The following is a 230686-nucleotide window of genomic DNA, read 5'->3' as shown; positions in this document are numbered from 1 at the left end:
TTGCTAGTTAAAAAGTACTTCGAGAGGGTTGACGATCAACTAGGAACAATGCTATAGTGAAACGAGTGGCTAAATGCTGTTGTTCCCTAGGAGCGACGGCATCACAGCACGCACAGTACCGCGATGAGATTGCCACAATTTGCCTTAGCATTCAGGCATGTATAGATAAACTGTCGCCGCGCCTCGTGCCGATGCTTGGGGGGCGGCGTTCGATCATTAGTTTAGATAAAAACATCTTGCCTGCGACTCAACCTCGGAGGAGCCATTTCAATGATTGACAAGCTACTGGAGCTTGCGGCAAAAAATCAAAACCGCATCAAACGCGAAGACATTCTCAGCGTGTTGCCAGAGCCAGAAACGAATATCGAAGCCCTCGAAAGCCTCTACGAACAAATCGAAGAAGCGGGGATCGAGGTTGTTGATGCAGATGAAGCGCCCAACGTTGCCGACCTTGATCTCGATTTAGATCTTGATAGCGATCACGACCTTGACGGAGCCTTGCCTGATCTTTCGGATATTGCGCTTGATGACCCAGTGCGCATGTACTTGCAAGAAATTGGTCAAGTACCCTTGCTGACTGCGGCGGAAGAAGTCGATCTCGCCAAGAAGATGGAAGTGGCTCACGCCGCCAACGATACTTTGCTGCAAGATGACGGCATGCTGGAACATGGCGATCGAATTTCGTTAAAACGCCATATTGATACTGGTCGAGCAGCCCGCCAACATTTAATTCAGGCCAACTTGCGTTTGGTGGTTTCGATTGCCAAAAAATATACCTCGTATGGCTTGACCATGATGGATTTGGTACAAGAGGGCAATATTGGCTTGATGCGGGCCGTTGAGAAATTCGATTACACCAAAGGCCATAAGTTCTCAACCTACGCGACTTGGTGGATTCGCCAAGCAATTACGCGGGCAATCGCCGATCAAAGCCGCACCATCCGCTTGCCTGTGCATATGGGCGAGGCGATTAGCCAAGTCAAGCGAACATCGCATAAGTTGCAACAAACCATGCAGCGCGAACCAACGCCCGAAGAAATTGCCGAAGCCATGGGCATTACCGCCTCGAAAGTGCGCCGCACCTTGGAAGCCTCGATGCACCCACTTTCGCTAGAAATGCCAGTTGGCCAAGAAGGCGAAGGTCGCATGGGCGATTTCATCGAGGATGATCGGGTTTCAACCCCAGTTGATGCTGCCGCCATGACCATGTTGCGCGAACAAATTGAAGAAGTTTTGCAAAAATTGCCTGAGCGCGAACGCAAAATAATTCAATTGCGCTATGGCCTCAAAGATGGCCGCTACCGCACCCTCGAAGAAGTTGGACTCGAATTTGGCATTACCCGCGAACGGATTCGCCAAATCGAAGCGGTGGCCTTGCGTAAACTACGTCACCCTCACCTTGGCAAGAAATTACGTGGCTATCTTGATTAACGAATGGCGCTAAAACGACCGACCCAGCGCCCATTTAACGTGGCGTTGGGTTGATTTTTTGCGTAACAACCTGTTTTATGGTACACTATCGCAGTTTTGCAGCGATCTAAGATTATTTTAACTCTACATGGAGTAGCATAGCAATGGCGAACGAAACTCTACGGTTGGCACTCCAGCCGCGTGAAATTACCGGCAAAAAGGTTCAAAGCTTGCGCGACCAAGGTATTTTGCCAATCGGTATTTGTGGCCGTGGGATCGAACCCTACTCAGCCCAAGTTGACGAACGTGAATTTAACAAAGTGATCAACCAAGCTGGTTATAGCGGCTTGATCGAGTTGAGCATCCCTGGCCAAAAACGCCAAGTTGCCTTCTTGTTGGAAGTCCAACGTAACTCAGTCAGCAATCGGATTATCCATGCCGATTTGCGGGTTGTTGATGCTAATGCACCAGTCGAATTGGATATTCATGTTGCTTTGCAAGGTGAAAACGATATGGTGAGCCGTGGCAATGCTGTGTTGAATTTGGTTCAATCAGTGATTCGGGTGCGGGCTTTGCCAGGCGATGTGCCACATCAAATTGATATTGATGCAAGCAGCTTGACCGAAATTGGCCAACAAATCTTGGTTAAAGATTTGAGCTTGCCAGCTACCGTGGAAATTCTCGATGATGTTGAAACCTTGATTTTGACCTTGGGTTACCCACAAGCTGAAGAAGCTCCAGCTGCTGAAACTGCTGCTGAATAATTAAATGCCCCTGTGGATTAATCCATAGGGGTTTTTTAAATCCAAAAAAAGGATGTGGTGTATGCCACATCCTTTTTTAATCTATTTAGCTTTTCTTTTTGGGGCGACCACGGCGAGCACCAGTTTTACGGGCTGGTTGGCTTTGTGGGTCGATCACCAAAAATTCAATCCGGTTTTTATCTTTGATTGGGCGGAAGCGTAATACAAGGTTGCTACGACTAGCGGCTTCGCGCACAAGTGCCCGCAATTTGCGTTTGTCTTCTTCATCGCCTAATACCACTTGACCACCAAAACCAGCTTTAGCGTTTTGGAAATAATTGGTATACTCGGCAATAATGCGTTCGCGGGTTTCGCGCTGAACGGCACGCTTTGGTTTTGCCCGTTCTTGCATTTCTTCTGGTGACCAGAGTGTAAATTCTGCCATGGTTTTAGCCTCCGAAAATGATACTATGCTTGTGACGACACGCCATTCTCAATATTCTTGCTCTGTATAGCCTTATCGTATATAGATTTCTGCTTTGTGTCAAGTTTTTTTGTTTCAATTTGGCCAATTTTGGAGGAATTGTGATGGAACATTCATCAATGTTTACACTTGATCAACGTGATGCACGTAGTTGTCTGTTTAAACGGGCAAATCAGCAAATTCGCATCAGCATCTGTAGCGAACAGCTAATTCGGGTTTGTATTAGCAATGATGCGCCATTAGCACGGCGTTCATGGGCGGTTAATCGCGCTGATGATGCGTGGGAAGCATTTGCATGGTCGGTTTCCGGAAATTCAGATTCAACCAGCATTGAGACGACAAAGCTCAAGGTAAATGTTGCACATGCTGATGGTCGAATTACATTTACCAATCTAGATCAGCAGCCATTTTTTAGTGATGTTACAGCGGCAAACTACAATGCCGATGGATGGGTTGTTAGTAAGCAAATTTATAATTCTGAGCATTTTTATGGTTTTGGTGAACGCACTGGCTGGCTTGAAAAAACAGGTCAGCATTTTTTAAATTGGACACTTGATCCTGAACCGCACCATAGCCCACGCGTTGATAATATGTATGCGACAATGCCAGTTTTTATGGGCTTGCAGCCTAATCTATGTTATGGCGTGTTTTTCAATACATCATTTCGCTCAAGTATTGATGTTGGGGCGACTGATGCTGCTTTGTTGAGCTTAAAAACGCAAGGCCCAGATCTCGATTATTATGTGGTTTTAGGCACAACACCCGCCGAAATTACGGCTACTTGGCGCGAATTATTAGGGGCAATGCCCTTACCTGCCTATTGGGCGCTTGGTTATCATCAAAGTCGCTGGGGTTACGATTCAAGCATTACAATGCAGGCAATTGCTGATGAATTACGCGCCCGCAATATCCCGTGCGATGCAATTCATTTTGATATTGATTATATGGATGGCTATCGGGTTTTTACCTGGCATCCTGAACATTTTGCACAGCCAGTTCAATTGTTGCAAAATTTGGCTCGCGATGGCTTCAATATCGTAACAATTATCGATCCTGGGGTCAAAACTGACCCAAATTATGCAGTATTTGCCGAAGGAATTGCCAACGATTATTTTATCAAACGAGCCGATGGGACGTTATTCAGTGGCTATGTTTGGCCTGATGATAGCGCATTTGCCGATTTTACCCGTGCTGATGTGCGCGAATGGTGGGGAAATTTACATAAGATCTTGATCGATGCTGGAGTACGCGGCATTTGGGATGATATGAACGAACCAACCGTGTTTGATCGACCTTTTAGCGAAGGTGGTGGCAATGGTGGCACGATCGACCTGAATGCACCGCAAGGATCTGCCGATGAGCCTACAACTCACGCCGAAGTGCATAATTTGTATGGTTTGTTGATGGCGCGTGCCACCTATGAAGGCTTACGGCAATTGCGCCCCAATGAGCGGCCATTTGTATTAACTCGCTCAGGCTTTGCTGGCCTGTCGCGTTGGGCAACCTTGTGGACTGGCGATAATTCGGCGTTGTGGGAACATTTAGAAATGATGTTGCCGCAAATTGCTAACTTGGGGCTTTCGGGAATACCGTTTGTTGGCGTGGATATTGGTGGATTTTTTGGCAATGCTTCGCCAGAATTATGGGCGCGTTGGGTTCAAGTTGGGGCATTTTTGCCGTTCTGTCGTGGCCACTCTTGTTCGGGTACTCGTCCGGCTGAGCCGTGGGCCTTTGGCGAACGTACTGAAGCAATCGCGCGGGCCTACCTCAGTTTGCGCTATCGTTTATTGCCCTATTTGTATACCTTGTTTTATCAGGCTTCAACCACAGGTGCGCCAATTATTCGGCCATTGGTGTATGAATTTGCGACTGATCCGACCACTCACAGCTTACATGATCAGGTGTTGTGTGGCTCGCAATTAATGCTTGCGCCGATTGTCCGGCCTGGGGCTGAATATCGCTCGGTTTATTTGCCAGCTGGCGAGTGGTACGATTGGTGGACTGGCGAGCGGATCAAGGGTTCGCAGCATATTTTGGTGCATGCGCCGCTTGAACGTTTGCCGCTCTATGTACGGGGCGGGGCGATTTTGACCCTCGGCCCAGTCCTCAACTATACCAGCGAAGCTTCGCTTGATCCTCTGACGCTCGATGTCTATCCCAGCGGCACAAGCGAATGGACGCTCTACGAGGACGATGGCATTTCATTTGATTATGAAAAAGGCCAAGCAGCGACCACAACGTTTGGCTGTGTTGAAACTGAGCAAGCAATTAGGTTGACGATTGCCGCCCGCCAAGGTGCTTGGCAACCTGCCCCGCGCACAATCGTGGTCAATCTGCATTCGTTGCCGCCCAAAGCAGTCTTGTTTGATACGAATGCAATCGAATGGGTCTACGCCGACGGCGCGACGACCGTGAGTTTTGCTGACGATGGCTTGGCGCACACGCTTGAGGTGCAATTGTAAGGCATAAAACTAAAGCACATCGATCATCGAGCGATTAGTTGATCCTGTGCTTCCTTACCCTTAGCCAATTTACCCGCTCTGTGGGAGAAGGGTTGAGGGTAAGGTCGCTGCGAGTTTATTAATATCATAGACTATTACAGTTAATTGGTAAAAAATAATCGCTACGATAATTATTGGCCTAATTAGGAGGCATAGCTGTGGGATTACGATTAATTGTTGATAGCGATTTAGCAATTGATGATTGGTTGGCCTTAGGCTATGTGGCACGTCATCCAGCGATTGATTTATTGGCGATCACGGTTGCGGCGACAGGCGAGGCTCATGCTAATCCTGCCATCAAGCGTGCTCATGGCTTGTTATGCTTGGCTGAGCATGCGGCTGTGCCGATTGGGGCAGGTCGCAAGCGGCCACTACGTGGCAATAACCGCTTTCCTTGGTATTTGCGTTGGGCCATGGATGTGGGCTTATTGCTGCCCGTGCCTAAAGTGCAACAATCCCAAACGCTATCCGCACTTGATCTGCTGCTACAACAATTATTAGGTAGCGAGCAGCCAATTACCTTGCTTTGCATCGGCCCTTTGACCAATATTGGTGAGTTGTTGCAACTCCACCCCACAATTGCCGCGCGGATCAAGCGTTTGGTGATTATGGGTGGAGCGGTGCATGTGGCTGGCAATATCAATAGCATTATTCGCACAAATAATTTGACAGCTGAATGGAATATCTACATCGACCCTTATGCCACACAGCTTGTATTGGAATCGGGCCTGCCAATCACCTTGGTTCCGTTGGATGTGACCAATAGCGTGCCCGTTGGAAGCAGCTTTTTTGAATTGCTCGAACCAACTCCCAAGACTGCGATTGCTGCGCATATTAAACGAGTGCTTCAACGGATTCAGAAGATCAATCGTGGTCTCTATTTTTGGGACCCACTAGCGGCGTTTGTGGCAGTCCATCCTGAGTTAGTCCAATATCAACCAATGCGCTTGAAGGTGGTCGAAACGGCGGGTGCTGAACAAGGACGTTTGGTCGAAGCTGCTGATGGAGCCTTGGTTGATGTGTGTATTGGCGTTGATCGTGCCTATTTTGAGCAACATTTTTGGCAGATTGTTAATCGTGTTGCCGAGTAAACCGTCGATTTGGGTCAAGCTACCCTACATCTAGAATAGTATAAAAACAGTGTATAATTCAGCATCCAAATGGTATGCATTATGCATGATTCAGGCGGGTTGGTTCGCGCACTAAGGAGGCAGGCACTGCAATGAACACACCCACTTGGGCGGTGGAACTCGACCACGTAACCAAAGAATTTCGCGGCAGCGTAGCCGTTCGTGATATTTCGTTAAAGATCGCGGACGGTGAATTTTTTTCGCTGCTTGGCCCCTCTGGCTGTGGTAAAACCACACTACTTCGCATGATCGCTGGCTTTGAAAACCCCAGCAGTGGCGACATTTATATTGAAGGCGTGTTGATGGGTGAAACCCCCGCCAATCGCCGTGATGTCAATACTGTTTTTCAGAGTTATGCGCTATTTCCCCATATGTCGGTGGCAGAAAATGTAGCCTTTGGCTTGCACATGAAAAACATCAACAAGGCCGATATTGCCACGCGGGTGAAGCAAGCCTTGGATATGGTGCAACTTGGCACATTTGGTGATCGTCGCCCCAAACAACTTTCTGGTGGCCAGCAGCAACGGGTAGCTTTAGCCCGGGCCTTGATTAACGAACCAGAAGTTTTGTTGCTCGATGAACCACTGGCTGCGCTTGATCTGAAGCTGCGCAAAGAAATGCAATTGGAACTCAAAAGCATTCAGCAGCGCTTAGGCATTACCTTTATCTTTGTCACCCACGATCAAGAAGAAGCTCTGACCATGAGTGACCGAATTGCGGTGATGGAATTGGGCAAGGTGCTGCAAGTTGGTCAGCCCACCGAAATTTATGAACGCCCCAAAACACGCTTTGTCGCCGATTTTATTGGTGAATGCAATTTTATTGATGGTACGGTGCTGGCGGTTGAAAACGGTGCGGTAACCTTGGAGACTGATGGTGGTGTGCGGGTTGTGGGTACTGGCATGTTTCCGGTTGCCGCTGGTGATCATGCAGTGCTAGCCGTCCGGCCTGAGAAAGTCCGATTGGTGGAAGGTCAACAGCCCCAAGGTACAAATGTATTTGCTGCAATTGTTGAGCGCGTCGCCTATATTGGTTCTGATACGCGGATTATTGTGCGTTTGCCTGATGGTTCGCCGTTTGATGTCTGGGAAGCCAACACGGTTTCGACGCTTGATCCAAATCAATATTATACCGCTGGCGACCCTGTGTATGTGACATGGGCCACTCAAAATAGCCTCATTCTCGAACGTTAATTAATCGCACTCTGCTCAGGTTTGTTGGTTTGGGCAAGCCAAACAACATCCATGGGGGAACTATGTATAATGCGCGAACTGAGCAACGTCGTGCCTGGTTGCAAGCCTCGCCTGCCCTGATTTGGCTGGGCTTCTTCTTTTTGGCTCCCTTGGTGCTCATTTTAATTTATTCATTTCAAGGCCGTGCCGACGATGGCACAGTGCTCTGGAATTGGTCGCTGGCGAATTATCAAAAGCTGTTCGCTGATGGCGCGTTTTGGCGCACGCTCTGGCTTTCGACCTGGATTGCGCTGGTAGTAACCGCGATCACCTTGGTGGTCAGTTATCCCTTGGCCTTTTTTATGGCAACCCGCAGCCCCAAAATTCGCGGTGTGTTGGTGCTTGCAGTCATGATTCCCTTTTGGACTAACTTTCTGGTGCGGATTTACGCCTGGAAAGTGTTGCTTGGCAATAATGGCGTGCTCAATCGCTTTTTAGGTCAATTTGATCTAGGTCCGTTGCAAATTATCAATAGCCCAAGTGCGGTGATTATGGCGCTAATCTATGGCGAATTGCCGTATATGATTTTGCCCTTATATGCAGCGCTTGAACGCTTCGATTGGGTGCAACTTGAGGCAGCCCGTGATTTAGGCGCTGGGCGATTTCAAACATTTTGGCGTGTGCTCTTGCCCCAAACCTTGCCAGGCATTACGGCTGGCTCAATTTTGGTGTTTGTGCCGACCGTTGGTACGTTCGCCGTCTCAGATATTTTGGGCGGTACAAGTGTGAATATGGTTGGCAATACCCTGAGTTTACAATTTGGTTCAGCCTCGAATTGGGCTTATGGCTCAGCAATTTCGATGATTTTTATGCTGTTACTCTTGGGCGCAATCTTGCTCTATTTCAAAGCTACACGGGAGGTAGATGATGGCGAAAATCCTGGCTGATAAGCGCATCGAAACCCAGCACGGGCGTTCGCGCCCAGTGGCCAAACGGCACATGCCTTGGGGTACATGGGCGCTAACGCTGAATGCGATTTTCGTCTACACCTTCTTGTATGTGCCGATTATTGTGCTGGTGTTGTTTTCGTTCAATGCGGCCAAAGTTGGAGCACAATGGCAAGGCTTTACGCTGCAATGGTATAACGAATTGTTTGCTGATGCTCGGTTGGGTGATGCACTCTGGACAAGCCTTAAGATTGCTGGCTCATCGACCTTGATTGCGACCACCATTGGCACCTTGGCCGCCTTAGCGCTGGAAAAACGTGGTTGGTGGGGCCGCAAAACCTTTGATACAGCGCTCTATCTGCCAGTGATTATTCCCGATGTGGTGATGGCTGTCTCGCTTTTAGGGTTCTTTACCTTGGCCTTCCGTCAATTTCAAGCCTTGATCGGCTTGAACTTAGCCATGGGTTTGTGGACAGTAATTATCTCGCATGTGGCCTTCAATATTTCGTTTGTGACGGTGGTGGTTGGCACAAGTTTGGCCAATTTTGATCGGCGCTTGGAAGAAGCTGCCGCCGATTTGGGCGCAACGCCATGGCAAACCTTTTGGCGCATCAAGTTTCCTTTGATTGGGCCTGGGGTTTTGGGCGGGGCGTTGCTTTCGTTTACGCTCTCGCTTGATGATTTTGTGGTAACCTTTTTTACCCGTGGCCCAGGAGTTAACACCTTGACGACTGAAGTCTATGGGCGGATCAAAAAATCAATTTCGCCTGAGATTAATGCAATCTCAAGCTTGATGTTACTGGCCTCGACAACCTTGGTTGTGGCTTCGTTGTGGATGCAACGCCGTCGCCAAGCCTAATTATTGATATTTGTGTGTTTAAGGAGTTTGATTGATGAAACTACGTCGCTTTGGGCTGGTGCTCATGGTATTGAGTTTGTTGGTAGCCTGTGGCGAAGCTAGCTCAACTGCTGTTCCGACAACTGCGCCTGCTGGTACGGCCACTGGCTCGAATATTGGCTCGGTTGATCGCAGTAAGTTAAGCGAAACGCTGCGGATCTATGCTTGGGGCGAGTATGTTCCCGAAGATGTGCCACAACTATTTGAGAGCGAATTTGGGGTCAAAGTTACGGTTGATACCTATTCATCGAACGAAGAAATGGCTGCCAAAATTCGGGCTGGCAATTCGGGCTACGATTTGATTCAACCTTCAGATTATATGGTGGCATTATTGGCCGAGGGCAATTATTTGGCCAAAATTGATTTGGCGAATATTCCCAACATTGCCAATATCGACCCAGCCAATATGGGTTTGTATTACGACCCAAACAATGAATTTTCAGTGCCATACTTGTGGGGAACCACGGGGATTGCCTACGATAAAACCGCAGTTTCGCCTGCCCCAACTAGCTGGTCGATTTTGTTTGACCCAGCCCAATTGAGCGCCTACAAAGGTCGCGTGAGCATGCTCAACGACGAGCGCGAAGTGATTGGCGCAGCCATGCTGTTCTTGGGCAAAGATCGCAACTCCAGCGATGCGGCAGATCTCGAAGCTGCCAAAAAGGTGTTGATTGAACAAAAACCGTTATTAGCCAAATATAACAGCGATAATGTCTATCAAGATTTGGCTTCGGGCGAAGTGGTTTTGGCCCAATCGTGGAATAATTACACTGGTTTGGCCATGATCGATAATGAAAACATCGAGTGGGTGATTCCGCAAGAGGGCGGCGTGATTTGGCAAGATACTATGGCGATTGTGGCTGGCACGCCCAATCAATATACTGCCGAAGTGTTCATTGATTTTATGAATCGGCCAGAAATTGCCGCCAAAGTAGCTGATTTTACTGGTGCTTTAACTCCCAATGTCAAGGGCGAACCATTGATCGGCGATGATCTCAAGGCTGTGTATCCCAAGATCAAGCCCAGCGCTGAAGATCGCAAACGCCTTGACTGGCTGCGCAAAGGCCAAAATGCCACGGCATTTTCTGATGTTTGGTCGGCAGTTAAATCGCAGTAGTTGTTTTTAGGGGTCAGAGGTCAGGGCTCAGGTTAGAGATTCGGGTTAGGGGTGTTATTGGGCATAGCAGAAAAAGTTGCGATAGCCCCAAGCCAATAGCCAATTTGAAAATTAGCGGTCAAGGATTCAGGGACGAGGGTCAGGAGCCAATAGATGGACTAAATCCTGACCCCTGACAACTGATCCTTGACCTCTTATGATTCCTACTTTGCCAAGCGATCCAAGACTTCACGTGCAAGAGCGCAAGCTTGTCCACGATGGCTGATGCGGTTTTTTTCCTCAGGATCAAGTTCAGCCAGATGCTTGTCATAATCCAAAAGGTAAAATACCGGGTCATAGCCAAAGCCGCCGACTCCACGCGGTTGCTCGGCAATTACCCCAGGTAAAATTCCCTCAACTACCTCAGCTGGCTGGCCGGGCCATGCAATCGCAATTACACAGACGAAGCGGGCAATCCGATCATGAAATGGTTTACCTTTGAGTTCTTCCAGCACCCGAGCATAAGCCCGATGCGGATTAGTTGGGTCGGGCAAAGCCCAGCGGGCAGTGTAGATGCCAGGTTTGCCATCGAGTGCTGCTACTTCCAGCCCTGAATCGTCGGCTAAGGTTGGCAAACCACTGATTTGGGCATAGGTTTCGGCCTTCAAACGGGCATTTTCAACAAAGGTTGTGCCAGTTTCCTCAACTTCGTAATCAATGCCTGCATCGGCCAACGTTAGCAACTCAAATGGCAAGCCACTGAAAATTGCCCGTAGTTCACCGACTTTATGGGCATTATTTGAACCAATTAATAGCTTTTGCATACATCCTTACCCTAGGAACGGACATTTTGATGTTGTAAGACATAGCGATGCACTGCGACGGCGACTCCGCCGAAACGCGCCGAAGGTGCAACCCAATCGGCAGCTTCGATCGCTTGTTGCATACTGCCAGTTAATGAAACCCCAACTCCGGCCCAGCGCAACATTCCCACATCAGCATCAGCATCGCCAATTGCTAGCACCTCACTTTGCTGAATGTTCCACGCCTGACAGAGATGTTCCAAGGCGCGTTCTTTGGTGGCCTCGGCATGGGAAATAACTGCTGAGTACACTTCGCCAGTGCTGCGCAAATAGCGAAATTGCTTTAATTGCGAATTACGCCCCAAAATCTCTTCAACTGCACGGGTTGCCAACTCGCCATGGCACAGAATGCGGGTGGGAGCAAGCCGCACAATCAATTCTAATGATGACACAGGTGTGCAGACTGTGCGTGAGCCAACCAAATTGCTGGCTTGGGCCGTGACAAAATTGGTTTCATCAATCGTAAAAACAATTGGCAAGCTACGCTTATCGGCCATAGCTGCGATACGTTGCGCCAACTCCAAATCGATGGTGTGATGGGCAATTTCGCGCCCACGTTCATCCCAAACGCGGGCACCATTATGGCAAACCAGCGCAGTTGGAATATGTAAACGCTGAGCAACTTCTTGAGCAGCTTCACGACGGCGGGCAGTGGCTAAAACCACGCGAATCCCTTGACGAGCAGCTAAGGCCAACGCCTCGATATTGGTCGGGGGCAATTGGCCGCGATCATCAAGCAGGGTAAGGTCAATATCGGTTGCAATCATTCGAATTGGCATAAGCCCTACCGTAGATAGTTCATGCGAGCAGTCGCATGAACCATCGATTACACAGGCCACACACGCTGGCCAAAACGCTCGATGTGATAGCCGTGTGTTTCCAACATGTCAATGATAGATTGGCCATGCGCTTCATCGCGCACTTCGAGAATCATCTCAATTCCCACCCGATCGAGGGGGAGTTGCCAAACTGCCCGCCGATGGCTAATATCGATGACATTCGCGCCAGCTTGGGCAATGGCATTAACTAAGGGAGCGAGATTTCCCGGACGATCAGGGACACTGGTCCGAACGCGTAAATAGCGACCTTGTTTGACCAAAACTTGTTCAATAATCCGCGCAAGGAAGTTGCCATCGATATTGCCACCGCTGAGCACCACCAAGGTTGGCTCATTGGGACGCAAACGAATTGCCCCTTCAAGCAAGGCGGCCACGCCAACTGCTCCTGCTCCCTCAACCACCATGCGGCTATATTGCAAGATATGCACGAGCGCCCGTGCCGCCGCATCATCGTCAACCGTGACAATATCATCAACCAACTGATTGATAATCGGCAAGGTCAATTCGCCTGGTCGTTTGACTGCAATCCCATCACAGATGGTGGCGGCATGCGGCACGGCAATCGGCTTGCCTGCTTGTTGCGAGGCGATCATCGAAGGGCAGCCTGCCGCCTGCACTCCGATCAAGCGCACATTGGGGCGGAGCGAACGCAAGGCCAGGGCAATCCCTGCCATCATTCCGCCACCACCGATTGGCACAACCACCGTGCCGCCTTGGTCGGGCAATTGATCGGCAATTTCTAAGCCGAGCGTGCCTTGTCCAGCAATTGTAAAGGGATCATCGAAGGCATGAACATAGGTTGCGCCAGTTTGAGCTTGGAGTTCGCGGGCATACGACCCAGCATCATCAAACGAAGCCCCATGCAAAATCACCTCTGCACCCATGCGTTGGGCCGACGTAATTTTGGCCAAGGGAGCAAACTCAGGCATCACGACGGTAGCTTTAATGCCATTCAATTGAGCGGCTAAGGCCACGCCTTGGGCATGGTTGCCTGCCGAATGGGTAATTACGCCACGAGCTTTTTCTTCATCGGAGAGCGAGTTGATTTTGGTATATGCTCCACGAACTTTGAACGAGCCAGCACGTTGGGTATTTTCGGCTTTGTAAATAATTTGGCCACCAAGCTCTTGGCTCAGTTGTTCGGCTGGCAAGAGCGGCGTTTGGGTGATAATCGAGCCTAAAACATGGGCTGCGGCATAAATGTCATCAATCGTTGGCATAGACTTTTCTACCATGGTGAGTTCAAATCCTCCGCAATGAGGATTGACCCGCATCGTTGCGAGTCAATGGGGCTATTGTACCATAGCCACTTTGAGTTTTTGGCTAGTCAGTAAACGATTGAATAACATTTAAACGTTGAGAAAGTAATAGTACTCGGCCAGATCACGTTGCCAGCCATGCTGCTCGTAGAGCCGTTGGGCGGTTATGTTGCTCGCTTCAGTTTCTAATACGAGGCCTTTGCTCTTGGTGCTAACAGCCCAATCGCGGGCAACATTGAGCAAGCCTGAAGCCACACCTTGACCACGGGCATGCTCTGCCACAAACAGATCGTTTAAAATCCATAAACGTTGCATTGAAACCGATGAAAAACTAGGGTAGAGTTGGCAGAAGCCTAAACCAGCCTTAGGAGTTTGCGCCAAAAAGATGATCGATTCGTTATTGCTCAGCCGATCGTGTAAAAAAGTGCGGGCGGCAGCAAGATCGCTTGCTTGACGATAAAATTGGCGGTAGCCATCAAATAATGGCACAAGTCGCTCAAGTTCATCCAAGCTCGCTTGGATAATTTGCATCGCAACTCCTTTGTGCGGCTGCACACAAGTTAATTTTAGACTATAGTAGCTAGTATCGTACCATAATTCGGCCTAGAATAACGCATTAATTGACATGTCACAGATCAAGCTCCTGCTTCGTCGGGATTAGGTCTGTTTGATTTTTGATCGATAGTAGCCTTTAATGGTTAAGTATTTTAGTGAGGAGCTAAGCGCTATGAAACCAATTATCTTTGAAATTACCGGGGAGATCGAAGCCCCCGCCGAACTGGTTTATCAAATTATTGCCGATTATCGCGATGGGCATCCACATATTGTGCCTAAGCAATATTTCAAAAGCCTGAAGGTCGAGCAAGGTGGCATTGGCAAGGGCACGATTTTTGTTACTGAAACTGAAGCGTTTGGCCGTAAGCAAACCATGCGCATGCACGTGACTGAGCCAAGCCCCGGCAGCGTGTTGGTCGAAACTGATTATGATTTGGGGATTATCACCACGTTTACGGTTACGCCCGATGGTGAACAGCGCTCGAAGCTAACCTTACATACTCGATCTGAGCCAAAACCTGGCCTGATGGGTTTGATCGAGCGCTTTTTATCACCTGGCTTGTTGCGCAAGATGTATTTGGCCGAATTTGAGACCTTTAATCAATATGTGCGCAGCAACCAATATCGCGCCCAAACTAACTAAACTGTATGTTCCCACACCCCTGAATTCTCTGCTATAGCGGCGGGCGCTGGGGTGTGGGATTTCCGATTAACCCTACGTTTTTGCCGTTTGACCACGATTGAGATAGCTTTCGAAGCTGTACAATGCTAAGGCAAGCCAAATAATTGCAAAACCAATCAATTTTGTGCCTGAAATTGGCTCATGATAGAGCAACACACCAAGGCTAAATTGCATGGTTGGGTTGATATATTGCAATAAGCCCAAGGTGGTCATGGGAATTTGGCGTGCTCCGGCTGCAAACATCAACAATGGAATCGCCGTTACAATCCCTGCACCTGCCAAGATTAAGCTGACTGTCCACGATTGATGCGCAAAAGCGGCTTTGCCTTGGGTTTCGAGCCAGAGCAAATAGCCCGCTGCTGGCCCAAAAAAGACCACGGTCTCCAACGCAAGCCCTTGCAGCGAATCCAACGCCGCAGTTTTGCGAATTAGGCCATAAAAGCCAAAGGTAAATGCCAAGGCTAGGGCAATCCATGGCAACACACCCAGTGCTACCGTGAGATAGACCACGCCGATGGTGGCCAAACCGATCGCCATGGCCTGCCAGCGCCGCACTCGTTCGCCCAAAAACAACATGCCCAGCGCGACGTTGACCAAAGGATTGATAAAATAACCAAGGCTACTTTCGACCACATGGTTGGCATTGACCGCCCAGATGTAGACATACCAGTTGATGCCGAGCAAAAAAGCGCTGGTCGCATAGATTAAAACTGTGCGACGATTGCGCAAAACCTGCAAAAATTGGCCCATTTGGCCACGCACAACCACCAACAAACCCACAAACACCAACGACCATGCCATGCGATGCGCCAAAATTTCCAACGCTGGAACGCTACGCAGCAACTTCCAGTAGAGCGGGAAAAATCCCCAACATGCATAAGCCCCGGCAGCGTAGAGAATTCCCCGTTTCATGCCAACACTCCCATTTGAAGCCGACTGTGGTTGATGGTTCAGCCATAGTACAATTGCTAATTGCTGCATTATCGCTGATTTTTGGCAAAATCATGCTATGCTTAAGGTCTAGTTTGACATACAATAACCTGTATATCTGAATGATTTCGCTGTTGGCAGACCTTTACTCGCTGCATCGTCGTGATCGTTGAACTCCTTTGTATCAACCTTGGAGCGTTGACATGAGCAATTCAGCATCAGATTCCGCCGCACTCCAGGCCCAAATTGCCGAATTACAGGCCCAATTAGCCCACGCCCAACGCCAAGCCGAGTTATTTGAAAATCTGGTCAAACGATTACCAATTGGCATCGATTTGTTACAACGAGAAGATCCGGATGATCCGACCTCGCTGCGTTTAATTTTTACCAATGGCTTGATGCCTAATGCTCCAATTGATATGCGTTTGCACGTTGGCAAGCTGATTAAAGATATTTTTCCCGATGTGCCGCCAATGGTTTTTGAACGCTATCAGCATGCCCTTGATTCAGGTGAGTTGGTGCATTTGAATGAATTAACGGTCAAAGTGCCAGATATTGGGGTTCGGATTGCTCAGCTTTCAGCGATTCCGCTTACCAACGATATTTTGTGTATCAAGGTTGCCGATATTACCGAGCAAAAGCAGGTGCTTGAAGCCCAACGCCATATGCTCGAGCAGCAGGCGATTATTAATAGCCAACAGGAAGCCTTGGCCGATATTTCAACTCCATTAATTCCAATTACCGATAGTGTGGTGATTATGCCGCTAATTGGGGCGGTCGATACGCGGCGAGCGCAGCAGATGATGGAAACTTTATTGCATGGTATTAGCCACATGACGGCCCGCTTTGCAATTTTGGATATTACTGGAGTGCCAATTGTGGATACCCAAGTGGCCCATGTGCTGATTCAAGCTGCTCAATCGGTGCGTTTGCTTGGTGGTCAGGTTATTTTAACTGGTATTCGCCCAGAAGTTGCCCAAACCTTGGTTGGCTTGGGCGTGAATCTGAATGATTTGATTGTGCGTGGCAATTTACAAAGTGGCGTGGCCTATGCCACAATTGAGCGTTATCATTAAATAGTGGTTGCGCTAGCTACTTGGCTAGCGCTGTTTGCTAAATAAAGTTGGTTTTGCGTTGTTGCACGACGAGCGTGATGCCTAATAAACCTACGATAACCGCTAGTTGGATTGCCAAAATGCTTAGTTCGGTGCTATTCCAAGCTAGGCTGTTGCTATCGCGATGTTGGGCAATTGCTGGAATTTGCAGAATTCCCCACAAAAACCCTTGAAAGCCTAAATTTGCGAGAGCCATAGCTCCAATTGCTCCATGCTGCGAGCCAGTCACAAGTCCCATCATCATAATTAAACAATAGCTCAGCAAAATTTCGATCAAGGCCAATGTTGTTATTACGACTAAACCATTGGGCAGGCTATCACGGCTGAGAATAATCAGCCAACTGCCAACTAATGCCAGCAGCCAAGGTAGCAAAAACATCGATAGATTGGCCATAATTTTGGCCAAAGCATATTGAAGGCCCGAAACTGGCAAACTCATAATAAACGGCAAGGTTTTTTGGCTGTGTTCGCTAATGACATTGCTGGTTGTTAGATGAATTCCCAAAATCATTAATACCGTCAGAATCAGAATTACCCCAATTCCAAAGATAAAGCTGTTGTCATCGGCAAGTAACAATGCCAGCGCAATCAGCATGGCGCTGATGTAAATTGACATCATCGTGCGATTAATTTGCCAATCTTTACGCACTAAATGGTTGATCATCGAATTCATAGATTTTTTCCTTCGCGCCGTGCTTGAATCGAAGCAACAAAAATTTCTTCAAGGGTTAATAATTCGACTGCCTGAATTTCTAGACCTGCTTGTTGATAGGTTTGCTGCAATTCAGGGCTATAACGATTGGTAATAATTGTTTGGAGTTGACCATGGCCTTGGTGTTGTAATACATTCGGCAATTGGGCAACCGTTTGATCTGCTGCAACGCGCACCCGCAAGCGTCGCCAAGCATCAAGCAAATCTTCTTTTGAACGTGCTTCGATAATTGAGCCTTGATCGATAAACACCACCTGATCCGAAATTTGCTCAACATCAAGCGTGTTGTGCGATGAAAATAAGATTGTGCGATCTTCATCCGCCAGCACTTCGATCAATGCCGTGAGCACTTCTTGGCGTGCCACTGGATCAAGTCCAGTTGTCGGTTCGTCGAGAATTAGTAATTTGGGCCGACGTGCTAAGGCTAATAACAAGGTCGCTTTGACCCGCTGACCATGCGATAAACCTTTGATTTTCTGTTCAGCACGCAGGTCGAAACGTTTGAGCAATTGCTCAGCATAGGCTTGATCCCAATTTGGATAAATCGATTGAATAAATTGCATATGCCAAGCCAAACTAGCCTTGGGATACAAGCGCATATCCTCGGAAACATAGCCAATCTCGCGTTTGGCTAGCACTTGTTGTTCCGGCATGGTTTGGCCTAATACCTGCACCGAACCATGATCTTGATGGACGAGGCCTAATAAAATGCGAATCGTGGTTGATTTGCCTGCGCCATTGACCCCAATAAATCCAGTGATGCTGCCAGTTGGTAGGCTCAACGAAATATCATTTAAGCTGAAATATTTATAGCGTTTACCAACCTGGTGTAGCTCGACGGCATGCGTATTCATAAAAGCTCCTGTTGTTGTTGAGCTGTTGAAGCTTGTAAACGGTGGATTAATTGTTCGTTGGATAAGCCCAACAATGCTGCTAAACGAGCTACTTGCTCAAGATACGAATTCAATTCATCCTCCCATAATTGGCGACTAAGCTGGGTATTAGTGGCAACAAACGAGCCTTTGCCATGCTGAGTCACAATAATTCCCTCATGTTCTAGCTCGAAATATGCTCGCTTGACCGTAATGACGCTAATGCGTAGATCGATTGCTAGTTGACGAATTGAGGGAATTTCACTGCCTGCAGGCCAGTCGCCAATCGCGATCCGCTGTTTGATCTGCTCGATAATTTGCAGATACATCGGGCGGCCATCAGTGCGTGAAATACTTAAATCACTGTGTATGTTCATATATACAGTATATACAGTATATACTCAGTTTGTCAAGCGTTAAAAAAGTAACGGCCAGCGCTAGGCTGGCCGTTGGCTTGCGTTATGCAGCGAATTTAGTAGCCGTAGCGGTTCTTGAGATGTCGCCAGAAGTCGCGCAACATCCATTTATCAAAATCGGTAATTTGGCTAGCGCTGCCAGCATTCATAATAAAGCTGTTGATGCCAGTGGGTGTCCAATCGTAAAAATCGTCAAGCCCAAAGGTATTCCCAACTTCATGCAGAAAGATGTGGATGTTCTCGCTGTTGAGGTTATTGACAAAATATTCGCTTCCCACTCGCTGGCCCCAATCGCCACCAGCGCCGCCTGCCATTCCCTTGGTTAGCCACAACGACATATCATAGTGGTGATCGAAGCCGCCAGGACAATCGGAATAATCGCCATCTTGGTTGAAGAAACGACCACATGGCGGAGCACATTGTGGTGCATTTTCAGCGATATTGTTGACATAAATATCAAAAGAATTGTCGCTCCATTGTAGGGTATTACGATCACGGACGGCCCAGCCGACCACTTTGATGTTGACATTGGTGTAAGGCCAACCATTGGTGCCTTGACCATTATCAAGCATTGCATCCATCCATTTTTTGAATTGCCGCGCCAGCGAAGCATGAATTTGGTCGCGCAAGGCGGCGGAAACTGGGGCATCCGAATCCCAGCGCACACAATAATTAATCGAGCCGTTGCCCGCAATCACTTGATCCCAGCCATAATTGCGAAAACCATACAAGTTGCCATAGGTCGATTCGACATGCTGCCAAACTTCATTCAGCGGCGTTACCAAGTTGCTCGGCGGATTCCAGCCAGTCGGCGCAGGCGTGCGAGTTGCAGTTGGTGCAGGCGTGCGAGTTGCACTCGGCACAGGCGTGCGGGTTGCGGTTGGTACAACTGCTGTGGCTGAAGGCGCAGGCGTGCGGGTTGCAGTTGGAATTGCGGTTACAGTTGGTGCAGGTGTGCGGGTTGCGGTTGGCACAACTCCAGTTGCGGTTGGTGTGATGCCGCCATTGCAGGCGATACCATTCAACTGAAAATTGCTGGGAATTGGATTGCTGCCCATCCAACTGGCAATAAAGCCCAAACTCACACTCGAATTACTGGCAATTGTTCCATTCCAAGCCATATTGCTGACGCTGACGGCAGTGCCTGTTTGGCTATAATTGCCACCCCATAATTGCGAAATAACTTGATTATTGAAACTCCAAGTTAATGTCCAGTTGTTGATCGGGCTTGTGCCAGTGTTGCGAATCACGATATCGCCCTGAAAACCGCCTTGCCACTGCCTAACAATGCTATAGCTAATTGAACAAGCACTGCTCGTTTGGGCTTGGGCTGGTTTTTGGCTCTGTGTCCAAACCAAGCCAAGCATCACCATGATCATTACTAAACGGCCTCCCCGTTTTGGATTCGCCATCATCGATACTCCTAACCACAGCCTTGAAGAATTTCGACCAGTCAGCGGAATTTGGAATCGATCCCAAGCAAGAACAAAAACAATCAGTGATCGATCCGAACCTGGTTAGGCTATCCTAGCATGGCACATTTGTTAAAATCTACTTAATTTCTTTAGATTTGTTAATGAATTTTAACGGTTAAGCTAAGATCTAAAGATGTGCACTGATCGATTAAATTAAAAAAGGCTGGCTCCTGCCGAGGCAAGTGCCAACCTGCTGCAACTGGGCTTAAAAGCGTCCGTAGGCCACGAAAAGCGCCAAACTGAGCAAAACAATATTGATGCCAACCATGGGGTACTCTTTGAGCCGAGCATGGACTAAGCCAGCCACAAACATCGTAAGGGCTAGGCCCATTGCTGCTAAAGGTGTTAAAATCATGGCGATTCCGGTGAGCCATGGCAAAATTAAGCCAATTGCGCCCAAAACTTCGATGCCACCGATGAGTTTGATGGTGTTTGGCGTAAAATCTTTAGCCCAAGCAAGCTGAGCTGCAATTTTATCCTTAGGTTGAATCAGTTTGAACGCTCCAGCTCCAGCAAACACCAACGCCAACAAGCCCTGCATAATCCAGAGAATGATGTTCATGGCAACCCCTATTGCTAACTGTGCATGGCATATATGCTAGCAAAATTGACGGCATTTTACCAGTGTTGATTATGCTTGTTCGCGGGCAGTTTTGAGGGCTTTTGTCCACCAACCAAGCTCATCAAACAAGGTATTGAGGGTTGGCAAGAGGTGGGGTAGATCATTCAAGGCTACACCTTGTTGCCAAATCCCAATAAAATCGGTTCCGCCGATATGCACTGCTGTGCGAGTGGGAGCCATTTGCAATTCAACACAAATGCCGCGCAGATGTTCGACTGCACGCGCACCGCCGACTCCGCCATAGCCAACCGCTGCGGCTGGTTTTTTGTTCCATTCGGGCGAGGCATAGTCGAGGGCGTTTTTCAAAGCAGCGGTAATGCTATGGTTATATTCGGCGGTAACAAAAATATAGCCATCATAACTACCAACTGTTTTTTGCCATTGTTGGGCGGTTTCGTTGGTTGAAGGAACCCAAGCATTTGAGGCAACTTCATCGAAAAATGGCAAATTTACCTCACGCAGATCAACAAGCTCGAAGGCTAAATCGGTGCGCGCAGCGGCATGCTCTAAAACCCATTGGGCAACTTTTTCGCCTAAACGAGCTTGGCGGGTGCTGCTGATGATGATCGCGATCCGTGGTGTGGTCATTGAACACTCCTTCTGATTGACCTAACAAACTAAAACCTTGCTGTTTCGATCGATTGTGGCTTGCTTGTGGCTTGGGGCCATGCTACTATCCTAGGGCATAGCCATCAATAATCTAGACAACATATGTATGATAGTTGGCTAAAAAACCTGCGTCAACCAACAAAAAGCTACAAGTGTTGTTTAGTTGCAAAATTAGGTACAACCTTGATTCATGTTAATCTACCAATCGATCCTCGAATTACGCGCACACGCCAACGGTTAATCGATGCCTTTAATCAGCTAATGCATGCAAAACCGTTTGATGAGATTACGGTGCGTGATATTGCCCGCCAAGCTGGGGTTAACCGCGCCACATTTTACGCCCACTTTCCCGATAAACATGCCTTGCTCGATGCAATTATGGCGATTTCTTTTGCCGATACCTTGCAACGCTGGCTAGTTGGGCCGCTTGCTGATCCTGAAATTTATTTAGAGCGACTGTTTTTGGCAATTACCGATCAACTGACCATGTTCAATGGCACTAAATGTCAAGATACCTTTTCAACGTTTGAAGCAGTGATCGAGGTACAAATTAAGGCTCAAGTTTGCAAACACATCCAGACTTGGTTTCGCCAACATATGCCAGCCCAAATCTTGCGCTATCAGCCACTTGAATTGAGCGCCGCGCTGGTGAGTTGGGCCTTGTATGGGGCGGCGCAAGAATGGAAAACTCGCGCCCGAACCCAATCACCAGCAGCGTTTGGCCGTCAAGTCATCCCTTTAATTAGCGCAATGGTTGATCGGTTTACCCATGAACGCTAACCCCGATGCTTGTTCAGAAAATGGTTTAACTGGCCAGCACTAATCGCCGAACCCCGACAATCCTCAAGATCGGCGCAAACATAGCTGTAGGTAGCTTGATAGGCAGCATCTTGGCGACCTTTGAGGCTGCGCACCGAAATCATATCGCCAACTTCAACGAACTGACCACATAAATCGCATTGGCGTTGGCGAAATGGCTTGCCTGCATGGGCCGACATATTGAATACAATTCCTCGCGTTTGAGTGCCATCATGCCAAACCAAATAGATCCGATTGGTTCGTTCGGCCAGCCAATGATAAAAACCATGTTGCGAGAGCCTAATATCGAGCGGCAGTTCGTAATCCTCGGCTTTACGAAAAAGCTTGCGCAAGGCTGGGCGCTCAAAAACAAGTGGGGTTTCATCGATTTCATCCATGGTTATGTGCTCCAACAAATCTAGTAACAATTAATTCTATCCATGTTTGTGTGCCGCTGCTTAGGCCTAAAGCTGGGCTTAGGCTTCAATCATTCGAATGAGCAAGCGTTATTTTGGATGCAAAATGGACTTGATGTGCCATCAAAATGTCAATTTATATCCATTTGCTCAGCCTAAACTGCTTGCATAGCGATGAATTGATTTGCGATTGAAGGAGCCGTTATGCCACGCTGGATTATGTTTAGCTTGATTTTGATGTTAACCAGAGGATGCGTTAACTCGGTTCCAATTCCAACACCATTGCCAGAAGCAACCTTCGTTTCTGAGCCAACTCAAACATTAACTGATCAATGTGTATCTGCTAACTTACCACCCCAACCACTTCAACCAAAAGATGAAGCTTTTGTGAAAAAAGCTTTTATTCAAACCGAAATAGCTGGCGAAATTGATGCAATTGTGACGGTCATTGATACAAATTGTACAATACAATATATCGATATTACTTATCATTTCATGCTTGATGTGCCTGATAACGCTGATCGGGGTAGATTGGAAGAAATAGCTCATAGGATTCAAGATCTAGTGCTTGAATTGAAACAGCATCCACCACTTGATATTCGCTTGAATACCCTAGTTATTACTTGGAGATTTGCAAAATACGGTTGTTCGTGGGGCTATGATTATGCCATGCTTGATGGGGTGGGTGTTTGGTATCCAACACCTGCTGATCTCTTTTTGATGCCATCAGGATTAAAGTTTCCAGCAATTTGTGCACATACTGAGGTTGTCGAATCAACTATTCCAAGACCTGTACCGCCTCATGTTTACCCTTGCAGCCAGCAACTAGAGATTACTTACCTACGTTTGCGAAATGACCAACAAGCGATTACTTCCGCAGCCTTTGAACAATGGAATCCTTTGATGGAAATATATCTGAACGGCATTATAGCTGGCACTTCCTGTTTTTATGATATTGTGACTATTCAATATAGCCTGCGCTTAAACATATCGGATGATACACCGGTATCCTTTGTCCTTGAACAGACTCATTTGCTTACTACCACGCTGGAACTTCTCCGTAATCATCCACAACTTGAGGCTTTAATCATTGACACCAGCATTAACTGGTATTTCTCATCGAGTTGTGTTTGGAGCTTTGACAATTCCTGGAAGGATGGTGAAGTCATTGTCCAAAGTAATGATAGTTTACCTCCGCCATGTGTACAACCATAGGCTTAAATGAATCAAGCCCTGCTTTCACACAGGGCTTGGTTGGGGTTTGGCGAAGCTTACGGTCTAAACGAAAATATTCGAGCGATCTTTAAGGTGGTCGAGCAAAGTATTTTGAATGGTCGTGCGGACTTGCTCGGTCAATTGTGAGATTAATAGTGGATCTTCTGCGCCCTTCGAGCCATATTGCTCAGTTTCGATTGGCTCGCCAAACACGATTGTCCATTTGGTGGGCAGTGGAATCAAGCCCAATGGCCCCAACCATGGAAAGGTTGGCGTGATTGGAAAATAGGGAAAGCCCAAGAGTTTGGCCACCGACTTGGCATTATGCAAGTGCGGGTGAATTTCCTCGCCGCCGATAATCGAAACTGGAATGATCGGCGCACCAGTTTTGACCGCAACTTTGACGAAGCCGCCACGCCCAAATCGCGCCAAGCGATAGCGGTCTTTGAACAATTTGCCAACGCCCTTCAAGCCTTCTGGAAAGACCCCAACCAACTCATCGCGCTCTAGCAGAGCTTCGGCGTTAGCTGGCAAGGCCTGAACTTGGCCCAAACGACTGAGCAAGGGCGAGATAAATGGCAACGACGAGAACCAACTTAGGTGCAGATTGCGTAACACACGGCCAGCCTCATGCTCAAAACTTAGCGCCGAGCCAACCATCGCCCCATCCCAAGGCAGCACACCGGAATGATTACAAACTAACAAGGCGCGGCCTGAATCGGGGACGTTTTCGAGGCCAATTGCTTCGACTCGCCAATATTTCCGGTACATAAACAATAAAAGCGGCTTGGCCAAATCGAGCAATTCATAATCCAGCCCAAATTCATCAACCGCGTAATCGCCGCGCCAGCGCCGTTTGACCATATCGGCATTGGCATCAAGCTGATAGCGCAATACCAAGCCGATGCCTTTCCAAAAATCAGCATCAAGATAATCGCTGTTGATATTGGCTTTGAGCGTGGTGACGGCCATTTCGATCGCTTTTTTGGGCCAGCGCGTCAGCGATTCACGAATTAAGTGAATCACTTCGGCGATTGCGCTCTCGCGTTCATCTTCGGATGGTGGCAAGGCTCGAATTTCGGTTTCTAAGGCCGAGAGTAACGAATCGATCCGTGTTTGGCTGGTGCGCCGCAGATCATGATCGATATTAACCACCTCGATCGGGGTTTCAGGCTCAACTGGATATTCATCAGCGGCTGCGAGCGCAGTTTCTTCAGTGCTGGCATCAACAACCGGAATCGTTTGTTCGGCTTCATCAGCACCGCCAGCAGCGCGACGGCGACGTTTTTGGGGTTGATCGCTCATGCTTCATCCTCCTGACGGCGACGATTTAAAAAGGCTTGAATTCCATCGTAGGCTTTGCGTTTGGGCAATAAATCGCTGTAGCTTTTCAATCGCAACGAGCTACGGAAGGCATCGAGCGCTTCCTCGGCAGTGTGGCGTGGCTCGTAATTCAATTCGCCGCGCATGGCCGTGGTATCGGCCACCCAAGGAAAACGCAAATAATCTAATTCAAATGGCATAATTTGGTTGGCTAAGCGATTGTGGCGCACAAAACCGAAGCGTCCAGCTGCATAAGCCAAGGGGTGAAAAATTGGCAACGGTTGGCGGCCAACCCGCCGAATCATCTGGCTCAGCGGCATTACACCATCGGCTGCAACATTGAAAACCCCATTGGCTTCAGCGACCAAGGCGTGCAACAAGGAGCCAATCACATCGGCCTCATGCACAATTTGCATCAATGGGTCAAAGCCGAGCAAGGTTGGCGGAGTTGGTTGGCCCAAGTAGCGCATGGTTGATGATGCGCCGCTGGCTCCAACAATGCCTGGGAAGCGCAAAACTGCAATATTCATGGCGTGGTTACGCCGAAAATCGGCGATGAAACGCTCGATTTCATAGCGATGGCGCAATAGTGGCTTGCCATCAGTGCCACGTAGCGGCGCATGTTCATGTAAATACAAGGGGTTATCAACGTGCGCCCCATAGACCATGGTTGTGCTTTTGATCACCACCTGTTTAACGTCAGCAGCATTTGCCGCCGCCAAAACCTCCATTGTGCCCATCACATTGGTTTGAAAGGCATCTTCGGGCGAAAGCAGGCCGCGACCCCCAGATAAGCCCGAGGTAAAGACCATGTGTAAAATGCCTTCGACCTTCTCGGTGCGAAGCAATTCGACCAACAATGGGTTGCGTAAATCGGCCTGAATATACTCAACGCCATCAATTGGGCGTTCTGGTGGAGTAATATCAAGCCCAATCACGCGCACAATCGGAAATTTCGCCAATTGGCGGGCCAATCGCCGTCCCCAGCGACCAGCAGCCCCTGTGATCAGCACTGTGCGTCGTTCCACAAAAGCTCCTTATCCAAAAAAAGCCAAATGCGAGCACAACCGTGGTGAGCACATAGAGCGTGGCAGCGAACGTGGGTGAAGCTCTATGCAAAAAAACGTGGCTCCTCGGCAAGAATAAAGCGGTTGACCTAGCGTGGTTGAATTGTCAATGAGCCAGGTATCAGATGATCGTTGAACCAGTGTAAAAGCTGCTCTTGGCTGCGTTCTGAACGGGCGGCAGCAGCGAGTTCATGGCTCAAGCCCTCAATATCTTCGATGGTTTGATCGTTGATATGGGCCAAACGTAAGGCAACCAACAGTGCAGTCGCCGTATTGCCTGCACGAAACGGGCGATTTTTAATTAATGTATAGCTCAGTGCTGCAATTTTGGCAGGTAAATCGGGATACAATTCCTCACCAAAACAGGTCTGGGTTTGGCTTACTACCAAGCCAATCAGCCGATCAAGGCTGTTAAGGCCTAGCCGACCGCCAAAGCGCTCGACCAAATAGCCATGAATATCCAACATATCTTCGCGTTTTAAATAGTGCATATGCCACTTCATTGTTGAGTAAGCCTGCGCAACGTTGCGGCTGGCTCAGGTTATAAGCCAATTAACGATTGAAACTCGCGATCATAGGCATCGACCACGCCCTTGGCCCAAGCCCGTAATTCTGGGCTGAGTGGCTTGCGCAATACCAATTCGCCTTCAGTAAAGACTAATTCGACGGTATCGTGATGCTCAAGGCCGATTGCATCAAGCCAGCCTTGCACCACGCTTGGTAAATTTTCCCGCTCGATCACTAATGAACGTGGCATTATTTGTGTCCTTTGTTAGTAGGGGCTAGGAGTCAGGGATCAGGGTCTAGTAGTTAATTTGCTCATAGCTTTTAGCCTCTGAACAATTGGTTTGTATCTATACTGACTGACTATGCAGGTGTTGGTCTACTGGGTCTAATTTCCTGACCCCTGACCCCTGACCCCTAGCCCTCGACCCCTCGTTGCTACTCCTCGCCCTGCTTGCGCAAATGCGGGAAGAAGATCACTTCACGAATGGTAGTTTGATTGGTAAATAATAGACACAGCCGATCGATCCCGATGCCCAAGCCGCCAGTTGGTGGCATGCCAACTCTGAGCGCCTCAAGGTAATCTTCGTCCATTTGCATGGCTTCGTCGTCGCCAGCGGCATAATCGCGGCCTTGCTCTAAGAAGCGTTGTTCTTGGTCGAAGGGATCGTTTAATTCGCTGAAGGCGTTGGCAATTTCGGCTCCAAGCATAAATAGCTCAAAGCGCTCGACAAACTGTGGATCATCGGCTTTGCGCTTGGCCAAAGGCGAAAGCGGCTGTGGATATTCGGTGATAAAGGTTGGCTGAATCAACTCAGGCTCAACAAATTCACTAAATAGCTCATCAACTTGCTTGGCCCAAGTTGGCTTGCGCTCAATTTTCAAGCCAGCTTCGCCAATTGCTTCCCATAGTGTATCAAATTCGCGGCACTCGCGAATATCAACTCCAGTTTTTTCGAAAATGGCATCGCGCATGGTTAGGCGCTGCCACGAACCACCAAGCTCAATTTGCTGGCCTTGATATTCGATGCTGGTGCTGTTGAAAATTTGCTCAGCAGCAAAGCGAATCATACCCTCGGTTAATTGCATAATCGATTCATAATCGCCGTAGGCTTGATAAACCTCGATCATGGTAAATTCTGGGTTGTGGGTGCGATCAACACCTTCGTTGCGGAAATTTTTACCAATTTCATATACGCCATCGAAGCCACCAACGATCAAACGCTTCAAATAGAGCTCAGTGGCGATCCGCAGGTATAAATCTTGGTGCAGTTGATTATGATGGGTGGTGAATGGTCGAGCCGCCGCGCCACCATAAATCGCCTGCAACACTGGCGTTTCAACTTCCAAAAAGCCGCGTTCATCGAGGTAGCGCCGCATTGCCGTGATCAAACGAGCGCGAGTTCGGAAGATTTCGCGAACTTCGGGATTGGCTGATAAATCAACATACCGTTGGCGTTGGCGAGCTTCTTGATCGCTAAATTGGCCTTCGCGTTTGTCGGGTGGCGGCGTGATCGCCTTGCTGAGCATCGTCCAGCTTGTGACATGCACACTTGGTTCGCCCATTTTGGTGGTGAAGAGCGTGCCTGTGACCGCGATAATATCGCCAAGATCAGTCAGATCAACAAAATGCTTGAATGGCTCATCTCCAACATCGGCTTTACTGAGAAAAACTTGAAACGCGCCATGATCATCATTTAAATGGGCGAAGGCTGATTTGCCCATAACGCGGCGTTGGCGCAAGCGCCCCATGATCGTCACCGTAGCGTTAGCCTCGACAAGGGCCGAAAATTGTTCACGCACGGCGGTTAATGTATGGGTGCGTTGAGGCACTCGTGCTGGATATGGCTCGATGCCAGCGGCTTGGAGCGCCTGTAGCTTGCCATAACGTGTTTGCTGTAAATCGTTTAATTCCATGCTAATCTCAATAATAGAATAAAGCGAGCCAGCGCAACTCGTGCTAATGCTAATGAAAAAAGGGCTGTGCTGGATGGCCTACTGCTTGAATCCTGCTGGCTATTATAGCCGAGAAAGCACTGTGTAATCCAAAAGGCGCACTCTCCAGTGCGCCTTAGGCTTTGTCACACACTGAATTGAGTGGGGGATTGGTTAGCGAATTTTGAGAACTGTCATTTTCATAATCCCGCTGGGGGTGCTGGCAGTGGCTTTTTGGCGGGCGCGTTTACCCATCAAAGCGCTGCCAATCGGCGATTCATTGGAGATTTTGCCATCGCGGGGGCTAGCTTCGGCAGCACCGACAATCATCCATTCTTCTTCTTCGCCGTCTTCATAGCGAATCGTGACTGATGACCCTAGCCGTACTTCGCGGTTATCCCCATCTTCTTCAATCATTTGGGCGTTGTTTAAAATGTTGCGGATTTCACGGATACGCCCTTCGAGGAAAGCCTGCTTATTTTTGGCATCTTCGTACTCGCCGCTTTCGGAAATATCGCCGAGTTCTTTGGCTTGACGAATCCGCTCGGCGACTTCCATACGGCCAGTTGTTTCAAGTTCCTCAATTTCCGCTTCCAGTTTCGCACGACCCTCTTTAGTCAGATAAAACGGCTTATCGGTCATAGTACTTGCCTCGATTATGGAATGAAAAAAAACCGAGAGGACTCTCAGTCAAAAGAAACGCCCACGCGATTGCTCACGTGAACGTGTTAGCCATTATACGGTATTCACTCACCCTTGTCTAGCCATGAAAGTGTTAGAATTTTTGAACTCATCTTCAGCTTTTAGCCTCAATTTGTTGCAAAAAATCAGCTAACCATTGCTGTCCAACCAACTTAAATGGCTCAGCCTCTGTAGCTAATTGTTGATAGATTTGGGTAGTTGTTGCATGCACTTGGTCAATCTGGCTTGCTGGCATTGGCCAACGTTGGCAAACTGCCGTAAACACAGCCTGATCGCGAATTTCTAGTCTGCCATCATCCATTTTTAAGAGATCAATTTCCAGATCAACTTCCTCAACTAGTTGATTATCCCAAATATGAGGTAGCACAATATCCACATCAATTAGTTTACCGCTACGATTAAAACACGCTGACCAATAAGCGTTATAGGGTATCAATTTAACAAATGATTGTTCAAATGTACCTTGTTGACCATTGCTATGATGCCAAACGCTGCCAGCTATAATCCCCAGCCAATGTCCAAATTGATCTGTGCCAAGCAGGTAACCAATTGCTTGGGCAGTTGGGCGTTTTGGCCATTTAAAGCCATGAATCGTGATTTGTGGATAACTACTGAACATCATGTGCAACCCTAATTAAGTCAAAACAAGCTTTGATTATACCAATCAAAGCCTCCGAATAAAATTGTGCTAATTACTTATTTTACTCTTTTAATTGCCCTAGTCTATGAACATAACAACAGTGCTTAAATTTATCCCGATCTCTCCAACCTATTTATGTAGTGCGCTCAATTTTGCCTTCTGACTTTTGCCTTTTGATTTCATCCTTCCATTAGTGTGATATTGACAAAAAGCAGAATCGCGCTATACTACTCTGCACTTGGTGTCATAGTGACTATTAAAGAAGGAATGGTTATGCAACGGGTTGGGATTTTGGGCGGAACTTTCGATCCAATCCATTATGCTCATTTGGCAATTGCCGAAGAGGCGCGAGTGGTTTTGGGTTTAAGTCAGGTGATGTTTATTCCAACGGCCCAACAGCCGTTGAAGCAGCAGCACTTTAGTTCAGCCTACCAGCGCCTTGCCATGACCAAACTGGCGATTGCCGATAATCCAGCCTTTACAGTTTCCACGATCGAAGTCGAGCGTAGCGGCGTTTCCTATACCATCGATACCATCCAGGCGCTGCACGAAGATCAACCAGATATCGAGTGGTGGTTGATTGTTGGCTCGGATAGTTTGGCAACGTTGCCGCGTTGGCATTCCGCCGCCGATTTAGTGCAATTGGCCCATTTTGCCATTTTAGAACGACCTGGCTTCGATTTGGATTGGTCGGCTTTGCTTGAGCAATTCCCAGCTTTAGCCAAACGGAGCGTACGGATTCAAGGCCCACGCATGGATCTTTCGGCGACTGAGTTACGTAGTCGCTTGCAGGCTGGCTTGCCTGTGCGCTATCTCGTTCCTGATGCTGTTGCGAGCTATATTGCCGAACAACAGCTCTATCTTGCTTAATGTAGCGCTTACCCTAGGGCTTATATGTTCTTACCTGAAATCTCACTGAAGATAGATCAGGATTCGATAGCTTCCGATAGTTGTCCTTTAGGGGGTGCAGGGGATGAAACCCCCTGCGTTTCCCTCCAGCGGAGGGACGGAAGGGTGGAGAATCCTAAGCATTCACCTATAGAATCAAGAACATATATCCTAGTGTTTAATCACGAAAGGATTTACCCGTTCTATGAACGATTATATTATTGTTGGCTCAGGCATCGCTGGTTTATACACTGCCCAATTGGCAGCGCAACATAATCTCAAAGTTGTGTTAGTAACCAAAGAGGCAGTTGAGGAATGCAACACGCGCTATGCCCAAGGTGGAATTGCTGCCGCGATTGGTGAGCACGATTCGCCCGAACTGCACATTGAGGATACCTTGGTTGCTGGCGCTGGCATCAGTGATCCAGCAGCAGTGCGAGTTTTGTGCGAAGAAGGCCCAGCGCGGGTGCACGAGTTGATCAACTTGGGTGTGCCATTCGATACTCACGATGGTGCGATTGCCCTAACTCGTGAAGCCGCCCACTCTGAGCGCCGAATTTTGCACGCTGGCGGTGATGCAACAGGCGCTGCGATCGAAACAACCTTGGCAGGCGTGGTTGCGAATACAAATGTTGATGTGCGAGCCTGGACTTTAGCGACCGAAATTGTGCTGGAAAATGGTCAAGCTGTTGGCGTGCGTACCCTCGATGCCCGCACCGGTGAGCGGGGCGAGGTTCGGGCCAAGCGGATTGTGCTAGCAACTGGTGGAGCTGGTCAATTGTTTCAAGCCACAACCAACCCAACCGTCGCCACTGGCGATGGGGTAGCTTTGGCCTATCGTGCTGGTGCGGGTGTCTCGAATATGGAGTTCTTCCAATTTCATCCCACAGCCTTGCGTTTGGCTGGCGCACCTGGCTTTTTGATTTCCGAGGCAGTGCGTGGCGAAGGCGGCTTTTTGCGCAATGTGGCAGGCGAACGCTTTATGCTCAAGTTGCACCCCGATGCTGAATTAGCGCCGCGCGATGTGGTTGCACGGGGAATTGCCGCCGAAATGGTGTCAACCGATGCCGATCATGTCTATCTTGATGTGACTCACTTGCCTGCCGATTTGGTGCTATTGCGCTTCCCCACGATTGCCAAAGTCTGCCGTAGCCATGGCTTAGATATTACCAAAGAACCAATTCCGGTTGCGCCTGCTGCTCACTACATGACTGGTGGCGTAGTCACCGATTTGCATGGCCGTACCAGCGTCCCTAATTTATTTGCAGTTGGCGAAGTTTCGATGACAGGGGTGCATGGAGCCAATCGTTTAGCCTCGAATTCCTTGTTGGAAGTCTTGGTTTGGGCGAAACGGGTGATTGAAGCTCCTGATAGCCTCATCGAAGCGCCAACGTTTCCCCAAACCACCCAAGCGATCACCATGGCCGCCGAAGCCGATGATACGCCATTTAGTCGCACTGCGTTGCAACGCCTGATGTGGCGCAACGTGGGAATTGTGCGCGAAGCCGATGGTTTGGGTTCGGCCTTGCGGCAGTTGGTTGCTTGGCGTGATGCCCAAACCGAGCCAACCACTGTACGCGAGTATGAAGATGCCAATTTGTTGGTAACTGCGACGCTGTTGACCTATGCCGCCTTATTGCGTGAGGAAAGCCGCGGTGCGCATGCTCGTCGCGATTTCACTGAAACCCGCGAGGTTTGGCAACGCTATTTGGTCTTGAAGCAGGGCTAAATCTTCTTTTGGTTGCAAACTGGTGGATCAAACTTGATCTACCAGTTTGTATTTAATTCCCGCCATAAATGTTCATCATTTACTAGCAGTTTAGGCCTTGGTTTGGTCAAGCGAATCGGGCATGATCAATGTTTTATTGCTTGCAATTGGTAAAGGATGGGACTGCATGCAGCGTTGGTGGTTATGGCTTGAAATGCTGGTTTTGTTTGGCTTGGTGCCTTTGGTGCTGCGCTTTGTTGTGCCAGCTCGTTGGTGGTTTGGGGTGCTGGGCTTGGCGGCGCTTGGCGCTTGGTTTTGGTTGCGGCGACGAGCAGTGCCAATTGGGCTTTGGCAAGGGCGCTTAAATCCGCTCGAACAAGGCCAATTTTGGCGTTTGTTGCAACGTTTTGGTTTGGCAAGCATTTTGGCGGTGCTGTTGGTCTGGCTTTGGCAACCAACCAATTTATTCAATTTGCCGCGCCAACAACCTTGGCTTTGGCTCATGATTCTGTTGGCTTATCCGATCTTTTCGGTCTACATTCAAGAATTGGTCTTTCGTGGCTTGTTTTTCGAGCGCTACCGCGAGTTGTTGAATGAGCGTTGGCTGTTGTTGCTTAGTGCTGTGCTATTTGGCTGGGCGCATATTATTTTTCGCAATCCCTACGCTGTGCTTTTGACGCTGATTGGCGGCTGGCTGTTTGCTGATACCTATCGCCAAACCCGTTCGTTGCGCTTGGTTTGTTTGGAGCATGCGTTATATGGCAATTTGATGTTTACGGTTGGCTTAGGTCACTATTTTTTCAGTCGAGGCTTGGGTTAATTGGTAACGATATTTGGAAATTGCTGCCTTGACCAAGTGTGCTGCTCACCTCAATTGTGCCGCCATGAGCCTCGATAATTTGCTTGACGATCGCTAAACCCAAGCCGCGCCCGCCAGTATCGCGGTTGCGCGAGGCATCGGCCCGATAAAAACGCTCGAAAATATGCGGCAAATCGTGGGCGCTAATTCCCTCGCCCGTATCATGAATGCTTAGTTTGATCGATGCATGATCGCGGCTGCAACTGATGTGAATTTGGCCATTCGCTGGCGTATGGCGCAGCGCATTTTTCAGCAAATTGCCCAAGGCCTGTACAATCCGCGTGCGATCAACAGCGAGTTTGGGGAGTGGTTGCTCGATGCTAAGTTTCAATTGGATGCCTGCATTGAGTGCTGGTTGTTGCCACCGTTGATGGGTTTCGTGGAGCAATTGCTCAAAATCTAATGATTCTTGGTTAAATTCTAGGCTGTGTGATTCGGTTTTGAGCAGCAAAGTTAAATCATCGAGTAAGCTGACGATCAATTTAATTTCGTGTTCAACATGGCGAGCAGCTTCATCGGCGCTTTGTAGTTGATCGGCCAAGCCTTCCATTTCAAGCTGAATCACGCTTAGCGGGGTGTGTAATTCATGGGTCAAATCATGAATTAGGCGGGTTTGCAGCATGCGCTGTTGAGCTAGCGAATTGGCCATATGATTGAAGGCTTTGCTCATTTGGCCTAGCTCATCGTGCGAACGAATTGGCACTTGAGTTTGCCAATTGCCGGCGATAATTTGTTTGGTGGCGTGGGTTAATGCTAAAACTGGCGCGGTAATTGTGCGAACCAAGACAAACCCCAAGGCTAAAACGATCATGCCGACGATACCACCACTCATCACCAAAGCTTGGCCAGTGCTGCGCAAAAATGCTCCTTGATGCTCGGTATAGGCGTGCGTACCAGTCACGATCAGCGCAGAGCCAATTGGTTGGTTGGTGATTAAATCATACAGCGGCACGGCATGCTGGCGAATATCCTCGGCTAGTTGCTGATCGTTATTGAGTTGCCGAGCACTGTCATAGCTCACATTGCCCGTTGGATCGAGAATGATCAGCCGTTCATCGCCATGCAACAGTGCTTGTAATTCCCATTGCAGCAACATACTGTCATGATGCAGCAGCCCAATTCGGGCTGTATTTGGCTGAGCAAGGCCTTGGGGATCAATAAAATTCCAGGCTGATTGAGCGATCAGCGGGAGTTCGTTCAGGATGCTGCTGATAGGAATGCTCGACATCGATTTTAAGCGTTCTAGCTCCGCCATAACAATTGTTTGAACCAGCAGCCATGGCTCGATTTGATAGCGTTGAGCTAGTGCCACGAAGCCTTGGGGGTGTTGCAAGCTTTGTTGAACTTCGGTGGGGCTAGCATTAAGTTGTTTTTGAATCAGGCTGAGCCAATTGGGGCTGGTTTGATATTCAACAAAATAGCGAATTTGTGATTGTAAGTCGATGCCAGCTCCACTTGGCGTAGCTCCGACCACCGCCATGGTCATTGGAATGGTTGGCATTTGGGTTTGCTCAAGGCTAACGATCAAGGCCTCAGGATCAACATTATGTGCTAATGCGACGCTCTCGATGCTGCCGCCGCTACCAACCTCGCCTTGCAAATGCTCAGGGCTAATGCCAATTACCTCGGCGCTCTGTTGCCAGAGTTGGCCGCTGTCAAGGCTGAAAATGGCTGGGGCTAGGCTCAGGGTGTGGGTTTGGCTCAAATTCTCGCTTTGCTGCAACAACGTTGATAATGCCGACCAATCGGCGTTATAGGCATGACTGGCTTCGAGCCAAGGCGCAAGCTGTTCGGTACGCAACTGGCTTTGGTCACCCACGAAAATATCAAAGCGTTGAGTGGTGAGCAAATAGGCGCTTAGTCCGCTCAACAAGAGGGTTGCGCTGATCACCAAGCCAAAGGCTGCCCCTAATTTCCAGCGTAACGATTTGCCCATAACACCCTACCTAATCAACAAATTTATAGCCCAGCCCATACACGGTCACGATATACTGTGGGTTGGTGCGATCATGTTCAATGCGTTGGCGCAAACGCGCGATATGCGCATCGAGCGAACGATCAAAGCCCGCATAATCGCCAGCAAAAACTGCTTCAAGCAACTGTTCGCGGCTGAGAATTTGGTTGGGATGGCGCATAAACGTCGCCAGCAAGGCCAATTGAATTTTGCTCAATTCGACAGGTTGCTGATTGACGGTGCAGTGATGTTGCTCCAAATCCAATTCGATTGGGCCGCGTTTCAACGTTTGGCTAGCGTAGATTGGCTGGCTGCGCCGCAAAACTGCTCGAACGCGTGCTACCAATTCGCGAGCATTGAATGGCTTGCCAACATAATCATCAGCGCCAAGCTCTAAGCCATAGATTCGTTCTTCATCGCTGCTACGCGCAGTTACCATAATAATCGGTATATTGCTGGTTTGACGAATCACCTTGAAGACCGCTAAGCCATCCAATTTGGGCAGCATCAGGTCTAAAACGACTAAACTTGGCTGGTGTTGCTGCACCAAAGCCAAGCCTGCTAGGCCATCGCTGGCCAAATAGGTTGTAAAGCCCGCTTGCTCAAGATACAACTGCATCCAATGGGCAATTCGTTCTTCATCTTCAATAATGGTGATTATTGCGGCCATGCTACTTCCTTGGTGTGGATTAAGGCTGGTTACAGGCGTGGTGAAGACTGCAACCAGCCATGTGATCTAACGACTTGAATCGGTGGTTGGCGCGGCGGGTAGCGCAGGCACAGCCTCGATTGCTTCACATGCAACTGCTTCTTCAGTTGTGCTTGTGCCCGATTCGTCGAGTTCGACCATGAAGCACTCAATGGCTTCGCTTGGAATGAAATGTGGCGCAGTGCTGACGAAATGCTCGATCATTTCGGGCAGATCGGCGGTAAATAGAGCTGCATCTTCGGCACTAAGTTCGCCATCGGTTACCAGTTGATTGATGTTGGCAGTTTCAGCATCCACAATTGCATCGATCACGGTTTGTTTGCTCACACCCTTGGCGGCGGCTTGCTCAGCGATACTAACCTCATTCTCAATCCCAGTCAGCAGTTCATCGCTGCTAACGCCAATCGTTTCAGCAGCCAATTCAAACCAGTCGATCCCAACTGGTACTGCGATACTACAATCGCTTGATTCATCATCAACGTTGCTTAGCATTGCAAATGGCTTGGTCACGTGTGTGCTGCTGGTTTGGCTAGTTATTTCAAGCTGATCGGCGGATGAGCTTGAGCCGCTACGATGATGTAATGTTGCACTAACCATCGGTTTATGCATTGCCATGGCGGGCATGTGGCTTGCGTGGGCACTCGCTGCGATTTCACCGTGTAGTGTAGGCATGAACATTCCTTCACCACCAGCCATACTACATTCAATTGTAACTTCTTCAGGATTTGAGGTAATTGTGATCGTTTCGGCTGGCTGATCGTTTTTGTTGACGGCAAATGCCGCAGTGTTATTCGTCCAGAGATAGCCACCACAGGCCAACGATACCACCCCAACTGCCAGCGCTAAATGTTTACGCATGTCCGAACTCCTTGTCAATCGCTAATTGGTTTCGATGGCAGTACTATAAAAAATGATTGTGATACAAATTCGACAATCATTGCCGCCAAGTTAATAATTTGATGAGTGGCAAGCTATGTGTGCTAAGCTTTTGAGGGGCAATAATTAATTGAGGAATTAACCAATGGCGATAGATTTACTACATCGCGGCTTAACTGAACGCCAGCGCGGCTTTGTGCAACTTGGGCAGGATTTGGCGGCGTTGATCAAACCAAGTGCTGGCGTGCATGATCAGGCGGCGAGCTTTCCTTTCGAGCATTTGCCAGCCTTTTTTGCTGCTCGCTATCAGGCCTTGAGCGTTCCAGCGGAGTTTGGCGGCCATGGTGCAAGCTTATTTGAGGCAATCTTGGCTCAAGAGCAATTGGCTTATGGCGATGGCTCGTTGGCCTTGGTCATGGCCATGCCAATTCATGTGCTTGGTGGCATCATCGAGGGCAAGGCATGGCAGCCAAACCAAATCGAACGGATTAGCCGTTTGGTGGTTGAGCAGCCGATTTTGCTCAATTCGGCTGCCAGCGAACGCGAAATGGGCAGCCCTGCGCGGGGTGGTTTGTTTGCGACAGTTGCGCGGCAGCTCGAGGATGGCTGGTTGTTGCATGGCCGCAAAATTTATACCACCGGTGCGCCAGCCCTAACCCATGCCCTGATTAGCGCCACGATTGCTGATACGAGCGATACCGCGATTTTTTTGGTCGATCTCAAGCAAGCAGGGATTACGATTGATCCGACTTGGAATGGCACGGCTATGCGAGCGGCCCGCAATGACGATATTGTATTAGATGGAGTGTTTGTGGCTGAGGCCAATTTGTTGCAGCGCCGTCAACCTGGACTGGTTGATCCGAGCCGTAACAATGCTGGGGCATGGTTTCAACTAAATATGGCGGCGGTCTATTTGGGAATTGCCCAAGCAGCGCGTGATGCTGCCCGTGATTATGCCCGCGAACGTCGTCCAACGGCGTTGGCTGGCAAAGCAATTAGCGAGCTGGAATCGATTCAGCACCAGCTTGGCAAAGTTGAGCAGTTGGTGTTGACTGCACGCAGTTTGCTCTACCAAACCGCCCAATTGTGGGAGCAAGCACCCGCCGAACGCAGCAATTTGCGTCCACTGATCGCAACAACTAAGGCTACCGCAATTGAGCATGCGATCGCCGCAGTTGAGCAAGCTATGATTGTGGTTGGTGGCGCTTCGCTCTCGCCGGATTTGGCCTTAGAACGCTATGCCCGTGATGTGCGAGCTGGCTTGTTTCACCCGCCGACGATGGATGCGGCCTTAGTTGGCTTGGGTGCGTGGTTGGTTGAGTAACTATTTTTGGTGACGACTAGCCCAGCCTTCGATCGCATCGGCGACCAAGGGCCAAGCTGGATCAAACATCAAATCATGACCCGCTTGCGGCACGACAATCAACGGTGCTTGATAAGCATTGGCTAATGAACGCTGTTCAGCCAAGGTAAATGCGCGATCACGTTCAGCAGCAATCACCATGATTGGGGTTTTAATCTTGCTTGGTTCAGGTTTATGCAGTATTGCGTCGATCAAAACCTTGACTGATTCGCTGCTTAGTTGGCTATGCAATGCCTGAGCTTGGGCGGCGGAAGCGTTATCACGCAGAAAGAGGGCTTTGGCTAAGGCTGGGGTGCGTACAAAACTAAAACCATCAGCAGTTAACAACGTGCGCAAGGCAACGCTTGGTTGATTACGAATCGTTCGCAACGTGAAACCCAACGGTCCAGTTTGAGGCATGCTAGCAAGTAATACTGCCGCTGGTAGTTGGTGCTGGATCAAGGCATGCTGCAATACATACCCACCAAGGCTATGGCCTACCACAATTGGCGCTGGTTGAAGGGTATCAACCAGCGCTAGCAAATCGTCGATGTAATGTTGCAGCCCCACCAAATTAAACAGGCGTGGCATGCTGCTGCTGCCGTGGCCGCGCAAACTAAGCGTATGCACCGCAAAACCACGTTCAGCAAAATCGTGGGCGGCGGCTTGCCAGCACCAAGCGCCATGCCAAGCGCCATGGAGCAGCACTAAAGGTCGTTGATAGAGCGGCTTTTTCGGCAAGTATTGCCAATATTCAAGCCTGTTGTTGCTCATGGGCTTCCTCTTGGGCCGCAGCCCGATCCCGTTCCTCGCGAATAAGTTGCAAGGTTGTTGCTTGATCATCCAGCGCATGGAAAATTGCCTGCATGATAACGGTATCAGTTGTGTCAAGATCTGCCAAGAGTCGCTGGCGGTTGGTGTCGCCTGCTACGAGCAAGCGTAGTCGTTGGGCGAGGGTTTGCCATTGAGCCTGAGCTTCAAGTTGCGGCAAAAATCCATCGAGATCAGTATAGGCATGCTGGACTCCAAAATGGGCAGCAGCTACCGTCAGAATAATTGGCCGCCATTCGCCGATCAATTTAGCCAAACGTGCTTCTTCAGGATCAGGTGTTTGACTGACTGCGACCAAAATTGCCTGGACAATTGCCGCGCTATTGGTATCGAGACCAGCGCTGAGCTGGCTGAAATTACGTTCGCCAGCCCAAATAGCTTCAACTGCTGCCTGAATTTGCCAGCCATTATTATCAATTTGTGGCAACAAAAACTCGACCTCGGCGCGACGAGTCGCATCGCCATGGGCAATCGCGGCGATCACCTCGATCAAAGGGGTGAAATGGGCCACAGCATCGGTGGTAGCACGTTCAAAGGTTGGGTGGAGATCGAGCATGGCAAGCTATCCTTTATTAACTATCAAGCAAAACAACAGCCTTGAGCATTGATTTATCGAACTAAGACTGTTGCTATGATATGCGATTGAATGACTTTGTGTCAATATAACACCTATTGAAAATAATAAAACAACGAGCCATCCTCATTGATGCCTCGTCGTTTGTGGCTGGTTTAAGTGTAAACCACCGAATTCGCACCGCCAAACTCATTTGGCTCGTAACGATCAGCACTCCAATCGTTCAGCCAGCGTCCATCGGCAAGATAGCGATACTGGTAACTGTGATTGGGTGGCAGATCCATGGTGGTACTCCAGCCTTCCCCAGAGCGCAACAGCGGGGTCGCGGTTTCGCTCCAATTATTGAACTCGCCAACAAGTGTGATCGTCTGGGCGGTGAGTGGGGCTGGGATGTTGAAGGTTACCCGCACGACCGTACCCTCGAGGCGTTTCTTCAGCATTATGGCACTCCTTTGTGCATTCCAAAATACAACGGCTCCGTTGCATTTCCTCTGCGTCCGAATCCTTGTAACTCTATCCTACATGGCTTTAGAAGCAAGATCAATACCCAAAGTGTTGGCGTTTCCTAAGAAATCTAGGCCATAACGCTAGCTGCAAGACAGGACTAAAGAGCTAGCCCTAATCCTTGCCAGCTAGGTGAGCGCCTTCACCTCGGTCAGGAATTGCGTTGGGGCAATTTGACCAGTCTTGAGTTGTTCAAACAATTGGCGATCACGCTCCAAAGCAGGATCATTGATTGTTGCACGATAGTTGAGGCTTGCTTCAAATAAGCTCTGAGCTGGCACGAACTGCTGAGCTTCAACTAAGGTTAGGCCATATTGCCATTGGGCATTGGCGGCTTCCCACCCATAGCCTTGCTGCTCAAACGTGACGATCGCCTGTTCATGGGCGGTGAATGCCGCTGACTGATCGTGCAATTGCCAATAGGCCTCAGCTAAACTACCAAAGATACAGCCTTTGCTCTTTTTATTACCAGTTTGATCAGCGATTTCAATTGCTGCATACAAGTGCGGTAACGCGGCTTCAGCTTGGTTCAAGCACACTGCGGCCTGCCCCAGATTTGACAACGCTAATAACTGTACATACATATTCCCCGCAACTTGAGCTAATTCGTGGGCTTCGGCAAAATATGGTTCGGCTTCGCTGATCATGCCCATATTGGCATAGCATGTGCCAATATTATTAATTTGGTTACACATTTCATAGCGATCGTTGGCTGATCGACTAATTGATAAGGCTTTTTGATAGAGCTCAAGCGCTTTTTGATGATTCACTTTGCCGCCAAGCAACCCATAAATCGTCGCCAAATCGTTAGCACTATTGGCAATAGCTTGAGCTGAATCAATTGAATAGGCGAGATCTAAGGATTGCTCAAGATAGCTAATTGCCGCTGGAAGATCGCCAATATAGCGTTTTACATTGCCTATTAGCCTTAAATTATTGGCAATTAAGCCTGGTTGATCGAGCATATAGGCAGCTTCAAGCGCTTTTTGAACATAAATACCACGCTCTTGTTGATAATTATAGCTATGGTGGCCAATCGTAGCGGTAAAATGAACAAGATCAAGCATTTGCTGCGCATATTGGCTTGAATTTACATCATTAGCTAGCCAAGCTAAACAATAATCAAAATGTTCTTTTTCATGATTATAGGCATAAATTGTTGCCAGCACCGCATGCCGATAAGCTTGATGTAATTGCTGAGCTTGGTCGATACATACCTGAACATAGCGTATTTGTGCTGGATCGTGCTCTTGCTGCTCAATTAATCGGTTGCGGGCAAAGCTCCGAATCAAATCGTGCATACTCCAGCGTTCGTTATGCCCATCGTATTGTAATAAATTATGTCGTAATAAATAATACAGTTGGTTCTCCGCCGCGAGATTATGCGGTAATTCCAAGATTGCTAAGCCCATTGCGCTGGAAAAATCGGCGACTAGCACTGCCAATTGGCGCATAAAATATTGTTGCTCTGGGCTAAGCTGAGCATAACTAAGCGCTAACGAGGCTTCGACATTCAATTGTGGATCATCAGGGTCGCGCAGCGCTTGCAGGCGTTGGCTTTGATCGGCAAGCTGATTTAAGTACTGTTCAGGCTTCAAAGCTGGGTTATTTTGTAAAATGCTGGCGCTAACTCGCAAGGCTAATGGTAAGTAATTACAGGCGATTGCCAATTGCTCAGCACTATCCTGATCTAAACGTGGGCAGATTGCTTGAACAAGGCTGCGTGCATTCGCAACATTTAACGCCTCAAGTTGCAGATTGAGCATGGCTGGCAGGCTAAATCGTTGGCGGCTGGTGATAATTAAACAACAACCAACTGGCGGAATGAGGTCGCGCACATGCTCAGCATCACGGGCATCGTCAATGACAATCAACACCCGCTTGTTGTATAACACATTCTGATAGTGAGCCAGCAGTTGCTCGCGCTTTTCGGGCAATCTTGCTTTAGGATCAAGCGCATTAATCACCAAACTGAGCGCTTGTTCGGTCGTCAGGGCTTGCTCTCGTGCACCATACAGATTGAGAATTAATTGGGCATCGGGATATAAATTCAAGACATGGTGGGCAACGATCAAGCTTAATTCACTTTTGCCGATACCACCCATGCCATGAATACCCACTAAAGCCGCACTACGTTGGGCTTTGTGCGCAACTTGGATGGCATAAGTCAGGCGTTCAAGTTCAGTTTCGCGGCCCACAAAATCGCCAACCGCAGGCCGTAATTGGTGAATCGGAGCGCGATCAGCAGGCAAGTTTGGGTTGTTTGGCTGGTTTTGATGGGGCTGGTTGAGCACCTTGGCAATTTGTTCGAACAAGGCTTTTTGGTAACGATGATAGGTCGCTTGATGAATATTCAACATCTGGCAATAACTATCAACTGGCGCTCCAGGATAGGTCGTCAGCAGCTTGAGCAGCGATTGTTGGGGCTGTTCCAGTGGTAATTGATTCAGCCAACGATAAAAATCGCCCAAACTACCAAACTCTTGCAAGCGTTGCCGCCATATTTGGTCGCCCAACAGCCGCTCAGGCCGTTGAATTAATGTCTGAACTGTCTTGGCCGTCCATTCATAATCTTCACTCATTACGCGCTCCTGCTAGTCCAAATTCACTTCGATTTTAACATGATCACTCTGCTTGACAAGCCTTCTATTTAATGATACTTTGTATCAATATAAATCCTGATTCGCTATATGGGTATGGCGAGCACCAATACAACATGGAGACATGGGTCATGAATGAGCGTAGTACTGGCACGGTGGCGTGGTTTGATCCGGAAAAATCGTATGGCTTTATCACAACCCATGCAGGCACATCGCTGTTTGTCCATCGACGGGCCTTGGGCGATGGGCGACGTTGGTTAGTTGAGGGGGAGGAAGTTAGTTTTGTGGTGGTTCGGGGTATGAAGGGTGATGAAGCCAACGAGGTTTTGGTGACCAGCGCTTTGCCGCCAACACCACGCATTCGCGCTTACGAACAGCGCGAAGCTGGTGGCTATAGCTGCGAACGCTCATTTGAACGTCGTGATCGCTTTGGTTCAGCCCGCCCAAGCCAAAATGGCCAGCGGCGCGAGTGGAGCAATGGCCCACGTGAACGCAATCGCACATTCAGTGGCAATGCGCCAACAGGTGTGCTCAGTGCGCGGGTTGATTATATCGACCCTCAAGGGCGGTTTATGTTTGTCGCACTGAGCGATAACCATGGCGATGCCTATGTTCATTCGACCTTATTCAACCATGTCAGCAATCGCGTGCAAGTCGGTGACACCGTGCGGGTCAGCGTTTCGGCAAGTGATCGCGGCTTACGCGCCAACTCACTTGAGCTTTAAATTGGGTTTTGCATATCCACTCAAGCAGCAAGGCCGACTCAAACGAGTCGGCCTTGCTGTTGTTATTATTGAAGAAATAGCTCGAAGTTGGGTTTCCGGTCGCGGCCTGTGAGGCGGCGGAACCCTCGCCCGATCGCTCGAACCGTATCCTCGCCTAACGAATAAGCCAAGACCGAACCGAGAATCAAGCCTAGGGCACTTCCGGCTGCTGCTCCAAGCGCAAAGACGACATAGCGTTCGCGTTGTGTAGATTTGTTCATGATGTACCTCGCACGTGATCGTCCTTGACCCGCCGATTACTGAAGAACGACAACTGGCGTAGCTTTTTGCCACAATTTATCGAGCTTGTAAAAATCGCGTTGTTCAGGGCTAAATATGTGCACAACCACATCACCAAAATCGAGCAAAACCCAGCCAGTTTCGGGTGAACCTTCGATTTTGGGGGTGGCTGCACCTTCTTGGACTAACTGATCATCAATTTCTTTTACGACTGCCCGCACCATCCGCTCATTGCCAGCCGTACAAATCACCAGAAAATCGGCGAAGGTGGCTAATGGGCGAACGTCGAGCATTATAATATCATTTGCCTGCTTCGAGTCTGCTAAATCAACAGCACGGCGGGCAAGAACTTGCGCTTCGATAGGTGGACCTCCACATTTCTAGAACTGTATTTTCTGCTTCCAGTGTACCATGAAACCTTAAATTAGCTGCATGCTTCGCCCAACATGTTCGAAGATGTTGAGTGCCTCAGCTAAATCGGCGTTGCTATGGCTAGCCGTTACAATTGTGCGCACCCGCCCTTTATCCTTGGCAACGGTTGGGAAGGCGATGCCTTGGGCGAATACGCCTGCTTGGAACAAACTATCGGAGAATTGCATCGCTTTGGCTCCATCGCCCACAATCACTGGGGTGATGGGGGTTTCTGAGATGCCAGTGTTAAAGCCAAGCTTGTTCAATCCAGCTTTGAAAAATTTGGTATTTTCCCAAAGTTGTTGGTGTAATTGCTCGCCCTCGACACTTTGCAACAGTTTGATGGCCGCCAAACAGCTGGCAACAACCGCCGGTGGATGCGAGGTGCTGAATAAAAATGGTCGAGCGCGGTGCTCCATTAACTGGCGTAATTTGCTCGATGTGGCAACATAGCCGCCAACCGCGCCAATCGCCTTGGAAAGCGTACCAACCTGAATATCCCAATGTTTGATGCCATAATGGCTGACTGTGCCGCTGCCATTTTTGCCCAACACGCCCGATGCGTGGGCATCATCAACCATAGTGATTGCGCCATAATGCTCAGCTAACTCGGCGATGCGTGGCAAGGGTGCAATATCACCATCCATGCTAAATACGCCGTCGGTCACAATGACCGTGTTGCGATATTTACCTTGGTTGGCCTGTAAAACCCGTTCCAAATCAGCCATATCATTGTGTTGATAGACCGCCCGCGCCGCTTTGGTTAGGCGAATTCCATCGATGATCGAGGCATGATTCAATGCATCGCTGATCACCAAATCGCCATCATTCAGCACAACGCCCAACACGGCAGCATTGGCGGTAAACCCCGATTGCAGCACTAACACCGCTTCAGTATGCTTGAATTCAGTTAAGCGTTGTTCAAGCTCCTCGTGGATGCTCATGGTGCCGATAATTGTGCGAACTGCGCCTGAACCAACTCCCCATTCCTCGATTGCTTTGATTGCGGCGGCTTTCAAGGCGGGATGATTAGCCAAGCCCAAATAATTATTTGATGAGAGATTGATCACCGATTTGCCATCGATGGTTGAGCGTGGGCCAGTTGGGCTTTGCAATTCGCGTAATGTGCGAAAAACCCCCTGCTCACGCAAACTATTCAGTTGCTCATCAAGATATGCTTCAAATGAATGCGGCATCATCGCCCCCAAATAACACGCTAGTTGCACCGATGGCCGAACGCCATCTGGTTCAGATGCATTATAGTGCATAAGCGGTGTTTGTTGATGCGCTTTGTAACCGATTTCGATTCGTGCACGCATAAATCTGCCTGATTGCTTTAGGGTTTTGGTAAGCCTAAAAATAAAAACTGCTTGCAAAATGTTTTGCAAGCAGTTGATTAATTTAATAGCTGATTTTGCTGGTGGCGTAACCAAGCCCACTTTGCACATCGCGGAAGGTCCGAATATGGCTGATATCGATGCCTGTATCGAGCAAGGCTTGCACAGTTTCGCTACGTAAGCCCACCACAATTGGTTCAGTCCCAAGCAATCGTACTGCGCTTAAGGTTTGTACCAACGATTCGGCGACAGCTTGATCGATTGTTGTCAACCCAGTCAAATCGATTAAAATTGTATGTGGACGGCGTTGATAGATCGTGTTCAGGAGTTCATCGCTGAGCAAAGCCGCCCGTGAGAGGTCGATACTACCAACTAACGGCAATACCAATACTCGTTCGGCGATTGGCAGCACTGGCACACTCATCTGACGAATCGTTTCGCTGGAGCGTTGTAATTCGTCAAGCGCTTTTTCAAGATACAGCGTGCGTTTTTGCACCCGCTCCTCAAGTACTGACTGATTGCGCTCAAGCTCCTTGCCATGGTCGATACTGGTTTTGAGCAATTGACGTAGGCGGCGAGCGGTAAACGAGGTGGTGGCAGCGGCAGTGCCAAAACAGCCACTGGCAAACAAGGTATTCAAAATGGTGGTATTTAATGAAAATGGCTGTGGGCTGAGTAGATCAGTGCTAACAAAAACAACCACCGCAAAGGCTGCATAAATCAGGCTCCAACGGGCTGGAAGCAGCAGTGCCGCCGCCACAATTGGAATAAATAGCCCATACATGCCGCGGCTGGTTACCCCAACCGGAGTTGCTACTACCAAAATAATCAGCATGTAGGGAATAAACATCGCGTGGGTAGCCCACTCTGGCTGATCGATGCTGACCAGCCAGCCCGAAATCGCGGCGGCAACCAGCACCCCAACCAAACAGCCCAGCGCTAGTTGATTGCGGCCAACGCTGAGATCAACCCCGAAAACATAATATAAAATCAGTAGGAAAATAAAACTACTGCCAGTAATCAAAATACGTTGCAAGGCTCGCTTGCGCTGTTCACGTTCTTCATTCCAGAGGGCAATTTGACGATCGGCCATGCGCGGTATACCTATTGAAAATTGGGCATGGGGCATTATAACAGGCTTTTTTGCTGATGATTCAAGCCTGCCTGCATGCGACCGTCTGTGCTATAATCGCTGTAGGAGGATGCCATGTCGGATGCGTTTGATCAAGCTCAACGAATGATTTCACCCAAGCCTCGCGAAGAGGATCAAGTGGTGGAGAAAAGTTTGCGGCCAAAAAAACTGGCCGAATATATTGGCCAAGAAAAAGTGCTGGCCAACCTCAAAATTGCGATTGCTGCGGCCCAACAACGCAAAGAGCCGCTTGATCATACCCTGTTTTATGGCCCGCCTGGCTTAGGTAAAACCACACTCTCAACAATTTTGGCCAACGAAATGGGCGTGAATATCAAAATTACCTCTGGCCCTGCGATCGAACGCGCTGGCGATTTGGCGGCAATTTTAACCAACCTCAAAAAAGATGATCTGCTCTTTATTGATGAAGTTCATCGCTTGAATCGTGCCGTTGAAGAGGTGATGTATCCGGCCATGGAAGATTTTGCGCTGGATATTATTGTGGGCAAAGGCCCAAGTGCCCGCAATTTGCGCTTGAAATTGCCCCGCTTTACCGTGGTTGGGGCGACAACCCGCCTCGCCTTGCTCACTTCGCCCTTGCGCGATCGCTTTGGCTCGGTGCATCGGCTGGAATTCTACTCGCTCGAAGCCATGACCGATATTGTGCGGCGTTCGGCGGCCTTGCTGAAATCGCCAATGGATGATGCTGGAGCGTTAGAGATTGCGCGGCGGGCGCGTGGCACCCCACGGGTAGTCAATCGTTTGTTGCGGCGGGTACGCGATTTTGCCTTGGTAATGGCCGATAATCATATTACGCTCGAAGTGGCCCAAGCAGCACTGACCAGCCTTGAAATCGATGATCTTGGGCTTGATGAGAATGATCGGCGGGTGTTGCGTACCTTGATCGAAACCTTCAATGGCGGCCCGGTTGGCTTAACCACCCTCGCGGCGGCCACAGCCGAAGAAGTTGATGCGATTGAAGATGTTTACGAGCCATATCTCTTGCAACTAGGCTTTATTCAGCGCACTCCACGCGGACGGATTGCCACCCGTCGCGCCTACGATCATCTGGGCTTGAGCTTTCCCGAAGCGCCGCGCCCAGCCGATACTCAACAGGCAAGTTTTAATTTAGAGTAGTGGTTATTTGACATAAATGAAACAGGCTGTTGATTGCTACCAACAGCCTGTTTTGCTGAATTATTTGGCGATTGCTAGATCGTAGCGCCGCCCAACTTCGCCCCAGTTGATCACATTCCACCAGGCGCTCAAAAATTCAGCACGTTTTTGGCGAAACTTCAAGTAGTAGGCATGTTCCCACACATCAACCCCGAGCAATGGGGTCAAACCTTCCATATACGGGCTATCTTGGTTGGGGTAACTGGCCAGATAGAGCGTGCCTTTGCTATCGGTCGAGAGCCAGCCCCAGCCTGAGCCAAAGCGCCGCGCCGCAATATCATTAAACGTGGTTTTGAAACTGTTGAATGAGCCATATTTGGTGTTAATTGCAGCAGCCAATGCACCACCAACATTGCCACCACCTTTTGGTGAGAGCATTGCCCACCAAATTGCATGGTTGGCATGGCCGCCAGCGTTGTTGCGCACAGCGGTTTGAATCGCGCTCGGCAAGCTGCTTAAACCATGCAAGAGTTCGGCTACATTTATGCTTTGCAATTTGGGATAATCGGCCAAGGCTGCATTTAAATTGGTCACTAGTGCTTGATGGTGTTTTTGATGATGAATGTACATCGTTTCAGCATCGAGGTGCGGCTCCAAATCGCCATAATCATAGGGCAAGGAGGGAAGGGTAAATTTGCCATTGGTTGGAACGGTAGCTTGATCGAAGGTTTTGCCTACACCACCATATTTTTTGGCGCTGACCCCTTTGCTGCCCCAAATTGCCGCCAAACTGCCCAACCCTACTGCACCCAAAAATCCTCGCCGCGATAGATTGAAACGTTCTGACATTGGCAACAACCTCCAATAGACTATGATTCCTGTGGCAACCATTCGTCTAAATTCGCGCTTTGGTTTTAGCCAAAACGTAGGCAATTGTCAATAATTCATTAAAAATAGACTAGTAATTGATGGGTTTTAGCTATCTTTGGGAGATTTAGATCTGGCTAGTTGTCAATGGAGCAGCAGGTCAATCGTCAACCCATGGTTGTCATCAAGCTGTCATCTGCAAGGCTCGTCATGGCGATGGCTGGCTGCTAAGCTTGTTAGTAGCAAAAGCACATTCATTCCAGCCAAGAAGGAGCGTATTTATGAAATTCATTACTATCAAAAATCACGAAGATGTCAGCGATTTTGCCGATACTGCCTTGGAGTGCAAGCAATGCAAACATCAAATGCGCATTTCAGGCCCAGTGCCCAAGAATGCCAAATGCAGTGCTTGTGGCTCAAGCAATGTCGTGCGCAAAAACGGCAAATAGGCTAAGCTTTTCTATCCTGCACCTTCTTTTTTGGTTGAAGGTGCGGGGTTTTTAATTTACTGTTGGGTTAAGAAAATCGGCGAGCCAGTTAATTGGATGTTGCTGCCGCTGACTGTGCTACTTGTGCCATTCCAAGTCACTTTGGTGTAGGTTCCAGTTAAATTAATGGTGGCGCTGGCCGTTTCATTCCGATCAAGCGTGGTTTTGGCCCATAAGACATAACGTAATTGATTGTTTTTGCGAAAAGCTGCGCCATCAATGGTGTTGGGCAAATTTAACGCAGTCGTTGCAGTTGCATCGTAGCGCCAGCCATATAGTTGATTGTAGGTTGTGCGGTTAGCAATCCCCTCACTTGTCATAATCTGGTTATTAGGTGCATCGCGCTTGAGATTTTCGTAAAAGCCCATTAATTGATATTCATCTTGGGCGGTTGCGTAATCTGCACCTTCACCAGTTGCAAACCAATAAATTTGTAAAATACCAAGTTGCTGGCCTTTGACAATCGCCTTGATTAGGTAATTACGCTGAATTTCTTCGCCCCCTGCATAATTATTGAAGGCTTTGCGTGAAACATTAGTTTCAGTGATAATGCTCGGCTTGCGGGGAAAGTTTGTGCCATTGTAGTTACGATTAACCAGTGTTTGATTCATTATTTGATACTGATTGACAAAAACTTGAATCATACGGTCGCTATGTCGTACATAGACAAAGCCACCAATCCCACTATCCCAATATGAGCCACCATATTGCGGATAAATATGATAACTCAGGGCATCAAAATAAGCTCCGCCAGTTAATGGATATTGGCTACTAACTTTGCCTGCATCGGGATTATCGGTATAACGCAGGAGTGCATCCAAAAATGAGGCATAGCCAATCCCGCCTGGTGCAACATAGCTATCAGGATCAGTCTTTTTAATCACGGTATAGGCAATTCGCAATAAACGAATGTAATTGTAAATTGGCGCATTCAGATTTGGTAATTCATTCGGAGTTGGCGCACTATCCCACCAACTGCCACCGCTGGCTCCGGGATTGGCATAAGCTCTGGCGCTGCTTGTGTAATCTGGCTCGTTGATAATTTCATAGAAGCGCATATATTTGCCGTAGGTGCTGGCAATTTGCCAAACATAGACGGCAAATTTATTGGCATCATTGACGGGTGTGCCATTCTCGCCATTATCCCAAATTGGCTCGTACATTCCTTGCCAGAGCTTGCTTTGCACAGGTGTGCCGTTGTTGCTGTAATAACTAGCTGTGTCGCGCCACGCCGCGCGTGGCTCGCCTAAAAAAACCGTATTTTCACGAAAACTAAGCGTGGTCGAAATATATTCGAAGACCGGAACCCGAATGGCCGCGCCCCATTGGCCAATAAAACTATCTGGCAGTGAGGCGCGGGCGCTGTGTGCCCCAGCATCAGCCCCAATGGCATAGATTTTTTGATCATCCCAGCCGTTGCCGTAGTAACCAGGGTTTAGCCCAAATTGAAAAAGTGCGGAATAACTAGGAACATAGGTATTGGCGGTGATCTCGTGATTGCCCATCACAATTGGCATATAGGTATTGCTTGGCGGTAAATAATTGGCTGCAAGGCTTGAAACCGATCCCAGCAACAACAATAGGAACACTAGCCGAAAAAAAGCACGTTGGGACATACAACCTCCTGAGTTGGTTGTTAATTGCCGAAACGATCAGCAGTGGTTGGCTTGAGGTTAAATTGAATCTGTTCTTTGATTGGCTCGTTGGTTAAGCGTGGGATCACATGCATATGCACATGATGAATCACCACTCCGCTGACCTCACCACAATTCCAGCCGATTGTATAGCCCAATGGTTTGTGGCTAGTCGTGATGAAGGCCTTGACCTGATTGAGCAAATCTTGCATCGCATCCCATTCGTCGAGATCCATTTCGTGGCGGGTTTCGCAATGGCGTTTGGGAATAATCACGCCAGCGCCCGAGAGCACCTTATCGGGTTGTTGTAAAAAGCGACAAAAGCGATTTTCAAGCATAGTTTCGATCTCAAGAGTTTCGGGGTCGCAAAAAGGGCAAGCGTTCATGGAGTTTCTCCATCGTCGTGTTCATTGGCCTTCAACATATCGCCTAGCCGCATTAAGGCCTCGATCAAACTATGATCATGCGGTTTTTCAGCTTCTTCCAAGGCGCGAACCATCCCTTCACGTACTTGCATACCCCAAGTGGTTTCGATCCGTGGATCTTCGTGGACTAAAGCTTCTTGCAAATGGGTAATTGCATCGGGCACATGCAGCGCCGCTAAAGCCACCGCAGCCTCATAACGCACATCGCTATCGGGGTGACGCAAGGCCAATACCAAGGCATGAAATGCCCGAGGGTCGCCAATTTTGCCCAACGAACGGGCGGCGCGGGCGGCAATTTCGGGATCAAAATCGGTTAATGCAACCAATAAATGATTAAAAACTCGTGCTTGACCAATCACCCCAAGAATCCGAATGGCCTCGATCCGCAATTGACGATTTTTTTGTTCCATCAGATCGAGCAAGGCGGGCACAGCAGCGGCCCCAATTACGCCAAGCGTCCAAGCGGCTCGTAGCCGAATTTCGCGCTGAGGAGAGCGCAACAGAGGAATCAAAAATGGGACGGCAGGCTCACCGAACAAACCAAGCGTGAAGGCCGCTTGTGAGCGCACAAATTCATCATCGTGCTGCAAATCGGCGACTAATTGAACAATCGTTTCAGGTGTGCGCTCCATGCGTCACCTCCTTGTGACATCATCAATGCTTCGAAGAATGGTGCTGAGTTGAGATTGAGTTGTGCGATTATCGGCAACAACCCGCGATGGGCGACGTAAGCCACTGGCAGCGGTAATGCCAGCAGGCAAGCCTGTGGAATCAATACCATTCCACTCGAGCAGGGCTTGGCCAAGCTCAAATCGACTGAGAATTTGTGGGCCTACAAGGTGAAATATACCATAAAGGCTTGGTTTTTGTGCAAGCTCAATCAAGGCTTGGGCCACATCTTCAACAAAGACTGGGCAGCGCAGTTCGTCGGTAAAGAGTACGCCATGACGTTCGCCGCGCAGCATTGCCAAGGCCATGGTTGTGTTGGGGTCAAGCGGGTTTTGGCCGTACAACAATGATGTTCGCGCGATCGCAGCCTGTGGATCGAGCGCTGCGACAACTGCCTCGCCTGCTGCCTTCGAGGCTCCATAAGGGTGGATTGGTGCTGGCACGTCGCTTTCGGTATAGGCGGCCTCGCGCCCACCCCACACTGCATCCGATGAAACATGCACGAATCGAGCTTGATGCTGGGCTGCCCAGCGGGCTAGGGTGGCGCTGGCTTGAACATTAACTGCCCACAAGGCTTGGTCGGTCATGGCTGGCCCCATCGCTGGCGTGACCGCCGCCGTATGAATAATTGCAGTTGGCTGAATTTGTGTCAGCAGCACCTCAAGCCGAGCTTGATCGGCCAAATCACAGGCTACATGCTCGCCAGCGGTAGGCAGGTTGCGCCAAGTTTGGCTATAAACTTTATCCCAGATTATTGTCTGCTGAGCAAAATAGGAAACCCGTTGACCAAGATAGCCCGATGCTCCAGTAATTAACAAGCGACTCATACACAACACCATCACTAAAAAGATCGTTAATATCTTTATTGTAGCCCACGCTGCAAGCATTGGGTTTTGTTTCCTTACCCAAGTTGCTCTCCCTACAAGGGTTGGTTGTTAAGCTCCCTCACCCCCAACCCCTCGCCCACCGCGGCGGGCGAGGGGAGATCCAATGGTCGATGGACTGGTTCCTCCTCGCTCGCTAGGCGGGAGAGGGCTGGTGGATGAGGGCATGCAACCAAATCTCTTAAAACCGACCCTTTAACTATTTGACTCAGCTACTCTTTCAAATACCACCAGACTTGCCCGTTGCTGGTAGCCCAAGCTTTGATAAAGCGGCAGGCCTGCCTCAGAAGCCACCAAGACGCTCCATTGTTCGCCATGGGCTGCGGCTTCGTGCAATACATGAATCATCAATGCTCGTGCGATGCCGCGTCGTCGATACTCGCTGGCCGTGTATAAATTCATCACATAGCTATGTTCAGCATCAATTCGGCAGGCTCGCACCCGTGCCACCACCCGCTGATCAAGCCTGATAAAGCTGTGCCTCAGGCCTGATTCATGCAGGCGGGTTTCGCTAATCCATGCCCGATTGGCTGGGTCGTTGCTGTTCAACCATTGCATTTCAGCGATTGTTTTGGCTTGCCCAACCGAATAGCGTTGGTCAGGCGGTGGCAGATCGCTGAGTCTGCGGACGAGCAGCACTTCGTTTGAGCTATGGCGATAGCCAGCAGCGTGGTAGGCAGCATGATCGCTGGCTGGCCGATCAACGAGGGTAATTCGATGATCGGCGGTTGGTTGGTAGCTGGTAAGTATTGCTAAAACGGCGGCGGGTGAATGGTTTTGCACAATTACCTCATCAGCAACATGCGGCTCCTGATTCCAAACATCATCGACATGTAAAATGCTTAAACCATCGATCACATGGCGTTGTGAGCGATTTTCGGTGCTGGGAATGCCAATTTCGCCATACATAAAGATTTCTAAGACTTGATTGATCTGCATCTGTGGTTAGCTCCCAATTAGTTCAGCTTGAAACAGCATCGTATACTAGCCCTATTGATGCTTGATCGGCCTAACGAGGGAATTTATGCTTGAGCCATTCGATCCAGGGTTGATTGCGACCTTACGTGCCGCCCGTTCGCTAACAATTTTGACTGGAGCAGGAATCTCGGCTGAGAGCGGGATTCCGACCTTTCGTGATAGTTTGGTTGGGCTGTGGAATACGATTGATCTTGAGCAAGTGGCGACTTTAGCTGGCTATTTGCAGCAACCTGAAGCAGTTTGGGGTTGGTATCAGGCGCATCGCCAGCAGATGCTTGATGTTCAGCCGAATGCAGGCCATATTGCGTTAGCCCAACTTGAGCAGCATATCCCAACTGTTACGATTATCACCCAAAATATTGATGGCCTGCATCAGCGGGCTGGCTCAACCAAGGTGGTCGAGTTGCATGGCACGATCAACACGGTGAGCTGTAGTGCGGCTAAGCATGGCAGTTTGGCTTGGCCTGATAGCCCAAGTTTGCCACTTTGTGCAGTTTGTGGCGCACCAATGCGCCCCGACGTGGTCTGGTTTGGCGAACGTTTAGATCTAGTCAAGATTCAGGCGGCTGAATTAGCCAGCCAAAACTGTGATGTGTTTCTGGCGATCGGCACATCAGGTTTAGTTGCGCCTGCCGCGACCTTTCCGATGACTGCCCGTGCCTATCGTGCCCGTTTGATCGATCTCAATCTTGAGGATACGCCGTTGAGTCGCCATGCTCGCCATCGTTTACGTGGCACTGCGGCGCAGCTATTACCAGCTTTGGTGGCTGCGACGTGGGCTTAATCTTGTGCAAACTGCTTGATTGAGGTTTGGGCAGTTTGCACAGCCTTGGCGATTTTTGGCTCGGCTATACTGGCGGGGTGATGTTAACGACTGCTTTTGCCCAATTGAAATTATTGCAACTTGCCGATAGCGCTTTGCCGATCGGCTCAACCGCCCATTCGTATGGAGTTGAATCGTTGGTGGCCGAGGGTCAATTGGGCGTGGCTGGGCTGGGCCAGTTTATGCGAGCCTTCATTCACGAGAGCGGCCAGCTCGAAGCCTACTTAGCCTATCAGGCTTGGCAATTGGCGCATGTGGCGGAATTTGAGCAGGCTTGGCTCGATTTGAACGATCATGCTGCGGCCTTCAAGCCAGCCCGTGAAAGCCGCCACGCCAGTGCAGTGCTTGGTCGGCGCTTGCTTGGCTTGGCCTTGCAACTGGAACCGTTGCCACGCTGGCAACAAGCTAGCACTTTGACCAAATCTCACCAGATCGAAACTCATCATAGCTGTGTTTTTGGCTTGGTTGCTGGTTGTATGGCGATTGAAGCCGAGGCCATGCTGGCGGCCTTATTGCAACAAATGACGTTAAGCTTGATTTTGGCATGCCAGAAAATTTTGCCACTCGGCCAGGTGCAAGCCCAACAATTATTGTGGCAGTTGCATCCCACAATTCAAACTGTTGTTGAGCAAACACCACAATTGACGTTGGCTGATCTCGCTCCTTGCAGTATTGGCTTGGATGGAGCGAGTATGCGTCACCCCTTGCTGGGTACACGCCTCTTTATTAGTTGATGCAAACACCGACCAGCCTTGAGCGCATGCATGGCCATTTGGCACTCGATTTTACGCTCAAACAGCAGCGTACCCGTTTGACAGTGCGCGAACATCGCCCACCCTTGCAGGTGGTGCGCGATTTTGGGCTGGCCGATGGTACAAGTTTTGTACATTTGCATAATGTTGCTGGCGGTGTGTTGGCGGGTGATCATCTGACGACCACAATCAACCTAGCGCCAGCGACCAAAGCCCAACTGACCACCACCAGTTCGACCCGTATTTATCGTAGCGATGGTGAGCAAATCGCTTATCAACAGGTGCAGGCCACTTTAGCCGAACAGAGCTTGCTCGAATATTGGCCGGATACAACGATTCCGTTTGCTGAGAGTTTGTATCATCAGCAAACGCGGATCGATTTGGCTGCTGATGCGGGTTTATGTTGGTGGGAGTTTCTTGCGCCAGGCCGCGAAGCCTATGGCGAACGTTTTGGCTATCGTCAGTTGCGCTTGGATTGCGATATTTATGCCTTGGGTCGGCCAATCGTATTTGATCGCATGCGCTTGCAACCAAGCCTGCAACAATTGAGCAACCCCTTGTATTTTGGCAAATACAGCTATTTGGCAACGGGCTACATTTGTCGGGTTGGTTGGGATTCAGCCCAGTGGAAAGCCCTCGAAGCTGAATTAATGGCCTTTGCTGCTAGCCAAACCAAAGTTGGGCGTTGCGTGTGGGGCGTAAGTTGTCTCGCTGCTCATGGGCTGGTGATTCGCGGTTTAAGTAGCAACAGCCGCGATCTGCTAGCAACGGCTTTTGAATATTGGCGCTACGCCAAACAAGCGTTGTACGGCACAACCCCCAATCTGCCGCGCAAAATTTATTAGTGTGAGGCTTGTGCAATGCACCTAACTCCGCGTGAACAGGAAAAATTACTGATTGTGGTGGCCGCCGATTTGGCTCGTCGTCGTCAGGCGCGTGGCCTCAAGCTGAATTACCCCGAAGCGGTGGCAATTATTACCGCCGAATTGCTGGAAGCCGCCCGCGATGGCAAAAGCGTGGCCGAAATTATGAGCTATGGCACAACGATCTTGACGGTTGACGATGTGATGGATGGAGTTGCCAGTATGATTCATGAAGTTCAAGTTGAGGCGACCTTTCCCGATGGCACTAAGCTGGTGACTGTGCACGACCCGATTCGTTGAAGAGGAGCCGCAAATGCAACCAGGCGAATATTTAATCGATCAACCAACCGAGGCGATTGCCGCCAATCTTGGCCGCGCAACCTGTGAGCTGCTGGTGGCGCATACTGGCGATCGGCCAATTCAGGTTGGTAGTCACTATCACTTTTTCGAGGTCAATCGGGCACTGATGTTTGATCGTGGTCTAGCCTATGGCATGCATCTCAATATTCCGGCGGGCACGGCGGTGCGCTTCGAGCCAGGCGATAGCAAAATTGTCAATTTGGTGGCTTTTGCTGGCACGCGCCACATCTATGGCCATAATGGCTTGGTTAATGGGGCTTTGGATAGCGCCGATCAACTGCAAACCAGCCTCAGTGCCGTTCAACAACAGCAATTTGGCCATCGGCCTCAAGGAGATTTGGAATGAGCTTATGGATTCCGCGTCAAACCTATGCCGATTTGTATGGCCCGACCAAAGGCGACCGCTTGCGTTTGGCCGATACCGAGTTGATTGTTGAAATTGAGCACGATTTTGCCCACTATGGCGATGAAATTACCTTCGGCGGCGGCAAGGTGATTCGTGATGGCATGGGCCAAAGCAGCAGTGCCCACGCTGTGCTCGATTTAGTGATCACCAACGCGATCATCATCGATCATTGGGGCATCGTCAAAGGCGATATTGGGATCAAACAAGGCCGAATTGTCAAAGTTGGCAAGGCTGGTAATCCTGATACTATGGCTGGTGTTGATCCTGAATTGATAGTTGGAGCCAATACCGAGGTGATTGCTGGCGAGCATATGATCGTTACTGCAGGCGGGATCGATAGCCATATTCACTTTATTGCGCCTGGCCAAATTCCCGAAGCGCTTTCGAATGGCGTGACGACCTTGCTTGGCGGCGGGACTGGCCCAGCCACTGGAACCAAAGCGACCACGTGCACACCAGGTGTTTGGAATATGGCCCGCATGCTGCAAGCTGCTGATGCTTGGCCGGTCAATCTTGGCTTTTTGGGCAAAGGCAATGCCGCCCAGCCCGAATCGTTGATTCAGCAGATTCAGGCTGGCGCTTGTGGCCTGAAATTGCACGAAGATTGGGGCACAACGCCCGCTGCAATCGACATGTGTTTGAGCGTGGCCGACCAATACGATGTGCAAGTGGCGATTCACACTGATACGATCAACGAAGCTGGTTTTTTAGAAGATACAATTCGCGCAATTGCAGGCCGCACCATTCATACCTATCACACTGAGGGTGCGGGCGGCGGCCATGCTCCTGATATTATCAAAATTGCTGGCGAAAGCTATGTGCTGCCCTCATCGACCAACCCCACTCGCCCGTATACCGTCAATACCATCGCTGAACACCTTGATATGTTAATGGTTTGCCATCACCTTAATCCCCAAGTGCCTGAAGATGTGGCCTTTGCTGAAAGCCGGATTCGGCCTGAAACCATCGCCGCCGAAGATATTCTGCATGATCTGGGGGTGATTAGCATGATCTCCAGCGATTCGCAGGCGATGGGTCGGGTTGGCGAGGTTGTTACTCGCACTTGGCAAACCGCTCACAAAATGAAGGTTCAGCGTGGCGCGTTGCTGGGCGATTCAGCTCGCAACGATAATCAACGGGTCAAACGTTATATCGCCAAATACACGATCAATCCAGCGCTGGCTCACGGGATTGCTCACGAAGTTGGCTCGATTGAGCCAGGCAAGTTGGCCGATTTGGTGTTGTGGCAGCCTGCCTTTTTTGGCGTAAAACCTGAAATTATTGTTAAAGGCGGCTTGATTGCCTGGAATGCTATGGGCGATGCCAATGCTTCGATTCCCACGCCGCAGCCTGTGCTTTATCGCCCGATGTTTGGGGCGTTTGGCGGGGCGATTGGCGCGACTAGTCTGACCTTTGTTTCCGCCGCTGCCCATGAAGCAGGCATTGGTCAACAATTAGGCTTGCAAAAAACAACTGCTGCTGTGCGTGGCTGTCGCAGCGTCCAAAAAGCCGACTTGATCCACAACAACGCTACTCCAGTGATCGAGGTTGATCCTGAAACCTATGCGGTACGCGCCGATGGCGAGCTATTGACCTGCGAGCCAGCCACGAGTTTGCCTTTGGCGCAGCGCTATTTCTTATTCTAGGGTGAGGCAATTATGACCGAACAATTACTACGAATTGGGATTGCTGGGCCTGTGGGCAGTGGCAAAACCGCCTTGGCCCACTGTTTGACCAGCCATCTGACTAAGCGCTACTCGGTTGCGGTGGTGACCAACGATATTTATACCAAAGAGGATGCTGAATTTTTGCTGCGCCAAGGCGTGTTGCCTGCTGAACGGGTGCGCGGCGTGGAAACTGGCGGCTGCCCACACTCGGCGATTCGTGATGATGCCTCGATGAACCTCGAAGCGATTGCCGATTTGTGTGTAACCTTGCCCGATTTGCAGATTGTATTTGTTGAGAGCGGCGGCGATAATCTAGCCGCCTCGTTCAGCCCAGAGTTGGTCGATTATTGGATTTACGTGATCGATGTGGCTGGTGGCGATAAAGTGCCACGCAAAGGTGGCCCTGGCGTAACCCGCTCCGATCTTTTAGTAATTAACAAAATCGATTTGGCGGAGTTGGTTGGGGCTTCGTTGGAGGTGATGGATCACGATGCCAACCAGATGCGCGGTGAATTGCCGCTGGTATTTACTAACCTCAAGGACGAAACTGGCTTAGATCAGGTGATTGCATGGATCGATCAGGTATATGCAGCGCCACGGCCTGAGCCAATCCATGTTCATGATGATCATCATCACCATCATCACCACTAAAATTCGCGAGCCAGCAGCATAAGTTGTTGCTGGTTAATCGACCCACTGCGCCAAACATTTTTGCTCTTGCCAAAACTGCTCAAGCGTAGTGTTGGGGTCGCCGAGCACCTGAATGTGTAATGGGCTAAGCCGAATGCTCAAGGGATGGCTGGCTTGGCCCTGCCATGAGCCAATCGCTAAGCGTTCATTGCCTTGGAACTGTAAGCCTTGGCATTTGAGATAGGCCATAATTGCGGGTACTTGCAGATCTACATTGTTGGTTGCTTGGGCGTGGGGATTGTAGATCGTTTTAGCCAGCGCGAGTAATTCAGCTAGATCGGCGGGGTGTTGTTCAAAATGGGCAGCATAACTGGCATTGTAAATCGATTCGATTGCATGTTCTTGCAGCACAAATTCGCCAGCAATCTGGTAGCCAATTGCCCACTGATCGACTCCATAGCGCTGATCCCAACGGCGCTGGCGCTGCTGCCGTTGTTGGGGAGTACCCGCCCGCCCGATCCGCCGCTCAACAATCTGCCATGGCATAGGTTTGCATCCTTGAAATATGAAGCTGCTTGACTCGATTGTAGCCTTGGTGGGCCAATTTGGCTTCATTCGCAGGGCCGATTAAGCTTAAATCAACCGCATTCAACAAAATAACTGCTGTGAGCTGTATGAAAATGTTATGAATTAATCGTGATAATATTGTAACTAGGTAAATCTGGGAGATTTCAATTACTATATTACTTCTATACCATGCTAGGATAAAAAATCACCTTGCAGGAAAAGTTAAAAATTGGTATAATTCGCCACGCGATCATAGCCTACATCCCAGCTTCTGAATTAAGAGCATACTAGGGCAGAGAGAACAGCCATCCACGCCGATAACTGCTTTCAGCGCCAATACTTGCCACTTGTGCCAGTAGCAGGCCTGCCAATGCTTACGATAGCCGATCATACGCAGTGCGGCGTAGCTAGTACAAGATTGTTGGGCTAAGGGTTCCACGCTGAATCTCCCATGCACAATATTTAAGGTGAGCAAGCCAACAGTTGGGATGTTGCTCATCGTAGCGCGAAATTGTAGGAGGAAGCATGACCTCACAAACCTCGGAGAATAGCCTATTTCGACCCTTACAACAACGCTTGTTTGCCTTGCTCTGGACGGGCCAGACGATTTCGCGTTTGGGCGATACGATGTATCAGGTTGCGCTCTCGCTTTGGGTTTTGGAAAAAACTGGCTCAGCAACGGCTATGGGCTTGGTTTTGATCTGCTCATTTGCGCCGATGATCATCTTTTTGCTGCTTGGCGGCGCAGCGGTTGATCGCTTTTCACGTGGTTGGCTGATGTTTAGCTCAGATATGTTGCGAGCCTTGATTGTTGGTGGGGTTGGAATTCTGGCCCTAACGAATACCCTTCAACTCTGGCATATCTATGCGGCGAGCATCTCCTTTGGTTTTTTTGATTCGTTCTTCCAGCCCGCCTATAGTGCATTAGTGCCCGATGTTGTGCCAGCTGAATCGTTGCCTGGAGCCAACTCGCTGACTGCTTTGAGCGCCCAAATGACTTTGATTTTGGGACCATTGATTGCTTCATTAATTGTTGGCTTTGGTGGTTCGGCAACGGCCTTTTTATTCAACAGCGTTTCATTCTTGGTTTCGGGCTTGTGTTTGATTCCGCTGCTCTCAACTGATGCTAGCCGCACCAAAGCCAAACGCTCAAGTGGCATTTTAAAGGATGTTGGGGCGGGCTTGAAAACCGTCAGCACCAATCCATGGTTGTGGATGACGATTATTCTTTCGTCGCTGGCCAACTTGCTGCTGGCTGCACCTGCGCAAACTGCCCTGCCAGTTTTGATCAGTGAATTTTTGAAATTGCCTAGCGAACGACTGGGCTGGGCCCATGCTAGTATTGCCTTGGGTGCGGTTTCAGCCTCGATCTGGCTCAGCAAAGGCAATCGCTTGCGCCGCCGTGGCTTGATGGGTTATGGAGCCTTATTCCTCGCTGGTTTGGCCACCCTCACCGTTGGGATCATTGGATTCAATGTGAGTATGCTCGGCGGAACCATGGCCTTGGCTGCTTTGCTGGGCGTATTGGTCTTCCGCGGGATTGGGATTGCGACCTTTGGTTTGATTTGGACGCATACCATGCAAGAAATGGTTGAGCGCGAACAACTTGGACGGGTTGCCAGCATTGACTTGCTTGGCTCAATCGCCTTATTGCCAGTTGGCTATGGGGTGGCTGGGTTGGTCGCTGATAAATTTGGTGCACCAGCCTTGTTTGCAACCTGTGGTGCGATTATGTTGGTGATGACTGTTCTGTTTAGCTTCCATCCAGTTGTGCGCAAATTAAATTAAGCCAAAACCTACAGATAAACAGCAACCACGGCTCACCGCGAGTCGTGGTTTTTTTGCGCTATAATCGCCTATATTTGCAAAAGGAGCATTCATGAATCGCCAATTAGATTCGCAGGCATGTTTTGTCTGTGGTAAAAATAACCCGAGTGGCTTGCAATTGGATTTCTTTGAGGAAGAGAAAACTGTCATCACGCGATTTATCTCAACTGCACTCCATCAAGGCTGGCCTGGGTTTGTGCATGGCGGCATTATCGCGACGATTCTTGATGAAACGCTCGGTCGAGTGGGATTTTTGATCGATGCTTGGACGATGACTGGGCGTTTTGAGGTTCGTTATCGCCAGCCCGCCCCGATTGATCAAGAAATTACTTTTACTGCCAGTATGGTTCGTGATCGCGGGCGAGCGCTTGAGGTCGAAGGTTTTGCCCAATTGCCCGATGGTACGATTGTAGCTGAAGCAACTGGCTTGTATATGCGAGTTTCGCCCGAACTGCGGGCGACGCTTTCCGAGCAAATCGCTGAAGGCTATTAATTGATCTACTGGTGCTAGGTTTAGAATGATCATTAAGCTAGCACCAGCTTATTAATTTGGAGGACGTTTGGAATGAGTAATCTTGAAGCCCAATTTCTCCAAGAGATGGAAGATGGTTATCGGCTAGCTGCCAAACAAGGTTATACAGCTACCTATTATATGCAAATGGTACGCGAATTTGGTGCGATTAATGCGGCGAAAAGACTCATTACTGATCCTGTGATTAGTAGCGGGTTGCAACAACTTTGCCTAATGGGATTGCTAAATACCTCGGCAGAAGCGATTGTGCTTAAACCCGAGTATGCTGAGTTATTTACTGAAGAGGAACGCCAAATTGCGCGAGAAAAATTAGCCGCGCTTGATTGGAATCCTGAATAATTAAGTCATTCAGCATAAATAGTGCTCTCCACACTTCTCTTTCGGCTCTGTAGAAATGCAGGGAAAGGGCTTTCCCTGCACGCTCTGAAAACTTGACTCCTAGAGTTTTGTTGCTCTGAAGATTTCGCTATCAAGTTCCAAATTCTCCTCTGATCCTCACAATTTCTCCATAATTGGCTGCTATGCTAACGCTTACTGCGGCTATTTCGGGCTGGTTAGCGGATGGAGATTTGGCCATGCACTATACAATTCTGTTGATTGATGATGAAGCAAAATTGCGCCAAGTGATTCGGCTCTCGCTTGAGCAAGAGGGCTATCGTGTGGTTGAGGCGAGCAATGGGCGTGAAGCACTGTATCGGGCACGGATCGAAAAGCCCGATTTGGTGGTGCTCGATTTGATGATGCCCGAAATGAATGGAACTGAGTTTTTGCTGGCCTTCGGCAAAGAATCCAATACGCCAGTGATTATGCTCACCGCACGAGTTGAAGACCACGATAAAATTGTTGGCCTTGAATTGGGTGCTGACGATTACATCACCAAGCCGTTTAATATGCGCGAATTAATTGCCCGTATTCGTGCCGTTTTGCGCCGCACTCATAAACCAACGCTTGAGCCTGATCTGATTCGGGCTGGCGATTTGGTGCTCGATCGCGGGTCGGCAACAGTCTTGGTCGGTGAGCAACAACTAAGTCTAACCCGTTCTGAGCTGGAAATTTTGGCTACCTTTATGACTGCGCCTGGCCTGATTTTCTCGCGGCTCGATTTGCTTGATCGGTTGTCGCTTGGCGATGCTTACGAAGGCTATGAGCGCTCAATCGATGTGCATATCCGCAATCTGCGTACCAAAATCGAGCCAGATTCACGTCAGCCACGCTATATCGAGACGGTTTATGGCATGGGCTATCGTTTTAAAAAACAATGAGGTGGACTATGCGCCGAATCTGGCAGCTGCGCCACTCGTTGGCAACCAAGCTGATCTTGGCTTTTTTGTTGGTCGGCTTAATTGGCATTTCCTTGGTAGCGCTGTTGGTGGTGGTGCGGACGCGCTCGGAGTTTAGTCGCTTTCTCTCAGAGCGGGATCGCACGGCTTTGGCGACTGCGCTCGCTGAGCACTATGCGGCAACCGGCAGTTGGCAAGGCTTGAGCCAAGCGCTCGATGCCCAAACTGCATTAATTGAATTGCGCCAAAATGTGGTGTTGGTCGATGCCAACGGTTCGATCATCAATAGCCTGCAAGAATCAACCTCAACTCAAACTATGCAAGATATTTTGCGCTTTGCTGGCGAGCCAATTGTGGTCAATCAGCAGACGGTTGGCTATATGCTTCCGCATCCGATGGCTGCGCCAAACCCTGAATTGCCACCGCCCTCGCCTGAACAAGATTTTTTGGCACGAGTGACATGGGCGGCAACTGCCAGCGCCAGCGCAGCTATTCTTTTGGCCTTGTTAATTGGCGCATTGCTAGCCCAAACCTTAACGCGGCCAATTCGGGCTTTGATTACTGCCACCCACAAGTTGGCTGATGGCACGTTTGATCATCGGGTGGCGGTGCAATCGCACGATGAAGTTGGTCAATTAGCCCAAGCATTTAACCAAATGAGCGCTAAATTGGCCCGTGCTAGCCAGCAACGCCAGCAAATGACTGCCGATCTTGCCCATGACATTCGCACCCCCTTGAGTATTTTACGCAGTTACACCGAGGGCTTGAAAGATCAACGCTTTGCTGGTTCGCCGACTATTTATAGCGTGCTGCACGAAGAAGTTGAGCATTTACAACGTTTGGTCGAAGATCTGCGGGTGCTTTCGTTGGCCGATGCTGGCGAGTTAGTGCTCAATCGGCGTATGATCGATCCGCGTGCCATTTTAGAGCGCGTTGGCCTAGCACACATTATGCAGGCCGAGGCTCATGGTATTGCCCTAACCGTTGAAGCATCGGATCAATTACCTTCAATTGCTGTCGATACCGATCGCATGACCCAAGTGCTGAACAATTTGGTTTCGAATGCCTTGCGTTATGCCAGTGCTGGCGCGATTAACTTGGGAGCGCAGCAAATTGGAGATCAGGTGCTGATTACGGTGCAGGATACTGGTAGTGGAATTGATGCCGCCGATCTGCCGTTTATTTTTGATCGGCTGTATCGCGCCGATAAAGCGCGTCAACGCAACGTAAGTAGCACCTCAGGCCTAGGCTTGGCGATTGCCAAGGCGATTGTTGAAGCTCATTCAGGCACAATTAAGGTCGATTCACGCTTGGGCATTGGCACAACCTTTACGATTAGCCTGCCAATAACAAAGCCAACCGAATGAATTTGCCCCAAAACTACATAGCAAATTCGAGATCTCCTAACAGTTTTATAACAATTCTTGGATAAACTCTTAATCAGAAGCTAACACTGATGGCCGACCGCTCTGGCGTTGCGGCTTGCGAAGGAATAACGATTATGCTGCAACAACTGCGCTATCAACCAACCCTCATCTGGCCAAATGAGCCAACACCTGCCTGCGAACCAGATCGTGCAGTGCCTCAAGCCTTGATTCAACCAAGGTTGGCTGGGTTTCGCTCGATTAGCCTGCAACAGATGGATTCGGTGGCCTTGCTCAATCGTACCGACAGCAAATATGTGTGTTCGGTTCAGCAATTGGCCGCAATCTTACCCGATTTGGCTGCTGATTATCGGGTGTTGGAGATCAGCGGGCGGCGCATGCATCACTATCATACGCTCTATTTCGATACTGCCGATTTTGCTTTGTACCGTCGGCATCACGCTGGTGGTCGCAATCGCTATAAAGTGCGCAGCCGAACCTATCTCGATACCCAAAATTATTTTCTTGAAGTCAAGCACAAAGTTAATAAATATCGCACGATCAAACATCGGCTTGCAACGCCGTATGCCGTGGAAACGTTTACATCTGCCAGTTCCAGCTTTTTGCAACGAATTGTGCCATTTGAAGTGGGCTTATTGCAGCCAACCTTGACCAACAATTTCAGTCGCATCACCTTGGTCAATATTGCCGAGCAAGAGCGTGTCACCTTGGATATTGGGATTCGCTTTCAAGCTGATTCGCGCTCAGTTGAACTAACGGGCGTGGTGATTGCCGAAGTCAAACAAGCTGGGATAAATCGCGGTTCACCCTTTATCCAAGGCATTCGCGGCCAGCATTTGCACACGATTGGCATGAGTAAATATTGCAGTGGGGCGGCCTTGCTGTATCCCGATTTGCCACGCAATAGCTTCAAGCCCACCCTGCGCTATCTGAATACATTGATGGAGTATGCCCAATGACAACCGATTTAACTCAATTTTTGCTGGGAGCGGGCTTTAATTTATTGGTAACGCTGCTGATTGTGCGCGGCGTATACTATCCCGTGACCCAAGATAAAAACTTCGTTTTTACCTTTATTGGCTTCAATATGATCATCTACTTTGTGCTGGGCTTTCTGACCAGTGTCGAAGTAGGCGTGGGCGTAGGCTTCGGCTTGTTTGCGATTTTCTCATTGCTGCGTTATCGCACCGATGAGATTCCGATTCGCGAAATGACCTATTTGTTTATTTTGATTGCGCTGGGCGTGATGAATTCGCTGATGCATAGTGGCAGTTTGCTGCAAATTGGCATCGCCAACGCCGTGATTTTGGTGATTTTGTTTGTGCTCGAAAAAGGCTGGGGCTTTCAATTTGAATCGAATAAGCGTGTAGCTTACGACAAAATTGAGCTGATTGGGCCTGCTCGCTCCGAAGAATTGCTGGCCGATTTGCGCGAACGCACCGGAATTGCCGTCAAGCGGGTCGAAATTGGCCGGATCGATTTACTTCACGATATGGCCGATTTGAAAATTTTCTACGATGAAACCCCTCGCCTGAGCGCGAGCCGCAAACTCACGACCACCCGCGTGCTGCGCGATCAGCATCAACTACCCTAAACCGATGTTTGAAACTTGGAATGTGGCGCAGAGCGCCGTCCCACGGCGGCGCTCTGCTTGATGTTGTAATTTTTGTGAGGTTCCCATGAAATTTTGGCGTTGGCTTTGTTTATTTGCTATTGGATTAAACTTGGCTGCTTGTGCAACTTCGATTCCTGCGACGGTTGTGCCTGCTGAGCCGACCGCTGAGGATGCGGCGGTCAGCCGGCCAGCGGGCTGGGATGAGGCATCGCATGGTGATAGCGCTGAGCCAAATTATGCAGTGGTCTTTGCCCAAAATAAGGTTAATCAATTAACCATCACAATCGATCCTGCCTCGTGGCAAGCCATGCAGGCTAATATGACCGAACTGTTGGGCGAGCCAGGTAGCCGTCAGATGGGCGGTTTTCCAGCTGGCGTATTTACCGACACGGCGGGTTTGCCAATGATGCCAAATGGTGCGTTTACTGATACGTTGGGCATGCCAATGATGCCAAATGGCGCTTTTACCGATACCGCTGGAATGCCGATGCTGCCAGGTGGCGCTTTTACCGACACTAACCGAATGCCTGGTGGTTTTGGTGGCGGAATGCCCAATATGGGTAATTTTTCGATCGAAAATCCAATGTGGGTTACGGCAACCTTGACCTTCGAAGGCCAAACTTGGACGAATGTGGGCGTGCGCTACAAAGGCAATTCGTCGTTGATGAGCGCTTGGAACAGCCAACAAGCCAATTTGCCCTTCAAACTAGATTTTGATGAATTTGAGAAAAGCTACCCGGAGATTGATAATCAACGCTTTTATGGCTTCAAACAATTGGCGCTTTCGAACAATTTAGGTGATGCAACGGCTATTCGCGAAACGCTGGCCTACGATCTGTTTGAGCAAATGGGCTTGCCTGCTGCTGAAACTGCCACCTATGAAGTGTTGCTTGATCATGGCGATGGGCTTGAAAGTTTAGGCTTATACACGGCGGTTGAAGTAATCGACGATACAGCAATTGCCCGTGTATTTGGCGATGATAGCGGCAATATTTACGAGGGCGATGGGAGCGCCGCCAGCTTCGCCGAAGGTACAAAGGACTCAATCGAGGAAAGTTTTCAGAAAGAAAATAACGATACAACGGATTGGGCTGATGTTGAAGCTCTGTACGATGTGCTGCATTCCAGCGAACGCACCAGCGATCCGGCAGCTTGGCGAGCCAAATTAGAAGCAATTTTCGATGTGCCAAGTTTTCTTAAATGGCTTGGGGTGAGCACGCTGCTGGAGCATTGGGATACCTATGGGGCGATGACCCATAATTATTATCTTTACAACAACCCTGCGACTGGCAAACTGACCTGGATTTCGTGGGATCATAACTTTATTTTGGGGGCGATGGGTGGCGGCGGTGGTATGCGTGGCAATCAAGCTATGCCGAATAATGCTAATGCTGGCAACCAAATGCCGAATAATCCCAATGCAGGTGGCATGCGTGGGCCAGGTGGCGGCTTTGGCGGCCAAAATAACACGTTTGATAAAGCCAGCATCACCAGCGATTGGCCGTTAATTCGCTATTTGCTTGATGATCCAACCTACTATGCGACCTACATTGAAGCGCTACGCGAAACCAGCAGCCAATTTGATGCCGAAGCCTTGGTGCAAAAATATACAGCTTTGGCAGCAACGATCAGCCCAAGCGCCGCCCAAACAATCAGTATCGATGATTATAATGCTGCGGTGACCACCCTGATGGAGCGGATTAAGACCCGCAGCACTGATTTGAAAACCTTCTTAGCAACCCAATAATTAAGCTGATGGCCTGTGAGTTGGAATTAACTCACAGGCCATTATTGATTTAGGCCAGTAATCCGCCATCAACATTAATCGTCGCGCCAGTGATAAAGGCTGCGCCAGGGCTGGCCAAAAACGCCACCGTTGCCCCAACTTCTTCGGCTTTGCCAAGCCGTTTGAGCGCAATTGCTTGGGTGATCATATCGAGCATTGGGCCATCGCCTGGACCCATATCAGTGTCGATTGGGCCGGGCTGAATGTTATTAACCGTGATGCCACGCTGCCCAAGTTCATTGGCCCATGCGCGGGTATAGCCTGCGACGGCTGCTTTGGTCGCTGAATAGTCGCCAAACCCAGGAATTGGGGCGGTATCAGCTGAAACTGAACCAATCGAAATGATTCGTCCACCATCTTGCAAGAGTGGTGTCGCTGCCCGCACTGCGCTGGCAACACCCTTCACATTAACCGCAAACATATGCTCGACGGCTTCCAAATCGGCGTTAGCATCATTCAACGCAGCTAATTGAATCACCCCAGCGTTATTGACCAAAATATCGAGCTTGCCAAAATGCGCTACAACCTTATTGACCAAAGCGGCTACTTGGTCGCTATCGGCTTGGTCGGCTTGGAAGGCCACGGCATTAACCCCGAGCGCTTGTAATTGCTCAACCACGGCTTCGGCTTTGCTGGCCGAGGCAACATAACTAATCGCCACATCTGCACCTTGTTCGGCCAAGGCAATGGCGCTAGCTGCTCCAATCCCGCGTGAACCACCAGTGACCAAGGCAACTTTTCCGGCTAATGGCTTGCTCATAAACATCCTTCCAACATTCCAATAAAATAATATAGTACCGATCAGTACATATATTTTGTACTGATCGGTACTATATATAAAATTCGCTGGTTTGTCAAGCATGATGTTGATCGACGAAGGGCACGAAGGGTAAGTTTGTTGGCTACGAATTGCACGCATTGTAGTAAGGCTATAGGCTAGCGGAACACTGGTTGGTATTCCAAGCAATCTCCGATAGTCAATAGCTAATACCATCGTCGCTCTGCGCCTCTGCGGTAAACTTTGAACTTCCCTACCTTCCTCCTTCATCCCTCATCCTTCTTCCTTCTTCTACGCTTGTGTTAAGCAACTGTTTAGCGTATGATCGTTATGGTCAATACAGATAGATTGGTTAGCAACGATGAAAGCAGTAAATGAACCAAAAGTTGGGCGGCCTCGGGCCTTTGATCGTGATGTGGCCTTGAACCAAGCCTTAGAAGTTTTTTGGAATTTGGGCTATGAAGGTGCTTCGTTGAGCGATTTGACCGAGGCGATGGGCATCAATCGGCCTAGTTTATATGCAGCTTTTGGCAATAAAGAGAGCCTCTTTCGCGAGGTGCTGAACCGTTATTATGAATTGAGCTTGCCTTCAATGCTGGCGGCCTTGGAACATCCCCAAATTTACACGGCGCTTGAGCAATTGCTGCGGATTAATGTAGCCCAAATTACTAACCCCTTAGTGCCTGCTGGCTGTTTATTGATTCGCGGTGTGCCGGTCTGCAACTCGCAAACCGAGCCGATTCATCATGATGTGATTGAACGACGCTTGGGTCAAGAGCAGGTTTTGCACGAACGCTTGCAACGCGCTCAACATGAAGGCCAACTGCGCGAATCGGTTGTTCCGTTGGCGCTGGCTCGCTGCATTATGACCTTTTCCAATGGCTTATCAATTCAAAGTATCAATGGGCTAACCCAAGCCGAGCTTGATCAAGCGGCTGATCTGTTTTTGCAAGGGCTACGGGGATTGTTGGTATAACATCTAAACTAATAGGCCTAAATGATAAAAAAATTACGTTTGGCGGCTGAGTATGCTTGTTTTCCGCTTTGGTGGGACGATGGTGCTCAGTTCGGTGATCTTGATCCGCGCGAATTACCAATTAGCTCACAACTCCAACAAGCGCTAATGGATTGGTCTGAGCAATTTGATGCAATCTACAATCTTGATGATCCGGCTACTTCCAGCTTTAGAAACCTTGCAGCGGAGCGGCTATTTGCCGAACAAGGCTTAATTTTAGCCCAGCAACTCCAAACTGAATTAGGCTGCGATTATCATATTTGTTATAGCTATCGGGTTGGAAATCAGGATTGAATAGATGAAGTTTAGTACAGATACGTTATTGTAGCGCACCTCAGCTATTCAATTGCTTAACGATGTTGCTCATCCCTCAGTTGCTTCATCGGCACTTGGCCGCTCGAAAATTTGCTCAATCGCTAACTCAAAGAGATCGGCTATTTTGAAGGCCAGCGGCAAGCTTGGGTCGTATTTGCCAGTTTCTAGGGCATTGATCGTTTGGCGTGATACCCCCAAGGCTTGCGCTAAATCGGCCTGCGACCATTCACGCTCCGCTCGTAACACCCGCAAACGATTTTTCATTGGTAGCTCCGGTTAGCGAAGGCTAAACCAAAACTCCAGCAGGTTGTCAATAATGGCAAAACCCACAGCCACGAAAGTTGGGGCAAATCGACCAATACTTGGAGTAAGCCATAAGCACAAGTAAGAAAACCAGTGGCTCCCACAGCAAAGGCCAACGCTATCAATTGAATGTGGCGTTGAAATTCATCCAAGCCACTGATTGCCCGATACATTGCCCGAATGCCCAAGCCAACTGGAACTAAGGGCACAATTGCCAACAGCGCTCGCCATGGCGATTCAGGCAAGTTTGGCAGTGCCAAGATCACGCCCATCAATAAGATTGGAAATAGGATAAAGGCGATAATTAGTTGACGTAATGCGAATGATTTGGTGTTCATCGAAAGCTCCTTGACTTAATTATTTGACTGGCTTGAGTATAAGTCAGTTCATTAATTAAGTCAAGTGTGCTTTACAAAAAGAAATGTCTGCTTTACAAAAAGACATTGAACATTGACATGTGACTAGAACAATCCAACGGTATTGCCATGGTCATCGATATCAATCTGTTGGGCAGCAGGGTTAGCGCTGAGGCCTGGCATGGTCATCATATCGCCAGCAATTGGGTAGATAAAGCCTGCGCCGATGCTGGCCCGCACCTCACGAATTGGGAAGCTATAGCCAGTTGGTGCACCTTTGATTGCCGGATCATGGCTGATGCTCAGATGGGTTTTGGCCATACAGATTGGCAAATTGCCAAAGCCATTGGCCTCAAGTTTGGCTAATTGTTCGCTGGCTGCTTCGCTATAACTAACTTCAGCAGCGCCATAGATTTTGGTGGCAATCGTGGCAATTTTGCTGGTCAACGGTTGCTCAAGCTCGTATAAAAATTGGGCTTGGCCTGCTTGTTCAATTGCCGCTAGCACTTTTTCAGCCAATTCTTCACCGCCGGCCCCGCCTTGGCTAAAGACCTTGCTCACCGCTATATCAAAGGCTCCTGCACTCATCGCGATTTCACGCACCGCCTCGATTTCTGAGGGATGATCGTCGGGGAATGCGTTGAGCGCAACGACAACTGGCAGACCAAACAATTGGGCATTACGAATATGCTTTTGCAGATTTGCCCCACCTGCATAGACTGCATCGGGATTTTCTTGCAGCAAATCGGCGGGCAAATCACGGCCTGGCTTGATGTTCCAGCGCCCGCTATGAGCTTTGAGGGCGCGAATTGTGGCAACTAACACCACGACCGCTGGTTTAGCATCGAAGGCACGACATTTAATATCGAAAAATTTCTCGCCGCCCATATCCATGGCAAAGCCAGCTTCGGTCACCACATAATCGGCAATCCGCAGCCCAACTTGATCGGCGACGACGCTAGCATTGCCATGGGCGATATTAGCAAATGGCCCGCCATGCATCAATACTGGGGTATTTTCAATTGTTTGCATCAAGGTTGGATGAATTGCGTTGCGCATAATGACCGTGGCTGCACCTGCTGCCTGAATGTCATCAGCAGTAATTGGCTGGCCTTGGCGATTGAAAGCTACGACCATGCGCCCGACGCGTTGACGCAGATCGCGCATCACTTCGGCATGGTTTTCGCCGCTGACCAAGGCTAAAATAGCCATCAGTTCGCTGGCAGCGGTTATATCGAAGCCGGTTTGGCGCGGAATGCCATGCTGCGAGCCGCCTTGACCGATGGTGATCGAGCGCAAAAAGCGATCGTTGACATCGAGCACCCGCCGAATCTGAATCTGCTCAGGGTCGATGCCCAGCCGATTCTTTTGATACCAACTATTGTCGGTCATGGCGGCAATTTGGTTGTGGGCTTGGGTTACAGCGTGAATATCGCCAGTCAAGTGCATCAAACTATCTTCTAATGGGATAACTTGCGAATAACCGCCGCCTGAGCCACCGCCTTTGATGCCAAAAACTGGGCCGAGCGAGCTTTGACGTAGGGTGCAGATGGCGCGTTTGCCCAAGCGACTTAAGGCCATCCCCAGGCCGATGGTTGTGGCAGTTTTGCCCTCGCCCAGTGGCGTTGGAGTCATGGCGGTCACTAAAATCTGCTTGCCGCGAGGCCGATGATGGCTCGCATCAAGCAGATCAAGGTTAATTTTGGCGCGATAGCGGCCATACGCTTCAACAAATTGCTCAGCAATCGCTAATTCTTCGGCAATTTGGGTGATGGGGCGTGGTGTGGCCTCAGCAGCGATTTGTAAACTAGTTTTCATGAACGCGGTGTCCTTGTATCAATTGTCCGTACCGCCGTTGGTACGGTTGCTACTGCATGCAATAGCGGGCGATTAAAGCAAAGCCACCGCTTATCCCGCTGATTGGTAGCTTTGCCCTAATCATGGGTATTGTAGCGGTGTTTTGCTGGATAAATTATAGTTATTTTTGTCAACAGAGGTTTACAAATCGCAACGATTTAGGCACGGCCAAACATCCGCCCAAGCACGCCGCGCACAACTTTGGGGCGTAACAAGGCTTCTGGCCCCGCCAAGAGATGCATTACATCTAAAAAGGCTTGGTAAATTTCGGTCGATTGAGCACTGAGCCAAAAAACATGGTCGGTATACCATTGCAAAAAGCGAATTTTAGGGCTGCGTGAGCCTGGCATTCCTTTGAAGCGCAAGGCTTCTGATTGGGTAATCAACCATGGTACATCGATAATTTTCTGAGCTTGTTTGAAAAAGGCTTGGGCTAGGGTTGCTGCTTGTTGGCCTTGAGCCGAAGCCAGCACTTGATCAAGCGCATGGGCCTCTTTGCAAGCAAGGGTCATCCCTTGACCAAAGACCGGATCAAGACTGCATAAGGCATCGCCAAGCACCAAAAAACCTTGGGGAAAACGCTTAAGTTTGTCATACCGTTGAAACACTTGCTGCGGATAACCAAAACGCATGGCTTCACCAGCAGGAGATGCCTCGGCCAAAGTGGTATAGATATCGGGGACTGGCAAGGTTTTAACAAACTCCAACACACCTTCGTTGGTAGGGGTTGGGTGCTGCCCAAGGTAGCCAAACAAGGTTACGATCCAATGATCATCGTCGATCGGGGCAATAATTGCGCCGCGTGGCGAATTGGCTGAAGGATGGCAAGCCAAACATTGCCAATCGCGCGGCGAATTGGTTTTTTTGAAAACTTGGCTCACATACACCAAATCAATAGCCATAATTTCTTTGGGCGGGGTTGGATAGCCAGATGCTTCAAGCCATTGGCCTGTGCGCGAGCCACGACCAGTCGTATCGACCACCAAATCGGCAGCAAGTTCGCTGGTTTGATCAGCATGCTTCAATAGCACGCCAGTTACACTGGTTTTGCTGGAATCAAACAGCAATTGTTCGACATTGGTTTGGCTGCGAAACTCAATTTTAGGATGTTGGCGCACATAGCCCCGAATACGGCTTTCTAAATTTACCCGCGCCTGAGGATAAAAACTAATCTTGCAGGGTTGGCGCGTTTTCCATGAACCACCCTGAAACCACTGCACATCGCGCGACCAATTCAATTCTGGCACGCCTGCATCATGTAAATCGCTGGTAAAGCTCGGGAAATAATGTTGTAGCACATTAAACCCGCCAGTTAATAAAATATGGACATGGTTGGCTTGCGGCACACCCTTGCGGGGCTGCGTTTCATCACTCATGGCATCGCGCTCAACGATGGTCACCATTTGAAAATGATTGGCTAAGGCGCGTGCTGCGACCAAGCCTGCCATACTTGCCCCGATCACGACAGCTCGTTGTCGTTGCATAACACCCTCCTAAATCGCTTGATGTTTGCTAATGCTGATAGATGACGAAAAAGCTCACAGTTTCTTTCCTAAAAAAGAAAAAGGGCTTGACAATCGGTAGCACCTTGGATTAAGATGATTTTTGTGAGTAGAAGTTAGATTCTTATGGTAAATTTTCTTAAAATCGCTTCCGATTTTAAAGGATTGCCAAGATATCTATATTGAAGGGAGGTAGAAGTCCTCAAATAATTAACTATTCAATTAACCTCCACCATTACTGTTGTTGTTACCGCTGGATAATCTACTGAGGGAATTGTATGTTAACACGTTTTCTCAAGCCACTGGCACTAGTGGGCTTAATTCTGATCATGCCTGCACAAGTTAAAGGTCAGCCGCATATTAATAATGTTGAGTCTCCCCAATCCGTGAATCAGGTTGTCAATAATCCTAATTGTACGGCATATGAGCGTGCGTGGGGTGACTGGTGTGTTTATACCTTCACTGATGCTGTGCCAGATAAGGTTGTTAATGGATTTGCCAATATCTACCATGCTTCGGCTTGGTATGAAGATAATAAATGGCAGATGGTTGTTGGCGGCTGGCGTACAGCAACCCAAGACCATGATCATATTTTTAAGCTCAGCTCAACCGATCAATATGGGGTTTCAAGCTTCAATCAAGTAGGGACAACTGCCTATATTAATAATGCATGGGAGACAACTGCATCAGCAGATTGCCCACCTGCTAACCCTTATTTGAATGAAACTCCAAAACCTTGCCCCGTTTCTGGTACAAGCGTTCGATCATATCATTCTGTGCAACCTGATTTATTTTCGATGAAATGGACACGTCCCCGCCCAGCAGGCTGGACATGTTGCGATACACTTTATTATGCATATGATATTCAGGAAGCACATGATCCTGAACAAAATGTAGCTATTCATTATGCATGGATCGATGCTAATGGTATATTGCAACGTGGCGGGATGTATGGTGATAAGAATCCCATCCTTAATTGGCATATTGGTAGTACCAATAATCGCTATGTTACTGGAACAAGTGATGCACGTGTTACCTATGACCCTGCCACACAAAAATTCTATATGATCTATACTGATCATGGTTTTAGCAATATATTGACAAATCCTGTATCTAAATCATTTTTAAGCATTGCCCAAAGTAATTGGACAAATTTAGCTTATACGAATCCAGTTACCAATATTTTACCTTGGGTTGGTAGCAGTAATGTGAACGGACAAATAGTCGTTACAGGCAATAATCCTTATGAATATTACTTGTTTTATACTGTTTACCCTAGTAGCAACTCTGACATATGGGTTGTAAAGTCTAGTGGTGGAATTACTGGCCCCTATGAGCAGCAAAATGCCAAGAAAATTATTTCGCCGGTAGCTCCATATAAAGTTGCTGGAACTCCGTATGTATTTTGTAATACAGCAATAAATCCGCCGCAATGGCAAATGTACTTTAATGGAGCAACAACAGCTACTGATAATCAGATATTTACCGCGTTTTTACATAAAACCTGTGAATATGATGCTAATAACCCAACTGTGCCATCACTGACTCCTCCGGTTTTACCATAAACGGTTTATTTTCTGATAATAACCCTAGCTTTCAACTCTGAAGGCTAGGGTTATTGTTTAAGTTTGCACGGAAATCCTTGAGTAAATTACCTATGCTATAATTCGTGATTTGTATGTTGGGGTATCCTTAGTACTGCTGCTTTTTCTATCCTAGCTCTATCACAAACCTAGTAATGCACTAAGGTCTTAGACAACCCAAGAATTGTTGCCATCTCGATGGGGTACATCAGGCCTCATTGATATTTTGATAGGATTTCCACATGGAGCCTCAAGCATTACCAACTGAACATTTAACCGCATGTCCTATTTGCCAGCATCCCCAGAGCACGATCGTTTGGACTCAACCAGAGGCCTATATTCGTGAAGGTTTGTGTTTACACCGTTGTGAGGGGTGTGAACAGGTTTACCTCAACCCACGTCTGACCATGGAAAGCACGACGATTCTTGAAAATCAGAGCGAAGTCTATGATTACTCGCTCGAAGAAGAAAAGCCGTTAATTTGCTTTCGTGGCGATGCGTTGCAGCATATTGAGGCATTTGCTGGCTTTGAAAAACCTGGGCGAATCTTGGATATTGGTTGTAATCGCGGGCTATTATTGGTAGCGGCTCGCGAACGTGGTTGGCAACCAGTTGGGGTTGAGCTATCGCCAGTTGCTGCCGACGTGGCGCGAAAACGCTATAACTTAGAAGTTTATAATGATGATGCAATTATCAAAACTCTTGAGCCTTTTGATTTGATCACCTGTTGGCATGTGCTTGAACATCTGCACAAACCAGTTGAATTGCTACGCGATTTAGCAAGTTATCTCAAGCCCAATGGGGTTTTAGCGCTCCAAGTCCCAACCTATCAATTTCGCGATCAATTCATTGAACGCAATCAATCGGGTAGTTTATTGTGTTCAGTGCATACCATGTATTACACCGCCGCCAGTCTGAGCCGAATTCTCGCTCAAGCTGGTTTGAGCGTCTTTTACTCCGATGAATCGCCAGATTCGCTGATGTTAACAATTTATGCCAGCCTTCCGCAATATCAGGTAGCTCGACTTGAACAATATCAAACTCTTTATCAACGGCCACAAGTCAATCCTATTAGTGAGCCAGTTGTAGTTACCATCGAGTCACCAGAACAAAAGACCTATATTGCAACCTTGGAATCAGCGCTTGATCAAAAGAATCGGCATATTAGCCATTTGGAACAGCAGATTCGAGCTTTGGAATCGGGCAAAATTATGCGTTGGCTCAAGCGTTTTCAAGGCTAAGCATTTTGTTGAGCCGTTTGAACCGAAGTTCAAACGGCTCAATCGCTTAAGATCAAAAGCATTGTTCGCTGTGTACCTGATAGTGTGCCTCAAGCGTCCGCGAATTAACGCTGTAGGATCGATACAAAACTTGGTTGCTCGGATTGAGCATGGTTATCAAGCGAGCCTGAATTGATGGCCGTTGAACTAAAGCAAGGGCTTGTTCAGGTGCTATCCATTGAACAGCTAAACTTTCAGCGCTAGTAGTCAATTGACCAGTCTGATAGCTGCAACGAAAATCAAGATTAACACTCCCCAAGGCTAGATTGGAAGATACTCCAACCAGTTGCTCAAGTTTGGCCTGTACTCCAGTTTCTTCAAAAATCTCGCGAGTTAGCGCTTGGGTCACACTCTCACCAAGCTCAACCTGCCCACCAGGAAACTCCCAACCTCCGCGTGGGCTTTGCAAGAGCAAAATTTCGCCCTCATGGTTAAAAACACAGCCAGCAACGGTGACGATATGACGTGGTGGGGGGTGGTTCATCGTAACTCCTCAATTAAAGCTTGTTGGATGGAGTTTGCCTGAAAAACCCGCTAGGCTCAATCGTAGCCAACTGATAATTGGCTTACACTGGTTGGTTAACTCAGCTAGCAACCCAGATAAATTTTTTAGCTAAGGGTATGGGATAATCTGATTTGACAAATAGGTTTGTTAGCATTAGTATGCAGCTAACAATGTAGTTTATTGATAGGAAGGGAGATGCTATAAAAACTTAAACTTCTTCTTTATTATATAATCAACAACATCAAATATCCCATAAATCAGCATTTTTAACCTCTACAGCTACAAATTCCTCCGTAATACCTGCTTGATTTAAGGAATGATATTGTACCACTCATTATCCCAAACACATGGTATTTCTATCAGGATAACAACAATGCGTTGGTTAGCTAAATTGTTGTTGCTTAGTGGTCTTATTGGTTCTTGGGTGGGCTGTTCCTAACAACAACCAGAAAGTCTTACCCCAATGAATGGTGATAATCCGGTAAATGTTCAACTTGATATTACTTCAGGAATGCCGCCACCCACTTGGCAGCTTTCAGAGGCACAACGAAGTGCATTTTTTAGAATGCTTGAGCAGCTTACGCCTGTAGAACCGCAACAGGCCTTTGATAATTTAGGTAATCGCGGGTTTGTGGCTACGACGACCAATCCTACGCGGACAATTCGGATTCAACAAGGATTTGTTTGGATTACAGCTGATAGCTATGAACGAGTGTTTCTCGATAACAACAATGATCTCGAACGTTTGTTGCTTACGAGCGGTCAGTCTGTTCTCGAGCCTGGGTTATATACCATGTTGGAAAACGGTATTGGTCAAAACTAAACCTAAAATGTTGGCAATTATAGGTTTCTATGGTTTCGTTAATTCATCAAAGGAATAATCCTATGAACCGACGAGCATTCCTTCAAACCGCTATTACTGGGCTTACGGCGCTAATCGTTCCTGTTCATACCGAGGCGGCGGCATTCACGCAAAGCGAATCAATAAAATCAACCGAAATTATCCCACACCACGATTGTGAGTAATGGCTATTACAAACAAGGCCTGATCAATTTGCCACAATTACTGATGTTTTTACAAATCCAAAGAAGTTACTCAAGCATAAGTAAATCTACGGGGGTGATATGAAAAAGTTATATCACCCCTATTGTCAATGGTTAGAATTTCAGTTTGAGATGCTTGAATAATATGCTGTGCAAGTCTCTGTATCGCCCAAGCTAGCAACCCAGATAGATGGTATACTCAACCTATTGCTGGCTTTACGGAGATTGGCTGCATGGCTCGCTCGTTTCAAGCTCTGATTCCACGCCTGCGACTGCATGCTGGTTTGACGCTGTTGCTCTACGTTACAACTCACTTGCTGAACCATGCGTGGGGTATCTTTGGCCTAGTAGCCTTGGAGTCGTCACGACGGGTCTTTTTAAGTTTTTGGCGGCATCCAGCGGTTTTTTGGGTTGTGCCAGCTAGTTTGTTGATCCATGCGCTGTTGGTCAGCTATAAATTATTAACGATCACCAGTTGGCGGCGCTTGCACTGGAATGAATGGCTGCAACTTGGCTTGGGCTTGCTTATGCCTTTGCTGATTACCTCGCACATTTATGCTACCCGTTTGGCCACAATCTTGTATGGAATTCGCGATACCTATAGCTATGTCTTGCTTAGCCAAGCGACGATTGCCTTCGATTTGTATTTGATGTTGGTGGTGGTTTGGCTGCATGGCAATCTTGGCTTAATGGCCTACCTCTGGCATAAACCATGGTTTTCCCGCATCAAACAGCCTTTGTTGATTGCCCAAATTGTGACTCCTCTCCTGGCTTTGGTGGGCATTGTGGTGGCTCATCGTGAGGTCAATCAGCTTAAACAAGACCCACAATGGCTGGCGCAAGTGTGGCAATTTGCCAATCCACAGAATATTGATGTTGCAACGGCGACTGCGGAATTTATGGGTTGGTTTGGCTCCGGCTATCTGGCCTTGCTGCTTGGCTTGGGCGGTGGGCGGGCAATCATCTTGCGCTTGCGCCGCAAGCATTATTTAATTGCGGTGGAATATAAGGGCATTGCCAGCGTAACAATTGCACCTGGAACAAGTTTGCTTGAGGCTAGCATTGCCAATGGGATTCCGCATGCCCATAGTTGTGGTGGGCGCGGGCGTTGCTCAACCTGCCGGATCGAAATTATCGAAGGTGTGAAATCGCTGAATCCGCCGACTGAAACTGAGCTGCGTTTGCTTAAGCGTTTTGGGGCAAGTGGCGATATTCGCTTAGCATGCCAGACCATTCCAACTGCTGCCTGCGTGGTACGGCCATTGCTCCACCATCATGATCGTTCGCTGCCAGGTGCACCAACCATGATTAGCCATGGTGCCGATAAGCAAATTGTGATTATGTTTGCCGATTTGCGCGGCTTTACGACCCTTTCCGAGGGCAAGTTGCCCTATGATACGGTCTTTATTCTGAATCAATATTTTCAATCGATGGGCCAAGTGATCGAGGCCAACGGCGGTTATCTTGATAAATTTATTGGCGATGGGATTATGGCGCTGTTTGGTTTGGATGGCACACTCGAACAAGCTTGTCATAATGCTTTGGCTGCGGCCCAAGCCATGGCCTATCAGCTCGATGTGCTCAATCAGCGCCTCGAACACGATGTCAATGAGCCATTGAGGATGGGCATTGGCATTCATTGTGGCCATGTGATTGTTGGTGATTTAGGCTATAAACGCGCCAAACATCTGACCGCGATTGGCGATGCGGTCAATATTGCCGCCCGTTTGGAAGAAGCCACCAAAACCTTGCATACCCAATTGGTCGTTTCGCGGGCGGTGATGCAACATAGTGCCTTAGATTTGCACAATTTAGCCTTGAGCGAAATCCCGATTCGTGGCCGCACCCAGCCCTTAGAAATTTACTCAATCGACAGCGCCAAGAGCTTGGTGCTAGTGCCACTAACCCTGAATACCTAAACCTCAATCACCACGTTACCTTTTTTGCGGCCTGTTTCGACATAGCGATGAGCCTCGGCTAAATCGGCTAGGTGATAGCGCCGATCGATCACGGCGTTGAGTTTGCCAGCACCCATCAATTCGGCCAAAAATTCGATGTTGGCTGGGGTCTGGTTCAGCCCGGTTGCTGCAAATTTGGCCTTTTTGCCTTTGCCAAAGCTAGTCCAAAGCATATTCAGCATAATACCCAAGGTTGGCACAGTCATAAGATAGATGCCGTTGGGCGTGAGTAACTGTTTGCAACGGCCATACGAACTTTTGCCAATCGCATCGAAAACCACATCATAGCGTTGTTGGCTTTGGGTAAAATCGCTGCTGGTGTAATCGATCACCTGATCAGCGCCGTATTGCTTGACCAACTCATGATTGGCGGCGCTGCACACGGCGGTAACCTTGGCTCCATAATATTTCGCAAGTTGCACAGCGTAGATCCCAACTGCTCCCGACGCACCATTAATCAAAATCTGTTGGTCAGCTTGGAGTTTGGCAACATCACGCAGAAAAAGTAATGAGGTGCTTGCGCCATCGCAAATTGCCACAGCCTCGGCGGCGCTCACGTTGCTTGGTTGCTTGGCAATCGGCTGATCTTCGGCGAGGCACATATATTCGCCATAGCTGCCAAAACTCTTGGGACTCATGCCGAAAACTTGATCGCCAACTTTGAAGCGTTGCACTGTTGGGCCAATCGCCTCAACTGTACCCGCAAATTCAACGCCCAGCACTTGAAATTTTGGTCGGCGCAAGCCATACATCAACTTGATGATAAATGGATCGCCCTTGCGAAAGGCACAATCGGATGGTGTCACGCAGGCGGCTTGCACCCGAATTAACAACTCATTGGCTTTGGGTGTGGGCTTGCTGGTCTCGCCAAATTGCAAGACCTCGGGCGAGCCATAGCTTGTGCAGATCATTGCTTTCATACTGTTTGCTCCACGGATTGGGCGGCGGTGGCTTGCATGTCGATGATAATTTTGCCTTTGGCATGGCCAGCTTGGAGATAGCGCATTGCAGCAGGAGCTTCGTCCAAGGGATAGCGCTGATCGATCACCGCTTTGATATCGCCGTTGGCCAACAAAAAGCCAATTTTAGCCAGATCGGTTTGATTGGGTTTGGCGAACAAATTACTGAGCTTCTTTTGGGTTCCAATTGAGAGCAATTTGCCCAAGGCGATCGCCTGAAAAATCTGGCGCATTTCGCCACCAACCATCACATAGCGACCTTGAGGCACTAAACTACGTTTATAATCGAAAATTGAACGATAGCCATTGACCCCCAGAATTAAATCGTAGTATTGCCCATTGCGAGCAAAATCATCCTTAGCATAATCGATTACCTGATCCGCGCCGAGCGAACGCAAGAGATCGTGCTTGGCGGCACTGGAAACAGCGGTAACCGTTGCGCCGAAATGCTTAGCAAGCTGAACGGCAAAGGTGCCAATTCCGCCCGAAGCGCCATAAATCAAAACCTTTTGGCCTGCGACGATCTGGCCTTGGCGAAGGCCTTGCAAGGCTGTGACAGCGGCCATGGGCGCGGCGGCGGCTTGTTCAAAGCTTAGCTGCTCGGGCTTGAGAACCAGCACATGTTCAGGGGCACAAACATATTGGCCTAAGCCACCAGCGCCGCAGCCCGAAAGATCGCCAAATACTGCATCGCCTACTTTAAATTGAGTGATGTTACGCCCGACTGCTTCAATAACTCCGGCTACATCGGTGCCAGGAATGCCTTTTTTAGGCTTGAATAAGCCTGTCATGAAGCGTACTGGGAAGGGCTTACCAGACATCAAACGCCAATCGGCAGCATTGAGCGCAGTCGCATACACCTTAATCAGCACTTGATCTTCAGCTGGGGTTGGGCGAGCTACTTCGCTGAGCCGTAATACATCGGCTGAGCCATATTCACGATAGATAATTGCTTGCATAATAAAACTCCAGTTTGCTTATTATTGCTCGGTTGAATCGGATTCAAGTGTGTTTGATTGAACTGGCATAATTGAAATTAAGGACATGCCCAAATCGCGAATTTTTTTAATCAAGCCATAGAGTGCAGCTTGATCGACGATTATGCCGACCAGCAACGTATTACCATTGGCATCAAGCGCGATTTGCATGCCCTCAAACCACCCAGCCCAAGCTAGATTAAGCTGGCCGCGCAGGCAAATTTGATAGTGCATTGATTCGTTTGCTGGTGGGTTTTGATTGATCATAACGGTCTCAGTTTTTTGAGCATATGCCGCGACAACTGCCAACGGCTCAACTGCCAACTAGCATACTCAATTGGCGTGAGCTTGGTTAGACACCAAAGTGTTGTTGTGCTTGAGTTGGGGATTATTGGCTGAGCAAGCCTAATTCGCGAGCACGTGCCACCGCTTCGGTTCGGCGCTGAACCTGAAGTTTCTCGAAAATTCGGCGATTGTGGCCTTTAACCGTATCTAAAGCGAGATGCAATTGTTGGCAGATCGCTTGATTGGAGTGGCCTTGAGCGATTAAGCTCAAGATTTCTAGCTCACGTTGGCTCAGCGTTTCAGTCAAACCTGGGGTTACTGGATAGAGTTGCGGTAGCTGATCGTTGACATAATTAGTGAGAATTTGTTTGACATAATTTGATTGGGGTGATGGAAGCTTGATCTGGCTCAACAAGCGTTGCATTGCAGCGCCATGATCAAGGAATATGCGCACAAAGCCCTCAATTTCGGCTCCAAGCAGCAGCTTTTTAAGCAATTGTTGGGCCTGACCATACTCACCGAGGGCAGCCAAGGCCAAACTTTGCATACTGGTGAGCCACAGCAATTGATCATGCCAGCCATTGGTTTGGGCTAGTGCGAGGACTGGTTGTAACACAGCCAGGACAGCGCTTGGTTGCTGTTGGGCCAAAAAGACTTGGGCTTGGCTGATTGGAATCTGATGCGCTTGAGCGATTTGGCTAGCTTGTTGTACTTGGCCGCGCATCAAGGCGATTCGCACTTGTTCGGCGGCGATTTTGGCTGGTTGGGTGGTATGGCGATATTGTTGAGCAGCAGCACTAGCTTGCTCCAACAATAAACTTGCTTGGTCAAGTTGATTTTGGGCAATCAACAAACGGGCTTTAATCACATAACAAGCCACTTCGCGATCGGTGTGTTGCAATAATTGAGCTGCTTGCAAGGCTCGTTGATAATGCTGCTCCGCCTGATCAAGCTGATTCCATTGATAATAAATGCGGGCTAAGCCCAGCTCAGCTCCGCAGTTAGCTGCAGGCAAGGCCAACTGACGGCTAGCCTCAAGCACCTGTTGGTAGGTTGTGGCCGCGAGTTTGAGCTGATTATCACTTTCTTGCAGGTTGCCCAAGCCAATTGATGCCAAGACAACCGTGACCAAATTGCCCGAGCGTTGACCAATGCTAATTGCTTGCTCATAGGCTTGTCTGGCGGCACTGCGCTGGCCTTGCAACTGATAGGCATAACCCAATTTCCAAACTGTCGAGGTGCGAAACGAAAGATTATCGAGCGCAAGATATTCCAAGGCGCGTTTGGATTGGGCGATGATTTGGCTTGCATCGTTTTGGCTTAGCGCGAGCGTGCCCCGAATTGCTGCGATCCGCCCAATTAAGTCGTGTAATTTGGGTGTTAGAGGATGGTGTTCGATGGCTTGTTCAGCCGCTTGCAGCCGTTGCTCGATGCCATTCACTTGGCCTGTGGCCAACCAAACTGCGGCTGCTGTAACCCAAAGTGATGGTCGTTGGTTGAGCACATTGGTCGGTAACGCTTGCAACCAAGCCATAATTGGCAAGAGCGCCCCTTGAAATTGCAGCGGAACCCGTTTACCCTCGATCAAGCGCTCGGCACGTTCGATATCGTTGGCGGCAGCAGCATGCTCAAAAGCTTCAAGTTCAAGTTCATTCGCCTCGAACCATGTACTAGCCTGAATATGCAACTGTTCAAGGCTGATAGCAGCTTGTTGCGTTAAACTGCGTTGGAGCCGTTGGCGCAACAATTCGCCAAATAAATGATGATAGCGATACCAACGCCGCTCATGATCGAGCGGCACAATAAACATATTGGCCTGCTCAAGCTGTTCAAGCATCTGTTGACCTGAATTTGTGCTCTTGCTGATCAGCGCATCACACAACGGGCCACACATCCGATTAAGAATTGAGGTTTGCAAGAGAAATTGCTGAATGGCTGGAGTTTGCTGTTGTAAAACTTCTTCCAGCAAATAATCCATCACAAAATGGTGACTACCACTGAACGAAGCGATAAAACGACTGCGATCAGCTTGCTGTTGGATTGAAAGTGCAGCCAATTGTAAGCCAGCAATCCAGCCTTCGGTTCGGGTTTCTAATGCCGCCACATCAGCAGGACTTAGCGCTAAACCCATCGCTTGGTTGAGAAAAAGCTGGGCTTCGTCGAGGCTAAAGCGTAGATCGATGCTGCGCAGTTCGTGCAGTTGGCCGCGTGCACGGAGCCGCGCCAAGGGCAAATTCGGATCTTCGCGGGTCGCAATGATCAAGCGCAGCGAGGCTGGCAAGTGTTCCAGTAAAAAGCTGAGGGCTTGATCGATTGCATGGTTTTCGATCACATGATAATCGTCAAGCACCAAACTAACCGATTTGCCAACAACGCTTAATTCATTGATCAAGATAGTCAGAGCTTGCTCAAGTGCTGGCGATTGGGCTTGGATTAATCCTAAGCTTGTTGTGCCTAGTTCGGGAATGACGCTTTGCAAGGCATGTACGAAATAACTGAAAAAACGACTGGGATCATTATCGCGTTCGTCGAGCGCTAGCCAAGCGATTGGACGTTGGGTTGTGGCATGCCAAGCGCTTAGCAAGCTGCTTTTGCCAAAACCGGCTGGAGCCGAAATCAAATTCAGGCTTGTATGCTGAGCTGCTGCTAAACGCTGAATTAAATGCGGTCGTGCTACCCCATTGGGGCGGAGTTGCGGGAGGTGTAGCTTGGTGGCAAGAATTGGGATTGGCATGGCTCAATTATAGAGTGGCATTTTGCCACGTCAATCCTGTAACCAGCCCCAGAGTATTAGCATTGATGAACGCTGTTATGCCGAGTAATTTTTGCGATATACCAAGCCATGAGCATGAATTGCAAAACCAACTGTTTCATACAAATTAAACGCTGCTCCGCGATAATTATCAGTTTCGACGAAGATCTGTTCGGCTCCGAGGGCTAGCAGGCGGCGGAAGTTTTCAGCAAGTAAGGCTTGGGCAATGCCCTGCTGACGTAAATCGGCTCGCACACCAAGCGGCTCGATTTGGCCACTGGGCCGTCCGCCAAAGCCTTGTTGATTGAACCAGCCGATGCAAAAACCAACCAACGCGCCAATTTGATCAACAGCCACTAAATCTAATTCGGCGCGATAGCTTGGTTGTTTGAGCGTATTGGCTCGCCAGCTTTCGGTCATACTGGTGCTTTCAAAAACAGCCCGATGCAAATTGGTATAGGCAGCAATTTCAGCCATTCCTGCAAGTGGACGAATACTAATGCCTGCAGGAAGTGTGGTTGGGCTTGGGGCTTGGTTGCCCCGCCGAAACACATATTTCGACCAAGGATCTTGCTCAACGGCACTTTGATCAGCAAACCCTTGGGCTGCCAGTAATTGCCGTAATCTATGCTGTTGCTCAAAAACACTAACAAACCAAGCTGGTCGGGCCTGATGTGTGCCAATTAATGATTGTGCTCGTTGATCGGCCCATTCCAACATTGCACGATACAAACTGGGCAGTGCAGCTGGATGCCAAACCAAATCGATCATCCAAAATGGTACTTGCAACGCAGCCCAACCGACGATTTGGCCTGTTTCGGTTTGCCAAATGGCGAGATTGGCAGGGTCATCGAGTGCCCACGAACTCAGCCGATAGGGCAGATCGATGCTGCGCAGGTGCTGATCGGGGTTGGCGCTAGCTAGGGCGAGCATTGCCTGTTGATCGTGGTCGGGGCGAAAAGCCCGCTGAATGAAGTGCATAATGGATTCCTTTGGAGTTTTTGGTGCTGATTAGGCTTGGAATAGACCTATTATGCTGCTATGATCGAAGGTGTCACATCATTCAAGCGACTGATCGTTCGTTCAGTATTATGGAGGGATCAACGATGAGTTATCAAGTTTTTGACAATGGTGATGATGAAGAATATTTTAGTTGGATGGAGCGAAATTTAGCTGGCTTTATTTTGAATGTTGAGCGCGTTTCTAAATCATTGCCTGTAGTCTTGCATTGCTCAAATTGTGGTCATATACGGCGCGGATTGACTGAGGGCGCATTTACTGGCCGCGACCAGATTAAAATTGCTGCGCTTGAGGTTGATGAATTGGTGAAATGGCGCAACAAGCATCGCCCAGATACTACCATTAAATACTGTAGTGACTGTAAGCCACCAAAATCTGCCCTTGAGCAATTCCTATTTTATCCTGATGAGCTTGATTCGCACGTTGAGCTTGATTCACAAGCCAAGTTTTGGGAAGGCGCTAAAGTACAAGTTTTGGTCAATCAATATGAACGTGATGCACTGGCTCGCCAACGCTGTATTGCCCGCTATGGCACACGTTGTTTGGTGTGTGATTGTGATTTTGTCGAGCGTTATGGGCCAATCGGCGAAGGCTTTATTCATGTGCATCATATCACGCCATTGGCCTCAATTAATGCAGGTTATCAGGTTGACCCGATTAACGATCTCCAGCCCGTTTGTCCAAATTGCCATGCCATGTTGCATCGTGGTAAAGATCAACCTCTAACTATCGAAGAATTGCGCACCATGCTCAACCGTTAATCTTGGAAATGGGGAGTGATTCGATTAATCAACTCCCCATTTAGGTTAGCTAGCTAGAAATTGGTTGATGATTGGTAGCAAAAGATCGCTGCGTTCGATCAAGTACAATCAAATCAGAATCTTGCTAAATCGCAGCTTCGTTTGCTGTGGGCTGGAGATCATCAGCATGACCTTCGGCAACGCGTGACCACTGAGCAATTGGACGATGCGCCAACGGATTATCGGTCTGGAATGTCCTTGGCAGGCACATGGTATTAGCGAATGGTTGTGGCCAGCCATCTGGCACATGTTGCCAAACTTCTTGGCGACCATACACCGTCAGATCAAGCATGGCGAATGAACTGCCCATCAACTCGCAGCCACGATCGGTTGTCCAGTAGGTTTCGAACACACGATCACCTTTGCGCAAATAACAAGCCCACATGCCAAAATGGCGGCCAGCGATCAAGGCTTCGACCGAGGCCTCAGGAACGGAATACCACGGCATCGTCCAGCCCATAAATTCGCGATAACGATTACTTGGCTCGAATGGCCCTTGGCACAACACTGCCAGCGTCACATCGCGGGTATGCAGGTAGCCTAATTGGTTGGCATGGCTGATGACCATTGTGCAACCAGGGCATTGTTCGGCTGCTGTTTTGCCCTCGTGCCACATCATATAGGCGACCATCAGTTGCTGGCGACCTTCGAATGCTTCAATCAGCGCAACCGTTCCGTTCTTGCCAACCAGTGGAGTTAACGGATCAAGCTCAACCATTGGCAGGCGGCGACGCTCGGCAGCAATCGCATCAGCCTCGCGAGTATGAGCCTTTTCGCGGCTTCGCAAGCGATCAACGGTCGCTTGGAAGGCCGCGCGATCAACAATACTGGGCATGGCTGACGTTTTATCCGTGACGAAGGCGATTGGCTGTGGTTCACTCTGGCTCATCATGGTCTCCTTGGGCTAGGCAAATACAAGCGATCAAGCTGGGTTTTGATTGAAATAAAACATTTGTGCGATAATTCTAGCAAATACGCTTTGAAAATGCAAGTATTAACTTCAAAAAAAGAAGTGTATAATACTTGGTGATATATAAAGAAAAGGGGTGCCTTGTTATAAGCACCCCCCAGGGATTTAGAGTATAGAAATTATGTTAGATGCTAACAAGATTATGCGTTTATATCTTGAAAATTCATAACCGATTGTCGTATTATATTAGGGGTAAACGCATTATCTATCTCATGCCAAATTTGATGAGATCTGTCCCAGAATTCATAAAGGATTTCTTTCTGACGATCAGGAGGAAATGCGATTTCTTGATCGCCTATATCACTCGCAATACCTGTATATAGGAGAATAACTTCAAATATTTTTGGTGAAAGTTTAAATCTAATTTGAATTCGGATTAATTCGGCTGTCTGTTTGTTCTCTAATTCTAATGACATTGATGGGAAATAAAAACCGTTTTTTTCGCAATCTTTTACGAAACTATTAGTTCTAAGGTTTTTTCCTTCTAATGCAGCTTGAGTTATACTTTTTAAGTCAGATTGAAGAGCTTCTTTTACAGATTCTTCGTCATCCAATAGTTCATCTATTCCAATCTCTGAATCTATATTAAATATTTCTTCCTTATTTTCTTCCGACTGCCTAACTACTATTCCACAAACTTGTCGAATTTTCCATTCACTGCTATGTAAGTTATAGAAATCTAATATTTTATCATAGAATGAGATTCTTAAAGATATAGGAAAATTTTCTAAAGATATAGTATATAATTCATAAGCAGCTTTATCAGTTTTATTTAATATTTTTTTTAATGTTTCCACATCTTGATTATATCTAGGCAAGCAAACAACTCTCCATATGTTATTTTGTATTTGACTCATAGTGAATTCCACAGTTTCATTTGATCGAGATAATAACTCTACTTTTCCTGGTATGATCCTCTCATAGGAAAAACCGGAATAGAGTATATTTCCTTCAATAATCGGTATAAAAATCCCTATAGAATTTATTTTTCTCGAAGATTGTTGTTTTTGATTTATTTGATCTCGCAATCGGTTAATATCATTTTGTATATCATTAATTGTTTTATCCGGTGTAGAAAAACCTCGTAAATTAAAACCTGAAATACTTGTTTTTGGATTACCTCCTTGGGCATAATATCGTAGTGTTAAGTAACTTTGGTGATCTAATTGCAGTTTGCTTAGTAAATCAGCATAAGTTTCTTTACTTCGAGAAGCAATTAGAATACCCTTTCTTGCAGTGAATGATTTGATGGCAGAAAGGGATGTCAAACGTAAATTTACTAACTCTTTTACATCATAAGCATCGGGATATTTTTCGTTGATCATGGCTCTCCTAACCAGGAAGGAATACTATCTGGAATATTAAGATTCTTATAATTAATTGTGAACTGACTGTTCCTTTTGTGTCCTTCAATTTCACTTCTTATATTACTTAAAGGTGTGATTAAATATACCTCCACTAATGAAGAATTATGCAAACCGGAATCGCGAATTGCTAGATCAATAAAATTTAAATCATGCTTGGTATGAATCTCTCCAAAATAGAAACATATTGATGCATTATATTCATGATGCTCATTGCTACCTACAAGAGATTGTTTTTTTCTTGTTTTATACCAAACAAAATCAGAAAATAGAACTTCAATAGGTATCGAATTTCCATCACAAACTAATTCGGAGGAATTTGTTGGAACATAAAAATTTATATCCATATATTCATTACTTAAGTAAAGATTATTTATTTCATTTTGTATTGCACAAAAACGTAATATAATATCATTCCCAATGATATAAATGAAGTCAGCTTGATTTTTTCCTACTATCTCTATCTCTTGTAATCTTTCTGAGAATAATTTAGTATCAAAGGTTTTATTTTGGTTTACCCAAGTTAATATGAATCCTCTATGAAAATATGCATTATTGTCAGGGGTGAATTTATTATGGAAATCTTGAGAAGATGGAACGTTTTCAATTTTTTCAAGAAGGCGATTTACCCATTTCTGGATCTCACTTCTGGGCAGGCTCTTCATATCCTCTCTATACTTTGCCTCTATGATAATAACTTGTTGATTCGAATTTTTATGATTTCTATATGCAAATACTGAATCTAGTCCATATTTTTCTTTTTTAGGACCACCTTTTACATCAATATTGCTTGTTCCAAGTTGATGCCAACCAAGAATTTTTTTACAAAAATTGTTAACTCGGATATTCCACCACTCTGCATTATAGTTTTGATCTTCAGGCATATCATAACTCCTTAACTATATCTTTGATAATTTGTATTAATGTCTTTATACCCTCGTTATGGCCCTTAACTGCTAATGCACCTAGCCTAGAGAGTCGCATCTGGATATCAAAATCCTTAATAGTACATATAGCTGTAAATTCACTTACATCAACTCCATATATATCTAATAGATCGGGTACTATAAACTGATTCTGGATTTTTGCGGCAAATCTTCCAGATAGGCTCTCATTTGGCTTATAATTTTTGATAATTAATCCATTGAGAATAAATTTATCAGATCTATATCTAATTATTCGAATAATATCACCTAAATCAAATATTATATGCTCTATACTGAGTTTGTTATTTGAAAGAGCAGATAATGTATTATTTAATCTTTTTATCTTATCTGCACTGCCTCTTACTAAGATTATAGAGTTATTTAGATCAAGAATAAAATTTATCTCGTAAAAAACTTTTCTTGTTGCTGATATAATCATATCAACATCTTCATCAAAGGATTTAATCCTCAGATTCACAGAATATACATAGGTACAATATATATGACTATCTATGAATTCATAGTTATTAAATCCAAATCCTAACTCATTGTCATACTTTTCCGAAAAAATTCTTTTCAAATCATCAATTTCAAAATTTTGAAATTGATTGACTTTTAAAAGGTATAATAAATGAGTTGACATATTATTCCACCATGCTTCAATCATCAGACAGAGATATGAAATTAATTGAATATACTTTTAGTACTATAGAATTGATTTATAAAATACTATTACTTTTATAATCCTAATTTATCACTTATCTATATTATTACCTTGTATAAGGTTTACCGAATCTTGTATCATATCCCTCTAAAATCCCCTTATTATAGTTAGATCATCGAAACATTTGTATGATAATTCTAACAATATACCTGTTAAAATACAAGAGGTAATCTATGTATAAAATTCATTCAAGGTGTGACAGCATTTGGGCATGATCGTTGCTATAATTCTGGCTCAAAAGGCGGTACAATAACGCCGATCCGCTACAACCATGGCTGCAAAGGAGCCTGTGTGCGTCTAGCCTTAACCATCATTATTCTGCCGATTGTGCTGCTGGCCTTGGCAAGTGCCGCGATGTTGGTCTTGCCAGCTCCCAATTTTATCTTTTTCCAGCTGGGCATTGCTGCGCAAGAATGGGCACCCTGGTTTTTATTGGTCTTATTGGTTAGTTTGGGATTATTGTTTGGCTTTGCACCGCCCAGTGGTTTGGCTCGCTTGCTCAATCGGCTGGTTGGTTTTGGAGCGATGCTGAGTTTTTTTGTAATTGCTGGGATGCTTGTGCGTGGCTTGATGACCGATTTGCGGGTGCGTTCAAATCAGCCGACGGTGGTTGCGGCTGGGCCTGGTACATTTCAGCTCAGCCAATTTGGCTTGGGTAATCCTGCGCCGCAAGGCCTGCTGCGTGAGCAAAACACGGTGTATGCTGAGGTTGCTGGCGAAGCGTTGTTGGTTGATGTGTATGTGCCGCCGACAACCCCAATCAATGCCCCAGCCTTAATTGTGGTGCATGGTGGCTCGTGGCGGGGTGGCGCGAAAGGCGATATTCCTGCTTGGAATCGTTGGGCAACGGGTCAAGGCTATGTCGTGTTTGATGTGAGCTATCGTTTAGCACCGCAAGCTCAGTTCCCGGCAGCAGTCAGCGATGTTAAATGTGCAATTGGCTATGTACGCCGTAACGCCGAGCGCTTCGGGATCGATCCCCAGCGTTTAGGCTTGGTTGGGCGTTCAGCCGGAGCGCAATTAGTGCTGATTGCGGCCTATTCTGATGCCACAATTGCCCCAAGCTGCGATGCACCTGATACCAGTGTACGGGCGGTGGTCAGCTATTATGCCCCGACGCGGCTTGATTATTACAATGTGATCAAGCCTGAATTAGCGCCTGGCGCGTTGGATGATTATCTTGGTGGGCCACCCGAAGCCCATGCTGAAGCCTATCGTCAAGCTCGTCCGGCCAACTGGGTCGGTCAAAATACCCCAGCCACCTTGTTGTTGCACGGCGGTCGCGATCAATTTATTCGTCCGCTTGATGCTGATGTACTGGCCGATGCATTGGAGCAAGCTAATCGTCCATTTACCATGATTGAATTGCCCTTGGCCAACCATGGCTTTGATTTTAATTTGAATGGCGTGAGTAACCAACAAGTGCAGCCTTATGTGGCCCAATTTTTGGCCGAGGCCTTGCAATAATCAGGAGCTAGCCTATGAGTGAAACTGTCTATACACTGCTCGATTTTAGTCAGCCTGTAAGCTTCGACATGCTTTTGCAGCATGCTTGGCAGTTGATTGCCGCTGCGGTGCATGATCGTCATGATCCAATGCATACCCCAGTTTTTGGCACAAGCGATGAGCATGGTAGCGATCAGCGGGTGGTGGTATTGAGGGGCTTTGATCCAGCGACTCGGCGTTTGTGGTTTCATAGCGATTTGCGGTCGCCCAAAATTGCCGTACTCAAGCGCGATCCGCGAGTCAGTTGGTTGCTGTATCATCCGGCGGCGCGATTGCAATTGCGCTTGCGTGGTTTGGCCGAAGTGCATAGCAACGATGGATTGGTTGATACCGCTTGGCAGAATAGCGCGGTACTTGGGCGACGCTGCTACTGTGGCATTGCACCAGGTCAAATCAGCGCCGAGCCAAATCATGGCCTTAACCAAGAATTGCTTGATCGTCAGCCAACCTTGGAAGAAAGTGAAGTGGGTCGCGTCAATTTTTGTGTTATATCAAGTACAATTAGCAATTTAGATTGGCTGCAACTCCAATTTACTGGCAACTATCGTGCCCAATTTGCTTGGACTGACGACGGTTCGTATACGGCCCAATGGGTCACACCGTAGAACGAGTATGCTATAATAACGAGCTAGTTCATTTTAGCGATGTTATGGTTGCCGCATCGCGGCAAGGAGACCGAGTTTTCTATGCGCCTAGCGTGTTTACAAGAAAATCTAAAGCGTGGTTTAGCCTTGGCAGGCCATGCTGTTGCAGGCCGCTCTAGCTTGCCTGTACTTGCAAATATTTTGTTGGCAACCGAAAGTGGTCGGCTGAAATTGGCTGGAAATAATCTCGAAATCGGGATTACCGCACTCGTCGGCGCAAAAGTCGATGAAGATGGGGCAATTACGATTCCAGCCAAATTATTATCGGATTTAGTCGGCAACTTGCCTAACGATACCGTTGAATTAGAAGTTGATCCCCGGACGCAAACATTAACCGTGACTTGCCGTGGCACTAAAGCCAATATCAAAGGCATTGATGCCGATGAATTTCCGGCGATGCCAACGCTTGGCAACGAGCCAGTGCTAGCCTATATTCCACCTGAGCTATTGCGCAAAGTTGTTGGTCAAGTGGTGGTTGCAGCTGCGGCTGAAAACACCAATCCTAACCCAATTTTGCAAGGTGTGCTGATTCGTTTGACTGGCACACAAGCGACTTTTGCCGCGATTGACGGCTATCGTTTGGCTGTGCGCACGATCGAATTGCCCGAACCAGTGGCTCACGATGCTGAGTTGGTGATTCCTTCCAAGGCGATGGCTGAGCTAGGCCGCACCCTTGGCGATAGCGAAACCCCAATTGCCATGAGTATTACGCCCAATGGTGGACAAGTTATTTTTCATAGCGAGACTGTTGATTTTGTTTCGCGGGTGATCGACGGCAAGTTCCCCGATTACGAGCGCTTTGTGCCACCAGCCAGCAATACCTCAACTCGCAGCGTAATTTCAACTGCTGAATTTAGCCGCGCCGTCAAACGGATTGCGCTGTTCTCGCAGGCGGCTGGCAACATTGTGACCTTGACGATGGAGCGCGGCGATGGCAGCGAACCTGGGCGTTTGCTCTTGAACGCCAATGCTGCTGAAATCGGTGAATCGGTCGAGGCGATTAGTGCTTTGATCGATGGCGATGATGGCAAATTGGCCTTGAACGTGCGCTATTTGCAAGAAGCACTCGGCGCAATCGACACCGATCAAGTAGCCTTGGAAACCCAAACTCCTAACTCACCAGGTGTATTTCGGCCAATTGGCGGCGACGAATACCTGCACTTGGTGATGCCAATGCGCATTCCTTAGGCTGACACTTCACGCGATTAAGCAAGCAGGATTGAGACTGCTTGCTTTTTTGTTTTAGGCTTGGTTAAATTTGCCTTTAACTAGTTGCACAATTACGGCGTTTTGGTACAATCGCAGCCGTTGCCTGACGAATTGGGGTCTTTGCGTGAAGTTATTACTGGTCGCACTATGCAGTTTGGGCTTGTTGGTTGGCTGTGGAGCAGTTTCACAGGCGGCGATTGCTGATCGCCAAGTCCATTTACAGCCAGCGTTGATTGCGCCAAGTGCCACTCTAACACCCAAGCCAACTCGCACGCCTGTGCCAACCCCAACATTAACGCCACGCCCGACGAATACCCCAACCCCAACTGCTGTACCACTGTTGCCGACGCTTGATCCTGAGGCTGAATTGCTGGATTTACGCTTGGCTGGTGTGCGTGGCTCGCGTTCGGGCCAGCTTTTGCGGCGTGAGGCAGTGGCCGATCTTAAATCATTAATTGATGCTGCACGACGTGATGGCTTTGTGCTCGAAATTCGCTCGGCCTATCGTTCGTATGCTGAGCAAGCTAGCACCTTCGAGGGTTGGGTGCAATACGAATTGAGTAGTGCCGCCCAGGCTGGCAAGCCAATTAGCCGCAAACAGGCAATTGCCTATGCCGCTACCTACAGCGCCAAACCTGGCACTAGCGAACATCAAACTGGTTTGACTGTCGATTTATTGCCCCAAGGTGCGCCCGAAATTGGCTTTCGCATTCCTGACCCATTGAAAGATTGGCTCAATGCCAATGCCTACAAATATGGTTGGGTTCAATCGTATCCAATTAAATATCGCGATGGCGAGTTGATTACCTATGAATTAATGGGCTACACCAGTGAACCATGGCATTGGCGTTGGCAAGGCCGCGATTCAGCCAAAGCGCTATACGATCAAGGCTATTTAGATACTGATTCCTTGCTGGTTCCCCCAGAGTTGCCGCGCATTTGCGATGCTGAGCATGATCCCTGCACAATTCTCGACGTTGCCTCAACTGAACTGGTTGCCATCCCAACCAGCACTCCAATTGCCGTAGCAGAGTAGGTGGGGTTAGGGGTCAGGGGTCGGGGCGCAGATTGATCCACGAAGTGTCCGAAGGTTTATTATGCCAAAATCAATAGGTTAGTGCCATACCCTTTATTCTTCATCCCGCATCCTTCATAATTCCCTCTGCGCCTCTGTGTTAAAACCTGATCCTGAAACTCTGGCTCCTGCTCCCTAACTCCTGATTCCTGATCTCTACTTAGCAAGCGTGGCGCGTTTCGTGGTATGCTGATGATCAGAAACCACACACGGGAGGTAGCTGTGCGCCGCGTTGCAATGTTGAGTGTCCATTCTAGCCCTCTGGCTGCTTTGGGTGGTAAAGAAGCTGGTGGCATGAATGTTTATGTTCGTGAATTAAGCCGTGAGTTGGGTCGTCAAGGAGTGGCGGTCGATATCTATACCCGTTCGCAAGATCCGCATACGCCCTTAATTACCAATCTTGCGCCAAATGTGCGGGTGTTTGCGGTGCGGGTTGGCCCGGCTGCGCCCTACGACAAAAATTGGGTTTTAGATTATTTACCAGAGTTTGTACATCGGATTCGCTGTGTTGCTGATGGCGAAGATATTCATTACGATGTAATTCATAGCCATTATTGGCTCTCTGGTGTTGCCGCGCTGGAGTTGCGCCAAGCGTGGGGTACACCAGTTATTCATATGTTTCACACCTTGGGGGCGATGAAAAACACAATTGCCCGTGGCGATGAAGCTGAAACTGAGCAACGAATCGCGATTGAACGCATGTTGTTGCACGAAGTTGATCGGGTGGTTGCGGCTACCCCGCTTGATCGCGCTCAGATGCTCGAACATTATGACGCTGAGTGTGAACGGATTGTAGTTGTGCCATGTGGCGTTGATGTTGAGCATTTTCACCCCATTGCCCATCAAATTGCCCGCAGCGAATTAGGCGTGCCGCCGCATCCTCATCGTATGTTGCTGTTTGTTGGGCGGATCGAGCCACTCAAAGGAATTGATACGCTGCTGCGTTCGATGGCCTTGTTGGCCGAGCAACAGCCTTCGTTACGTGGCGATATTTGTTTGGCGATTATTGGCGGCGATCGGCGCGAAACGCCAGATCAATGGAGCAGCGAAATGCGCCGTTTGCGGCGTTTGCAGGGCGAATTGGGCATTGGTCATTTGGTCACATTCCAAGGCTCGCAAGATCAACGCAAATTGCCTTTGTTTTATAGCGCTGCCGACATGGTAGTTGTGCCATCGCACTACGAATCGTTTGGTATGGTGGCGCTCGAAGCCATGGCCTGTGGTACGCCTGTGATCGCTTCCAACGTTGGTGGTTTGCGCTACACCGTGCGCGATGGCGAAACCGGCCTGCTGGTGCCGCGCGAAGATCCCGAAGCTTTAGCCGAAAAAATCAGCTTGCTCTTGAATGATGAGCCTTTGCGTTTACAATTAGGCCGCAACGGCGTGCAAGCAGCCCAACGTTATAGCTGGGCCGCAGTTGCCCACGATATTCGTGAGTTGTATGATCATGTTGTGTGTGGCGAACCATACGCCGATGTGGTTGGAGCCATGTAGCGCCAAGTGTCTACAAAGGAGTGACTATGCCAGTTTTGGCCAAGGCAGCATTGCAGCAAGCATTAGAGCAACGCTCAGGTTGGACGGTCGTTGATGGGCAAATTAGCAAAACCTATGTTTTAGCAACTTTTCCATTTGCGATTGAGTTTGTGCGGCGGATTGCCGATGCTGCTGAGGAAGTCAATCATCACCCCGATATTGATATTCGCTACAATAAAGTGACGATTGCCCTATCCACCCACGATGAAAAAGGCATTACCGAGAAAGATTTTGGCTTAGCCGATACGATTGATCAGATTTTTGCCGCTGCCCAATAAGTTCGGTGGTATTTATCGTCGATGAGCATGCCCTCACCCCCTACCCGCTCTCCCGCCCAGCAGGCGAGGGGGAACGAGCCTAGTATGAGCGTTGGAACGCCCCTCGTCCGCCGCAGTGGGAGAGGGGTTGGGGTGAGGGCACGTTAAAACCTACCCTTGTAAGCTGACCCGCTCTCCCGCCCAGCGAGCGGAACCAGCCTAGTATGAGCGTTGGAACGCCCCTCGCCCGCCGCAGTGGGAGAGGGGTTGGGGGTGAGGGCACATAACACGATATCCAAAAATGTGGTTTTTGCGCGAACGCAATCGACCCTGAATAATGGCACGAAGAACGCCCTTCGTGCCATTCGTGTGGATTATAATAGTTCAACCGTCGCTTGTGGACGGGATCTGAGCGAGGAAGTGCTATGGATAAACGTTTATCGATTTTAGGTATCTTGCTACTGGTTTTAGTTGGCTGCGATCTGGGAGGAAATCAAGCGACTCCAGTGCCTACACCAACTCCAGTGGCCCAAAGCCAAGCTGGTGGCGGCGGTAATTTTATTTTGACGCTGGGCGATGATCCAGCGACGATCGACCCTGCCTTGGTTGGCGATACGACCAGCGGTTTTATTGCCCGCTTGATGTTTAGCGGTTTGGTGACACTCAACAACGAGCTTGAAGCTGTGCCCGATTTGGCTGAAACGATCGATGTTTCGGCTGATGGCACGGTTTACACCTTCAAACTGCGCTCGAATGCACGCTTTGCCGATGGTACGCCGATTACTGCTGAAGATGTGCGCTGGAGCCTCGAACGGGCCACCGACCCGAGCCTTGGCTCAATTGTTTCGCCAACCTACCTCGATGATATTGCTGGGGTGCTGGAAAAAGTCACTGGTCAAGCCAAATCGCTCAGTGGGGTCAAGGTGGTTGATGATCAAACAATCGCGATTACCTTGCGTCAGCCAAGCTCGCTCTTCTTGCTCAAATTGACTCACCCACCAGCCTTCGTGCTTGATCGGCGCACAGTCGAGGGTAATAGCGATTGGCTCGAAAAACCCAATGGCTCAGGCCCGTTTATGCTTGATTTGTGGAACCATCGCCGCCGCATGGAGCTTGTGCCCAACCCATATTACTATGGCACTGCCCCCAAATTGGATCGGATCACCTATCTGATTGGAGCTGAAGGTAGTAATCCACTGGGTTTGTATGAGCAGGGCGAAATCGACGTGACGGGAATTGGTAGCTATGATCTTGATCGAATTAATGATCAAGCTGATCCGTTGCACGCTGAGCTGCGCATCACGCCACAATTGCAATTGAGCTATATTGGCTTGAATGTTAATCAACCACCATTCGATGATCCCAAAGTGCGCGAAGCTTTTTATTTGTTGATCGATCGGGGTAAATTGGCCGATGTTTCCTACAATGGCTCGGTGGTCGCGGCACGGGGAATTTTGCCACCTGGCATGCCTGGAGCCGAGCCAGAACGTTTGCCTGAGCCACGCGCCGATATTGCCCGCGCCAAACAACTGATCAGCGAATCGAGCTATGGCAGCGTTGAGAAATTTCCGCCGATTATTGGCTATAGCAGTGGTAGCGGCGTAGGCTTGCTGGCCCAAATTGCCAAAGATGAGCTTGGGGTAACGATTGAGATTCGCGGCCAAGATCAATTTGGCGATTATTTGGCAGCCCTCGAACGCGATAATTATCATTTGTATGATCTTAGTTGGATCGCCGATTATCCTGATCCCCAAAACTTTTTAGAGGTATTGTTTGGCAGCAAGGGTCAATATAATCGCACCAACTATAACAATGCGAATTTTGACCAACTGATTGAGCAAGCCAAAGCCGAGGCTGATGCTGAAAAACGCGGCGCACTCTATCGCCAAGCTGAGGAGCAATTACTCAGTGATTTTGTGGTTATTCCTTTGGTGCACACAGTCGATTATTCCTTGGTAAAATCGTATGTTGATGGCTACATTATTACGGCTTTGGGTGAGCTAGATTTAACTGGAGTTTCGCTCAAACGCTAGCGCTTGTGGGCTGATGCCCGTTTCGTTTGGATAAGGAACTAAAATTATGCCAATTACTCCTCGCGCCTACAAAGGCATGCGCGATCACTTGCCCGAAGCCATGCGCTTGCGGCGTTTCATCACCGATACCTTGATTGGTATTTTAGAGCGCTATGGCTTTGAGCCACTTTCCACACCGATCGTCGAATATTCTGAAACCCTCGAAGGCAAGATTGGCGATGAAGAAAAATTGCTGTATCGTTTGAAATATGGCGATGATGCTTTGACCTTGCGTTACGATCAAACTGTGCCCTTGGCGCGGGTGGTGGCCCAAAACGAAGGCAAATTAACCATGCCCTTCAAACGCTATGCACTCGGCCAATCGTATCGTGGCGAACGCCAAGCGCGGGGCCGCTACCGCGAATTTTGGCAGCTTGATGCCGATATTGTCGGGGTGGATAGCCCAATTGCCGATGCCGAAATTGTGGCGGTGGTGGTCGAAGGCTTGCGAGCTTTAGGCTTTACTGGCGCAAAAGTCTTGCTCAATCATCGCGAAATTTTGAGTGGTTTGGCGCGGGTGGCGGGTGTGCCCGAAAACGAGGCCGGTGGGGTTTATCGGGCGATCGATAAGCTCGATAAAATTGGCAACGATGGCGTGCGCAACGAATTGCTCAAAAGTGGCGTGAGTGCCGAAGCTGCCGAGCAGGTATTGCACTTCGTCGGAATTAGCGGCTCAATCGAAGCGGTGTTGGCCGAAATGGAAAGCGTGCTAGCAAATGATCCGCCAGCCTTGGCAGCGGTTGCAGCCTTGCGCACGATCTGTGATGTATTGACCAGTTTTGGTGTGCCAGCCGATAGTTTTACCATTGCGCCTAGCTTGGCTCGCGGCTTATCCTACTATACGGGCTGTGTGTTTGAGGCCGTGCTCGATTCGCCGCCGATGGGTTCGTTGTTGGGTGGTGGCCGCTACGATAACTTGGTGGGCATGTTCAGCAAACGCTCGTTGCCGACGGTTGGCTGTGCCTTTGGGCTTGAGCGCTTGTTTGATTTGATGCTTGAGCTTAATATGGGGCCACGCCCAGAACGTACAATCGATGCCTATGTAACCTTGTTTGCTGGTGATTTTCAGCGCGAAAGCCTGCGTTTGGCTGGCGAATTGCGGGCAGCTGGCCTGAGTGTGTTGACCGCGTATAGCCCAGTCAAAATTGCCAACCAATTCAAAGAAGCTGATCGCAAGGGTGCGAATTTTGCCTTGGTGCTTGGCCCCGATGATTTGGCCGCAGGCGTGGTGCAGCTGAAAGATTTACGCACTGGTGAGCAACAAGCTGTGGTGCGTGATGCTATCGTGGCGGCGATCAAAGCGGCCCAATAATCCAACTTTGGCGGTGAGCTGAACCTTCACCGCCCCAACAGGAACCATCAATGAAGCGATTTCGTGGCTTTCGTCCATCTCGACTTTCGTTACAACCAGGTCGTCCGTTGCGTTGGCTGGCTCAGCTGTTGCTCAAAGTATTTGGCTGGCAGGTTGAAGGCATTGTGCCAACCGAACCAAAATGGATCGCGATTGGAGCCTATCACACCTCCAATTGGGATTTTGCGGTCATGTTGTTGGCAACATTATCCCAGCAACTGCGAATCTATTGGATTGGTAAGCATTCGCTGTTTCGCTTTCCCTTCAAAACCTTGATGCGCTGGCTGGGTGGGATTCCGATTCGCCGCGATAAAACCTACAACGCAGTCCAACAGGTTGTCGATGAGATCGAGCGACACGAAACGTTGGTGTTGGTGGTTGCGCCTGAGGGCACGCGCAAAGCAACCGATCATTGGAAAACAGGCTTTTACTATATCGCGCTGAATGCCAAAATTCCAATTGGCATGAGCTATATCAACTACGAGCGTAAAGTGCTTGGCTTTGGCCCGATGCTCTACCCAACTGGCGATATCGATGCTGATTTTGCAGTATTACGTGAATTTTACGAGCGCATGTCGGTTGGGCGCTTCCCCGAAAAGCAGGGCACTGTGCAAATTAAAGCCCCTAAAGCTGAGTAACATGCCAATGCCCCAAGTTTAATGAAGATTAAGGCAGGGGACTACAAGCCCCTGCCTTCCTGCTATGAGCCGAATGCAAGAATTGTGATTAATTATCGGTGGTAATTGGCGTTTGCTCAATGCGCAAAATGCTGGACGATAGAAAAGCTAAACAGCAAACCAAGGCTGCAATAAATCCACCGCCAATAAAAATCATGCGAATGCCAATCAGCTCACTGAGCGGCCCCGTTAAGGGCAAGGTCAACGGCCCGGCCAAGCCGATCATTGTTGAATAAAGCGAGAGGGCACGGCCTTGCATCTGGTTGGGCACAATCGTTTGAACAATCGCAATAATTGGTGCATTGCCGACGGTATAGGTTACACCGCTGATAAACCATAAAACGACTGCTACCCAAAACAGTGAGCCAGGCACAAGCCCGGCTAAGCCAACCATCGCTGACGAGAGCGCAAACATCACCAACACCAAGACAATTCGGCGCATGGAAAACTGCATGATGCTGATCAGCAGACCACCGATTAACATGCCCAAACCACCCATACCCTCCATCAAAGCAACCCGCTCAACTCCACCACCAAATTCTTGCTGAATCAGCAAGGGAGTCAAAACGAAGGTTGGAATCAACACCGCCACCATCAACAGGGTTAATCCATACATTAAGGTTAAGCCGCGATGGCGCAGAATCATGCTGAAGCCGCTGCGAAAATCGTGCCACATGCTGGCTTGATCCTCAGCAGCTTGGCGAGTTTGGGGAACTTTATAGAACAGTAATGGCGTAATTGCCAGCAGCGCGGTGACCACATCGATCATCAACGCGCCTTCTAATGAGAATAAACTCATCGCCAATGCACCAAGTGGAGCCGCCGCCACACTCATCAAGCCCAAAATAATCTGGTTCATGCCAGCCGCCCGAGTTAGCCAATCGGGCGGCACAAGTTGGCTGGTGCTGGCGGTTGCGGCAGGGCTTTGAAAGGCCTGCATCGTGCTGCGCAAAAACATCAGCGTGTAAATATGCCAAAGCTGAATCTGCTCAGTCGTAAAAAGCACAATCAAAATAATCATGCTAATCGCTGAAATTAGGTCACTGCTAATCATAATGAGGCGGCGATTCCAGCGGTCGGCGATAATGCCGCCGATTGGCCCAAATACTGCTTGCGGCAACAAGGCCATCATTCCAGCGATTGATAAGGCGTGGGCCGTACCGACAGTTTGGGTGATCCACCAAATTAATACAAATTGGGTCAGAGCACTCCCAACCAACGAGCTAGCTTGGCCCAGCCAAATGGCAAAAAAGCGTGGCTTCCAAACAATCTGGCTCCAGTTCTCGATTGGGTTGGTCGTTGTGGATGTGAGCGTATCAAGGCTCATAGGTTAACCTCAATAATTCATCGTAAAGCGCCTGTTGGGCCGCCGCTGAAATAATTGGCAAGCCGATTAATTCGCTGAACCATAGGCTATCGCAGGCCAGTTGAATGGTGAGCGAACGTCCAAGCGTTAAGCCATCGTCAGCAGGTGCTGGAGTAGTTTGCACGTAGGTTTCGCGCCAATAATCAAATAACTCAGGATAGATGGCGACCACTCGCCGCACCGCATGCAGCATTTGAATATCTTCCGGCGGCTGGCTGAAGCTAGCATGCACGTAGGCTCGACACCAATAACCTACTACCTCAGGCGATTGTTTAGCCAATTCTCCGGCTAAACATGTTTCCCACGCCTGTTTGGCGAGATCCAGCAAGCCCTGAAATAAGCTCTCCTTGGTTGGAAAGTGATGCAGCAAGCCGCCTTTGCTCACGCTGGCTTCTTTGGCAATCGCTTCGAGGGTTACGTTGGCCGCACCATCACGCATAATGACGGCAATTAAGGCATGCAAAAGCTTGGCTTTGGTGGCTTGGGGATCTTTCTTGGTCATGCAAAACTCCAAACCGTCCAGATAGACGGTATAATACCGTCCAGACAGACGGTTGTCAAGATAGTATTTATGATTAGTATAGGGTTTATACAGGTATTCTCGATTTTGAATCTATACGTTTCGCCACCCTTCCGTCCCTCCGCCGGAGGAAAACGCAGGGGTTTTCATCCCCCTCCACCCCCTAAGTGACAATTTGTGGTATGGCATAGCTGCTGCAATTTATCAGAAATAGTATTTTGATTATGCATAAACCTCAATCAATAACACGATTTTAGCGCATGGCTGAGCCTTTACGTTTGATCGTGGAAGCGTTACACTTAAACTAAATGCTGATTTTTGGACGTGTTTGTGAGGATGCAATGGAGCAATTGCTGACGCGAGTTGATCATCTGGGCTTGGCTGTGCACGATCTTGAGCAAGCGATTGCCAGTTATCGCCAGCAACTCGCCCTTGACGCTTGGGAAATTATCGAGATGCCGGAACGGCATATGCGGGTGGCGGTGGGCCAGGTTGGCGCTACATTACTTGAATTGATCGCCCCAACCAGCCCTGATGCCGCCTTTGCCAAATTTTTGGCTGAGCGCGGCGAGGGTATTCATCATGTGGCCTACACTGTCGAAAATATTGATCATGTTTTAGAATATTTGCAAGCCCAAGGTGTGCGCTTGATCGATCAACAAGCGCGGCCTGGAATTCATGGAACTCGGATTGCCTTTATTCACCCCAAAGCCTTGCATGGAGTGTTAACTGAATTGGTCGAACATCCCAAGGCAGCAGTCTAACGCAGTGTGCTAACATAGTGCGTCATGATGGCCTATTTAAGCAACGAATAGGCTCAAGCTTATGTTACAATGACAAACCAATCAGGATTTTTGGGGCAATGTCGCCTCATTTTTTGTTCTAAGCTTTTAGGAGGTCGCTGGTGACTAACAGCTTGACGATCACCGATAATCGTACTGGGAAAACTTACGAATTGCCCATCGTCGATGGCACCATCCGCGCCCTCGACTTACGTCAGATCAAAGCAGATGCCGAAGATTTTGGGCTGATGACCCACGACCCAGGCTTCAATAACACCTCATCATGCCGTAGCTCAATTACCTATATCGACGGCGACGCTGGGATTCTGCGCTATCGCGGCTACCCAATTGAGCAATTGGCTGATAGCAGTAGCTACCTCGAAACCGCCTACTTGATTCTCAATGGGGAACTGCCAACCAAACCGCAACTTGATGCATGGGTTCATGAAATTACCCATCGCACAATGGTGCATGAAAACATTAAGAAGTTGATGGATGGCTTTCACTTTGATGCGCACCCCATGGGGATGTTGATTAGCACCTTGAGTGCAATGTCAACCTTCTATCCTCAAGCCAAAAACATCAAAGATCCAGCGATGCGCCGTTTGCAGATTGCTCGTTTGATCGCCAAAGTGCCAACGATCTCAGCCTACGCCTATCGCAAACGCATGGGCTTGCCCTATGTTTACCCCGATAATTCGTTGAGCTATACTGGCAACTTCTTGAAGATGATGTTCCAAAGAGCTGATCCATACATTCCAGACCCAATTATGGAAAAGGCCTTGGATGTTTTGTTCGTTTTGCATGCCGACCACGAGCAAAATTGTGGCACGAATGCCATGCGCTCAGTTGGTAGCTCAAACGTCGATCCTTATTCAGCAATGGCTGGGGCAGCCGCAGCCTTGTATGGCCCGCTGCATGGTGGTGCAAACGAGCAAGTGCTGCGCATGTTGCAAGAAATCGGTTCCGCCAGCAATGTTGCCGATTACATCCGCCGCGTCAAGAATCGTGAAGTCTTGTTGATGGGCTTCGGCCACCGTGTCTACAAGAACTATGATCCTCGCGCTGCGATCGTCAAGCAGCTGGCCTACGATGTATTTGAAGTCGTTGGGCGCAACCCAATGATCGACATTGCCTTGGAACTTGAAAAGATTGCGCTCGAAGACGATTATTTTGTCTCACGCAAGCTCTACCCCAATGTCGATTTCTACACGGGCATTATTTACCAAGCAATGAAATTCCCTGTTGATATGTTTCCAGTGTTGTTTGCCATTCCTCGCACGGTCGGTTGGTTGGCCCAGTGGGATGAAATGCACAACGACAAGGAAACTTCAATTGCTCGCCCACGCCAGATCTACACTGGTTACGATGCTCGCGATTTCGTCCCAGTCGAAAAACGCGGCTAAATGTGCGCTTGAACACGGTGATCGTAACGCCCGCTTGGAGTTTGCTCCAGCGGGCGTTCGTTGGTTGACCCACCAATTTAGCCGAAAAATAAGTAGTTAAGTTTGTTAAGCGTCGTGCTAAACCATGCTATGATAGCCGCCTAGTTATTTAGATGTGTGAGGTGGTATGCGCTGGATTATGACTAAGATGAAGTGGATTATGCTGGTTTCTGGGTTATTGACCTGCTCAATGATCATGGCGGCAATTGATCCCCAATCGGCCTTGCAATCGACCTTTGGCGAGACCATGAGCGGGCCATTGGTCGAAGTCGTGGTGCGTAATTGGGGCGCGTTGATTACGTTGATTGGGATTTTATTGTTGTATGGTGCTTGGAATGTGGCTCAGCGTCCATTGATTTTGCTGATTGCTGGCAGCAGCAAATTGGTGTTTATCGGCCTGGTTTTGGCCCAAGGTTCGCGTTATCTCAGCCAACAAGCAGGCATCGCCATCGCTATCGATAGCGTGATGGTGATTCTTTTTGGAATCTATTTGTTGGGTGTGCGGCAAAATAAGATTGTAAATTAGGGAATTTTATTAGGATAGAATATTGGCATATCGATATAAATTAAATTCCATGAGAAACTGCATTATATCGATATGCTATATTTAATTATTGTTTATTATCAAGTAACAGGAATTGAAAATTTTCTCTTTCATGTTCAATGCTTTCTATGCCTTTTATATTTATATAAGTTAATAATATATCAATAGCTAGGTTTTTTATTTTTTCGACGGAATTTTTATTCATAGGAGTTATTCCATGTGCATATATACTAACATTTCTTGTTTCTGATACGCCTATTACCCTTTTGGATTGAAATTTTTGATTATTTTTCATTAATTCACTTCCAGCCGCCTCTAATAAACAATAAGAATCAACAAGCGATAGATTTTTTGGTAAATTACTTATAGAACGCTTGGTGTATTCTGATTTTATTCGAATAAAATCATTTTTTAATTCTTCTGGATTATTTGACAAAGTTTCGTAATTAGGATTGCTTCTATCAAAGTTTTCAGAAATATCTTTTAATGCATTATCAAAAATGCTCTCTATTGTTCTATAGTATAAGAGAGCTGATATATCATTTTGATTATTTTTCTCATACCTTTCTGCAGTAAAAAAGAAATTCCATAATAGTTTCAATCTATTATTTTGATGTAATAAATCGATAGTGGTCATTTGATTTTGTAATATATTTAAATCTATATTGAATTTTGTGACAAATAGATTAGAGAATTGTAATATTTGATTGAATAATTCTTTTGATATAGAAAATGCTTCATTAAAATTGAAAGTATTCCATAAATAATAAAACCTTGATAACTTGGAACATATCTCAGCTATTCTTGGATTATTCATTTTTTTTACTGGATTGAATGAATAATTCTTCACTGACATCATATTTTCCTTCATTAAAGAACATAGATGCCCTTTCTAGATCAATATTACCAAACACATCTATTGATAGTCGTAATGGATTTGTTACTAGATGTATATATGTTGATTCAGGTTTTGGCTTTCTGAAGCTTGGCATATACTCTTTATAATCAATATATAGTTGATCTATATCTAGTAAGCCAGCGGCAACGGCTAATGCACCCCCCATAGTTTTTTTTCCACCAGTTAATTCTATTGCAATCTTTTCATCTTTATCAAACCGGTTAATAGATACCTCTAACGCACGATATATATCGATTGAAGGATCTTCTATAAAAACCTCATGATAAAAGTTACCTATGGGTATAGATGTATATTTTACTACATCATCAAGAAATCTTTCAGTTTCTTTAGTATGCAAAACGATTAATTTTTTAGGTTTTGCAAAAAGGTACGTTAATATCACTGTATCAGGAGTAAATCCAAGAAGTGATATAATACCATCGTAGTTAGGCTGGATATTATGATTTTTAATGAAATTCTCTTTTAGCTTAGGTATAATATTAGGTATGATATTTGTACAGTAGAAATCTAAAGCATCTCGGTCTTTTTTTTCTTGTAGTAGTTTAATCCATTGTTCAGTCAAAAGAGGTAAATTTTCCATATTGAATTCCTTCATAAATTATAATTTAACAAAGCTAGTGACCTCAATCCCGTGCTGGCGGGTAATTTGATCGAACACAAAATAATCGCAGGTCAATTCCTCGCCTGCTTGGATATCGCGCAAGGTGCGGGTGTAGGCTCCAGCATCATCGCAATTGGGCGTTGTCGAATGATTGAAATAGCGAGCATTATCACCGCACAGCACATAATAACCCTCATCATCAACATAAATATAGGCGGTGAAGGCGCTGCGGTAGGGTTCGGGAAACGCCGCAACTTCATCGGCGGTCATGCGCCAATCGACCGCTGGATTAAACTCCCAAATAATGGTATTGGCTGGAATAAAGTTGGCCGCGAACACGCCGATGCCATGGATGGTGCTTGGGGCAAGGTAGCTAGCAACGAGCAGCATAAATGTTCCTTCATGAGCTTGGCTGAATTCGCATGATCATAGCAGATTTTAAGCATTCTGAACGAGGGTATGCACCACGCTTTGTAAATCTTTTTCACTGCCAATCGAGCGCAAATCAAGCCCGATGCTCACAAGCATTTCGGCCACATCAGGCCGCACGCCGATTAATGTGGTTTTGGCTCCTAACAAACGGGCGGCATTGCTTACTTTGAGCAAACTATGACCAGCATCACGATCCAAAGTTGGCACACCAGTTACATCAAGAATTAAGTGGCGGGTGCGTTGGCTTTTGAGGTTGGTTAAAATTTGTTCTACCAGTGTGCCCAAACGTTCAGCATCCAAATCGCCAATTAATGGCACAACCAAACTATGCTGAGTAATTGGCAAAATTGGCACGCTCAGGCTGCGAATGGTGGTTTGTTGCTCAGCCAGTTGTTGGGCCAACACTGCTTGGCTATCGGCTTGGGCTTGCACCTCTTGCAGGGCTTTTTGCAGGGCGGCGGTGCGCTGTTCAACCTGCTGTTCGAGCGATTGTTGGCTGGTGCGTAAGGCTTGATTCGAGCGTTCGCTGGCTTGTAGGCTATTGGTTAATTGGCGATGAATTTGCCACAACAAGCCCATTACCACCAAAAGCGAGAGCGAGTTGAGTGAAACTCGCACTGGCATTTCCGACCACGGAAATTGATCGATCCGCAGCCGATTGGTGATGCTGATGATGCTGACAACCCATGCCAAGCCACAAATCCCCAGTAGCCGTCGGCTATCAACAAATGGCAGCACCAGCACAATCGAAATAATCGTGACAGTGGCAATCGAGAGCAAGGTGAAAAAGCGAAATGAGCCAACAATCACTAAACACAGCGCGGCCATGTTCATCAAGACCACCGCCGATTGATTATGCTGGCGCAGGATGAGCCAATATGCTGTGCCTAACAACCCACTGGTCACCGCAAAGCTACCGACAGCGATCCAATCGCCTAAAACCATGTATAGAAACATCGAAATCAGTGAACCGCCGAGTAACCAGTAAACCGTAGTTTTCAGGCGTTTGGTGACCAGCGCTTGCTCTGTGGGTTGCGACATTGCGCACCTACCTTTGCCGTTGGAAGGGGAGAATCGGCTTAAGCATACCGAGTTTTGTGCCTGAGTGCAAGCATGATTAACGCTCATCACCTGTAATAATTCGTAGCGGAATATTAGCAGCAACCGCCAGCTCCACTAGATGGTGCGAACCACGGCTTAGGGCGATTTGTGGGTGAAATATCAGCACTAGCCTTGCGCCACTTGTGAGCATCCGCCGATTCAATCCTTTCCAAGCTTCGCCTGGATATTGGAGCGCATCGGCGCGGGTTTTGGTCATCGAAACAACGGTTAGCCCCAGAGTTGCAGCGATTTGCCCAGCAAGTACATCGCAGCCTGGCGAATCACCATGGATAACGATTGTAGCGCTATGCAAACTGGCTAGTTCAGTCTGCATAGCAAGGGCATTTGTCCATACTACTGCTCCTGCAACTACCACACGCATTCTTTCCTGCTTATGTTGAGCCAATCAATGTCCTCCTGCCAAGCTTAGGCTTAGGCATCGCTTTGGTTTCATGAGCTTGAACGTTAATTATCATCAATGCTCAATGGAACTTGACCATCCCAACGTTCAATCAATTGATATTTGAGTAGGGCTTCAGTTAGGCTGGATGAAAGAATTTGATTGGCTTTGGCTTGTGATTGAGCACGAATCATCAGGGCATCGCTATCGCCTTGAGCGGTTGCACGGTTGACGTTGGCTTGGCCTTCAGCTTCGATACCCTGCTGTTCGGCCTGAATTTGCGCTCGTTCGAAGGCATATTGTTGTTGCTCAACTGCTTGTTGGCGCTCAATTTTGTTATCAAGCGCAGTTTTGAGATGTTCGGGGACATGCACTTCGCGAATCACAAAATCTTCTAAAATTAAATGGCGTTGGGCAAAAACCCTGGTTAGATGAGCTTCAACTTGGTCGGCAACATCGGCGCGTTTCTCGCCACTCAGTTCTTCCCAGCTATAGGTGCTGGCAACCATGGTCAAGGCTGAACGACTTTGTTGGCGCACAACTTGTTCTTCAATTGCCCCGATCGACTGCCCACCCCAATCGGTGTAGAGATCACTGATACCAGCGGTATTGACGCGATATTGAATCGCTACATCAAGATTGAGTTGTTGCGACTCACGTGATTGAACTTTAATCGAATCATCGCCATAAACTGGGCCTTCATCGGCTTTTTGGACCATCACATAGGTTTGGAGCGTGGCAGGGTAATCGTAAACCGTGGTGGTAAATGGGTTAACCAAAACCCAACCAGGCTCTTGGTAGGCCGTAATTGTATTATTAGCGCGATTAAAGGCAATGCCAACTGAACCAGGCGCAATTGTGCGCCACGAAGCATTTAGTAGCAGTACGCCCATAAGCGCAATGATCGCGGCAATAATCCGCTGCGGGGTTATGCGAATTCGGCGCTGACTGGTCATAGAAGCTCCTTTCTGCTAGACATCAACTATTATAGTATAGCTTTTTGGGTCATTACGAAAGGACGATTGATTGGTTTCGCCGATCTTGATCGCCAATCCAGCAAGCTTCGCCTTGGTTGGAAGCTTGCTGGATGCTTGCATTTTAGCGGTTGCTGAGCACTAATTTGCCTGAATTGGCTTGCTCAAGTTGTGGATGAGCGTTGAAACCCTTGATAATCAGCCAGATTGCTAGGCTCATTTCAGTCAAGGCAACTGGAATTGCCAGAATTGCACCCCACGTCGAAAGTTGCTCAATCACCCCGAATAGCTCCAACAGGGCTGCCAAAAACACGGTGTTTGAGCCAATCAGCCCAATAATTGCAATTGGGCGAGGAATTAGGCGGGTGTGATAGAAAATATAGCTATACATAATTGTGTTAAGGCCAAGCATGAAATTCGGGCCTAGAATGAAGGTCCAATCGTGGATGGCGATTAATGCAGTGCCGACCACGCGATAGCTTTGCTCATCAGGGGCAGTGGCGCTGCTAAATTCACGACTCAACGTCAATAATGCCAACATGCTCACGATTCCGATTGTGATTACGACGGCCTCTAAGAAGCGAAAACACAAGTGGGCTAGGGCCATGCGCTCGCTATATTGACGTAAGATTGGGAACATGGTGACGGCTGTGCCAACGGCGGTAACAACTAAGCCTAATTCCATCAACGCGGCAAACACAATTTGGTTGCCATTGGCCGCGCCAGCAACTAAATAATCGCTTTGGTTGAGCAATGGCCCATACATAATCAAGCCAATAATTGAGGTTACGGCGGCCAAAATAAAGTAAATTCCAATCAGGATGGCGTTACGACGTTGGTTGTGCATAGCATTTGCTCCTTCTGTAGGCTGAATCGGTTGGCTAAGTGGCACGACGGCAATCAACGGCAAGCCTAAATCGCGAATTTTGCGCAAGACCCGATATAAAGCTGCTTGATCAATAATTTCACCTGTTAGCAACGTTTCGCCTTGGGCAGTTTGGCTGATGGCTAAGCCCTCGAACCATTCAGCCCAGTGCTGGTCAAGTTGGCCTTTGATCTGAATTTGATAGCTGTTGCTTTGATTTGCCATAGATTCGCTCGCTTGATTGGGTCGTGCCATAACTGCAAGCAGCATACAATTTGGTGAGCAGCCTGTCATACCTCAAACGAGTTATTCGGCGAGGTATGCTCAATTTTCGATGTTGAGGAGAAATTTAGTGCTGAGGAAGTAGACCTAGTGTGCGGGCACGAGCAACCGCTTGGGTACGATTGCTGACTTCGAGTTTGGCATAAATGTTGCGGGCATGTACCTTGACGGTGTACATCGAGAGGTACATGCGTTCGCCAATTTCGCGGTCAGTCAGGCCTGTGGCAATCTGCTGCAAGACTTCGAGCTCACGTTCGCTCAAACGCTCAAGGGTGTGGGTTTGCGGCTGAATTGCGGGTTGGTACTTGGCAAATTCAATTAATGCTTGCTTGATTAACAGCGAATCGACACCATGATCAACTGCCAATTGTAAAAGTTGTTGGATTGCCGACCCATGATCAAGTAAACTGCGGATTAATTGGTTTGGTTCAGCCAATGCTAGGGCTTGTTTGAACGCTGCAAGTGCAAGCACTGGTTGCTGTTGGGCGGCATAAGCTAAGGCCAACAGTAACTCGATTTGTAGTAATTGATCAGGCCAATATTGGGCTTGTTGTTGCAATGGCTCCAGCAAAGCGCTTGCTGTGGCTGGCTGGGCTTGAGCTAAGGCAATTTGGGCTTGGCAGATTAATAGTTGATGCTCGGTGGCTAGTTGGTTGGCGGTGGTGAATTTGGCTTGGCGCAACAGCAGTTGAATTCGCCAATAGCTAATATCGCCAAAACGTTGGCTAAAATGTTGCTGCCGTGCCAATTGTTCAGTTTGATCGAGCAGCCGCTGTGCACCTACGTGATCGTTACGAGCTAATTTAAGTTGGGCCAACATCAATTCACCCACGATAAAACGATCGATGCCTTGCTCGTATTGCCTGGCTAGTTGCAGGCTTTGCTGGGCATGTTGCTCAGCGGCCACCAAATCATTCCATTGATAATAAATTCGTGCTAAGCCCAAATAGGCCTCGGAGATGATTTGCTGTGGTTGCTCACCAGCTAATTGCAAAACGTGGCGATAGGTTGCGGCGGCCCGATGCAGTTCAAGATTGCTCTCCTGGAGCTGGCCCATGCCAATCGAAGCCAAAATCAGGGTGAAGGTATCATTTGATTGTTGGCTGAAGTTGATCGCAGTGGTCAGCGCTGCATGGGTGTTTTGCCGCTCGCCGCGCACTTGATAGGCATAGGCCAAAGCCCAATTGGCGGTTGCGCGAAATGGCAAATTCTGCGGATGCAAATATTCGAATGCTCGCTGAGCTTGCTGGATAATCGCCGCAATCTGATATTGGGTGAGAGCTAGGGTTGCGCGAGCGGCAGCAATTTGGCCTAGTAAATCACGGTTGCGCTGATTTGTTGGCTGAGATTGTAATCCACGTTCGGCGGCTTGTAATTTTGCTTCAACCCCGCTCGTTTGGCCTAGAACCAGCAAAATTGCTGCATACCGCACCCACAACGAAGGCTGTTGATCAAGCACACTGGTGGGTAAAGCGGCTAGCCAATTGAGTATTGCTGAGACACTTCCGTTCGAATGCAGCGGCATTTGCTCGATCAAGCGCTCGGCATGTTGATAATCGTGGGCAGCAGTGGCATGCTGAAAAGCTTCAAGCAATAAGCCCTGTTGCTGATACCAAGCGCTCGCTCGTTGATGCAAGCCCACAAGCTGTTGCGGATTGAGTTGCTGGGTCAAGCGTTGGCGCAGTAAATCGCCAAACAGTTGGTGATAACGATACCAATAGCGCTGTTGATCGAGCGCTACAATAAATAAATTAGCCTGATCGATTTGTTCGAGCAGAGCTTGACTGGTAGTTTGGTTTAACACTGCATCGCATAACGGCCCGCACATGCGCTCAAGCATTGATGTTTGCACCAAAAATGTTTGAATTTCCGCTGATTGATGCTGCAAGACCTCTTCGAGTAAATAATCTAAGATAAATTGATGTTGGCCGCTGAATGTTTCGATAAAACTGCTGGGATCGTGCTGGCCTTGCAGTGAGAGCGCCGCCAATTGTAATCCCGCAATCCAGCCTTCGGTACGAGCTTCTAGCTTGGCGATCGCCTGATCGGGCAATTGCAAACCCATGACATTGTGCAAAAATTCGCCACTTTCAGCTAAACTAAAGCGCAAATCGGCTACTCGAATTTCATTCAATTGGCTACGAGCACGCAACCGCGCCAACGGTATTTGGGGATCTTCGCGGGTAGCAAGCACAAGGTGCAGTGTGCTTGGCAGATGTTCGAGCAAAAAGTTGAGTATATCGTCAACCGCCTGTTGCTCGATCACATGGTAATCATCGAGCACCAAAATAATTGGTTGGCGAATCTGGTGTAGCTCGTTAATCAGGCTAATTAAGAGATTTTCGCTGGCGGCTGGTTGGGCTGCTTGGAGCGCTTGTTGCACACTTTGGCCAATTGCTGGCTCGACAGTTTGCAGTGCTGCCACCAGATAGCTCAAAAAGCGCAACGGATTATTATCCCGTTGATCGAGGGTTAGCCATGCTTTGGAGTGGGTGGTTTGCTCAAGCCATGTGCTGAGCAAAGTGGTTTTGCCAAAACCAGCGGGCGCAGCCACCAAACTAAGGCGTTGCTTTAAGCCACGCTCAAGTTTTACGCTGAGCCGTGAGCGTACTACGCTCTGCATTCGCAAGCTGGGAATCGCTAGTTTGGTCGCTAGAATTGCAATCGGCATAGCTGCATTATAAAAGCCGCAAGTTCCTAGCGTCAATAACGGCCTTCGTAGGGCATATTTGTAACCCAGAGGCGCAGAGCGTGAGAGGAGATAGGGGCAAGGGATCAGGAGTCAGGTGAATTAGTGCTGGATTGTAGGACATGAAATCCTTCGTGTCACTTCGTGTCCTTCGTGGATCAATTGAAATAGTCCCTAGTCCCTCATCCTTTGCATTTGCGCTCAACGCTGAATTTGGTAGCATGCTGCTAGTTCATTGGTTTTGGATAGATGGAGCACGCATGCCAATTCAGCTTTATACCGATCTTGTGCAAGCCCAGCAAGGGCCGTTAGCACGAGTGGCCTTTGATACAGTCGAAATTCCTGAGCGTTTGCAACAAAGCCTTGACCACATGTTTGGGGCTGGCACAACCCCTGCCGCTGCGGTTGACCAGATTTTGGCCAGTGTGCGCCGTGATGGCGATGCTGCGCTAGAGCACTGGAGTCGCACGATCGAAGGCGTGGAATTAAGTCAATTTGAGGTTGATCGCTCGGCGATTGAAGCCGCCTATAGCCAGCTTGATCCATTGTTGGTTGAAGCGTTACGGGTCTCTGCCGCCGAGATCGAGCGTTTTCATCGTAAGCAAACCCGCCAAAGTTGGATTGATTGGTCGGATGAGGGCGCATTAGGCCAGATCGTTCTGCCACTAGAGCGGATTGGGGCGTATGCCCCAGGCGGCACGGCTCCATTGCCATCCTCCTTGTTGATGGGCGTGATTCCGGCCAAAGTTGCTGGAGTGCGCGAAATTATTGTGTGCTCGCCGCCACAACGTGATACTGGCGAGATCTCGCCGTTGGTTTTAGTAGCTGCCGATATTGCCGGAGTACACCGGATTTTTCGTTTGGGTGGGGCGCAGGCAATTGCGGCAATGGCCTATGGTACGAATAGCGTGCCACATGTGGATAAAATCATTGGCCCAGGTAATTTATTTGTGGTGTTGGCCAAAAAAGCGGTGTATGGCACGGTTGATATTGAAGCCTTGCCAGGCCCGACCGAAACCATGGTGATTGCCGATGCTGATGCTAACCCCGAGCTGGTTGCTGCCGACTTACTGGCTCAGGCCGAACATGATTTGCTGGCTTCGGCGATTTTGCTTACGCCCTCGCTGGAGTTAGCCGAAAAAGTCCAAGCGGCTGTGGCTCACCAACTCGAAGAACTTGAACGAGCTGAAATTACTGCCCAAGCCCTAACCAACCGCTCAGGGATTGTGCTCGTGCCTTCGTTGGAGGTAGCGCTCGATTTGAGTAATGCCTATGGCCCTGAACACCTCTGTTTATTAGTCAATGATCCTTGGCAATATGTTGGCAAAGTGCGCAATGCTGGGGGCATTTTTCTTGGCGAACGTTCGTTTGAAGTGTTGGGTGATTATGTGGCTGGGCCATCGCATATTATGCCAACAGGTGGTACGGCTCGTTATGCCTCGCCCGTTAATGTTGATCACTTTCGCAAAGTTATTTCATTAGTTGGTTTGAATGAAAAGGCTTTGCAGCGATTAGGGCCAGTTGCCCAGCGTTTGGCTGAGGCCGAAGGTTTGACAGCTCATGCTGCTGCTGTGCGCCGCCGTTTGGAACAAAAATAATGACCAAAGGCTTTGGGCTATAGGAGTATATTCGGTGGTTGTATGTTTTTTTGAATTCCAACGATCATAGCCTATAGCCTTCAGCCTATAGCCACATTTCAAACTCTTTTGTGGTCAAATGATGTTTTGAGGTTTTAATGAGCTAACCTAGCAAGGTTTAGCTTGGTGCTAGAATTAATCTAGCCATTAAGGCAGCGTCGGCTTTTCAATCACGCAATTGATCAGGCTAATTTAATAATTTATTGAGCTTTGGTCATGATTAAGATTAGGCATAGTCAAGCAGCCGAGAATCTACTATAATCAATCGTATTATACTAACGCTCTGATGGAATGTTCAATGGATAATCAACATCTTTCCCTACCTGATATGCAGGTCGTCCAACCAGTTCAGATTAATCCCTTCCAAGCTCAATCCATGGAGTGTACAGCAGCGATTTGTGCAGTCTATGCGGTCGATCTTCCAGGCATGGATCAATATACCTCAATGTCGTCGTATCTCTTTCCCACGACAAGCTTTGAGCGGCTGCTGGCGATTGATTTGCTGAATGCTACGCTGTTTTATATTGATGATGTGTATGATCGCAATCAGCGCCAAGTACCGTTGTATGGCGATCATCCTACTCCAGCAGTGTATGCTGCTTGTGCCAAGATTTTTATTGATGGTCAAATGCCTGATCCAATGCATCGACTTTACCCGATTTGGCAAGAATTGCATCGCCATTTTCACGCTTTAAGCAGTCGTGAGTATCGCCAACGGCTGGTTGAATCGTTGATGCAGCATTTTCAAGCGATTCGCGTGCCGAATATGGCCTTTAAGCAGCCTAAACCCACCACACTTGAAAGCTACCTCAATACTCGCTTACACGATTCGGGCATGTATCCGACGATGTTGTTGATTGAATTTGCGCTTGATATTGCGATCAGCCCAGCAGTGTATACCCATCCGCAGATCAAACGAGCAACCGATTTGGCTGGTTTGGCTGCGGCGATTATGAACGATCTGTTTTCCTACGAGAAAGAAGTTGTGTTGCTTGACTCGCGCTTTAATCTCATCCGAATTCTGATCGATACCCAACAGTTGAGTTTTGAGCAAGCCGTCGATCAAACGATTCGCTTGATTAATCAGTGGATTAGCGAATTTCAGGCGATTGTGGATCAATCCCAATGGTTTGCTGATGCTCAGTATAATCACCAAGCGCGGGCCTATCTGCAAGGGTTGCAGCAGCAAATTGCCGCCGCTTGGTATTGGCAACTCTCCACCAACCGTTATCGTTCGCCCAATTCACCATTTGCCCTGTTGCGCGAGATGTTACCGACGAACCATAATCAGAACATAGAGCATAGAGCATAGAACAAATCAAAAGTTAGAAGTCAAAAGTCAAAATCGCCAATGTTTAACGCAGAGGTGTAGAGAACATGAGGCTTCAGGATTTAGCGGCGAGGGATCAGATGCTATATGATTTTAAACTGCCCCTGATAACTGATCCCTGAACCCTCGCTCCTTCGTGCTCTTCGTGTCCTTCGTGGATCGATCAAGCTTGATTGATCGCCTCTTCAACGACGTTAATAATTTGATCGATGGGAATATTAAAAACGCCAGCCTTGCCTTGGACAAAGCCTTCGCGCCACGATTGATAGCCCTCAAGGTAGCTTGGGTTATCCACATTGGTATCGACCAACTCGGTTAAACTTTGCTCAAGGCTTGCTGCAATAACCGGAAAGTGGTCAAGCTGGGTGAGTGGCTCGTCGCCATGGGGATTTTTGACCTGCACCCCAGCGATGCTGATATGGAAAATTGCCCCCAAGCCTGAGTGATACTCGATTTTGTTGATTAAAATCGCCGATTCTGGCTCGTTGGGGCGGGTGTGGTAGCGCCAAACTTGGCCTTCATTGAAGTAGAAAAGATCGTTGCTTTCGCTCATGACATATTCCTCTCAAAAAATAATTTTAGCTAATATACCAAATAATTGATTCGTTGGCAGCATGCGCTTGTTGCGCCATGATTCGAATACTATCTAAATCATCGCGAATTGCCTCATATACGTTGAGCTTCTCTTGGTCAGTCATTGTTATATATTCAACAAATTCGTTATCAAACCGTTGTTTAAGCTGCGCATAAGGAAATTGTTGCAGCATATCTAGAAGTGGCGCAAGCTCATGGTGGAAAATAAGGTAGACATGACTGTAGCCAGGCCATAAATCACCAATATGGACTGGATAGTCTTCAGTAAATGGCCACTGATTAATTACTTGTTCGCGAACCAGTTGCTTCATTAATCGGCCTAGTAATTCCCAATAGCCTTTTTCTAAGGTGAATGCGTACAACTCCTGTTGATCCTGATCATCGCTTGGCCAGCGGTCGTGTTGAAAACGAACCCGATATAGGGGATCAACCTTGAGCCAATAGGCATGGTATAGATCTTCATCAGCTGGTTCGTTAGCAAGCATTTCTGGTGAAGGCGCTCCATTGCCTTCTAGTTGCTCTAGCTCAGTAAGTTCTTCGGCGGTTATGCGAACGAACGATTGACGAATACCCATCACTAGCTCCTCTGCTATTGCGTTAATATATAACTAACAACAAACCATTGAATGACAGAATCTTTAAGGTAGTAGTCGATATCAGGAATTTGTTGGTCGTAGCGAACAAGCCGAAGATGGGCATAGTTGCCACATTGAATTGTTCCAAAACCATAGGTTTGGGTCGCATTTGCCCCAATCTTCTGGCGCTCACTAATTCCATCGATATCAAAATCGAAGATAACAATATCCGAGCCAATTCCCATAATGCTGCACATTCGCCCAGTTACCTCAATCGGTTGGTTGAGGGGCTTTGTTTCAAGCGTGATGTGCTCAATCGGCGAGGGTCGATAGGGTTCAATCCTGATATTGCGTAAGTATTCGGGCATAATCATTGTTTGATTGCTAGATCGAGCCTCATCAAGACACTCAAGGCCATATTCGCCGACTTGAAAATGGCCTTCTTCTAATTTTGTAATGAAATTTTCGAGCCATTGTTCAAATGATGGCGCTAAAACAAGCCAAGTACAACCTTGCGGATCGATCGAAATAACTTGGCCTTTAACTCCGCCCGGCGCGGGATCATAATCTAAATAGAGATCAATATTGCCATTGCTCGACATGAATGGTATACGCAGTTCCGAATTGATGCCTAATTTGATTGGCCCCTCAATCCATACGCTTTCTTCTGCGACCCATTTATGCCAAATTGGGCCATTTTCGCTCAAATCGTTTTCGCGAGGTGTCGCATTGTCACATCTCCATTGCCACGATTCAACACAATCTGCCAATGAAAACCATTCATACCCTGGATAGCAGCAGATCGGAATGCCGCCTTGATAACTATTCAGCATATACGTTGTTGTAAACGCCAAAGGCAACTCTATTCCTATAGTCGCTTCAGCAGCAGCAATTTGGGCATAATCAACTGGATCATGGCGATATTGCAAGCCTTCAGGATAGTTCAGTCTGAGCCAATCCAAGATGCGTTGCCATAACTCAACAGTGCGTTGATCCATTTGCATATAAAACCTCCTGCCATCTTTCTTTAAATTCAAAATAGAACAAATGTTCTATTTTGTGAGTAGATTATAGCATAGCCGCTGTGAATGTGCACAGGTTCTGATATGCTAAATCACTCTCAATGCCGAGAATTAAAAAATCCGCCAGATCGATGTTACTCGATCTGGCGGATTGGGATGCTCTTAATTTAGCAATACAGGTTGTTGCCTGGGCTTACCCCAAGAATGTTGGTGATTGTTTGGTATGAACTGACGCGGCTTTGGACTTGACCTGGATTACCACCGTTGCATTCCAACGAGCCGTTGATGCTACGAATGGTTTCGCCGAAGCCATTGCCATTGACCATGGCATCGTGAGGAGTCATCGAGCCTGGGCCGCGTTGGGTCATCCAATACCACAAGGCGGTTTTCCAAGCTACGGCGGGGTCACGCGAGACCATATCAGGATCGTTGAGCAAATTCAGACCTAATGCTTGGCCAGCCAAACCATAATTGTAGTTCCAGCTCAATTGAATTGGGCCACGCCCAAAGTAGCGTTTGCCGGGAGCGCAGGGCCATTGGGCGCTATTTTGGCAATATTCGCCTTGGGCAATTTCAGTCACATGGACAAAGTTGCCAGTTTCGTGGGCAAAGTTGGCCAAAGCAGCGGCGGCTTCGCGCTTGCGGGTTTCGGTCGAGCCAGTGCCCGCAAAAGCTGGATAAAAGGCTGCGGCTTGAACCAGACCTTCATACGTGTAGAAGGGATTGCGATTAGGGAACATTTGATCGAATTGGGCTTTGCTAACGATTGAACTAAAGCCCGTCGTTGGTGGTGGTGGGTTGGTTCCGCCACAGGTGGTTGGCTCCCAGAACCAGGTGCTGATGCTCGGGTCATAGCCTGGATTATCGTGCTCGGCCACATAGAAACTGCCATTGTAGCGCACAATATTGCCGGTGTAATATTGACGGCCTGCCACCCAATCGCTGTAGGTACAGGTGCTTGGTGGTGGAGTTGGGGTTGGTGGTGGTGGGTTAGTTCCACCACAGGTGGTTGGCTCCCAGAACCATGTACTGATGGTTGGGTCGTAGCCTGGGTTATCGTGCTCGGCCACATAGAAACTGCCGTTGTAGCGCACAATATTACCGGTGTAATATTGACGGCCAGCCACCCAATCGGTGTAGCTACAACTGCCGCCGCCACCGCCACCACCGCCGCAACTCGTCGGCTCCCAATACCAGGTGCTGACGGTTGGATCATAGCCTGGATTATCGTGCTCAGCCACATAATAATTGCCATTGTAGCGCACAATATTGCCCGTGTAATACTGCTTGCCTGCAACCCAATCGGTAAAATTGCAACTCTGAGCAAGGCTCGCCTGTGAATTAGCAAATGATTGACGTGCCATCCCAGCCTGTGGATTGACCATGCTGCCCCAAAATGCGCTAATCAAGAGTGGTGCTAACAACAACTTGCTTAGCCTTGATGGGTTTAGTTGTGGAAATTTCATGGAGTCTCCTTAATCTACGCTTCAATTGCCCATCACCATTGATAAGATTGAATTGATTCGTATATTTCACCTTTGTTATTCCAGTGAAATTATGAAGAACTTAGCATGACCAGCTAGCCTTGTCAAGAGTTTTTCTTAATAAAAAGTTTAAATTAGTATAAATATGATTAAAAATAGCTAATTTGAAGGAGCAGTTGAGCATTAAGCTAAGCGTTAGTTTGCCCCAATTTGGATGGAACGAACAGCTTTTAAGCTTAGAGCGTTGGTATAATTGAGGTGAACCAGCGAACAAGCCAGCTATGAATCTTCGGCAGCAAACTCTGATGGTTAAACTCAGCACGCTTAGTTCACGTTTAGTTACTAAAATGGGCCAAAGAATTATCGAGAATCGCGTGCATTACATAAATCGTGCTAAGTAAGCCAGAAGTAGCGAATTTGACAAACAAGTGCTTTGCTGCTATACTTACGCCTCGTAACAACTGAATGAGATTTCGTCCGGAGCAGTGGCCGAGCGGTTGAAGGCGACTGTCTTGAAAATAGTTAGGGTGTCAAAGCCCTCGTGGGTTCGAATCCCACCTGCTCCTCCACCATAGATACGGGAAGGTGGCTGAGTGGACGAAAGCAACGGTTTGCTAAACCGTCGAGGGGTCACACCCTCCGAGGGTTCGAATCCCTCCCTTCCCGCCAAAAACAACGTGAGTATTGCTCACGTTGTTTTGTTTTAACTTCAACCTTTACATGCTATAATCCTGCCCTCATTGCCTAATTATTGTTGATTTTTAAGGAGGCAGGCTTGAAAGCAATTGTTATAGCTCTTTTTTTGGGTTTGTTACTAATGCAAATTGGTGTGGCCGCACCCCAAAGTGCGGTCGTGGCAGGCGAGTTACGCGCCGACGCAACCTTTGCCCACATTGGGGTCTCGTGGGCGATTAGTGGCGATACCAATCGCAATAGCACGCTAACCTTGGAATATCGTTTGGTTGGTAGTTCAACTTGGCGCAATGCAGCTCCGGCCATGCGAGCCAATCCCAGTACGATCGTTGAGGGCGAAACGCTCAATCGCAATTATCATGCAGCCAGCGCAATGTGGCTCACTGCTGGAGATGAATATGAATTACGGGCTACCCTAACCGATCCTGATGGTGGTGGCACAAGCCGCACAATCACCAAGCGCACCCGTAGCCTAACAGATTTTGGGCCAGCTGTGCGCACGCGTTTTGTGGTTCCAGGCAATGGTGGCGGCGATGGCTCGTTTGGCAATCCGTATCAAGGTATTCAAACGGCGGTTAATAATGCTGAGCCAGGCGATACCTTCACCTTGGCAGCAGGAACCTATCAACCCTTCCAGATTTTGATCAGTGGAACTCAAGCCAAACCAATTCGAATCAGCGGACCGCTCAATCGTAAGGCGATTATTGATGGAGCTAATACGACGCGCGGCGTGGTAACCCTTGGCGAGAGCAACCAAACCCTTGGCTTTGTGATCTTAGAGAACTTGACGATTCAAAATGGGGCTTGGGGGATCGATGCTCAGCATACTCACGACATTCTGATTAGCCGCAACCTGATTCGTGATGTTGGCTTTGGCATCTACAACCGTCGCCAAACCCATCAAGAATACAACCAAACTGTGATTGATAATGTGATTAGTGGTCGTACTACTTGGCCAGGCACGGGCATTCCCAGCGAGCGCGGCCTCGATTTACGCGGCACTGGCAATGTTGTGGCCTATAACAGCGTGATGAATTTTGGCGATTGTATCTCGGTGCAGCCATGGAACGCCCAAAGCAGCTATGGTCAAGATATTTACCATAACGAAGCGGCATTTTGCGTTGATGATGGAATTGAGATCGATTATAACCAAGCCAATACGCGAGTTTGGAATAATCGCGTGACCAATGCTCGGACTGGAGTCAGCATTCAGCCAATTTATGGTGGGCCTGCCTATCTGTTTCGGAATAACTTTTTTAATATTGCTGGCGCACCATTCAAACTACACAATCAACCAACTGGCTTGTTTATTGCCCACAATAGCTCGGCGCGAATCGGTAACGCGCTGAGTGATGATGGTCAGCAATGGCGCAATACAATTATTCGTAATAATTTTATGTTGGGTACGCGCTATGCCTTTGAATTTATGACGATTGCCGACGAAGGCTTTCGCGATGTGGATTACAACGGCTGGGGAACCAACCACGCCAGCGATTCGCCCTCAGCTCCCGATTTCAAATGGAATAATGTGCGCTATTTGCGGCTGAGCAATTTGCAGGCAATTGGGGTTGAAACCCATGGCGTAACTGTGAGTTTCAATGATGTCTACAATGCCAGCCTGCCAGCCTCAGTCGATGTGGCCTCGCCGATTGGCGAAGCCGATTTACGTTTGCAAAGCAGTTCAGTGGCGATCAATAAAGGTGCAGTAATTGCCAATCTCAATGATCCATTTGTGACCGATGGGCAGCCCGATTTAGGTGCATTTGAATTGGGTCAGTCGCTGCCCCACTATGGCCCACGCATCGATTATCAAATTCCAAGCAATATTCGGGTTTATGTGCCGTTAGCTCGACGTTAATCTGACATACTATAAAACGCCCTGATTTACAAATGGTCAGGGCATTTTCATGGCTATAAATCGGCGCGAATTGCCCATAAATCGGGGAAGAATGGCTTAATCGTGCTGGCAAGATAGGCTGCACCACTTGAGCCACCAGTGCCTTGCTTCATGCCAATCGTGCGTTCAACCATTTTAACATGGCGATAACGCCACTCTTGAAAGCCCTCGTCAAGATCGATCAGACGTTCGCAGAGGTTGCTGACCAAGGGATTTTGGCGATACACCGTGATCAAAATCGCCTGAATTTCGGGCGATGCTGCCAGTGCTTGGGTTACATCACGCCCAATTTGCTCACTGGGGATGGCGTAGCCATTCAGCTGAAGATAGTGCAAAAAGCTATCCCATAGGCTTGGTTCTTGGTAGCGTTGTTCAAGCCGTTCATGGCTTGCTAATGCGGCAAAGTGTTGCAAAATTGCTGGACGTTTGTAGCCAAGGGCAAATTCAATCTCGCGAAATTGCAGCGATTGAAAGCCACTGGCCGATTCGAGCGAGCCGCGAAAGGCATTGAATTGCAGGGGAGTCATGGTTTCCATCACATCGACTTGGGCCACGATGGTTTTCAGAATCGTTAAAATGCGGCGGATGCTTTGGTTGGCGCGGCCTGTATCGTTGGCGCGGAGTAGATCGCCCAAATAATCAAGTTCGTGCAAAATCTGCTTAAACCACAACTCATAAACCTGATGAATCACGATGAACAATAATTCGTCGTGTTCGGGGCCATGGCTGCGTGGCGTTTGTAAGGCCAAAAGTTCATCAATATTTAAATAACTAGCATAGGTTAATGCCTGAGACATGGCACACTCCTTCGGATGCGGCGTTTCAATTGGGCTTGCGGCGCAAGTCTACCATAGCCAATCAGCAGCGTCTACCTGTAATGGTTTATAACCTTAGCAACGGCCAGCATGCCCTCACCCCCTGACCCCCTCTCCCGCCCGCGAGGCGAGGGGAACCGCTTCGGGAGTGCTCCCCTCACCCGCCGCAGTGGGAGAGGTGCTGGGGGTGAGGGATAGTCATCATTGCCAACCCAATGAGCCATTACATCTACCAATTAGCCTAATACTCCTAGTTGCTCAATAGCCAAACAGGGTCGTGAAAAGCTTAAAATTCACGCCAAAACTCAACTGCCCATTTGACATGTTCTGTGTTACACTGGCCATGCAGCAGGGTGAGTAAATTAACATTGTTCTTGGGTAGTGGCCTACTAAGCCATGTGGTAGCACATGGAGGAGTCTTGAACATGCTAAAACGAGCCGCATTGGGGATGCTTGTAATCATAGGTTTGGCCTTCGTTAGTGCTTGTGGGGGTACTTCTCAGCCCCAAGCCGAGACGATCAAAATCGGCTTTTTTGGCCCAATGAGCGGCAACAGTGCCAGTGATGGCACGCACTCGATGTATGCTGCGAAATTGGCGATTGATCAAGCCAATGCCAACCAAACTGTGCCTGGCAAAACCTTCGAGTTGGTGACCTATGACGATCAACTTGATCCCAATCAAGCAATTACGGTGGCTCAAAAACTCGTTACTGAAGATAAAGTTCGCGCCGTGATTGGCGGCTCCTACAGCAGTACCACCCGCGCAGCCGCCCCTGTCTTTCAACAAGCTGGCATCCCAATGTTGGCGGCCTATGCTACTCATCCCGAAGTTACCAAAACTGGCCCGATGATCTTTCGGGTCATTTATATAACAACCGTTCAGGGTAAAGCATTAGCGGTTTATGCCACGACTAAGCTCAATTATCGTAATTTCCATGTGCTGAATATTAATAATGATTATGGGCGGAGCATCACCGAGGCTTTTACCAAAACCGCCCAAGCCAACCACTCGACGATCGTTAGCACCAGCGAATATGCCAGCGATGCTACTGATTTTAGCAGCCAGATTGCGATAATTAAGGCCAAACCAGCTGATGCTTTGATTTTGGTTGGTTATTATGCCCAAAGTGCTGATATCATTAAGCAAGTTCGCCAAGCAGGCATTACCTTGCCCATTATTGGCTCCGATGGCTTGGATTCGCCGTCGTTGGTCGATCTTGGTGGTAGCGATGTTGAAGGCGTGATTCTGGCAACCGATTTTTCGCGCAATGATCCACGGTCAATTGTTCAGAACTTTATTCGCGAGTATCGCAATGCTCACGGGATTGATCCCGACGTTGTAGCTTCATCAACCTACGATGCTACTAATTTGTTGATCGATGCCTTCAAACGCAGCCCAAACACCAGTTCAAGCGCGATTCGCGATACTTTGGCGGCGACCCAAACCTACGAAGGGGTAACTGGTGCAATTGTCTTTACGCCTGAACGTGAAGTTAATAAAACCGTCTTGTTTGTCAAAATTGAGCGAGGAGCTTTTACCTTTCTGGATAAACTTGATCCCAGTCAATTGCCCTAAATCGATGTGAGCACTTCGTTCGATCCAACGTCGCAAAGCAACATTTCAGCAGAGATAGGAATACATATGCGGGCACGGGTTCGCCAACGAGTTACCTGGATTATCTTGCTTGCGGCGTTGTTGCCGTTATTAGCGGTTTGGGCAATCGCCTTGACGATTAGCTATCGAGCGCAACAGCGTTCGGCGCAAAATCAACAAGTGGCGCTCACCAACCTAGCAGCTGAAGATTATCGGCGCTTTGTGCTTAATAGTATGGATGAGTTGCGCGGCGCTGCTGAAACGCTTGGAAATAATGGTAATCCTAGTCAGTTGAGCGATTTGCAACTAGGTTCGCAAGTGCTGTTTGGCTCAAGTTTTTCTGAAGTTGGTGTCTATAATCTGAATGGTGAACGAATCGCCGTGGCGGCCCGCTTGCGTGGCGTGCGCATGCCCGAATCGTTGGCTGGCGCACCATTATTGCAAATGGTGCGAAATCGCCAAGTTGCAATTGAAAACCCTGCGCCCTTGCAAGCGCTCTCCTTGCCACTTGCCCCCAGCGAGGTGCCGCACTTTCGGATGGCTTTGCCAATTTTAGGCAATGCCAACGCCCAATTAATTCTGGTCGCTGATATTAGCATGGATCGGATTTGGGAAACGACTTCGCGGATTGAATCAGCCGCTCAAATGCGGGTGTTGGTGATCAATCAACAAGGCCAATTAATTAGTGCCGCCAATACCCAAGCACTGATCGAGAATCAAGATTTATCCAGCTTACCCTTGCTGCAAACTGGCAATTCGATTGAAACCTATCGTAGCCCCTTTGGCGAAGAAGTTTTGGGCGTGCGCACCTCGCTTGATCCTACCGATTGGATTTTGATCGTCGAACGACCACTTGAGGTTATTTATAGTAATGTTCAAACGTTGGCAATTAGTTTGTTGATTGTGATTGGGATTGCCTTGCCGATTGTGGCGGCGATTGGTTGGTATGTTGGTCGGCGATTGGCCTTGCCAGTTCAAAAATTATATGCAAGCGTCACCCGTTTTACCGATGATCCCAATGCCTATACTCCGGTGCACCTCAACACCCGCGACGAATTAGCTAGCCTTGGCGAGGCCTTCAATACGATGGTGGTTGGCCTAAATGCCTCGCAAACACGGCTTTCCAAAATGAATGAAGAGCTTGAAAGCTTGGTTGTTACCAGAACTGGCGAGTTGAATCAGGCTTTGGCTGAGGTGCAAGCCCAAAATGTTGAACAAGAACGCTTGCTTGAAACTGTGCGCCGCCTGAGCATGCCGACCATTCCAATTACCAAACATATGCTGGTGATGCCGTTGGTGGGTGAATTTAGTGCCAATCGGGCTGGCGATATTAATGCAACCTTGCTCAAAGCGATTGAACAACAACAAGCTAAAGTTGTAATTATGGATATTACAGGTGTGCCAGTTGTCGATCAATCAGTTGCGCGAGCCTTGATCAGTGCTTCGCATGCGGCTCAATTGCTGGGTGCACGGGTAATTTTGGCGGGGATTCGCCCTGATATGGCCGAAACCTTAGTTAATTTACAACTAGATCTTTCGGTGATTGATACGGCTGCAACCTTGGCCCAAGCCTTTAGCCGTGGCACTGAGTATTTGCAAAGCCGGCGGCGCTAAGTTGAACATCAACTATGCTCAGGCTCGTTGCGAATGTAGAGTTGTTTGAGCAGTGGCGTAAACACGCGGTAAAAACGCTCGAGGGTATCGATCATCCAAACGTGATGATCACCCCATTGCTGATGATCGTGCAAATTGGCATTGCGCCGAATCAGCCAAATTTGATATTCTTTCGTCAAAGGATTTTCGCGCCATTCGAGGCCAACCCCTAATTGTTGCTCAATTGCCACCCGTTGTTGGCGCAACCAACGAAAACGCAGCTTGGCTGAAATCCCACTGAGCATTACCGCTACGCCAATCCAATTATCGCGTTGATTCAAGACTGCTTGTAAGCTGCAATCGGCACGGCCTAAGGCAAAGCTGGTGCTTGGCTCAGAATGCGGTTTTTTAGCGCTAAGGTGGCTATTGCGCTCACGTAACATGGCATTAAAGCGCATCCAATAGCCTAAATAAATATTTTTGCTGGGGTTGGCCGGAGCGGGCGGCGCTGCTGGAAATGGCTCGTTGGTGATTGCTAATTCCCAATCGGCTGGTTTGCAAATCAGCTTGAAGTGTGGGGCAAAGGGCGAATCATCAATTTGCCATAACTCTAGCTCAATCGCAAAAAATAACAAATGAGGCAGGGTTTGTTGATTGAGCCATTCGATCGTAGCGCGATGCTCAGGCGTAAAATGTTCAGCAATCCAAATTAAAATTGTAGCTTTGACCGTGCTAGCGGTGGTAAGTAATTGCCCAAGATGGGCATGATCGCTGCCAGCTAATTGATTTTCGATCAAGACCTTGGTTTCGGTGCGTTGATCGTAGCACACCAAGCTTTGGCGTAAATTGCCAGTGCCCTTGTTGAGTGCTTCAAAGCGTAATTCGAGGTTGGTGGCAGTGTTGAGCTGGGCGATATTTTCGGCTTGGGTGAGCCAGTGGGTAAAATGGCTGGCTGCCTGCCGCCAAGCATCATGAATGGGAACCCGTTTAAGCCGACCAAGCTGATTCATCGCCGTAATTCCTCACTACACCGTTGGGCTGCAACCTGCTACAGATTATAGCATGAAGGGCGGGTTGCCCGGTTAAAGCTCCATCAAGCGATTGATTTGCCGCAGCGCCAAGCCTGTTAGCATTCCGTTGATTCGTTAAAGGAGTGGCAACGATGGCAGATGATCGGCAAATTCTGGAAACTGAGCGCTTGATATTGCGCAAATTAACCCCTGATGATCTTGAGGCATTATTCCGACTGTATCGTGATCCGATTATTCGTGAGCACTTCCCTGAGGGTGTGTTGAGTCGCGCCGAAACTCAAGCCGAGCTTGATTGGATTATCAAGGTTTATTACGGCGACTATGACTATGGCTTGTGGGCAACGATTTATAAACCAACTGGAGAATTCATTGGGCGCTGTGGTTTACTGCCATGGGTGATCGACGAGCGCCAAGAAGTTGAAGTAGCCTATTTGCTCGATCGAGCTTATTGGAGGCAGGGTTTGGCAACCGAGGCAGCTCAAGCAATTGTTGCCTATGGGTTTGATCAGCTTAAATTTGATCGTTTAATTTGCTTACCAATCCCCGAAAATGCTGCTTCAATTCGGGTAGCTGAAAAAATGGGCATGCACTTGGAGCGCGAGCTGGTGCTCGATGGCTCGCCCGCGCTGTTGTATTCAATTGCCAAAAGCTAGGTTATGGTTGTGCTGGAAATGGCTCGACTGAATAGGCTCCGTTGCGGCCAACATAGATCGCCAAGCGCCCGCTGAGGAAAACGAAATAACTACTGACTCCTGCGGCCATGCTTTGCTGCAAAAATGTGGGATAGCTGATTTCGCCGCGTTGCGATGCCTTGAGAGCTGTTTGAAAGGCGACTAAATCTAGTTGGTTGGCAATTGCTGGCAGCTCGTTTAGGCTTAATCGATAGACGAAGCTTTGGCCTTGATGACCATAGTAGGTCATTTCAAGCCGAATCAGATCAACATGATATTGCTCGACACTTGGGCTTAGTCGCTGAATCACCTCGGGAAAGGGTAAGGTTCCGTTGAGGGTGCTCTCGGCACAGGCTTGTAGCAGGGTTTGATCAAACGTTGCCATGGTGTTGCTCCATAACTGAATGCTATGGAGCTAGTTTAGTTCTCAGCCAGTAGCAATGATTGAAGAAATGCGACATCCTTGCTGCTGGCCGCATAGGCTGCTGGCGATTGACCGACGCGGGAGGCAAATTGGCGAATAAAATGGGCCTGATCTGCGTAGCCTGAATCATGGGCGAGGCTGGCCCAAGAATCACGTTTGGCCAATGAGCGCATCGCCTGATCAAATTGGACTAAGCTGGCATAAGCCTTTGGTTGCAAGCCAATTTGCTGGTTGAATAGCCGTTCTAGTTGTCGCCGACTGAGGTTGACCTCACGCGCAAGCTGGCTAATCGGATATGTGCCCTTGGATGCAAGCAGAATCTTTACCGCATTGATGAGGCTAGCGTGGGGCGAGTATGCTTGTGGCATGAGTTGATCATATACAAATTGACTAATTAGTTCGGCAACGCTGGTTAGATCGGCTGATTGTAAGGCTAGCGTGTCGATTTGCTCAATCAGATATTCGAGCTGACTCGCGGCTATAAATTCGTGCAATGGCACATGCTGATCGTGCAAATCAGCCATTGTATGCTTGAAACTGGCAAACACGCCATACGGTTGAAAAACCAGCAAGATTGTTTGGGTTTGTTGGTCGGGCTGAAATTGGCGAATTGTTGATTGTAATCCCGTCAAGCCTAGGCGATTTAAACGTTTAAACGTATTTATTGGCTGCTGATGTACGGCCAAACGCCCTTGATATTGGATTCCAGCCACCGGAAATGGTGTTGGCAAGACCGGATAGGCCGTGGCTGCGGCTTCATGCGATTGATGCAATATGATCGAACGAATCAATGGGCGTAACGCACGATTGACTGGCAGACTAACCAACCGCATGCAGGCTCCTTGCAGGGAGTGATGATCTATTCAGGATCGTATTCTAGCTGCCATGCTGTGATTGTTCAATCCTGATTTGCTAAGCAGAACGAGACCACGAAGAGCGCCCAGCTCTATTTTTTAGCCACAGATGAGCACAGATTTATTTGATTATGTTGGTATGCCAAATGGCTGAACACTGCATTGTTGCCTCAAATTCCTGTTCTTTACCCCCTTCGTGTCCTTCGTGCACTTCGTGGATCAAATACTCTGCGCCTCGGCTTTTGCCTTTTGATTTGTTCTATGCTCTATGTTCTATGCTCTCTTTGCTGTGGCCTAACTTTTTAGCCTGTGCTTGGATATAACTAGTGAGGGCGCACTCAACAATTGGCTGAAAGGAAGGATATGCACGATCACGAAGCTATAGCTCGACTCAAACAAGGTGATATCGCTGGGCTAGCCCCCCTTGTTCACCACTATCAATATCAGGCTGTCCGCGCAGCGATCTTGGTTGTCCGCGATCGGGCTGCTGCTGAAGATATTGTTCAATCGGCTTTTCTGCGGGTGGTGCAGCGCATCCAACAATTTGATAGCCAACGCGCTTTTGGCCCGTGGTTTATGAAAATTGTATTGAACGATGCACTCAAAGATGCCCAACGTCGCGAACGCCAAAGCTCACTTGATCAATCAAACGCTGCTGGTTTGGTATTGTTCGAAGAATTAATGAGCAACGAACCTCAACCAGAGGCCTTGTTGGAGCAAGATGCGCTGCGCGAAAGCGTTATCCAAGCTTTGAACCAGCTAACGCCGTTGCAACGAGCAGCGATTGTGCAGCGCTATTACCTTGGAATGAGCGAGGCCGAAATGGCCGATGATGCCGCCACTAGCGCAGGCGCAATCAAACAACGCTTGTTCGGCGCTCGCGAACGGTTACGTCGGCTCTTAGCCCCCATCATTAATGAATCTGTGTAGTCGAGGAGTCTGCAATGCATAACGATAAACATATTTCACAAGCACTCGCCAGCGTCGCTGAACATGAAGTACCCGAAGGTTCGCTCAATTTGCTCAAGCCAATTCAAGCCCAAGTTGCGCTTAAGCCCCAAGCAACGCGGCGGGTTGGTTGGTTGCGGCCAGCCATGATCGCCGCGTGTGGGGTGGCCTTGGCGGCGCTTGGTTTTGGCTTACTGCCTAGCCAAGTCAATCAGGTGAGTGCCAAGGAGGCCTTGCGGCGTGCCGAACAAGTAACCGCTTTTGGCTTGACGGGAATTGATTCGCTGCATGGCGTACTCGAAACCCATGTGCCCGAAACTGGTAGCGTAGTCAGCGAAAAAATTTGGGTGCAGCAACCAAATAAATTACGCAAAGAAATTATTTGGCCCAGCGGTGCTAATACCCCCGAACAATACGAAACCCAAATTATGAATGGCGACGATGCGTGGGCTTGGATCTCGCCAGCCGGCCAGCCCAATGTGGTTGATGGCACGGTCTCGCAGTTCAGTTCAAGCGAATTGGATGGGGCGTTGTATGTGATTCCCAATCCAACTTCCTCAATCGATTCGAATGGTCAAAACGATGGTTTGTGCGCCCAACCAGGCGATCAGCTTTCAACCGTTGGTCAAGAAAGCCTGCTGGGTCGCAATGCCTTGGTGATCGAATGTATCATTGGTGGCGATAGTGACCAAGCCAATACGCGGCTCAAATTCTGGATCGACGATGAGTTATTTGTGGTGTTGAAATCGGAATATTTCGAGACCAACGGCGACTTGTTCGTTGAATCAGAATACAGTGTGTTTGAAGTCAATGGTTCATATCCTGCCGACTTCTTTACCCCACCAGCAGGCGCTCCAATCGACGTTACCGAATAAGCATTCAGCCTCAAGCCAGCGATCAATTGTTGATCGCTGGCTTTTGCTTTAAATGCAATCATGCCAACGACCGATTGACATGCTCGTGCTTGGGCTACTAGACTACTAATGCTTCATGGGTGAAGCACTAGTTTTTCTGAACAAGCGGAGTATAGAATGCACCACAGCTCATCAATCGACGATATCGCAGCGATTCAGCAAGCAGCCTTGGATTATCTGGAATCTCAGCACAACCTTGATCCTGCGCAAATGCAGCGCAGTATTCATCCACGCATGGTCAAACGCACATTCTGGACGCATCGTGGCACTGGCAAACAATATTTGCGTGAAGCCAGCGCCGAGGAAATGATTTTGCTGGCCGAAAGTTATAATCGAGCTGGCGATAAATTTCCCGCAACGCCGCGCAAAACGGTTGAAATTTTAGATGTCCAAGCGAGCGTTGCCAGCGTGAAACTTACCGCTGACGAGTGGATCGATTATATGCATCTGGTTAAAATCAACGATCAATGGACAGTGGTTAATGTGCTGTGGGCCTATCACGATCAGGATCTTCACCGCTAATCTGTCATAATCAAGGAGTTGCGTGGTAGTATTTGGGTGCTAGCACGTAAGCAAATTAACCTAAATTACGCTCGATAAAAATCGATCATCGAATTGCTGGTGTTTGATCATATCTGCAACCATCAGTTCGATGGTTGGCCGATCAAGGCTGCTGATCAAAATATCAGGAGCTTCAAACAGATCTATTTCATCAGCATTATTCAATTGAAGATAGAAGAAATCAAATGTTTCAACTGTAAATGCAAACTCATCGCCATCAACAAATATGACACTCATATTAATTGCATCGAGTGTGTTATTAAATTGAGCGTGAAATTCTTCAGTACTAGCTTCCGATTCAAGCCAAATTGTATAATCAATACCTTGTTTATCGATGATCGTATTTGGCCGATTGATCGGTTGAGCAAGCAGACTTGATTCAGCCAGTTGATCAAAATTTATACTAGGCGTGAACAAATGAATTGGCTTGAACAAATATAATCCATTCAGGTTGATACTATGCGTTTGCATTATCTGGCGGATAATTGGCAGCTGGATAGCATTAATCGCTGCTAATTCAATATTCTGAATATAAATTGAATCGATAATATCAAAATTTGCTTGAGCCTTAATGATTGATCGAATTTGCTCGAGGGTAGTTTGATAGACGATCATTGGGAAATCTCCATAGAGCTTTGATGCTTTATAGTCGTTTTGGTTGCGCTGTTTCTATGTGCGCTCATGCTTGCGACAGCCCTTGACACAGCCAGGCATTATAGTATCAGCAGAAAGACCAATGACATGGACGATCTGCTCAGGTATAATGTGCAAGAAACCGGTGTAGCACAGCGTTGCTGTGTGTTATGCTCAATGCGAGGTGGCTCATGGAAGAACCAGAATACCGTCCTGAACTTGACCCAGAACATGAACAGGCCGCTGGCTGGCGTGGTTTCAGCACTTTAGGGCTGTTTCTTGAAGAAGATGGCTGGTTTCCGCAACGTGTCGAAGATCGTCCAGCCTATCGCATGCATTATCAAGGCGCAAATGTTGATATTCGTTGTTTGGCCCAAATTAAGCTTGAACAAGAACAATTATTGATTTATGCCTATGCTCCCATGAAAGTTCCTGAAGATAAGCGCCAATTAGTGGCCGAATATTTGATTCGGGCTAATTATGGCTTGCATATTGGGAATTTCGAGCTTGATTTTAGTGATGGTGAAGTGCGCTTCAAGAGTAGCCTAGATTTTGAAGATGAAACCCTGACCTTTATTTGGATTCGTAACGCGATTTATCCATCAGTTCACTTGATGAATCGCTATTTCCCCGGTTTGATGATGGTGATGTATGGTGAGAAAACGCCCGCCGAAGCCATTACCGTGATCGAGCAATAGCCGATTTGACCCCTTGCCCAGACGTTTGAGCAAGGGGTCAGTGTTTGGATTTAAGCGGTTTGGTTGGCAATGTTCAGACGTTGGTTAATCACCTCAAGTGCCTGTTGATCAGCCAACATCAGAATTTTATCGTTGGCTTGAACCCGCGTATTGCCGCTTGGCACAATCGTCTCACGCCCACGCCGAATCAAGACAACTAACGCGCCGCGTGGCAGTTGCAATTCCATAATGTTGCGCCCAGCTAAACGAGCATCATCAGGCACAACCACTTCGTAAACCGTACTCCCAGGGCTGATCTCAGGAATAAAATCCAAGGGCATGCTGTTGATTTGAATATCATGCGAATTGAGTTTTAGCCGATCAGCCACCCAACTGATGCTCATGCCTTGCACCGTGACTGAGGCTAATACCACAAAGAAGATTAAATGAAACAAATCATTGGCTTGGGGCACTCCGGCAATTAATGGAAATGTGGCCAAAACGATTGGCACTGCTCCCCGCAACCCAGCCCAGCTAATCATTAAGCGTTCGCGCAGCTTAAAGCGCGTCCAGCCCAGCGCAACAATCACGCTAATTGGCCGCGCTACAAACATCAAAAAGATTGCCAATAAGAGGCCTTTGCCAATTAATGGCACAAGTTGTGATGGGTAAACCAGCAATCCCAAGGTTAAGAACATGGCAATTTGCATGAGCCATGCAATCCCCTCGTGAAAGCGAATTAAGCTGCGGCGGTGAATAATTGGCCGATTGCCAACCACCAAACCTGCCACATATACCGCCAAGAAGCCATTGCCATGAACTAAGACGGCAGCCCCATAGACCATAATCGTCATCGATAAGGTCAAAACTGGATAAAGCCCATCTTGCAGGCGTAGCCGATTGATCAACCATGTGATCAGATAGCCACCAAGCCCACCAATCACCACTCCTAAAACCATTTCGAGCACAAACTCGATGGCCAATGCTCCCACCGAATGGCCGTTGCTGGTCAGATAACTCGTCAGCCCAATCGTTAAAAACACTGCGATTGGATCGTTGCTGCCTGATTCTAGCTCAATCAGCGATTCAACTGGCTCAGGTAGTCGCACGCCGCGCGTTCGAAGCACATTGAACACTGCTGCTGCATCGGTTGAGGAGATAATTGCCCCCAGCAATAAGCCAACGACTGGCGGCAAATCGAAGAGCCAAACCGCGATTACCGCCACCATACTGGCGCTAATCACCACCCCAATGTTGGCCAGTAATAAGCCTGGGCCAATCACCGCGCGAATTCGATGCCAATGGGTTTCAAGGCCACCTGAGAACAAAATATAAATCAGCGCGACAATCCCGACCGTTTGGGCGATTGCCGCATTATCGAAATTGATATCGCCAGGGCCGTCAGAGCCAGCGAGCATACCAATGCCCATAAACAGCACCAAGGCCGGAATCCCCCAGCGATCCGATAATGTGCTGACCACAATGCTAATCAACACCAAACTTCCGGCAATAACAAAGATGCTTTCTGTGCTCATTGGCCTCCTTTTGAGCACGCCTGTGCTCGAATGCTATTCTTCCCGCAAAGCCAACGCTGGCGAGGTACGACCCATTTTCCAAGCTGGATACAAGCCTGCCAACAGCGCCGCCACAACCGCTACAATTAAGGCTTGCAGCAATAAGTTGGGGTCAAGAATCAGCTGCATCGTCCAGCCAAATGATCGTTTATTGATCACATAGACCAGCACGACTGCTAAAATCAAGCCGACTGGCAAGGCTAATAATCCAGCGGTTAGCCCCATTAAACCAGTTTGACTGAGCACGCTCAACCACAATTGGCGTGGGGTCATGCCATTGGCACGTAAAACTCCAAGTTCGCGGCTGCGTTCTAATTGTAAGGCCATTAATGCGCTTAAAATGCCAATAAAGGCAACAATTGTGGCCAATAGCTGCAAAACCGCCGTGATTGCAAAGGTGCGGTCGAAAATTTCTAAGGTGCTTTGGCGCAAGGCTTGGTTCGATTGCACCTTTAAATCTTGAATTGGTGCAGCTAAAGCCTGAATTTGACTGATCGTCGTGGCACTATCAGCGTTCTCAGCCAGCCAAATTGTGATCGAATGCACCGTATCAACATCCCAATATTTGGCAAAATCACGCCGATTCATCGAAATATAGCCTTGATCCGAGGCATAATCGTAGTAGACTCCGGCGATGCTAAATTGTTGTGGTCCGCGCTCGGTTTGTAAGGTGATGCTATCGCCCAGCCCTCGCCCATAGCGATAACTAAATGGCTCGGAAACCCAAACTTGCCCTTGCTCGGCGAAGCCTTGCCAAGCCTGCTCCGCATCGGTGATGAAGCTCAAAGCCCGACGGCTCAAACTGGAATCTTGATAATTGGCGACGGCTAATTGGACTGGCCCCAGCTCACTTTCGACCCGTAAGTTTAGTAAGGTCGTCATTGAGGCAACGCTGGGCAGTTGATCAATTTGTTCGACCAAGCCTAGATCAATCGGGGTATCAGCGCGATTGGCGCTCAAACTTGGAGCCGACACGAACACATCGGCTTGTAATGATTGATCAAGCCAGCGCACGACCGTTGTGCGAAACGAGCCAATCATCGTGCCAGCGCCAACCGTGACCGAAACCGCGACCATCAAGGCGGCAATTGCCACGCCTGTGCGGCTCAAGGCGGCAACGACATCACGGGCAGCCATTTTACCAAGCAAGCCAAACATGCGATTGAGGGGAATTTGCAGCAGCCGCATCATGTGCAAGGTGACAAATGGCGTGAACAAGGCACAACCAATGATCACCCCAAACATGGCTGAAAAACTCAGGAACAAACTGCGCGATGGAATTTGCAGCACGGCCACGCCCAAACCTGCTAAAATCAAACCTGCCAAGGTCAAGCGGGGCACGATTCGTTGAATTTGTTCTTCGATTGAGGAGCGCCGCAGCACTGTGCGTGGTGGCGAGAACATAGCTTCAAGCGCTGGAATACTGGCGGCAATCAAGGTTGCGCCCAAGCCTAGCCCAAAGCCTTTAATTAATTGCATGTTGTCAATCGCAATGTTTTGTACATTGACGCTGAAATAGAGGTCGTTGATCGTTTGGGTGACCAGCCGCACCAAACCACGGCCAAGCACGATACCCAACAGCACCCCGAGGATTGCCCCGATTGTGCCAATCACGGCGGCCTCGATCAGAATTTGGCTGAACAGTTCGCGCCGTGTCACACCCAACGAGCGCAAAATACCAAACAAACCGCGCCGTTGCACCACCGAAAAAGTCATGGTGTTGTAAATCAGGAAAACTCCGACGATCAAGGCCAACAAACTGAGTGCTTGTAAGTTGAGTTCAAAGGCTCGGGTCATCTGTTGCAGGGTTTCGCTACGGGCAGCGGGTGTCGTCAGAGTCGCATCAGCAGGCAACAACGGCTTAATTTGCTCAAGGATTGCGCTGCGTTGCTCCTCGGGCAAAATCAAATCGATGCGGCTAATTCGATCGGGCTGACCAACCAATTCTTGAGCGGTCGAAATATCAACTAAAATCAAATCGGCCAAGGCTTCTTGGCTTAATTGATCACCTCCAGCGATCAACCCAATAATGTTGATATTGCGGCGCTGGCCGTCGATTCGCGTTTCTAGGGTTTGGCCGACGGTCAAGGCAAGGGTTTGGGCGGTTTGCGCTGAAATTAAGCCAGTATTTGGCTCAGTCAGCAACGCCTGCAGATCGGTTTGGTTATTGAAGAGGGTCGCCAAATAGGGTCGAAACGGCTGTTCGGCAAAGGGGTCGATGCCAAATAAACGAAATGAACGGCCTGGCTGATTGGGCAGACTGATTGTGCGATCAACGACTGGCGCGACCGCTGATAAGCCTAATTCAGTGCGTAGCTGAGCGTATAAATCGCTGGGCAAGCCATTTTGACCCCCCAGAATTTGATCGGTGGTTTTGCCAGTGACGCTCTCGGTGGAGAGCATAAAAGCTCGTTGAGCACTACCATTGGCTAAATCAATCGCGATTACCACCGCTACGCCCAAGGCCACGCCTAAAATTGCCAGCAAAACTTGGGCGGGGTGGCGGAGTAAATAGCGCAAACTACTGCGATAGAGCAACTTCATAGTTCGACCTCGGCCAAAGTATGCTCGACCAACTGCCCATCGACCATGCTCAACACCCGATCGGCGCGGCGAGCCACTTCGAGCGAGTGGGTTACCATCAAGAGGGTTTTTCCTGCTTGACGGCTCATCTCATCAAGCAAATTCAGCACCTCTTGGCCGGTCGTGGCATCTAAATTGCCGGTTGGTTCATCGGCGAGAATCAGCAGTGGATCATGGGCCAAAGCGCGGGCGATCGCAATTCGTTGTTGTTCGCCGCCCGAAAGCTTATCAGGGTAGACATGGCGACGATCAAACAAATGCACGCGGCGCAGCAATTCATAGGCGCGTTCACGTTGAGCAGCAGTTAACCGACCAGCTAATTCCAGCGGCAGCAGCACATTTTCTTCGACACTGAGGGTTGGAATCAAATTGAAAAATTGGAACACAAAGCCAATATGTTGCCGCCGAAACAGGGTGCGTTGGTGCTCGTTGAGCTGGCCTAGCTCAATCTCGTTAATCGTAATGCGACCTGAGCTTGGGGCATCGATGCCACTTAAAATATTCAGTAAGGTCGATTTGCCTGAACCAGAACGCCCAAGCAAGGCAATCACTTCGCCCTGTTGAATTTGCGCATTGATATCGCGCAGCACCAGCCGCGCTTGGCCCGCTTCTTGAAACGATTTTGTAACATGGTCAAGATTAATTAATATTTTTGGCATATATTCCTACTTAATCAGCACCAAGTGTGCTATGCTAGGGCTTAGGGAATTGAGGCATTGCGCTTAAACTGTAACACTGATTTGCGTTCATTGCCCAAATTTTCACAATGATCTTGATCGGCATGGTATAATCGCCGAGAACCACCAGCGAACAGAGGATAGTGCTCGTGTACGATTTTGAACAGCTTGACTCTTATGAACTGCTTGGCGTGACGCGCAATGCTCCGCCAGAGGAAATCAAACGGGCGTATCGCCAAGAAATTGCTAAATATCACCCTGATCGTTGGAGCAGTGCTAGCCCCAACGAGCAAGACTATGCCCGCAAACGAGCTTCAGCGATCACCGAAGCTTATAGTTTGACCCAAAAAGACAAGCCTGTTCGGCGTGCAACCCCGAGCGCGGCGGCAACTCCTGAGCCAGTTGGCAATCCTGAGCGTTTGGCTCAGCTTTACGAACATGGCCGCAGTTTGCTGAGCGCCAATGATTTTGCTGGTGCTGCTAATATTTTTCGCCAAATTCAAAATGCTGATCCCTTTTATCGTGATAGCGCCGATTTGCTGTATCGCGCTGAATTTGCATTAAAACGCAACCAACCTGCCAAAGCCAAACGTCCAGTTAACAAAAAGGCTGTGGCGATCATAGGTGGTAGTGTTGGGGTTGCCGCATTGGTTGGAGCTGTTTGGTTTTTTGGTGGTTCAAATACCAACGCAACCAATCCGAATGTGACGGCAACCGCACCGCTTGTCGCCGATCTGCCAACCGTCACGGTTGAAGGCGAGGTTGCGATCAACCCAACGGCTACCAGCGATGAAGGGGTTGTGGTTGAACCAAGTATTGAGCCAACGACTGAGGCCACGCTTGAACCAACTGCCGAACCAACGCTCGAACCTAGCCCGACTAGTGAACCGACTAGTGAGCCAACGCTCGAACCCAGCCCGACCAGTGAACCAACTGCTGCCCCAAGCAATACGCCTGCTCCCTTACCAGACGATCTGAGTGGGCCAATTCTAGTCAGCGATAATTTGGATGGCGGGACATGGCCAGTTGGTAATGGTGGCAACTGGAATTTTGAGTTTATTAATGGCCGCTATCATATGACCATGGTCGCTGGCGTTGGCTCGGTTTGGTCGTTTGGCCCGGCTTTGCCTGCTCAAAATGTCGTTTTGGCCGCTGATGTTGAGGCGGTCAGTGGCAGTGGCGGCTTGATGATGGGCTTTATCGATGGTAATAATTACTATCGCTTTATTATTGCCGCAGATGGAACATGGGCTTTTCAGCAACGCTTTGCGGCTCAGACCACGCTCTTGGCTTCAGGCTCAGGCCTCGGCCCAGGTCGTTTGGTGATTGCCCAACGTGGCGCGGTAACCCATCTCTATTGGAATGATACCTATCTTGGAGAAGTTGTTTTGCCTGCGTTCCCTGGTGGAGCGTATGGTTTTGTGTTAGCTGGCAACAGTGGTGCTGATGTCTATTTCGATAACCTACGACTTCGCGCTTTGCCATAGCTGCTAGAAGGTTTGTGCCGTGGTGCCATTAATCTATCAAATTGTACGGTTTATTTGCCGTGTGCTGTTGGGGATGCGTGCTCGCCTGATTGTTGAAGGCCAAGAGCATCTTCCGGTGACTGGTGGCTATATTTTGGCCTCGAATCATGTGAGCAATTGGGACCCTGTGGCGCTTTCCTTGGGTTCGCCTGGGCATCTCATTGGAGCACTCGGCAAGCAAGAACTATTTGAATTGCCGATTCTTGGGCGGATTGCAACAGCGGTTGGCGGCATCCCCGTGCGGCGGGGTGAGGCTGATCGCGAGGCCTTGGCACGTTGTAAAGCAGTTTTACAATCTGGTCAGCCGTTGATTATTCTGCCTGAAGGTACTCGTTCACGCTCTGGCGAGCTTTTAGAAGGCAAACATGGCATCATTGCTATGGCCCAACTGGCGAATGTACCGATTGTTCCAGCCGCTGTGATTGGCACTAAAACGCTAGGTTGGCCCTGGCGACGCTCGACGGTGATTGTGCGTTATGCTGCGCCAATTGTGGTTGATCGTAAAATCAAGGGTCACGAAGGCCGCCAACTCGCCTTAGATACCACGATGCATCAAATTGCCTCAATGCTGCCGCCGACCATGCAAGGTTTCTACAAACAAGCCTTAAGCGTCTAAATTGCAGCCTCTCGCAAATCCTGCGAGAGGTTTTTTGTTGCCTTATATTAATTAGCAAGTCCTCCTGCTTAAAGGACTTGCCTTAATTATTCAGTGCTGATCAGTTGTAGATTGCTCAATTGCAGGCTAATTGGCCGTTGATCGCCGTTGTTGGCAATTGCATCGCCAGTTGTCGCTGGTTCAATCGCTTGAAGCTGCACGATAGTTTGGCCTGCTGGTAGCTCAATCAACACGTCATATTGGCGTGGCTCAAGGCTGATTGGGATACTTAATTGGTTGTTGTGCCAAGTAACTTGTAACGTGCGAGCACTTGCAGCGGGAATTGCCTGCCAACGCAAGCGATAAAAGCCCGCTTCAGGCACGAGCAGGCCCAAACTGGCTGCTTGACCCATCCAGCGATAATTGCCAGTTGCGCTTGGCTCTAAATTGCCCCAACCATCACGCAGATTGATAATTGGCACACCTTGGGCCTGTGGCACTTGATAGATCACCACAAAATCATCTTCGGCCAACGGTTGATTTACCTCTAAATTGGCCTCGACAAATTGTTTGAATTCGGCAATTTGGCTGGGGCTGTAGTTGCGTGGCCCGTTTGGCTGTTGCTTATAGCCTACGATATAGCCAAAATTCAATGTCGCTAATTGTTGCGCCCAATTGCCTGCGGTTTGCACAATCTCTGGGTGTTGGCTCAGCGTGGCTAAATCGCGGAGCACTGGCAGTTGATATTGCGGTTGGGGATAAAGCCGCGAGTGATAGCCGCCACTGATTGGGCGACCATGCACGGTTTGAAATAGCATACGCTCAGCATCACGATAGGGCAAATCTGCATGAAACGGTACTTCAAGCAGGGCAGCAGCATCGGTTTTGGGCAATTGCGCCAAGCTTGGGGGAATTGTGGGTTGGCGCATGTCAAAGGGCGTTGGCAGATATTCAATCCCAATCGTAACGACGATCACCATTACCAATGTGCGTTGCCAAGTTAATTTGGTGCTGAGCCAAACCAAGCCATAGCTGCTGGTGATTGCCAAGGTGAGCATTCCTAGCACCATAAAGCGATCAGGTTGGCGAGCCAAACTAATAAATGGTAGCTGCTGAATTAAACGGTATGGTAACGCAATCGTGGTAGTTGTTCCTGCAAGTTTAAGCGTTGGACCCAAGGCTAAAATTACCAGAATTACCGTCATAATCAACCAAGGCCGGGCTTTAGCGATTTTCCAAGTTGCTACGAGTGCCAAACCAAGTGGCACAATTCCCAAATACAAGCGTCGATTGATTGCGCTAGGCAAGTCGCTGAAGAAGCGGCCCCAAAGGCTATGCAAGCGGGCTGGAACCACAAACGCCGCCAAATCTGCCGAAAGCCGCACCGGATCATTTTCGGGGTAGAGTTGCATATAATTGGCGCGGCTGGCCTCGATCAACATTGGCAGCAACAACGGCAATGCCGCGAGTATTCCGAATAACCCAAGTAAGCTAAATTGCCTGAATAAGCGTTTGCGTTGCGGCCAATCGCTACGCCAAAGTTGCCAAAGCCCAAAGCCCAGCGTCCAAAGCAACAAAAACAAACTAAAATACCAATCAGTCCAGATGGTAAGGCCGAGAAAAAGCCCCGCCAAGCCCAACGAGCGGCGATCGCCGCGCTCGGCCAAACGCCAAGCATACAACAGATAAAATGGAATCCATTGCAAACAGAAAATTTGCAGCTGACCATCTTCAACCACCGAGGCTACATGAAAAGGGTTCCAAGCAAAGATCACCCCTGCTGGGAGTGCTAGCCACGCAGAACCAACCCGATCGTAGGCCAACTTCCACGCGCCAAATGCTCCAACGATGAACGATAGTAGTACCAAACTGTTAAACCCGGCAATTGGCCCCCACATTGCCGTGATCGGGGTAGCCAACAGGGTATTGATGGGTGAGAGCGTGTGATAGTACAAATTGGGAGTTTCAGGGTGAAAAAATCGATCAGTTATTAATGGATTGGTCGGTTGGCTGATCGCCTGACCCATCCACCACAGGTTCCAAATATTCTGATAGGCATCTTCTAAGCCATCTTTGTGGGCTTGACCTGGAATCTGGCTATCCCAAACCGTGATCAACGGCCAGGTTAAACCGATCGCTAAAATGCTATACAACCCCAAAACCCAGACCCAACTTGCAACACGCCGCCCCATGTACTGTGCCTCAACTTCCAAAACAACTGCGCGATTATACCAGAATCAGGCTGAATTGGCCTTGAACGTCACCCATGGTTGTACCATGTTCTACCCATGTAGCACTAGTTTCAATCAGGACTGAAATCGTTTTCATCAATGTGTATTCGTAAGGTTCTCCGTTGGTTTGTAAACGTACTCTAGCGATAGAAATCGAAGTTTACTTGATATTTGCCTGAGAAACTGACATCAAGAGCTTGTAGAGGAATTGCTGTCATGACCTGTTATGCCAATGAATCGCTGCTGGAACTCCAATTAAAGCAACAAGTCAGCCTGCTTGAAACTGAACTTCAGCATGTTCGCAGCCATACTGCCAAACTCCAAGCCTTGATTGACCATACTGAGAGCCTGATTTGGTCGATTGATAGTAGTCAGCATTTGATTATGAGCAATCGTACCTTTCATGATTATTTGCATCAATGGTATGACCAACATATTGAGCTAGGCCAGCCAATGAGTATGTTGCAACTGCCTAAACCAATCGCCAAGCCCTGGAATGAAGCCTATCGTCGCGCCTTGCAAGGTGAAGCCTTTGCCCAAGAATTTGTGCATCACTATGCTGGAGCCACTCGTTACTATGAATTTCACTTTGCGCCAATTCTCGATGAGCAGCGGGTGGTGCAGGGAGTTAATATTTCGGGCCGCGATATTAGCAGCCGCCGTTTGGCCGAAGTGATGTTGCGCAGCAGCGAGGCGCGATATCGGGCAATTAACGAGGCCGCGCCGTATGGGGTATTTTTCTGTGATACCCAAGGCCAATGTGTCTATGCCAACACTGCGCTCTTATATATGCTCGAAGTTAAGCTCGAAGATGTATTGGGCGATGCTTGGATGGAATTTTTACACCCTAAAGATGCCTCAGATAGCGAGAGTTTTTGGCACGATTTAGCACTTTCCATCAATCAACAGCCGATTCCTAGCATTTTGTTTGATCAAACGGTGCGTTTGCATACCAAGCTTAATCAATTAATCTGGCTGCGTTTGCGCATTTCGCCAGTGATTGAAGCTGGCGTGCTATGTGGTTTTGTTGGCATCACCGATGATCTGAGTGCCTTGAAAAAAGCTGAAACGGCGGCGCAAACCAAGCAGCATTTTATTCAAAAAATTGCCGACACCTTGCCATCACAATTATTTATTTATGATAGTGCTTCGGCATCGTTGATCTATACCAACGAAGTGAGTCGCCAATGGTTCAAAAGCTTCAACATTGATCCTACTGATATGAACACCATTCGGCCCCTCTTCCACCCTGACGATCATGCTATCATCCGCCAGACCTTGCAAGGACGTACAGTTACTAGCAGTGATCAACAATTAATTGTTGATTTTGAATGTCGTTTACGCTCACCAGAAGGCATCTATCGCTACTTTGCCTTGCGCATGACCCCCTTTGCAATCGATGCTGATGGTACAGTTTCACAATTATTGGGCGTGGCAAGCGATATTACTGAACGCAAATTACAAGAGCAGCAGATTCGCCAATTGAACGAGCAGCTTGAACAACGTGTTGTCGAACGAACCCAAGAGTTGGCTCAATCGTATCGGTTTCAGCGCACTATGATTCAACATGCACCCTCAATTATTATTTCGCTTGATGCTGGCGGCGTGGTGCGCGGCTTTAATCGGGCTGCCGAATTTGAGTTTGGCTATCAAGAAACTGAATTATTAGGCCGTCCCTTCCCGACCAAATTATTTGATCGCTCCGATTTGACCTATCGTTGGGAGACAGAGCAACATCGCAATCGTGGTTTGTTCTATTCCGATTTGGATATTTTGCTTGCTGAGGCGCGGCGTGGCGTGGCTGAACCTCACGAATGGCAAGCGATTCATCGTTCTGGCTCACGCTTTCCGCTTGAATTAACCATCACACCACTGTTGCATGCCGACGTGCTCGAAGGCTTTTTACTGATTGGCAATAATATCGCTGCCCGCAAACGCACCGAAGAAGAATTTCATTTGCTCTATCGCACAACTCGCTCGGTCAGTGAGGCCGCTGATTTTAATAGTGCCCTTGAAGTGGTGTTGCGCAATATCTGTGCAGCAATTGGCTGGGATTTGAGCGTGGCTTGGGTTCCAAGCACCAACCAAGATTTTTTGGCGCTTGCACCGATTCGCTGGAGTAGCAACGAACGCTTTCAACATTTTTATCAGTATCTTCAAAGCTTGGAATTGCCGCAAGGCGCTGGTTTGGCTGGGCGGGTCTGGCAAACCAAACACTCTGCCAATTATGTGCTTGAGCACGATCATTGGACTGAGGGCAATCTCAATCAGCGTGGCTACGAATTAGCTCAGCAAGTTGGAATTCAATCGGCAGTTGCTGTGCCAATTTTGGCCAATGATCAAGTTGTCGCCATTTTGGAGTTTTTCCGCAGCAGTCGCGGTGTTGATCACGAACGTACCACTAATTTGATTTCGGTGATTGCGACTCAGTTGGGCACGTTGTTTCAACGTAAGCATGCCGAAATGCAACTGCGCCAGAGCGAAACCAAAAATCGAGCATTGCTGGCAGCTATGCCCGATTTGATGATTCGCTTTACGCTCAAGGGCGAAATTTTGGATTATCACACCAACGATCCCTCAGATCTCTTTTTGCCCCAAGATGCCATGATTGGGGCGAATGCCCATCATCATCAGCCGCAGCCGCAAATTCTCAACATTATGAGCGCCACTCAACGGGCGATTGAGACCAATAGCACCCAAAATGTCGAGTATGAACTGACCTTGCCCAAGGGGAATACCGTGTTTGAAGCGCGGATTGCGCCAAGTGGTAACGATGAGGTCGTGATGGTAATTCGCAATATTACCGAGCGCAAGCGGATTGAACAAACCTTGCAGCAGCAAACTGATGAATTAAGCATTGCCAATGCTGAATTAGCCAAAGCAGCGCGGCTCAAAGATGAATTTTTGGCTAGTATGAGCCATGAATTGCGCACTCCATTAACTGGAATTTTGGCTTTTACCGAAGCTTTGCGCTACGACCAATATGGAGCGTTAAACCAAGCTCAAGCTCAAGCATTGCAGCAAATTGATGAAAATAGCCGCCATTTGCTCGATTTGATCAACGATATTCTTGATCTTTCCAAAATTGAGGCTGGCAAGCTCACGATTAATCATCAAACAATCCTGATTGATGAAATTTGCCAAGCTAGCATTCGCATGGTGCAAAAATTAGCCCATAATAAACAACTTGAATTGTTATACGAGCCATGTGCTCCAGATGCTATGCTTTGTGCCGATTCACGCCGTTTGAAACAAATGTTGGTCAATTTATTAAGCAATGCGGTGAAGTTTACTCCAACTGGTGGCCGAATTGGTTTATCAGTCAAGTTGGATAGCCAATTACATCAAGTTGAATTAACCGTTTGGGATACTGGTATTGGGATCAATACTCAAGATATTCCAAAATTATTTCGGCCATTTTCACAGCTTGATAGCAAACTTTCGCGCCAATATGCTGGAACTGGCTTAGGCTTGGCCTTAGTGTATCATATGGCCAATTTGCATGGCGGACGAGTTGAATTACAAAGTGAAGTTGGGGTTGGTAGCCAGTTTCGCTTAGTGCTACCGTGGTATGGCAATGCTGGAATTGCTGAGCCAACCGAACAACCGATGCTGCTGGTGGTGACCGAAGATCGCACCCTGAATATACAATTGACGGCCTATGCTGAACAATTAGGCTTAGCGTTGCGTTTTTGCAAGCCATATTTCGATTTACAAGCCTATTTGCAACAGCCTCATCAAACGCTAATCTACGATCTGCGCCAAACGAGCTTATCGCAACAACTGTTTGAGCAACTTCGCCGCCAAACTGCCGAGCAGCCAGTTATTTTATTCTGTGATCAGGATTTCAAGCTTGATCTGACGCTTCCTAAGCATTGGCATTGCATGTATCAGCCGTTAAATCAAGCGCGTTTGTTGAATGCACTGCAATATATCGATTCGCGCTATCAGCTACTGCAAAAATTACCAATTAATCAAGCCAAGCAGATTTTGTTTGCTGCCGATAATTTGGCTAATAGCTTATTGATTCGTGATTTCTTGAGTGAATTTGGTTGGAATGTAAACTTAGTCTACAACCAACATGATATCTATGAAGTAATCGCCAATCAACCAATTGATTTATTGATGCTTGATTTACAATTAGCTGGTGGTGATGCAATCCAGATGGTTAATACAATTCGGCGACATAAGCGCTATTATGATCTGCCAATTATAGCTTTAAGCGCTTTAGCAATTCTTGATCAACCAAAACTTACTGAGCAAGCCGATATAGTTTTATATAAACCACTTAATTTAGTTGAACTTGAACAATTAATTAATGCCCTGTGCAACCAACAAAGGAGTCTTGATCGTGAATAATCCTGCAACAATCCTCATCATTGACGATCTCGCAGTTGCACGCGCTAGTATGAATGCTGTGCTTCAAGGTGAGGGTTATCACTTAGTTTTTGCTGAAAATGGCCTATCGGGGATTGCCCAAGCCCTCGAATTATTGCCAGATACAATTTTGCTTGACGTAATGATGCCAGACATGGATGGTTTTGAGGTTTGTCGCCAAATTCGCGCTAACCCATTGCTCGCCGAAATTCCGGTGGTTATGGTAACCGCCTTGGATGATCGTGAGTCGCGCTTGCAAGGCTTGCGAGCCGGGGCCGACGATTTTCTGAGCAAGCCGATCGATAGTCTTGAACTAAAAACCCGCTTGCAAACGATCACCCGCTTGAATCGTTATCGCCGTTTGCAAGATGAACGTCGCCAAGTCGAGCGCCTGAATCAAGAAATTATCGATGCCTATAATGCGGGAATTGAGGCTTGGTCGCGGGCTTTAGATTTGCGTGATAAAGAAACCGAGGGCCATAGCAAGCGCGTGACCGAAATGACTGTGCGAATTGCCGAGGCTTTGGGAATTACTGGCGACGATCTGACCCAAATTTGGCGTGGTGCGTTGCTGCACGACATCGGTAAAATGGGCATTCCCGATGCAATTTTACATAAGCCTGGTCCATTGACTGCCGAAGAATGGGTTATCATGCAAAAACACCCAACTTATGCCTACGAGCTGCTGCGGCCAATCCATTATTTGGAGCCAGCCTTAGATATTCCCTATTGTCACCACGAAAAATGGGATGGTAGTGGCTACCCGCGAGGGTTGCAAGCTGAAGAAATTCCTTTGGCGGCGCGAATTTTTGCCTTGGCTGATGTGTGGGATGCCTTGCGGTCCGACCGACCATACCGTGCAGGCTGGCCGGTCGAACAAATTCGTGAACATATTGCTGGTTTGGCGGGCAGCCATTTTGATCCAGCTTTAGTGCCACTGTTTCTACAATTAGTTGAAGAAGCGCCTCAGCCTGTGTTGTTGCAACATTATGCCCCAGCTACGCTTCGCTAGCTTGGGGCTTGTGGGCTTCGTACTCGCGGTGGGCCAACTCGGAAATCAGCATATAACGCTGAATAATGCTGGCAATCGGGGCAAGCACAGCAATTCGGCGGCTGGCTTCTTGGCTAACGCGAATAAACTCATCAACATCGGTTGCTTGCTCAAAACGGCGTTGCAAGCGTTCGGCTTCAACCTTCAACTGTTCAATGTAAAGCGGTTCTGTTCCAATCATCCCAGTAGCCCTTTCCAAACGACGACTAGCGAATTTGTGGATGGCGTGCAGTATAGATGATCCGCGAAAGATCGGCGAGTAGTGGATCTGAAACTGGCGTATCAATATAGTCAGTGTCTTGCCAAATCCACATGGCTACAATGTACTGATCGCCATTGGGATCGCGCACATAGCCCGCATCAGCACGAGCATCGTCGATCCAGCCGCTTTTATGGGCCACAAAACTGCCTTCAGCGACACCTGCCACAATTTTGTTGGTATCTTTGTTACGGCTTAAAATTTCCAACATTTCAGCGCAGCGTTCAGGGCTGAGCAAACTATTCTTGACTTCCAGCAAAACCCCTTGGCCTTGGCTACACTCGACAATCGCCAAAACAACTTGGGCCATCTCGCGCGGCGACGAGCGCACGTAGGGATCAGCATCGGTGTATGGCCGAGCGCCTTCTTGACCCCGTTGGGGAATTTCTACGCCCTGCACGTTTGAGAGATAATCGATCGACTCAAATGGTGCTGCCAAGGTCGTATATTCTAAGCCTAGAATATCAGTTAAAGTTTGATCAAGAATGTATGCACCTTCCAAGCTATCGCCATCGCCGATCATAGCCAGCAAATCGTTGGAAGCTTCATTATCGCTATCGCCAATCATCAGATCGATCATGGCATATTGGTTTTTGGTGAAGCTTTCACGACTGAGAAATGCTTGTAACAGAATGGGAATTTTCAGCACACTCATGCCCGAGAATACCGTATTGGCTTGATAATCGAACCATTGCTCGGTTTTCATATCATAGACTGAGATGCCGACCACGCCATCCCACTCAGCCTCACGATCAGCCAATGCAGCAGTTAATTGCTCGGGACTCGCTTGCAAATTCGCAGTAACTGGGTTGGTTGGAATCAACAGCGGATCAGTCTGACTAAGTTGCAAGGTTTGGGTAATTTCGGCTACCAAGGCTGTGCGATCAAGCGTCAAGCCTGGGGTCAGTACAAAGGCATAGACCGATCGATCATAGCTAACTGTTGGCGAGATAGCTACGGCCTGCTCAATGTCGCCAAGCGTTTGATTGAGCAATTGCTGATCGAACGAGGCATTGACTACTAAGCGAATTGGAATTTGCTTTTCGGCTAGGTCGCGGGCATCGCGCAAGGCTTGAGCAAAATCAAGCTGATAGCCAAGTTGTTGACCATCGAGTTTGATTGGCTCAAGCAAAACTGGGTTGGTCAAGGTCAAAGTGGGGTTGGGATAGGCTGCTTGCAAAGCGGCTAAGGCTTCATCCTCGGTCATGCCGCCAATTTCGATACTACCAATCTTGGCGCGTTCAGGAAAAAACCATGCGCTTGGTGGTATCGAGGAAACCAGCGGTGGAGGATCAGCCTCGGAAGTAACAGCAGCAGTGCGTTCAGGATGTGAATTGGAGGGAGTGACTGCCGCGCTTGCTGGGAGATAGTAAATCGCTATTCCACAGGCAAGAACTGCCAGCATCATCACCCAAAAGAGCAAAAAAGCTTTTTTCATTGATGCATGTAGCTTGATAATATGATTTGAACGATTCGGCTAACCAGCACACAGAGAACCCACTAAGTATACCGCAGGTTCAGGTTTTGCGGATGTCGAGAGTTCGCTGTTTAAAATGAACATTTTGTGAGAATCATTAAATCGAATTAATTTGACTAGATTGAATTCAAGCCCTTGCGAAGCCTGCTACAATAGGATTAAGCAATCTGCATCATTTTGAATCTTGCCCCGTATAGGCTGTATGGCATCGCCAAGGGAGGTACGATGAGACAGCTTCGAATCCTAGCTTTAATCGTTTGGCTAAGTTTGGTAACCCTACCAAGCTTGAGTTATGCTGCGACTGACGATGCAATGTGTGTGGCTTCGGTCAGTGGCATTATCAATCCAGCGGTTGCCGATTATTTGCAACGCAGTGTGCTCCAGGCTGAACAGCAAGCATGTCAAGGTTTAGTGATTAAATTGAATACGCCTGGTGGCCTAACAACTTCAACATGGCAAATTGGCGAGACTGTGCTCAATGCCAAAGTGCCAGTGATTGTCTATGTTACGCCCCAAGGCGCGAATGCTGGTTCGGCAGGAGTCTTTATTACCTATGCTGCGCATATTGCGGCAATGTCGCCCAATACCAATATTGGCGCGGCCCATCCGGTTGGCGGTAGTGGCTCAGATATGGATAATGATTTGCGCGATAAAATTACTAACGATGCCGTTGCGCGAATCACCACTTGGGCCAAATCGCACGATCGTGATGCTGAATGGGCTGAACAAGCGGTGCGCCAAAGTGTTTCAATTGGTAGTAACGAAGCGCTTGAACTCGGTGTGATTAATCTGATTGCTCAAGATGATGCTGATTTATTGCGTCAACTCAATGGCCGCGAAATAACCTTGGCCAACGGCAATCAGGTGACATTGCAAACCCAAGCGAGTGCTTTTCAACCAATTGAAATGACGTGGCTCGAACGGCTTTTGCACTTCTTGGGCGACCCCACGATTGCCACGATGTTGATTAGCCTCGGTAGCCTTGGTATTTACTTCGAGGCGGCCAACCCAGGTTTAGGTGTAGGTGGCTTTTTGGGCGTAATCGCGATTTGCTTGGGCTTGTATGGCCTTAGCGTGTTGCCGCTCAACACGGTTGGGGTGGTGCTGCTGATTCTAGCTTTTGTACTGTTTGCAGTTGATATCTTTGCGACAGCCCATGGAGCTTTGACGGTTGGTGGCCTAGCCTCATTTGTAATCGGAGCCTTGCTGCTGGTTGATCCAGCCGAAGCACCTGGCATCATTGTCTCACGCGCTTTGATTACTGGCCTTGGCCTTGGGCTTGCAGCAGTAATTGGGCTAAGTATTTGGATTATCCGCCGCAGCAAGCGCGTTGGGCGTGGGGCCAGCGGCGATCGTTTGATTGGGACAATTGCCAAAGTTCGTTCGTCGGTTGCACCTGAGGGCACGGTATTTGTTGAAGGAGCCTTGTGGCAAGCCCGCTCCGACGATGTGTTGACTGTGGGCGATCAGGCTGAAATTGTTGGTTTAGATGGGTTAACCTTGATTGTGCGTCGCGTGGCGCATAGTGGGCGCTAATGCGCGGAGGTGATTACAATGGGTGATTTTGGCGGAATTGCCTTAATTTTCATTGCGGTGATCTTATTTTTCTTTTTGATCTCTGCAATCAAAATTATTCCAGAATATGAAAAAGGCGTGATTTTTCGCTTGGGTCGGTTGGTGGGGGTGCGTGGGCCTGGGTTGTTCTTTGTGATTCCTATGCTTGAGCGTATGTTTCGGATTGATACCCGCGTGATTACGATGGACGTGCCAGCCCAAGAAGTTATTACCCGCGATAACGTGACGATTCGCGTGAATGCGGTGTTGTACTTCTTGGTGATTGATCCAGGTCGGGCAGTGGTGAATGTGATGGATTATATTCGCGCCACCATGCAAATTGCCCAAACGACCTTGCGTTCGGTCGTCGGCCAGTTTGAGCTTGATGAAATGCTTTCGCAGCGCGAACAAATTAACCATCGCTTGCAGCAAATTATCGACGAACAAACTGAGCCTTGGGGCATCAAAGTCAATATCGTTGAAATTAAAGACGTTGAATTGCCCCAATCAATGCAACGGGCGATGGCCAAACAAGCCGAAGCCGAGCGCGAAAAACGCGCCAAGATCATTCACGCCGACGGTGAATTCCAAGCTTCCAAACGTTTGGCCGAGGCTGCCGATGTGATTTCACGTGAGCCAGTGACTTTGCAATTGCGTTATTTGCAAACCTTGACCGAAATCGCGGTTGAAAAGAACTCAACCTTGGTTTTCCCATTACCAATTGATTTGATTCGACCATTTATTGATCGCGCCTATAGTGGTGTTCAGAATGATCACTATTCTGAAGGTGGTAAAAAGCCAAACGAAGCTCGACCTGCTGATGGTCAACGCCGGGGCTTGTTCGACCCAATGACCGGCTTGCCACTCGAATAAATGTGACATGATACTTAAAATCCCTGCTCCTAAAGTAAATAGGAGCAGGGATTTTTGTTTAAATCGCGGCAGTTGAATCGCGCACTACTAACTCGACCGCCAGCCGTTGATAGCTGGTTGGGCTTTGGCCTGCCAGCAGTTCAATCAAGGCTTGACCCGCCGATAAGCCCTTTTGGCGGTGATCTTGGCGAATGGTGGTTAAGCTCGGCACGCTTTGGTTGGCTTGAGGAATATCATCAAAGCCCACGATTGAAAGCTGTTGCGGAACTTGATAGCCCGCTTGTTGCGCTCCAGCGATTGCCCCCAAAGCTAAACGATCGGTCAAACAGAGAATAGCGGTTGGGCGCGGGTTGTGGGTCAGCAAAATTTGAATTGCTGCTGCGCCATCGGCCTCGTTGTTATCGTTGCAATCGTAAATTGGCACGCTGCGCCAATCGATGCCCGCTGCTTCAAGCGGCTGGCGGTAGCCTTGCAAGCGTAATTGGGTGACGAAAAAGGTTGGTTCGCTTTGATCATGCACATTAATTGGGTCGCTCGATGGGCGCAAATTCGATTCGACCAAGCGATCGGTGATAATTGCAAATTGGCGATGGCCAAGGCTCAATAGATGTTCGGTGGCCATGCGTGCGCCAGCTTCATCATCAACAATAATCGAAGGCACATCAGGGCGCGGCGGTTGATCAAGCAGCACCGTTGGCAAACGACGCTTCAGCGCAGCTTGCACCAAGGGGTCAGTTTCCATCATCGAATAGACAATAAAGCCATCGACTAAGGCTTGTTGGACGGTGGTGGTGTCGTCGTCGCGACCTGGCACAAGCAATAAACCAAGCCCTGCTTGTTCGAGCGTAGTCGCAATGCCCTCAAGCACCATCAACACCGCCGGATCACGAAAGGCATAGGGCAGTCGTTCGGCAAACAGCACCCCGACCGCGCCAGCCCGTTGTTGGCGTAAACTGCGAGCAACTGGGTTTGGCCCAGGGTAGCCAAGCTCGGCAGCGACTGCCAGCACGCGTTCACGTAGCTCCGCTGAAAGTTGGTCAGGTCGATTGTAGGCGTTGGAAACGGTCGAGACAGCGACCCCTAAAGCAGCGGCAACGGTGCTAATGGTGATCCGATGGGTCTTGGCGGGTTCGTGATCATGTGCCACAGATCTGCTCCTTTGGACTGATTGTCAGCTCTTATTATACATGCTATACTTCTGAATCGTTACAGAAAAAACGTTTCAGAAAGGTAATGGGTTGAATCGTGGCGCATTCTACACCTTCACTTCGGCGGCATTCGACGCTTTTAGTTGGCTTGGCATATGCGGCATTTATCAGTTTAGGGCTGCCCGATGGCCTAACTGGAGTAGCATGGCCATCGGTTCGCGCAGAGTTTGGTTTATCGCTTGATGCCTTGGGTGCGTTAGTTACGAGCGGCACGATTGGCTATTTGATTTCGAGTTTTAGCAGCGGGCGGGTGTTGACCAAAATTGGCGTTGGTTGGTTGTTGGTCTTGAGTTGTCTGGCTACCGCCGTGAGTTTGCTAGGCTATGGTTATACCCCAACTTGGATTTTTATGGCGAGTTTGGGTATTTTAGCAGGCTTGGGTGCAGGCGCGATTGATGCAGGCTTGAATACCTATGCTGCTGATAATTTCAACCCACGCACGCTCAATTGGTTGCATGCTTCGTTTGGCTTGGGCGCTGCCAGCGGTCCAGTCATTATGAGTAGCATTATTAGCGCCAATCAATCATGGCGGGTTGGCTATGTGGTGGTGGGGATTGCTCAACTGCTGTTAGCTAGTGCTTTTGCGATCACCCGCAAACAATGGCAAACCCAGCAACCTGAAACGACGGTGGAACCGGTTGCAAGCGCTACGATGCTGCAAACCTTGCGTTTACCAGCGACATGGCTGAGTATTCTGCTGTTTTTCCTGTACACGGGCTTGGAATTTTGTGCGGGCCAATGGTTGTATACCCTACTCACGACTTCGCGTGGCATGCCGCCAGGCATCGCTGGGGTTTGGGTTAGTGTCTATTGGGGCAGTTTAACGGTTGGGCGTTTGCTTTCGGGCGTGATTGTTGGCCGGATCAGTGTTTTGAGTTTGCTACGTTTGAGCATGCTGGCGGCGATTATCGGCGTGGTGTTATTCTGGCTGAATTTTGCTCCGTGGCTGACCTTGATTGGGATTGCCTTGCTGGGCTTGGCGCTGGCTCCGATGTTTCCTTCGTTTATTGCCTTAACACCAACTCGCATGGGGCCAAGCCACTCGGCTAATACGATTGGTTTTCAAATTGCTGCGGCAACCTTGGGCGGAGCTTCGATTACCAGTAGCTTTGGGTTATTGGCCGCTGGGATTGGGATCGAAGTATTGGGAACGTACCTGTTTGTGGTGGCTTTGGCGCTGGCCTTGATTTTTGAGGGCTTGAATCGGCTTAAACCAGCAGCATAAGCCTTCGCCGTTTTTTCCATCACCAAGTGTCAGCTGCTGCTTGGTGATGTTTGTTGGTCGGCAAATGCACCTTAATCTGTATCGAATGATCCATTGCGGCAAGCCATCAGCCTGCTAGAATGAGCTTATCTCGCTTGATGGCTGCGCTGGAGGTTTACCATGATTACTGCTCAACGCCCAAGTTTTAGCCGCTTTTTGTTGATGAGCAGCCTGCTAACAGGTTTGTTGATTGTGCTGTTTGCTATGACTCGCTGGTTTGATATTCCTGCTGGCGATGTGACCGATTGGCTGGTGGGGATTGTCAGCGTTTGGTGGCTCTTGGCAATTACGGTTATCCCTTGGAATATCTATTTTGATGCTCGCACGGTGATGGCCGATGCTGAAATTTCGCAACAACGCGGGATTATGGTGCAAGCGAGCCAGCAGCACTATGCCAAGTCGATTGCCAAAAAATCGTTAATTGGGGCAGTTTTGCTGCATCTAATCTCGGCGGTGGCTTTATATGGCGTTGCAGCTAGCGATATTAGTAGCGTCGGCTATATTGCAGCCGGGGCGGCGATTTTGCTAACCGGGTTGCGGCCAGCCTTACGGGGCTATGAATATGTGGCCCAACGTTTAGCCACAATTCATGAGGAAGTGCGTTTCCCGCGCGATGATATTATGTTGCTCAAAGACAAAGTAGCAACGCTTGAATATAAAATCGAGCAATTGAACTTGGAAGAAGCCGATTCATGGGCCAGCGAGCAGGTTAAACAAGCCAAACACATAGGACGGCAGATTGAGCAATTAAACGTCGAATTGCACGTGCTGAACACCAATAACGAGGCGGCACATCGCCAAATTAGCCGCGAAATTGAACATGCCGTGGCCCAAATCTCGACTGATGGCCAGTTTTTGGATCATGCCCGCGAGTTGATTCGTTTTTTCAAACAAGCCTAAAATGTTGGCGAGCGATCCAAAATCCCTGGATCGCTCGCCTTTTTTAATTAATTGCTGCTATTAGCTGGCAATTTAGCATCGACTGCTGCCATCAAGGTTTTGGCAAAATCGGTTTCAAAGTTAACTTGTTGACCATCGACAAACACCGTAGGCGTTTGTTGCAGTTGGCGCTCCAATGCTGCATCGTAAGCAGTATTGATCACATCGGTATAGGTTCCAGCAGCAACACAACTTTCAATTTTTTGGCGGTCAGCGCCTGCTTGCTCAACGGCGGCCATAATTTGGGTTTTTGGCCCAAGGCTTTGCGCCCATTGGGTTTGGCTATCGAACAAGGCATTGTGAATCGGCCAAAACAGATTTTGATCGCCAGCACAGCGGGCGATTTCAGCGGTTAATTGGGCCGATTTGTGGATTGTTTTCAGCGGAAACTCGCGGAAGATCACTTGGGCCTTGCCTGTTTCAACATACAAACCATCGAAATTGGCTTGGGCTAATTCGAGTTCCAGCGTGCGGCAGGCTGGGCATTCATAATCGGCATAAATTTCGACTTTGACCGGGGCATCGGGCTGGCCTTTATACCAATAGTTATCAGCAGTTTTGCCAACGGGCGCGTTTAAACCAGCTTGGTTGGGCATTGGCCCAGTATTACTGACGCTGGCGGGTTTGCTTAGCGATTGAACCAGCACAACGCCAATTCCAAGAATGCCAATTAAACCAAGCGCTAGATAAAACATTTTGAACGAACGAGCTGGTTGATTGCGGCGATGGCCTTTGGCTGAACGGGTTGAATTACTCATAATACACATCCTCAAAAAAGCTGTAGATCTACAGCAGCAGTAAAATCTGAATCGAACAGATGAACTCAGATGATGGAGCGAGGAGGTGGTGCGGTGGGCAGCACAATATATGAGCAAGCCTGTTGCAATGGAATCAGCCATTGTTGGCGTTGGCTGGCTAGGTTGCGGCTGAAGCAGGGCAGAATTAACACCATTGGAAACCAAGCGACCAACTGCACAACGGTGTTGGTGGGGCTACTTGGCTCGATTGTATAGCTTGACATAACCGATTGTTCAGTGGTGCATTCTAAGGCGATTGGTTGTTCGATTACTGGAGTTTTAAGTTGGGCTTGGGCTTCGCAATTAACCACACAGCCGACTGGGCAGCCCACGCCAAGATGTAGCACCATCGCCCAACAGAGCAATTGCTGCCATAAAATTCCAAGTACGCTGGTTATCTGGCGCAACTTAACCACAATCAAACCCTAAAACCGATCAAACCAAGCTGATCATACCATAGCTTTAGAATGAAAGATCAGGTTAAGTACTGATTTTGCGCCAATTAACTGGATTCTTAATACCAATTAATCAAGCATTTCATAATAGCTAATTTTGCGTTTAACTGCCTCAAGATGTTGTTGCACCTCGGTTAGTTGCTGCTCAACCCGCAGCCGATGCGCTTTTAACAAGTTCAAGCGATCGCGCACGGTGTGGTCGCCTTGATGCAGCAACTCAGTGTAACGCCGAATATCACGAATGGGCATGCCCGTGGCACGCAGGCATTTGATGAAATGAATCCAATTGATATGGCGTTGGGTATAGTAGCGATAGCCATTTTGCTGATTGCGATCAACCAAATCGTGTAGTAAGCCTGCCCGTTCGTAATAGCGCAAAGTATGGGCGCTGAGGCCAGTAATTTCGGCCATCTGTTGAATAGTTAAGGTTTGTTCAACGACCTGTTGCATCATCATAAAGTCAACTCCTGCACAAACATCAACATCTGCTACTGTATGATATAGCTTAGAGTGTGCTCTAAAGCAAGCGGCAATTGCTGGGTTCACTGATTGCGCCAGGTTGAATTTGCTAAAGTTCCGCCGATCAATGCTTCGAGCGTTGCAAATGGGCGCTGATCGGCGGGCACACGCACCCGGAAATCTTTAAAATGCACTTCGGCTTGTTGCTGGCCACCTGCGATAATCCCAAGATCGATGCGGCTGGCAGGTAGGCGCGGCAACTCCCAGCTTGCTTGGTGGTAATCGTTGATAAATAGTGAATGCTGTTGATTCTCTACTAACAGGGCGATTTTATTAAATTGACCAGTACGATAGCCATGGATTGGGCGGCGTTGCAAGTAAATTTTCCAAAAATCGCCACCATGAAACCCTTGAATAACTGAAAACTCGCCACTTCGATCGCGAATACGGATTAATCCATGACATGCATCGCTGATCTCCTCAAACACGAGTGCTAAACCATCATCAGGCCCAGCCTCGCTGACAAAGCGCCCATAAACCGAACAATAATAGCGATCGGGTGTGAAGCATTGCGAATCGGCCCCGATAAACATTTCGCTGACAAAGCGATTGCGTAACCGCAGTTCAAGGCATTGATTGCTGATCGAACGTTCGACGCGGCCTGAATCATCATCTTTATTGCCAAGCCCCCAGTGATGCGCATTCGATTCAAAGTTATCCCAAAACAAAATCGGCCATGTGCGCTCGATCTGGCTTGGGCTTGGCAGATCGTTGGAGCTGAAGGTTGGATCTGGCAAACGTTGTTCAACCCGTCGAATAACCTCAGCCGTTTGCAGTTGATCGGCTGGAGTGTTGTAGCGCGACCAATGTGGGTTGATCGCATACAACATCAGATCAATTTGAAAGCCAGTTAGCCCCAACATATCGCCGAGTCGTTCAACTGGCTCTGGAGTACGGGGAGCGTAATCGCCAGCAAACCAATGAGCTAACGAGCGGCGCGAAATACCAGTTGCTTGCGCCAAATCATCGTAGGTGCGAATGCGGTCGGGGTTGGAACGCAAGGCAAAAAAGATGTGTAACAAGTCGGCAAAGGTATAGTTTGGGCTATGCATCAGGTGAATTTCCTCAAACGTTAGGCTGAGTTGCACAAACATGCAACTCGGCCAGAGTGGCTTTGCTAGTCTGCTTGGTATGGAATAGCGACTGCAAGGAGGAACACCAATGTCAGACTTAACCCCGCTGGAATTACGGATCGTATGCTTGATTGCTGATGGTCACACTGACCGCCAGATTGCTGGATTGTTACATTTGCAAGAAAACACCATCGGCTGTTATTTGCGCGAAATTTACAGCAAGCTCGATGTGCGCAGCCGTACCCAATTGATTAAGCGCGTTTTTGACCTCAAGCTTAAGCCCGAATTCGGCGGCACTGGCTAACATTTTAACACGTTCATGTATTCCTGAGGCCTAACGTTGTTTGCCACCCAGCTATGCTTGATCATCCATTCAGGACGATTTAAACAGCATCGTCCTGAATGGGTATAGGATGTGAGGAGGATGCGCCTCACCCACAAGCTATATCAGAGCTTAACACGTTTGTGTATTTCTGAAACCTGACAACTCGCTGTATGCTAAGCAAAACCATTGCTGAAGGAGTTATACAAGCTAGCGATCAACTCACTTAATGCGGATTGATCGGATTGTGAGGTGCGTAGATGCAAATGAGATTGCTTATTCGTTGTTGGTTATTGCTGGTATTGATCGGCGTTGGAGTTATTGCGCCTCAATCAAGTCAAGCGCAAGACGCTCAAGAACAACCTGCGCAGATTACTATCGATGGTTTAGCCGTGAAACTGCCGTTTCAGCCGGGTGCAGAATGGCAAGTCACGGCGGGCTGGGAGGCGGCAAATCATCAGCAAGCTTGGAACTATTATGCAGTTGATGTTGTACCAGTGAATCAAGCGTGTTTAGGTCAGCCGATTTTGGCGGTGGCGCATGGCTTTATTGAATCGAATAATGGTCACGAGCTGCAGATTGATCATCGCGTGAATAATTACCGTTCATTATATTCACACTTAGATACGGTGAGTCCTGGCTTAGCGGTTGGCACGGAAGTGTTTCAAGGCCAACAAATTGGGACGTGTGGTGGCTATCCAAATTTTGTGCCCCACCTACACTTTCAAATCTTCCAAGGGGCACGGGTTGCAAGTAGTGGCGTGATGCCCGTGCCAATTGATGGGATCACTGATGCCAATCGGCTGCGTTCAGGCCAACGTGGCTTGTATTCAACTAATCAATTCCAACCACAATTGCCGCCTGCCCCAAGTCAACAAAATTTAGTCTTGAATGGAGATTTTAGTGCAGGCACAACCAATTGGTGGAAGTATGGCGACGCAGCTTGGTCAATTGTTGATCAAGGCTTGAATTTTCGGCGGAATCCTGGTGGTACTGGTGGTTCGGTTGGTCAGAATCTAGCCTATCAATTTGCTGCAAATACTCCGATTGAAGCGCAGTTTGATTTAGGTAACCCTAGTGGGGTAACAAAACACGTTGGGGTCTTTATTCGCCATGAATCATCATGGGATCAACCGATTCATTGTGGGTTTACCTTACCACCATATAGCCCGATGCAACGGTTTAGCATTCGAGGCCGCAGCGGGAGTGTGGTATGGAATAAGTTAACCTTTGAAGTTTGGGCTGATCCGCCGGATGGAATTCCCGATGTGCGCATGGATAATGTTGCGATTACCTATCGTACCGATATCGCAATCAGTGCAAAAACCTGTATTGCCCCAGCGCCGAGCCAACAAAATCTAGTGCGGAATGGGGATTTTAGTGCTGGCACGGCAGATTGGTGGCGCTATGGCGACGCTTCGTGGGGCATCGTTGATCAAGCGTTGAATTTTCGGCGTAATCCTGGCGGTGATGGTGGTTCGGTTGGCCAGAATCTGCCCTATCGCCTTAACCCCAATGCACCGCTCGAAGTGCAATTCGATTTGGGCAATCCCAGCGGGGTCACCAAGTATGCTGGGGTGTTTATTCGCCATAGTTCATCGTGGGATCAACCGATTCATTGCGGATTCACGTTGCCGCCATATAGCCCAATGCAGCGTTATGTGGTGCGTGGCCGCAGCGGCAGTGTGGTGTGGAACGAGCTAACCTTCGAGGTTTGGGCTGATCCACCAGATGGAACTTCTGATCTGCGGATGGATAACGTCGCGATTGCCTATCGCCCTGAATTGTACGCCCCGGCGACAACTTGTATTGCACCAGCGCCGAGCCAACAAAATTTAGTGCGGAATGGGGATTTTAGTGCAGGCACGGCAGATTGGTGGCGCTATGGCGATGCCTCATGGGCAATCGTCGATCAAGGTTTGAATTTTAAACGTAATCCTGGTGGTGATGGTGGTTCGGTTGGTCAGAACTTGCCCTATCGCCTTACCCCCAACGCCCCGCTCGAAGTGCAGTTCGATTTGGGCAATCCCAGCGGGGTCACCAAGTATGCTGGGGTGTTTATTCGCCATAGTTCATCGTGGGATCAACCGATTCATTGTGGGTTTATGTTGCCAGCATATAGCCCGATGCAGCGCTATGTGGTGCGTGGCCGCAGCGGCAGTGTGGTGTGGAACGAGCTAACCTTTGAGATTTGGGCTGATCCACCGGATGGGATTCCTGATCTGCGGATGGATAACGTCGCGATTGCCTATCGCCCTGATTTAGCAATTAATGCGACAACATGTATTGCGCCTACTGCGAATCAAGAACAACCGAATCAATGTTTAGTGCAAATCGATCAAGGTGCTCAATTTACAGCCAACCTCAATGTGGATTTGGAGTTTCGGGTTGATCAAGCCGCTACCATGCGAGTTAGCAATCAACCACTTGATTCATCGATTGCTTGGCAACCGTATCAAGCCAGTCTTGATTGGCTTTTGACGAGTTCGTTATTAGGCAATAACCGAACTGTTTATGCTGAATTTCGTGATAGCCAGGGAACAATGCTCTGTGCTGGCCATGAGTTGCGTGATGATATTCGTTTGGATACGACCGCTCCTAACCTCATTGAGATGCAGGTTTATCCATTTGCGGCAAGCCTTGGCTTAGCAATTACGGCCAGCGATGACCCAACGGGTAGTGGCATTAATGCGGTTCAGCTGAGTTCTCGAGCAGATTTTAGTGGTAGCACTTGGCTCCCCTATAGCCCAGTGATCGATCTTGAAGGCCTGCCAAATTCAACCCTCTATGTCCGTGTTCGCGATAGTGTTGGCAATAGTTCAGCGGCTCAATCGATCGCCATATCTACACAACAGACCTATCGATTGTATCTACCAATGACCTCAGACCAATAATCAAGACTGAGCAAACAGGCAGCGTTGAAGCCAATTGCCTGTTTGCCCAGCTTATCGTGCCAACAATTGGGCTTATGGATTTTCGATATTGGGTTTATTGAAAGGAGCCATTCGATGGGTGTGATTATCTCGCGTTGGTTGATTATAGTTGGGCTACTCATTGGTTTAACTTCACTTGTTGGGGTCGCACAGAGGGCTGAGGCTAGCCCGATCGGGGCTGAACGAATTATGCTAACTGGAAATGCTTGGTTAAATGGTATGGGTGTTGAGGTTATTTACCCACTTCGATCAGGCGACCCCGGCAATCAGGGCACCTATGGTCTTCAATATCAATGTGTTGAATTAATTCAGCGTTTGTATGCTATGCGTTTAGGTTACCCTTCGCGCTGGGCGGTAGCCTCGGCCTATCAAATGGAGTTTATTCCTGGCCGAGCGCAATTTGAAGATCTTACCTTCCATGCGAATGGCAGCACGCAGCTTCCTCAATTGGGTGATATTGTGGTTTTTCCGCCAGTCACTGGCAATCCACATGGGCATGTGGCAATTGTGAGCATGGTCAGTGCTAACCAAGTTGAGGTTATTCAGCAAAATGCTTGGACCTCGAGTGCTCAGCCAATGTTTCGTCAATCCTTCCAATTACGGCGTGTGAATGGCGGCTATACGATTGTTGGTAATGCTCGTGGCTGGATTCACTCACCCCGTTGGAATTTTGCCGGCACGACGGCTAATTATCGCCCGTTGCGTTTATTTTGGCAGGGTGCACGCGAAGATAATTTTACAACGGCTAGCCTACAAGGAGAAATCTCTGCGGCTGCGGCTGGTTATGCCTCTGCTCGAACCGAAGGCTTTGTATTTAGCCATTCAGCAGCAGGTCGAATCCCGCTCCAGCAATATTGGCATAGTGATCGGGGCGATAATATTGTTGTGGCGACGACGGCTGGCATCAATGATGCGGTGAATGCTGGCTATAGTTTTGTGCGAACTGAAGGCTACATTTACCCTACTCCTCAACAACATACTGTGCCGTTGAAATTATTTTGGAGTTCAGCTCGCCAAGATAATTTTACAACTTCGACAGCTGAAGGAGAGCAATCGGCTTTGGCCGCAGGCTATAGTTTTGTGCGGATTGAAGGCTATGTTTTTGCCGCGCGGCCACTCCAACTCTACTGGCAAGCAAATCGCGGTGACAATTTTACCACTGCTACTGCTGAGGGAATTGCTTCGGCCCAAGCAGCCGGCTATAGCTTTGTACGAACTGAAGGCTATGTTTTCGCTGATCCCCTACCAGATACAGTGCCACTGAAATTGTTTTGGAATGCTAACCGCCAAGATAATTATGTGACGGCAACTGCATCTGGTGAGGCGGCGGCCTTGGCAGCAGGCTACACGTTTGTGCGAATTGAAGGCTATGTTTTGCCAACCAATGGTGTTGGTCTACGACCTTTGGAGCTGTTTTGGCATAGTGGCCGAGGCGATAACTTTACGACGAGTTCATCGGCGGGAGCAACTGATGCACGCAATGCGGGCTATCAGTTTGCCTTGAATGAGGGCTATATTTATGGAAGCGTACCTGCCGGATTTAGCCCAGTTGCAACTGTAACAAGTAATGCCCAAACGACCCATATTCAGTGGGATGCTGTGACCGGTGCAACTCACTATTTTGTGCAATATAGTCAACTCAATGCTTCAAAAAAACGACAAACTGGTGATAATAATCCTCCTATTCAGGTGGTTGTAACTCAGGCAACCGAGATTGTTATTGATAGTCCCTTGCTGCAAGATGTGCGGGTGCGAAGCTGTAATAGCGAAGGGTGTAGCGCTAGCATTACCGAAGAAGAGATCTTTACTGTGCCAATTCTCCAAACATTCTTGCCTGCCATCAGCCGTTAATTGTTAAGGAGGAATTTTCAATGATGAGGCGTTTGAATCAATTGGTTCTTGTGTTGCTCTTGCTAGGGAGCTCCCAGGTTTCAGCCGCCGTTGACCAAATAAATTCCTATCACGATACACTCACAGGCCTTATTTGGCAGTATCCTCACGATTGGACTTTAGATCAAAGCGTGATTGCGATCCATTCCAATCCAGAACCACATCACATCCAGCAACGATTAATCGTAGCTCCTCGTGATGGCGCATCGACCCAATTTATGATTGACACATGGTTTCAGGCTAAAGAGCTTGACTTGACTGCCTGGTATAAACGCTATGATGCGGCCAACTATAGCCCACAGGTGATAGTAAAATCTGCTCCGACGATCAGTCTTTTAGGATATCCAAGCCTCCTGCTGATTGATCCACCAAGCCAAACCCAACGCGGCTCAATTAATGTGTTGGCCCAGCTTGATGGCCTGATTGTGCGGATTGCCTATCCCTTGACTGATGGTGGTCAGCACCAGACTGAGTTTTTAGCCTTGTTACAATCATTTGCCCATGCTAAAGCACCTTCAAGGGTCTCGCGTTTGCCCACACGCGACCAATTGCCAGCAATAACACCCGAGAGTCCAACCAGTAGTTGTTGCGGCTGGGTTGATCCGAACTCAAATACCTATCCATGTAACGGAGGAAATTGTACATGGTGGGCGAAATATAAACGGCCCGACATTGGCAACTCTTGGGGTGACGCGCTTGGGTGGCGGAATCGAGCCCGCCAAGAAGGCTTTGCAGTGGATACGGTGGCACGGGTTGGAGCGATAGCCGTCTATCAACCAGGAGTATATATTGGACAAAATCTATGGGCAGGATCGGTTGGGCATGTCGCGTATGTTGAGGCAGTGGGGGCAAATGGTAGTTTTACGATCAGCGATATGAGTTATGAGCGGGGTTGTCAGTATGGTAATAATGGAGTTCTTACGATCCAAAGCCAGCAAACCAATAATGAAAATCTCGTATTTATTTATGCGCCCAATGTAGCACCAAATCCGCCAAGTTTGCTTGAGCCAAGCCATACAAGCGCGATTAATCGACTGAATCCAACCTTACGCTGGCAAGATATGGGCGATCCTGATAATTACCCTAATCCGCATCGCGACTATACCGTAGAAATTTGGAAAACAGATCAGTCTTGGAGTCAATCTTGGGGTTGGACAACCAATCCTAATTGGCAACCAACCTTACCAAACGAAGGGAGCTATGCTTGGCGCGTGCTAGCTGGCGATGGATCTGTTGGAAGTGACTGGTCGCCGACTTGGAACTTTATCGCTGACACAACTGTGCCAACTGGTGGCTATACCCACCCTGTAAATGATAGTGCAACCCGTCTATCGGTTGATTTACGTGGAACTGCTAGCGATAATTTAAGTGGCGTTGATCATGTGAATTTTACGGCGCATTATGATGGTGAATGGCATGTGATTCATACTGATTCGACCGCACCCTATGAATATACTTGGGATCTGAGTGGGGTCAGTGATCAATTGATTTTGTTGGGCTATGATATTTACGATCAGGCTGGAAACGTTGCTTTGGCTCCGCAAGGGGTTTTGACTATGTATAAAGATACGGTTGCCCCAACCGGAGGCTATACTCAGCCAGCCAATGATGTGATCGTTCAGGATTCGCTGGTATTGCGTGGAACCGCTAGCGATAATTTGAGTGGCGTTGATCATGTGAATTTTACGGCGCATTACGATGGTGAATGGCATGTGATTCATACTGATTCGACCGCACCCTATGAATATACCTGGGATCTGAGTGGGGTCAGTGATCAATTGATTTTGTTGGGCTATGATATTTACGATCAGGCTGGAAACGTTGCTTTGGCTCCACAAGGGGTATTAACAATCCACAAAGTTAGTCAATATCAACAATTTTTGCCGCTTGCCCAACGCTAAACTTGTTAATAGTTTGATCTTCCGCTTGTAAGGATTTAGGCCTTACAAGCGGTTTTTTTAGTCCAGTTTAAATAATCGGCCCAACGAAAACGGTATGGCCATTGGCTTGGCTGCGATCGGCGGCGGTTTCAACAATTGCTTGTGCAAATTCTTCAATCGTGGGAATTGGCTCAGGGTTATGTTCTTTACGGGCAGCCAAAAAGCCAGGCTGGGCACGATCAAGCAATTTGGGTGTGATCGTGCCTTCGATCATATCGCCGCTAACCACATAAAAATGAATCCCTCGCTGGGTAAATTGGTCAATCCGTTCGCGGAGCGCCATTTCGCCAGCTTTTTTGCTGCTGGCAACTGGCTCGTAGCCAGCGATGATTGGCCGTTCGCCATAGAAATGCGCCCAGTGACTGGTGACGAAAACAATGCAACTGCCAGCTTGCATCAATGGCAACATCGTTTCGACGGTTTGGACTTGAGCAGTGAGATTGAGATCCATGGCGTAGCTAGCGGGTTTATCTTTTTCGAGGCCACCACTGGCGTTGAGTACCAACAGATCGAGTTTGCCAAAGGCTTGTTGAATTTGGGTTTGGGTGGTAATCAGATCATTAATTTGAGTTAAATCAGCCTGAGCCAAGAGTGCAGTTCGGCCAAACGCAGTTATTTCGCTGGCAACGGCTTCGGCTCGCGCGGCTTTGCTGCGATAATTAATCACGATATCAGCTCCACGCTGCGCCAGCTGGCGACTAATTTCGGCTCCAATGCCGCGCGAAGCTCCAGTTACGAGGGCAACTTGCCCACTAAAATCCTGTGGCACACACGATCCTTTCACGTAGCTCGGTTGGTTTCCCCAATCTGGAGAAAGCTAGCACGATTATACAATAGAGGGCTAGGGGCTCGTTGTCAGGTAAGTAGCGGGTAGGGGATGTGGGTTTGAATCGGCTTTCTGTTGCGAAGTATTGAGCAATGATTAAAAACCTACCCGTGAAAGGGTAGGTGGTGAGTTTTAATATTGTAGCTTGAGCCTTTAATCAAAATCCCCTCGTCTGTTTTGCAGAAAAGGGGTTCCAATCATTTAGGCGATTGTTGGTTGATCAACAATCAATGCATCGTTGCCAAATGAACGAATCTGTTCAACGGGCAGCATAGTTCTGCCGCGAAGATCTTGCAATAAACCTTGTTTGAGTTCATACCCAAGAATTTGGCCGCGCTCATCGATTGTAACATCAGCAATAGTCCCAAGCTGGGTTCCATCAACCGTGATAACATTCGTGCCAGTAATCTGATGAGCTTGCTTGATCAGTGCTGCAAGCTCAGGATCTTCTTTAACCGAGGTTGGGGTGGTCTCGCCGCCAACCACCACAACATCACCAATACTGATTACCTGTTCCCAACGGATGCTATGCGCCGAACGAAGTAGCCCAGCGCGTTCGGTAAGCAAGGCAACCACCCGTGTTGGTGGCTGATCTAGCACGACATCCTGCACCGTGGCCATTCGCTCACCGGTCGCTTGGGCAATAATTGGTTTGCCAAAAAGACTATTAACGGTTGTCATGAAATAAACTCCTTGTGCTAATGTGCGTCTTTGCTAATTTAGCGATAAAGCACATCCTGTTCCATGAGCAACGCGAACAACCCACCACAAATTGTTTGCCGAATAGCTTCGGGACGTTTGACCAAGCTTGCGCTACGCTTCTTGTTATCAAATTCACAATAATCGTAGCGAGGCTGCAACCGTGCAAAGTGGGTGGCTCGGCTATGCTAAGATGGCATCGAGAGAAACAGCCTGATCGGCTGTACGCTGCGAAAGGAACATTATGTTGGACTTGCTAGCGTCGAATCCACTATTGCTGTTGTTTGTGGTTGCAGCAATTGGCTATCCTTTAGGACAATTGAATCTCGGCGGTGTACGCCTCGGCGTTGCCGCCGTTTTGTTTGTGGGCTTGGCAATTGGCTCGCTCGACGAGCGCCTAAAACTGCCGGAAGTGCTGTATCAATTTGGCTTGGTGATGTTTGTCTACACCGTCGGGTTGAGCAGCGGGCATCAGTTTTTTCGCTCGTGGAAGAGCAAAGGCTTACGCGATAATCTCTTTATTGGTGGGATGATCGTCATTGCCTATTTGTTTGCAATTCTGGCCCATTCGTTCTTTAGTATTAAACCAACTTTGACCGTCGGCCTGTTCACTGGCACGATCACCAACACGCCAGCGCTGGCTGCGGCAATTGAATACTTAAAATCGGTCTTGCCCGAGCAAGAATTAGCCGCTGTGGTCAATGATCCAGTTGTCGGCTATTCGATTGCCTACCCCATGGGTGTGGTGGCAATGATGCTGGCAATCGTTTTTGTGCAACGTTTGTGGCGCATCGATTATGTTAAAGAATTAGCCTCACGCCACGATTTAGCTGGCAATCATCACGATATTACCAGCCGCACGGTTGAAATTACTAATCCTGAAGTCACCAATTTATCAGTCCAAGCCTTGATTGCCAAATATCATTGGCCCATGGTTTTCGGGCGTTATCGCCGCGATGGTCATGTAGCGGTTACGACGGGCGCAACCCAATTTATGCTTGGCGATCATGTGAGCATTGTTGGGGCCAGCGAAGTGTTGGAAAAAGCCCTAGCCGTGCTTGGCCAGGAAACCGAAGATATTTCCAACGACCGCCGCGATCTTGATTATCGCCGCATGTTCGTCTCCAACCCCAAAATTGTTGGGATTCGGTTAGAACAACTGAATTTGCCCCAAGTCTTAGGGGCAACAATTACCCGGGTGCGCCGTGGCGATGTGGAAATGTTGCCAACCGCCGATACCCGTTTGGAACTGGGCGATCGGGTGCGGGTGATTGCTCGCCGCGCTGATATTCCCCAAGTAAGCCGCTTTTTTGGCGATTCCTATCGTGCCTTGAGTGAAGTTGATATTTTGACCTTCACCTTAGGCCTAGTTTTGGGCTTGGTTGTGGGTTCGTTGGTGCTGCCATTGCCAGGCGGCGTGAGCATCAAACTTGGCTTTGCTGGCGGGCCATTGGTGGTTTCGTTGATTTTGGGCGCACTCGACCGCACTGGCCCGTTGGTTTGGAATATGCCCTATAGCACCAACTTAACCCTGCGCCAAATCGGGATTGTGATGTTCTTGGCCGGGGTTGGCACACGCGCAGGCTACGATTTTGTCAAATTCTTATTCAGCAGCAATGGCTTGCTCTTATTTGGGGTTGGCGCAGCGATTACGTTTAGCATCGCCATGTTGATTTTGACAATTGGCTACAAAGTGCTGAAGATCCCAATGGGCATTTTGACGGGGATGTTAGCGGGCTTTCAAACCCAGCCAGCCTTGCTCAGTTTTGCCCTGCAACAAAGCAACAACGAGCTGCCAAATCAAGGCTATGCAGCGGTTTATCCATTAGCATTAATCATCAAAATTATTTTGGCGCAACTCATGCTGATTCAACTGCTATGACATTGGTTGTCACAAACCAACGTATGCTGATGGCAGGCCAATTATGGTCTGCCATTACTGTTTGTGAGGTTTGGGCATGATCTTTGAATGGAAAAACCACTACGGTGAATTGGCGGTAAACAACGCATCTGGCTGGGAGCACTTTCGGTCAGATGATTATCTCATGCGCTTTTATGTCGAAGATGACGACCCAGATCCATGGGAGATTTTTTTTCAATGATTGGCTGGTAGGTGATGAACCAGCCCACACCACGGGCATTGTGCTGGATCGCTGGTGGCACTGGGATGATCCAGCTGAGCGGCTGAGTGCCGACTATGTTTTAGCCCAGCTTGCCAATGCCCACGAACGCTTTCCACTGCTGAGAGCGCTATTTGTTGGCAATGTTACTGATAAAAAATGGGATATTGCCTGCATCACGCAAGGCAATTATGCGCCAGTTTTGGCAGCCTACCCCCAACTTGAATCGTTGGTGATTCGCGGTGGAGCTGGTTTAAGTTTTGGCGCGATTAAGCATCAACAGCTCAAAACCTTGGTTGTTCAAACTGCTGGCTTACCAGCTCAAGCCGTGCGCGAGCTTGCTGCCGCCAATTTGCCAGCGCTAGAGCATTTGGAACTGTGGCTGGGCTGCGCTTACCATGGCGGCGATTCAACGGTTGCTGATTTGCAACCAATTTTGAATGGCATAGGCTTGCCGAATTTAATAACTTTAGCCTTACGTAATTGTGACTATGCCGATGACCTTGCTCAAGCGCTGGCCAATGCCCCGATTCTTGAGCGGATCAAAATCCTCGATCTTTCGCTGGGTAACTTGAGTGATGTTGGAGCCGAAGCCTTGTTTGGGAGTCCATCAATTCGCAAATTCGATATGCTTGTGTTGCATCATCACTATATGAGCGATGATATGCTTGATTGCTGGGCAGCAATTGATCTGGCGGTTGAGATTAGCGTTCAACAATTTGTTGGAGACAATGAGGATGAAGCACAACGCGAGATCGCGATCAGCGAATACTTAGCGTAGTTCGTGTGAGATTGCTTGTTGCGCAAAGAAAGAGGTAAGGTATGGTTTTTGATTGGATTGGCTATTTCGGCGACTCGACCATGGCTAACTGGGATGGACAAGAACAATTTGAACCAATTGAGCATCCGGTGCGGCTGCATTTGCAATATGATTACGATGTCAAGGCTACCACTCAAACATGGGAAGCTTATTTTAATGCGTGGCTCGCCACCAATGAACCAGCTAAAACGACAGGCTTGGTGCTTGGGCGCTGGTGGCACGACACGGTTGATCCTGGCGATATTGATTTCGTGTTAGAAACGATTATCGATGCTCGCGAACGCTTACCCTTGCTCAAAGCCTTGTTTGTGGGCGACTTTACCTACGAAGAATGGGAAATTTCGTGGATTACCCAAGGCGATTATGCCCCAGTCTTGGCGGCCTTCCCGCAACTTGAATATTTGGTAATTCGCGGTGGCTCGGAGTTGAGTTTTGACGCAGTTCAGCACCAAAATCTCAAGGCCTTGGTCATTCAGACTGGTGGTTTAGCAGCCCAAGTCGTGCGTGAGATTGTTGCTGCTGATTTGCCAGCGCTTGAACATTTGGAGCTATGGCTAGGTAGCGATTACTATGGCGGCGATTCGACGCTTGCTGATTTGCAGCCAATTTTGGATGCTGAATGTTTTCCAAATTTAGAAATTTTAGGGTTGCGTGATTGCGAATATGCCGATGATCTTGCTCAGGCGCTGGTCAATGCCCCGATTCTTGAACAGATCGGCTGTCTTGATCTTTCGTTGGGCAACTTGAGCGACGTGGGAGCCGAAGCCTTATTCGCCAGTCAAGCCATTCGTTGCCTCAACTTTCTTGATTTGCATCATCACTACATGAGCAATGATCTGCTTGATTGTTGGGCAACGATTGGGCTTAATTGCGATGTGAGCGAGCAACAAGTTCCCCAAGAACATGAGGGCGAAGAACATCGCTATGCTGCGGTGACCGAATAACGGTCAAGATCTAGGGATGCTATTTTTGTATAGGTATGCTAGGATGCTTATACACAGCGATGATCATCCTACTAGGGCTTTACTATGCAATCATTATTGCCATTGCTTCCCCTACCATTGCTTAAACTCCTGAATACGGCGGAATCTCCCAATGATCTTTTGGCTGAACAGCAATTTCATGCGGTTGTTATGTTCGCTGATATTGCGGGCTTTACAGCATTAAGTGATCAAGCTGGTGATCTTGGTGCTCGTGGCACCGAGCAGTTAACGTTAGTGCTAAACCAAGTCTTTGAAGCAATGATCGAGCTGATTCAGACAGCTGGTGGCGTTATTTGGGGCTTTAGTGGTGATGCATTGACTGCGCTTTTTTGCTATGAAACTCCTCAGCAAATACCGATTGCCCTGCAAGCTTTGCGTTGTAGCCTTGCAATTCAAACAGCGATGAACCAATTTCAGACCAATACGTTACTCAATGAGTTTGCAGCTATTCGTTTAACGATGAAGATTGGGTTAGCTCATGGTGAGCTTAGCTGTGGCATGGCTGGTCTTCCACAACAACGCTTAGTGCCATTATTAGTGGGACAACCTTTAATTGAAAGTAGTTTGGTTGAAAACCAAGCACTAGAGGGGGCGATTGGTTTAACGGCTGAGCTGTGGCATACTGTTCAGCCGTATGTCGAAGTCCAAGCCCACGATAATTATTATTGGCTCCAAAGCTGCCAACCTGGAGCATCAATCACTCAACCTAGCTTGTTACCTGCCCAATTGCCTGCTAGAGCTGAAATGTTTATCCATCCATTAATTGCCAAGCGTTTATCTGATAATCAGGCCTCATTTATCAACGAACATCGGCTTGTGTATGTCTTATTTGCACAACTACGGATTGAACAACCACCGCAGGGGCTTGCAAGCATGCGCGAATGGGCAAGTATGCTCACGGCAATTAGTGCTCAGTATGATGGGTATATCAGCCATGTAACGGCTGGCGATAAAGGCATCACAAGTATGATCTTATTTGGTGCGCCAATTGCCCATGAAGATGATCCTTTGCGGATTTTAGATTGTGCTTTAGCTGTGCGTGAGCAAACCAGTCAATTAGGCTATCAATCGGCCTTAGGCCTAACTAGTGGAGTGGTTTATTGTGGGCTAGTAGGTTCGACTATTCGCCAAGATTATACAACGATTGGGGACTCGATTAATGTGGCTGCTCGCTTGATGGAGCAGGCTGAACCTGACCAGATTTTGGTGAGCCTGGAGTTGGCTAACCATGCACAGACGCAGTTTCATTGGCAAGCTTTACCTGCGGTTATGCTCAAAGGCAAGCCGCAACCAATTGCACTGATGGCGCTCCAACAACGGGCTGCGGAAGCATCAGTCCGTTTGCCTGAAGTCGCAAGTAATCTGCGATTAATCGGGCGTGCTAGTGAATTAGCAACATTATTAAGTGTAACAGGGCAAGCCTTCGCAGGCCATGGCCAGATTATGGCGATTGTTGGCGAAGCAGGGATTGGCAAATCGCATTTGATCAATGCTTATCTCCAACAAGTTGATCCGGAGCACTGGAATATTTATCGCGGGGAATGCGAGGCCTATGGCGAAAATAGCCCGTACTTGGTTTGGAATGCAATTTGGCGAGCTTTTTTCTGTATTGAACCAAATTGGGATCTAGCAACGCAGATTCGGGTTTTAAATTTTCAACTGGAGCTGATCGATCCAAGCCTCCTTAATCGCTTGCCATTGCTGGGAACGATATTTAATTTGGCGATTCCTGCCAACGAAACGACAGCATTGCTTGAGCCACAAATGCAAAAATTGGCGCGTGAGGCTGTTTTAATCCAAGCTTTACGGCTACGGGCAATGCGGCAACCGCTGATCTTAATTTTAGAAGATTGCCATTGGATCGACCCACTTTCGGCTGATTTGTTGTGGGCAATTAGCCAAGTAATTGAACACTTGCCCATTTGCATCATTTTGGGCTATCGTCCAACGATTCAGAATGAGTTGATTAGTCAGCGTTTACCGCAATTATCATATTGGGGTAGCGTGACGCTCCATGAATTTGATCAGGGCGAAGCAAGCCAATTGGTTGCATATAAAATGCAGCATTGGCTTGGTGAGCAACAGATATCAAGCTCATTGGCTGCCCATTTAATCAACCAAGCTGAGGGTAATCCTTTTTATCTCGAAGAATTGCTTAATTATGTCCATACGCAAGGCTTGGATCTGAATGATGCAGCGGTTATTAGCAAACTACAACTGCCCGCCAGCCTTTCGAGCTTAATTTTAAGCAGAATTGATCAACTCAATGAGCGCCAGCAATTGACGATCAAAATTGCAAGCATTATCGGGCGGTTATTTAAACTCCATTGGTTATGGGGTGTTTATCCACAGCTTGGTGATTATCAAGCAATTCAAACTGATCTCGAAATACTTGATCGGATGGATTTAACAATTAAGCATAGTTTTGAACCAGAGATTGCTTATATTTTCAAGCATATGTTAACGTATGAAGTGACCTATGAAAGTTTAACCTATGCTACACGATCAACCTTGCATGAGCAATTTGGCCATTTTCTTGAGCAGCACTATGCCGATGATCCAAGCTATCTCGATGTGATTTGCTATCACTTTACGCGCAGTGACAATCACCGCAAGAAAATTGAATATTTGTGGAAGGCGGCTAAGCTGGCACAACAATCTTATGCCAATGAAGCTGCTTTATTGTTCTATCGTCAACTCCTCAATTTATTACCAGCAGCTGAGCATTGGACAGTCCTATTGCCAATTGGTGAGATTCTTCAGATTGTTGGTAAGCCGCAAGCAGCGATTGAGGCGTATCAAAGCATTATTCAAGCCTTACCGTCTGTTGCCGATGCTGCGATTAAAGGGCGTTGGAGTATTGGCAAGATTTATGGCGAGCTTGGTCAGTTCGAGCAAGGCCTAACGTGGTTGGAACAAGCCCGAACCAGTTATTTGAAGCTAGGCAATGCTGAGGGTGTTGCCGAAGTTTTAATTGATATTGCTAATATTTTATGGCAACAAGGGTATTATGATCAAGGCCTTGCCTATGTGCAGCAAAGTCTTGATCATTGGCGACAACTCGCCAATCCATTGGGAATGGCCCGTGCTTTATTTCAATTGGGCGTAATTCTGTCCGATCAACGGCGTTATGCCGAGGCTTATCATGCTTTGGAGCAAAGTTTAGCCCTTCGTCGCGAGGCGGGCGATCTTTTTGCTGTGGCAAGTTCACTGAATGATTTAGGAATTATTGCGTTTGATCGTGGTGATTATACAACGGCTGAGCATTTGTATACCGAGGCTTTTACAATTCGGCGTGATCTGGGCTTTATCCGTGGGATGGCTCAATCGTTAAGTAATTTGGCTAATGCTGTCTTTGTATCAGGTGATTATCAACGAACCCGTGAATTGTTAGAACAAGCCTTGATCTATCGACGGCAAGTTGGACACCAACGCGGAATCGCCATCTCACTGGCACATTTAGGTAATACTTACGCAGCGCTAGGCGATTTTAAGGCTGCCTGGAACAATCATCGGGATGCATTTGTGGTTCGTTGCACGATTAATCATCGTTTGGGAATTGCCCAATCGCAAGTAGCTATGGGCTTTTTAGCACTGCGAACAGGTGATTTTTATCAGGCCTATGGCTTGTTTCAGCAAAGTATTCATGGCTTTTTAGTGCTTGATGACCAACGTGGATTGGCTGAAAATTTGGTCGGGTTTGGCTGTGTCGCGGCTGGGTTGCTTAAATACCAGCTTGCTCATCAATTTATGCTAGCGGCTGAAACAATTATTGCAAGCCTTAATACGATTTTTGAGCCAGAATTTCGCGATGGTCATGCTTGGTTGAAACGTCAATTAAATCAAAACTTGCCTGACTTGCTTGGTTTAAGTGAAGCAAACAATCCTAGTACTATCGAGACATTATTGAAGGTGAGTTATCGCTTGTATTAAGCTGTGCTTGAGCAAGTTGTGCTGCAAAATGCTCAGCTTGAGCCGAATTATTTGCTTGAAGATAATTGACATACGCTTGTAATAATAACATTGCCTCGTGCGCTTGGCCTTGTTTAAGCAATAACAGACCTAGATGCCAGCCTGCCAAATGAAAAATCACCAGATTGTTGCGGCTTTGAGCTAGTTGGCGGGTACGCTCAAAACAGGTAATTGCCGCTGAATATTGATTTAATTCGACATAACGTAAGCCAACTGTACCCAAAGCATAGCCTTTGCCAAAGCCATCATTATTGCTAGTTGCTGACTCACCACTAGCCTTTCCGGCATAAATTTGTTGGGTCAAGGCTAATTTTTGTTGATAATAGGCGGCTGAGCCTTTGGCATGTGGGTTGCGGCGATAGCCCTGCATCCAGCGCAACCAGCGCAAGCTCATAATCACAATAATATCGGCAATCACATAGCAGACAAACGCTCCAACTGGGGGATTGGTGGTGTGCAATAATCCATTGAGCGGGTTGAGATCCCAGCGCCAACAGCCGAGCCATGTGCCCAATAGCTCGATATAGAGCACTAAAAAGCCCATAATCAAATGTAATAATTGAGCACGATAGAGCAATACAATCAGGCTGAACCCCAGCCCAAACAGCAAACTCAGGCTATCATGGAACAGCAAAAATGCGCCAATAAACAAACTGATATGGCCAAGCAATAACCCCCAGCGTAAACGTTGTTCGCGCTGCTTGACCCAAGCCAATTCGCTGATCAACAAGCCTGTGCTGAGCAAAATTGCATGGCCAAACGGCACATAGATCGGAATTGCCTCAAACTTGTAGCTGTAAAGCTCAAGCAACAGGCTAAATACATATTCGCCCAGCGCCGAAAATGGCACAAACACCAAGGCGATCAGGCGTTGCTCGGGGCGCAAGTGATAGAGCATCAAGCCAAAGTAGAGCGGTGCGGCGATGTTGCTGATGATTTGGCCGTTGAAGCCTCGGGCATAGAGCCAAGCCGAATCATTGAACAGGGCAAAAAGCACAATCGGCCAAAAACCGATGATCAAACCAATTTGCCAAGCTTGCTGTTTGCTGCTGGTGGTCATGGCTAGGCTCCCATACTAGGCGGTAGCCATATTTTAGCCGAATTGAGAGATGGGGGATTAGTTGTTAGGGGTCAGGAGCTAGAGTTGAAACCACCAGGAGCGCGAAGTCTAGGTTTTTTGCCACAGATGAGCACAGATTGGTGTGATTATGCTGCTGGATTACCAGCGCGTTCTCCAACAACCAACCCTGATATTTAATACAGCGGTGCAGAGGATGCATGGCTCTAGGTTATCAGCTCTAGGCTATTGGTTTTTCCAATGAATCTCGGATAGCCAGCTTCTTTTTCGGGCGATTCGTGGCTAAAAATCAGCCTTCGTGCCCTTCGTGTTCTTCGTGGATCGAACATATAATCAAATAAATTTGTGCTCTGGCACGATATATTGAATTGAAGAGAGGATAATACCGATGAACGCTCAAGTTTTACATGAAGCGGCCAACCAGCGTGAAAGCGCCCGTTTGTTGCAGCTGCGGCTCACAGGCTTCGTTGGCCGAGAAGCCGAACAAGCCGCGATTCGAGCATTAATCGACCAAACCCGTGCAACAGGTGGCTATGTGTTGGTCACGGGCGAGGCTGGGGCTGGCAAAAGTAGCCTGATCGCCCAACTAATTGTGAATGCTGGGCTGGCCCAAACCCCACAACATTTTATTGCGCTCACCCCAGGCCGCGCCTACCAACTCGACGTGCTGCGGAGCGTGGTGGCTCAACTCATGCTCAAACACAATCTAACGAGCAACTATTTTCCTGCCGACAGCTACCCGGCCTTGCGCCTCGAATTTGGCCAGCTATTACAAACACTCTCGGCGCGTGGCATCAGCGAAACGATCTATCTCGATGGGTTGGATCAATTGCAGCCTGAGGTAGATGGAACCCGCGATATTAGCTTTTTGCCGTTGCAACTGCCGCCTGGCATCGTGATGGTGCTTGGCTCGCGACCCAACGAGACGATCGACAGTTTAGCGCTTGAACACGGGGTCGTTTATCAGGTTCCACCATTGAGCGCCGCTGATGCGATCCGCCGTTGGCAGCAGGTGCAGCCGACGTTTGAGTCAGCATTGTTGTACGGTTTAGCCCAATCAGTCAAGGGCAATGCCTTGTTGGTCGAACTGGCAGCCACGCTGATGCGCCAACCTTCAGCAACCGAATTGCTGGATTTGCTCGATCAGGCTAGCGCTGACTCGACCAAGCTCTTTCGCCTGAGCCTTGGGCGGATCGAACAGACGGCACCGAAGCAATGGCAACCGCTGATTCGCCCAGTATTGGCGGTGTTGTTGGTGACCCAAGAACCGCTCCAGCCCGCCGTGCTTGCGGCGATTATTGAACAACCCGTTGATGCCATTGCCGACGCACTGCCCCTGATGGGCGATTGGGTCAGCACCGCCGCTGATCAACGTGTGGCCCTGCGTCATTTGTTGTTTCACGATTTTCTGATCGACCACGAATTTACCCAGCCAGAATTGCAAGTGTGGCATGGACGGATGGCGCAATGGTGTGGCACAGCGCTTGATCAGATTTGGCAGGATAGTGCTGAATCGCTCGAACAGGCACGGCGCTGGTATGGCCGTCAGCATTTCATCACCCATTTGCATTTGGCGGAACACTGGGAAGAACTATGGCAAGTGATCGATGCGGGCGAGTATGGCGAGCAGAAAGTGCGCTTTGAGCCAAGCACGCGCTTGTATGGCTTGGATTTGGATCGTGCTCGCGAGAGCGTAATTGCCGCTGGTCAGAGCATCGAACAGCAGTTTGAATTGTTGCCACGTTTGTGGCGTTATAGCCTGCTGCGCACCAGCCTCACTGCCCATGCCGATCATTGGCACGACGATCTGTTTGTGATTTTGGCAGCCGTTGGCCGTTTATCCGAAGCGTTGGCCCAAATTGATATTTGTTCCGTTCGAACACGGCAAGTCGTGTTATGGTCGCGAGTCATTCAGTATGCTGAGCCTGAGCTAGGCTTGAAAATCCTCCAACGTATGGAGCAAACGGCGCGGAGTATCCGCAATCCCGAAGGGCGTGATTTTGGATTGTGCCGCGTTGCAAGAACCTATGCTGACCATGGCTTGTTCACTTTTGCATATCCGATCACATTGACATTGACATTGGATATCAGCCGTGATAAAACCCTTGCCTATTTGATCGACACCGCTATCAAACAGCATGATTTTGATCAGGCTTGGATTATGGTTGGTCAGATTCAAACAGCACAATATCGCATTAAAAGTGCCATGGTATTGGCGCAAGCACTTATGTTGATTGGAGAATTTGCTAAGGCCCAGCAACTGTTAATCGAAACCTTACCATTTGCCGATGCAGAGCATGTGGTCGAAATTAAGAGTGTGCTCGCAACGATTGCTTGGCGGCTTGGCAATTATCGCCAGTCCCGTGCGCTCTTGGCCTACGCCCGAGCTTTGAGCAAGCGCTTAACTGATGCTGTTCAACCCGCAGCTGTATTGGCAGTGATCCGTGGCTACCTTGATAGAGCTGTCTCCCAACGGCAAGGCGGAAAAATCAAGGCGGCTGTATTGGCAGTGATCCGTGGCTACCTTGATCGAGGGAATCTGGCCAAAGCTCAAAGCTTGCATCCGATGATTCGAAGGGATTACTTTCGGAGTGAACTTGTTTGTATCTATCTCAAATATGATAAGATCGCAATTGCAGCCGAGTTGACCACGACGATTACCAATGGGTTTTCTTGCGATCCGGCATATACTGCGCTAGCAGCTTGGTATTGTAAGGAAGCCGATTTTGCCAAGGCTGAGCAAGCGATTGATTTGATTATTGGGCATGAAAAAAAGCGAGAAAGTCTGTGTCTCCTAGCGACCAGTTATGCGCAAAATTTGCAAATTAAGCAGACGCTGGTGGTGCTACAACGTGCGCTCGAAACCATTGAGCGCAGCCATTATTCGGCAAAAAGCTTGATCCAAATTGGCGATACCTATGCTCGTCAGCACTTGCATGATCACGCTCGGGGTATTTTTGCTGAAGCACTGGCTAAAATTACAACTATTGATCAGCAGCTTTTCTATGAACAAATATCGGAGTTCCTGTGGCTGGCCGAACATGTTAAGCGCTATGGCTATGAAGATCTCTGTGAGCGGGTTGTTCAAACCGCCTTATTAATTGGTCAGCGAGCAACCTTTGAATATTCATTGTTGTTCGAGAAAGCTACGATCTACTTTAATCATGGTGAGATTAACCTTGTTCGTCAGATGGTTGATGCTAGTACTGAGCCGCAGCTAGCAGTCCAACTGTTACAAATGCTCTTAAGGCAAGCAATTGAGCAACAAAATCATTCACAAGCTCAAACCTATGTGCTTGAAGCATTAACCCATGTGCGAAAGATTGAAAACCCTCGCTCTCGAATCAGGGTTCTATGTGAGCTTGCGGATACCGTTTTGGCGAGTGAATTTCAAGCCCAAGGTCAGCTTATGATCGCTGAGGCGAGCCAACTCGTACCATTGCTCCAAACTGAAATAGATCAAGAAATTGCCATTCCTATATTAATTAAGAGCTATGTTGCCTATGCTATGTTGGCTGATGCCCTCAAGTTTGCTCAATCAATCACTATTCTCGAATTGAAGAACTATAGCCTTGAAAAAATAAGTCGCTCCTACGCTGAAAATGGTCAGATTGAGCAAGCCTATGCGACGCTTAACTTGAGCCGCTCCCGACCTGAGGCGTATGCATGGAATTTGTACGAGATTATAATCAAAGCGCATGAGTATGGCTTAGCTATGCTTGCAGAAGGGTGTTATGTTGAAATAATTGAGGTATTGAGGATCATCACCGATCCAGCTAGCGTGCTTGAATATCTAAAAGATTTGGCGATTGCCCAGATTAGCTATGGTTCCAATCAGTATCTTCCCAGCCTATTGGATTCCATCCGTACTATGCGGCATCCAGATTTGCCCGTATATCGGTATGTGCAAGTGCTTTGTCAAATTGCTCGAGCCTATATCCAACAAGCCAACTACCCAGATTTTGCCGATTGGTTAGCGTATGCCCATTCCATTGCCCAATCTCCCCCAAACGTTACTGCCTATCATTATGTTGCGATGGAATATCTTCAGCATGCTACCGATTCAGATACTGAGGTATTTTTGGCTGATATGCTTGGTTTAGCCGATGGTATTGCACCAAGTAGTTATGCAAATAAGCTATTTACTGTATTAGCCAATAGCTGTACGTCCTATGGGGTGCGTGGGCATCTAGATTTTTTGGGCAAAGCCTATCAGTTTGCTATGGCTATTTCAGAGCCGTTCCAGCGTGCCCAAGCCCTAAGAATCGTCGCCAATGGCTTTGCTAAGGTTGATGATCGAGCGATGCTAGAAATGATTATTGCTGAAATAAGCCAGCTTTCGCCTAATCGCTTAAGTCTTGATGCTATTGCTTTGACCTATGCGCAACGAGGCGATTTGGCTTTTGCTCAAACGCTGATTGCCAATGATGAAGTATCAGAAGAAAGAGATGCTGCCTTGGATTATCTGATTCCAGCATTGCTGCAAACCGATGCTGTCGTTGCTGCATATCAGATCTCGCATGGGTTTACTAGGCTGACGAAACGGATTAAGTTCTTGCACCAAATCATTAACTACTATGTTGAGCGCCAGCAAATTGCCGAAAGTATTCAGATTATTCGAGCCGAATGGCGTAATTGTGCTACTACTGCTGATCTATGGGATCTACGCACAATCGTCTTGCCGCTTGATTCAACCCAGCCATGGCTTGGCATGGCCTTGCTCGATAGCGTGCCATGGGTTGAGCAGCAAGTAGCCCGATTGCAATAAAACGTTTGGATAAAAGCTATGTTGGCTTGAAGTTTTGGTGTGGTCAGATTTAAACCACGAAGGACACGAAGGTTAAGTTTTTTGCCACAGATGAGCACAGATGTATTTGATTATGCTGCTGAATTACTAGCGTGATCCTCAACAACTAACTCGTATGTTTAACGCAGCGGTGCAAAGAATATGCTTGCTCTGCGCTGCTGCGTTAAATTTTACGCTTGATAACTATTTTGATTTTTGCCTTCGGCCTTTTGACTTTATCTTTTAGCGTTGTCGTCCCATGCGCTGGCCAACTTGGGTCACGATATCGCTGACGCTGAAGCTGGCGTAAGCTGTGCCGCCTGCATTGGCTGTTTCCGACGAGAAGCCGCTGGCTGAGTTCGTTTGCAGTGAACCACCGCTATTGATCGTGTAGCTTGCGCCTTGTTGCAGCTCTGGCGATGAGAAGACCAAAGTTTGGTATTGTTTGCTGGGCGTAAAGCTCATAATCGCCTTGCCTGATTGATCAAGAATTTGTACCAAGTTGCCAGCAGCTTGGGCTGAGCTGTAGTTGATCAGCACTGAGGCTTGGCTTGAGCTGGTGTCGGGTGCTTGGGCCATGCCCGCACTGCCACTAGCAACTAAAATCCCACCATTCAACGCGAAACCACCATCATAATCCAATGCGCCGTTCATTTGCTCGGTTGGGCCATGAACCAACACCAAACCACCGTTCATCACAATCGAACCATTGGCATCTAAGCCGTCGCCAGCAGCATTGACTACCAATGTACCGCCGTTGATGTACAAGAAGTAGTTGCCAGCGGCAAAGCTATCGTTGCGATTGGGCCGCCCCATGCCACCGCCTTGCATACTCGAACCATCGCCACCGGCGACATTTACACCATCATCTTGGGCTACAAGGTTAATTGTGCCATCGTTAATCGTGATGACGGCACTTTCAAGGCCTTCATACGAGGTGCTAATCGTCAGATCGCCGCCGTTGATCGTCAGGTTTGCATCGGCATGCACACCATCATCGCCTGCGGCTAGGTTGATTGTGCCAGCATTGATCGTAATATTGCTATCGGAATGCAGCGCATCTTCAGCAGCATCAATTGTGATCGTACCATCGGCAATCACTAAATTTTGGTCAGCTTTCAAGCCTTTGGCTGAGGCATCGGCGCTCACACTAGCGTTATTGCCGCCACCAGCACTAATCGTCAAATCGCCAGCATCGATCAAGAGATCGGTGACTGCACTGAGGCCATCGCCGCCAGCAGTGATTTTGAATGTACCACCTGTGATCGAAATATAGCCTTTGGTCGGATCTTCTTCGTTATCAGCGGTTAGGCCATCGCCTTGAGCGTTGATGCTGATTGTGCCGCCGTTGACCACCAGATAATCTTTGCCGCGCAAGCCATCATCAACGGCGGTAATATCGATGTCGCCGCTGTTGATCACCAAGCCATCTTTGCCAGTGATGCCGTCGTTACCGTTGGCCTGAATTATCAAGCTACCAGTGCCATCAATCGCTAGATCGGCTTTGCTATACAGCGTAGCATTGGGCAAATCTTCTTCGGTTGTAGCGTTGGCCGAGGCATCAATCGTATCTGAAAGCGTATTTTGGCTGCCATCGGCCAAAATCACCGCAACTTGTTCGGCTTGCATAATCGCGATGGGGGCACTGGTTGAGCTATGAATTGTTACGCCATTCAAAATTAAGCGCACTAAATCGTTATCAGTAGTATCAACGATAATTTGGCCATCGCTCAAATTGCCACTCAATTGATAGGTGCCAGCGGCACTAATTGTGGCGGTCGTGCTTTCAACCTTGACATTGGGGCTGCTGGCGGTGATGCTACTATCACTGAGTTTAATCTCGACGAGTTCTGTTGTATCCCATGCCAAATCAGCCGAGGTATCGTGGGGTGTAGCTTTGGTCGCCAGTGCTTCATCAATTGATTCGACGGTTGGCACGACTACGCTTGGGCTGGTTATTGTCGCACTATTTGAACTGACCACCGCTTGGTTGTTGCTCGAAGTCGGGTTGCTGCTGGTCGTCGTTTGGTTACTTGAACAGGCTGCTAAAATTGCCACCAGCATACTGGTGATGAGTGCTCTGGTAAATGGTTTCATGCGAAATCTCCCAATAGAATCTGTAACATAGCCGATTCCCTTACCTTGTGACTGCTTTGTTTGAGTCCAGCCCCCTTGCTCACTTGTGAGAGAGAGGGCTGGGGGTGAGGGAATATCGATTAATCTGCTATGAATTCTAGTCAGCAAGTGTGAGGAACTCGTGAAGAGAATATGTGGTTGATGTTGGGGATGCACGGTATACTTTGAGGAGCTAGGCCGATAGTGAATTGCCTGATCAAGGAGCGGTATATGCCAAATCATCCATTAACGTTGCTAGAGCCACGTTTGCGCTCGTTATTGCCAGCGATGTTGTATGCCTCGGTTTGGGTCGAGCCGATTCCAGAACGCTTGATTCAGGTTTTTGAGCATTTGCGAACCTTGCGACGGATGTTGGGTGATTATGTGCCGCGCTTTGTGGCCGAAACCCCGCCAACCCCAGGCCTGGCTCGCTCCGCTTGGCAAGAAGGCACCTTGATGTTTACCGATTTGGCTGGCTTTACCACATTAATGGATGCCCATGCTGATGATCATGCCACCGACCAAGTGTTAAATGTATTGAATAGCTATTTTGCTCAAATGGTCGAAATCATCAGCAAATCGGGTGGCAATCTTTTGGAATGGACAGGCGATGCGATGTTGGTGCAGTTTCCGGCTGATGGTGAGCGCAACGACACAGCCTTGGCGGTGCGGGCTGGCCTGCGCATGCAACGGGCGATGAAGCAATTTAATCAATTAGCCACGCCGCAAGGGGTTATTTCGCTGGGCATGCGTATCGGGTTGCATCGTGGGCGCTTTATTGCTGCCGATATTGGCACACCCAAACGCATGGAATATGTACTGTTGGGTGAGGCGGTGCAAGCAACGAAATATGCTGAAGGTGCAGGCGAAGTTGGGCGGGTTTGTCTCAGCCAAGCGGCATTGCACGCAGTTGAGGGTTTGTATCGCTGTGAATTATTGAATGATGGTTATGCCTTGGTTTGTGATGATTTGGCTGAGCAAGCCTTAGGCGAATATGATATTGCGCCAACCAAACGCCGCCAAGCAGGCGGATTTTTGCTTGATCGCAGCGTTGCAGCGTTGGTGCATGAAATTGAAGAAATGCTTAACACAACTGAGCCATTAGCCAGCTTTTTGCCTGTGTCGGTGCTACGCTTATTGGTTGAAACTGCGGCTCAGCGTAAAGTGCCGCCGCAATGGCTGCAACTCCCAGTTATTTATATGAATTTAAGTGGGATCAGCGATGCCCCCGAATATCTCGACCCCGATGAAGAACCCTTGTTAATCAAAGCCTATTCACGGATTTTTGCCTTGATCAATGCAGCAGTTGAAACCTCCGGCGGGATTCTGAAAAACGTAACCTACGATAAATCTGGCTCGAATATTTTGATTCATTTTGGAGTGACTGGGGCACATGTTGATGATGGCTTGCGAGCGGCTCAAACGGCGCTGGCGATTCAAAAATTGGTTGAGCAATCGCCAGCATTGCATTTTCGGCGTTATCAACAACGAATTCGCTGCAAAATTGGCCTCGCTTATGGTCCAGCGTTTGCCGCCGAAATTGGCGAGCCACGTGGCCGACGTGAATTTAATTTGCTGGGCGATGTGGTCAATACCGCAGCACGTTTGATGGCTGCCGCTGAACAAGGCCAGATTTTGCTCGAAGCCAGCCTGCAACAACTGATAGATCAACAATTGCCATGTGTTGATTTGGGCACAATCAGCTTGAAAGGCAAGGTTAGCCCAACCCCAATCTTTAGCCTGCATCCTGCTAACTGAGCAGGTAATGGGTTGTGGTTAGTTGCTGTTTGAGACTGACTGGAACAAACGATCTGATTGAGTTTGGCATAGTCAAAACCATTATCGTGGTAAATCACCCAGTGTAAGGAGATTCCGCAATGCGCTTGAAGCCTGTTCAACTGCTTATTATGACGTTCCTACTCGTGACCATGGCTCAGACGGGCGCAAGATTTCGTGCCCACGCGCGGTTTGACGTTCCGTTTCAATCAATTCCTGCTGGTGAAATGCGTGGCATCACGCAAACTGGGGCGGTTGGCGTGCAACGCACCAGTGCTGCAATTATGGTCAGCCAAGCCTTAGTTGATCGGCAGCCTCAACCAGCGCGTTGGGCTAAGCCACGCTTTCAGGTTGATCGCCAGCGTTTAGCTGAAAATCCAAATGCGCCAGCGGTTGCGCAATGGCCGACCCAAGCGGATTCAGTTCCTGTTACAGCATCGAATGCCACAGCCTTGAGCAGTTTGAGCACCAATTTTACCGGTGCGACCTTGGCCGATAGCAATCGAATTCCGCCGAGCACCATGGGTACGGTTGGACCAAGCCAATTTGTGGTGGCAATTAATGGCCGCTTGCGAACCTTTGATAAAGCGACGGGTGTTGCTGATGGCGTGATCGATAGCACGCTGGAAACATTTTTCAGCGCGGTGATGACCCCACCGATTGCCAATAACATCACGAATGATCCGCGGATTCGCTATGATCGAATGACCCAGCGTTGGATTCTGACGGTCACCGATTTGCCAGGCCTCTCAGGGAATCAAGTCAATCGGCTGTTGCTGGCGGTTAGTGATGCAGCTAGTGCCGGAGTTATTAGCCCTAGCACGGTCTGGACGTTCTTCTTTTTTCAAGGCAACGGCACGGATGTGATGGATTATGCTAGCTTGGGTGTTGATGTTAATGCGCTCTACATCGGCACTAATATGTTTAACACCGCTGGTTCATTAGTCGGAACCAATGGCTATGTGGTGCAAAAAAGCTCAATCCTCGGGGTTGGGCCGATTGTGGTGACCATGTTTGCTGGGTTGGTCGCCTCAGGAACGGGTGCTGGGCCATTTGCCCCACAAGGCGTTGATAATTTTGACCCAACTGCGACCGAAGGCTATTTTGTTGGGGTTGATAATGCCACATTTAGTACAATAATGTTTCGGCGGGTCAGTAATCCTGGTAGTCTTACTCCGACGATTTCAGCTAATATCTCGGTGACAGTGCCTACAACCACCTTTCCGACCCGGGTTCCGCATCTCGGCAATACTGGGGGGTTGAATGGTCAGCTTGATGGGATTGATGATCGCTTGTATTCAGCCATGATTCGCAATGGCCGTCTGTGGACAGCACACAGTTTTAGAACCAATGCTGCTGGGATAGCGAACACGGCAACCGGGGCACGTAACTCCGTGCGTTGGTATGAGTTTCAAAATCTTGCTACTACTCCAACATTGGTGCAAGCAGGCACAGTGTTTGACAATGCGGTTACTAACCCACGTTTTCAATGGATTCCAAGTATCGCAGTTTCGGGCCAAGGCCATGCGGTGATGGGCTTCAGTAGCGCCGGAGCCGCAGCCCGAGCGAATGCATCCATGACTAGTCGTTTAGCTGGCGATACCCTTGGAACGATGCAAGCTCCAACGCTCTATACAGCTAGCAGCTCTGATTATAATCCCGCTGCTGATCCTGGTGGGGCGAATGGGCGACTTTGGGGCAACACCTCGTATACCAGCCTTGACCCCAGCGATGATATGACCATGTGGACGATTCAGCAGTTTACCAATGCCACCGATTCGTATGGTGTACAGGTTGTTAAGGTGTTAGCCCCACCGCCAGCAATCCCTACCACCAGTAATCCCGCCTCGGTAGATCAAGGCACGACGACCGATATTATCATTACTGGCACTTCGAGTGCTGGCTCGGGCTTTTATGATCCTGGGGCAGGGTTTAGCAACCGAATTGCAGCTAGTGTTGCTGGTGGCGGGGTAACAGTAAATAGTGTTACCTACAACAGCCCAACCCAGATTACCCTCAACATCACAGTTGCACCCGGAGCTAGTGCTGGCGCACGCATCGTGACGGTAACCAATCCAGACGGCCAGAGCCTTGACAGTACCAGTGGGATCGTAACGATTGTTGCAACCGTGACGGCCACGCCAACCGCGACGATCACGAACACACCAACCAACACACCAACCGCGACGGCGACAAATACGCCCACCAACACACCAACCAATACGCCGACAGCAACTGTCAGTAACACACCAACCAATACCCCAACCACCACGCCGACCGCGACAGTCACTAATACGCCGACGAATACGCCAACCACCCCGACAGCTACACCTGTTGCCACGACATTTATTCAATACCTACCTTTTATAATGATGAGCCGTTCTGGTTCGCTTGCGACCTTCGGATCAACTGCGATTGCTACTAGCCCAGTCGCCACCCCAGGCTTTGTCTTTTTTACGAGCACGATTACCCTTCCGACGGTTATGCCAAACGGTGGAAGCTATTGGCTTTCATCAAGCCCGACTAGTCTTGTGGCAGGCTTAGTCGATGATGCGGTGATTATCCGAGCAGGCACAACCGAGATCTTCCGTCACGACTATGGAATTAACGGACAACCGCAAGCAGCCTTGGTGGCGGTTCCTGCAAGCGTGTTAGCGCCAAGGGCAGGCCAGACACTCACGGTAGAATTCGCCGATCTCCATGGTAGTGTCTATAGCGCTACGCCACTCTATCTGGTCTGGACACCTTAGGCGAACCACATACCTAAGTCGCCACAATGCCCCTCTTCCAACCACTGGGAGAGGGGTTGAGTTGAAGAAATCCAAGAAATCTTAGAGCCTGATCCCTCTAAGCTGAGCCAACCTCGATCTTTGGTACGAGCGGCTACCTGTTGAATTGCTCAATTGAGCTTGGCTTTTGAGTGAGCACAATTCAGCATTATTAACCTAGGCCTAAATCGACCAATCAACTATGCTAACCACAATCACTGCAATCGTTCTAAACCTGCTTTTCGAGAATGTGATTGTTGTAATGTGTTAGGTTGAAAGGTCGTGTATGTTGAATGTTGCTAAATTATTGCCCCACTGGCAACGCTGGATTTTGCTCACCGGAATGGCCTCAATGTTGTTAGCAAGTTGTACCACTGCCAATACCCAACCGACTGCTACCAACGTGGTAAATGCAACGAATGTTCCAACCAATGTCAGTGCTGCGACTGTTGAACCAACTGCTGCCGCTACCGTAACTGCCGCCCCAACCAAGGCCAGTGCAGGTGTCGAAAGCAGCAGCATCTATACCAGCACCAGCCAATTATTCTCGGTGCCGATTCCGACAAACTGGCAACTTGAAGACCAAGCTGGGATTGTGAGGCTGAATGATCCTGATCAGAAAATTAAGATTGCTCTGTTGAGTGTTGAAGAAGCCGATTTGAGCAAGGCGATTGAATTAGGCTGGCAGCAAGCCGACCCAAGTTTTACGCTTAAACCCGATGATAGCCAAGAAATGCCAGCCCCGAGTGGGGTGGAGAAAGCCTTGGTGGCCGCCTACGATACCAAAAATACCACCCAGACCACAATAGCCCTGGCTCAATTGCACGAAGGCGTAGCCTATTTGATGCTGGTGCAAGGTGAAAATACCACAATTGCCAAGCGTCAATCCCAAGTTGGCATTATTCAATCGGGCTTTACGATTTTGGCACTCAACCAAACTACCATCACTGCTGATCAACGGGTTGATGTTGGGCCAGAACTGATCAGTGAATTAGAAAATTTTATTCAAACTGAACAAGCCAAATATAAAATTCCTGGGGTGAGCGTGGCGATTGTGCAAGATGGTCAAATTGCCTATAGTAAAGGCTTTGGGGTGCGCGATGTGGTTTCGCAAGCGCCAATGGATGCCGACACCCAGATGATGATTGGCTCAACTGGCAAAAGCTTAACGACCTTGTTGATGGCGACCTTGGTCGATCAAGGCAAGCTGGAATGGGATACGCCAGTGGTTGAATTACTGCCTAATTTCAAGGTCAAAGATCCTGAAATTACCAAGCAAATTACCGTGCGCCATTTGGTTTGTGCTTGTACTGGCGTGCCGCGCCGCGATTTCGAAATGATTTTCAATGCCGAAGATTTGGATGCCCAAGGGATTATCGCTTCGGTTGCTGATTTTGAATTTTTCACCGATTTTGGCGAGGCTTTTCAGTATAGCAATCAGATGGTGGCGATTGGTGGCTTTGCAGCGGCAGCAGCCAGCGGCGGCGATTTGAACCAACTTGATCAGACCTTTGCCCAAGCATTAACTGAACGGGTGCTCAAACCAATGGGTATGAACAGTACCACGCTTGATCAAGCGGTTGTTGAAGCCAGCCCCAACCATGCCCTGCCCCATGGCTTGGATTTGACCAACGCAACCTACCAGACCATGCCGATCAGCATGGAATTTGCCATCAAAGGCGTGGCTCCAGCGGGCGCAACCGAGTGGTCAACCGCCAACGATATGGGCAACTATTTGATTACCTTGCTCAATCATGGCATTACGCCTAGCGGCCAACGCTTGGTTTCTGACGAAAATTTGGATGTGCTGTGGGAGCCGCAAATTGCGATCGATGCTAAATCGAGCTATGGGCTTGGTTGGATGATTAGTGATTATCATGGCTTGGAATTTATTGCTCACGGCGGCACGACCTTTGGCTTCTCATCGGAGTTTGCCTTTATTCCAGAGGCCAACATTGGGATTGTGGTTTTGAGTAATGGTCAATATGCCAACCATTTTGCTACCAGCATTAGCGACCGCTACTTTGAATTAGCCTTTGATCAACCAAGCAAAGCCGCCGAAACCTCGGCCTATAGCGCTCAAAGCATCGAAGAATCGTTGGGCGCAATTGCCAAAAATCTTGCGCCTGAGTTGGATTTGGCTAGCGTTGAGCCATTATTGGGCAGCTATACCAATGCGGCCTTGGGTGATGTAACGTTGATGCGCAATGGCGAGGAATTATGGCTGGATATTGGCGCGATTCAAACGCAATTCAAACCAGTGTTGAACGACCAAGGCGAGCCTGATGGCTATCTTTCAGTAACCCCGCCGTTTACTGGAATTCCCTTCAAAACAGGCGTTGATGCTAACAATCAACCAACCTTGACCATGGATGTTGGCAGCGAAACCTATCTATTTACCCGCCAACCATAGGTAAAGCTGGCGATAATCACGTTCCTAAAGTAACCATAATCGCAATCAATACAACGTGGCCTCGGTTTGGAATGTTGGGTGATCAAAACCCATATACCCAACCGAGGCCATAGCTGTTACGTTACTTTTAGAGTTCGCTGAGTGCTTGCTCAATCATTGATTTAAGCAGATCAAGGCTGGTCTGCTGGTGAAGTTGTTGGCGAATGCTTAGGTCGAGTTGCTGCTCAAGTTGGGCGATCCATGGTGCTAGCAGAGCTTGTTCTGGCTCAGAGCGTGGTGCGCCGATTGATTCGCGTAATTGTTCGACCATCATCAAGCGTTGGGCACCAAGTTGATATTGGCCGGACTGAATCGCCAAAATTGCCAAGCCCTCCAAACATTCGGCGATACTTTCGCGCTCGCCAAGCTGGTGCAACACCTGCAAACTTTGTTGATAGTAGCGCTGGGCCTGCTGAAATTCGCCGCGTTGCAGGCTAATTGCCCCTAAATTGGTCAACGAGGTTGCGGTTGCCCACTGGTTATTGAGGGTTTGACGCAGGGCGAGGGTTTGCTGGGCCAAATCATAGGCACGTTGCAAATCGCCACGATAACGCGCTAACATAGCTAGGTTGCTCAGGGTTGCGGCATAATTGGCGGCTTGTTCGACAGTGCTACCAAAAACTGTTGCATTCAGTTCAAATAAGCTTTCAGCTTGGGCATAGGCCTGCTGTTTAATCGCCACGAGCGCCAGATTATTGCGCACCATGGCCGCGCCAATCGGATTATTGTTGGCATCGTAGAGTGCTAGGCTCTGGCTAAAATGCGCTTGGGCCGCCGCAATATCGCCGCGACTCCAAGCGATAGCTCCACAGGCATTCAAGGCGCGTGAATGCAAGATTGGCTCAAGGTTCTGGGCTTGGCTAGTGGCTTGGACTAAAGCTTGATCCAGCCATTGTTGGCCTTCATTGAAATAGCTACGTGCCCACCAAAAACGCCAACTATTAACCGCAATATTCAAGGTGGCAATCGGGTAGTGGTTGCTGCTGGCCCAAGCCAAGGCTGCTCGTAGATTGTCGTGCTCAGCCTCGAATAAATCGAGCCATTCTTGTTGGGCATCGGCAAAATGCTGGTTAAAGGCCTCGCTCAATTGGGTAGCCCAAGCAAGATGTTGCTGGGCAAATTGTTGCTGTCGGGCTGACGTTAATTGCTCTAGTACATATTCGCGTACAAATGGGTGCAAAACCCAGCGCTCAGTCTGTGGTACTTGCATAATTAAATGATGATCAACCAAGTTTGCCAAGATGTCGTAGAGCGTCGGATCATCCTCGGCTAGATCAAGTGCGAAGCTTGCGCTGCTAGGTGTCCAGCCAGCGGGCCAAATTGCTAAGGCTTGCAGGGCTTGTTGCTGGCTTGGCGCAAGCAGATCGACGCTCCAACTAATCAGATTACGTAGGCTGCGTTGGCGTTCGGGCAAATCGCGAATGCTCGTTTTGAGGCCAAGTACATGATTGGTTAGCTGTTGGGCTAAGCGTTGCGGCGAGAGCACCCGCGTGTGGGCGGCAGCTAATTCGAGCGCCAAGGGCAAGCCCTCAAGTTGGCTACAAATCTGGCGAATGGCTTCAAGGCTAGCGTCATCGAGGCTAAATCTGGCAGCATGGCTTTGAGCACGTTCGATAAACAGGGCAATTGCTGGTGTTTCAGCCAAATCTTGGCTGGCAATTGGTTTGGTTGGCACGACCAACGGCTGAAGTTGCAGCATATATTCGCCATATAAATTGAGCGGCACGCGGCTGGTTGCCAAAATTTGCAATTGCGGTGCTTCGCGCAACAGTTGGCCAATTGCCGCGACCCCTTCGACGACATGCTCAACATTATCCAAAATCAGCAAGAGTTGGCGCTTGGCTAAAAATTGTTGCAGCGCTTTTTCAGTCGTTTGTTGTGGGCCAATAGCTACTCCAAGTGCTTCGGCGATCGTTGCTAAAACTAATTGTGGTTGATTGATGCTGGCTAGCCCACAAAAACAGACTCCATCACGATAATTAGCCTGCTGGGTTTCGGCAATCGCCAACGCCAAGCGGGTTTTGCCAACTCCACCAAAGCCTAAAATGCTGATCAAGCGTTGGCCTTTGGCAAAAAGCCGATTGATGCTTTGTTGCTCGTTGCCACGGCCTAAACAGCGGGTTGGCGGAATCGGTAGGTTGAAGTTTGGGTTTGCGTGATGCTCGCCAACTCCATCATTTAAAAGCATGGTTAGTTGTTGGCAGGCCTTTTTGAAATGGCGATGATAGGTGGTCGTGTGAATTCCCAAGCTATCGGCATAATAGGCGATACTGCGTTGGGGTTCGGTCACAATCAATTGCAGTAAGCGTTGTTGATCCGGCTGTAATGCTTGTTGGCAAAGCCATTGCAACAATGTATGCAGACCACCTTTGGCATGTACAAGCTGCTGGATTGCTGGCTGATTAAGCGCAATATGCGGTTGTTGCAGCAGTTGTTGCAGCCATTCAACCTGCCAGAAATGCTGATTCATTGCCAAATACTCCTCAAATACACTCTATTAATAAAGTTTTGACTATTTTGACATTCTGCGTTATGCTATAGCCATCCACCAATTTCTCCCACATATCCGTCAGTCGATTCTCTCTACGGTCGTTCGTCAGTGACGATGAGCAATGCAAAGGAGTCGTTCGTGAAACGTCGGATTGCAGTTATTTTGGCCCTGATCGCCCTCATGTTGGCCACAGTTAGCCTTCCACACAAGTCGGTTCAAGCCCAATCAGCCCATTTAATGGCTGCGCCAGCTCCGCGGATTATTGCTGAAGTCAATGGTGCTGGTAAAGGCCGCGTTTGGGTTGGTGCTGTGCCAGCCAACAGCAGTAGCAAGCCGGTCTTGGTCTTTGTCCATGGGTTACACGGCAAGGCTCCCAACTGGTGGGGTGCGACCATGTACCACGGCACGAACGATATGTATGATAAAGCCTATGCGGCTGGTTATCGTACCGCCTTTGTGAGTATTGATGATGAAGTTGATGGTCCATCGTCATCAATTTGGACTAACGGCGCGACCCTGAATCGCCAATTAGACGTTATTTTAAATCATTATGGGGTGCGCTCAGTTAACATTATCGCCCATAGCAAAGGTGGTGTCGATACCAACAGCGCTGTGATTCACTATGGCGCAAGTGGCAAGGTGCAAAATATTGTTACCCTCAGCTCGCCACATCGTGGCTCACAATTGGCCGATTTGGCTAATAGCTGGTGGGCGGGTTGGCTGGCTTCATTGCTTGGTCAACGTGATGATGGCACCTATTCAATGCAAACTTCCTACATGAATAACTTCCGCTCGCAAACCGATGGCAGTGCTAACTATAGTAATGTGCGCTTCCACACCGCTGGCGGCACCAACCATGGGCCATTCTTCTCGGCAATGTGGTTTGGTGGGGCTTATATTTCTGGTGATAATGACGGGGTGGTGCAAGTCAGCAGCTCGATTCACCCCCGCCAATATACCCGACTCTTTACCCGCAACTATGACCACGACAATATTCGTTTGGGCAATGTGGTTTGGACTTCAATTGAGCCAAGCGTGCGCGGAACCTTCCGCAGCAAAGTCAGCGAAAATAGCGCCAACAGTCCAGTTGCCGAGCAAGCGACCACGATCAATGCCAACAGCATTTTGCGGGGTGGGATGCTCGAAAACGCTAGCCGTGGTGGTATTCGCTTCAATCTCGAAACTGGGGTGAAAACCGCCAACTTCGATTTTGTCAGCAATAGCGCTGATCTCGATGTGGCGTTTGTTGATTCCCAAGGCAATCGCTATGCTGCCAACAAGCCTGAGCTTGATACTGAATTCTTCCGTGGAGCCTACCACTACAGCGCTGAAGTGACTGCTCCAGCTAGCGGTGCTTGGTCGGTGGTGGTCAGCGGTGGCAAGGCCGATAGCGCCTATCTGTTCAATGCCACGCTGGATAGCAGCTTGAAGGTGCAACTTGATGCCGCTAGCTTGTTGGCTCAGCCTAATCAAAGTTTGGGCTTGAAGGTTAATGCTCCTACTGCCCAAGGTTTGAGCGTCAAGGCTCAATTGACCGGCACGCCTCAAGGCACTGAGTTGCACAGCGCTATGCCAACCAACCGCAGTCTAGCAGCCAAAGGTGTCGATAGCGCTAGTTTGAATTTGACTAGCCCACAAGCCTTTGGTTTGTATCAAGTAGCTGTCACGGTGACTGGTACTGCCGCTGATGGGAGCAGCTTCGAGCGCTCAATTCCGCTGAATATTGGGGTTGTCGATAGTGCTGCCAAGAACCCAGCCAACAGCTTGCCTGCTGGCCGCTAAAACCTCAAACAACTAAATTCCGCCAAAACACCACTCGTTGCGGGTGGTGTTTTGCTATTTAGCTAGCCAATTTTGCAGGAGAATCGTGTACAATACAAACAGAAATGAGCACCAGTTATGGAGGCGAATGTGGATCGCCAAGAAGCTATCGAGTTTTTGCTCGAACATTATGAACAACCGCGCCATCGCGGCGAATTGGCCGATCCGGATGTAACCATGCCTGGTGGTAATCCTGGTTGCGGCGATGTCGTAACAATTTATCTCAAGGTCGATTCAGCCAATGATGCCATTCAAGATCTGGCATTTGTTGGCGAGGGCTGCACCATCAGTCAAGCTGCCGCCTCGATTTTGCTCGAACAAATGCAGGGCCAAGCCTTGACAGCGGTTGAAGCCTTGGATTTTAATTGGATGATCGATGAGCTAGGCCGTGAGATTGTGCAATCGCGCCCGCGTTGTGCAACCTTGGCTTTGGGCACGCTCAAAGCTGCGATCAAAAAATACCGTAACGATCAGATTCGGGCTGAGCTTGGTGAAAACGCCCCGGCCCAGACCGCGCCTGAAACATTTTCAAATTAATCACACCAACTTGGTGTGGACGATAGGAAGGAAACTCAATGCTTAGTGATGATATGGTTCGTTCAGCGCTCAAAAACGTAGTTGACCCTGAAATTGGGGTTAATATCGTTGATTTGGGCTTGATCTACAATGTTGATATTCGTGATGAAGGCCGCCAAATCGTGGTTGATATGACCCTGACAACTCCTGCTTGTCCAGCTGGACCACAAATTATCGACCAAGCCCATAAAGAAGTTAAAGCGCTGGAAGTGATTCATCCAAGCTTGAATGATGTGAATATCAACTTGGTTTGGACTCCATTTTGGAACCCCGAAATGATGAGCCAAGATGCTAAAGACGAATTAGGCTATTTCTAAATTGCTGACACCCCCCCCGTTGGGTTAGCTCAACGGGGGGGTGAATTTAATCGAGGCGTTGGGCTGCGACAGTTTCCACCAACAAACGGGTTTCAGAGTGAATATCGAGGCCTGCCAGATCTTCAACCCCAAACCAACCAATCGCGAGTGCATCATCGCCGGCTTGGGGTTCGCCACTGAGCCACTCGGCCTGCATCTCCAACAAGACATAATGATATTGCACCTGATTAGCTTGATCACGATTAATCACATCGACAGCGGTGATCAAGCGTGGCTGGCTGATTTCGACGTTACATTCTTCGCGAATTTCGCGGCGGGCAGCAGCCTCGACTGTTTCGCCCAACTCGATTGCCCCACCTGGAACGCTCCACTGGCCAGCCAATGGCTCCTTGGCTCGTTGGACTAAAAGCACTCGTTGATTGTGCCAAACCATCACAGCTACACCAATTAATGGTTGGCTCGGATACCTGCGCGACATTCGGATTCCCCCATTGGCAACATGATCTCGGCTTGATTATGCCATAGCTTTTGCACAACCTGACTCAGCGACTTTTTTGGTATTATGAAGCATCTATCCGACTAGAGGAGTAAGCGTATGGCACAAGCATCGATCGACATTAAGCGAATTTCTTGGATTATAGTGATTATTGTTGCCGTTGTTCTATCGGCTATGTCATTGTATACCCCAAGGTTTGGTGAAGATCTATATAAATATTATATGCCTTTTGCCAAAGGATGTGATAATTGTGGCTTTAATCCTTATTATGCGCGTTGGATTTTTGCACCACTCATGATCTTGCCAGATAACAACTGGGCAATGCCATTATGGAGCATTATGGTATTTGCTACGATGTTTTGGCTAATTTATCGAATGGAGATTACCCCATTAGTTATTATTTCATTTTCGATGATTGGTCAATATTCTTTGGGCCAAGTTGATATTTTTCTATGCCTTGGTTTATATTTGATTCTGAAATCAGAAAATCCATGGCTGCATGGATTGGGCATTTGTTTATTGGCAATTAAGCCGCAAGTAACGGCTTTAGTGATTGTTGGTTTAATTATTGGCCCGAAATTCTCCCATCTATGGCGAATGTTAATTCCACCGACGCTCATGTTACTGCTGAGTTTTTTGGTGTTTGGCATCGATTGGCCAATCCGTTGGTTGAGTAATACCCAAACTTTGCCACCGCATGTTTGGCGGTTAGCAGCGGGCGATACTTGGCGCTTTGCTTTGCCATTTATTTGGATTCCCTTCTTATTTAAGGATCGCGAACTGCGCGTGCTCTTGAGCATTGTGATGATGGCGTTGGCCTCGCCCTTTTTTGGCACTTATACCTATATTGTGTTGATTTTGTTTTATCCCAAGTGGTGGACGATTGTGCTCTCGTATGGGTGGATGTTATTTAAACCGATTGAGCCAGAATTTACCCTGCGTTGGGCTTGGATTTTGCCTTTGGTAATGCTGATTCATCTTTGTTATGCTAATTGGCCGCAAAGTTGGTGGGCGCAGCGACGTACTCGCTTGGCAACGAAGCCTGTCAATTAAAACGATTTGGCAGGAGTTAATCACGATTAACTCCTGCCAAATCAGAGCTTTTTTACACGGTAGCGATAAGATCGTTGGGAAGTTTGGCTTGGCTGCGTTCTTGGTATAGTTTGTAGGCGGTGTAGCCTGCGTCGATAATCACGAAAAAGGCCGTGATTGACAAGCCATAATAGAACGAACTCATGCCAATTGCCGGGTTATTTTCGCGAATCAGCTCGCCAAGGCGGCTGAGTTGACGTAATGAACTGGGATAGCCTGCGTTGGTCAGCCACTCAGCATGGCCGCGAATTAACACAAACAACACAATCAAACTAAAGCCACTGGCGGCTAGTGAGGCGATGCGGGTGCTGGTTTGCCAAACTCCGCGCCACATCACAATCAAGTCAACCACTATATTGAAAATGCTGGCAACCACCACCAAGGCAAAATATTGGCTAATCACTGGGTTTTCAAACAAGCCACTGCCATCAACCCAACGAAAGCCACCCTCGGCCTGAAATTGCATCAGCCAGCCCAGCAAAATAACCTGAACTGCAATCCCAATCAGCTGTGAGCTGCGGCTAATTTTCTCGTTGGCGGGCGTAATTGCTGGCAATTTGCGTGGATCAAACGGTTTTTTCGGCTCAGTTTCAGCCTCAATTTCAAGCTTTTGCACACCCCAGAAAATCGCGACAATCAGGCCAAAGGTTGCAGGCAGATTGCTGATGGCGCTCCAAGCAACTTGCACAATATTCAAACGATAATTGCCGATCGTTGCCAGCAATGCTAACCCAAGCTGGCTGACGATAATAATGCTAAATACCAGCAATACCACTGCTCGAAATTGCGGAAACATCGCTGGGCTGATTAAATATTGTTGGTTGTTACCATAAGCAGCGGCTACCTTGGCTGGCTCACCCAGCGCTTGCAGGGTTGCGACTACTGCCGCCTCATCGTTGAGCGCTTGATCGTTGCGCTCAAGGCTATCGTAGATCGAAGAACGTAGCTCATCCAAAATATCGTTGCGTTGTTTGGCTGGTAAATAATTGCCAACTGCTGCAAGATAGCGTTCAATTAGTTCCATCTCAAGCTCCTTCATTAGTTAATAAGCGTTGCATAACTTCGGCTAGGCTTTGCCAATCGTGGCTCAATTGGCCTAGCAGGGTGCGACCTGCTTCATTAATCACATAGTAGCGGCGTGGCCGTGAGCCTTCGACATTCCACATACTGTCCAAAAAGCCTTGGCTTTCCAAGCGCCGCAAGAGTGGGTAAAGCGTGCCTTGGTCGATGCTAAAGCCGCGTTCCGCTAGGCGATCAATCAGCGAGTAGCCATATTGGGGCGTTTGCAGCTGGCTTAGCGCCGCCAATATCACCACTCCCCGCCGTAATTCTTGGGATAACTTTTCGTATCCCTCTTGTTCTTTTGCTTGTATTATCATGGTTCTTATAATACTGTGTATTGCACAGTATTGTCAATAGTTAAATATAGCAAAATTTCAAGTTTGCTAATCGATCTTTACTTGATAATATACGTATATTGATGTAATATACGTATATTGATAATTATCGAGGATAGCGCATGCAATTTGATCAAGTAACGATTGTGCAAACTACACTGGCCGCTGTCATGCAGCAACAGCAGCGTTTGGCTGAACATCTCTGGTGGGGTGGGGTGGTAGGTAATTCGGGAGCGGAAGCTGGCCTTTTGGAGCAAGAACTGAGCTTGCTCGTGGCGGTTGCCAATGGCGAAATTGAGCGCGAGAGTGCTGGGGTTGCTCGTTATTTTGAAATTAAAGGCGTGCTTAATGATGTTTGTAGTCTTTTGTGGCAGGCTCCCTTGAGTGTTGAACCGGTTATTCCTGCCGAATTTTGGACACAGCCTGGGATTGGAGTGGTCTGTGGGGCGGTGCTGGCATGGCTTGATGCCGATGATTTAATTACGATTACTGAGGCCGCCCGCTTGCTGTATCCCGATGCGCCGCTGGTTGGCAGTAATGTGGCAACGCAACGCGTGTTACGCTTGATTGCTAGCGGTAAACTGCGTGAATATATGGCCAATGCCGAAGTTGCACCAAATCCGCGGCATCGGCGGCGGGTTAAGCGTAGCGAGGTTTTGCTACTGTGCAATATTTCGACTGAGCTTGATACTTCCAACGATCAGGAATAACGTTAAATCAAAAATCCCCTAGCCCACATCAGAGCTAGGGGATTGAACGTGGGAGTTGTTGCCAGACGCTCCCTAGTTATAGGCGGCGATTTCCCATAATGAGTAGCCCCATTCGGTGCCACGTTGGGTTGCGTAAATTCGCAAATAGCGCCCACTGCCAGTGAGATTGAGCGTATCGCTGCCGCCATCGCCGTTGCTGACAGTGCTCAGGGTGCGCCATGTACTCGCATCATCGGAGACTTGCACTTGATAGGCCCGCGCGTAGGCTGCTTCCCAATTCAACACAACTCTGGTCAAGCTTTTGCTGCTGCCCAAATCAACTTGAATCCATTGGGGATCGCTGTAGCTGCTGGCCCAACGGGTGGCGCTGTTGCCATCGGTGGCGTTGGCTCCGCCCAAAGCGCTGGTTTCGACTGAGGAAACTTGGACTGGCCGACCAAGCGCCACGTTGCTGCTGGTTGTGCCGCCACTACAGGCTTGGCCGTTGATCGTGCAGTTGCTGGGATTGACCCATGCGCCGCTGTAGCTTCCGCTGAAGCCAAATTCGCGAGTTTGGTCAACCTCGATGCGGCGGTTCCATGCGAGATTGCCAGCGGTATAGCGGTTGCCGCTCTTGGCTTGAGTCGCATCCCACCAGCTTGAAATCGTGGCATTGCTCGGTAAATCAAAGCCAAGCGTCCAGCCATCGACGGCACTGCTACCATTATTGGTAATCCGATAGACTCCCACGTATCCATTGCCCCAATCTGAGGTTTTGACGAAAGTGGCTTGTAAACCGTTGCCCGTGGTTGGCTGATTGTTGGTGGTGACGCTCAGGCTGTTGCTGCTGGCTGAGCGGTTGCCAGCGGCATCACGTGCCTTGACCGCGAAACTATAGGCAGTGCTGGGATTCAGCCCGCTGATCGTGATGTTGGTGCTGCTGGTGCTGGCAACTGGATTGGCCCCGCCATTTTGATAAATATCGTAGCCCACCACGCCAACATTATCGGTCGCGGCGTTCCAGCTTAAATTCACGCTGTTGTGGGTTTTGCTGGGTGCTTGCAAGTTGCTGGGTGCACTTGGCGCGGTCGTATCACTTGGGATGTCGCTTTGCGGTGTGAAACGTAACCAATCAACATCCATCGAACGGGTGGCGCGTGGTGGATTGGTGGCGTTCGCACAGCATTCGGGAGTCCAATTGGGGTGATGCCACAAATTGACCATAAAGGCCGCCGGATTTTTGGGAATCCGTGCGCTTGGCCCACGATAATCCCAGAGCACAATTTTTTGGCCGTTGCTCGGATTCACCACCCACAAGGTGACATTGCTGGCCGTCCAATTGAAGCCATATTCGTAGTAGCTAGTGGCTGAATTGTAACCTGGAATTGCTTGTACTGCCGTTGGTTGATTTTCAGTGGGGCTATTCGACAAATCGGTATAGCTATCGCCGAAGGTTGTGGCGTAGCGGGTATATTCGATCGTGCCAGTTGCCAAATTGACCTTGCGATAGACCCGCCGACTGATCGCGGTTGGATCGTTGTAATCAGTCCAGATCGTCATCAAGATTGATTGAGGTTCGGCGCAGAGCCATTCAAAATCGATTTCGCTGTTATCGGGCAAGCCGTTGCCATTGCTATCGCTGCCATCATTGAAATAGGTAAAGAAGCCGTTGATCACGCCTTCATCGCTGGCGCAGTTGGCAGTTTTCATGCGAGCTTCATACGTGCCATAATGATACATTTGGCGCGAAACCAAGTTCGAGCCTTGGCCTGGATAGGCAGTTTGGCCAGCAGCAATCGAAAGCCGCAGAATTTTGCCATCTTGGGCTTGGCTATCGCTGATGTTGGCCGTGCCCGTGGCGGTGCTGGAGTTGGTGTACCAGCTAAACATACTGGAATTACTGATTGGTTGATTAAAGTGCTCGGTGCTGCTGGCAGCACTGGTAACGAGCGGTAAAAAGACCAAAAAAGCTGCAATGAGTTTGAGCATTGGCTTATAAACTTTCATACTGTACCCCGTACTAGATTGCGGTTTGAATCGCGCAGTTTTCGCTTGGCTTGTTGGGCGCATGACCTCCTTCGTTGACTAGCAAGCCTATTAGACCAAAACCTGCCCACCAACAGAAGGGTGAAAACTGGGGTAAAAGCGGGGTATTTTTAAAGAAATTTAAGGAGTTAGTCCAAGCAATGTCTGAATCAATTGCGCTAAAGCCACGTTTTGGCTACTAAACCACAGCTGTTGCGCCTGAGCTGAGGTTAATTGTTGCTTAGCTTGCTTGATGTGGATTTGTAAGCGTTTTTGCTCGGCCTCAAAGAGTGGCAAGGCTAGCTCATCGCGCAGTTGCTTGGCCTTGCTCCAGCATTGCAGCGCCAATTCAGCTTGATCTGTTTTGCTCAAAATTTCACCAAAACGCTCTAAATTCCAAGCGAGGCCATCGTAATCGTGCAAACTCCAGCGAATGTGCAAACTTTGCTTGATTGCTGTGAGTGCAGCAGCAATTTGGTTCTGGTGCAATAACACTGGCGCTAATGCATTCAAAGCCGAGGCGATCCCACGTTGATCATCGAGGGTTTGCCAAATTGCCAAGGCTTGCTCATGGGCCTGTTGGGCTTTGCTCAAACGCAGCTGATAAAAAGCAATCATGCCAAGGTAATTCAGGCTAAATGCAAGGCTGGGCAAAATCTGTTGTTGCTGCCAATAATCTAAGCTTTGTTGTAAAAGCTGTTGAGCATGGCCAAATTGACCTTGGCGCAGCAAGACCATTGCTTGGCAATCGTGCATGGCGAAGACCGAAGCTTGGTCGCCAAGCTGTTCATGAATGCTACAAGCGTGGCGATAGTGCTCAAGCGCTTGGGCATAATGGCCTTGCTCCATAGCAATTTCGCCCAATTTAGCGAGATTGTCGGCGATGGCCGCAGGTTGTTGTAGGGCTTGATGTTGGGCCAAAGCTTGTTGATACCAAGCCTGTCCATCGCGATATTGGCTTTGCAGAAAGGCCGCAATATAGCCCTGCATTTCGTTGCAACGAGCTTGAGTTGCTGAATCAATTGGTTGGCTGCTAAGCCAAGCTAGCCACATTTGTAGCTCCTCGGCTGCCCCATAACGATACCAAAATTCAGCTAAGGGCAAGATGCAACTGCTGGCTGCAACCCAATTCTGGGTGCTGATCGCCCAGTTAATTGCTGCCCGAATATTCTCGCGCTCCGGCAAAAGCGCTTGCCGTGCCGCGAAAAGTTGCTGGCTAAGCGATTCACAGTACATGACATAATAATTGAGATGCCGTTGCGCAAGTTTAGGAAATTCGGCTTGTTCAGCTAATTGCTGGGCCGCAAATTCATGAATCAAGCTGAGCATGCTAAAACGTTGGGGCTGTTCAGCTTCAGCTTGCATGTTGAGCAAACTATGGTCAATTAAGCTGGCTAATTGCTCTAGCAGATCAAGCTGATTATTGTTTGGCACAATTGCCTGAATCGCATCAAGGGTGCAGCCTGCTTGAAAGATTGCTAATTGGCGCAAAAGCTGTTGTTGCTTGGGCGAAATTTGCTGATAGCTCCAATTAATTGCGTTGTGCATACTTTGGTGGCGGGCTGGCGCAGTCGGATCATTGGTGCTGAGCAAGGCCAAGGGTGGTTGTAAATAGGCCACTAAGGCTTCAGGCGTGAGCAAACGGGTACGAGCTGCCGCCAATTCTAAGGCCAAGGGCAAGCCATCGACCTGCCAACAAATCTGTTTGATTGCTTCGGCATTGTGGTTGGTCAGGGCAAATTGCGGGTTAAGCGTTTGCGCTCGTTGGACAAAAAGTTGCACAGCGGGGTTGGTTTTGAGCTCGTTGAGCTTGGCATCGGCGGTTGGCAAGCTCAACGGTGTCAGCGGAATCGCATATTCGCCAGCGCAATGCAACAGTGTGCGACTGGTCAACAGCAATTTGAGGTTGGTGGTATGGTCAAGCAAACCACGAAAATGCTCGGCGGCACTGACCAATTGCTCTACATTATCGAGAATCAACAGGATGCGGGCTTGTTGATAGTGCAATTGAATGTGGTGTTGCCAAGCATATTTGCTACTGGGCAGATTGAGTGTTTGGCTGAGGGCTAAACCAATATCTGCCACGTTGCTAGCTTGCGCCAAATCGACAAAATACACCCCATCAGGGAAATGCTTGTGGCTGTGTTGAGCAATTTGCAGCGCGAGGCGAGTTTTACCCACACCACCTGGCCCAGTCAGGGTGATCATGCGAATATGCTCTGCGTTGAGATAGGTTTGCAGCGTGGCAAGCTCAGTTTGGCGATTGATCAGCTTGGTGGCAGTTAATGGCAAGCCGCTTGGTTTTGGCGCTGAATTGACCTCAGCAGTGCCAACCACACGAGCTTGGGCACAAAAAATCTGGCTTTGCTCAGCTGATAACTGCAAAATCTTGGCTAAACGAGCGGCCAAACTGCGTGATGGCCGCTGGCGATTGGCCTCCATTTTGCGAATACTCTCGACCGCGCAGCCAACTTCCTCGGCCAAAGCTGCTTGGGTAAGTTGACGTTGATGGCGATAGTCGCGCAATTGTTGACCAAATGATCGTGCTTCTGGCATAAACGCAAGCGACTCCTTGGGATGGGTTGCACCTGGCTTGGTTGCGAAATCAGGTTAACAGTGGATGGGCGACATCCTGAGCTATACGGTACACTAGCAACACAAATCAGGCAATTGTGTTGCTGCAATGTTGGCTCATAGTTCCAATGGGAAAGCAGCCGCAGAGCCAGCACCAATGCCAGCATAACCTGTCGTTTGCTCTGCTACAAGCACTCGTTTTGGATGAGCAGATGCTCATTTGTTGGCGCAATTTCTTAACCAAAACTTGATATTTGAGCGTCGAAATTCAAGTACAATACAACAGTTCTTTGGGTACTAGCTCGATGACCCAAAAGGACTAGCCTCTAGGATGACTGTTATCGAGCAATGTCACGAGCGATAACCAACCGTGCATCGACGGCTGCTGCGTAGTAAGGGTTATTGTGTTCGTTTTGGAGAAAGTCCATGTATCCGGTTGTTCGACCGAGCGCTTCGCCTATCGTCGTCGCAAGCCGTGCAAAAGTGATGGTAATCGAAGATAACGTTGACAGCATGAATTTGACGTTACGGATTCTGCGCGAGCAGATCGGTGTTGCCTACTGCAACGCTCGTCCGTCAGGAGATGCCTTCTTCAGTTGGTTAAACTCGCCGCAAGTACGTCAAAACCCTACATTGAGCTTTCTCGACCTAATTCTGCTGGATATTCGCATCCCCCGTGAAAATGGTCATATTGTGTTTCAAAAGTTGCGGGCCTTGCCTGAGCTTAAGCGCACCAAAATTGTGGCTATGACTGCTAATGGTTCACGTGATGAAGCTGAACGCGCTCGGGTTTCGGGCTTCGATGGCTTTATTGCTAAGCCGATTTCAGTCAAGAACTTCCCTGAACAAATTGCCCGTGTCTTGCGTGGCGAAATCGTCTGGGATGTCAACTAAAACTGCATAGGTATTGGGTTTCAAGGGGTGACAGTGTGGTGCTGTCGCCCTTTTTTGTGCTATTTCGCAGCTAGCAGTTCATGCTATACTGGCGTTGTTAATCCACGTTTTTGCTGGCTCAAGGAGGTGCTGCGCGTATGCCCGAACAACTAAAGCATGAACTCTCGTTATGCCATCGAGAGCTACGGGCGATTTACGATCTCGATGCTCTCCGCGATACAACTGACTCCACCGAAACCTTTTTAACTGGCTGTGCCGCAATTATTCGTGGAGTATTACAGCCCGATTTGCTGCAATTGATCACCCTTGATTTGGAAGATTGCCCCGCCCAAAATATTACGATCGAGCGCTGGCGACCAAATGATGCTGCTAGTTTGATGTTGGCCCTGACCAATGCTTTGGCTGGCGGCGAAACCTCAGCCTTGCAAGAGGGCGATTCAGAAATAATTGTGCGTTCGCTCTCGGTTAAAGGTGAGCGATTGGGTGTGCTGGTGCTTGGCTCGGCTGATCACCATTGGTCGGCTGATGATCGACGCTTGATGGATGCCATGTGTTCACAAATCGATTCGGCCATGGCAGGCTTGCGCTTATTCCAACAAGTGCAATCGCGCAACCGCGAACTCGAAACGATTTATCGCTTGGATCGTTTGATTGATGCGACACCCGATTTCGAGCAGGGTTTAGGCGCGGCTTTGGGTTTGCTCTCCGAGACGATTGGCGCTGCTTGGAGCTTTATTATGCTCTATACCGCCGAGGAGCATGAGCTTGAATTTCGTGCTGCTTCGCATGCTGACGTGGCCGACCCGTGCACTGAAGTGTCGCAAGTCTTGCGCAATTTAGCGCGGCAAACCGTCGATCAAGGCAAATTGGTGCGCCGCGAACAGATCGATCAAACAATTGGAGCCTATATCGGCGTGCCTTTGATTTTGAAAAATCAAATTATTGGGGTTTTTGGTGGGGCCAATCCACCAGGCACACGGGGTTTTAGCATTCACGAAGTTAAAATGTTGAATGCAATCGCTTCGCAAATGGATACGGCCTTGTTTGAAGATCGTCAACAACGCCATATTCGTGAAACCTTTGCCCGCTATGTCAGCCCCGATGTGGTCGATTTGATGTTGCGCACGCCTGGCAACGATTATCTGAATGTGCATCGCCAACAATTATCGATGCTTTTTTCGGATATGCGCGGCTTTACCACAGTTTCCGAGCAGTTGCCAGCTGATGTAGTCGCTCGCATGCTCAACGAACATCTCTCGGCCATGACCACGATTATTCGCAATGCTGGTGGCACGGTCGATAAATTTGTCGGCGATGAAATTGTGGCCTTTTTTGGTGCGCCCTTGCCCTATGAGCAACACCCGTTGCTGGCGGTGCAAACTGGCCTGTTGATGCAAGCGCGGCATACTGAATTGATGCTTGAATGGCAGAATCAAGGCTTGCCAGCGGTGGCAATTGGCATCGGGATTGCCTCGGGCGAAGTGGTTGTAGGCAACATTGGCTCATCGCAAATGATGAACTATACCGCGATTGGCTCGGATATGAATTTGGCGGCGCGTTTGTGTAGTGCGGCTTTGCCCAATCAAATCTTAGTCAGCCAAGCCACTTACGATGCAGTGCGCGAAGAAGTGCAAGCTGTACCCGTGGCTCCGTTGAGTTTACGCCATATTTCGCAGTTGGTCCAAGCCTATAGTATTGAAGCGGTGCGTTCCCTCACCCCCTAGCCCCCTCTCCCGCAAGCGAGCGAGGGTGGAACCATCTATCGAAATTGGAACTCCCTCTCCCGTCGCAGTGGGAGAGGGGGCTAGGAGTGACGGAGCCTACATTTTAGTTGAGGACAATGATGTCTGAGCTTTTCGAAGTGAGCGAAGTTCATAATTATGGCGGTTTTTTTGGCGGCGATACCGTAACCCTCGATGTTATGGCGATTGCTGATCACAACGATTGGCGACCATTGGTGATCGATGCCAAAGCCTTGGAGAACATTCCTGAGCGCCATAATTTGTTGGCTGGAATGGTGCTGACCCTCGAATTTAGCGGCGAACGGGTTGATCGGGCGGTGTTGGTGGCGGCGCGTGAGTATGAAGAATTACGCACTGCCTTGGGCTTGACTCAACTGCCCACGACCAGCATTGAACCAATTAAATTAAGTGGTTGTTGCGAACAATGCCAGCGCTGGCTACCAGCCCAACATCTGACTGAACAAGGCTGTGTGGTCTGCACACCAGCCTAATTTAGCCTACGGATCTGCTACAATACGACTACTGAATTTGTTTATTTGTACGTGAGGAACGGTATGAAACAGCTTTCGCATGCGGCAACGGCAGTGGCTTGTGCCAACATTGCGTTTATCAAGTATTGGGGCCAGCACGACTCGCAACTGACGCTTCCAACCAATGGCTCGATCTCCATGAATCTTGATGGCTGTCTAACCGAGACAACCGTACAATGTTTGCCCGAAGCCGTGGAAGATAGCGTGTGGCTAGCCTTAAGCGGCGGCGAAGAAGTTCAGGCCAAAGGTCGGCAATTTGAGCGGGTGATTCAGCAGATTGAGCGTTTGCGTCAATTGGCTGGGGTTGCCGAGCGGGTTGAAGTGCGTTCGCGCAATAATTTCCCTTCTGATGCTGGTATCGCTTCGTCGGCGGCGGCCTTTGCGGCGCTAACTCGGGCTGCGACTTCGGCCTTTCGTTTAGAGCTTGATGAAGCTGAATTATCGCGCTTGACGCGGCTCTCTGGCTCGGGTTCGGCCTGCCGCTCGATTCCGGCTGGCTTTGTTGAATGGTACAACGATGGCACGCATGCTGGCTCGTATGCAGCCCAAATTGCCCCACCTGAGCACTGGAATTTGGTCGATATTGTGGCGGTGATTAGCACTGAAGCCAAGCATGTAGCCTCAACTAGTGGCCATAGTGTTGCCACGACCAGTCCCTATTTTCCAGTGCGCTTGGAAGGGATTGAACAACGTTTGGCCGATGTGCGCCAAGGTATTCTCGAACGCGATATTGAGCGCTTGGGGCGGGCCTCGGAAGCTGATGCCATGTCGATGCACGTGATTGCCATGACTGCTCAACCATCAACCATGTATTGGTTGCCTGGTACTTTAGCGGTGATGCAAGCAGTGCAGCGCTGGCGTGCTCAAGACAATTTACAAAGCTATTGGACAATTGATGCTGGCCCGAATGTGCATGTGATTTGCGAAGCCAAAGATGCTCCCGAAGTTGAGGCACGCCTCTGCGAGTTGGATGCAGTCCAGTGGACGATCGTTAATGGTGCTGGCCCCGAAGCGCGTTTAGTAGGGTAAAGGTGTGCCGATGCTGCGACGACTACGAGCATACTTGGTGATTGTTGGCCTGTTGTTAGCCACGATAAGCATTGGCTCAGCCGAAACTGCGGCGGGCCAGCCGCGCTACTTCGCCGAAACTGGCCATAGTTTGGCCTATAATTTTCGGCTATTTTGGGAGCGCAATGGGGGCTTGCCAATTTTTGGTTATCCAATTACTGAGGTGTTTGTTGAAAATGGTCGTCCAGTGCAGTATTTTGAGCGGGCGCGGCTAGAGTGGCATGCAACCATTGGCTGGACGTTGGCGGGTCATTTGGGGCGTTGGGCAGCTGAAGGCTCAGCCAAACATCCCGCCTTCACGCCGCGCAGCGAAGCCGCCTATCCTGGACAAATCTTCTTTCCTGAGTCTGGGCATACCTTAGGCGGGCTATTTCGCCAGTATTGGGAGCGCAACGGTGGTTTGCAAGCTTTTGGCTATCCGTTATCGGAAGAATTTCTCGAGCGCAATCAACAAGATGGCCAAATTTATACGGTGCAATATTTCGAGCGCACACGCTTTGAATATCACCCTGAATTGCCAGCAGCCTATCAAGTGTCGTTGGGCCATTTAGGTCGCCAATATTTGAATGCAACTAAGGCTGCGCCAGAATGGGCTACCCGCAAGGTTAATGATGCTGAGGTGGCGTGGCAGGCTTTGCGACCAACTCGCATCAGCATGCCACGAATTGGGCTTGATAGTAAGATTGTTGAAGCAGGTTTTTCGTTGGGGGCGTGGGATGTGCCGACCGATGCTGCGGCGCATTATTGGCCAGTCGCAGGCTTTCCAACGACGGCTGGGAATATAGTACTAGCAGGGCATGTCGGCTATCATGGTATTATCTTCAGTCAGTTACCAAATGCAGTCATCGGCGATCGCTTGATCCTGACTGTTGACGGGGTAGAACACCGCTACCAAGTAACTGACATAAGTACTGTGACCCCCGACCAAACATGGGTAATGGAGCCAACCGCTGAAGAAACGGTTACCCTAATCACCTGTGTGCCGATCGGTGTGTATTCGCATCGCCTGATTGTGCGTGCGAAGCCCCAACCGTAGGAGTTGTATGTCATCAACTGTTCAACAATTAATTCAACAAGGCGTGCAGGCCGCCCGCTCTGGTAACCATGCCGAGGCGCGGCTGCTGCTGCGTCAGGCCATTACTGCCGACCCCTACAATGAGCAAGCGTGGCTCTGGCTGAGCGCGGTAGAAGCGACCAACAGCGAGAAAATCGCGGCCTTACAGCAAGTTTTGGCAATTAATCCAGCCAATGCTGCCGCTAAACGCGGGCTTGATCTGCTTAAGCCGACCCAGATTGACTTTGCTAATTTGGGCCAAACTGGTACGGCGGCTCCGGCTAAAGCTAGTTTTTCGCCGCCGCCAGCCCGTGCTGCAGGCAATGCTGGTTTGTTGCAACCACGTCCAAGTTTCGAAGCAAGCTCGCCAGCTCCAGCGATCAGTCAAGAGTTGAGCGCGGGAGCCGTTTCACTATCTACGTCGCTCCCAACTCACCAGGCTGAAGTTCCGCCAACCCAAGCAACGGCTGTCGAAACCAAGCCAACGCCTGAGCCAGAAAACGTCGTGAACTATAGCAACGATCTGGTTGGTTCGTTGCGCCCAGCGATTGCCAAAGGCCCGAAAAAACGCTCAGTGCTGCCCACCAGAAGTGAATTGATAATTTCTGCTATTCTTTTGGTATTGCTGGTTGGGGGGTTCAATCTAGTGCGTTCGGCTTTGGCTGGACGGCTTGGTGGTTCTCGCGGTAACAATGATATTAGTGCCAGTGAGCGAGCGACCAGCGAGGCCTTGCTTGGCTTGAATCCAAATCTACCGACTCCAGTAGTTCAGATAGTAACTGATTCAGGCCAACCACCAACTCAACCACAACCAGTCCAGCCTGTGGTGAGTGGTAGTGTCCATGAATCGCGCAGTTATTTCTTGACGATTGGTGAAATGGTGATTGCCAGCGATGGTAAGCAGGTGACGATTAATCTCGTATTGCAAAATCCTTCCAATCAATCATTAACCTTTCGCGCTGCCGATTTTACCATTCAGACCAACCTTGGGGCTTTCCCCATTGCTTCAAACTCACCCTTGCTCAATACGCTCACCATTCCAGCGAATGCTAGCCACGCAGGCACAGTGGTTGCGCGAACCAATACAGGCGAGTTTCAGTCGATCAAGTTGGTCTGGCGACCAACCAACGGCGGAATTTCTAAAACAATTACATTACGCTAAATTAACTCGGTAATGCCATGGTTCGCTGCGCGGTGTTTGCACAACCATGGCGTTGCTATGTAAGGAACTTGGATGTTTGATCAGTTTGTACCCTACTACGATGCCGATTATGGCGATTTTCAGGATGATCTGGTGTTCTACCGTGAACATGCCCGTATGGCTGGTGGCAGTGTTTTAGAAGTGATGTGCGGCACTGGGCGGGCGGCAATTCCACTGGCTCAGGCTAAACTAAAGGTGGTAGGCATCGATATTGCTCCAGCCATGATCAAATGTGCTCAAGCTGCTGCATTAGCGGCAAACGTAGCTGAGCAGCTTGAGTTTGTGGTTGCCGATGCCACCAATTTCGATCTTGAGCAGCAGTTTGGGATGGCGTTTGTGGCGATTAATTCGTTTATGCATTTGGAAACCACCCAAGCCCAAATCGCTGCTTTGCGCTGTATCCATCGCCATCTCAAACCCAATGGGTTGTTGCTGCTCGATTTATTTAATCCTGAGCCAAGCCAACTTAGTGCCATTGATGGTTTGATGGTGCTTGATAAAAGCTTTCACGCCAGCAATGGCAATTTGGTGCAAAAATTTGTCTATCGCAGCGTTGATTTAGCCGCGCAGCATCAACAGGTGCAATTCTGTTACGATGAAATTCAGCCCGATGGCCAAGTGCGGCGCTGTGTGCTGCCCTTTGGTATGCGTTGGCTTTATCGTTACGAGGCCGAACATCTGCTGGCCCGTTGTGGCTTTGAATTGCAGGCAGTCTATGGTTCGTATGAGCTTGACCCATACACCAGCGAAGCGGAACGAATGTTGATTGTGGCACGAGGAATTTCCCAATGAGCATGCTTGATCCTTATGAAATTGAGCGAATTGAGCGTTCGCGCAAACGGGCCACCCGTTTGTTGATGGTGGTGATGAGCTTGGCAACCCTGTTTTGTGGGGCGTTGTTTGTCTATATCATCAGCCCGCCACCACGTGAATATAGTATTGGCCCAGTCAGCCAATTTCCTATTGGTCAGACTATCCAAGTGTCGGTTAAACAATTGAATGCCTCGGAAACGATTGCGAGCCGCCCCGAGGTTAGTGATGATGCATTGTTAGTTACTCGTGTGAGCACTGATCAATGGCGCGTCTTCTTGGCCTGGGACAGTTTAAGCGGTTGTATTGTGCTGTATGAACAATCGAATCAAACCTACCGTGATCAATGCTCAGATCGGGTGTATGATGAACGAGGATTATTAATTAGCGAGAGTCGGCGGTTGCGCCTAGGTGAGTTGCCTGTCACAATTGTTGGCGATCAAGTCCAAATTCGTGATGAACTTTTACCTGACCCCCGCCAAGAATAGCGTGACAATAGCCTGATTGGTTGTGGGGAAAGGTTGAATGTGTCCAGCTAGGTGTTATTTTGCAAAGGAGGGCATGTGTATCGCTTTGCGCGATCAGCACCATTAGCGGTGGAAGAATTTGCTGATCCTGGAATTAATCACCGCGAGGGTGCACCATTAAGTTTAGGTAGCGCCTATTTAATGTTAGGGATGGTTGCTGCCGATGAATGCCCGCCGGAAATCCTGAATGTGCTCGATCAACTTAATCCTGAAAAATGGTATCATGGTCAACTTTTCGAAACCATGATTAACTATTTTGAGGATCGTGATCCAGCCTTGATGATGGAAATTGGTCGTGGTATTTATTATTCGCTAGCAGTTCAGTTTCGCGAGATGGGGCTAAATACCCCAACCTCGATGTTGGTAGCAATGCCCGATGTTTGGCGCACAGCAACCCGTGGTGCGAGCGGTGAATGGCGTACAACGATTGTTGCCGCCTATCATGCGCGGGTCGAAGTTCAACAACCCTACAATTGTATGTTTGAGCAGGCGGCGATGGAAGGGGTTTTGCAAGGCTTGGGGGCGCGTGATGTTCGAATCACTCACGAACCCTGTATGCGCGATGGCCATGCCTATTGTGTTTTTGATATCCGCTGGACGGAACTTTAACCTATTGCCCTTGATTGAGTCGTTTGATGCTAGCCTGTTGCGCGTTTGGCGTAACCACTTTGCTCGCTCCTCATCGAACTGCTCAAACCAAGATTGATTATCCCTCACCCCAACCCCTCGCCCACTGCGGCGGGCGAGGGGCTTTTGAGTTTATTTTTCCGGTATACCGCCGAAGAGTGCTAGTTAATCTTTAAAAATATCAACAAAGAGTGCGACCGTGGTGCGGCGTGGGCTTGGGTCGTAAATCGCAAAATCAATCTGGGTAAATGGCCATGCTTGTTGCCCAATGACCTGTTTGAACAAACTAGCGATCATTGTTGGATCGTTGCCGAACACCCCACAGCCCCAAGCTCCTAAAATTAAGCGTTCGATTGGTTGGGTAGCGCAAAATGCTAGCAGTCGTTGCATTCGTTGGTGCATGGCTGGCTCAACCTCGCTACTTTGGCCTGTACGATTTTGGCGAATCGCCCCCGCATTGACCGCAGCCACCGTAATTACATCGACCAAATATGGCTGATCAAGCCAATTGCCCGCATCATCGCAGAGCACTGGCACTTGCGGCGACCAAATCAGCGCATCGGAATACAGTAGATTATTTTGCTGCTTATGAAAGCGATAAAATTCGCTACAACGGGTTAAACATGGATATAAGCCCGACGAACGGGCGATACTCTCCTCTTGGGCTTGGCTGCCACCTAAAAAACCACCACCTGGATTTTTGGCCGAGGCGAAATTTAAGATTGCAACCCGTTGACCTGTTTGAGCATGGGTTTGAGCAGTTGCTAGTGTCGTTGCTGCACACACGCTGATGCGTGGTTGTTGGCTGGCACTGCGGTTTGCGGCCAAGGCTGTATCAGGCCAGATGATTGTACTGGCTTGTTCAGCGGCATGTTGCGCAGCCCGAATATCGACTGATTGCCCTGCTTGATTAACATAGCTACCCTCGGCTAGTGCGTCGAGGGTGCGTTGCGCAATACCTTTACGTTCTTCGCGTTTCATCGTAAACGTGCGGTTCCTTCCCAAAAACTGCCAACTTGACGATAGCCAAGCGGCTCATAGATTTGGCGTGTGGCAAAATCGTTGCTTTTGACATCGTGAATGATACTCGTGCAGCCTTGATCAAACAAACTTTGGGTTAGTTTGGCGATGATCGTGCGCACATAGCCATTGCCGCGCAACGCTGGATCGGTATAGACATTGCCAATCGTCGCAAGTTGATCGCGTTGATTGATTAGATGAGTTCCGCCAACCGCTACCAAGGCTCCATGCCGTCGCACGCCATAGTATAACCCGTTATGTAATTGATCTGGGCTAAAGGTTGGTACGTCGTTCATGGTGTAAAAGGCCGAAAGCTCACCCAGATGTTGATCTTCAAGTTGCTCGATTTGCGTGCCATTGGGCTGAGCTTGTAGTTGACCAGCTTCGATTGCAATTCGAATCATTGGTTGTTCGTTGCTGAAGCGATAGCGTTGACCTAAAACTTGGCGATAGTGATCATTCATATTAGCCACAATGCAAGCTTTGGGCCAACTACTTTGGGTTTCGAGAATCGCTTTAATCCCATCGGCAGCACCAAAAGGCAATAATGCAGTAAAGGTGCTGGTGCGATACCAGAGCAAAATCGCCCAGTTTGAGCCATGTTGGGCCAAGCTGAATTGTGAGCGTTCGCGGAAGGGTGGCTGTAAATCTCCCAATGCATAGGCTGATTCAAGGCGATTTTGGCGCAGTAAGTCGTGCAAGGTGTGGTCTGAAGGTGTGAAATCAACCTGCCAAGTCATGAAAATGCCTGTCCTTTGTGTGCGATGAAGGTCTGCCGCTGCATGAATTATAGACCTTCACGATGGGATTACAAGATTAACACTTTACCAACGCAGCGTCACTACGCTGTTAATGGAGTAGTGCTATGCTTTTTCTAGCAGTTTTTTTTAGTGGAGGTTCAAATTCGATGGCTAAGTTTCTTGTGGTGCGCCAATTGCCGCGCCTCCACACCCAAGGTAGTGCCTTTGAACGCGATTGGCAAACTCCATGGCCGCGGAGCAGCAGTGCCCGCGCCTTGATTTGGCGACCACACGCCGATGTCCATGAGTATGCCGAGCAATTTGTGATCAAGGTCGAGTTGGCAGGCATGCGCGACGCAGCAATCGAAGTGACCTTGCACGATAGGGTCTTGTATGTCAGTGGCCAGCGCGAGGAGCATTGCCCCAACCACGGCGTGCATATCCACGAATTGGGAATTAATTATGGCCATTTTGAGCTAGAGTTTGCGATTCGTGCGCCAATTGACGAAGCAGCAATTAGCGCTCGTTACGATGATGGAATGTTGCTGATCGCACTGCCCAAGCGTGATCCAGCCCAAACCGAACCACGGCGGATCTCGATTGAACAAACCAACGTCTAAGCTATATTGGGGCTAAAAGGGGTTTTGTATGTCAGAAGTTGAACGAACGACCACGATTCCAGATGAAATCGCGATTTTGCCGTTATTGGGAACTGTTGCCTATCCTCACACGGTTATGCCGTTGGCAATTGGTCAGCCAGAATCGATCCGTTTGATCGATGATCTGATGGCTGGTCAGCGGATTGTCGGTTTGATGGCGCTGAAAAATGAGGATGAACGGCCTAGCCCTGTCCAACCTGAGGATTTTTATCAGCTTGGCAGCGCTGCGGTTGTGCATAAATTGATGAAATTGCCCGATGGCACGCTACGGGTGGCGATGCAGGTGCTTGAGCGCATTGAGATTGTTGAAATTATTCAAACCGAACCCTATTATCGCGCCAAAATTCGAGTTGTGCCCGATGCGCTTGCTGAGAACGAGCAGCTTGAAGTAACAGCGTTGATGCGTTCGATCGCCACAATTGCCAGCCAAATTGCCCCCTTGATTCCGCAATTTCCAACTGAATTGTTGAATTCGGTGTTAAACGAGGAAGATCCACGGCGTTTGGCCTATTTGGTGGCTTCGTATGCCCGCATGAGTGTGACTGATCGCCAAACAGTGCTAGCTGTACCAAGCATCAAGCAAAAATTGCTCAAATTGAACGAAGTGCTGACCCGCGAATTAAATGTGTTGCAAATTGGCCAGCAAATTCAATCACAGGTCCAAGACGAAATGGGTAAATCGCAGCGCGAATATGTGTTGCGCGAACAACTCAAAGCAATTCGCAAAGAGTTGGGCGAAAACAACGAGCAAGAGGTTGAAGTTGATCGTTTAGCCGAGCAAATTGAGGCGGCTGGCATGAGCGCCGAAGCTTATCAGCAAGCCATGCGCGAGCTTGATCGGTTGCGCCAAATGCCAACGGCTGCTGCTGAATATAGCGTGATTCGCGGCTACTTGGAAACCCTAATTGCCTTGCCATGGCAAAAACGCAGTGACGATACGATTGATGTGGCTCAGGCTACCGAAGTTCTCGATGCTGATCATTATGGCTTGGACGAAATTAAAGAGCGCATTTTGGATTACCTGGCAGTGCGCGAACTACGCCGCAAACGATCGCCTGAGCGTGATCCTGGGCGTGGGGCGATTCTGTGTTTCGTTGGCCCTCCAGGCGTGGGAAAAACCAGCCTTGGCCGCTCGATTGCCAAAGCTATGAATCGCGAGTTTGTGCGTTTGTCGTTGGGTGGTGTGCACGACGAGGCTGAAATTCGCGGCCATCGCCGCACCTACATCGGCGCAATGCCTGGCAGTTTGATCCAAGCAATTCGGCGGAGTGGGGTGAACAATCCGGTTGTCTTGCTCGACGAAATCGATAAATTGAGTTCAGATCATCGCGGCGACCCAACCTCGGCCATGCTTGAGGTACTTGATCCAGCCCAAAACACCAATTTCCGTGACCACTATTTAGATGTGGCTTGGGACTTATCGCCAGTGATGTTTATTGCAACGGCGAATACTCTGCAAACCATCCCAGCGCCATTACGTGATCGGCTGGAGATTATTCAGCTTGGCAGCTATACCATGCGTGAAAAGTATGAAATTGCCAGCCGTTATTTGGTGCCAGAACAACGTGAGCAACATAGCCTAGAGCCACATGAGGTTGAGATTGATCATGAAGCCTTATTGGTAGCGATTGAAGAATATACCCGTGAGGCTGGGGTGCGGAATTTGGAGCAACAAATTGGCACATTAATGCGCAAAGCAGCTCGCCAAGTTGCGCTTGGTTCAGCCACTCCAATTGTGCTCGACCCAGCTAAAACCCGCGAATATTTGGGCAAACGCCGCTACTTCTCAGAACTTCACGAGCGCACCGATCGGCCTGGCATTGTCACGGGCTTGGTTTGGACTCCAGTTGGCGGCGATATTATCTTTATCGAAGCGACCAAAATGAGCGGACGCGGCAACTTTGCCTTGAGCGGTCAGCTTGGCGATGTGATGAAAGAATCGGCGCGGGCTGCCTTGAGTTGGGTGCGGGCTGAGGTCGAAGCCTATGGCATCGATCCAAATTTTGCCCAGCACTACGATCTGCATGTGCATGTTCCGGCTGGTGCTCAGCCCAAAGATGGCCCATCGGCGGGGATTGCCATGGCCACGGCCTTAGTTTCATTGCTGACAGGCCGCGCGTTACGCGATGATGTAGCGATGACTGGCGAAATTACCCTGCGCGGTAAAGTCTTGCCAATTGGTGGTGTGCGCGAAAAAGTCTTGGCAGCGCATCGCGCAGGCATTCGCACGATTATTTTGCCGCAGCGCAACATTGCCGATTTGGATGAAATTCCAGCAGATGTCTTGGCTGAAGTACAATTCCATGGGGTGGAGCATGTTGGCCAAGTGATTGAACTAGCCTTGCGAGCTGAGGCCAGCGAACCACCAGTCAGCGTGCCTGAATCCGCGGTGATGCCAAACTTATTCCAATCAGATGTTGAAGTGTTGCTTAAATAGATACTGTAATGAAATGACAAGATTGTTAATTTAGAAGAGAAAGCAGAATCGATTTACTTATATAAATACCATTTGTCGCTAGCACACAGTATCCACATCTATGCTGTGTGCTTGTGTTATGTGGATAGTTAATTTGTGCTAGAGGGAGACTGCTTTGGTATGTGAGCTGAAACGATCGTTATTACACGCTTAATCACTGTCATAGCTATAGTAACATCTTGGCTAATTTAGGTAATATAGCCCTCCAATAGAGCAACTACTCCTTCATAATGGATAGCAACGAAATGTATCTGGCTCAAGTAGTTAATCCTCATGTTAATCTTTGATTTGTTCTTGTATTCCCAGCCTATAAATGAGCTACATCCTGCTAACAAGGTTCCTGAAGTTGGTAGGATTCTATTTTGTTCCACTCTATTCTAAGCACTGAAAAAAAGCATGCTGATCGCATCTTATATATCGGAATATCAGATTGCTCAATAAGATGTTGTGTCTGATCCTGATTAGGACTTTTATCACCATTGGAGGTCATATGCTGCAACCTATATCAATTATATACTATCAATAATAGTAGAGAGTCCATAATAATCCTCAAAACAACCTATCAAAACAAAGCTTATTGGATGGTAACCGCCGTGCATTATCGATCTAGAAAGGGGGAATTCTATGCATATTCATCGACGATTTTCCCAAATTATCGTACTCATAATCATAGTTACTTCGGCAGTCTTCCACCCAGCTCGTATAACATGGGCCTCAACCCATCGGACTACTGAGATATACGCGGAACATGAGCCAGAACAGGGTGGTACAACTATCTGGCTGCGTGTTTGTGGTGAGGGTGGTGCATACTGGTTTAGCTCGCGAAGAATGGATGGATCAGTCCTTTGGAATCGTTCCTATAATTTTGATGTTCGCTTCGGCGATTGCAGCTATTGGTATCGCGCGATTATTGGAACGGGGCCAGGTAATCAATTCAAGTTCTATTCAGCCTTGCTCGATCAAGTTCCTTCAGACCCAATTAACTATGAACCTTTTTTGGATCGTGCTCGTCTTGACGTTTGTACGGTGACATCTAACTCGACGGTCAATTGTGTTAAGCAAACTCAAACTACTCCCTACACTGCGATTGATTTTCCAGCCGAGGATCAACTCGTAAGTGGCGTATTCCAAATTAACGGTTGGGCCGCTGATGCCTCTGCGCCTGATAGCCCTGGAGTTGATTTAGTCAATGTAAGTATTGAACCTCAAGGTGGTCAGGTATCTGGGCTTGGCGATGCGACCTTTGGTTTGCAGCGTACTGATGTGGCAACATTTTATGGCGATACCCGATTTACCAACTCGGGATTCGTCCTCTCGATTGATACCATGGCTTTCCCCGATGGCCCAGCAACTCTGCGAGTCAATGCCCATAGTACAGTCACTGATAGTTGGCTGGTAACCCAACGGCGTATCGTTATTAATAACGGCCCACCACCAAACCTTACGCGGATCAGTCCAAACGAAATGGTAACGAATGCTACTGATATCCCCTTTGTGTTCACAGGGGCAAATTTCCGCGCCCCAGCCGAGGTCTTTATTAATGGGCTTCCCTTAGAGAATGTCGAGGTTCAGAGTAGCACAACAATCCACGGGGTATTGAATTCTACCCTTTTGCCCGGTCAGTATGATGCAACTGTTAAAGTTGGGGGACGGGTTTCGATCTTGCCAGGTGCTGTCCGTGTGTTACCACGTATCGATGAAACCCAGTTTCGGGCTATGGTCTATATGGCCTGTGATAGCCCTGACTTGCCTACAAGCTGCGACCGCTTGTTTAATCAGCTTGAGTTGGCGATGGTTAATGATCCAAATTTACGCATTGTCGTCCTTTGGGATGGTGCCAGCGATGGCGATAGTGCCTACTACTTGATTAAGCGAGACAGCGATTTGCGCCGCCGTGCTTTGTATCAAGAGGGTGTTGACGTTTTCCATAAAGGCGAGCTTGATACTGGCTATGGCAACACGCTGGTTGAATTTATGGGTTGGGCTCAGGCTCGGTATCCAGGCAAATATAAATTCCTAAGTTTTGCTGGGCATGGTGGTGGCTGGGCTCCAGATACCCACCCCGGCCAGCCAAGATATATCACTGGTCAGCCAAGTACAAATATTGGTGGCATGCTCTGGGATGGTAATCCTGGCAATACCATGTCTACTACCGATCTAGCGCAGTCATTGCGACGGATCGCCAATGGCTATACGATTGATGATATCTATCTCGATGCTTGTTTAATGGGTGGTATTGAGACGGTAGCAGAGATCGCATCGACGAGTCAATTCGTGATTGCCCATGAGAGTTGGACTTGGACGTACTTTCCGTATGCAGCCTATTTTGCAGGCATTAACACCGCTACTAATCCTGAAACGCTTGCTCGCCAGATTGCCACTGCCAACCGTGCAAGCTGGCAATCGGTTGATTATCCCTCACAGATTAGTGTGATCAAGTCTAGTGAGGTTCCGATTTTGCTAGGTGCTCTGAATCAGCTGGCGAATGAATTGCGTAAGGCTCTGCCTGAACATCGTTCAACTCTAGCAAGCATCGCTGAACTAACCATGCGTGTTGATGAAAATGCCGATGGTATAATCAGCTCACAAGGAGATGATTATATCGATCTTGGTGAGTTCGCGAGCCGCCTGGCTGCAACACCTAATCTACCTGCTGGGGTCATCGAGACCGCATCAGCTATCACGCAGCCACTGAGCAATGCAGTCTTGATCAACTATACTTTGGAGGGTGTACCCTATCCATTTCCTGATACCCAACCGTGGCCATTGCAACGCTTGAAAGGGTTATCAATCTATTTCCCTCTCAATGATGAATGGAAACGGGGTTTCTACACTTCCGCAACCTTGCCAGTCTTTGGTCAGACAACGTGGGATGATTTTATTCAGGACTGGTTTACCCAAGCTGCACCAGAACCACCAACCGAACCATGTGATCACTGCCCACCATTGCCAGCCCATGCTAGTTTATGGATGGAAGCAGCAACTCCAGCTATCGTTGGTGAGATACTTCCGGTCGAAATTAAATTAAATGGTTTATTGAATGAAGACGATCTACGAGGACTCCAAGTCGTGGTGCGTTCGAATAATCCAGCAGCAATCAAGCCATCTACTACTAATTCACCACGTGATCCTTATTTATTCCCTCGACATAGTTTGACCGAATTTACTCGAACGGCAGATAGCTGGAGTGCAATTTTCAGTCTATCTGCACGCGAAACAAATCCTGTAGTTGGTGGTGGTACGGTTATTTCATTCCCGTTCTTGGTTGGGACCCAAGGCTGCACCGAATTAACGTTTACAGTCCATGTGTTTTCTAATGGTGATGGCGGTGCTATTCCGCATACGTGGCGTAATCTTGAGGTTTGTGCTGGTGAGCGTTCGCTCGATGGGATGATTTATTTGCAAAGCCGTACTCCCGGCAAGTATGCTGGGGCTGAGATTGTTCTACGCCATGGTTCGGATCGCTACGTAGCTGTAAGTGATGCTCAAGGTCGCTATCATTTTGGGTCGATCAAGCTTGGTAAGTACAAACTAACTGTCACCCATCCACTGTTCCTCTATGCGGAACGAACCGTGACTATCTCTGCACCAGAGTCTACGATGCCTGATATTGGTCTATGGGGTGGTGATATGAACGGCGATGGCAAGATTCATAAGAACGACTGGTATATTTGTTCGGCGGCGAGTATTCCGGTGAGTGATCCTGCCTTTGACATCAACGCCGATGGGGTTACCGATGTGAGAGATTGTGTCATCCTTGCCAATAATATCAATCAGCCGCATCTATCCAAGATCAATCCGCCACGACCTTTTGTCGCTACCGGAGCACGCTTGGAAAAGCTACAAACGCTGCCGACTATCAATTCAACTGAATATGTGCACTTGGAGCCGCAAGCCAATGGGCAGGTGCTGCTTAAAATATTGCAGCCAGCAAAAATTAAGACTGGCCTAGCATTGCGCTTGAACCTTCCGACCGGAGTTACGATGACGAGTGTGGTGGCTAATTCGGCCATCACCCCAGAGTATCTCAACTGGCATCAGGATGGAGCGACCCTTTATTTATTGGTATTACCCACAACAATCCGGGAAGGTGCTGGCTTAAAGCTTGATTTCTCACAGGCAAACCCTTCCATTGGGATTGAAAGCCTCAATATCGGGCGCGAATTAGGCCCACCTATGGTTACGTATTTGCCATTGATTACACAATAGTTTGAGTAGTATAAAGCTCGAGACCCGATGATTATTATCGGGCCTCGAGCTTTATGCTTAATTAGGGTTACCTAAATCAGGATCTCTAAGTAGTTCATTGATGGCATCAATTATTTTTTTAATCACATTATTATCTTTACCATAAGCATCCGTAAGTAGTTCATTGATGGCATCAACCACTTCCTGAACTACAACACTATTTTTGCCATAGACAACCATAAAGATAGCGATACATTTTTGAAACCAAGCTAAAGCTTCCTCATTCTTGCCTGTAAATATGAAAGCTTCTCCAATGTTATAATAAACATCCCCTAGTTGGTAATGTACGATACCTAATCGATGATGTGTATTAGCTTTATAGCATTCTTCAAAAGTTTGACGGGCTAGTTGATAATATTGGATGGCCTCATCGTACTTCTTTCTATGAAAGCTAATAGTTCCTAAATTGTTATAGATTTTGCCAATATGACGCTGATTGTTGGCAGAAGCCTCCTTCCATATAGCTAAAGCTTCGATAAAATATGCTTGAGCTCGATTAATATCTTTCCATTTCTTATTATTATGGTCAACATAGAACACTCCGAGATTATTAGCAATTAATCCATATAAATCGCTAGTTTGCTGGTTGCGTTCAAGTTCTTTAACCCGTGCATAAGCTTGTAGGTAGAAATCTTTGGCCATATCATAGTTTTTATAATTATAGTAAGCTAGTCCAAGGCCGTTGAGCCAACGGGTCAACTTCAACGGGTCAATTTTATCGATCTTACTGCCGATCTCCACCGCTCGCTTAATATAAGTGAGTGCCTCTGGATAATGACCTGTTAGTTGGTTATAGCGGTTCCAGTAAAAGCAAATTTCACCAGCCCGTTCATCATCACGTTGGAAGGCCCGCTCAGCGGCGATTCGTAAGTGAGCAGCGATATGGGCAAAATGAATTGAATTTTCATCGACATCAGCGATTGCTGCAAATTCCAGCAACTTTTTTTCCACTGCTGCTGTGGCTTGGATATGTGCCTGAGGCTTGACTTTTCGCGTTCTTAAGAATTGGAGGACTACTTGATGCACTATGACTGACTCACCGCTGATGCCTTCAAGAATGCCGCTGTTGATTAGTGATTGGAGGATGATAACGGTTTCTTCATAGCCTATATCGCAAGCAAGCAGCTGAGGATCGATGGATGTTGCGGGACTACAATATTGTAATCGGTTAATTATCTGCAGCAGAATTTTGCGATGTTTAGTCGAGGTTGAATCAATAAGCTGTTGATAAACTCTTTCAAAAGTCTTGAAAATTGAAACGTTATTTTGCCACGGGAGTAACTCAATAAAATTGCTAATCTTTTTAAGAACGTTGGCTTGAATGTCTTGGTTTTGTATATCGGCAATATACTGATCAATGTTCTGGCTAAACTGTGCTAGATATTTGCCAACTATATACAGTGCCATTGGATAATGTCCTAATGCTGTACTAATCTGGAGGGCTTTTTCAGGTGATAGTTTTTTTACCAGACTTGTTAAGAGGTTAACTCCTTCTTCAGCGGTTAATTGCGAAACAGTGATTAAATTTTTTGAATTCCATTCTTTAGAATTGGATGTAACAATTATTTTTGATTTCCCCTTTCTTAATATAGATTCATGGTTGATAATTAACGAGATTTGATCGAGGTTATTGAAGTCGTTAAAAATAATCAATTGATGATTTCCATTAGACCATTGTTGAATTACTAGGTTAAGGATTTCTTCTTCTTTAGCGATATCTAATACTCCCATTTCTTTAGCACAGCGCGAAATATCAGCATCAATTGTTGCATTCCCACCAGCCCCGTCGATCCAAAAAACACCACCAGCAAAATATGGCCCAAAACGATAGAGTGCATCGAGAGCAAGACTCGTTTTACCAATCCCTGCAATTCCATGGATAACTAGTAGTGAATCAGCTTGATTCTTGGTGAGATATGCTTGAATCTGCGCCAAAATATCTGTTCTGCCGACAAACCATTCCATAGGATTGTTACCTACTTTCAAGACACTTGGAGTCGGCCACTCCATTTCTGATGGCTTGTTAGGTAGGGTATCAATAGGAATTGAAGCAAAAATAAATGGATCGATAGTTGTTAGTGCAATGGGTGTTATTGGCCAGATATCGAAGATATCTTTTTTATCGCCTAAAAATGCCGTGCCTTTCAACGACACCTCACCAATATAGGGCTTCTTTATAATCAGGCGAAACTGCTGCCCATCGTTATTTTTGTAGGGTTCTCCTATGGCTAAACTTTTGCAGGCCTGTTCCAGTTCAGAGAATTCCCTGAAAGACGCAAGCGTGCTTAATTCATTAGCCAATAAGCGGGAAAGGGGATATTTTTTGCGAATAAAATCAAGAATTTTATCTGCAGCTTCAAGCCCAATCGTCATTGAACCAGTATTTATCAGTGAGCCATGGGCATTACCGGCAATTAACACTGCATTATTTCCTGCTTGTTGTTGAATACTTATCTGCTTCCGATGAATTGCCTCTGCAATCAATTGAAGATGCTCTTCCAATGCTCGGCCATCCTGTAAGCATGAAAGCGCATTTTTAAGCGCTTTCAGTGAATTGCTCTGGTCGCTCATATGGGGCTCCTTTGATGGGCTTTATGCATATTTATCAAAGCCCATACATCTAGAACGTATCTTGGGTCGTACAGAGATTTTATGGTGGAGGTAATGAGCATCATAACATATTCATAAAGCTTTTTGGTATTTAAAAACAGCGCCGTTGGAATTGCTCCAACGGCGCTGTAATTTGAGAATCTGAATTACTGAGCTGACTCGACGGCAGCTTGTTGATGGCGTTGCATGGCAGCGATAGCTTCCTCTTCGGTCGCGAAGATATCGGCATATTGGGCGAGGCCGACCATGCGGAAAATCTTTTGGAAGTGCGGGCTAAGGCCGCTAATTGCCAGCTTTTGAGCTTGACGATTGACCTCAGTTACAACCCCAATCAAAATAGCAATCCCCGCGCTGTTGATATAATCGCTTTGGCGCGAGTTGATAATAATATACTTAGCGCCCTCTTTGGTAACGCCTTCGTATGCCCCCGTAATGGCCTCTTCGGCAAATGTGGTTACATCACCTTCGAGGTCAATAATCCAAATCCCGTCGCGCTGACGGGTCGTAACTTTTAATTCATCGTCAATCATAGGTCCAAAACTCCTTGACCAAGGATCGCGCTAGGCTGAGGCTGATCCATGCCGTCGTGGTGGATTATACATTGCTAATCGAAAACGATTACCTTGTCCGGGACGCGACGGTAGAAAGCCGCACTCATCAACAAGCTGTTCAATGAGCATTAAGCCCATCCCTCGCGCCGATGCCAGCCCAGCAAGTTTTTGCTCGATGGTTGCTGCTTCGATCTCTTGGGAGGGGTGAAAACGAAGACCTTCATCGCTAATAACCAGCACCAGCCGATTGCGAGAAATCGTGCAGGTGATATGAATTCGGCGTTGGACTTGGCGCTGATTGCCATGCTCGATGGCGTTGATACAGGCCTCGCTTAGTGCCGTGCGTAAATCCTCAACGCGCTCTGGGTCAAACCCCATATTCCGTGCGAGCGTACCAATTGCTTCACGGGCGATTTTTTCATAGCCAAGCTGGCTGGGAAATATCAGTTCGATGGTGGCTTGGGTTTGCGCCATGTTCTTCAACTCAACGATCTAGGTGGATAACCATCCGTAATTTATTGCCACCTGATGGAGCGACCGAAAACTGGACTTCATCCATCAGTTCTTTAATTAACCAGATTCCCCAACCACCTTTATCGTCGCTATGCAATACTTGGTGGATGTCGGGGGTACGCTCGGTGATGGTATGATCAAGCAGCTTGCGCCCTTGATCAGCCACATCAACAATCAACCCGTCATCGCTGCCAGTAAAGACCACCACGACTTTCATTGCTGAATCGTGTTGATTGCCATGTTCAATTGCATTCGTCACTGCTTCGCTGACCGCAGTGCGGAGCGATTCAACGCGATCATGAGAGAAGCCCATCCGTTTCGCCATCGCACTGGCGGTATCCATGGCGACTTTCTCGTACCCCAGCCGACTTGGCAAGTGGAGTTCAATCACCCGTTCTTCATCGCCACTAGGGGCCATGTGTTGTGGATTGGACATTTGGAAACCTCACGTCGCTCGCAATGACGGTGCTAGCCCTCACTATACCATAGGCGAATAAGCCTATGCAAGCTTGACTTTTGCAGGCGTTTAGCCCTGTATCGAGCCAGCAACTTGGGCGAATGCTAAGCCTCTGCCGAGTATAACAAAGGTTGCTGGGTGCTTCAAGCCCTACACTTATAATTATTGAGCCTAGTTGCTAATCCGATGTTCCTCAATTTGGCTGTTCAGGCTTTGTCCAGCAATTTCGATATAGAGTTGTTGCTCGGTCAGCGAAATGCCCAAATCGCAGCGTCGTTCGATTAGGTTGGCAACGGTTTCAATAAAACGTCGATCAAAAGCATAAACTGGAATTTGCTCGGCTTGAAAAATGGTTTTGCCGCTGAAATTGCCCAACACTTGGGCTACATCGCGATGGGTATAGACCGCCGCTCGTCCAGCACGTTTGCTGCCGCGATGCAAGCGCTCGGCATCAGGCGCACCAACTTCAAACCAGCCAGTCACTTGCCCAGTCAAATCGCGAATCCAAACCGCTGGTTCGTCGCCAGCCGCCACGCCTTGGGTGAAGGCAATGCCGTCGCTATATTCCAAGCAATAGGCCAAAATTCGCATTAACATATATTCGGCTGATTCAGATGGTTGGCGGGCTACTCGCAGTTCTAGTTGCTCATAAACATTGCGATCAACGTTAGCTAGATCAACATTAATTGTATAAATCGTTGCACTAAGCGCCATGAATGCTCCTCATTAATTGATTTTTTGATAAATTGCTAGCTCAAATGGGTTACCATTGCTATTGACTCCATGATACTGCTTGAGCAAGCGAAACCGTGTTGGGTTTTCCAGTAAGCTACGAGGCGTTTGCCATTGCAGCGTCCACGAAAAACGTGAATCCCAGACTATAATGCTGCCAACGGGGGCTTGCTCAACCGCCGCTGGCGTGATTGGCTGATAGCGGCTTGGATCATACGGATCGATGCCTGTACCATAGGCAAACCATGGAATTGCCGCTAGCACCAACTTTTCACGATACTCGCTTTGCATAAACCATTGCGTGGCGTTGAGTACTTGCTGGTCGCTATTTTGAATGATAAATGGTTGAACGCGGATGAACAATCCGAGCAGCCCAATCAGCATGCTAGCCGCTACTAGTCGTTGTTGCCACGAAGCTTTGAGCATTGGCAGCATGAGCAAGGCCACCAAACCAACGCTCAACAAAGCATCATAAAGAATGATCCCTCGTGTTATCCAACGAATCCAAGCCATTCCCAAGAGTCCAATCATCACCAAGATCAATGCGCCGCGAATACCCCAACGCTGCCATAGTTGATTAATTGGTTGACCTAACGCTTGTAATCCATAAGCGCTGAATGTACCTATAATGGGAGCCAAAATCGCCAAATGGCGATCGTAGCCCGCAATTTGGGTTGCTGGAAGCTTCCAATAGCTGATTGCTAGAATTGCAATATAGCCAACTGTCCACCAGTGCAAGCTATTCCAGCGCATGCGCAAAAAGCCATAGACTGCGAGAGCAAACGGCACGCTGCCAAAGGCCACTGGCAAACGTGTGATGTAATGCCACCATGGGCCTGTGCCGTAAAATGAAACGCTGCCGCCTTTTTCAAACAATACTCGATCAAGTGGAAACAATAGGTTGGTCCAATCGCTGAGGCGCACTGCCCAAAAACCATTCCAAATCAGCATCGGTAAGGCCATCAGGCCAAGCTGCCAGTAGCGTCGCTCTTTGATCAAGCTGATTGCAAAGAAGATTAACAAGGGGAGCGTTTCGTAGCGAGCCAAAGGAATTAAGCCTGCAAACAAGGCCATTATCTTCCAGTGCTGGCGACGTTGAGCTAATAACGCTGTTGTCAAATAGGCAGCGCAGGGCAATTCGGTTAGTGCGGCAAAACTCAGACGCGCAAATTCAGGCTGAATGCCTGTAAAAATCGCCGCCAACCAATACCATTCAACTGCTAATTCTGCGGCTAAATAAGCGGCTAAACCACAGATAATTGCGGCGAGTATGGCGCTTTGTAGATGCACGGCGGCCAAGCCAAATTGGCTGATCAAGGCATAGGGGATGGTAAAACCTGGCCGACCCCAAACATCGAGCAATAACTCGGGGTGCTTGAAACTCCACCGCGCAATCAACAAATGCTGAATTGAATCATCGCTGTAGGTACTACTCGAGCGCAATCCATAGCTAATAAAAATGACGAGCAGCAGGCCACAACTAAGCCAGAGCCAGCGATTTGAGCGCCGTAAAAATCCAACCACCACAGATTCCTCGTTGGTTAACCCGAACCTGTGGCAGTATACCAAAAAGCCGCAAGCCCACGATCAACCCTATGATCATGGGCTTCGATGTTAATTTGATTTATTGTAAGGTGACATAATCGAGATAGATTGCACTTGTGCCGCTGCTATTGCTAGGCGAGCTAAAACGCACCCCAATTTCGTTAACACTGCCAAGATTGGCGATACCACTCAGGTTGAGGGTTAATGTGGTTGTGCCCCAACTATTAATTGTGACTGCCCCGCCATCGTACCATGCCCAATTTGAACCAACCTTGATATAGAGTTTGGCGCTAATTCCGCTACCAACATTGCCCCAAGCGGCATGGCGCACGCGCACTTGTAATTGGCTTTTGCCGCTAAAATTGTGGGCTTGAGTTAATTTCAAGTCATAACTACGATTGCCCAAACTCACATCGGCTTTGAGGCTAGAGCTACCATTAGCCGCCCATTCACTAACCGACCATGGCCCGGCATTGACATTAGCGGCGCTCCAGCCTTGGGTGCTGCCCTCAAAATTATAGAGTGTTGAGCCACTGCCACTGATTGGCGTAGCGGTTGGGTTAGTTCCACTACTACTCAAGCTCCCATTCAGATATTGGCTTATACGGCTGCGATTGACGGTTTTGCTATGTTGATAAACGCTTTGGATTTTGCTATCGCTATTACGATAAAACATATCAGTATGCCAAGTCATAAAAAAGGCAAACGGCGCATTGTTCAATGCCGCTGGATCGAGCATATAATCGACTTCGGTTAGTGCCCGTAATTTGCTGCTGTCGAAACGGGCTAAATCGTTGTACCAACTGCTATAGTCGGCGGAGCTATTGTTATAAATGTCGTGGCCAAGAATATCGACCTTGCCGCTTGGATACCAATCAGTACCGACCCCCTTGGTTCCTGCCGACCAAACCCAGATCAAATTGTGCAAGCCACGGCTGTTGGTCAGATAATCCCAGAGGTCATTCCACAAACGTTTGTAATTGCTTGAGCCAGTTTTATCCCACCAGAACCAGCCACCGCCCGCCTCATGATATGGTCTCCACAAGACTGGTACGCTGGCATTTTCCAGTTTTTGTAAATCGTCGGCGATGTTGCTACGCCACGTTAGATAGCGGTTGCGCTCAGTCGTACCATTAATAAACAGATTATTGATATTGACTTGCACAAACATATCATCGTGATTTGTACCTTGGCTGCCGTAGGGTGTCCAATGTTGGCTGATTGTTGGCAGCACTTTGGCATTATTCCAATCGCTAATCATGGCATCGATCATCCATTGGGCATCGTTGGCGTAAGCTCCGCCGAATGGGAAATCCCAGCCTCGCAAACCTGGATATTGGCGTGGATTGGTGTGATTGTAGATGGCGTTGGACATTTCGTCTTTGCGCGAGGAATCCCAATGCACTTCTTGCTGGCCGCTGATAATGTATTGGCCTTGGTATTGGGCCATGCGATTAATTACATTTTGGGCGTAGCTGGTAATTGCTGGGTCGGCAGCGGCGTAGGCTGTCGTTGCCCCACTAGTTGGGGTCGAAGGAATTACGCCGATCAGCAAAACTAACATTCCAATCAACAACAACGGAACCCGTTGAACTTGGGACATGACTAAATCTCCGTTGATTGAGATAGCACAGCATAGCACTATCGTGACAGTACCAAAGGAACGTTCCACCGCAAATATTAATAGTGCTTAATAAAATGTCAAGTATTTTTCAATAAAAAACTTTAGAAAATATTAACGTATTCTAGCGCTAGAAGCTGGAAAATTACCCAAAATGAATCAATTGCACCTGATTTCATAAATAAAGCTCTAGAATTTTAGTAAATTGCTGACTTGGGTTTCTGTAAAATTGATGTCTGTTTTACAAAGTATGATCCATTATGAGTTATTACCCACGGCTAATCTCAATAATGGCTTGAAAGTGCTATAATTGCAGGCGACACTTGTTTGGAGCGAGAAACCCCATGCCCAATTTAGGAGCGCATGTTTCAACTGTTGGTGGATTGCAGACCG

General features: G+C 48.5%; 203 protein-coding genes, 2 tRNA genes and 1 pseudogene (1 of these 206 running past the window's edge). 103 read left to right on the top strand and 103 right to left on the bottom strand.

Annotation, left to right across the window (positions count from 1 at the left end; all coding sequences use genetic code 11):
- The first annotated feature begins 270 nt into the window (after positions 1 to 270).
- Both rpoD and ABEB26_RS05225 read left to right on the top strand, forming a co-directional pair.
- Entirely contained in the window at positions 271 to 1431 is a 1161-nt protein-coding gene (gene rpoD / locus ABEB26_RS05230; protein WP_345720913.1) for an RNA polymerase sigma factor RpoD, read from the top strand.
- Between the two features lie 143 nt (positions 1432 to 1574).
- Complete coding sequence (locus ABEB26_RS05225; RefSeq protein WP_345720912.1) at positions 1575 to 2174, top strand: 50S ribosomal protein L25; 600 nt, start codon at positions 1575 to 1577, stop codon at positions 2172 to 2174.
- Between the two features lie 85 nt (positions 2175 to 2259).
- On the opposite strand, the gene ABEB26_RS05220 is transcribed toward ABEB26_RS05225, so the two are convergent.
- Entirely contained in the window at positions 2260 to 2598 is a 339-nt protein-coding gene (locus ABEB26_RS05220) for a hypothetical protein (RefSeq protein WP_345720911.1), read from the bottom strand.
- A gap of 143 nt (positions 2599 to 2741) precedes the next feature.
- Here ABEB26_RS05220 and ABEB26_RS05215 point away from each other — a divergent pair, with 143 nt between their 5' ends.
- The 6 genes from ABEB26_RS05215 (at position 2742) to ABEB26_RS05190 (ending at position 10402) form a co-directional block, all read left to right on the top strand.
- Positions 2742 to 5099 (top strand): TIM-barrel domain-containing protein, encoded by a 2358-nt coding sequence (locus ABEB26_RS05215; RefSeq protein WP_345720910.1) that lies wholly within the window; start codon positions 2742 to 2744, stop codon positions 5097 to 5099.
- A gap of 197 nt (positions 5100 to 5296) precedes the next feature.
- Positions 5297 to 6229 carry a nucleoside hydrolase gene (locus ABEB26_RS05210; protein ID WP_345720909.1) on the top strand — a complete coding sequence of 311 codons (933 nt, stop codon included), beginning with the start codon at positions 5297 to 5299 and terminating at the stop codon, positions 6227 to 6229.
- A 131-nt stretch (positions 6230 to 6360) separates the two neighbouring features.
- Positions 6361 to 7461 carry an ABC transporter ATP-binding protein gene (locus tag ABEB26_RS05205; protein ID WP_345720907.1) on the top strand — a complete coding sequence of 367 codons (1101 nt, stop codon included), beginning with the start codon at positions 6361 to 6363 and terminating at the stop codon, positions 7459 to 7461.
- Positions 7462 to 7523: 62 nt separating this feature from the next.
- Entirely contained in the window at positions 7524 to 8387 is an 864-nt protein-coding gene (locus tag ABEB26_RS05200; protein WP_345720906.1) for an ABC transporter permease, read from the top strand.
- Positions 8365 to 9246: an ABC transporter permease gene (locus ABEB26_RS05195; RefSeq protein ID WP_345720905.1), complete on the top strand. Its 882-nt coding sequence runs from the start codon at positions 8365 to 8367 to the stop codon at positions 9244 to 9246. Before ABEB26_RS05200 ends, ABEB26_RS05195 begins: the two co-directional genes overlap by 23 nt.
- 34 nt (positions 9247 to 9280) lie before the next feature.
- Positions 9281 to 10402 carry a polyamine ABC transporter substrate-binding protein gene (locus tag ABEB26_RS05190; RefSeq protein ID WP_345720904.1) on the top strand — a complete coding sequence of 374 codons (1122 nt, stop codon included), beginning with the start codon at positions 9281 to 9283 and terminating at the stop codon, positions 10400 to 10402.
- Between the two features lie 203 nt (positions 10403 to 10605).
- Here ABEB26_RS05190 and rdgB read toward each other — a convergent pair whose 3' ends face one another.
- The 4 genes from rdgB to ABEB26_RS05170 form a co-directional block, all read right to left on the bottom strand.
- On the bottom strand, positions 10606 to 11205 hold the full coding sequence (gene rdgB, locus ABEB26_RS05185; RefSeq protein ID WP_345720903.1) for an RdgB/HAM1 family non-canonical purine NTP pyrophosphatase: 600 nt from the start codon (positions 11203 to 11205) through the stop codon (positions 10606 to 10608).
- Between the two features lie 11 nt (positions 11206 to 11216).
- A complete protein-coding gene (locus ABEB26_RS05180; RefSeq protein ID WP_345720902.1) occupies positions 11217 to 12023 on the bottom strand; it encodes an HAD family hydrolase in 807 nt (268 codons plus the stop codon).
- Positions 12024 to 12070: 47 nt separating this feature from the next.
- Positions 12071 to 13303 carry a threonine ammonia-lyase gene (gene ilvA / locus ABEB26_RS05175; protein ID WP_345720901.1) on the bottom strand — a complete coding sequence of 411 codons (1233 nt, stop codon included), beginning with the start codon at positions 13301 to 13303 and terminating at the stop codon, positions 12071 to 12073.
- A 129-nt stretch (positions 13304 to 13432) separates the two neighbouring features.
- Positions 13433 to 13873: a GNAT family N-acetyltransferase gene (locus tag ABEB26_RS05170; protein WP_345720900.1), complete on the bottom strand. Its 441-nt coding sequence runs from the start codon at positions 13871 to 13873 to the stop codon at positions 13433 to 13435.
- A gap of 196 nt (positions 13874 to 14069) precedes the next feature.
- Here ABEB26_RS05170 and ABEB26_RS05165 point away from each other — a divergent pair, with 196 nt between their 5' ends.
- Positions 14070 to 14540 (top strand): SRPBCC family protein, encoded by a 471-nt coding sequence (locus tag ABEB26_RS05165; protein WP_345720899.1) that lies wholly within the window; start codon positions 14070 to 14072, stop codon positions 14538 to 14540.
- A gap of 72 nt (positions 14541 to 14612) precedes the next feature.
- Here ABEB26_RS05165 and rarD read toward each other — a convergent pair whose 3' ends face one another.
- Positions 14613 to 15491 (bottom strand): EamA family transporter RarD, encoded by an 879-nt coding sequence (gene rarD, locus ABEB26_RS05160; RefSeq protein WP_345720898.1) that lies wholly within the window; start codon positions 15489 to 15491, stop codon positions 14613 to 14615.
- A 221-nt stretch (positions 15492 to 15712) separates the two neighbouring features.
- On the opposite strand from rarD, the gene ABEB26_RS05155 reads away from it, so the two are divergent.
- Positions 15713 to 16585: an STAS domain-containing protein gene (locus tag ABEB26_RS05155; RefSeq protein WP_345720897.1), complete on the top strand. Its 873-nt coding sequence runs from the start codon at positions 15713 to 15715 to the stop codon at positions 16583 to 16585.
- Positions 16586 to 16622: 37 nt separating this feature from the next.
- On the opposite strand, the gene ABEB26_RS05150 is transcribed toward ABEB26_RS05155, so the two are convergent.
- The 7 genes and pseudogenes from ABEB26_RS05150 to ABEB26_RS05120 all read right to left on the bottom strand — a co-directional run bounded on the left by ABEB26_RS05150 (position 16623) and on the right by ABEB26_RS05120 (position 21309).
- The gene (locus ABEB26_RS05150) at positions 16623 to 17297 is read right to left on the bottom strand and encodes an ABC transporter permease (protein WP_345720896.1); all 675 of its coding nucleotides are present in this window, start codon (positions 17295 to 17297) and stop codon (positions 16623 to 16625) included.
- Positions 17294 to 18190 carry an ABC transporter ATP-binding protein gene (locus tag ABEB26_RS05145; protein WP_345720895.1) on the bottom strand — a complete coding sequence of 299 codons (897 nt, stop codon included), beginning with the start codon at positions 18188 to 18190 and terminating at the stop codon, positions 17294 to 17296. The genes ABEB26_RS05150 and ABEB26_RS05145 overlap by 4 nt, the downstream gene beginning before the upstream one ends.
- Positions 18187 to 18585, bottom strand: coding sequence for a GntR family transcriptional regulator (locus tag ABEB26_RS05140; RefSeq protein ID WP_345720894.1), 399 nt, complete (start codon positions 18583 to 18585; stop codon positions 18187 to 18189). Before ABEB26_RS05140 ends, ABEB26_RS05145 begins: the two co-directional genes overlap by 4 nt.
- A gap of 95 nt (positions 18586 to 18680) precedes the next feature.
- Complete coding sequence (locus tag ABEB26_RS05135; protein WP_345721021.1) at positions 18681 to 19487, bottom strand: hypothetical protein; 807 nt, start codon at positions 19485 to 19487, stop codon at positions 18681 to 18683.
- Between the two features lie 156 nt (positions 19488 to 19643).
- A pseudogene (locus ABEB26_RS05130) lies at positions 19644 to 19991 on the bottom strand (cellulose binding domain-containing protein); the annotation flags it as partial.
- A 313-nt stretch (positions 19992 to 20304) separates the two neighbouring features.
- Positions 20305 to 20661, bottom strand: coding sequence for a DoxX family protein (locus ABEB26_RS05125; RefSeq protein ID WP_345720893.1), 357 nt, complete (start codon positions 20659 to 20661; stop codon positions 20305 to 20307).
- Between the two features lie 69 nt (positions 20662 to 20730).
- Positions 20731 to 21309 carry an NADPH-dependent FMN reductase gene (locus ABEB26_RS05120; RefSeq protein WP_345720892.1) on the bottom strand — a complete coding sequence of 193 codons (579 nt, stop codon included), beginning with the start codon at positions 21307 to 21309 and terminating at the stop codon, positions 20731 to 20733.
- A 204-nt stretch (positions 21310 to 21513) separates the two neighbouring features.
- On the opposite strand from ABEB26_RS05120, the gene ABEB26_RS05115 reads away from it, so the two are divergent.
- On the top strand, positions 21514 to 22110 hold the full coding sequence (locus ABEB26_RS05115) for a TetR/AcrR family transcriptional regulator (protein WP_345720891.1): 597 nt from the start codon (positions 21514 to 21516) through the stop codon (positions 22108 to 22110).
- Here the strand turns inward: ABEB26_RS05115 and ABEB26_RS05110 are convergent.
- Positions 22107 to 22526 carry an FBP domain-containing protein gene (locus ABEB26_RS05110; protein ID WP_345720890.1) on the bottom strand — a complete coding sequence of 140 codons (420 nt, stop codon included), beginning with the start codon at positions 22524 to 22526 and terminating at the stop codon, positions 22107 to 22109. The two genes, ABEB26_RS05115 and ABEB26_RS05110, sit on opposite strands and share 4 nt — an antisense overlap.
- 222 nt (positions 22527 to 22748) lie before the next feature.
- On the opposite strand from ABEB26_RS05110, the gene ABEB26_RS05105 reads away from it, so the two are divergent.
- Positions 22749 to 23759 carry a hypothetical protein gene (locus ABEB26_RS05105; protein ID WP_345720889.1) on the top strand — a complete coding sequence of 337 codons (1011 nt, stop codon included), beginning with the start codon at positions 22749 to 22751 and terminating at the stop codon, positions 23757 to 23759.
- 63 nt (positions 23760 to 23822) lie between these two features.
- Here the strand turns inward: ABEB26_RS05105 and ABEB26_RS05100 are convergent, their stop codons facing one another.
- From ABEB26_RS05100 to ABEB26_RS05070, 7 genes are all read right to left on the bottom strand, one after another.
- The gene (locus ABEB26_RS05100) at positions 23823 to 25064 is read right to left on the bottom strand and encodes a lysophospholipid acyltransferase family protein (RefSeq protein WP_345720888.1); all 1242 of its coding nucleotides are present in this window, start codon (positions 25062 to 25064) and stop codon (positions 23823 to 23825) included.
- Positions 25061 to 26110 carry an NAD-dependent epimerase/dehydratase family protein gene (locus tag ABEB26_RS05095; protein ID WP_345720887.1) on the bottom strand — a complete coding sequence of 350 codons (1050 nt, stop codon included), beginning with the start codon at positions 26108 to 26110 and terminating at the stop codon, positions 25061 to 25063. The genes ABEB26_RS05100 and ABEB26_RS05095 overlap by 4 nt, the downstream gene beginning before the upstream one ends.
- A gap of 128 nt (positions 26111 to 26238) precedes the next feature.
- On the bottom strand, positions 26239 to 26640 hold the full coding sequence (locus tag ABEB26_RS05090) for a type II toxin-antitoxin system death-on-curing family toxin (RefSeq protein WP_345720886.1): 402 nt from the start codon (positions 26638 to 26640) through the stop codon (positions 26239 to 26241).
- A 50-nt stretch (positions 26641 to 26690) separates the two neighbouring features.
- Positions 26691 to 26906 carry a hypothetical protein gene (locus tag ABEB26_RS05085; RefSeq protein ID WP_345720885.1) on the bottom strand — a complete coding sequence of 72 codons (216 nt, stop codon included), beginning with the start codon at positions 26904 to 26906 and terminating at the stop codon, positions 26691 to 26693.
- Between the two features lie 185 nt (positions 26907 to 27091).
- The gene (lysS, locus tag ABEB26_RS05080) at positions 27092 to 28570 is read right to left on the bottom strand and encodes a lysine--tRNA ligase (RefSeq protein ID WP_345720884.1); all 1479 of its coding nucleotides are present in this window, start codon (positions 28568 to 28570) and stop codon (positions 27092 to 27094) included.
- Between the two features lie 192 nt (positions 28571 to 28762).
- On the bottom strand, positions 28763 to 29230 hold the full coding sequence (gene greA, locus ABEB26_RS05075; protein ID WP_012189225.1) for a transcription elongation factor GreA: 468 nt from the start codon (positions 29228 to 29230) through the stop codon (positions 28763 to 28765).
- A gap of 154 nt (positions 29231 to 29384) precedes the next feature.
- Entirely contained in the window at positions 29385 to 29912 is a 528-nt protein-coding gene (locus ABEB26_RS05070; protein ID WP_345720883.1) for a DUF402 domain-containing protein, read from the bottom strand.
- 291 nt (positions 29913 to 30203) lie between these two features.
- On the opposite strand from ABEB26_RS05070, the gene nadD reads away from it, so the two are divergent.
- From nadD to ABEB26_RS05055, 3 genes are all read left to right on the top strand, one after another.
- Positions 30204 to 30800 carry a nicotinate-nucleotide adenylyltransferase gene (gene nadD, locus ABEB26_RS05065; protein ID WP_345720882.1) on the top strand — a complete coding sequence of 199 codons (597 nt, stop codon included), beginning with the start codon at positions 30204 to 30206 and terminating at the stop codon, positions 30798 to 30800.
- A 223-nt stretch (positions 30801 to 31023) separates the two neighbouring features.
- The gene (gene nadB, locus ABEB26_RS05060; RefSeq protein ID WP_345720881.1) at positions 31024 to 32547 is read left to right on the top strand and encodes an L-aspartate oxidase; all 1524 of its coding nucleotides are present in this window, start codon (positions 31024 to 31026) and stop codon (positions 32545 to 32547) included.
- A gap of 166 nt (positions 32548 to 32713) precedes the next feature.
- The gene (locus ABEB26_RS05055) at positions 32714 to 33346 is read left to right on the top strand and encodes a CPBP family intramembrane glutamic endopeptidase (protein ID WP_345720880.1); all 633 of its coding nucleotides are present in this window, start codon (positions 32714 to 32716) and stop codon (positions 33344 to 33346) included.
- Here ABEB26_RS05055 and ABEB26_RS05050 read toward each other — a convergent pair.
- The 3 genes from ABEB26_RS05050 to ABEB26_RS05040 form a co-directional block, all read right to left on the bottom strand.
- Entirely contained in the window at positions 33327 to 35321 is a 1995-nt protein-coding gene (locus tag ABEB26_RS05050; RefSeq protein WP_345720879.1) for a sensor histidine kinase, read from the bottom strand. The genes ABEB26_RS05055 and ABEB26_RS05050 overlap by 20 nt on opposite strands.
- A gap of 10 nt (positions 35322 to 35331) precedes the next feature.
- A complete protein-coding gene (locus tag ABEB26_RS05045; protein WP_345720878.1) occupies positions 35332 to 36009 on the bottom strand; it encodes a response regulator transcription factor in 678 nt (225 codons plus the stop codon).
- Positions 36010 to 36075: 66 nt separating this feature from the next.
- Positions 36076 to 36906 (bottom strand): hypothetical protein, encoded by an 831-nt coding sequence (locus ABEB26_RS05040; RefSeq protein ID WP_345720877.1) that lies wholly within the window; start codon positions 36904 to 36906, stop codon positions 36076 to 36078.
- A 163-nt stretch (positions 36907 to 37069) separates the two neighbouring features.
- Here ABEB26_RS05040 and ABEB26_RS05035 point away from each other — a divergent pair, with 163 nt between their 5' ends.
- Positions 37070 to 38248, top strand: a complete 1179-nt coding sequence (locus ABEB26_RS05035) for an acyl-CoA dehydrogenase family protein (RefSeq protein ID WP_345720876.1) — start codon at positions 37070 to 37072, stop codon at positions 38246 to 38248.
- Here ABEB26_RS05035 and ABEB26_RS05030 read toward each other — a convergent pair whose 3' ends face one another.
- The 4 genes from ABEB26_RS05030 to ABEB26_RS05015 form a co-directional block, all read right to left on the bottom strand.
- The gene (locus ABEB26_RS05030) at positions 38249 to 39040 is read right to left on the bottom strand and encodes an alpha/beta hydrolase (RefSeq protein ID WP_345720875.1); all 792 of its coding nucleotides are present in this window, start codon (positions 39038 to 39040) and stop codon (positions 38249 to 38251) included. It lies immediately after the preceding gene.
- Positions 39021 to 39653 (bottom strand): hypothetical protein, encoded by a 633-nt coding sequence (locus ABEB26_RS05025; protein ID WP_345720874.1) that lies wholly within the window; start codon positions 39651 to 39653, stop codon positions 39021 to 39023. The genes ABEB26_RS05030 and ABEB26_RS05025 overlap by 20 nt, the downstream gene beginning before the upstream one ends.
- A gap of 173 nt (positions 39654 to 39826) precedes the next feature.
- Entirely contained in the window at positions 39827 to 40111 is a 285-nt protein-coding gene (locus ABEB26_RS05020; protein ID WP_041304451.1) for an isoamylase early set domain-containing protein, read from the bottom strand.
- A gap of 192 nt (positions 40112 to 40303) precedes the next feature.
- Entirely contained in the window at positions 40304 to 42757 is a 2454-nt protein-coding gene (locus tag ABEB26_RS05015; RefSeq protein WP_345720873.1) for a tetratricopeptide repeat protein, read from the bottom strand.
- A 149-nt stretch (positions 42758 to 42906) separates the two neighbouring features.
- Here ABEB26_RS05015 and ABEB26_RS26915 point away from each other — a divergent pair, with 149 nt between their 5' ends.
- Positions 42907 to 43500 (top strand): cold-shock protein, encoded by a 594-nt coding sequence (locus tag ABEB26_RS26915; RefSeq protein ID WP_486348292.1) that lies wholly within the window; start codon positions 42907 to 42909, stop codon positions 43498 to 43500.
- A gap of 65 nt (positions 43501 to 43565) precedes the next feature.
- Here the strand turns inward: ABEB26_RS26915 and ABEB26_RS05005 are convergent, their stop codons facing one another.
- From ABEB26_RS05005 to ABEB26_RS04990, 4 genes are all read right to left on the bottom strand, one after another.
- Entirely contained in the window at positions 43566 to 43760 is a 195-nt protein-coding gene (locus ABEB26_RS05005; protein ID WP_287045130.1) for a hypothetical protein, read from the bottom strand.
- Positions 43761 to 43796: 36 nt separating this feature from the next.
- On the bottom strand, positions 43797 to 44141 hold the full coding sequence (gene rsfS / locus ABEB26_RS05000; RefSeq protein ID WP_041304449.1) for a ribosome silencing factor: 345 nt from the start codon (positions 44139 to 44141) through the stop codon (positions 43797 to 43799).
- A 57-nt stretch (positions 44142 to 44198) separates the two neighbouring features.
- Positions 44199 to 45386: a glycine C-acetyltransferase gene (locus ABEB26_RS04995; RefSeq protein WP_345721020.1), complete on the bottom strand. Its 1188-nt coding sequence runs from the start codon at positions 45384 to 45386 to the stop codon at positions 44199 to 44201.
- Positions 45387 to 45591: 205 nt separating this feature from the next.
- Positions 45592 to 46620 carry an STAS domain-containing protein gene (locus tag ABEB26_RS04990; protein ID WP_345720872.1) on the bottom strand — a complete coding sequence of 343 codons (1029 nt, stop codon included), beginning with the start codon at positions 46618 to 46620 and terminating at the stop codon, positions 45592 to 45594.
- Between the two features lie 144 nt (positions 46621 to 46764).
- On the opposite strand from ABEB26_RS04990, the gene ruvB reads away from it, so the two are divergent.
- The gene (gene ruvB, locus ABEB26_RS04985; protein WP_486348295.1) at positions 46765 to 47796 is read left to right on the top strand and encodes a Holliday junction branch migration DNA helicase RuvB; all 1032 of its coding nucleotides are present in this window, start codon (positions 46765 to 46767) and stop codon (positions 47794 to 47796) included.
- 60 nt (positions 47797 to 47856) lie between these two features.
- Here ruvB and ABEB26_RS04980 read toward each other — a convergent pair whose 3' ends face one another.
- Entirely contained in the window at positions 47857 to 48624 is a 768-nt protein-coding gene (locus ABEB26_RS04980; protein WP_345720870.1) for a superoxide dismutase, read from the bottom strand.
- 299 nt (positions 48625 to 48923) lie between these two features.
- On the opposite strand from ABEB26_RS04980, the gene ABEB26_RS04975 reads away from it, so the two are divergent.
- The gene (locus tag ABEB26_RS04975) at positions 48924 to 49091 is read left to right on the top strand and encodes a hypothetical protein (protein WP_345720869.1); all 168 of its coding nucleotides are present in this window, start codon (positions 48924 to 48926) and stop codon (positions 49089 to 49091) included.
- Positions 49092 to 49147: 56 nt separating this feature from the next.
- Here ABEB26_RS04975 and ABEB26_RS04970 read toward each other — a convergent pair whose 3' ends face one another.
- From ABEB26_RS04970 to ABEB26_RS04950, 5 genes are all read right to left on the bottom strand, one after another.
- Complete coding sequence (locus ABEB26_RS04970; RefSeq protein ID WP_345720868.1) at positions 49148 to 50746, bottom strand: hypothetical protein; 1599 nt, start codon at positions 50744 to 50746, stop codon at positions 49148 to 49150.
- Between the two features lie 20 nt (positions 50747 to 50766).
- Entirely contained in the window at positions 50767 to 51150 is a 384-nt protein-coding gene (locus ABEB26_RS04965) for an HIT family protein (protein ID WP_345720867.1), read from the bottom strand.
- The gene (locus tag ABEB26_RS04960) at positions 51147 to 51821 is read right to left on the bottom strand and encodes a HEAT repeat domain-containing protein (RefSeq protein WP_345720866.1); all 675 of its coding nucleotides are present in this window, start codon (positions 51819 to 51821) and stop codon (positions 51147 to 51149) included. Before ABEB26_RS04960 ends, ABEB26_RS04965 begins: the two co-directional genes overlap by 4 nt.
- Before the next feature lie 3 nt (positions 51822 to 51824).
- Complete coding sequence (locus tag ABEB26_RS04955) at positions 51825 to 52685, bottom strand: SDR family oxidoreductase (RefSeq protein ID WP_345720865.1); 861 nt, start codon at positions 52683 to 52685, stop codon at positions 51825 to 51827.
- A gap of 252 nt (positions 52686 to 52937) precedes the next feature.
- On the bottom strand, positions 52938 to 53681 hold the full coding sequence (locus tag ABEB26_RS04950; RefSeq protein ID WP_345720864.1) for a GNAT family N-acetyltransferase: 744 nt from the start codon (positions 53679 to 53681) through the stop codon (positions 52938 to 52940).
- 85 nt (positions 53682 to 53766) lie between these two features.
- Here ABEB26_RS04950 and ABEB26_RS04945 point away from each other — a divergent pair, with 85 nt between their 5' ends.
- From ABEB26_RS04945 to ureG, 7 genes are read left to right on the top strand one after another with little or no spacing between them, the layout of a single operon-like run.
- Positions 53767 to 54504: an SIR2 family NAD-dependent protein deacylase gene (locus tag ABEB26_RS04945; RefSeq protein WP_345720863.1), complete on the top strand. Its 738-nt coding sequence runs from the start codon at positions 53767 to 53769 to the stop codon at positions 54502 to 54504.
- 35 nt (positions 54505 to 54539) lie between these two features.
- Positions 54540 to 55277, top strand: coding sequence for an urease accessory protein UreF (locus tag ABEB26_RS04940; RefSeq protein WP_345720862.1), 738 nt, complete (start codon positions 54540 to 54542; stop codon positions 55275 to 55277).
- Positions 55277 to 56140, top strand: coding sequence for an urease accessory protein UreD (locus ABEB26_RS04935; protein WP_345720860.1), 864 nt, complete (start codon positions 55277 to 55279; stop codon positions 56138 to 56140). The genes ABEB26_RS04940 and ABEB26_RS04935 overlap by 1 nt, the downstream gene beginning before the upstream one ends.
- 15 nt (positions 56141 to 56155) lie before the next feature.
- Complete coding sequence (locus tag ABEB26_RS04930; RefSeq protein WP_345720859.1) at positions 56156 to 56458, top strand: urease subunit gamma; 303 nt, start codon at positions 56156 to 56158, stop codon at positions 56456 to 56458.
- A gap of 13 nt (positions 56459 to 56471) precedes the next feature.
- Positions 56472 to 56864 (top strand): urease subunit beta, encoded by a 393-nt coding sequence (ureB, locus tag ABEB26_RS04925; protein WP_345720858.1) that lies wholly within the window; start codon positions 56472 to 56474, stop codon positions 56862 to 56864.
- Positions 56861 to 58570, top strand: a complete 1710-nt coding sequence (gene ureC, locus ABEB26_RS04920; RefSeq protein ID WP_345720857.1) for an urease subunit alpha — start codon at positions 56861 to 56863, stop codon at positions 58568 to 58570. Before ureB ends, ureC begins: the two co-directional genes overlap by 4 nt.
- Before the next feature lie 12 nt (positions 58571 to 58582).
- Complete coding sequence (ureG, locus tag ABEB26_RS04915; RefSeq protein ID WP_345720856.1) at positions 58583 to 59242, top strand: urease accessory protein UreG; 660 nt, start codon at positions 58583 to 58585, stop codon at positions 59240 to 59242.
- A 33-nt stretch (positions 59243 to 59275) separates the two neighbouring features.
- Here the strand turns inward: ureG and ABEB26_RS04910 are convergent, their stop codons facing one another.
- Positions 59276 to 59767, bottom strand: coding sequence for a hypothetical protein (locus tag ABEB26_RS04910; RefSeq protein WP_345720855.1), 492 nt, complete (start codon positions 59765 to 59767; stop codon positions 59276 to 59278).
- 546 nt (positions 59768 to 60313) lie between these two features.
- Here ABEB26_RS04910 and ABEB26_RS04905 point away from each other — a divergent pair.
- The 8 genes from ABEB26_RS04905 (at position 60314) to ABEB26_RS04870 (ending at position 68174) form a co-directional block, all read left to right on the top strand.
- Positions 60314 to 61576, top strand: coding sequence for an MFS transporter (locus tag ABEB26_RS04905; protein ID WP_345720853.1), 1263 nt, complete (start codon positions 60314 to 60316; stop codon positions 61574 to 61576).
- A 91-nt stretch (positions 61577 to 61667) separates the two neighbouring features.
- Positions 61668 to 62108, top strand: a complete 441-nt coding sequence (locus ABEB26_RS04900; protein ID WP_345720852.1) for a PaaI family thioesterase — start codon at positions 61668 to 61670, stop codon at positions 62106 to 62108.
- A gap of 72 nt (positions 62109 to 62180) precedes the next feature.
- The gene (locus ABEB26_RS04895) at positions 62181 to 62486 is read left to right on the top strand and encodes a hypothetical protein (RefSeq protein WP_345720851.1); all 306 of its coding nucleotides are present in this window, start codon (positions 62181 to 62183) and stop codon (positions 62484 to 62486) included.
- 236 nt (positions 62487 to 62722) lie between these two features.
- Positions 62723 to 63409 (top strand): response regulator transcription factor, encoded by a 687-nt coding sequence (locus ABEB26_RS04890; protein ID WP_345720850.1) that lies wholly within the window; start codon positions 62723 to 62725, stop codon positions 63407 to 63409.
- An 8-nt stretch (positions 63410 to 63417) separates the two neighbouring features.
- Positions 63418 to 64794: a sensor histidine kinase gene (locus tag ABEB26_RS04885; RefSeq protein WP_345720849.1), complete on the top strand. Its 1377-nt coding sequence runs from the start codon at positions 63418 to 63420 to the stop codon at positions 64792 to 64794.
- Positions 64795 to 64928: 134 nt separating this feature from the next.
- Entirely contained in the window at positions 64929 to 65771 is an 843-nt protein-coding gene (locus ABEB26_RS04880; RefSeq protein WP_345720848.1) for a polyphosphate polymerase domain-containing protein, read from the top strand.
- Complete coding sequence (locus ABEB26_RS04875; protein ID WP_345720847.1) at positions 65768 to 66406, top strand: DUF4956 domain-containing protein; 639 nt, start codon at positions 65768 to 65770, stop codon at positions 66404 to 66406. Before ABEB26_RS04880 ends, ABEB26_RS04875 begins: the two co-directional genes overlap by 4 nt.
- An 85-nt stretch (positions 66407 to 66491) precedes the next feature.
- Complete coding sequence (locus ABEB26_RS04870; RefSeq protein ID WP_345720845.1) at positions 66492 to 68174, top strand: CotH kinase family protein; 1683 nt, start codon at positions 66492 to 66494, stop codon at positions 68172 to 68174.
- A 49-nt stretch (positions 68175 to 68223) separates the two neighbouring features.
- Here ABEB26_RS04870 and ABEB26_RS04865 read toward each other — a convergent pair whose 3' ends face one another.
- On the bottom strand, positions 68224 to 68973 hold the full coding sequence (locus tag ABEB26_RS04865) for an SDR family NAD(P)-dependent oxidoreductase (RefSeq protein ID WP_345720844.1): 750 nt from the start codon (positions 68971 to 68973) through the stop codon (positions 68224 to 68226).
- Between the two features lie 379 nt (positions 68974 to 69352).
- Between ABEB26_RS04865 and ABEB26_RS04860 the strand changes: the two genes are divergently transcribed.
- Together ABEB26_RS04860 and ABEB26_RS04855 are read left to right on the top strand one after the other, a co-directional pair.
- Positions 69353 to 69967: a TetR/AcrR family transcriptional regulator gene (locus ABEB26_RS04860; RefSeq protein WP_345720842.1), complete on the top strand. Its 615-nt coding sequence runs from the start codon at positions 69353 to 69355 to the stop codon at positions 69965 to 69967.
- A gap of 21 nt (positions 69968 to 69988) precedes the next feature.
- A complete protein-coding gene (locus ABEB26_RS04855) occupies positions 69989 to 70300 on the top strand; it encodes a hypothetical protein (RefSeq protein WP_345720841.1) in 312 nt (103 codons plus the stop codon).
- A 69-nt stretch (positions 70301 to 70369) separates the two neighbouring features.
- Here the strand turns inward: ABEB26_RS04855 and ABEB26_RS04850 are convergent, their stop codons facing one another.
- From ABEB26_RS04850 to ABEB26_RS04835, 4 genes are all read right to left on the bottom strand, one after another.
- On the bottom strand, positions 70370 to 70585 hold the full coding sequence (locus tag ABEB26_RS04850) for a helix-turn-helix transcriptional regulator (protein ID WP_345720840.1): 216 nt from the start codon (positions 70583 to 70585) through the stop codon (positions 70370 to 70372).
- Complete coding sequence (locus ABEB26_RS04845; RefSeq protein ID WP_345720838.1) at positions 70582 to 70962, bottom strand: hypothetical protein; 381 nt, start codon at positions 70960 to 70962, stop codon at positions 70582 to 70584. Before ABEB26_RS04845 ends, ABEB26_RS04850 begins: the two co-directional genes overlap by 4 nt.
- A gap of 123 nt (positions 70963 to 71085) precedes the next feature.
- On the bottom strand, positions 71086 to 72798 hold the full coding sequence (locus ABEB26_RS04840; RefSeq protein WP_345720836.1) for a formate--tetrahydrofolate ligase: 1713 nt from the start codon (positions 72796 to 72798) through the stop codon (positions 71086 to 71088).
- 197 nt (positions 72799 to 72995) lie between these two features.
- Complete coding sequence (locus tag ABEB26_RS04835) at positions 72996 to 74321, bottom strand: FAD-dependent oxidoreductase (protein WP_345720835.1); 1326 nt, start codon at positions 74319 to 74321, stop codon at positions 72996 to 72998.
- Between the two features lie 296 nt (positions 74322 to 74617).
- Here ABEB26_RS04835 and ABEB26_RS04830 point away from each other — a divergent pair, with 296 nt between their 5' ends.
- Together ABEB26_RS04830 and ABEB26_RS04825 are read left to right on the top strand one after the other, a co-directional pair.
- Positions 74618 to 75904, top strand: a complete 1287-nt coding sequence (locus ABEB26_RS04830; RefSeq protein ID WP_345720834.1) for a hypothetical protein — start codon at positions 74618 to 74620, stop codon at positions 75902 to 75904.
- A 260-nt stretch (positions 75905 to 76164) separates the two neighbouring features.
- Positions 76165 to 77163 carry a class I SAM-dependent methyltransferase gene (locus ABEB26_RS04825; RefSeq protein ID WP_345720833.1) on the top strand — a complete coding sequence of 333 codons (999 nt, stop codon included), beginning with the start codon at positions 76165 to 76167 and terminating at the stop codon, positions 77161 to 77163.
- 52 nt (positions 77164 to 77215) lie between these two features.
- Here ABEB26_RS04825 and ABEB26_RS04820 read toward each other — a convergent pair whose 3' ends face one another.
- On the bottom strand, positions 77216 to 77686 hold the full coding sequence (locus ABEB26_RS04820) for an NUDIX hydrolase (RefSeq protein ID WP_345720832.1): 471 nt from the start codon (positions 77684 to 77686) through the stop codon (positions 77216 to 77218).
- A gap of 484 nt (positions 77687 to 78170) precedes the next feature.
- Between ABEB26_RS04820 and ABEB26_RS04815 the strand changes: the two genes are divergently transcribed.
- Both ABEB26_RS04815 and ABEB26_RS04810 read left to right on the top strand, forming a co-directional pair.
- On the top strand, positions 78171 to 78530 hold the full coding sequence (locus ABEB26_RS04815) for a hypothetical protein (RefSeq protein ID WP_345720831.1): 360 nt from the start codon (positions 78171 to 78173) through the stop codon (positions 78528 to 78530).
- 454 nt (positions 78531 to 78984) lie between these two features.
- Positions 78985 to 80670 carry an adenylate/guanylate cyclase domain-containing protein gene (locus ABEB26_RS04810; protein WP_345720830.1) on the top strand — a complete coding sequence of 562 codons (1686 nt, stop codon included), beginning with the start codon at positions 78985 to 78987 and terminating at the stop codon, positions 80668 to 80670.
- Here the strand turns inward: ABEB26_RS04810 and ABEB26_RS04805 are convergent.
- From ABEB26_RS04805 to ABEB26_RS04785, 5 genes are all read right to left on the bottom strand, one after another.
- Complete coding sequence (locus tag ABEB26_RS04805; protein WP_345720829.1) at positions 80667 to 81629, bottom strand: NAD(P)-dependent alcohol dehydrogenase; 963 nt, start codon at positions 81627 to 81629, stop codon at positions 80667 to 80669. The genes ABEB26_RS04810 and ABEB26_RS04805 overlap by 4 nt on opposite strands.
- Positions 81626 to 82627 (bottom strand): NAD(P)-dependent alcohol dehydrogenase, encoded by a 1002-nt coding sequence (locus tag ABEB26_RS04800; protein ID WP_345720828.1) that lies wholly within the window; start codon positions 82625 to 82627, stop codon positions 81626 to 81628. Before ABEB26_RS04800 ends, ABEB26_RS04805 begins: the two co-directional genes overlap by 4 nt.
- Before the next feature lie 21 nt (positions 82628 to 82648).
- The gene (locus ABEB26_RS04795; RefSeq protein ID WP_345720827.1) at positions 82649 to 82969 is read right to left on the bottom strand and encodes a hypothetical protein; all 321 of its coding nucleotides are present in this window, start codon (positions 82967 to 82969) and stop codon (positions 82649 to 82651) included.
- Between the two features lie 64 nt (positions 82970 to 83033).
- Positions 83034 to 85664 carry a winged helix-turn-helix domain-containing protein gene (locus tag ABEB26_RS04790; RefSeq protein ID WP_345720825.1) on the bottom strand — a complete coding sequence of 877 codons (2631 nt, stop codon included), beginning with the start codon at positions 85662 to 85664 and terminating at the stop codon, positions 83034 to 83036.
- 75 nt (positions 85665 to 85739) lie between these two features.
- The gene (locus ABEB26_RS04785) at positions 85740 to 86663 is read right to left on the bottom strand and encodes a GNAT family N-acetyltransferase (RefSeq protein WP_345720824.1); all 924 of its coding nucleotides are present in this window, start codon (positions 86661 to 86663) and stop codon (positions 85740 to 85742) included.
- Between the two features lie 125 nt (positions 86664 to 86788).
- On the opposite strand from ABEB26_RS04785, the gene ABEB26_RS04780 reads away from it, so the two are divergent.
- Entirely contained in the window at positions 86789 to 87463 is a 675-nt protein-coding gene (locus tag ABEB26_RS04780) for an HNH endonuclease (protein WP_345720823.1), read from the top strand.
- A 124-nt stretch (positions 87464 to 87587) separates the two neighbouring features.
- On the opposite strand, the gene ABEB26_RS04775 is transcribed toward ABEB26_RS04780, so the two are convergent.
- The 4 genes from ABEB26_RS04775 to ABEB26_RS04760 form a co-directional block, all read right to left on the bottom strand.
- Positions 87588 to 88391: a DUF899 domain-containing protein gene (locus tag ABEB26_RS04775; protein ID WP_345721019.1), complete on the bottom strand. Its 804-nt coding sequence runs from the start codon at positions 88389 to 88391 to the stop codon at positions 87588 to 87590.
- Positions 88392 to 88612: 221 nt separating this feature from the next.
- Positions 88613 to 89797: a hypothetical protein gene (locus tag ABEB26_RS04770; protein ID WP_345720822.1), complete on the bottom strand. Its 1185-nt coding sequence runs from the start codon at positions 89795 to 89797 to the stop codon at positions 88613 to 88615.
- The gene (locus ABEB26_RS04765; protein WP_345720821.1) at positions 89794 to 90720 is read right to left on the bottom strand and encodes a PD-(D/E)XK nuclease domain-containing protein; all 927 of its coding nucleotides are present in this window, start codon (positions 90718 to 90720) and stop codon (positions 89794 to 89796) included. Before ABEB26_RS04765 ends, ABEB26_RS04770 begins: the two co-directional genes overlap by 4 nt.
- 1 nt (position 90721) lies before the next feature.
- Positions 90722 to 91405, bottom strand: coding sequence for a hypothetical protein (locus ABEB26_RS04760; protein WP_345720820.1), 684 nt, complete (start codon positions 91403 to 91405; stop codon positions 90722 to 90724).
- Positions 91406 to 91777: 372 nt separating this feature from the next.
- Here ABEB26_RS04760 and ABEB26_RS04755 point away from each other — a divergent pair, with 372 nt between their 5' ends.
- From ABEB26_RS04755 to ABEB26_RS04715, 9 genes are all read left to right on the top strand, one after another.
- Entirely contained in the window at positions 91778 to 92953 is a 1176-nt protein-coding gene (locus ABEB26_RS04755) for an alpha/beta hydrolase fold domain-containing protein (protein ID WP_345720819.1), read from the top strand.
- Positions 92954 to 92967: 14 nt separating this feature from the next.
- Positions 92968 to 93597: a pyridoxamine 5'-phosphate oxidase family protein gene (locus tag ABEB26_RS04750; protein ID WP_345720818.1), complete on the top strand. Its 630-nt coding sequence runs from the start codon at positions 92968 to 92970 to the stop codon at positions 93595 to 93597.
- An 81-nt stretch (positions 93598 to 93678) separates the two neighbouring features.
- Complete coding sequence (gene dnaN / locus ABEB26_RS04745; RefSeq protein ID WP_345720817.1) at positions 93679 to 94824, top strand: DNA polymerase III subunit beta; 1146 nt, start codon at positions 93679 to 93681, stop codon at positions 94822 to 94824.
- Between the two features lie 145 nt (positions 94825 to 94969).
- Entirely contained in the window at positions 94970 to 95881 is a 912-nt protein-coding gene (locus ABEB26_RS04740; RefSeq protein ID WP_345720816.1) for a M15 family metallopeptidase, read from the top strand.
- Between the two features lie 261 nt (positions 95882 to 96142).
- The gene (locus ABEB26_RS04735) at positions 96143 to 97414 is read left to right on the top strand and encodes a glycosyltransferase (RefSeq protein ID WP_345720815.1); all 1272 of its coding nucleotides are present in this window, start codon (positions 96143 to 96145) and stop codon (positions 97412 to 97414) included.
- A gap of 26 nt (positions 97415 to 97440) precedes the next feature.
- On the top strand, positions 97441 to 97731 hold the full coding sequence (locus tag ABEB26_RS04730; RefSeq protein ID WP_345720814.1) for a 4a-hydroxytetrahydrobiopterin dehydratase: 291 nt from the start codon (positions 97441 to 97443) through the stop codon (positions 97729 to 97731).
- A gap of 404 nt (positions 97732 to 98135) precedes the next feature.
- A complete protein-coding gene (locus ABEB26_RS04725) occupies positions 98136 to 99743 on the top strand; it encodes a peptide ABC transporter substrate-binding protein (protein ID WP_345720813.1) in 1608 nt (535 codons plus the stop codon).
- 46 nt (positions 99744 to 99789) lie between these two features.
- Complete coding sequence (gene hisS / locus ABEB26_RS04720) at positions 99790 to 101094, top strand: histidine--tRNA ligase (RefSeq protein ID WP_345720812.1); 1305 nt, start codon at positions 99790 to 99792, stop codon at positions 101092 to 101094.
- Between the two features lie 50 nt (positions 101095 to 101144).
- On the top strand, positions 101145 to 101771 hold the full coding sequence (locus ABEB26_RS04715) for a lysophospholipid acyltransferase family protein (RefSeq protein WP_345720811.1): 627 nt from the start codon (positions 101145 to 101147) through the stop codon (positions 101769 to 101771).
- Positions 101772 to 101859: 88 nt separating this feature from the next.
- Here ABEB26_RS04715 and ABEB26_RS04710 read toward each other — a convergent pair whose 3' ends face one another.
- Positions 101860 to 103137: an MFS transporter gene (locus ABEB26_RS04710; RefSeq protein ID WP_345720810.1), complete on the bottom strand. Its 1278-nt coding sequence runs from the start codon at positions 103135 to 103137 to the stop codon at positions 101860 to 101862.
- Positions 103127 to 103678 (bottom strand): TetR/AcrR family transcriptional regulator, encoded by a 552-nt coding sequence (locus tag ABEB26_RS04705; RefSeq protein ID WP_345720809.1) that lies wholly within the window; start codon positions 103676 to 103678, stop codon positions 103127 to 103129. Before ABEB26_RS04705 ends, ABEB26_RS04710 begins: the two co-directional genes overlap by 11 nt.
- 359 nt (positions 103679 to 104037) lie before the next feature.
- Here ABEB26_RS04705 and mce point away from each other — a divergent pair, with 359 nt between their 5' ends.
- From mce to ABEB26_RS04690, 3 genes are all read left to right on the top strand, one after another.
- Positions 104038 to 104460 (top strand): methylmalonyl-CoA epimerase, encoded by a 423-nt coding sequence (gene mce / locus ABEB26_RS04700; protein ID WP_345720808.1) that lies wholly within the window; start codon positions 104038 to 104040, stop codon positions 104458 to 104460.
- Positions 104461 to 104600: 140 nt separating this feature from the next.
- Positions 104601 to 105884, top strand: a complete 1284-nt coding sequence (locus tag ABEB26_RS04695; protein WP_345720807.1) for a citrate synthase — start codon at positions 104601 to 104603, stop codon at positions 105882 to 105884.
- Positions 105885 to 106062: 178 nt separating this feature from the next.
- The gene (locus ABEB26_RS04690) at positions 106063 to 106449 is read left to right on the top strand and encodes a hypothetical protein (RefSeq protein ID WP_345720805.1); all 387 of its coding nucleotides are present in this window, start codon (positions 106063 to 106065) and stop codon (positions 106447 to 106449) included.
- Positions 106450 to 106534: 85 nt separating this feature from the next.
- On the opposite strand, the gene ABEB26_RS04685 is transcribed toward ABEB26_RS04690, so the two are convergent.
- The 8 genes from ABEB26_RS04685 to ABEB26_RS04650 all read right to left on the bottom strand — a co-directional run bounded on the left by ABEB26_RS04685 (position 106535) and on the right by ABEB26_RS04650 (position 114712).
- The gene (locus ABEB26_RS04685) at positions 106535 to 107326 is read right to left on the bottom strand and encodes a hypothetical protein (RefSeq protein WP_345720804.1); all 792 of its coding nucleotides are present in this window, start codon (positions 107324 to 107326) and stop codon (positions 106535 to 106537) included.
- Entirely contained in the window at positions 107277 to 107966 is a 690-nt protein-coding gene (locus ABEB26_RS04680; RefSeq protein ID WP_345720803.1) for a hypothetical protein, read from the bottom strand. The genes ABEB26_RS04685 and ABEB26_RS04680 overlap by 50 nt, the downstream gene beginning before the upstream one ends.
- A gap of 18 nt (positions 107967 to 107984) precedes the next feature.
- Positions 107985 to 108377 carry an SET domain-containing protein gene (locus ABEB26_RS04675; RefSeq protein WP_345720802.1) on the bottom strand — a complete coding sequence of 131 codons (393 nt, stop codon included), beginning with the start codon at positions 108375 to 108377 and terminating at the stop codon, positions 107985 to 107987.
- Between the two features lie 48 nt (positions 108378 to 108425).
- Entirely contained in the window at positions 108426 to 109460 is a 1035-nt protein-coding gene (locus tag ABEB26_RS04670; RefSeq protein WP_345720801.1) for an STAS domain-containing protein, read from the bottom strand.
- Between the two features lie 76 nt (positions 109461 to 109536).
- A complete protein-coding gene (locus ABEB26_RS04665; RefSeq protein WP_345720800.1) occupies positions 109537 to 109902 on the bottom strand; it encodes a hypothetical protein in 366 nt (121 codons plus the stop codon).
- An 83-nt stretch (positions 109903 to 109985) separates the two neighbouring features.
- Positions 109986 to 110876, bottom strand: a complete 891-nt coding sequence (locus tag ABEB26_RS04660) for a prohibitin family protein (protein WP_345720799.1) — start codon at positions 110874 to 110876, stop codon at positions 109986 to 109988.
- 142 nt (positions 110877 to 111018) lie between these two features.
- Positions 111019 to 111984, bottom strand: a complete 966-nt coding sequence (locus ABEB26_RS04655; protein WP_345720798.1) for a DUF4386 domain-containing protein — start codon at positions 111982 to 111984, stop codon at positions 111019 to 111021.
- 124 nt (positions 111985 to 112108) lie between these two features.
- A complete protein-coding gene (locus ABEB26_RS04650; protein WP_345720797.1) occupies positions 112109 to 114712 on the bottom strand; it encodes a winged helix-turn-helix domain-containing protein in 2604 nt (867 codons plus the stop codon).
- A 278-nt stretch (positions 114713 to 114990) separates the two neighbouring features.
- Here ABEB26_RS04650 and hisD point away from each other — a divergent pair, with 278 nt between their 5' ends.
- Together hisD and ABEB26_RS04640 are read left to right on the top strand one after the other, a co-directional pair.
- Positions 114991 to 116328, top strand: a complete 1338-nt coding sequence (hisD, locus tag ABEB26_RS04645) for a histidinol dehydrogenase (RefSeq protein ID WP_345720796.1) — start codon at positions 114991 to 114993, stop codon at positions 116326 to 116328.
- Between the two features lie 337 nt (positions 116329 to 116665).
- Positions 116666 to 117679, top strand: a complete 1014-nt coding sequence (locus ABEB26_RS04640; RefSeq protein WP_345720794.1) for a terpene synthase family protein — start codon at positions 116666 to 116668, stop codon at positions 117677 to 117679.
- A 181-nt stretch (positions 117680 to 117860) separates the two neighbouring features.
- Here the strand turns inward: ABEB26_RS04640 and ABEB26_RS04635 are convergent, their stop codons facing one another.
- From ABEB26_RS04635 to ABEB26_RS04620, 4 genes are all read right to left on the bottom strand, one after another.
- Positions 117861 to 118250 carry a hypothetical protein gene (locus ABEB26_RS04635; protein ID WP_345720793.1) on the bottom strand — a complete coding sequence of 130 codons (390 nt, stop codon included), beginning with the start codon at positions 118248 to 118250 and terminating at the stop codon, positions 117861 to 117863.
- A gap of 25 nt (positions 118251 to 118275) precedes the next feature.
- The gene (locus ABEB26_RS04630; RefSeq protein ID WP_345720792.1) at positions 118276 to 118866 is read right to left on the bottom strand and encodes a hypothetical protein; all 591 of its coding nucleotides are present in this window, start codon (positions 118864 to 118866) and stop codon (positions 118276 to 118278) included.
- A 14-nt stretch (positions 118867 to 118880) separates the two neighbouring features.
- Positions 118881 to 119870, bottom strand: a complete 990-nt coding sequence (locus tag ABEB26_RS04625) for an SMI1/KNR4 family protein (protein WP_345720791.1) — start codon at positions 119868 to 119870, stop codon at positions 118881 to 118883.
- Between the two features lie 185 nt (positions 119871 to 120055).
- The gene (locus ABEB26_RS04620) at positions 120056 to 120985 is read right to left on the bottom strand and encodes a glycoside hydrolase family 19 protein (RefSeq protein ID WP_486348294.1); all 930 of its coding nucleotides are present in this window, start codon (positions 120983 to 120985) and stop codon (positions 120056 to 120058) included.
- Between the two features lie 866 nt (positions 120986 to 121851).
- Between ABEB26_RS04620 and ABEB26_RS04615 the strand changes: the two genes are divergently transcribed.
- The 3 genes from ABEB26_RS04615 to ABEB26_RS04605 all read left to right on the top strand — a co-directional run bounded on the left by ABEB26_RS04615 (position 121852) and on the right by ABEB26_RS04605 (position 123923).
- Positions 121852 to 121941: transfer RNA gene (locus ABEB26_RS04615), tRNA-Ser, on the top strand.
- Between the two features lie 10 nt (positions 121942 to 121951).
- Positions 121952 to 122041: transfer RNA gene (locus ABEB26_RS04610), tRNA-Ser, on the top strand.
- Between the two features lie 106 nt (positions 122042 to 122147).
- Complete coding sequence (locus ABEB26_RS04605; RefSeq protein ID WP_345720789.1) at positions 122148 to 123923, top strand: right-handed parallel beta-helix repeat-containing protein; 1776 nt, start codon at positions 122148 to 122150, stop codon at positions 123921 to 123923.
- A gap of 53 nt (positions 123924 to 123976) precedes the next feature.
- Here ABEB26_RS04605 and ABEB26_RS04600 read toward each other — a convergent pair whose 3' ends face one another.
- Entirely contained in the window at positions 123977 to 124759 is a 783-nt protein-coding gene (locus tag ABEB26_RS04600) for a tryptophan 2,3-dioxygenase (protein ID WP_345720787.1), read from the bottom strand.
- Between the two features lie 443 nt (positions 124760 to 125202).
- Here ABEB26_RS04600 and ABEB26_RS04595 point away from each other — a divergent pair, with 443 nt between their 5' ends.
- Positions 125203 to 126354: an ABC transporter substrate-binding protein gene (locus tag ABEB26_RS04595; protein WP_345720786.1), complete on the top strand. Its 1152-nt coding sequence runs from the start codon at positions 125203 to 125205 to the stop codon at positions 126352 to 126354.
- Between the two features lie 66 nt (positions 126355 to 126420).
- Complete coding sequence (locus tag ABEB26_RS04590; protein ID WP_345720785.1) at positions 126421 to 127986, top strand: STAS domain-containing protein; 1566 nt, start codon at positions 126421 to 126423, stop codon at positions 127984 to 127986.
- 8 nt (positions 127987 to 127994) lie between these two features.
- On the opposite strand, the gene ABEB26_RS04585 is transcribed toward ABEB26_RS04590, so the two are convergent.
- On the bottom strand, positions 127995 to 128975 hold the full coding sequence (locus tag ABEB26_RS04585; RefSeq protein WP_345720784.1) for a DUF4268 domain-containing protein: 981 nt from the start codon (positions 128973 to 128975) through the stop codon (positions 127995 to 127997).
- A gap of 152 nt (positions 128976 to 129127) precedes the next feature.
- On the opposite strand from ABEB26_RS04585, the gene ABEB26_RS04580 reads away from it, so the two are divergent.
- Entirely contained in the window at positions 129128 to 129649 is a 522-nt protein-coding gene (locus tag ABEB26_RS04580) for a GNAT family N-acetyltransferase (protein WP_345720783.1), read from the top strand.
- 1 nt (position 129650) lies between these two features.
- On the opposite strand, the gene ABEB26_RS04575 is transcribed toward ABEB26_RS04580, so the two are convergent.
- Positions 129651 to 130052 (bottom strand): DUF1398 domain-containing protein, encoded by a 402-nt coding sequence (locus ABEB26_RS04575; RefSeq protein WP_345720782.1) that lies wholly within the window; start codon positions 130050 to 130052, stop codon positions 129651 to 129653.
- A 35-nt stretch (positions 130053 to 130087) separates the two neighbouring features.
- Positions 130088 to 130924 carry a helix-turn-helix domain-containing protein gene (locus tag ABEB26_RS04570; RefSeq protein WP_345720781.1) on the bottom strand — a complete coding sequence of 279 codons (837 nt, stop codon included), beginning with the start codon at positions 130922 to 130924 and terminating at the stop codon, positions 130088 to 130090.
- Positions 130925 to 131308: 384 nt separating this feature from the next.
- On the opposite strand from ABEB26_RS04570, the gene ABEB26_RS04565 reads away from it, so the two are divergent.
- From ABEB26_RS04565 to ABEB26_RS04555, 3 genes are all read left to right on the top strand, one after another.
- A complete protein-coding gene (locus tag ABEB26_RS04565) occupies positions 131309 to 131875 on the top strand; it encodes an RNA polymerase sigma factor (RefSeq protein ID WP_345720780.1) in 567 nt (188 codons plus the stop codon).
- Positions 131876 to 131889: 14 nt separating this feature from the next.
- Positions 131890 to 132768 (top strand): LolA family protein, encoded by an 879-nt coding sequence (locus tag ABEB26_RS04560; protein WP_345720779.1) that lies wholly within the window; start codon positions 131890 to 131892, stop codon positions 132766 to 132768.
- A gap of 156 nt (positions 132769 to 132924) precedes the next feature.
- Positions 132925 to 133329 (top strand): nuclear transport factor 2 family protein, encoded by a 405-nt coding sequence (locus ABEB26_RS04555; protein WP_345720778.1) that lies wholly within the window; start codon positions 132925 to 132927, stop codon positions 133327 to 133329.
- A 60-nt stretch (positions 133330 to 133389) separates the two neighbouring features.
- Here ABEB26_RS04555 and ABEB26_RS04550 read toward each other — a convergent pair whose 3' ends face one another.
- Positions 133390 to 133983, bottom strand: coding sequence for a hypothetical protein (locus ABEB26_RS04550; RefSeq protein ID WP_345720777.1), 594 nt, complete (start codon positions 133981 to 133983; stop codon positions 133390 to 133392).
- Positions 133984 to 134192: 209 nt separating this feature from the next.
- Between ABEB26_RS04550 and ABEB26_RS04545 the strand changes: the two genes are divergently transcribed.
- A complete protein-coding gene (locus ABEB26_RS04545; protein WP_012189015.1) occupies positions 134193 to 134699 on the top strand; it encodes a YbjN domain-containing protein in 507 nt (168 codons plus the stop codon).
- Between the two features lie 50 nt (positions 134700 to 134749).
- Here ABEB26_RS04545 and ABEB26_RS04540 read toward each other — a convergent pair whose 3' ends face one another.
- The 3 genes from ABEB26_RS04540 to ABEB26_RS04530 are packed head-to-tail and all read right to left on the bottom strand — an operon-like array spanning position 134750 to position 139494.
- Positions 134750 to 136213: a potassium/proton antiporter gene (locus ABEB26_RS04540; RefSeq protein WP_345720776.1), complete on the bottom strand. Its 1464-nt coding sequence runs from the start codon at positions 136211 to 136213 to the stop codon at positions 134750 to 134752.
- A 33-nt stretch (positions 136214 to 136246) separates the two neighbouring features.
- On the bottom strand, positions 136247 to 138796 hold the full coding sequence (locus ABEB26_RS04535; RefSeq protein ID WP_345720775.1) for an ABC transporter permease: 2550 nt from the start codon (positions 138794 to 138796) through the stop codon (positions 136247 to 136249).
- Positions 138793 to 139494 (bottom strand): ABC transporter ATP-binding protein, encoded by a 702-nt coding sequence (locus ABEB26_RS04530; RefSeq protein ID WP_345720774.1) that lies wholly within the window; start codon positions 139492 to 139494, stop codon positions 138793 to 138795. Before ABEB26_RS04530 ends, ABEB26_RS04535 begins: the two co-directional genes overlap by 4 nt.
- Positions 139495 to 139661: 167 nt before the next feature.
- On the opposite strand from ABEB26_RS04530, the gene ABEB26_RS04525 reads away from it, so the two are divergent.
- Complete coding sequence (locus ABEB26_RS04525; protein WP_345720773.1) at positions 139662 to 140999, top strand: DnaJ domain-containing protein; 1338 nt, start codon at positions 139662 to 139664, stop codon at positions 140997 to 140999.
- A gap of 22 nt (positions 141000 to 141021) precedes the next feature.
- On the top strand, positions 141022 to 141654 hold the full coding sequence (locus tag ABEB26_RS04520) for a lysophospholipid acyltransferase family protein (RefSeq protein ID WP_345720772.1): 633 nt from the start codon (positions 141022 to 141024) through the stop codon (positions 141652 to 141654).
- A gap of 86 nt (positions 141655 to 141740) precedes the next feature.
- Here the strand turns inward: ABEB26_RS04520 and ABEB26_RS04515 are convergent, their stop codons facing one another.
- Positions 141741 to 143825 (bottom strand): hypothetical protein, encoded by a 2085-nt coding sequence (locus ABEB26_RS04515; RefSeq protein WP_345720771.1) that lies wholly within the window; start codon positions 143823 to 143825, stop codon positions 141741 to 141743.
- Positions 143826 to 144080: 255 nt separating this feature from the next.
- Here ABEB26_RS04515 and ABEB26_RS04510 point away from each other — a divergent pair, with 255 nt between their 5' ends.
- Complete coding sequence (locus ABEB26_RS04510) at positions 144081 to 148223, top strand: PAS domain S-box protein (RefSeq protein WP_345720770.1); 4143 nt, start codon at positions 144081 to 144083, stop codon at positions 148221 to 148223.
- Positions 148216 to 149253, top strand: a complete 1038-nt coding sequence (locus ABEB26_RS04505; protein WP_345720769.1) for an HD domain-containing phosphohydrolase — start codon at positions 148216 to 148218, stop codon at positions 149251 to 149253. The genes ABEB26_RS04510 and ABEB26_RS04505 overlap by 8 nt, the downstream gene beginning before the upstream one ends.
- On the opposite strand, the gene ABEB26_RS04500 is transcribed toward ABEB26_RS04505, so the two are convergent.
- Together ABEB26_RS04500 and ABEB26_RS04495 are read right to left on the bottom strand one after the other, a co-directional pair.
- Positions 149240 to 149473, bottom strand: a complete 234-nt coding sequence (locus tag ABEB26_RS04500; protein ID WP_345720768.1) for a hypothetical protein — start codon at positions 149471 to 149473, stop codon at positions 149240 to 149242. The genes ABEB26_RS04505 and ABEB26_RS04500 overlap by 14 nt on opposite strands.
- 25 nt (positions 149474 to 149498) lie before the next feature.
- A complete protein-coding gene (locus tag ABEB26_RS04495; RefSeq protein WP_345720767.1) occupies positions 149499 to 150989 on the bottom strand; it encodes a serine hydrolase in 1491 nt (496 codons plus the stop codon).
- A 264-nt stretch (positions 150990 to 151253) separates the two neighbouring features.
- Between ABEB26_RS04495 and ABEB26_RS04490 the strand changes: the two genes are divergently transcribed.
- Together ABEB26_RS04490 and ABEB26_RS04485 are read left to right on the top strand one after the other, a co-directional pair.
- Positions 151254 to 152564, top strand: a complete 1311-nt coding sequence (locus ABEB26_RS04490; RefSeq protein WP_345720765.1) for an NfeD family protein — start codon at positions 151254 to 151256, stop codon at positions 152562 to 152564.
- An 18-nt stretch (positions 152565 to 152582) separates the two neighbouring features.
- Positions 152583 to 153455: a slipin family protein gene (locus ABEB26_RS04485; protein WP_345720764.1), complete on the top strand. Its 873-nt coding sequence runs from the start codon at positions 152583 to 152585 to the stop codon at positions 153453 to 153455.
- Between the two features lie 58 nt (positions 153456 to 153513).
- On the opposite strand, the gene ABEB26_RS04480 is transcribed toward ABEB26_RS04485, so the two are convergent.
- Positions 153514 to 154602 carry a LacI family DNA-binding transcriptional regulator gene (locus tag ABEB26_RS04480; RefSeq protein WP_345720763.1) on the bottom strand — a complete coding sequence of 363 codons (1089 nt, stop codon included), beginning with the start codon at positions 154600 to 154602 and terminating at the stop codon, positions 153514 to 153516.
- A gap of 98 nt (positions 154603 to 154700) precedes the next feature.
- Between ABEB26_RS04480 and ABEB26_RS04475 the strand changes: the two genes are divergently transcribed.
- A complete protein-coding gene (locus tag ABEB26_RS04475) occupies positions 154701 to 155888 on the top strand; it encodes an MFS transporter (protein WP_345720762.1) in 1188 nt (395 codons plus the stop codon).
- Between the two features lie 159 nt (positions 155889 to 156047).
- On the top strand, positions 156048 to 156827 hold the full coding sequence (locus tag ABEB26_RS04470; RefSeq protein WP_345720761.1) for a hypothetical protein: 780 nt from the start codon (positions 156048 to 156050) through the stop codon (positions 156825 to 156827).
- Positions 156828 to 156874: 47 nt separating this feature from the next.
- Here the strand turns inward: ABEB26_RS04470 and ABEB26_RS04465 are convergent, their stop codons facing one another.
- The 4 genes from ABEB26_RS04465 to ABEB26_RS04450 all read right to left on the bottom strand — a co-directional run bounded on the left by ABEB26_RS04465 (position 156875) and on the right by ABEB26_RS04450 (position 159689).
- The gene (locus tag ABEB26_RS04465; RefSeq protein ID WP_345720760.1) at positions 156875 to 157624 is read right to left on the bottom strand and encodes a DsbA family protein; all 750 of its coding nucleotides are present in this window, start codon (positions 157622 to 157624) and stop codon (positions 156875 to 156877) included.
- A 65-nt stretch (positions 157625 to 157689) separates the two neighbouring features.
- Entirely contained in the window at positions 157690 to 158079 is a 390-nt protein-coding gene (locus tag ABEB26_RS04460) for a hypothetical protein (protein ID WP_345720759.1), read from the bottom strand.
- 108 nt (positions 158080 to 158187) lie between these two features.
- A complete protein-coding gene (locus ABEB26_RS04455) occupies positions 158188 to 158574 on the bottom strand; it encodes a MerR family transcriptional regulator (RefSeq protein WP_345720758.1) in 387 nt (128 codons plus the stop codon).
- An 86-nt stretch (positions 158575 to 158660) separates the two neighbouring features.
- Positions 158661 to 159689: a helix-turn-helix domain-containing protein gene (locus tag ABEB26_RS04450; RefSeq protein WP_345720756.1), complete on the bottom strand. Its 1029-nt coding sequence runs from the start codon at positions 159687 to 159689 to the stop codon at positions 158661 to 158663.
- A 109-nt stretch (positions 159690 to 159798) separates the two neighbouring features.
- Here ABEB26_RS04450 and ABEB26_RS04445 point away from each other — a divergent pair, with 109 nt between their 5' ends.
- From ABEB26_RS04445 to ABEB26_RS04430, 4 genes are all read left to right on the top strand, one after another.
- Positions 159799 to 160014 (top strand): response regulator transcription factor, encoded by a 216-nt coding sequence (locus tag ABEB26_RS04445; protein WP_345720755.1) that lies wholly within the window; start codon positions 159799 to 159801, stop codon positions 160012 to 160014.
- Between the two features lie 284 nt (positions 160015 to 160298).
- Positions 160299 to 162926 (top strand): M23 family metallopeptidase, encoded by a 2628-nt coding sequence (locus tag ABEB26_RS04440; RefSeq protein ID WP_345720754.1) that lies wholly within the window; start codon positions 160299 to 160301, stop codon positions 162924 to 162926.
- Positions 162927 to 163040: 114 nt separating this feature from the next.
- The gene (locus tag ABEB26_RS04435; protein WP_345720753.1) at positions 163041 to 164816 is read left to right on the top strand and encodes a CHAP domain-containing protein; all 1776 of its coding nucleotides are present in this window, start codon (positions 163041 to 163043) and stop codon (positions 164814 to 164816) included.
- A gap of 257 nt (positions 164817 to 165073) precedes the next feature.
- Positions 165074 to 166756, top strand: coding sequence for an Ig-like domain-containing protein (locus ABEB26_RS04430; protein WP_345720752.1), 1683 nt, complete (start codon positions 165074 to 165076; stop codon positions 166754 to 166756).
- Between the two features lie 67 nt (positions 166757 to 166823).
- Here ABEB26_RS04430 and ABEB26_RS04425 read toward each other — a convergent pair whose 3' ends face one another.
- Complete coding sequence (locus tag ABEB26_RS04425) at positions 166824 to 167564, bottom strand: SDR family oxidoreductase (protein ID WP_345720751.1); 741 nt, start codon at positions 167562 to 167564, stop codon at positions 166824 to 166826.
- A gap of 258 nt (positions 167565 to 167822) precedes the next feature.
- Entirely contained in the window at positions 167823 to 168302 is a 480-nt protein-coding gene (locus ABEB26_RS04420) for a PRC-barrel domain-containing protein (RefSeq protein ID WP_345720750.1), read from the bottom strand.
- 262 nt (positions 168303 to 168564) lie between these two features.
- Here ABEB26_RS04420 and ABEB26_RS04415 point away from each other — a divergent pair, with 262 nt between their 5' ends.
- The 4 genes from ABEB26_RS04415 (at position 168565) to ABEB26_RS04400 (ending at position 176176) form a co-directional block, all read left to right on the top strand.
- Positions 168565 to 170202: an aspartate:alanine exchanger family transporter gene (locus ABEB26_RS04415; protein WP_345720749.1), complete on the top strand. Its 1638-nt coding sequence runs from the start codon at positions 168565 to 168567 to the stop codon at positions 170200 to 170202.
- Between the two features lie 173 nt (positions 170203 to 170375).
- Positions 170376 to 171221: a hypothetical protein gene (locus tag ABEB26_RS04410; RefSeq protein WP_345720748.1), complete on the top strand. Its 846-nt coding sequence runs from the start codon at positions 170376 to 170378 to the stop codon at positions 171219 to 171221.
- Positions 171222 to 171262: 41 nt separating this feature from the next.
- On the top strand, positions 171263 to 172204 hold the full coding sequence (locus ABEB26_RS04405; protein ID WP_345720747.1) for an STM4015 family protein: 942 nt from the start codon (positions 171263 to 171265) through the stop codon (positions 172202 to 172204).
- An 84-nt stretch (positions 172205 to 172288) separates the two neighbouring features.
- Positions 172289 to 176176: a tetratricopeptide repeat protein gene (locus ABEB26_RS04400; protein WP_345720746.1), complete on the top strand. Its 3888-nt coding sequence runs from the start codon at positions 172289 to 172291 to the stop codon at positions 176174 to 176176.
- Here the strand turns inward: ABEB26_RS04400 and ABEB26_RS04395 are convergent.
- A complete protein-coding gene (locus ABEB26_RS04395; protein ID WP_345720745.1) occupies positions 176136 to 177275 on the bottom strand; it encodes a hypothetical protein in 1140 nt (379 codons plus the stop codon). The genes ABEB26_RS04400 and ABEB26_RS04395 overlap by 41 nt on opposite strands.
- Before the next feature lie 406 nt (positions 177276 to 177681).
- Between ABEB26_RS04395 and ABEB26_RS04390 the strand changes: the two genes are divergently transcribed.
- On the top strand, positions 177682 to 182061 hold the full coding sequence (locus ABEB26_RS04390) for an AAA family ATPase (RefSeq protein ID WP_345720744.1): 4380 nt from the start codon (positions 177682 to 177684) through the stop codon (positions 182059 to 182061).
- 261 nt (positions 182062 to 182322) lie between these two features.
- Here ABEB26_RS04390 and ABEB26_RS04385 read toward each other — a convergent pair whose 3' ends face one another.
- On the bottom strand, positions 182323 to 184176 hold the full coding sequence (locus tag ABEB26_RS04385; RefSeq protein WP_345720743.1) for a carbohydrate-binding domain-containing protein: 1854 nt from the start codon (positions 184174 to 184176) through the stop codon (positions 182323 to 182325).
- 249 nt (positions 184177 to 184425) lie between these two features.
- Here ABEB26_RS04385 and ABEB26_RS04380 point away from each other — a divergent pair, with 249 nt between their 5' ends.
- From ABEB26_RS04380 to ABEB26_RS04370, 3 genes are all read left to right on the top strand, one after another.
- Complete coding sequence (locus ABEB26_RS04380) at positions 184426 to 185952, top strand: adenylate/guanylate cyclase domain-containing protein (RefSeq protein WP_345720742.1); 1527 nt, start codon at positions 184426 to 184428, stop codon at positions 185950 to 185952.
- Between the two features lie 119 nt (positions 185953 to 186071).
- Complete coding sequence (locus ABEB26_RS04375) at positions 186072 to 188720, top strand: hypothetical protein (RefSeq protein WP_345720741.1); 2649 nt, start codon at positions 186072 to 186074, stop codon at positions 188718 to 188720.
- Positions 188721 to 189024: 304 nt separating this feature from the next.
- Positions 189025 to 191151 carry a serine hydrolase domain-containing protein gene (locus tag ABEB26_RS04370; RefSeq protein WP_345720740.1) on the top strand — a complete coding sequence of 709 codons (2127 nt, stop codon included), beginning with the start codon at positions 189025 to 189027 and terminating at the stop codon, positions 191149 to 191151.
- A 127-nt stretch (positions 191152 to 191278) separates the two neighbouring features.
- Here the strand turns inward: ABEB26_RS04370 and ABEB26_RS04365 are convergent, their stop codons facing one another.
- Entirely contained in the window at positions 191279 to 193660 is a 2382-nt protein-coding gene (locus ABEB26_RS04365) for a tetratricopeptide repeat protein (protein WP_345720739.1), read from the bottom strand.
- Between the two features lie 159 nt (positions 193661 to 193819).
- Here ABEB26_RS04365 and ABEB26_RS04360 point away from each other — a divergent pair, with 159 nt between their 5' ends.
- The 3 genes from ABEB26_RS04360 (at position 193820) to ABEB26_RS04350 (ending at position 196395) form a co-directional block, all read left to right on the top strand.
- Complete coding sequence (locus ABEB26_RS04360; protein WP_345720738.1) at positions 193820 to 195463, top strand: PGAP1-like alpha/beta domain-containing protein; 1644 nt, start codon at positions 193820 to 193822, stop codon at positions 195461 to 195463.
- A 117-nt stretch (positions 195464 to 195580) separates the two neighbouring features.
- Positions 195581 to 196039, top strand: coding sequence for an iron-sulfur cluster assembly scaffold protein (locus ABEB26_RS04355; protein WP_345720737.1), 459 nt, complete (start codon positions 195581 to 195583; stop codon positions 196037 to 196039).
- Positions 196040 to 196077: 38 nt separating this feature from the next.
- Complete coding sequence (locus tag ABEB26_RS04350; protein ID WP_110515384.1) at positions 196078 to 196395, top strand: metal-sulfur cluster assembly factor; 318 nt, start codon at positions 196078 to 196080, stop codon at positions 196393 to 196395.
- Positions 196396 to 196441: 46 nt separating this feature from the next.
- On the opposite strand, the gene ABEB26_RS04345 is transcribed toward ABEB26_RS04350, so the two are convergent.
- Positions 196442 to 196873, bottom strand: a complete 432-nt coding sequence (locus ABEB26_RS04345; protein ID WP_345720736.1) for an NUDIX hydrolase — start codon at positions 196871 to 196873, stop codon at positions 196442 to 196444.
- Positions 196874 to 196990: 117 nt separating this feature from the next.
- Here ABEB26_RS04345 and ABEB26_RS04340 point away from each other — a divergent pair, with 117 nt between their 5' ends.
- A complete protein-coding gene (locus ABEB26_RS04340) occupies positions 196991 to 197944 on the top strand; it encodes a hypothetical protein (protein ID WP_345720735.1) in 954 nt (317 codons plus the stop codon).
- A 52-nt stretch (positions 197945 to 197996) separates the two neighbouring features.
- On the opposite strand, the gene ABEB26_RS04335 is transcribed toward ABEB26_RS04340, so the two are convergent.
- Together ABEB26_RS04335 and ABEB26_RS04330 are read right to left on the bottom strand one after the other, a co-directional pair.
- Positions 197997 to 199007 (bottom strand): HAAS signaling domain-containing protein, encoded by a 1011-nt coding sequence (locus ABEB26_RS04335; protein ID WP_345720734.1) that lies wholly within the window; start codon positions 199005 to 199007, stop codon positions 197997 to 197999.
- 1 nt (position 199008) lies between these two features.
- Positions 199009 to 199296 (bottom strand): PadR family transcriptional regulator, encoded by a 288-nt coding sequence (locus tag ABEB26_RS04330; protein ID WP_345721018.1) that lies wholly within the window; start codon positions 199294 to 199296, stop codon positions 199009 to 199011.
- A gap of 206 nt (positions 199297 to 199502) precedes the next feature.
- On the opposite strand from ABEB26_RS04330, the gene ABEB26_RS04325 reads away from it, so the two are divergent.
- Positions 199503 to 200090 carry a hypothetical protein gene (locus tag ABEB26_RS04325; protein WP_345720732.1) on the top strand — a complete coding sequence of 196 codons (588 nt, stop codon included), beginning with the start codon at positions 199503 to 199505 and terminating at the stop codon, positions 200088 to 200090.
- A 72-nt stretch (positions 200091 to 200162) separates the two neighbouring features.
- Here the strand turns inward: ABEB26_RS04325 and ABEB26_RS04320 are convergent, their stop codons facing one another.
- Together ABEB26_RS04320 and ABEB26_RS04315 are read right to left on the bottom strand one after the other, a co-directional pair.
- The gene (locus tag ABEB26_RS04320) at positions 200163 to 202076 is read right to left on the bottom strand and encodes a cellulose binding domain-containing protein (RefSeq protein WP_345720731.1); all 1914 of its coding nucleotides are present in this window, start codon (positions 202074 to 202076) and stop codon (positions 200163 to 200165) included.
- A gap of 159 nt (positions 202077 to 202235) precedes the next feature.
- The gene (locus tag ABEB26_RS04315) at positions 202236 to 204650 is read right to left on the bottom strand and encodes an ATP-binding protein (protein ID WP_345720730.1); all 2415 of its coding nucleotides are present in this window, start codon (positions 204648 to 204650) and stop codon (positions 202236 to 202238) included.
- 444 nt (positions 204651 to 205094) lie between these two features.
- Between ABEB26_RS04315 and ABEB26_RS04310 the strand changes: the two genes are divergently transcribed.
- The 9 genes from ABEB26_RS04310 to ABEB26_RS04270 all read left to right on the top strand — a co-directional run bounded on the left by ABEB26_RS04310 (position 205095) and on the right by ABEB26_RS04270 (position 213103).
- Positions 205095 to 205562 (top strand): response regulator, encoded by a 468-nt coding sequence (locus ABEB26_RS04310; protein ID WP_012189158.1) that lies wholly within the window; start codon positions 205095 to 205097, stop codon positions 205560 to 205562.
- A 137-nt stretch (positions 205563 to 205699) separates the two neighbouring features.
- Entirely contained in the window at positions 205700 to 207286 is a 1587-nt protein-coding gene (locus tag ABEB26_RS04305; RefSeq protein ID WP_345720728.1) for an adenylate/guanylate cyclase domain-containing protein, read from the top strand.
- Positions 207287 to 207402: 116 nt separating this feature from the next.
- Entirely contained in the window at positions 207403 to 207795 is a 393-nt protein-coding gene (locus tag ABEB26_RS04300; RefSeq protein ID WP_345720726.1) for a hypothetical protein, read from the top strand.
- A gap of 63 nt (positions 207796 to 207858) precedes the next feature.
- A complete protein-coding gene (gene mvaD / locus ABEB26_RS04295) occupies positions 207859 to 208863 on the top strand; it encodes a diphosphomevalonate decarboxylase (RefSeq protein ID WP_345720725.1) in 1005 nt (334 codons plus the stop codon).
- A gap of 10 nt (positions 208864 to 208873) precedes the next feature.
- The gene (locus tag ABEB26_RS04290) at positions 208874 to 209938 is read left to right on the top strand and encodes a sortase (protein ID WP_345720724.1); all 1065 of its coding nucleotides are present in this window, start codon (positions 208874 to 208876) and stop codon (positions 209936 to 209938) included.
- A 7-nt stretch (positions 209939 to 209945) separates the two neighbouring features.
- A complete protein-coding gene (locus tag ABEB26_RS04285; RefSeq protein ID WP_345720722.1) occupies positions 209946 to 211118 on the top strand; it encodes a hypothetical protein in 1173 nt (390 codons plus the stop codon).
- A 72-nt stretch (positions 211119 to 211190) separates the two neighbouring features.
- Positions 211191 to 211949 carry a class I SAM-dependent methyltransferase gene (locus ABEB26_RS04280; RefSeq protein WP_345720721.1) on the top strand — a complete coding sequence of 253 codons (759 nt, stop codon included), beginning with the start codon at positions 211191 to 211193 and terminating at the stop codon, positions 211947 to 211949.
- Positions 211946 to 212455, top strand: coding sequence for a hypothetical protein (locus ABEB26_RS04275; protein WP_345720720.1), 510 nt, complete (start codon positions 211946 to 211948; stop codon positions 212453 to 212455). The genes ABEB26_RS04280 and ABEB26_RS04275 overlap by 4 nt, the downstream gene beginning before the upstream one ends.
- 75 nt (positions 212456 to 212530) lie before the next feature.
- Positions 212531 to 213103: a hypothetical protein gene (locus tag ABEB26_RS04270; protein ID WP_345720718.1), complete on the top strand. Its 573-nt coding sequence runs from the start codon at positions 212531 to 212533 to the stop codon at positions 213101 to 213103.
- A 183-nt stretch (positions 213104 to 213286) separates the two neighbouring features.
- Here ABEB26_RS04270 and ABEB26_RS04265 read toward each other — a convergent pair whose 3' ends face one another.
- Together ABEB26_RS04265 and ABEB26_RS04260 are read right to left on the bottom strand one after the other, a co-directional pair.
- On the bottom strand, positions 213287 to 214102 hold the full coding sequence (locus ABEB26_RS04265; RefSeq protein WP_345720717.1) for a TIGR02452 family protein: 816 nt from the start codon (positions 214100 to 214102) through the stop codon (positions 213287 to 213289).
- Positions 214099 to 214881, bottom strand: a complete 783-nt coding sequence (locus tag ABEB26_RS04260) for a GNAT family N-acetyltransferase (protein WP_345720716.1) — start codon at positions 214879 to 214881, stop codon at positions 214099 to 214101. The genes ABEB26_RS04265 and ABEB26_RS04260 overlap by 4 nt, the downstream gene beginning before the upstream one ends.
- A 167-nt stretch (positions 214882 to 215048) precedes the next feature.
- Here ABEB26_RS04260 and ABEB26_RS04255 point away from each other — a divergent pair, with 167 nt between their 5' ends.
- From ABEB26_RS04255 to ABEB26_RS04245, 3 genes are all read left to right on the top strand, one after another.
- On the top strand, positions 215049 to 215501 hold the full coding sequence (locus ABEB26_RS04255; RefSeq protein WP_345720715.1) for an Hsp20/alpha crystallin family protein: 453 nt from the start codon (positions 215049 to 215051) through the stop codon (positions 215499 to 215501).
- Between the two features lie 28 nt (positions 215502 to 215529).
- Positions 215530 to 217977: an endopeptidase La gene (gene lon / locus ABEB26_RS04250; RefSeq protein ID WP_345720714.1), complete on the top strand. Its 2448-nt coding sequence runs from the start codon at positions 215530 to 215532 to the stop codon at positions 217975 to 217977.
- 867 nt (positions 217978 to 218844) lie between these two features.
- Entirely contained in the window at positions 218845 to 222225 is a 3381-nt protein-coding gene (locus ABEB26_RS04245) for a clostripain-related cysteine peptidase (protein ID WP_345720713.1), read from the top strand.
- Positions 222226 to 222282: 57 nt separating this feature from the next.
- On the opposite strand, the gene ABEB26_RS04240 is transcribed toward ABEB26_RS04245, so the two are convergent.
- The 7 genes from ABEB26_RS04240 to ABEB26_RS04210 form a co-directional block, all read right to left on the bottom strand.
- Positions 222283 to 224835, bottom strand: a complete 2553-nt coding sequence (locus ABEB26_RS04240) for a tetratricopeptide repeat protein (protein WP_345720712.1) — start codon at positions 224833 to 224835, stop codon at positions 222283 to 222285.
- 185 nt (positions 224836 to 225020) lie between these two features.
- On the bottom strand, positions 225021 to 225404 hold the full coding sequence (locus tag ABEB26_RS04235; RefSeq protein ID WP_012189171.1) for an STAS domain-containing protein: 384 nt from the start codon (positions 225402 to 225404) through the stop codon (positions 225021 to 225023).
- Between the two features lie 30 nt (positions 225405 to 225434).
- Entirely contained in the window at positions 225435 to 225899 is a 465-nt protein-coding gene (locus ABEB26_RS04230) for an ATP-binding protein (RefSeq protein WP_012189172.1), read from the bottom strand.
- A 10-nt stretch (positions 225900 to 225909) separates the two neighbouring features.
- Positions 225910 to 226374, bottom strand: coding sequence for an ATP-binding protein (locus ABEB26_RS04225; RefSeq protein ID WP_012189173.1), 465 nt, complete (start codon positions 226372 to 226374; stop codon positions 225910 to 225912).
- 192 nt (positions 226375 to 226566) lie between these two features.
- Positions 226567 to 227109: a YaeQ family protein gene (locus ABEB26_RS04220; RefSeq protein ID WP_345720709.1), complete on the bottom strand. Its 543-nt coding sequence runs from the start codon at positions 227107 to 227109 to the stop codon at positions 226567 to 226569.
- A gap of 12 nt (positions 227110 to 227121) precedes the next feature.
- Positions 227122 to 228651 (bottom strand): hypothetical protein, encoded by a 1530-nt coding sequence (locus ABEB26_RS04215; protein ID WP_345720708.1) that lies wholly within the window; start codon positions 228649 to 228651, stop codon positions 227122 to 227124.
- A gap of 100 nt (positions 228652 to 228751) precedes the next feature.
- Positions 228752 to 230275 (bottom strand): glycosyl hydrolase, encoded by a 1524-nt coding sequence (locus ABEB26_RS04210; protein ID WP_345720707.1) that lies wholly within the window; start codon positions 230273 to 230275, stop codon positions 228752 to 228754.
- A 362-nt stretch (positions 230276 to 230637) separates the two neighbouring features.
- Here ABEB26_RS04210 and ABEB26_RS04205 point away from each other — a divergent pair, with 362 nt between their 5' ends.
- Positions 230638 to 230686, top strand: partial view of a deoxyribonuclease IV gene (locus ABEB26_RS04205; RefSeq protein ID WP_345720706.1) — the beginning only. 833 nt of this gene lie beyond the right edge of the window; the window shows 49 of its 882 coding nt (coding positions 1-49); its start codon is at positions 230638 to 230640; its stop codon lies beyond the right edge, outside the window.

This window comes from Herpetosiphon gulosus (assembly GCF_039545135.1).
Taxonomy (GTDB): Bacteria; Chloroflexota; Chloroflexia; order Chloroflexales; family Herpetosiphonaceae; genus Herpetosiphon; species Herpetosiphon gulosus.
The sequence above is the reverse complement of the archived record's forward strand: the minus strand, read 5'-3'. Positions and strand labels throughout refer to the sequence as shown.

Excerpts from the sequence above, each read along its gene's own strand:
- ABEB26_RS05220 (WP_345720911.1), bottom strand. The coding sequence starts at position 2,598 with ATGGCAGAATTTACACTCTGGTCACCAGAAGAAATGCAAGAACGGGCA.
- hisS (WP_345720812.1), top strand. The coding sequence starts at position 99,790 with ATGCCAATTACTCCTCGCGCCTACAAAGGCATGCGCGATCACTTGCCC.
- ABEB26_RS04830 (WP_345720834.1), top strand. The coding sequence starts at position 74,618 with ATGTTAACACGTTTTCTCAAGCCACTGGCACTAGTGGGCTTAATTCTG.
- ABEB26_RS04870 (WP_345720845.1), top strand. The coding sequence starts at position 66,492 with ATGAAATTTTGGCGTTGGCTTTGTTTATTTGCTATTGGATTAAACTTG.
- ABEB26_RS04805 (WP_345720829.1), bottom strand. The coding sequence starts at position 81,629 with ATGAAAGCAATGATCTGCACAAGCTATGGCTCGCCCGAGGTCTTGCAA.
- ABEB26_RS04890 (WP_345720850.1), top strand. The coding sequence starts at position 62,723 with ATGCACTATACAATTCTGTTGATTGATGATGAAGCAAAATTGCGCCAA.
- ABEB26_RS04800 (WP_345720828.1), bottom strand. The coding sequence starts at position 82,627 with ATGCAAGCAATTATCTATCGTGAATATGGCTCAGCCGATGTATTACGG.
- ABEB26_RS04435 (WP_345720753.1), top strand. The coding sequence starts at position 163,041 with ATGGGTGTGATTATCTCGCGTTGGTTGATTATAGTTGGGCTACTCATT.
- ABEB26_RS04760 (WP_345720820.1), bottom strand. The coding sequence starts at position 91,405 with ATGTCAACTCATTTATTATACCTTTTAAAAGTCAATCAATTTCAAAAT.
- nadB (WP_345720881.1), top strand. The coding sequence starts at position 31,024 with ATGAACGATTATATTATTGTTGGCTCAGGCATCGCTGGTTTATACACT.
- ABEB26_RS04670 (WP_345720801.1), bottom strand. The coding sequence starts at position 109,460 with ATGTCGCAACCCACAGAGCAAGCGCTGGTCACCAAACGCCTGAAAACT.
- ABEB26_RS05170 (WP_345720900.1), bottom strand. The coding sequence starts at position 13,873 with ATGCAAATTATCCAAGCGAGCTTGGATGAACTTGAGCGACTTGTGCCA.
- ABEB26_RS04790 (WP_345720825.1), bottom strand. The coding sequence starts at position 85,664 with ATGCCAATCCCAATTCTTGCCACCAAGCTACACCTCCCGCAACTCCGC.
- ABEB26_RS05025 (WP_345720874.1), bottom strand. The coding sequence starts at position 39,653 with ATGCTCGATCTCCACCCAACCTTTGAACGTGCTACCACCGATGCTGTG.
- ABEB26_RS05085 (WP_345720885.1), bottom strand. The coding sequence starts at position 26,906 with ATGCCACGTTCATTAGTGATCGAGCGGGAAAATTTACCAAGCGTGGTG.
- ABEB26_RS04885 (WP_345720849.1), top strand. The coding sequence starts at position 63,418 with ATGCGCCGAATCTGGCAGCTGCGCCACTCGTTGGCAACCAAGCTGATC.
- ABEB26_RS04965 (WP_345720867.1), bottom strand. The coding sequence starts at position 51,150 with ATGAACGCTTGCCCTTTTTGCGACCCCGAAACTCTTGAGATCGAAACT.
- ABEB26_RS04770 (WP_345720822.1), bottom strand. The coding sequence starts at position 89,797 with ATGATCAACGAAAAATATCCCGATGCTTATGATGTAAAAGAGTTAGTA.
- ABEB26_RS04850 (WP_345720840.1), bottom strand. The coding sequence starts at position 70,585 with ATGAAAAATCGTTTGCGGGTGTTACGAGCGGAGCGTGAATGGTCGCAG.
- ABEB26_RS04230 (WP_012189172.1), bottom strand. The coding sequence starts at position 225,899 with ATGGCGCAAACCCAAGCCACCATCGAACTGATATTTCCCAGCCAGCTT.
- ABEB26_RS04815 (WP_345720831.1), top strand. The coding sequence starts at position 78,171 with ATGAATGGTGATAATCCGGTAAATGTTCAACTTGATATTACTTCAGGA.
- ABEB26_RS04785 (WP_345720824.1), bottom strand. The coding sequence starts at position 86,663 with ATGCACTTCATTCAGCGGGCTTTTCGCCCCGACCACGATCAACAGGCA.
- nadD (WP_345720882.1), top strand. The coding sequence starts at position 30,204 with ATGCAACGGGTTGGGATTTTGGGCGGAACTTTCGATCCAATCCATTAT.
- ABEB26_RS05120 (WP_345720892.1), bottom strand. The coding sequence starts at position 21,309 with ATGACCACACCACGGATCGCGATCATCATCAGCAGCACCCGCCAAGCT.
- ABEB26_RS04560 (WP_345720779.1), top strand. The coding sequence starts at position 131,890 with ATGCATAACGATAAACATATTTCACAAGCACTCGCCAGCGTCGCTGAA.
- ABEB26_RS04490 (WP_345720765.1), top strand. The coding sequence starts at position 151,254 with ATGAGACAGCTTCGAATCCTAGCTTTAATCGTTTGGCTAAGTTTGGTA.
- ABEB26_RS05005 (WP_287045130.1), bottom strand. The coding sequence starts at position 43,760 with ATGAACAAATCTACACAACGCGAACGCTATGTCGTCTTTGCGCTTGGA.
- ABEB26_RS04265 (WP_345720717.1), bottom strand. The coding sequence starts at position 214,102 with ATGAAACGCGAAGAACGTAAAGGTATTGCGCAACGCACCCTCGACGCA.
- ABEB26_RS05190 (WP_345720904.1), top strand. The coding sequence starts at position 9,281 with ATGAAACTACGTCGCTTTGGGCTGGTGCTCATGGTATTGAGTTTGTTG.
- ABEB26_RS04530 (WP_345720774.1), bottom strand. The coding sequence starts at position 139,494 with ATGCCAAAAATATTAATTAATCTTGACCATGTTACAAAATCGTTTCAA.
- ABEB26_RS05205 (WP_345720907.1), top strand. The coding sequence starts at position 6,361 with ATGAACACACCCACTTGGGCGGTGGAACTCGACCACGTAACCAAAGAA.
- ABEB26_RS05140 (WP_345720894.1), bottom strand. The coding sequence starts at position 18,585 with ATGAACATACACAGTGATTTAAGTATTTCACGCACTGATGGCCGCCCG.
- ABEB26_RS05155 (WP_345720897.1), top strand. The coding sequence starts at position 15,713 with ATGAGCAATTCAGCATCAGATTCCGCCGCACTCCAGGCCCAAATTGCC.
- ABEB26_RS04325 (WP_345720732.1), top strand. The coding sequence starts at position 199,503 with ATGCAATTTGATCAAGTAACGATTGTGCAAACTACACTGGCCGCTGTC.
- ABEB26_RS04385 (WP_345720743.1), bottom strand. The coding sequence starts at position 184,176 with ATGAAACCATTTACCAGAGCACTCATCACCAGTATGCTGGTGGCAATT.
- lon (WP_345720714.1), top strand. The coding sequence starts at position 215,530 with ATGTCAGAAGTTGAACGAACGACCACGATTCCAGATGAAATCGCGATT.
- ABEB26_RS04565 (WP_345720780.1), top strand. The coding sequence starts at position 131,309 with ATGCACGATCACGAAGCTATAGCTCGACTCAAACAAGGTGATATCGCT.
- hisD (WP_345720796.1), top strand. The coding sequence starts at position 114,991 with ATGCCAATTCAGCTTTATACCGATCTTGTGCAAGCCCAGCAAGGGCCG.
- ABEB26_RS04440 (WP_345720754.1), top strand. The coding sequence starts at position 160,299 with ATGAGATTGCTTATTCGTTGTTGGTTATTGCTGGTATTGATCGGCGTT.
- ABEB26_RS26915 (WP_486348292.1), top strand. The coding sequence starts at position 42,907 with ATGAATGAGCGTAGTACTGGCACGGTGGCGTGGTTTGATCCGGAAAAA.
- ABEB26_RS04690 (WP_345720805.1), top strand. The coding sequence starts at position 106,063 with ATGACTAAGATGAAGTGGATTATGCTGGTTTCTGGGTTATTGACCTGC.
- ABEB26_RS04260 (WP_345720716.1), bottom strand. The coding sequence starts at position 214,881 with ATGACTTGGCAGGTTGATTTCACACCTTCAGACCACACCTTGCACGAC.
- ABEB26_RS04840 (WP_345720836.1), bottom strand. The coding sequence starts at position 72,798 with ATGAAAACTAGTTTACAAATCGCTGCTGAGGCCACACCACGCCCCATC.
- ABEB26_RS04725 (WP_345720813.1), top strand. The coding sequence starts at position 98,136 with ATGGATAAACGTTTATCGATTTTAGGTATCTTGCTACTGGTTTTAGTT.
- ABEB26_RS04210 (WP_345720707.1), bottom strand. The coding sequence starts at position 230,275 with ATGTCCCAAGTTCAACGGGTTCCGTTGTTGTTGATTGGAATGTTAGTT.
- ABEB26_RS04780 (WP_345720823.1), top strand. The coding sequence starts at position 86,789 with ATGAGTTATCAAGTTTTTGACAATGGTGATGATGAAGAATATTTTAGT.
- ABEB26_RS04960 (WP_345720866.1), bottom strand. The coding sequence starts at position 51,821 with ATGGAGCGCACACCTGAAACGATTGTTCAATTAGTCGCCGATTTGCAG.
- ABEB26_RS04990 (WP_345720872.1), bottom strand. The coding sequence starts at position 46,620 with ATGGCCGATCGTCAAATTGCCCTCTGGAATGAAGAACGTGAACAGCGC.
- ABEB26_RS04900 (WP_345720852.1), top strand. The coding sequence starts at position 61,668 with ATGAATCGCCAATTAGATTCGCAGGCATGTTTTGTCTGTGGTAAAAAT.
- ABEB26_RS04675 (WP_345720802.1), bottom strand. The coding sequence starts at position 108,377 with ATGCTGCTCGTTGCTAGCTACCTTGCCCCAAGCACCATCCATGGCATC.
- ABEB26_RS04655 (WP_345720798.1), bottom strand. The coding sequence starts at position 111,984 with ATGGCAAATCAAAGCAACAGCTATCAAATTCAGATCAAAGGCCAACTT.
- ABEB26_RS04635 (WP_345720793.1), bottom strand. The coding sequence starts at position 118,250 with ATGAGCGAAAGCAACGATCTTTTCTACTTCAATGAAGGCCAAGTTTGG.
- ABEB26_RS04500 (WP_345720768.1), bottom strand. The coding sequence starts at position 149,473 with ATGATTGGAACAGAACCGCTTTACATTGAACAGTTGAAGGTTGAAGCC.
- ABEB26_RS04515 (WP_345720771.1), bottom strand. The coding sequence starts at position 143,825 with ATGGGGCGGCGTGTTGCAAGTTGGGTCTGGGTTTTGGGGTTGTATAGC.
- ABEB26_RS04240 (WP_345720712.1), bottom strand. The coding sequence starts at position 224,835 with ATGAGCGACCAGAGCAATTCACTGAAAGCGCTTAAAAATGCGCTTTCA.
- ABEB26_RS04595 (WP_345720786.1), top strand. The coding sequence starts at position 125,203 with ATGCTAAAACGAGCCGCATTGGGGATGCTTGTAATCATAGGTTTGGCC.
- ABEB26_RS04650 (WP_345720797.1), bottom strand. The coding sequence starts at position 114,712 with ATGCCGATTGCAATTCTAGCGACCAAACTAGCGATTCCCAGCTTGCGA.
- ABEB26_RS04955 (WP_345720865.1), bottom strand. The coding sequence starts at position 52,685 with ATGAGTCGCTTGTTAATTACTGGAGCATCGGGCTATCTTGGTCAACGG.
- ABEB26_RS04455 (WP_345720758.1), bottom strand. The coding sequence starts at position 158,574 with ATGATGATGCAACAGGTCGTTGAACAAACCTTAACTATTCAACAGATG.
- ABEB26_RS04950 (WP_345720864.1), bottom strand. The coding sequence starts at position 53,681 with ATGCAGATCAATCAAGTCTTAGAAATCTTTATGTATGGCGAAATTGGC.
- ABEB26_RS04405 (WP_345720747.1), top strand. The coding sequence starts at position 171,263 with ATGGTTTTTGATTGGATTGGCTATTTCGGCGACTCGACCATGGCTAAC.
- ABEB26_RS05015 (WP_345720873.1), bottom strand. The coding sequence starts at position 42,757 with ATGAGTGAAGATTATGAATGGACGGCCAAGACAGTTCAGACATTAATT.
- ruvB (WP_486348295.1), top strand. The coding sequence starts at position 46,765 with ATGATTTCACCCAAGCCTCGCGAAGAGGATCAAGTGGTGGAGAAAAGT.
- ABEB26_RS05215 (WP_345720910.1), top strand. The coding sequence starts at position 2,742 with ATGGAACATTCATCAATGTTTACACTTGATCAACGTGATGCACGTAGT.
- lysS (WP_345720884.1), bottom strand. The coding sequence starts at position 28,570 with ATGGAATTAAACGATTTACAGCAAACACGTTATGGCAAGCTACAGGCG.
- ABEB26_RS04810 (WP_345720830.1), top strand. The coding sequence starts at position 78,985 with ATGGCTCGCTCGTTTCAAGCTCTGATTCCACGCCTGCGACTGCATGCT.
- ABEB26_RS04685 (WP_345720804.1), bottom strand. The coding sequence starts at position 107,326 with ATGATGTCAGTGAAGAATTATTCATTCAATCCAGTAAAAAAAATGAAT.
- ABEB26_RS05035 (WP_345720876.1), top strand. The coding sequence starts at position 37,070 with ATGGCGATAGATTTACTACATCGCGGCTTAACTGAACGCCAGCGCGGC.
- ABEB26_RS04365 (WP_345720739.1), bottom strand. The coding sequence starts at position 193,660 with ATGAATCAGCATTTCTGGCAGGTTGAATGGCTGCAACAACTGCTGCAA.
- ABEB26_RS05165 (WP_345720899.1), top strand. The coding sequence starts at position 14,070 with ATGAAACCAATTATCTTTGAAATTACCGGGGAGATCGAAGCCCCCGCC.
- rpoD (WP_345720913.1), top strand. The coding sequence starts at position 271 with ATGATTGACAAGCTACTGGAGCTTGCGGCAAAAAATCAAAACCGCATC.
- ABEB26_RS05150 (WP_345720896.1), bottom strand. The coding sequence starts at position 17,297 with ATGAATTCGATGATCAACCATTTAGTGCGTAAAGATTGGCAAATTAAT.
- ABEB26_RS04625 (WP_345720791.1), bottom strand. The coding sequence starts at position 119,870 with ATGCAAATGGATCAACGCACTGTTGAGTTATGGCAACGCATCTTGGAT.
- ABEB26_RS04680 (WP_345720803.1), bottom strand. The coding sequence starts at position 107,966 with ATGGAAAATTTACCTCTTTTGACTGAACAATGGATTAAACTACTACAA.
- ABEB26_RS04310 (WP_012189158.1), top strand. The coding sequence starts at position 205,095 with ATGTATCCGGTTGTTCGACCGAGCGCTTCGCCTATCGTCGTCGCAAGC.
- ABEB26_RS04510 (WP_345720770.1), top strand. The coding sequence starts at position 144,081 with ATGACCTGTTATGCCAATGAATCGCTGCTGGAACTCCAATTAAAGCAA.
- ABEB26_RS05055 (WP_345720880.1), top strand. The coding sequence starts at position 32,714 with ATGCAGCGTTGGTGGTTATGGCTTGAAATGCTGGTTTTGTTTGGCTTG.
- ABEB26_RS04300 (WP_345720726.1), top strand. The coding sequence starts at position 207,403 with ATGATGTCTGAGCTTTTCGAAGTGAGCGAAGTTCATAATTATGGCGGT.
- ABEB26_RS04975 (WP_345720869.1), top strand. The coding sequence starts at position 48,924 with ATGAAATTCATTACTATCAAAAATCACGAAGATGTCAGCGATTTTGCC.
- ABEB26_RS04820 (WP_345720832.1), bottom strand. The coding sequence starts at position 77,686 with ATGAACCACCCCCCACCACGTCATATCGTCACCGTTGCTGGCTGTGTT.
- dnaN (WP_345720817.1), top strand. The coding sequence starts at position 93,679 with ATGCGCCTAGCGTGTTTACAAGAAAATCTAAAGCGTGGTTTAGCCTTG.
- ABEB26_RS04315 (WP_345720730.1), bottom strand. The coding sequence starts at position 204,650 with ATGCCAGAAGCACGATCATTTGGTCAACAATTGCGCGACTATCGCCAT.
- ABEB26_RS04225 (WP_012189173.1), bottom strand. The coding sequence starts at position 226,374 with ATGTCCAATCCACAACACATGGCCCCTAGTGGCGATGAAGAACGGGTG.
- mce (WP_345720808.1), top strand. The coding sequence starts at position 104,038 with ATGGAGCAATTGCTGACGCGAGTTGATCATCTGGGCTTGGCTGTGCAC.
- ABEB26_RS04895 (WP_345720851.1), top strand. The coding sequence starts at position 62,181 with ATGAGTAATCTTGAAGCCCAATTTCTCCAAGAGATGGAAGATGGTTAT.
- ABEB26_RS05180 (WP_345720902.1), bottom strand. The coding sequence starts at position 12,023 with ATGCCAATTCGAATGATTGCAACCGATATTGACCTTACCCTGCTTGAT.
- ABEB26_RS04220 (WP_345720709.1), bottom strand. The coding sequence starts at position 227,109 with ATGGCGCTTAGTGCAACGATTTATACAATTAATGTTGATCTAGCTAAC.
- ABEB26_RS04345 (WP_345720736.1), bottom strand. The coding sequence starts at position 196,873 with ATGTCGCGCAGGTATCCGAGCCAACCATTAATTGGTGTAGCTGTGATG.
- ABEB26_RS04715 (WP_345720811.1), top strand. The coding sequence starts at position 101,145 with ATGAAGCGATTTCGTGGCTTTCGTCCATCTCGACTTTCGTTACAACCA.
- ABEB26_RS05045 (WP_345720878.1), bottom strand. The coding sequence starts at position 36,009 with ATGGCCGCAATAATCACCATTATTGAAGATGAAGAACGAATTGCCCAT.
- ABEB26_RS04860 (WP_345720842.1), top strand. The coding sequence starts at position 69,353 with ATGAAAGCAGTAAATGAACCAAAAGTTGGGCGGCCTCGGGCCTTTGAT.
- ABEB26_RS04555 (WP_345720778.1), top strand. The coding sequence starts at position 132,925 with ATGCACCACAGCTCATCAATCGACGATATCGCAGCGATTCAGCAAGCA.
- ABEB26_RS04465 (WP_345720760.1), bottom strand. The coding sequence starts at position 157,624 with ATGAGTAATTCAACCCGTTCAGCCAAAGGCCATCGCCGCAATCAACCA.
- ABEB26_RS04570 (WP_345720781.1), bottom strand. The coding sequence starts at position 130,924 with ATGCGGTTGGTTAGTCTGCCAGTCAATCGTGCGTTACGCCCATTGATT.
- ABEB26_RS04835 (WP_345720835.1), bottom strand. The coding sequence starts at position 74,321 with ATGCAACGACAACGAGCTGTCGTGATCGGGGCAAGTATGGCAGGCTTG.
- ABEB26_RS04410 (WP_345720748.1), top strand. The coding sequence starts at position 170,376 with ATGTCGAAGATGACGACCCAGATCCATGGGAGATTTTTTTTCAATGAT.
- ureB (WP_345720858.1), top strand. The coding sequence starts at position 56,472 with ATGCAACCAGGCGAATATTTAATCGATCAACCAACCGAGGCGATTGCC.
- rdgB (WP_345720903.1), bottom strand. The coding sequence starts at position 11,205 with ATGCAAAAGCTATTAATTGGTTCAAATAATGCCCATAAAGTCGGTGAA.
- ABEB26_RS04640 (WP_345720794.1), top strand. The coding sequence starts at position 116,666 with ATGGATAATCAACATCTTTCCCTACCTGATATGCAGGTCGTCCAACCA.
- ABEB26_RS04275 (WP_345720720.1), top strand. The coding sequence starts at position 211,946 with ATGAGCATGCTTGATCCTTATGAAATTGAGCGAATTGAGCGTTCGCGC.
- ABEB26_RS04430 (WP_345720752.1), top strand. The coding sequence starts at position 165,074 with ATGATTGACACATGGTTTCAGGCTAAAGAGCTTGACTTGACTGCCTGG.
- ABEB26_RS05100 (WP_345720888.1), bottom strand. The coding sequence starts at position 25,064 with ATGAGCGATCAACCCCAAAAACGTCGCCGTCGCGCTGCTGGCGGTGCT.
- ABEB26_RS04320 (WP_345720731.1), bottom strand. The coding sequence starts at position 202,076 with ATGAAAGTTTATAAGCCAATGCTCAAACTCATTGCAGCTTTTTTGGTC.
- ABEB26_RS05105 (WP_345720889.1), top strand. The coding sequence starts at position 22,749 with ATGCCACGCTGGATTATGTTTAGCTTGATTTTGATGTTAACCAGAGGA.
- ABEB26_RS04575 (WP_345720782.1), bottom strand. The coding sequence starts at position 130,052 with ATGGCAACGTTTGATCAAACCCTGCTACAAGCCTGTGCCGAGAGCACC.
- ABEB26_RS05050 (WP_345720879.1), bottom strand. The coding sequence starts at position 35,321 with ATGGGCAAATCGTTACGCTGGAAATTAGGGGCAGCCTTTGGCTTGGTG.
- ABEB26_RS04930 (WP_345720859.1), top strand. The coding sequence starts at position 56,156 with ATGCACCTAACTCCGCGTGAACAGGAAAAATTACTGATTGTGGTGGCC.
- ABEB26_RS04540 (WP_345720776.1), bottom strand. The coding sequence starts at position 136,213 with ATGAGCACAGAAAGCATCTTTGTTATTGCCGGAAGTTTGGTGTTGATT.
- ABEB26_RS04450 (WP_345720756.1), bottom strand. The coding sequence starts at position 159,689 with ATGCATAGCCCAAACTATACCTTTGCCGACTTGTTACACATCTTTTTT.
- ABEB26_RS04495 (WP_345720767.1), bottom strand. The coding sequence starts at position 150,989 with ATGAAAAAAGCTTTTTTGCTCTTTTGGGTGATGATGCTGGCAGTTCTT.
- ABEB26_RS05110 (WP_345720890.1), bottom strand. The coding sequence starts at position 22,526 with ATGGATGAAATCGATGAAACCCCACTTGTTTTTGAGCGCCCAGCCTTG.
- greA (WP_012189225.1), bottom strand. The coding sequence starts at position 29,230 with ATGACCGATAAGCCGTTTTATCTGACTAAAGAGGGTCGTGCGAAACTG.
- ABEB26_RS04665 (WP_345720800.1), bottom strand. The coding sequence starts at position 109,902 with ATGCGTGTGGTAGTTGCAGGAGCAGTAGTATGGACAAATGCCCTTGCT.
- ABEB26_RS04845 (WP_345720838.1), bottom strand. The coding sequence starts at position 70,962 with ATGAACACCAAATCATTCGCATTACGTCAACTAATTATCGCCTTTATC.
- ABEB26_RS04445 (WP_345720755.1), top strand. The coding sequence starts at position 159,799 with ATGTCAGACTTAACCCCGCTGGAATTACGGATCGTATGCTTGATTGCT.
- ABEB26_RS04935 (WP_345720860.1), top strand. The coding sequence starts at position 55,277 with ATGCAAACACCGACCAGCCTTGAGCGCATGCATGGCCATTTGGCACTC.
- ABEB26_RS04945 (WP_345720863.1), top strand. The coding sequence starts at position 53,767 with ATGCTTGAGCCATTCGATCCAGGGTTGATTGCGACCTTACGTGCCGCC.
- ABEB26_RS04285 (WP_345720722.1), top strand. The coding sequence starts at position 209,946 with ATGTCATCAACTGTTCAACAATTAATTCAACAAGGCGTGCAGGCCGCC.
- ABEB26_RS04775 (WP_345721019.1), bottom strand. The coding sequence starts at position 88,391 with ATGAGCCAGAGTGAACCACAGCCAATCGCCTTCGTCACGGATAAAACG.
- ABEB26_RS04380 (WP_345720742.1), top strand. The coding sequence starts at position 184,426 with ATGCCAAATCATCCATTAACGTTGCTAGAGCCACGTTTGCGCTCGTTA.
- ABEB26_RS04350 (WP_110515384.1), top strand. The coding sequence starts at position 196,078 with ATGCTTAGTGATGATATGGTTCGTTCAGCGCTCAAAAACGTAGTTGAC.
- ABEB26_RS05125 (WP_345720893.1), bottom strand. The coding sequence starts at position 20,661 with ATGAACATCATTCTCTGGATTATGCAGGGCTTGTTGGCGTTGGTGTTT.
- ABEB26_RS04825 (WP_345720833.1), top strand. The coding sequence starts at position 76,165 with ATGGAGCCTCAAGCATTACCAACTGAACATTTAACCGCATGTCCTATT.
- ABEB26_RS05020 (WP_041304451.1), bottom strand. The coding sequence starts at position 40,111 with ATGCTGAAGAAACGCCTCGAGGGTACGGTCGTGCGGGTAACCTTCAAC.
- ABEB26_RS04600 (WP_345720787.1), bottom strand. The coding sequence starts at position 124,759 with ATGTCTCAGGCATTAACCTATGCTAGTTATTTAAATATTGATGAACTT.
- ABEB26_RS04880 (WP_345720848.1), top strand. The coding sequence starts at position 64,929 with ATGCTGCAACAACTGCGCTATCAACCAACCCTCATCTGGCCAAATGAG.
- ABEB26_RS04255 (WP_345720715.1), top strand. The coding sequence starts at position 215,049 with ATGGCTAAGTTTCTTGTGGTGCGCCAATTGCCGCGCCTCCACACCCAA.
- ABEB26_RS04355 (WP_345720737.1), top strand. The coding sequence starts at position 195,581 with ATGGAGGCGAATGTGGATCGCCAAGAAGCTATCGAGTTTTTGCTCGAA.
- ABEB26_RS04375 (WP_345720741.1), top strand. The coding sequence starts at position 186,072 with ATGCGCTTGAAGCCTGTTCAACTGCTTATTATGACGTTCCTACTCGTG.
- ABEB26_RS05070 (WP_345720883.1), bottom strand. The coding sequence starts at position 29,912 with ATGATGTTCAGTAGTTATCCACAAATCACGATTCATGGCTTTAAATGG.
- ABEB26_RS04660 (WP_345720799.1), bottom strand. The coding sequence starts at position 110,876 with ATGACCAGTCAGCGCCGAATTCGCATAACCCCGCAGCGGATTATTGCC.
- ABEB26_RS04750 (WP_345720818.1), top strand. The coding sequence starts at position 92,968 with ATGAGTGAAACTGTCTATACACTGCTCGATTTTAGTCAGCCTGTAAGC.
- ABEB26_RS04340 (WP_345720735.1), top strand. The coding sequence starts at position 196,991 with ATGGCACAAGCATCGATCGACATTAAGCGAATTTCTTGGATTATAGTG.
- ABEB26_RS05200 (WP_345720906.1), top strand. The coding sequence starts at position 7,524 with ATGTATAATGCGCGAACTGAGCAACGTCGTGCCTGGTTGCAAGCCTCG.
- ABEB26_RS04235 (WP_012189171.1), bottom strand. The coding sequence starts at position 225,404 with ATGATTGACGATGAATTAAAAGTTACGACCCGTCAGCGCGACGGGATT.
- ilvA (WP_345720901.1), bottom strand. The coding sequence starts at position 13,303 with ATGCCAACGATTGATGACATTTATGCCGCAGCCCATGTTTTAGGCTCG.
- ABEB26_RS04995 (WP_345721020.1), bottom strand. The coding sequence starts at position 45,386 with ATGCCGCATTCATTTGAAGCATATCTTGATGAGCAACTGAATAGTTTG.
- ABEB26_RS04280 (WP_345720721.1), top strand. The coding sequence starts at position 211,191 with ATGTTTGATCAGTTTGTACCCTACTACGATGCCGATTATGGCGATTTT.
- ABEB26_RS04865 (WP_345720844.1), bottom strand. The coding sequence starts at position 68,973 with ATGAGCAAGCCATTAGCCGGAAAAGTTGCCTTGGTCACTGGTGGTTCA.
- ABEB26_RS04910 (WP_345720855.1), bottom strand. The coding sequence starts at position 59,767 with ATGCCATGGCAGATTGTTGAGCGGCGGATCGGGCGGGCGGGTACTCCC.
- ABEB26_RS04400 (WP_345720746.1), top strand. The coding sequence starts at position 172,289 with ATGCAATCATTATTGCCATTGCTTCCCCTACCATTGCTTAAACTCCTG.
- ABEB26_RS04535 (WP_345720775.1), bottom strand. The coding sequence starts at position 138,796 with ATGAAGTTGCTCTATCGCAGTAGTTTGCGCTATTTACTCCGCCACCCC.
- ABEB26_RS04420 (WP_345720750.1), bottom strand. The coding sequence starts at position 168,302 with ATGACAACCGTTAATAGTCTTTTTGGCAAACCAATTATTGCCCAAGCG.
- ABEB26_RS05090 (WP_345720886.1), bottom strand. The coding sequence starts at position 26,640 with ATGCACTATTTAAAACGCGAAGATATGTTGGATATTCATGGCTATTTG.
- ABEB26_RS04905 (WP_345720853.1), top strand. The coding sequence starts at position 60,314 with ATGACCTCACAAACCTCGGAGAATAGCCTATTTCGACCCTTACAACAA.
- ABEB26_RS04290 (WP_345720724.1), top strand. The coding sequence starts at position 208,874 with ATGCTGCGACGACTACGAGCATACTTGGTGATTGTTGGCCTGTTGTTA.
- ABEB26_RS04395 (WP_345720745.1), bottom strand. The coding sequence starts at position 177,275 with ATGACCACCAGCAGCAAACAGCAAGCTTGGCAAATTGGTTTGATCATC.
- ABEB26_RS04415 (WP_345720749.1), top strand. The coding sequence starts at position 168,565 with ATGTTGGACTTGCTAGCGTCGAATCCACTATTGCTGTTGTTTGTGGTT.
- ABEB26_RS04970 (WP_345720868.1), bottom strand. The coding sequence starts at position 50,746 with ATGTCCCAACGTGCTTTTTTTCGGCTAGTGTTCCTATTGTTGTTGCTG.
- ABEB26_RS04245 (WP_345720713.1), top strand. The coding sequence starts at position 218,845 with ATGGATGGATCAGTCCTTTGGAATCGTTCCTATAATTTTGATGTTCGC.
- ABEB26_RS04980 (WP_345720870.1), bottom strand. The coding sequence starts at position 48,624 with ATGTCAGAACGTTTCAATCTATCGCGGCGAGGATTTTTGGGTGCAGTA.
- ABEB26_RS04590 (WP_345720785.1), top strand. The coding sequence starts at position 126,421 with ATGCGGGCACGGGTTCGCCAACGAGTTACCTGGATTATCTTGCTTGCG.
- ABEB26_RS04855 (WP_345720841.1), top strand. The coding sequence starts at position 69,989 with ATGATAAAAAAATTACGTTTGGCGGCTGAGTATGCTTGTTTTCCGCTT.
- rarD (WP_345720898.1), bottom strand. The coding sequence starts at position 15,491 with ATGAAACGGGGAATTCTCTACGCTGCCGGGGCTTATGCATGTTGGGGA.
- ABEB26_RS04710 (WP_345720810.1), bottom strand. The coding sequence starts at position 103,137 with ATGAGCCTTGATACGCTCACATCCACAACGACCAACCCAATCGAGAAC.
- ABEB26_RS04630 (WP_345720792.1), bottom strand. The coding sequence starts at position 118,866 with ATGGGTATTCGTCAATCGTTCGTTCGCATAACCGCCGAAGAACTTACT.
- ABEB26_RS04485 (WP_345720764.1), top strand. The coding sequence starts at position 152,583 with ATGGGTGATTTTGGCGGAATTGCCTTAATTTTCATTGCGGTGATCTTA.
- ABEB26_RS04875 (WP_345720847.1), top strand. The coding sequence starts at position 65,768 with ATGACAACCGATTTAACTCAATTTTTGCTGGGAGCGGGCTTTAATTTA.
- ABEB26_RS04730 (WP_345720814.1), top strand. The coding sequence starts at position 97,441 with ATGCCAGTTTTGGCCAAGGCAGCATTGCAGCAAGCATTAGAGCAACGC.
- ABEB26_RS04550 (WP_345720777.1), bottom strand. The coding sequence starts at position 133,983 with ATGATCGTCTATCAAACTACCCTCGAGCAAATTCGATCAATCATTAAG.
- ABEB26_RS05040 (WP_345720877.1), bottom strand. The coding sequence starts at position 36,906 with ATGCGTAAACATTTAGCGCTGGCAGTTGGGGTGGTATCGTTGGCCTGT.
- ABEB26_RS04585 (WP_345720784.1), bottom strand. The coding sequence starts at position 128,975 with ATGAATCAGCTTGGTCGGCTTAAACGGGTTCCCATTCATGATGCTTGG.
- ABEB26_RS04580 (WP_345720783.1), top strand. The coding sequence starts at position 129,128 with ATGGCAGATGATCGGCAAATTCTGGAAACTGAGCGCTTGATATTGCGC.
- ABEB26_RS04390 (WP_345720744.1), top strand. The coding sequence starts at position 177,682 with ATGAACGCTCAAGTTTTACATGAAGCGGCCAACCAGCGTGAAAGCGCC.
- ABEB26_RS04765 (WP_345720821.1), bottom strand. The coding sequence starts at position 90,720 with ATGCCTGAAGATCAAAACTATAATGCAGAGTGGTGGAATATCCGAGTT.
- ABEB26_RS05145 (WP_345720895.1), bottom strand. The coding sequence starts at position 18,190 with ATGAATACGCATGCCGTCGAGCTACACCAGGTTGGTAAACGCTATAAA.
- ABEB26_RS05030 (WP_345720875.1), bottom strand. The coding sequence starts at position 39,040 with ATGAGCAACAACAGGCTTGAATATTGGCAATACTTGCCGAAAAAGCCG.
- ureC (WP_345720857.1), top strand. The coding sequence starts at position 56,861 with ATGAGCTTATGGATTCCGCGTCAAACCTATGCCGATTTGTATGGCCCG.
- ABEB26_RS04705 (WP_345720809.1), bottom strand. The coding sequence starts at position 103,678 with ATGACCAAGAAAGATCCCCAAGCCACCAAAGCCAAGCTTTTGCATGCC.
- ABEB26_RS04545 (WP_012189015.1), top strand. The coding sequence starts at position 134,193 with ATGGAAGAACCAGAATACCGTCCTGAACTTGACCCAGAACATGAACAG.
- ABEB26_RS04305 (WP_345720728.1), top strand. The coding sequence starts at position 205,700 with ATGCCCGAACAACTAAAGCATGAACTCTCGTTATGCCATCGAGAGCTA.
- ABEB26_RS05225 (WP_345720912.1), top strand. The coding sequence starts at position 1,575 with ATGGCGAACGAAACTCTACGGTTGGCACTCCAGCCGCGTGAAATTACC.
- ureG (WP_345720856.1), top strand. The coding sequence starts at position 58,583 with ATGACCGAACAATTACTACGAATTGGGATTGCTGGGCCTGTGGGCAGT.
- ABEB26_RS04335 (WP_345720734.1), bottom strand. The coding sequence starts at position 199,007 with ATGGAACTAATTGAACGCTATCTTGCAGCAGTTGGCAATTATTTACCA.
- ABEB26_RS04470 (WP_345720761.1), top strand. The coding sequence starts at position 156,048 with ATGATTACTGCTCAACGCCCAAGTTTTAGCCGCTTTTTGTTGATGAGC.
- ABEB26_RS05195 (WP_345720905.1), top strand. The coding sequence starts at position 8,365 with ATGATGGCGAAAATCCTGGCTGATAAGCGCATCGAAACCCAGCACGGG.
- ABEB26_RS04370 (WP_345720740.1), top strand. The coding sequence starts at position 189,025 with ATGTTGAATGTTGCTAAATTATTGCCCCACTGGCAACGCTGGATTTTG.
- mvaD (WP_345720725.1), top strand. The coding sequence starts at position 207,859 with ATGAAACAGCTTTCGCATGCGGCAACGGCAGTGGCTTGTGCCAACATT.